The sequence below is a fragment of the Pseudomonas sp. AN3A02 genome, from assembly GCF_011765255.1.
Lineage (GTDB): Bacteria > Pseudomonadota > Gammaproteobacteria > Pseudomonadales > Pseudomonadaceae > Aquipseudomonas.
Genome location: NZ_JAARNI010000004.1, coordinates 230,686 through 461,371 on the forward strand (window position 1 = coordinate 230,686; position 230,686 = coordinate 461,371).

General features: G+C 59.9%; 189 protein-coding genes, 2 tRNA genes and 5 pseudogenes (2 of these 196 running past the window's edge). 108 read left to right on the forward strand and 88 right to left on the reverse strand.

Annotated features, from left to right (window positions below):
- Window positions 1-884 carry the 5' portion of an efflux RND transporter periplasmic adaptor subunit gene (locus HBJ59_RS18115; protein WP_083676617.1) on the reverse strand. 304 nt of this gene lie to the left of the window's left edge, so 884 of the gene's 1,188 nt are visible here — the first part of the coding sequence; the start codon lies at window positions 882-884; the stop codon falls past the left edge of the window.
- Window positions 885-913: 29 nt separating this feature from the next.
- Window positions 914-2,539, reverse strand: a complete 1,626-nt coding sequence (locus HBJ59_RS18120; protein WP_256670845.1) for an efflux transporter outer membrane subunit — start codon at window positions 2,537-2,539, stop codon at window positions 914-916.
- A gap of 319 nt (window positions 2,540-2,858) precedes the next feature.
- Between HBJ59_RS18120 and HBJ59_RS18125 the strand changes: the two genes are divergently transcribed.
- The 4 genes from HBJ59_RS18125 (at window position 2,859) to HBJ59_RS18140 (ending at window position 7,845) form a co-directional block, all read left to right on the forward strand.
- The gene (locus HBJ59_RS18125) at window positions 2,859-3,812 is read left to right on the forward strand and encodes an ABC transporter substrate-binding protein (protein WP_167664320.1); all 954 of its coding nucleotides are present in this window, start codon (window positions 2,859-2,861) and stop codon (window positions 3,810-3,812) included.
- Between the two features lie 23 nt (window positions 3,813-3,835).
- Complete coding sequence (locus HBJ59_RS18130) at window positions 3,836-5,167, forward strand: LLM class flavin-dependent oxidoreductase (protein ID WP_167664321.1); 1,332 nt, start codon at window positions 3,836-3,838, stop codon at window positions 5,165-5,167.
- A 96-nt stretch (window positions 5,168-5,263) separates the two neighbouring features.
- On the forward strand, window positions 5,264-7,210 hold the full coding sequence (locus HBJ59_RS18135) for a PAS domain-containing sensor histidine kinase (RefSeq protein WP_167664322.1): 1,947 nt from the start codon (window positions 5,264-5,266) through the stop codon (window positions 7,208-7,210).
- Window positions 7,211-7,242: 32 nt separating this feature from the next.
- Window positions 7,243-7,845 (forward strand): dTMP kinase, encoded by a 603-nt coding sequence (locus HBJ59_RS18140; protein ID WP_167664461.1) that lies wholly within the window; start codon window positions 7,243-7,245, stop codon window positions 7,843-7,845.
- Here HBJ59_RS18140 and HBJ59_RS18145 read toward each other — a convergent pair.
- Together HBJ59_RS18145 and HBJ59_RS18150 are read right to left on the reverse strand one after the other, a co-directional pair.
- Window positions 7,828-13,284, reverse strand: a complete 5,457-nt coding sequence (locus tag HBJ59_RS18145) for a WGR domain-containing protein (protein WP_167664323.1) — start codon at window positions 13,282-13,284, stop codon at window positions 7,828-7,830. The two genes, HBJ59_RS18140 and HBJ59_RS18145, sit on opposite strands and share 18 nt — an antisense overlap.
- Window positions 13,272-14,474: a M48 family metalloprotease gene (locus HBJ59_RS18150; protein WP_167664324.1), complete on the reverse strand. Its 1,203-nt coding sequence runs from the start codon at window positions 14,472-14,474 to the stop codon at window positions 13,272-13,274. Before HBJ59_RS18150 ends, HBJ59_RS18145 begins: the two co-directional genes overlap by 13 nt.
- A 286-nt stretch (window positions 14,475-14,760) precedes the next feature.
- On the opposite strand from HBJ59_RS18150, the gene HBJ59_RS18155 reads away from it, so the two are divergent.
- From HBJ59_RS18155 to HBJ59_RS18210, 12 genes and pseudogenes are all read left to right on the forward strand, one after another.
- A complete protein-coding gene (locus tag HBJ59_RS18155; protein WP_167664325.1) occupies window positions 14,761-15,159 on the forward strand; it encodes a cytidine deaminase in 399 nt (132 codons plus the stop codon).
- Window positions 15,160-15,213: 54 nt separating this feature from the next.
- The gene (locus tag HBJ59_RS18160) at window positions 15,214-16,479 is read left to right on the forward strand and encodes a NupC/NupG family nucleoside CNT transporter (RefSeq protein ID WP_167664326.1); all 1,266 of its coding nucleotides are present in this window, start codon (window positions 15,214-15,216) and stop codon (window positions 16,477-16,479) included.
- 10 nt (window positions 16,480-16,489) lie between these two features.
- Window positions 16,490-17,797, forward strand: a complete 1,308-nt coding sequence (gene deoA, locus HBJ59_RS18165; RefSeq protein WP_167664327.1) for a thymidine phosphorylase — start codon at window positions 16,490-16,492, stop codon at window positions 17,795-17,797.
- Window positions 17,794-19,047: a phosphopentomutase gene (locus HBJ59_RS18170; protein WP_167664328.1), complete on the forward strand. Its 1,254-nt coding sequence runs from the start codon at window positions 17,794-17,796 to the stop codon at window positions 19,045-19,047. Before deoA ends, HBJ59_RS18170 begins: the two co-directional genes overlap by 4 nt.
- Before the next feature lie 158 nt (window positions 19,048-19,205).
- The gene (locus HBJ59_RS18175) at window positions 19,206-19,868 is read left to right on the forward strand and encodes a DCL family protein (protein ID WP_167664329.1); all 663 of its coding nucleotides are present in this window, start codon (window positions 19,206-19,208) and stop codon (window positions 19,866-19,868) included.
- Between the two features lie 704 nt (window positions 19,869-20,572).
- Window positions 20,573-21,124: a hypothetical protein gene (locus HBJ59_RS18180; RefSeq protein WP_222615122.1), complete on the forward strand. Its 552-nt coding sequence runs from the start codon at window positions 20,573-20,575 to the stop codon at window positions 21,122-21,124.
- A 118-nt stretch (window positions 21,125-21,242) separates the two neighbouring features.
- A complete protein-coding gene (locus HBJ59_RS18185) occupies window positions 21,243-21,563 on the forward strand; it encodes a transposase (RefSeq protein ID WP_167664330.1) in 321 nt (106 codons plus the stop codon).
- A pseudogene (gene tnpB, locus HBJ59_RS31610) lies at window positions 21,560-21,805 on the forward strand (IS66 family insertion sequence element accessory protein TnpB); the annotation flags it as partial. The gene HBJ59_RS18185 and the pseudogene tnpB, both read left to right, overlap by 4 nt.
- Before the next feature lie 18 nt (window positions 21,806-21,823).
- A pseudogene (locus tag HBJ59_RS31615) lies at window positions 21,824-21,988 on the forward strand (transposase domain-containing protein); the annotation flags it as partial.
- A gap of 322 nt (window positions 21,989-22,310) precedes the next feature.
- Entirely contained in the window at window positions 22,311-23,138 is an 828-nt protein-coding gene (locus HBJ59_RS18200) for a hypothetical protein (protein ID WP_167664331.1), read from the forward strand.
- On the forward strand, window positions 23,131-26,403 hold the full coding sequence (locus HBJ59_RS18205; RefSeq protein ID WP_167664332.1) for a DEAD/DEAH box helicase: 3,273 nt from the start codon (window positions 23,131-23,133) through the stop codon (window positions 26,401-26,403). Before HBJ59_RS18200 ends, HBJ59_RS18205 begins: the two co-directional genes overlap by 8 nt.
- Before the next feature lie 301 nt (window positions 26,404-26,704).
- Window positions 26,705-27,697: an HNH endonuclease gene (locus HBJ59_RS18210; RefSeq protein ID WP_167664333.1), complete on the forward strand. Its 993-nt coding sequence runs from the start codon at window positions 26,705-26,707 to the stop codon at window positions 27,695-27,697.
- Between the two features lie 30 nt (window positions 27,698-27,727).
- On the opposite strand, the pseudogene HBJ59_RS18215 reads toward HBJ59_RS18210, so the two are convergent.
- Window positions 27,728-28,147, reverse strand: a pseudogene (locus tag HBJ59_RS18215) (DDE-type integrase/transposase/recombinase); the annotation flags it as partial.
- A 63-nt stretch (window positions 28,148-28,210) separates the two neighbouring features.
- Between HBJ59_RS18215 and HBJ59_RS18220 the strand changes: the two are divergent.
- A pseudogene (locus tag HBJ59_RS18220) lies at window positions 28,211-28,498 on the forward strand (transposase); the annotation flags it as partial.
- 267 nt (window positions 28,499-28,765) lie between these two features.
- Here the strand turns inward: HBJ59_RS18220 and HBJ59_RS18225 are convergent.
- Window positions 28,766-29,635: a hypothetical protein gene (locus HBJ59_RS18225; protein ID WP_167664334.1), complete on the reverse strand. Its 870-nt coding sequence runs from the start codon at window positions 29,633-29,635 to the stop codon at window positions 28,766-28,768.
- 415 nt (window positions 29,636-30,050) lie between these two features.
- Between HBJ59_RS18225 and HBJ59_RS18230 the strand changes: the two genes are divergently transcribed.
- From HBJ59_RS18230 to HBJ59_RS31620, 4 genes are all read left to right on the forward strand, one after another.
- Window positions 30,051-34,004, forward strand: a complete 3,954-nt coding sequence (locus HBJ59_RS18230; RefSeq protein WP_167664335.1) for a hypothetical protein — start codon at window positions 30,051-30,053, stop codon at window positions 34,002-34,004.
- 92 nt (window positions 34,005-34,096) lie between these two features.
- A complete protein-coding gene (locus HBJ59_RS18235) occupies window positions 34,097-36,139 on the forward strand; it encodes an ATP-dependent endonuclease (protein WP_167664336.1) in 2,043 nt (680 codons plus the stop codon).
- A 2-nt stretch (window positions 36,140-36,141) separates the two neighbouring features.
- Window positions 36,142-38,169: a UvrD-helicase domain-containing protein gene (locus tag HBJ59_RS18240; RefSeq protein WP_167664337.1), complete on the forward strand. Its 2,028-nt coding sequence runs from the start codon at window positions 36,142-36,144 to the stop codon at window positions 38,167-38,169.
- Between the two features lie 93 nt (window positions 38,170-38,262).
- Entirely contained in the window at window positions 38,263-39,318 is a 1,056-nt protein-coding gene (locus HBJ59_RS31620) for a hypothetical protein (protein WP_256670846.1), read from the forward strand.
- A gap of 817 nt (window positions 39,319-40,135) precedes the next feature.
- Here the strand turns inward: HBJ59_RS31620 and HBJ59_RS18250 are convergent.
- The 4 genes from HBJ59_RS18250 to HBJ59_RS18265 form a co-directional block, all read right to left on the reverse strand.
- Window positions 40,136-42,253, reverse strand: coding sequence for a hypothetical protein (locus tag HBJ59_RS18250; RefSeq protein WP_167664338.1), 2,118 nt, complete (start codon window positions 42,251-42,253; stop codon window positions 40,136-40,138).
- The gene (locus tag HBJ59_RS18255; protein WP_167664339.1) at window positions 42,240-43,760 is read right to left on the reverse strand and encodes a site-specific recombinase; all 1,521 of its coding nucleotides are present in this window, start codon (window positions 43,758-43,760) and stop codon (window positions 42,240-42,242) included. The genes HBJ59_RS18250 and HBJ59_RS18255 overlap by 14 nt, the downstream gene beginning before the upstream one ends.
- 11 nt (window positions 43,761-43,771) lie before the next feature.
- Entirely contained in the window at window positions 43,772-45,025 is a 1,254-nt protein-coding gene (locus HBJ59_RS18260) for a site-specific integrase (protein ID WP_167664340.1), read from the reverse strand.
- A gap of 262 nt (window positions 45,026-45,287) precedes the next feature.
- The gene (locus HBJ59_RS18265; RefSeq protein WP_076013448.1) at window positions 45,288-46,037 is read right to left on the reverse strand and encodes an SDR family NAD(P)-dependent oxidoreductase; all 750 of its coding nucleotides are present in this window, start codon (window positions 46,035-46,037) and stop codon (window positions 45,288-45,290) included.
- 98 nt (window positions 46,038-46,135) lie between these two features.
- On the opposite strand from HBJ59_RS18265, the gene HBJ59_RS18270 reads away from it, so the two are divergent.
- Together HBJ59_RS18270 and HBJ59_RS18275 are read left to right on the forward strand one after the other, a co-directional pair.
- On the forward strand, window positions 46,136-46,495 hold the full coding sequence (locus HBJ59_RS18270; RefSeq protein WP_076013447.1) for a helix-turn-helix domain-containing protein: 360 nt from the start codon (window positions 46,136-46,138) through the stop codon (window positions 46,493-46,495).
- A gap of 198 nt (window positions 46,496-46,693) precedes the next feature.
- Window positions 46,694-47,899, forward strand: coding sequence for a multidrug effflux MFS transporter (locus HBJ59_RS18275; protein ID WP_167664341.1), 1,206 nt, complete (start codon window positions 46,694-46,696; stop codon window positions 47,897-47,899).
- On the opposite strand, the gene HBJ59_RS18280 is transcribed toward HBJ59_RS18275, so the two are convergent.
- The 11 genes from HBJ59_RS18280 to HBJ59_RS18330 form a co-directional block, all read right to left on the reverse strand.
- Window positions 47,884-48,201, reverse strand: coding sequence for a DUF971 domain-containing protein (locus HBJ59_RS18280; RefSeq protein WP_167664342.1), 318 nt, complete (start codon window positions 48,199-48,201; stop codon window positions 47,884-47,886). The two genes, HBJ59_RS18275 and HBJ59_RS18280, sit on opposite strands and share 16 nt — an antisense overlap.
- Window positions 48,198-49,151, reverse strand: a complete 954-nt coding sequence (locus tag HBJ59_RS18285; RefSeq protein WP_167664343.1) for a HEAT repeat domain-containing protein — start codon at window positions 49,149-49,151, stop codon at window positions 48,198-48,200. The genes HBJ59_RS18280 and HBJ59_RS18285 overlap by 4 nt, the downstream gene beginning before the upstream one ends.
- Window positions 49,148-49,987, reverse strand: a complete 840-nt coding sequence (locus tag HBJ59_RS18290; RefSeq protein WP_167664344.1) for an ABC transporter ATP-binding protein — start codon at window positions 49,985-49,987, stop codon at window positions 49,148-49,150. The genes HBJ59_RS18285 and HBJ59_RS18290 overlap by 4 nt, the downstream gene beginning before the upstream one ends.
- Window positions 49,987-50,769 (reverse strand): ABC transporter permease, encoded by a 783-nt coding sequence (locus tag HBJ59_RS18295; protein ID WP_167664345.1) that lies wholly within the window; start codon window positions 50,767-50,769, stop codon window positions 49,987-49,989. The genes HBJ59_RS18290 and HBJ59_RS18295 overlap by 1 nt, the downstream gene beginning before the upstream one ends.
- Window positions 50,770-50,781: 12 nt before the next feature.
- On the reverse strand, window positions 50,782-52,188 hold the full coding sequence (locus tag HBJ59_RS18300) for an ABC transporter substrate-binding protein (protein WP_167664346.1): 1,407 nt from the start codon (window positions 52,186-52,188) through the stop codon (window positions 50,782-50,784).
- A gap of 123 nt (window positions 52,189-52,311) precedes the next feature.
- Entirely contained in the window at window positions 52,312-52,557 is a 246-nt protein-coding gene (locus HBJ59_RS18305) for a ferredoxin family protein (RefSeq protein WP_003217650.1), read from the reverse strand.
- A gap of 55 nt (window positions 52,558-52,612) precedes the next feature.
- A complete protein-coding gene (locus HBJ59_RS18310) occupies window positions 52,613-54,346 on the reverse strand; it encodes a fumarate reductase/succinate dehydrogenase flavoprotein subunit (RefSeq protein WP_167664347.1) in 1,734 nt (577 codons plus the stop codon).
- On the reverse strand, window positions 54,343-55,104 hold the full coding sequence (locus tag HBJ59_RS18315) for a GntR family transcriptional regulator (RefSeq protein WP_167664348.1): 762 nt from the start codon (window positions 55,102-55,104) through the stop codon (window positions 54,343-54,345). Before HBJ59_RS18315 ends, HBJ59_RS18310 begins: the two co-directional genes overlap by 4 nt.
- Window positions 55,105-55,273: 169 nt before the next feature.
- On the reverse strand, window positions 55,274-58,195 hold the full coding sequence (locus HBJ59_RS18320; RefSeq protein WP_167664349.1) for a TonB-dependent receptor: 2,922 nt from the start codon (window positions 58,193-58,195) through the stop codon (window positions 55,274-55,276).
- A gap of 101 nt (window positions 58,196-58,296) precedes the next feature.
- A complete protein-coding gene (locus tag HBJ59_RS18325; protein WP_167664350.1) occupies window positions 58,297-59,244 on the reverse strand; it encodes a FecR domain-containing protein in 948 nt (315 codons plus the stop codon).
- Window positions 59,241-59,753 carry a sigma-70 family RNA polymerase sigma factor gene (locus HBJ59_RS18330; protein WP_167664351.1) on the reverse strand — a complete coding sequence of 171 codons (513 nt, stop codon included), beginning with the start codon at window positions 59,751-59,753 and terminating at the stop codon, window positions 59,241-59,243. Before HBJ59_RS18330 ends, HBJ59_RS18325 begins: the two co-directional genes overlap by 4 nt.
- 277 nt (window positions 59,754-60,030) lie before the next feature.
- On the opposite strand from HBJ59_RS18330, the gene HBJ59_RS18335 reads away from it, so the two are divergent.
- Window positions 60,031-60,303, forward strand: a complete 273-nt coding sequence (locus tag HBJ59_RS18335) for a DUF2790 domain-containing protein (protein WP_167664352.1) — start codon at window positions 60,031-60,033, stop codon at window positions 60,301-60,303.
- 99 nt (window positions 60,304-60,402) lie between these two features.
- The gene (locus HBJ59_RS18340; RefSeq protein ID WP_003217640.1) at window positions 60,403-61,260 is read left to right on the forward strand and encodes an SDR family oxidoreductase; all 858 of its coding nucleotides are present in this window, start codon (window positions 60,403-60,405) and stop codon (window positions 61,258-61,260) included.
- 119 nt (window positions 61,261-61,379) lie between these two features.
- Here HBJ59_RS18340 and HBJ59_RS18345 read toward each other — a convergent pair whose 3' ends face one another.
- Together HBJ59_RS18345 and deoC are read right to left on the reverse strand one after the other, a co-directional pair.
- On the reverse strand, window positions 61,380-61,604 hold the full coding sequence (locus HBJ59_RS18345) for a DUF2188 domain-containing protein (RefSeq protein WP_003217639.1): 225 nt from the start codon (window positions 61,602-61,604) through the stop codon (window positions 61,380-61,382).
- Window positions 61,605-61,741: 137 nt separating this feature from the next.
- Complete coding sequence (gene deoC, locus HBJ59_RS18350; protein WP_076013434.1) at window positions 61,742-62,425, reverse strand: deoxyribose-phosphate aldolase; 684 nt, start codon at window positions 62,423-62,425, stop codon at window positions 61,742-61,744.
- Window positions 62,426-62,554: 129 nt separating this feature from the next.
- On the opposite strand from deoC, the gene deoR reads away from it, so the two are divergent.
- Window positions 62,555-63,313 carry a DNA-binding transcriptional repressor DeoR gene (deoR, locus tag HBJ59_RS18355; RefSeq protein ID WP_167664353.1) on the forward strand — a complete coding sequence of 253 codons (759 nt, stop codon included), beginning with the start codon at window positions 62,555-62,557 and terminating at the stop codon, window positions 63,311-63,313.
- Here deoR and HBJ59_RS18360 read toward each other — a convergent pair.
- The 5 genes from HBJ59_RS18360 to HBJ59_RS18380 all read right to left on the reverse strand — a co-directional run bounded on the left by HBJ59_RS18360 (window position 63,310) and on the right by HBJ59_RS18380 (window position 68,545).
- Window positions 63,310-64,356, reverse strand: a complete 1,047-nt coding sequence (locus tag HBJ59_RS18360; RefSeq protein WP_167664354.1) for an aldose 1-epimerase family protein — start codon at window positions 64,354-64,356, stop codon at window positions 63,310-63,312. The genes deoR and HBJ59_RS18360 overlap by 4 nt on opposite strands.
- A complete protein-coding gene (gene fucP / locus HBJ59_RS18365) occupies window positions 64,353-65,684 on the reverse strand; it encodes an L-fucose:H+ symporter permease (RefSeq protein ID WP_167664355.1) in 1,332 nt (443 codons plus the stop codon). The genes HBJ59_RS18360 and fucP overlap by 4 nt, the downstream gene beginning before the upstream one ends.
- A gap of 28 nt (window positions 65,685-65,712) precedes the next feature.
- Window positions 65,713-66,633, reverse strand: coding sequence for a ribokinase (rbsK, locus tag HBJ59_RS18370; RefSeq protein ID WP_167664356.1), 921 nt, complete (start codon window positions 66,631-66,633; stop codon window positions 65,713-65,715).
- A 105-nt stretch (window positions 66,634-66,738) separates the two neighbouring features.
- On the reverse strand, window positions 66,739-67,653 hold the full coding sequence (gene xerC / locus HBJ59_RS18375; RefSeq protein ID WP_017480337.1) for a tyrosine recombinase XerC: 915 nt from the start codon (window positions 67,651-67,653) through the stop codon (window positions 66,739-66,741).
- A 103-nt stretch (window positions 67,654-67,756) separates the two neighbouring features.
- Window positions 67,757-68,545 (reverse strand): M949_RS01915 family surface polysaccharide biosynthesis protein, encoded by a 789-nt coding sequence (locus HBJ59_RS18380; RefSeq protein WP_167664357.1) that lies wholly within the window; start codon window positions 68,543-68,545, stop codon window positions 67,757-67,759.
- Window positions 68,546-69,014: 469 nt separating this feature from the next.
- Between HBJ59_RS18380 and arnC the strand changes: the two genes are divergently transcribed.
- From arnC to HBJ59_RS18440, 12 genes are all read left to right on the forward strand, one after another.
- A complete protein-coding gene (arnC, locus tag HBJ59_RS18385) occupies window positions 69,015-70,049 on the forward strand; it encodes an undecaprenyl-phosphate 4-deoxy-4-formamido-L-arabinose transferase (RefSeq protein WP_167664358.1) in 1,035 nt (344 codons plus the stop codon).
- Complete coding sequence (gene arnA, locus HBJ59_RS18390) at window positions 70,046-72,037, forward strand: bifunctional UDP-4-amino-4-deoxy-L-arabinose formyltransferase/UDP-glucuronic acid oxidase ArnA (protein ID WP_076013427.1); 1,992 nt, start codon at window positions 70,046-70,048, stop codon at window positions 72,035-72,037. Before arnC ends, arnA begins: the two co-directional genes overlap by 4 nt.
- The gene (gene arnD, locus HBJ59_RS18395) at window positions 72,037-72,921 is read left to right on the forward strand and encodes a 4-deoxy-4-formamido-L-arabinose-phosphoundecaprenol deformylase (RefSeq protein WP_076013426.1); all 885 of its coding nucleotides are present in this window, start codon (window positions 72,037-72,039) and stop codon (window positions 72,919-72,921) included. The genes arnA and arnD overlap by 1 nt, the downstream gene beginning before the upstream one ends.
- A complete protein-coding gene (gene arnT / locus HBJ59_RS18400) occupies window positions 72,918-74,573 on the forward strand; it encodes a lipid IV(A) 4-amino-4-deoxy-L-arabinosyltransferase (RefSeq protein WP_076013425.1) in 1,656 nt (551 codons plus the stop codon). Before arnD ends, arnT begins: the two co-directional genes overlap by 4 nt.
- Entirely contained in the window at window positions 74,570-74,917 is a 348-nt protein-coding gene (gene arnE / locus HBJ59_RS18405) for a 4-amino-4-deoxy-L-arabinose-phosphoundecaprenol flippase subunit ArnE (protein ID WP_003217625.1), read from the forward strand. The genes arnT and arnE overlap by 4 nt, the downstream gene beginning before the upstream one ends.
- Window positions 74,914-75,327, forward strand: coding sequence for a 4-amino-4-deoxy-L-arabinose-phosphoundecaprenol flippase subunit ArnF (arnF, locus tag HBJ59_RS18410; RefSeq protein WP_076013424.1), 414 nt, complete (start codon window positions 74,914-74,916; stop codon window positions 75,325-75,327). Before arnE ends, arnF begins: the two co-directional genes overlap by 4 nt.
- Window positions 75,324-76,703 (forward strand): UDP-glucose/GDP-mannose dehydrogenase family protein, encoded by a 1,380-nt coding sequence (locus tag HBJ59_RS18415; RefSeq protein WP_076013423.1) that lies wholly within the window; start codon window positions 75,324-75,326, stop codon window positions 76,701-76,703. The genes arnF and HBJ59_RS18415 overlap by 4 nt, the downstream gene beginning before the upstream one ends.
- A gap of 3 nt (window positions 76,704-76,706) precedes the next feature.
- The gene (locus tag HBJ59_RS18420) at window positions 76,707-78,329 is read left to right on the forward strand and encodes a glycosyltransferase family 39 protein (protein WP_167664359.1); all 1,623 of its coding nucleotides are present in this window, start codon (window positions 76,707-76,709) and stop codon (window positions 78,327-78,329) included.
- Window positions 78,330-78,845: 516 nt separating this feature from the next.
- Window positions 78,846-79,025: a type VI secretion system contractile sheath small subunit gene (locus HBJ59_RS18425; RefSeq protein ID WP_256576841.1), complete on the forward strand. Its 180-nt coding sequence runs from the start codon at window positions 78,846-78,848 to the stop codon at window positions 79,023-79,025.
- A 179-nt stretch (window positions 79,026-79,204) separates the two neighbouring features.
- The gene (locus HBJ59_RS18430) at window positions 79,205-79,903 is read left to right on the forward strand and encodes an HPP family protein (protein ID WP_167664360.1); all 699 of its coding nucleotides are present in this window, start codon (window positions 79,205-79,207) and stop codon (window positions 79,901-79,903) included.
- A 142-nt stretch (window positions 79,904-80,045) separates the two neighbouring features.
- Window positions 80,046-81,149, forward strand: coding sequence for an enoyl-CoA hydratase/isomerase family protein (locus HBJ59_RS18435; RefSeq protein WP_167664361.1), 1,104 nt, complete (start codon window positions 80,046-80,048; stop codon window positions 81,147-81,149).
- A 3-nt stretch (window positions 81,150-81,152) separates the two neighbouring features.
- Window positions 81,153-82,304: an acyl-CoA dehydrogenase family protein gene (locus HBJ59_RS18440; protein ID WP_167664362.1), complete on the forward strand. Its 1,152-nt coding sequence runs from the start codon at window positions 81,153-81,155 to the stop codon at window positions 82,302-82,304.
- 140 nt (window positions 82,305-82,444) lie between these two features.
- On the opposite strand, the gene HBJ59_RS18445 is transcribed toward HBJ59_RS18440, so the two are convergent.
- Genes HBJ59_RS18445 through HBJ59_RS18465 form a run of 5 tightly spaced genes read right to left on the reverse strand, consistent with a single transcriptional unit; the run spans window position 82,445 to window position 87,999 of the window.
- Complete coding sequence (locus tag HBJ59_RS18445; RefSeq protein ID WP_167664363.1) at window positions 82,445-83,218, reverse strand: enoyl-CoA hydratase; 774 nt, start codon at window positions 83,216-83,218, stop codon at window positions 82,445-82,447.
- A gap of 9 nt (window positions 83,219-83,227) precedes the next feature.
- Entirely contained in the window at window positions 83,228-84,355 is a 1,128-nt protein-coding gene (locus tag HBJ59_RS18450; RefSeq protein ID WP_076013417.1) for an acyl-CoA dehydrogenase, read from the reverse strand.
- Between the two features lie 9 nt (window positions 84,356-84,364).
- Window positions 84,365-85,549 (reverse strand): acetyl-CoA C-acyltransferase, encoded by a 1,185-nt coding sequence (locus tag HBJ59_RS18455; protein ID WP_063030094.1) that lies wholly within the window; start codon window positions 85,547-85,549, stop codon window positions 84,365-84,367.
- 10 nt (window positions 85,550-85,559) lie between these two features.
- Complete coding sequence (locus HBJ59_RS18460) at window positions 85,560-86,327, reverse strand: SDR family NAD(P)-dependent oxidoreductase (RefSeq protein WP_167664364.1); 768 nt, start codon at window positions 86,325-86,327, stop codon at window positions 85,560-85,562.
- Between the two features lie 22 nt (window positions 86,328-86,349).
- Window positions 86,350-87,999 carry an AMP-binding protein gene (locus HBJ59_RS18465; RefSeq protein WP_167664365.1) on the reverse strand — a complete coding sequence of 550 codons (1,650 nt, stop codon included), beginning with the start codon at window positions 87,997-87,999 and terminating at the stop codon, window positions 86,350-86,352.
- 1,076 nt (window positions 88,000-89,075) lie between these two features.
- On the opposite strand from HBJ59_RS18465, the gene HBJ59_RS18470 reads away from it, so the two are divergent.
- The 4 genes from HBJ59_RS18470 to HBJ59_RS18485 all read left to right on the forward strand — a co-directional run bounded on the left by HBJ59_RS18470 (window position 89,076) and on the right by HBJ59_RS18485 (window position 94,391).
- A complete protein-coding gene (locus HBJ59_RS18470; protein ID WP_167664366.1) occupies window positions 89,076-89,966 on the forward strand; it encodes a bestrophin family protein in 891 nt (296 codons plus the stop codon).
- Between the two features lie 75 nt (window positions 89,967-90,041).
- The gene (locus HBJ59_RS18475; protein WP_167664367.1) at window positions 90,042-91,100 is read left to right on the forward strand and encodes a lipopolysaccharide assembly protein LapB; all 1,059 of its coding nucleotides are present in this window, start codon (window positions 90,042-90,044) and stop codon (window positions 91,098-91,100) included.
- Between the two features lie 121 nt (window positions 91,101-91,221).
- Window positions 91,222-92,724, forward strand: coding sequence for an ATPase domain-containing protein (locus HBJ59_RS18480; RefSeq protein ID WP_076013412.1), 1,503 nt, complete (start codon window positions 91,222-91,224; stop codon window positions 92,722-92,724).
- On the forward strand, window positions 92,721-94,391 hold the full coding sequence (locus HBJ59_RS18485; protein ID WP_076013411.1) for a response regulator: 1,671 nt from the start codon (window positions 92,721-92,723) through the stop codon (window positions 94,389-94,391). The genes HBJ59_RS18480 and HBJ59_RS18485 overlap by 4 nt, the downstream gene beginning before the upstream one ends.
- Window positions 94,392-94,421: 30 nt before the next feature.
- Here the strand turns inward: HBJ59_RS18485 and HBJ59_RS18490 are convergent, their stop codons facing one another.
- The 5 genes from HBJ59_RS18490 to HBJ59_RS18510 all read right to left on the reverse strand — a co-directional run bounded on the left by HBJ59_RS18490 (window position 94,422) and on the right by HBJ59_RS18510 (window position 100,974).
- Window positions 94,422-94,799 (reverse strand): response regulator, encoded by a 378-nt coding sequence (locus tag HBJ59_RS18490; protein WP_010171103.1) that lies wholly within the window; start codon window positions 94,797-94,799, stop codon window positions 94,422-94,424.
- 78 nt (window positions 94,800-94,877) lie between these two features.
- Window positions 94,878-96,071 carry a hybrid sensor histidine kinase/response regulator gene (locus HBJ59_RS18495; RefSeq protein ID WP_076013410.1) on the reverse strand — a complete coding sequence of 398 codons (1,194 nt, stop codon included), beginning with the start codon at window positions 96,069-96,071 and terminating at the stop codon, window positions 94,878-94,880.
- Entirely contained in the window at window positions 96,065-96,664 is a 600-nt protein-coding gene (locus tag HBJ59_RS18500; RefSeq protein WP_076013409.1) for a chemotaxis protein CheB, read from the reverse strand. The genes HBJ59_RS18495 and HBJ59_RS18500 overlap by 7 nt, the downstream gene beginning before the upstream one ends.
- Window positions 96,661-97,476, reverse strand: a complete 816-nt coding sequence (locus HBJ59_RS18505) for a protein-glutamate O-methyltransferase CheR (RefSeq protein WP_063030076.1) — start codon at window positions 97,474-97,476, stop codon at window positions 96,661-96,663. Before HBJ59_RS18505 ends, HBJ59_RS18500 begins: the two co-directional genes overlap by 4 nt.
- Entirely contained in the window at window positions 97,477-100,974 is a 3,498-nt protein-coding gene (locus HBJ59_RS18510) for a response regulator (protein WP_167664368.1), read from the reverse strand.
- 256 nt (window positions 100,975-101,230) lie between these two features.
- Between HBJ59_RS18510 and HBJ59_RS18515 the strand changes: the two genes are divergently transcribed.
- The 13 genes from HBJ59_RS18515 (at window position 101,231) to HBJ59_RS18575 (ending at window position 113,700) form a co-directional block, all read left to right on the forward strand.
- Complete coding sequence (locus HBJ59_RS18515; RefSeq protein ID WP_076013407.1) at window positions 101,231-101,590, forward strand: response regulator; 360 nt, start codon at window positions 101,231-101,233, stop codon at window positions 101,588-101,590.
- 234 nt (window positions 101,591-101,824) lie between these two features.
- On the forward strand, window positions 101,825-102,616 hold the full coding sequence (locus tag HBJ59_RS18520) for a hypothetical protein (protein WP_167664369.1): 792 nt from the start codon (window positions 101,825-101,827) through the stop codon (window positions 102,614-102,616).
- A gap of 9 nt (window positions 102,617-102,625) precedes the next feature.
- Window positions 102,626-104,065, forward strand: a complete 1,440-nt coding sequence (locus HBJ59_RS18525) for a DUF1254 domain-containing protein (protein WP_167664370.1) — start codon at window positions 102,626-102,628, stop codon at window positions 104,063-104,065.
- A 12-nt stretch (window positions 104,066-104,077) separates the two neighbouring features.
- Window positions 104,078-105,478 carry a DUF1254 domain-containing protein gene (locus HBJ59_RS18530; protein ID WP_167664371.1) on the forward strand — a complete coding sequence of 467 codons (1,401 nt, stop codon included), beginning with the start codon at window positions 104,078-104,080 and terminating at the stop codon, window positions 105,476-105,478.
- Window positions 105,479-105,536: 58 nt separating this feature from the next.
- Window positions 105,537-106,442: a transporter gene (locus HBJ59_RS18535; RefSeq protein ID WP_076013403.1), complete on the forward strand. Its 906-nt coding sequence runs from the start codon at window positions 105,537-105,539 to the stop codon at window positions 106,440-106,442.
- Window positions 106,439-107,476, forward strand: coding sequence for a transporter (locus HBJ59_RS18540; protein ID WP_143503526.1), 1,038 nt, complete (start codon window positions 106,439-106,441; stop codon window positions 107,474-107,476). Before HBJ59_RS18535 ends, HBJ59_RS18540 begins: the two co-directional genes overlap by 4 nt.
- Before the next feature lie 12 nt (window positions 107,477-107,488).
- On the forward strand, window positions 107,489-108,241 hold the full coding sequence (locus tag HBJ59_RS18545; protein ID WP_167664372.1) for a DUF2092 domain-containing protein: 753 nt from the start codon (window positions 107,489-107,491) through the stop codon (window positions 108,239-108,241).
- Entirely contained in the window at window positions 108,238-108,831 is a 594-nt protein-coding gene (locus tag HBJ59_RS18550; protein ID WP_167664373.1) for a hypothetical protein, read from the forward strand. The genes HBJ59_RS18545 and HBJ59_RS18550 overlap by 4 nt, the downstream gene beginning before the upstream one ends.
- A gap of 24 nt (window positions 108,832-108,855) precedes the next feature.
- Window positions 108,856-109,830, forward strand: coding sequence for a MoxR family ATPase (locus HBJ59_RS18555; protein WP_076013399.1), 975 nt, complete (start codon window positions 108,856-108,858; stop codon window positions 109,828-109,830).
- The gene (locus HBJ59_RS18560) at window positions 109,827-110,762 is read left to right on the forward strand and encodes a DUF58 domain-containing protein (protein WP_167664374.1); all 936 of its coding nucleotides are present in this window, start codon (window positions 109,827-109,829) and stop codon (window positions 110,760-110,762) included. The genes HBJ59_RS18555 and HBJ59_RS18560 overlap by 4 nt, the downstream gene beginning before the upstream one ends.
- A complete protein-coding gene (locus tag HBJ59_RS18565; protein WP_076013397.1) occupies window positions 110,759-111,226 on the forward strand; it encodes a DUF4381 domain-containing protein in 468 nt (155 codons plus the stop codon). The genes HBJ59_RS18560 and HBJ59_RS18565 overlap by 4 nt, the downstream gene beginning before the upstream one ends.
- Window positions 111,213-112,220, forward strand: coding sequence for a VWA domain-containing protein (locus HBJ59_RS18570; protein WP_167664375.1), 1,008 nt, complete (start codon window positions 111,213-111,215; stop codon window positions 112,218-112,220). Before HBJ59_RS18565 ends, HBJ59_RS18570 begins: the two co-directional genes overlap by 14 nt.
- Window positions 112,201-113,700 (forward strand): VWA domain-containing protein, encoded by a 1,500-nt coding sequence (locus tag HBJ59_RS18575; protein WP_167664376.1) that lies wholly within the window; start codon window positions 112,201-112,203, stop codon window positions 113,698-113,700. The genes HBJ59_RS18570 and HBJ59_RS18575 overlap by 20 nt, the downstream gene beginning before the upstream one ends.
- Here the strand turns inward: HBJ59_RS18575 and HBJ59_RS18580 are convergent.
- Window positions 113,682-114,071 carry a hypothetical protein gene (locus HBJ59_RS18580; RefSeq protein WP_167664377.1) on the reverse strand — a complete coding sequence of 130 codons (390 nt, stop codon included), beginning with the start codon at window positions 114,069-114,071 and terminating at the stop codon, window positions 113,682-113,684. The genes HBJ59_RS18575 and HBJ59_RS18580 overlap by 19 nt on opposite strands.
- 25 nt (window positions 114,072-114,096) lie before the next feature.
- Window positions 114,097-114,190, reverse strand: a tRNA-OTHER gene (locus HBJ59_RS18585).
- Between HBJ59_RS18585 and HBJ59_RS18590 the strand changes: the two genes are divergently transcribed.
- The 4 genes from HBJ59_RS18590 (at window position 114,147) to HBJ59_RS18605 (ending at window position 120,121) form a co-directional block, all read left to right on the forward strand.
- Complete coding sequence (locus HBJ59_RS18590; RefSeq protein ID WP_167664378.1) at window positions 114,147-114,746, forward strand: BatD family protein; 600 nt, start codon at window positions 114,147-114,149, stop codon at window positions 114,744-114,746. The genes HBJ59_RS18585 and HBJ59_RS18590 overlap by 44 nt on opposite strands.
- Window positions 114,743-115,744: an HAD family phosphatase gene (locus HBJ59_RS18595; protein ID WP_167664379.1), complete on the forward strand. Its 1,002-nt coding sequence runs from the start codon at window positions 114,743-114,745 to the stop codon at window positions 115,742-115,744. The genes HBJ59_RS18590 and HBJ59_RS18595 overlap by 4 nt, the downstream gene beginning before the upstream one ends.
- Before the next feature lie 76 nt (window positions 115,745-115,820).
- Window positions 115,821-117,407: an arylsulfatase gene (locus HBJ59_RS18600; RefSeq protein WP_167664380.1), complete on the forward strand. Its 1,587-nt coding sequence runs from the start codon at window positions 115,821-115,823 to the stop codon at window positions 117,405-117,407.
- 221 nt (window positions 117,408-117,628) lie between these two features.
- Window positions 117,629-120,121, forward strand: a complete 2,493-nt coding sequence (locus HBJ59_RS18605; protein WP_167664381.1) for a fused MFS/spermidine synthase — start codon at window positions 117,629-117,631, stop codon at window positions 120,119-120,121.
- 45 nt (window positions 120,122-120,166) lie between these two features.
- Here the strand turns inward: HBJ59_RS18605 and HBJ59_RS18610 are convergent, their stop codons facing one another.
- Window positions 120,167-120,835 carry a DUF3313 domain-containing protein gene (locus HBJ59_RS18610; RefSeq protein ID WP_167664382.1) on the reverse strand — a complete coding sequence of 223 codons (669 nt, stop codon included), beginning with the start codon at window positions 120,833-120,835 and terminating at the stop codon, window positions 120,167-120,169.
- Between the two features lie 200 nt (window positions 120,836-121,035).
- Here HBJ59_RS18610 and HBJ59_RS18615 point away from each other — a divergent pair, with 200 nt between their 5' ends.
- The 3 genes from HBJ59_RS18615 (at window position 121,036) to HBJ59_RS18625 (ending at window position 126,044) form a co-directional block, all read left to right on the forward strand.
- Window positions 121,036-123,291, forward strand: a complete 2,256-nt coding sequence (locus HBJ59_RS18615) for a tetratricopeptide repeat protein (protein ID WP_167664383.1) — start codon at window positions 121,036-121,038, stop codon at window positions 123,289-123,291.
- Window positions 123,292-123,410: 119 nt separating this feature from the next.
- On the forward strand, window positions 123,411-125,234 hold the full coding sequence (locus HBJ59_RS18620) for a serine hydrolase (RefSeq protein ID WP_167664384.1): 1,824 nt from the start codon (window positions 123,411-123,413) through the stop codon (window positions 125,232-125,234).
- A 6-nt stretch (window positions 125,235-125,240) separates the two neighbouring features.
- Window positions 125,241-126,044 carry a MipA/OmpV family protein gene (locus HBJ59_RS18625; RefSeq protein WP_178124276.1) on the forward strand — a complete coding sequence of 268 codons (804 nt, stop codon included), beginning with the start codon at window positions 125,241-125,243 and terminating at the stop codon, window positions 126,042-126,044.
- 135 nt (window positions 126,045-126,179) lie between these two features.
- On the opposite strand, the gene HBJ59_RS18630 is transcribed toward HBJ59_RS18625, so the two are convergent.
- Window positions 126,180-127,457 carry an ATP-binding protein gene (locus HBJ59_RS18630; protein ID WP_076013386.1) on the reverse strand — a complete coding sequence of 426 codons (1,278 nt, stop codon included), beginning with the start codon at window positions 127,455-127,457 and terminating at the stop codon, window positions 126,180-126,182.
- On the reverse strand, window positions 127,458-128,165 hold the full coding sequence (locus HBJ59_RS18635; RefSeq protein WP_076013385.1) for a winged helix-turn-helix domain-containing protein: 708 nt from the start codon (window positions 128,163-128,165) through the stop codon (window positions 127,458-127,460).
- Window positions 128,166-128,320: 155 nt separating this feature from the next.
- Between HBJ59_RS18635 and HBJ59_RS18640 the strand changes: the two genes are divergently transcribed.
- Window positions 128,321-129,526, forward strand: a complete 1,206-nt coding sequence (locus tag HBJ59_RS18640) for an MFS transporter (protein WP_167664386.1) — start codon at window positions 128,321-128,323, stop codon at window positions 129,524-129,526.
- On the opposite strand, the gene HBJ59_RS18645 is transcribed toward HBJ59_RS18640, so the two are convergent.
- Entirely contained in the window at window positions 129,482-130,084 is a 603-nt protein-coding gene (locus tag HBJ59_RS18645) for a tRNA-(ms[2]io[6]A)-hydroxylase (protein WP_167664387.1), read from the reverse strand. The genes HBJ59_RS18640 and HBJ59_RS18645 overlap by 45 nt on opposite strands.
- A gap of 151 nt (window positions 130,085-130,235) precedes the next feature.
- Here HBJ59_RS18645 and HBJ59_RS18650 point away from each other — a divergent pair, with 151 nt between their 5' ends.
- Window positions 130,236-131,096 carry a universal stress protein gene (locus tag HBJ59_RS18650; RefSeq protein ID WP_076013383.1) on the forward strand — a complete coding sequence of 287 codons (861 nt, stop codon included), beginning with the start codon at window positions 130,236-130,238 and terminating at the stop codon, window positions 131,094-131,096.
- 821 nt (window positions 131,097-131,917) lie between these two features.
- On the opposite strand, the gene HBJ59_RS18655 is transcribed toward HBJ59_RS18650, so the two are convergent.
- Complete coding sequence (locus tag HBJ59_RS18655) at window positions 131,918-132,388, reverse strand: DUF1289 domain-containing protein (protein ID WP_167664388.1); 471 nt, start codon at window positions 132,386-132,388, stop codon at window positions 131,918-131,920.
- Window positions 132,389-132,782: 394 nt separating this feature from the next.
- On the opposite strand from HBJ59_RS18655, the gene acnB reads away from it, so the two are divergent.
- The gene (gene acnB / locus HBJ59_RS18660) at window positions 132,783-135,383 is read left to right on the forward strand and encodes a bifunctional aconitate hydratase 2/2-methylisocitrate dehydratase (protein WP_167664463.1); all 2,601 of its coding nucleotides are present in this window, start codon (window positions 132,783-132,785) and stop codon (window positions 135,381-135,383) included.
- Between the two features lie 35 nt (window positions 135,384-135,418).
- On the opposite strand, the gene HBJ59_RS18665 is transcribed toward acnB, so the two are convergent.
- A complete protein-coding gene (locus HBJ59_RS18665) occupies window positions 135,419-135,841 on the reverse strand; it encodes a MerR family transcriptional regulator (protein WP_076013380.1) in 423 nt (140 codons plus the stop codon).
- 69 nt (window positions 135,842-135,910) lie between these two features.
- Between HBJ59_RS18665 and HBJ59_RS18670 the strand changes: the two genes are divergently transcribed.
- Entirely contained in the window at window positions 135,911-137,143 is a 1,233-nt protein-coding gene (locus tag HBJ59_RS18670) for an NADH:flavin oxidoreductase/NADH oxidase family protein (RefSeq protein WP_167664389.1), read from the forward strand.
- A 78-nt stretch (window positions 137,144-137,221) separates the two neighbouring features.
- Window positions 137,222-138,946 carry a ubiquinone-dependent pyruvate dehydrogenase gene (gene poxB / locus HBJ59_RS18675; RefSeq protein WP_076013378.1) on the forward strand — a complete coding sequence of 575 codons (1,725 nt, stop codon included), beginning with the start codon at window positions 137,222-137,224 and terminating at the stop codon, window positions 138,944-138,946.
- 116 nt (window positions 138,947-139,062) lie between these two features.
- On the opposite strand, the gene HBJ59_RS18680 is transcribed toward poxB, so the two are convergent.
- On the reverse strand, window positions 139,063-139,620 hold the full coding sequence (locus HBJ59_RS18680; RefSeq protein ID WP_076013377.1) for an NADPH-dependent FMN reductase: 558 nt from the start codon (window positions 139,618-139,620) through the stop codon (window positions 139,063-139,065).
- 228 nt (window positions 139,621-139,848) lie between these two features.
- On the opposite strand from HBJ59_RS18680, the gene HBJ59_RS18685 reads away from it, so the two are divergent.
- Window positions 139,849-140,085, forward strand: coding sequence for a hypothetical protein (locus HBJ59_RS18685; RefSeq protein ID WP_076013376.1), 237 nt, complete (start codon window positions 139,849-139,851; stop codon window positions 140,083-140,085).
- Window positions 140,086-140,089: 4 nt separating this feature from the next.
- Here HBJ59_RS18685 and gspG read toward each other — a convergent pair whose 3' ends face one another.
- On the reverse strand, window positions 140,090-140,518 hold the full coding sequence (gene gspG, locus HBJ59_RS18690) for a type II secretion system major pseudopilin GspG (RefSeq protein ID WP_076013375.1): 429 nt from the start codon (window positions 140,516-140,518) through the stop codon (window positions 140,090-140,092).
- A 176-nt stretch (window positions 140,519-140,694) separates the two neighbouring features.
- Here gspG and HBJ59_RS18695 point away from each other — a divergent pair, with 176 nt between their 5' ends.
- Window positions 140,695-141,597 carry a LysR substrate-binding domain-containing protein gene (locus HBJ59_RS18695; RefSeq protein WP_167664390.1) on the forward strand — a complete coding sequence of 301 codons (903 nt, stop codon included), beginning with the start codon at window positions 140,695-140,697 and terminating at the stop codon, window positions 141,595-141,597.
- A gap of 576 nt (window positions 141,598-142,173) precedes the next feature.
- On the opposite strand, the gene HBJ59_RS18700 is transcribed toward HBJ59_RS18695, so the two are convergent.
- The 3 genes from HBJ59_RS18700 to HBJ59_RS18710 all read right to left on the reverse strand — a co-directional run bounded on the left by HBJ59_RS18700 (window position 142,174) and on the right by HBJ59_RS18710 (window position 146,474).
- Window positions 142,174-142,743: a GNAT family N-acetyltransferase gene (locus HBJ59_RS18700; RefSeq protein ID WP_167664464.1), complete on the reverse strand. Its 570-nt coding sequence runs from the start codon at window positions 142,741-142,743 to the stop codon at window positions 142,174-142,176.
- Window positions 142,744-142,763: 20 nt separating this feature from the next.
- On the reverse strand, window positions 142,764-145,019 hold the full coding sequence (locus tag HBJ59_RS18705) for an arginine/lysine/ornithine decarboxylase (protein ID WP_167664391.1): 2,256 nt from the start codon (window positions 145,017-145,019) through the stop codon (window positions 142,764-142,766).
- 81 nt (window positions 145,020-145,100) lie between these two features.
- Entirely contained in the window at window positions 145,101-146,474 is a 1,374-nt protein-coding gene (locus HBJ59_RS18710) for a PLP-dependent aminotransferase family protein (protein WP_167664392.1), read from the reverse strand.
- A gap of 134 nt (window positions 146,475-146,608) precedes the next feature.
- On the opposite strand from HBJ59_RS18710, the gene HBJ59_RS18715 reads away from it, so the two are divergent.
- The 5 genes from HBJ59_RS18715 to HBJ59_RS18735 all read left to right on the forward strand — a co-directional run bounded on the left by HBJ59_RS18715 (window position 146,609) and on the right by HBJ59_RS18735 (window position 152,788).
- A complete protein-coding gene (locus tag HBJ59_RS18715) occupies window positions 146,609-147,085 on the forward strand; it encodes a carboxymuconolactone decarboxylase family protein (protein ID WP_167664393.1) in 477 nt (158 codons plus the stop codon).
- A complete protein-coding gene (locus HBJ59_RS18720; RefSeq protein WP_167664394.1) occupies window positions 147,078-147,518 on the forward strand; it encodes a GNAT family N-acetyltransferase in 441 nt (146 codons plus the stop codon). Before HBJ59_RS18715 ends, HBJ59_RS18720 begins: the two co-directional genes overlap by 8 nt.
- Complete coding sequence (locus HBJ59_RS18725) at window positions 147,515-148,138, forward strand: FMN-dependent NADH-azoreductase (protein WP_167664395.1); 624 nt, start codon at window positions 147,515-147,517, stop codon at window positions 148,136-148,138. Before HBJ59_RS18720 ends, HBJ59_RS18725 begins: the two co-directional genes overlap by 4 nt.
- A gap of 59 nt (window positions 148,139-148,197) precedes the next feature.
- On the forward strand, window positions 148,198-149,346 hold the full coding sequence (locus HBJ59_RS18730; RefSeq protein ID WP_167664396.1) for a MalY/PatB family protein: 1,149 nt from the start codon (window positions 148,198-148,200) through the stop codon (window positions 149,344-149,346).
- Window positions 149,347-149,440: 94 nt separating this feature from the next.
- A complete protein-coding gene (locus HBJ59_RS18735) occupies window positions 149,441-152,788 on the forward strand; it encodes a hypothetical protein (protein ID WP_167664397.1) in 3,348 nt (1,115 codons plus the stop codon).
- Window positions 152,789-152,936: 148 nt separating this feature from the next.
- Here HBJ59_RS18735 and HBJ59_RS18740 read toward each other — a convergent pair whose 3' ends face one another.
- Window positions 152,937-153,152, reverse strand: coding sequence for a molybdopterin-binding protein (locus HBJ59_RS18740; RefSeq protein ID WP_003217010.1), 216 nt, complete (start codon window positions 153,150-153,152; stop codon window positions 152,937-152,939).
- Between the two features lie 413 nt (window positions 153,153-153,565).
- Between HBJ59_RS18740 and HBJ59_RS18745 the strand changes: the two genes are divergently transcribed.
- Genes HBJ59_RS18745 through HBJ59_RS18755 form a run of 3 tightly spaced genes read left to right on the forward strand, consistent with a single transcriptional unit; the run spans window position 153,566 to window position 156,097 of the window.
- A complete protein-coding gene (locus HBJ59_RS18745; protein ID WP_076013366.1) occupies window positions 153,566-154,537 on the forward strand; it encodes an aliphatic sulfonate ABC transporter substrate-binding protein in 972 nt (323 codons plus the stop codon).
- A 10-nt stretch (window positions 154,538-154,547) separates the two neighbouring features.
- Window positions 154,548-155,381: an ABC transporter permease gene (locus tag HBJ59_RS18750; RefSeq protein WP_167664398.1), complete on the forward strand. Its 834-nt coding sequence runs from the start codon at window positions 154,548-154,550 to the stop codon at window positions 155,379-155,381.
- A 2-nt stretch (window positions 155,382-155,383) separates the two neighbouring features.
- Complete coding sequence (locus HBJ59_RS18755; protein ID WP_076013364.1) at window positions 155,384-156,097, forward strand: ABC transporter ATP-binding protein; 714 nt, start codon at window positions 155,384-155,386, stop codon at window positions 156,095-156,097.
- Between the two features lie 919 nt (window positions 156,098-157,016).
- Here HBJ59_RS18755 and HBJ59_RS18760 read toward each other — a convergent pair.
- The 3 genes from HBJ59_RS18760 to HBJ59_RS18770 form a co-directional block, all read right to left on the reverse strand.
- Window positions 157,017-157,952, reverse strand: coding sequence for a FecR domain-containing protein (locus HBJ59_RS18760; protein WP_076016681.1), 936 nt, complete (start codon window positions 157,950-157,952; stop codon window positions 157,017-157,019).
- On the reverse strand, window positions 157,949-158,467 hold the full coding sequence (locus tag HBJ59_RS18765; RefSeq protein ID WP_167664399.1) for a sigma-70 family RNA polymerase sigma factor: 519 nt from the start codon (window positions 158,465-158,467) through the stop codon (window positions 157,949-157,951). Before HBJ59_RS18765 ends, HBJ59_RS18760 begins: the two co-directional genes overlap by 4 nt.
- 92 nt (window positions 158,468-158,559) lie before the next feature.
- Window positions 158,560-159,501, reverse strand: a complete 942-nt coding sequence (locus tag HBJ59_RS18770; protein ID WP_167664400.1) for a LysR family transcriptional regulator — start codon at window positions 159,499-159,501, stop codon at window positions 158,560-158,562.
- Between the two features lie 116 nt (window positions 159,502-159,617).
- Here HBJ59_RS18770 and HBJ59_RS18775 point away from each other — a divergent pair, with 116 nt between their 5' ends.
- From HBJ59_RS18775 to HBJ59_RS18810, 8 genes are all read left to right on the forward strand, one after another.
- Window positions 159,618-160,913, forward strand: a complete 1,296-nt coding sequence (locus HBJ59_RS18775) for an MFS transporter (RefSeq protein ID WP_167664401.1) — start codon at window positions 159,618-159,620, stop codon at window positions 160,911-160,913.
- 15 nt (window positions 160,914-160,928) lie between these two features.
- On the forward strand, window positions 160,929-162,113 hold the full coding sequence (rhmD, locus tag HBJ59_RS18780; RefSeq protein ID WP_167664402.1) for an L-rhamnonate dehydratase: 1,185 nt from the start codon (window positions 160,929-160,931) through the stop codon (window positions 162,111-162,113).
- 11 nt (window positions 162,114-162,124) lie between these two features.
- Complete coding sequence (locus HBJ59_RS18785; RefSeq protein WP_076016685.1) at window positions 162,125-162,925, forward strand: aldolase/citrate lyase family protein; 801 nt, start codon at window positions 162,125-162,127, stop codon at window positions 162,923-162,925.
- Window positions 162,926-162,935: 10 nt separating this feature from the next.
- Complete coding sequence (aldA, locus tag HBJ59_RS18790) at window positions 162,936-164,369, forward strand: aldehyde dehydrogenase (RefSeq protein ID WP_167664403.1); 1,434 nt, start codon at window positions 162,936-162,938, stop codon at window positions 164,367-164,369.
- A gap of 70 nt (window positions 164,370-164,439) precedes the next feature.
- Window positions 164,440-165,345 carry an amidohydrolase gene (locus HBJ59_RS18795; protein WP_167664404.1) on the forward strand — a complete coding sequence of 302 codons (906 nt, stop codon included), beginning with the start codon at window positions 164,440-164,442 and terminating at the stop codon, window positions 165,343-165,345.
- Window positions 165,321-165,641 (forward strand): L-rhamnose mutarotase, encoded by a 321-nt coding sequence (gene rhaM, locus HBJ59_RS18800; RefSeq protein ID WP_178124277.1) that lies wholly within the window; start codon window positions 165,321-165,323, stop codon window positions 165,639-165,641. The genes HBJ59_RS18795 and rhaM overlap by 25 nt, the downstream gene beginning before the upstream one ends.
- A 40-nt stretch (window positions 165,642-165,681) precedes the next feature.
- Window positions 165,682-166,740, forward strand: a complete 1,059-nt coding sequence (gene rhaT, locus HBJ59_RS18805) for an L-rhamnose/proton symporter RhaT (protein ID WP_167664405.1) — start codon at window positions 165,682-165,684, stop codon at window positions 166,738-166,740.
- A 27-nt stretch (window positions 166,741-166,767) separates the two neighbouring features.
- On the forward strand, window positions 166,768-167,538 hold the full coding sequence (locus HBJ59_RS18810; RefSeq protein WP_076016689.1) for an SDR family NAD(P)-dependent oxidoreductase: 771 nt from the start codon (window positions 166,768-166,770) through the stop codon (window positions 167,536-167,538).
- 855 nt (window positions 167,539-168,393) lie between these two features.
- Here the strand turns inward: HBJ59_RS18810 and nadA are convergent.
- The 3 genes from nadA to HBJ59_RS18825 form a co-directional block, all read right to left on the reverse strand.
- A complete protein-coding gene (gene nadA / locus HBJ59_RS18815) occupies window positions 168,394-169,452 on the reverse strand; it encodes a quinolinate synthase NadA (protein WP_167664406.1) in 1,059 nt (352 codons plus the stop codon).
- A gap of 219 nt (window positions 169,453-169,671) precedes the next feature.
- Window positions 169,672-171,243 (reverse strand): lactate dehydrogenase, encoded by a 1,572-nt coding sequence (locus HBJ59_RS18820; RefSeq protein ID WP_256670847.1) that lies wholly within the window; start codon window positions 171,241-171,243, stop codon window positions 169,672-169,674.
- Between the two features lie 128 nt (window positions 171,244-171,371).
- Entirely contained in the window at window positions 171,372-172,658 is a 1,287-nt protein-coding gene (locus HBJ59_RS18825) for an OmpP1/FadL family transporter (protein ID WP_076017419.1), read from the reverse strand.
- A gap of 358 nt (window positions 172,659-173,016) precedes the next feature.
- Between HBJ59_RS18825 and HBJ59_RS18830 the strand changes: the two genes are divergently transcribed.
- On the forward strand, window positions 173,017-174,975 hold the full coding sequence (locus HBJ59_RS18830) for a PAS domain-containing sensor histidine kinase (protein WP_167664407.1): 1,959 nt from the start codon (window positions 173,017-173,019) through the stop codon (window positions 174,973-174,975).
- Here the strand turns inward: HBJ59_RS18830 and HBJ59_RS18835 are convergent.
- Window positions 174,972-175,877: a LysR family transcriptional regulator gene (locus HBJ59_RS18835; protein ID WP_076017420.1), complete on the reverse strand. Its 906-nt coding sequence runs from the start codon at window positions 175,875-175,877 to the stop codon at window positions 174,972-174,974. The two genes, HBJ59_RS18830 and HBJ59_RS18835, sit on opposite strands and share 4 nt — an antisense overlap.
- Window positions 175,878-175,984: 107 nt before the next feature.
- Here HBJ59_RS18835 and lldD point away from each other — a divergent pair, with 107 nt between their 5' ends.
- The 7 genes from lldD (at window position 175,985) to pstB (ending at window position 188,147) form a co-directional block, all read left to right on the forward strand.
- On the forward strand, window positions 175,985-177,127 hold the full coding sequence (gene lldD, locus HBJ59_RS18840) for an FMN-dependent L-lactate dehydrogenase LldD (RefSeq protein WP_167664408.1): 1,143 nt from the start codon (window positions 175,985-175,987) through the stop codon (window positions 177,125-177,127).
- A 348-nt stretch (window positions 177,128-177,475) separates the two neighbouring features.
- Window positions 177,476-179,191, forward strand: a complete 1,716-nt coding sequence (locus HBJ59_RS18845; RefSeq protein ID WP_167664409.1) for a ShlB/FhaC/HecB family hemolysin secretion/activation protein — start codon at window positions 177,476-177,478, stop codon at window positions 179,189-179,191.
- A gap of 103 nt (window positions 179,192-179,294) precedes the next feature.
- Window positions 179,295-184,250: a hemagglutinin repeat-containing protein gene (locus HBJ59_RS18850; protein WP_167664410.1), complete on the forward strand. Its 4,956-nt coding sequence runs from the start codon at window positions 179,295-179,297 to the stop codon at window positions 184,248-184,250.
- A 173-nt stretch (window positions 184,251-184,423) separates the two neighbouring features.
- Window positions 184,424-185,440, forward strand: coding sequence for a phosphate ABC transporter substrate-binding protein PstS (pstS, locus tag HBJ59_RS18855; RefSeq protein WP_167664411.1), 1,017 nt, complete (start codon window positions 184,424-184,426; stop codon window positions 185,438-185,440).
- 63 nt (window positions 185,441-185,503) lie between these two features.
- Window positions 185,504-186,499: a phosphate ABC transporter permease subunit PstC gene (pstC, locus tag HBJ59_RS18860; protein ID WP_167664412.1), complete on the forward strand. Its 996-nt coding sequence runs from the start codon at window positions 185,504-185,506 to the stop codon at window positions 186,497-186,499.
- Window positions 186,496-187,368, forward strand: a complete 873-nt coding sequence (gene pstA, locus HBJ59_RS18865; protein WP_167664413.1) for a phosphate ABC transporter permease PstA — start codon at window positions 186,496-186,498, stop codon at window positions 187,366-187,368. The genes pstC and pstA overlap by 4 nt, the downstream gene beginning before the upstream one ends.
- Window positions 187,368-188,147 carry a phosphate ABC transporter ATP-binding protein PstB gene (gene pstB / locus HBJ59_RS18870; RefSeq protein ID WP_167664414.1) on the forward strand — a complete coding sequence of 260 codons (780 nt, stop codon included), beginning with the start codon at window positions 187,368-187,370 and terminating at the stop codon, window positions 188,145-188,147. Before pstA ends, pstB begins: the two co-directional genes overlap by 1 nt.
- A 119-nt stretch (window positions 188,148-188,266) precedes the next feature.
- On the opposite strand, the gene HBJ59_RS18875 is transcribed toward pstB, so the two are convergent.
- The 18 genes from HBJ59_RS18875 to HBJ59_RS18960 form a co-directional block, all read right to left on the reverse strand.
- Window positions 188,267-188,342 (reverse strand) — tRNA-Lys (locus HBJ59_RS18875).
- Between the two features lie 63 nt (window positions 188,343-188,405).
- Window positions 188,406-189,083: a 7-cyano-7-deazaguanine synthase QueC gene (gene queC, locus HBJ59_RS18880; protein ID WP_167664415.1), complete on the reverse strand. Its 678-nt coding sequence runs from the start codon at window positions 189,081-189,083 to the stop codon at window positions 188,406-188,408.
- A gap of 1 nt (window position 189,084) precedes the next feature.
- Window positions 189,085-189,732, reverse strand: coding sequence for a 7-carboxy-7-deazaguanine synthase QueE (gene queE, locus HBJ59_RS18885; RefSeq protein ID WP_076017424.1), 648 nt, complete (start codon window positions 189,730-189,732; stop codon window positions 189,085-189,087).
- A gap of 164 nt (window positions 189,733-189,896) precedes the next feature.
- On the reverse strand, window positions 189,897-190,730 hold the full coding sequence (gene ybgF / locus HBJ59_RS18890; protein ID WP_023659229.1) for a tol-pal system protein YbgF: 834 nt from the start codon (window positions 190,728-190,730) through the stop codon (window positions 189,897-189,899).
- Between the two features lie 6 nt (window positions 190,731-190,736).
- Window positions 190,737-191,237: a peptidoglycan-associated lipoprotein Pal gene (gene pal, locus HBJ59_RS18895; protein ID WP_003209827.1), complete on the reverse strand. Its 501-nt coding sequence runs from the start codon at window positions 191,235-191,237 to the stop codon at window positions 190,737-190,739.
- A 55-nt stretch (window positions 191,238-191,292) separates the two neighbouring features.
- Window positions 191,293-192,573 (reverse strand): Tol-Pal system beta propeller repeat protein TolB, encoded by a 1,281-nt coding sequence (gene tolB / locus HBJ59_RS18900; protein WP_173860414.1) that lies wholly within the window; start codon window positions 192,571-192,573, stop codon window positions 191,293-191,295.
- 17 nt (window positions 192,574-192,590) lie between these two features.
- Window positions 192,591-193,664, reverse strand: coding sequence for a cell envelope integrity protein TolA (gene tolA / locus HBJ59_RS18905; protein ID WP_076017426.1), 1,074 nt, complete (start codon window positions 193,662-193,664; stop codon window positions 192,591-192,593).
- Window positions 193,664-194,116, reverse strand: a complete 453-nt coding sequence (gene tolR, locus HBJ59_RS18910) for a protein TolR (RefSeq protein ID WP_161635741.1) — start codon at window positions 194,114-194,116, stop codon at window positions 193,664-193,666. Before tolR ends, tolA begins: the two co-directional genes overlap by 1 nt.
- A 23-nt stretch (window positions 194,117-194,139) precedes the next feature.
- Window positions 194,140-194,835: a protein TolQ gene (gene tolQ / locus HBJ59_RS18915; RefSeq protein WP_048727035.1), complete on the reverse strand. Its 696-nt coding sequence runs from the start codon at window positions 194,833-194,835 to the stop codon at window positions 194,140-194,142.
- A 1-nt stretch (window position 194,836) separates the two neighbouring features.
- A complete protein-coding gene (gene ybgC / locus HBJ59_RS18920) occupies window positions 194,837-195,292 on the reverse strand; it encodes a tol-pal system-associated acyl-CoA thioesterase (RefSeq protein WP_017475680.1) in 456 nt (151 codons plus the stop codon).
- A 138-nt stretch (window positions 195,293-195,430) separates the two neighbouring features.
- Entirely contained in the window at window positions 195,431-196,489 is a 1,059-nt protein-coding gene (gene ruvB, locus HBJ59_RS18925) for a Holliday junction branch migration DNA helicase RuvB (protein WP_071484352.1), read from the reverse strand.
- Window positions 196,490-197,101: a Holliday junction branch migration protein RuvA gene (gene ruvA, locus HBJ59_RS18930; protein ID WP_010169952.1), complete on the reverse strand. Its 612-nt coding sequence runs from the start codon at window positions 197,099-197,101 to the stop codon at window positions 196,490-196,492.
- A gap of 115 nt (window positions 197,102-197,216) precedes the next feature.
- Entirely contained in the window at window positions 197,217-197,741 is a 525-nt protein-coding gene (gene ruvC / locus HBJ59_RS18935) for a crossover junction endodeoxyribonuclease RuvC (RefSeq protein ID WP_003209812.1), read from the reverse strand.
- 156 nt (window positions 197,742-197,897) lie between these two features.
- Window positions 197,898-198,644 carry a YebC/PmpR family DNA-binding transcriptional regulator gene (locus tag HBJ59_RS18940; RefSeq protein WP_003209810.1) on the reverse strand — a complete coding sequence of 249 codons (747 nt, stop codon included), beginning with the start codon at window positions 198,642-198,644 and terminating at the stop codon, window positions 197,898-197,900.
- A 151-nt stretch (window positions 198,645-198,795) separates the two neighbouring features.
- On the reverse strand, window positions 198,796-200,571 hold the full coding sequence (aspS, locus tag HBJ59_RS18945; RefSeq protein ID WP_076017427.1) for an aspartate--tRNA ligase: 1,776 nt from the start codon (window positions 200,569-200,571) through the stop codon (window positions 198,796-198,798).
- A gap of 108 nt (window positions 200,572-200,679) precedes the next feature.
- On the reverse strand, window positions 200,680-200,901 hold the full coding sequence (locus tag HBJ59_RS18950) for an FmdB family zinc ribbon protein (protein WP_076017428.1): 222 nt from the start codon (window positions 200,899-200,901) through the stop codon (window positions 200,680-200,682).
- 218 nt (window positions 200,902-201,119) lie between these two features.
- Window positions 201,120-201,473: a ribbon-helix-helix domain-containing protein gene (locus HBJ59_RS18955; RefSeq protein ID WP_167664416.1), complete on the reverse strand. Its 354-nt coding sequence runs from the start codon at window positions 201,471-201,473 to the stop codon at window positions 201,120-201,122.
- 213 nt (window positions 201,474-201,686) lie between these two features.
- Window positions 201,687-202,160 carry a Dps family protein gene (locus HBJ59_RS18960; protein ID WP_003209800.1) on the reverse strand — a complete coding sequence of 158 codons (474 nt, stop codon included), beginning with the start codon at window positions 202,158-202,160 and terminating at the stop codon, window positions 201,687-201,689.
- 430 nt (window positions 202,161-202,590) lie between these two features.
- On the opposite strand from HBJ59_RS18960, the gene HBJ59_RS31900 reads away from it, so the two are divergent.
- A complete protein-coding gene (locus HBJ59_RS31900; protein WP_167664417.1) occupies window positions 202,591-203,193 on the forward strand; it encodes a cold-shock protein in 603 nt (200 codons plus the stop codon).
- Between the two features lie 84 nt (window positions 203,194-203,277).
- Here the strand turns inward: HBJ59_RS31900 and HBJ59_RS18970 are convergent, their stop codons facing one another.
- Both HBJ59_RS18970 and HBJ59_RS18975 read right to left on the reverse strand, forming a co-directional pair.
- Window positions 203,278-203,484 carry a SlyX family protein gene (locus HBJ59_RS18970; RefSeq protein WP_017475674.1) on the reverse strand — a complete coding sequence of 69 codons (207 nt, stop codon included), beginning with the start codon at window positions 203,482-203,484 and terminating at the stop codon, window positions 203,278-203,280.
- Between the two features lie 3 nt (window positions 203,485-203,487).
- Window positions 203,488-203,913, reverse strand: a complete 426-nt coding sequence (locus tag HBJ59_RS18975) for an HIT domain-containing protein (protein ID WP_167664418.1) — start codon at window positions 203,911-203,913, stop codon at window positions 203,488-203,490.
- Between the two features lie 882 nt (window positions 203,914-204,795).
- Here HBJ59_RS18975 and HBJ59_RS18980 point away from each other — a divergent pair.
- Complete coding sequence (locus HBJ59_RS18980; RefSeq protein WP_076017431.1) at window positions 204,796-206,067, forward strand: OprD family porin; 1,272 nt, start codon at window positions 204,796-204,798, stop codon at window positions 206,065-206,067.
- Between the two features lie 190 nt (window positions 206,068-206,257).
- Here the strand turns inward: HBJ59_RS18980 and HBJ59_RS18985 are convergent, their stop codons facing one another.
- Window positions 206,258-207,100, reverse strand: a complete 843-nt coding sequence (locus tag HBJ59_RS18985) for a mechanosensitive ion channel family protein (RefSeq protein WP_167664419.1) — start codon at window positions 207,098-207,100, stop codon at window positions 206,258-206,260.
- A 135-nt stretch (window positions 207,101-207,235) separates the two neighbouring features.
- The gene (locus HBJ59_RS18990; RefSeq protein WP_076017433.1) at window positions 207,236-207,721 is read right to left on the reverse strand and encodes a YajQ family cyclic di-GMP-binding protein; all 486 of its coding nucleotides are present in this window, start codon (window positions 207,719-207,721) and stop codon (window positions 207,236-207,238) included.
- A gap of 125 nt (window positions 207,722-207,846) precedes the next feature.
- Between HBJ59_RS18990 and HBJ59_RS18995 the strand changes: the two genes are divergently transcribed.
- Genes HBJ59_RS18995 through HBJ59_RS19005 form a run of 3 tightly spaced genes read left to right on the forward strand, consistent with a single transcriptional unit; the run spans window position 207,847 to window position 211,428 of the window.
- Window positions 207,847-208,764 (forward strand): putative 2-dehydropantoate 2-reductase, encoded by a 918-nt coding sequence (locus HBJ59_RS18995; protein ID WP_167664420.1) that lies wholly within the window; start codon window positions 207,847-207,849, stop codon window positions 208,762-208,764.
- Between the two features lie 46 nt (window positions 208,765-208,810).
- Window positions 208,811-210,847, forward strand: coding sequence for an ATP-binding protein (locus tag HBJ59_RS19000; RefSeq protein WP_167664421.1), 2,037 nt, complete (start codon window positions 208,811-208,813; stop codon window positions 210,845-210,847).
- A 2-nt stretch (window positions 210,848-210,849) separates the two neighbouring features.
- Window positions 210,850-211,428 (forward strand): cob(I)yrinic acid a,c-diamide adenosyltransferase, encoded by a 579-nt coding sequence (locus HBJ59_RS19005; protein ID WP_063027599.1) that lies wholly within the window; start codon window positions 210,850-210,852, stop codon window positions 211,426-211,428.
- 137 nt (window positions 211,429-211,565) lie between these two features.
- On the opposite strand, the gene HBJ59_RS19010 is transcribed toward HBJ59_RS19005, so the two are convergent.
- The 3 genes from HBJ59_RS19010 to secA all read right to left on the reverse strand — a co-directional run bounded on the left by HBJ59_RS19010 (window position 211,566) and on the right by secA (window position 216,737).
- Window positions 211,566-212,510: a Nudix family hydrolase gene (locus HBJ59_RS19010; RefSeq protein WP_076017436.1), complete on the reverse strand. Its 945-nt coding sequence runs from the start codon at window positions 212,508-212,510 to the stop codon at window positions 211,566-211,568.
- Window positions 212,511-212,662: 152 nt separating this feature from the next.
- Window positions 212,663-213,880, reverse strand: coding sequence for a bifunctional glutamate N-acetyltransferase/amino-acid acetyltransferase ArgJ (gene argJ / locus HBJ59_RS19015; protein ID WP_167664422.1), 1,218 nt, complete (start codon window positions 213,878-213,880; stop codon window positions 212,663-212,665).
- Window positions 213,881-214,001: 121 nt separating this feature from the next.
- Window positions 214,002-216,737 (reverse strand): preprotein translocase subunit SecA, encoded by a 2,736-nt coding sequence (secA, locus tag HBJ59_RS19020; protein WP_076017438.1) that lies wholly within the window; start codon window positions 216,735-216,737, stop codon window positions 214,002-214,004.
- Window positions 216,738-217,042: 305 nt separating this feature from the next.
- Between secA and HBJ59_RS19025 the strand changes: the two genes are divergently transcribed.
- The gene (locus HBJ59_RS19025) at window positions 217,043-217,498 is read left to right on the forward strand and encodes a DUF721 domain-containing protein (RefSeq protein ID WP_008432358.1); all 456 of its coding nucleotides are present in this window, start codon (window positions 217,043-217,045) and stop codon (window positions 217,496-217,498) included.
- A gap of 122 nt (window positions 217,499-217,620) precedes the next feature.
- Here the strand turns inward: HBJ59_RS19025 and HBJ59_RS19030 are convergent, their stop codons facing one another.
- Window positions 217,621-219,099 carry a helicase HerA-like domain-containing protein gene (locus HBJ59_RS19030; protein ID WP_167664423.1) on the reverse strand — a complete coding sequence of 493 codons (1,479 nt, stop codon included), beginning with the start codon at window positions 219,097-219,099 and terminating at the stop codon, window positions 217,621-217,623.
- Window positions 219,100-219,295: 196 nt separating this feature from the next.
- Between HBJ59_RS19030 and HBJ59_RS32065 the strand changes: the two are divergent.
- Window positions 219,296-220,327 (forward strand): annotated as a pseudogene (locus HBJ59_RS32065) (cache domain-containing protein); the annotation flags it as partial.
- 93 nt (window positions 220,328-220,420) lie between these two features.
- Complete coding sequence (locus HBJ59_RS32070; RefSeq protein WP_371916669.1) at window positions 220,421-221,185, forward strand: methyl-accepting chemotaxis protein; 765 nt, start codon at window positions 220,421-220,423, stop codon at window positions 221,183-221,185.
- A gap of 10 nt (window positions 221,186-221,195) precedes the next feature.
- On the opposite strand, the gene HBJ59_RS19040 is transcribed toward HBJ59_RS32070, so the two are convergent.
- A complete protein-coding gene (locus HBJ59_RS19040) occupies window positions 221,196-221,396 on the reverse strand; it encodes a hypothetical protein (RefSeq protein WP_167664425.1) in 201 nt (66 codons plus the stop codon).
- Window positions 221,397-221,483: 87 nt separating this feature from the next.
- Window positions 221,484-222,332: a formyltetrahydrofolate deformylase gene (purU, locus tag HBJ59_RS19045; protein WP_003209762.1), complete on the reverse strand. Its 849-nt coding sequence runs from the start codon at window positions 222,330-222,332 to the stop codon at window positions 221,484-221,486.
- 350 nt (window positions 222,333-222,682) lie between these two features.
- Between purU and mvaT the strand changes: the two genes are divergently transcribed.
- Window positions 222,683-223,057, forward strand: a complete 375-nt coding sequence (gene mvaT / locus HBJ59_RS19050; protein ID WP_005790963.1) for a histone-like nucleoid-structuring protein MvaT — start codon at window positions 222,683-222,685, stop codon at window positions 223,055-223,057.
- A gap of 90 nt (window positions 223,058-223,147) precedes the next feature.
- Here mvaT and sbcB read toward each other — a convergent pair whose 3' ends face one another.
- The gene (gene sbcB / locus HBJ59_RS19055) at window positions 223,148-224,575 is read right to left on the reverse strand and encodes an exodeoxyribonuclease I (RefSeq protein WP_167664426.1); all 1,428 of its coding nucleotides are present in this window, start codon (window positions 224,573-224,575) and stop codon (window positions 223,148-223,150) included.
- Between the two features lie 189 nt (window positions 224,576-224,764).
- Here sbcB and HBJ59_RS19060 point away from each other — a divergent pair, with 189 nt between their 5' ends.
- The 6 genes in view from HBJ59_RS19060 to HBJ59_RS19085 are tightly spaced (at most 7 nt apart) and all read left to right on the forward strand, a layout consistent with a single transcriptional unit that may run on beyond the window.
- On the forward strand, window positions 224,765-225,457 hold the full coding sequence (locus HBJ59_RS19060; protein WP_076017442.1) for an RDD family protein: 693 nt from the start codon (window positions 224,765-224,767) through the stop codon (window positions 225,455-225,457).
- On the forward strand, window positions 225,454-226,434 hold the full coding sequence (locus tag HBJ59_RS19065; RefSeq protein WP_167664427.1) for a stage II sporulation protein M: 981 nt from the start codon (window positions 225,454-225,456) through the stop codon (window positions 226,432-226,434). The genes HBJ59_RS19060 and HBJ59_RS19065 overlap by 4 nt, the downstream gene beginning before the upstream one ends.
- A complete protein-coding gene (locus HBJ59_RS19070; protein WP_167664428.1) occupies window positions 226,421-227,950 on the forward strand; it encodes a DUF4129 domain-containing protein in 1,530 nt (509 codons plus the stop codon). Before HBJ59_RS19065 ends, HBJ59_RS19070 begins: the two co-directional genes overlap by 14 nt.
- Window positions 227,947-229,104 (forward strand): DUF4350 domain-containing protein, encoded by a 1,158-nt coding sequence (locus HBJ59_RS19075; RefSeq protein ID WP_167664429.1) that lies wholly within the window; start codon window positions 227,947-227,949, stop codon window positions 229,102-229,104. Before HBJ59_RS19070 ends, HBJ59_RS19075 begins: the two co-directional genes overlap by 4 nt.
- Window positions 229,101-230,081, forward strand: a complete 981-nt coding sequence (locus tag HBJ59_RS19080; protein WP_167664430.1) for a MoxR family ATPase — start codon at window positions 229,101-229,103, stop codon at window positions 230,079-230,081. The genes HBJ59_RS19075 and HBJ59_RS19080 overlap by 4 nt, the downstream gene beginning before the upstream one ends.
- A 7-nt stretch (window positions 230,082-230,088) precedes the next feature.
- Window positions 230,089-230,686, forward strand: partial view of a DUF58 domain-containing protein gene (locus HBJ59_RS19085; protein WP_167664431.1) — the 5' portion only. It continues 734 nt past the right edge of the window; only the first 598 of its 1,332 coding nucleotides appear in the window; the start codon lies at window positions 230,089-230,091; the stop codon falls past the right edge of the window.

The window sequence follows — 230,686 nt, forward strand, 5'->3', positions numbered from 1 at the left end:
GAGGTGACAACGGCGCGGGCAAACATCCCGGGCACCAGGTTTTTCTTGGGGTTGTCGACGGTGGCTTCCACCGTGACGTTACGTGTGGTCGAGTCGAACTGGGTGTCGATGGTGCTGATCTTTCCGGTGAAGGTTTGATTCGACAGGCCGTCGGCCGTCACTGAAACCCCTTGGCCGATGGCAATGGCCTCCATTTGAGTCTGCGGCACCGTGAAATCGATGTAGATCGGATCAAAGGTCTGCAGCGTGGCAATCTTGTCGCCGGGGTTGAGGTATTGGCCGGGATTGACGCTGGTGATCCCAATGCGTCCGGCAAACGGTGCACGGATGGTTTTTTTCGCCACCAGCGCGCGCTGTTGTTCGGCGGCGGCGAGTTTGGCTTTCAGGTCCGCCGTGTCGGTGTCGACTTGTGCCTGGGAGATGGCGTTGACCGCCAGTTGCGCCTTGTCACGCTTGAGGACGATCACGGCCAGGTCGGCCGTGGCTTCAAGGGAGTGCAGTTGCGCGATGTCGGAGTCGGCATTCAACTGCACCAGCAGCGCCTGGGCGGCCACCTCTTGCCCCGGCGTGAAGCCGATGGTGCGCACGATGCCGCCCACTTCAGTGGTCACATCCACCCCTCGTACCGCTTTCATTGAGCCCACGGCGGTGACATTCGGTTGCCAGTCACTGAACGGCACCTTCATGGCCGTGACCACGGAGGCGGGCAAGGGCGCTTTTGACTGGGCGATCAGCGCCGAAATCTGCACAAACTTCACCCCGGCAATGATCGCCACAATCACCAGCACCACCACGATCATGATGAGCATCGGCCGCCACAGTCGACGCTTGCGCGGTGCGCCGGGCTCGGGTGGCAGGGGAGAAGCGGTAATGACATCAGCCATGGGTGTTCTCGCTGTTTCAAGAGTTCAGTTCAGTTGAACCGTGCCGAATCGGCAGGCGCTGCCTTGTTCTTGGCCGGCATGATCTCGTTCCACGACGGCAGGCCGAAGCGATCAGGCCGGCCCTTGGTCGCGGGGTCCACATCGGTTCGGTTCCACCAGCCGCCACCCAATGCCTGGAAGAGCGCAGTGGTATCGCTGTAGCGCGAAGCCTGCGCCTTGACGCGGGCCAGCACGGTGTTCTGGTAGGTTTGCTGGGCCGTGAGCAGGTTGATGTAGGCCACGGCGCCGAGCTTGAACTGCGCCTGCACCAGGTCGAGGTTGGCTTGCGCAGAGCGCTCGGCCACCACCTGCTGGTTCAGTGCATCGGCATCGGCCTCCAGCGCCCGCAGCGCGTTGGCCACGTCCTGGAATGCGCCGATCACGGTGCCACGGTAGCGGGCTGCCGACTCGTCATAGGCTGCCACGGCCGCGCGTTTACGATGCTCCAGTGCGCCGGCATCAAAGATCGGCTGGGTGATCGACCCGGCGAGGCTCCAGACACCGCTGCCGGCCGAAAATAATTTGGTCCCGCTGGCTACCGTGGAACCCACGGAACCGGTAATGCTGAACTGGGGCAACTGATTGGCCACGGCCACACCAATGTTGGCACTGGCCTGATGCAGTTGCGCCTGGGCAGAACGCACATCCGGACGCTGGCCGACGATCGCCGAAGGCAGGCTGAGGGGCAGTTCTTCCGGCAAGTGCAAGGAGGCCAGGTTGAAGCGCTCGTCCCGGTCCTGATTGGGAAACCGCCCGAGGTAGGCCATCAACTGGTTGCGGGTCTGGGCTAATTGCTTTTGCAGCGGCGGCAAGCTGGCACGGGTTTGCGCCAGTGCGGTCTGCTGCGTGAGCACATCGGTGTCGCCGATGGCCCCCAGCCGTCGCTGCGCCTGCAGGAGATCGAGTTGGCCGCTCTGGATCCGGATGATCTCCTCGGTGGCCGCGACTTGATCGCGTACAGAGGCCAGGCTAACCGCTGTATTAACCACGTTGGAAGTCAATGTGAGGTACGTCGCTTCCAGCTGGAAGCGTTCGTACTCGGCCTGGGCCGAGGTGGACTCAATTTGCCGACGGGTGCCGCCGAACACGTCCGGGGCATAGGACACACTCAGCGAGGCCGAACTCACCGTGAGAATCGGCGACTCCGGGATGCCCGAGGTGACGCCCGAGACTTTCTCGCGGGCTTTCTGCACATTGCCGCTGACGGAAGGGAACAGCGACGCCTGGTCGGCATACACCAGCTCATTGGCTTGGCGCAACGCTGCCTGGGCTGCGCTGACATCCGGGTTGGCACGCAAGGCTTCTTCCACCAGGGCATTCAGGGCCGGTGAGCGGAACAGCGTCCACCATTGCCCGGGAATATCCATCCCCGCGATCAGCCGCTGCGCTGCGCCGCCAGTGTCGATGTCGGCCTTGGCCGTGGAGGTGAGCTTCTCCCGAGAGTAATCGGCGTTCGCCGGCACATCGGGCCGCGCAAAATCCGGCCCGACGGTGCAGCCGGCGAGGGCGATGCACAGCAGACTCAGCGGAGCCAGAAGGTGTGTTTGTCGAAAAAGGGCGCGGGTGTGCGCCACTGGTTGCGGTGCCGATGCAAGCTGCCGAGGCTGCTCTTTCATAGTTACTCTGATTAGTCAGTCGGTTAACTGCTTTATTGGTTGAGCAATGAGTGCAGGTGCATCGGGCCAGGCCCGCCGAAAAAAAGCTGAAGAACTGCCGAATTCAAATCAGTGTAGGTGGTGCCGACGGGTACGCAATGTCAGTTCGCTCGGCGCCTTACAAAAAATGCGTTATGCGCATTAATATTGAATTAGGTTATGCGTTATAAGTATTTTACAGGCATGGGTTTGCACCCCATCGTAGACAGCCCTACGAACACTGCCGAGACCGTACGCGCGGATCGACTTGAAATGCCTGCGAGGGCATCTGGAGACGAACGTGCGTTACCTGAGAAAACTGGCGGCCGGGATGGCTGCTTTGCTGTGCCTGAGCGCGAACGCGCAAACCCTGGTGGTGGGTGACCAAAGCTACAACGCCCAGGCCGTGATGGAAGCGGCGGGGGTGCTTGACGATCTGCCCTATACCCTCGAATGGAAGCAATTCACCGCCGGCTCACCGGTGGCAGAAGCGCTCAACACCAACAGCCTGGACATCGGCTTGCTCGGTGATGCACCCGTGCTGTTCCTGGGCGCACTGGGTGCGCCGATCAAAGTGATTGCAGTCAGTCAGCAAAGCCTCGACGGCGTGGCCATCCTGGTGAAAAAGGATTCGTCGATCCACAGCCTTGCCGACCTGAAAGGCAAGCGCGCAGCCCTCTGGAAAGGCTCCTGGAGCCAGCAACTGCTGCTGACCGCGCTGGATAAAGCCGGCGTGCCAAAAGACTCCCTGGAGTTGCGCTACCTCAGCGCGCTGGATGCCTCCCATGCACTGGAAGGCGGTTCAGTTGACGTCATCGCCACCTGGGAACCCTACGTCACCCAACAGGAACGCCAGGGTGCACGCGTGTTGGCGACCGCTGAAGGGCTGATCCCGGCCCAGAGCTTCATCGCTGCCAGCACCCGGGCCGTTGACGGCAAACGTGCGCAAATCAGCGATTTTCTGCAGCGCCTGAAAAAAGCCCGTGACTGGACGCGCCAAAGCCCGGCCAATACCGACGCTTATGCCGACGCCTGGGCCAAACGCACCCGGGCTGATGCAGATATCGCCCGTGCCTGGTTTGCCCGGGCGCGCACGACGGTCGAACCACTGACGGCCCAATCACCTGTAGAGGCGCAAAAGACCGTGGACTTTTTCGCAAGCCAAGGCCTGGTCAAGTCGTACCCGGCAGCCAGGCTGTTCGACGATTCCTTCGCGGCATCGTTGCAGCCAGCCGTTGCCAGAACCCAGCCCTGAATGCTCCAAGGAACGCCTCAGACATGACTAAAAGACAGCTGAAACTTGGTGCCCTGACCATGGGCTGCGGCGGGCCCGGCCGCCACAATCTATGGCTCGATCCTCAACTGCCCGCCGATGCCAGCGTCAACGTCGACTGGTACATCGACATCGCGCGCCAGGCCGAGGCGGCCTTGTTCGACTTGATGTTTATCGTCGACAGCCAGTTCATCACCCCGGGCTCGCCATCCCACTACCTGAATCGGCTGGAGCCGCTGACACTGTTATCAGCATTGGCCGTAAGCACCCGGCACCTGGGCCTGGTCGGCACGCTGACCACCTCTTACAACTCGCCCTATAACGTCGCGCGACGCCTGGCCTCACTCGACCTGATCAGCAAAGGCCGCGCCGGCTGGAACGTGGTCACCAGTGGCGACGCCGGTACCGCCGGCAACTACAGCCGCGACGAGCATTATGACTACGACACCCGCTATGGCCGGGCAGCCGAACACGTCCAGGTGGTGCAGGGGCTGTGGAACTCCTATGAGGAAGAGGCCTTCGTGCGTGACCGGGCCACCGGCCAATTTCTCGACCCGAGCAAACTCCACAGCCTGAATCACAAGGGCGAGCACTTTTCGGTGGTCGGACCGCTGAATATCCAGCGCTCACCCCAAGGCCAACCGTTGATCTTCCAGGCCGGCGATTCGGAGCAAGGCCGTGACCTGGGCGCCGCCACCGCCGATGTGATCTTCACCCACGCGGCCAGCATCGAGCAGGGCCAGGCGTTCTACCGGGATATCAAGGGCAGGGCGCTGCAACATGGCCGTGATCCGGAGCAATTGCTGGTGATGCCCGGCGCCGAGATTTATGTGGGCGACACTGATGAGCATGCCCGTGAAATCGAGCAGCACTACCACCAGGCCGACCACAGTTTTGAACTGGCGTTGAAGGAGTTCGGGCGCAATTTCGGCTGGCATGATTTCAGCCAGTACGACCTGGACGCTCCGTTTCCGCAGGAAAGCCTGGAGGCTGCACGCAGCAGCTTCTTCACGGCGGCCAAGCGCATTGCTGACCAGGCACGGGACAAAGGCTTTACGTTGCGCCAGGCGGTGGAGTTTGGGCGCCAGTTGCGCCCGGGGGCGTTTGTCGGGTCGGCGGAGACCGTAGCGGGGAAAATGGCTGACTGGTTTGAAGCCCGCGCGGTGGATGGTTTTAACATCTACATCGGCCATCCGCAGCAGTTCAACCGATTCACCCAGGAGGTCATTCCGTTGTTGCAGGCGCGTGGCGTGTATCGCACGGCGTATGAAGGTACGACGTTGCGGGAAAGCCTGGGGTTGCAGATTCCGCGCTTTGCTCGCAACGGCGGTGTTTGACTCAAAAAGGGCGTTCAGATGAATAAACTGGTTGGCAGCGGATTTTTTTAGACATACTGAGGGTTCAAGCCACTCATTTGTCCCGAGACTTTCCTGATGCCATCCCAACCCGCACAAGGGTCGTTCAATCAGGACGACCGCTATCGACTGCTCGTCGACGCAGTGGTCGACTACGCCATTTACATGCTGGATACGAACGGGTTGATTCGTAGCTGGAACTCGGGGGCGAAGAAGATCAAGCAGTACGAACAGAGTGAAGTACTGGGCAGGCATTTTTCGCTGTTTTACACCCCGGAAGATCTGGCCTCGGACTTGCCCGGCCGAGCGCTCAAAAGCGCCGAACAGTCAGGCCGCTTCGAGGGCGAAGGCTGGCGCATCAGGAAAGACGGCACGCGCCTCTGGGCGCTGGTGATTATCGACCCGATACGCGCCGACGATGGCACGCTGATTGGCTTCGCCAAAGTCACACGGGACCTGACCGAGCGCAAGGCTGCGGAGGAGGCCCTGCGTCAGAGCGAGCAGCAATTCAGCCTGCTGGTACAAGGCGTCACCGACTACGCGCTCTATATGCTCGATCCCAACGGCGTGATCACCACCTGGAACGCCGGTGCCCAGCGCATCAAGGGATATGAGCCGGCAGAAGTCATCGGCAAACACTACTCCCTGTTTTTCCAGCCTGAGGACGTCGACAACAATGTCCCGCAACGCGCCCTTGAAACGGTTATCCGGGAAGGTCGGTATGAAGGGCAGGGAAGGCGCCTGCGCAAAGACGGTACGGGGTTCCTGGCGCATGTCGTTATCGACCCGATAAAGAATGAGCAGGGCGAGCTCGTGGGTTTCGCGAAAATCACCCGGGACGTTACCGAGAGCGTTCAGGCTCAACAGGAGATCAAGGAAACCCGGGAGGCGTTATTCCAGGCCCAGAAAATGGAGTCTCTGGGGCAGCTCACCGGCGGTATCGCCCATGATTTCAACAACCTCCTCATGGTGATTCTTGGGAGCCTCGAACTCGCCAAGAAGCGGGTTCCACAGGACTCCAGAACCTACTCATTACTGAATAATGCCATCGCCGGCGCCCAGCGCGGTGCGACGCTGACACAGCGGATGCTGGCCTTTGCCCGTCGCCAGGAGCTTGATCCGCAACCAGTGAATGTGGGTGACCTGATCAGAAACATGTCAGACCTGCTATCCCGCATGTTGGGCGCAGGCATCAGCGTCGACACACAGTTCCCACTGATCCTGCGGCCGGTACTGGTCGACATGAGCCAACTGGAAATGGCAGTGATGAACCTGGTAATCAACGCCCGGGACGCCATGGAAGGCCGGGGCAGGATTCTGATTTCGGCGAGGGAGGATACGTATCCCGGCAGGCCGAATGACTCGGAAAGGCTGATTTGCATCGCTGTCACCGACACCGGGCCCGGGATGGATGACGCGACCTTGCAACGGGCCATGGAGCCGTTCTTCACCACCAAGGGCGCAGGAAAAGGCACGGGGCTTGGTCTTTCGATGGTCCATGGCCTGGCAGCCCAGTCACAGGGCCACTTTGTGCTGAAAAGCAAGGAAAGAGAGGGCACAACCGCAGAACTCTGGTTACCGGTGGCGCTGATGGATACCACACAGTTTGCGGCGCAGGCATCAACTGCAAACACGCCCGATGCCCCGCATCAGCAAAGCCTCGAGATTCTGCTGGTAGACGACGACCCGCTGGTGCTGATCAGCACGGGGGCCATGCTTGAAGACCTGGGCCATCATGTTGTGGCGGCGGCAGATGGGCAGGCTGCGTTGGCGTTCCTGGCGCAAGGCGCGCGCTTTGACTTGGTCATTACGGACATGGCGATGCCGGATATGACGGGGATTGAGTTGGCTGGCAACATCGAGACGCTGTACCCCGAGCTTCCCCTCATTCTTTCGTCTGGATTTGCAGAGATATCCCTGGACCTCAAAACCACATTGACGCGCTTGCCCAAGCCGTTTGATCAATCGGCATTGGCGAAAGTGATCGCCGAAACCATGCGCACCCGGATCGAAAAGCCGTGTTGAACCAGAGCACTGACCGCCCGCTGTTTGTTTCTATGGACGGGCCCAAGGGCACCGGCAAAACCACGCTGCTGGAAGCCGTTACCAAAGCACTGAGGGCGGACAACAAAAAGGTAATCCGGCTGTGCGAGAGAAAAAGCGATCCCTATCGCAGTGAAACAATGGTCCTCGTTAACCAACTCGCCAGAACGCCCAGCCGCGATCTGGAGTGGGAGGTGTGTAGGCGCTTCGCTGATAGCCGTGCCTGGATTTCCCGACACGTGCTGACTCAACAGCCGGCAGACAGCATTGTCTTGATTGACCGCTGGTACCCGTCGGATGCCGCGTTTCGCCGGGGCGTCCCGCTGGCAGACATCCTGCAATTGAACATTGATCGAAACGTGCAAGTGCCGGATCTGCATGTGGGGGTGGTCACCGACCCTGATATTTCATGGGCAAGGGCAGCCGCACGCCGGCGCGGGCTGAGCAGTACCGTGATCCACAAGCTGGAAGAACATGTCGCCTGTACCCAGGCGTTCGAGCAAGCGGTAGCGGATCACGGCTGGGTGTTGTGCCGCAATGAAGGAACCATTGAGGGCGCGACACGGCAGGTCATTTCCGAGATTTATAACGTCCTTGAATCATCCCGGTGTGATTGACCCCGCCTGCTCTTGATAGCCTTTGCGCAGTTTCTCTGCGATCAGCTTTTGCGCTTCGCGCACTGCGCGTTCGGGGCTGTCGAGGGACTTGATCAAGGTCTGGCCCTTGGTGCCGATGCGACCGAAGTTCACCACCACGTCCGCCTCCGTGACGCCGATACGCCAGAACTTGTTGGAGTTGCCTTCACCAAAGGTGAACTCACGCATCGGGGTCTGTGCTTCCGGAGTAGACGGAGCCTCGACCTCAACGGTTTCCGGTTCCACTGGCTGTTCAGGTTCTGGCAGCGCGGGCGCCTCTTCACCCCGTAGCAGCGCTTCAATCTGATTCAGCACCTCTTCCGGGGCCCGCAACCAGTCATGGCTGAGCACGTCGATAATCTTCCAGCCGAAGCTGCGCAGCACGGTCGGGCGGAAGATATAACGCTCACGCACGTCAGCCGCGGCCGCTGTATCGCCGTCCAGCAACACACCCAGGCTGAAGTGTTCACCGCTGGCGTCACTGATCGCCAGGTCGCAGCGGAACTGCGAACGCCCGACGTATTCCTGCACCGTATGCCCACGTTTGCGCAACGCAGCAGCGAGGGCACTGCGCAGGCTGTCCTTGGGCAGGCTGACCGCAAAGGATTGCTTGGCGCCCGGGTTGAGGTTGGCGAGGATGCCCTGGGAGCGCGGCGCGTCGCCGTTGGCGCTGGCCTGGGCGAATTGCAGGAACCCGCGCAGTGCCGCGGCACCGTCGTTGTGGGTGTTGGTGATGGCATCCGCTTCAATGCTGGAGACAATCGCCATGCGCTTACGCGCACGGCTGAAGATCACATTCAGGCGTTTTTCCCCGCCGCGCTGGTTGATCGGGCCGAAGTTCATCAGCATCTTGCCGTTCGGTCCTGGCGCGTAGCAGATGCTCAGGATGATCACGTCGCGTTCATCACCCTGGACGTTCTCCAGGTTCTTGACGAACAGCCCATTGAACTGCCCGGCGTCTTCACGCACGTATTCTTGCTCAAGGCGCGTGGCAAAGGCTGAGTCACTGGCGGCCAAGTCTTCCAGGGCCTGCTCGATGGCGCCTTGCTGGGCTTCGGAGAAGGCCACAATGCCCAGGCTCAGGCCGGTCTCGCGTTGCAGCAACTCACGCACCAGTTTGGCGATGTAGCGTGCTTCGGCCAGGTTGCTGCGGCTGAGGTAGACGCCATCGCTCATCTTCAGAAAGCTGATCGGGCTGTCGAGCAGCGTATCGGCGCCCTGAATTACTGCCTGGGCATCCATGGAGTCCAGGGCCGCATGGGCCGGGGCAGGGCGCTCGATACGCCGGTCGGGAATGGTGATCAACCGGCCTTCATAGAACGCCGCGTTGGAGAAGCTGATCAACGCTTCATGTCGGCTGCGGTAGTGCCAGGCCAACAGGGTTGCCGGCAAATTACGCGCGGCCTGGCTCAGCAGGCTGTCGGCGTCGAGGTTGATTGCAATCTGCTCGCCGTCCTCCATGGCGATCAGTTCGTTATCGTCCTGTTCGCCTGCGCTGGAGAAGAAGTTGGTCGGTGGCAATTGCATCTCGTCACCCACCACGATCACCTGCTGCGCACGACTCAAGGCCGGCACGGCTTCTTCACTGGGGATCTGGCTGGCCTCGTCGAAAATCACCACGTCGAACAGGTCCGGGGTCAGCGGCAGCGTGTCGGACACCGACAGCGGGCTCATCAGCCAAATAGGCTTGAGGTCGTTGATCACGCGGCCACTGTCACCACTCGCCATTTCGCGGATGGAGCGATAACGCATGGTCTTGCCCAGCTCGTGTTCCAGTTCACGGCGGCCCTTGGCATAGGCTTTCTTGAACTCACGGGCCTGGGCGTCCAGTTGGGTCACCGACATCGCCGATTGCTTCACGTGTTCCAGGAAACGCTGGTGCAGCGTGGCGCTGAGCACATGGGCGTTGTGTTTGAGCAGGCTGCTTTCAGCCTGGCTGACCTGCCGCGCGGCTAGGCTCAAGGCCGGGCCATCGAAGCGCGCCAGTTGCGGGTTGGCGCGGTACAGGCGAGTCAGGTTTTCCTGGGCAATCAACCCATCCAGCGCCTTTTGCGCCAAGGCGTGCTGTTGCACGGCCAACAGGCAGACGGAGTCGGCCTGGTGCAGCTCATTGAGCAGGGGCAGGGTGTCGGGCAGTTCGTCGAGTTCTTCACGCAGGTCGCGCAGGTATTCGGCCAACTCGCCCAGGCTCGGTGCCGGTTCAAACACGCAGTGCTGCGCAACCAGCTCGGCCAGGCGTGCAACCGGCTGGCGCAGGCTGGCTTCCTGGCGTACACCCGGCAGGGCGTTCGGGTTACCGCGCAGGCCTTCGACCCACTGGCGCAATAACGGTGATGTGCTCAGTTGCTGGAGCAGGGCTTGCAGGTTTTGCACGAACTGGTCGATGTCCTGGATGCCGTAGTGACTTTGCAGGCGCTGCTGCTCGGCCTGCAACTCGGCGGTGGCGCGGTGTTCGCCGGCCAGGTTATCGAGCACGCTGCGGTAGCTGGGGCGCACCGCGTGCTGGCTGAAGTCGTAGCGCCGTTGCAGCTCGCCGCGCAGCCGCCACCAGGCAGGTTGCAGCCAACGCAGCAACGAGCCTTCCAGGCGCTGCACCAGATCCAGTGCGGCCTGGGTGTCCTGGGGCGCGAGTTTGTTGCGCCAATGGCGGGTGGTTTCAGCGGCGTTGTGTTGTTGCACGGTCAGCGTTTGCAGAGCGGCTTGTTCGGCCTGCAACGCCTGGGAACCGGGTGAGCCCGGTTCCAACAGGTCGAGGTGCGATGCCAGGTTGGCGCCGGTCAGTTGCTCCGCTGCCTGGGTCAGCACCCGCGCATCCGCCAGGCGGGTGTCACTGGACAGCAGGCTGGAGGATGACTCCAGAAACTGCTCGACGCTGTCCATCAGCCCACCCGCTTCATCCAGGAACGCCTTGAGCTGGCCATAGGCATGTTCGTGGGTAATGAGGCTTGAGGCCAGATGGCTGAAAGGGTGACGCGCAAAACTGTCGAGGCCGAAGCGCTCGTTGATCGCCTGATACAGCCGGCCAGTCAGTTCACTTTGCGCCTGCCAGTGACGCCATTCGGGCAAGCGTTCCAGGACTTCGGGTGGCAGCTTGGCAGCCAAGGCCGGCAGGTCGATCAGATGCCGCACCAGCTCGCGCACGGAGCAGGCCAGCGTTTCCGGTACCTCGGTCATGGCCTGTTCAAAGCGCTCGATCAGGCCCAACTGTTGGCCCAGGGTGGCCAGTGTGGCGTTGCGTCGGGCTTGCAACTGCGGCGACTGGGCATCACCGGCAATCCAGCGCTCATAGCACTCTCGCAGGTTGCCCACGAAGGCTTTCTTGTCGGTTTGGGAGTCGTGAATCAGGCAGCACAATTCACCCAGTTCACTCTGTTGCAGGCGATGGAACACCACATCCAGTGCCGCGCGCTTTTCGCACACAAACAGCACCCGCAGGCCGCGACCGGCATAGTCGGCAATCAGGTTGGTGATGGTCTGGGACTTGCCGGTACCCGGCGGCCCCTGAATGATGAAATTGCGCCCGGTGCGGGCCAGGCTGACGGCAGCGTTCTGCGTCGCGTCGCCGGCCACCACGTTCCATTGTTCCGGCAGCGGGATCGGGTCCGGTGCCTGGACCTCGACCTCCCGCGGCTCAATGGAGAACATCCGGTCAAACGCTTCGTTCTGCGCCGGTTCGTCGATCAACTGCGCGTAATCGCGCACCAACGACATCTTGCGATAGTTGAAGTTGGCCAAGGTGACCTGGGTCAGGTCGATGTCCCAGGCGTAGCGATGCCCCTGATTCTCGGGCAGGGCGAAGGTGCTGTTTTCAGTACTGCTGGCGACCATCTGCGGATGTTGGTCGCGCAGCGACGGCTTGCCGCCGACCGCGAGGCGCAGCGGCAACGCGCTGGGCAGCACCTTTTGCTGGAACAGTTGCAGGCCCAGTGGGCGGTAATCTTCGCGGTCGTAGCTGAAATCCGGCTTCACCAATGGCATGGCCGAGCGCTGACGGGCGCGGCGGCGCTGGAAGTGGTGCAGGTGCTGCACTGCCTTCTGGTGGATCAGTTCGATTTGCGGTTTGCTTTGCAGGCGCAACTCCACGCCAGGCTCGGTCAGCTTGATCTGGCGCGCAATATCCGCGTGAATTTCTTCAAGCGAGGTGTTTTGCAGGTCGACGGTTTCCGGCAACTGGATATCGTAGAGCTGGCGCAACTGATGACGCAGTACCGGGTTGAATTCGGCCTCGGTCTCATCGCACTGCAACATGAACTGGTCGCGCACACCTTTTTTGCGGCTCAGCTCCACCGGCAGCCACAGCAGCGGGGTGACGATGCGTTCTTCCGGCGTGTCCTTGAGGTTGTGCCAGCGCATGAAGGCCACCACCAGGCGCAGGTTGCTGAAGCCGAATTCGGCACGGTCGCGGCGGGTTTCCTGAATGATGCGTTCCAGGGACGCCTGCAGCCAGGTCTGGTCTTCAAACCGCAGCCATTGCTGCAGGCCAACCGGCTTGCCGCTCAGTACCTGCTCGGAGAAACCGCCGAGGGTAGGCTGCCAGGTACACAACGTTTCAGGCCGGATGCTTTCAATCCGCATCACCAGCGGCACGCTGGCCACGGTCAGGTTGACGTTGGCCTGGGTCGGCCGGAAGTGCAGCAGGCGATTGCGCCGCGACAGGTCAAACAACCGGTTGCGCAGGTGCTCCAGCACCACGGTGCGCCGCGACGCCGGGCCTTCGGCCTGGGCCAGCACACGCTCGACATCCAGGCTGGCCGGCTGCTCGCGCCAGGACTCCAGCCGCCGGGCCAGGGAACTGACATCGGTGGCGCGCTCGTGCCGGTTGAGTTCGGTCATCTCGACGATCAGGTTGGCCAGCACCGGGTTAAGCCGTCCGTTGAGCTGGAACAGGTTGCGCCGGTGCCGGGCAAACGTTTTTACGTCATTGATATCGGCAAAATCCAGCCCGCAGGCCAGGCACGCCAGCAACTGCCCGAGCTGGAAAATATCGGTGATTTCGTCGTGATGCCCGAGACGATGCTCCCAACTGTGCAAGTCCGTGAGGAACACCGGGCGGTCGATGGCCTGGTGCGGGTCTTCCTGCACCTGCAGGTCGGTAATGGCCACGCCACTTTCCGAATCCCGAGTCAGGCGCACGGTGCCGACGATATTCAGCGCCGACTCCGGATTGGGCTGCACCTGCTTGATTGCCTCCAGCGCCAGGCGCGGCGGCACGCCCTCGAGGTTGCGCAGTTGCAGGGTGCGCTCTGGCCCCAGCATCACGTTGAGGTAGCTGAGCTGGGCGACACGACCCTGTTCATGCAATTGCGCCACCTGGCGCAGCAGCGGCAACGCCAGGAACACCACATCGTCGATGGGCACGGCAGCGCCATCGTGGCTTTGCAGCAATTGAGTGAAGGTGACGGGTTGGGTTATTGGGTCCATGTGTCGACCTCCGCTTTGAGCGCGCGAACGATCGGGTCGAGCTCACGTTTGGGTAATTTGATATCGCGCTTGAGCACGTTGATAAAGTCGTCAGCGCTGCCGAGCTTCTTCGCGGTGCGCGCGGCATGCAGCAACGCGTCGTCGCGCAGGTCGCGGTCCACCAGGCTCAGGTCGAGCATGATGAAGTGCAGGTATTCGTGGATGCTCGCGTCGATACGTTCGGCATTCAGCGTGCCAAGGTCCAGGGGCGTTTCAGTGTCCTTCCAGTCGGGAAAGAACCCCCGCACCTGATTGAGCACAGCGTCCGACTGCAACACCGACGCACTGATAAAGCTGGCGATAAAGCCGCGGGTGAGGGCGGTCAGCTCCACCTGGTCGGTCACATCCAGGCGACTGAGCGACAACGGCCCGCGCAACCGGCGGTGCAGCCAGGCGTCCGTTTCCGGAAGCTGCTGCCACCAGCTGTCAACGGCCTGGGAGCGCAGAAACGCCTCCGGGTGCGATACGCCCTGGGACAGCTGCGCATCCTTGCCGTCCAGTTCACGGGCCTGCTGCAAATAGCTGGCCGCGTCGACACTGACAATCCCGGTGTGAATCTTCACCAGCGAGGTGATGGACGCTTCTGGACCGCTGGCCACCAGCGCCGCACCGCGGTCGGCGTAGATCTCGGTGTGCAGGCTATATAACCGCGCGGTCTGTTCCAGGCTGGGTGGGGTGTACACGTCAGCCATCGCGTGATTCAGAATCCGGTCGGCGGTGAGAAAGTCACCGTCGTGCTCCGACCACAGACGGTAATGCGCCAGTTCATGCCCCAGCAACGCCAGCAACTCCTGGGCGTCGAGCCGTTCAAGGATCGGCCCGTAGAACACCACATGCACTTCGCCGGCCAGGTAATACAGGCTTGCATTCATCGCGCCATCGCCGGCCTGGTAAAGCGTGGCCGGGGCCTGGATCTGCAAGCACTGCAACGCCGTCTCGCAAGCCTGATAGGCCTGCGGATGAGTCTCGGGGCTCAGGCGATAAGTGTCTCGCAGCAATTGCGCACGCACATCCTGGGCGTGTTCCTGCTGAACTACGAGGGACGAGGCCCAGCTCCACACGGCAGGTTCACTGGCTTTCAGGTAATCGACTACCTGCTGGTGGTAAGGCAGTGGCGTCAGGCTGCTGATGTCCAGCGCGGGGGTACTCATCGTTCAAACGTCCTTGAGGATACGGCTCCATAAGCTGCGTCTGGGCTGGCATCCCGGTATCAGTGGTCGGCAATAAACGCGGAGCATACCTATGGGAGGGGGAAATTACTTGTGAAAACTACACATCCCCGCGTGCGGCGGGCGTGTTCAAGCGGTTCCGCCAGACACCGTTGTGCACGCGCGCAAAAAAAGATTGAATTATCACATCTATTGTTATTTAAATAACACCACAAGAGCGTCACGGCCTCCCTGGCCGTGCTCGCAACAAGATGGGATGACCCTGTGAATGACAATTGAAGAACGCTTGATGGAACAGGCAAAGCGTGCCGCCCAAAGCACGTACTCGCCTTACTCCCATTTCCCGGTCGGCGCGGCGTTGCTGACCGCCGACGGTGAGGTGGTACAGGGTTGCAACGTGGAGAATATCTCTTACGGACTGACCAACTGTGCCGAGCGCAGTGCCTTGTTCAGCGCCATCAGCCAGGGCCATGCGCCAGGCAGTTTCACGGCGATGGCTGTTTATGCACCCAACGTTTCACTGATAAGCCCTTGCGGTGCCTGCCGCCAGGTGATGCTGGAGTTGATGGCCAAGGATGCGGTGGTGATTTGCCAGGGCAGTGACCCGGCCGCCACGCGCACCTGGACCCTGGAGCAATTGCTGCCAGGCGCCTTCGACGCTTTCTAATCCTGGGCAGGCCTTCGGGCCTGCGTCCGCTTGGTCCATTGTTGAGACGCCTGCATGATCAGTCTTGTCGGAATAGCGACCCTTATTCTTATTGCCATTGCTTTGTCCCATCAGCGACGCTCTATCAACTGGCGCACCGTCTCGGTAGCGTTTTTGATCCAGGTGTTGATCGGTGCTTTTGCGCTGTACGTGCCTTGGGGCCAGACAGTGCTGGCCTCGCTATCGGGGGCGGTGGCATCGCTGCAGCTCTATGCGAACAAAGGCATCGAGTTTCTGTTTGGCGGCCTGAGTTCGCCGCACATGTTTGAAGTGTTCGGCAGCGGTGGGTTTGTATTCGCGATCCGCGTATTGCCGATGATCGTGTTCTTCGGCAGCTTTATCTCGGTGCTGTATTACATCGGCGTGATGGGCTGGATCATACGGTTGGTGGGCGGCGGCCTGCGCCTGTTGCTGGGCACCAGCCGCATCGAGTCGATGGTGGTGACGTCGGCGATTTTCATCGGCCAGTCGGAAGTACCGCTGGTGGTTCGGCCATTCATTGCCAAGCTGACGCGCTCTGAGTTATTCGCGGTAATGGTCGGCGGTTTCGCGGCGGTGGCCGGCTCGGTGCTGTTGGGTTACGCCGGGCTGGGGGTGGAGCTCAAGTACCTGATCGCGGCGTGTTTCATGTCGGCGCCCGGTGCTCTGTTGATGGCGAAGCTGATGGAGCCGGAAACCGAATCAGCCCGCACCGAACAGGTGATCGAGGAACTGGGACAGGCTGAGAATCGCCCCACCAATATCATCGACGCTGCTGCCGAAGGGGCCCAGGTCGGCTTGCGCCTGGCACTGTCCGTCGGCGCCATGCTGCTGGCGTTTATCGCGTTGATCGCCCTGTTCAACGGGCTACTGGGCTGGGCCGGCAACTGGTTTGGCTACCCGCAGTTGACCCTGCAACTGGTGCTCGGGCACGTGCTGGCGCCCATCGCTTTTCTGCTTGGGGTGCCGTGGCACGAGGCGGTCATGGCCGGCGGTTTTATCGGTGAAAAACTGGTACTCAACGAGTTCGTCGCCTATGCCGACCTGGCCAACTACCTGACCCCGGCCAAAGCCGCCGAAGCCGGTGTGCCGCTGTTGTCGGTCCACACCCAGGTAATCGTCACCTTCGCCCTGTGCGGCTTTGCCAATCTGTCTTCGATTGCCATTCAACTGGGGGGCCTGACGGGTATCGCCCCGCAACGCCGCCAGGAACTGGCGCGGCTGGGCTTGCGGGCCATGATCGGCGGCACGCTTTCCAATCTGATGAGCGCGGCGATTGTCGGCTTTTTCATCTCACTGTAAGGAGCACAGTATGTGGTTGCCACAAGAAGTGATTCGCCGTAAACGCGACGGGCACACCCTGGCCGCGACGGACATTCAACGGTTTGTCACCGGGATTGCCGACGCAAGTCTCAGCGATGGGCAGGTGGCGGCGTTCGCCATGGCGGTGTTCATCAAGGGCATGGACGTGACCGAGCGTATTGCCTTGACCGAGGCGATGCGCGACTCCGGCCAAGTATTGAGTTGGGATCTGCCGGGGCCGGTCGTCGACAAGCATTCCACCGGCGGCGTCGGCGACATGATCAGCTTGATGCTGGCGCCCTTGCTGGCGGCCTGCGGCTGTTACGTGCCGATGATTTCCGGGCGTGGCCTTGGGCATACCGGCGGCACCCTGGACAAGCTCGAGAGCATCCCCGGTTACGACTGCCAACCCAGCCCTGAACGTTTGCGCACGGTGGTCGCCGAGGTCGGTTGCGCCATCATCGGCCAGACGGCCAACCTTGCCCCTGCGGACAAGCGCTTGTACGTGATCCGCGATGTGACCGGGTCGGTCGAGTCGATTGATCTGATCACCGCATCGATCCTCGGCAAGAAACTCGCCGCCGGCCTCGACGTATTGATCATGGATGTGAAAACCGGCAATGGCGCATTCATGGCCGAGCCCGAGCAGGCACGAGACTTGGCCGCCAGTATCGTCGCCGTGGCCAACGGTGCCGGGGTCAACACCCGCGCCCTGATCACCGACATGAACCAGCCGCTGGCCCGCAGCGCCGGCAATGCCCTGGAGGTTGCCGAAGCGGTCGCACTGCTTAAGGGCGAGGTGCGCAGTGAACGCCTGTGGGCGGTGACCTTGGCCCTGGCGACCGAGGTACTGACGATGGCCGGCCTGGCGAGGGATGAGGCTCAGGCCCGTGATCAATTGCTTCAGGCGTGGCAGAGCGGGGCAGCCTTGCAGCGCTTCGAGCAAATGGTCAGTGCCCTGGGTGGCCCGCAGGGCTTTGCCCACAACCCCGATGCGTATTTACCCAAGGCCGCTGTGTCGATACCGGTGTGGGCCGAGAAAGAGGGCTGCGTCAGCGAGATCGACACCCGGGCGGTGGGCTTGGCGGTAGTGGCATTGGGCGGCGGGCGCAGTCATCCAGACGACGTGCTGGACCTGTCAGTCGGCTTCAGCGAATTGGCCTTTGTCGGTGAACAGGTGAACGCGCAAAGGCCCTTGGGTTGGGTACACGCGCGAAATACAGAGCAAGCCGAGCAGGGCGCATCCGCCTTGCGCGCAGCCTATCGATTAGGTGGTGAACGCCTGGCCGAACGCAACTTGATCCAGGAAATACTATGAGCAAGGCCATCGTGTTGGTGCTGGATTCGTTGGGCATCGGTGCCAGTGCCGACGCCGCCCTTTTTGGCGACTCAGGCGCCGACACCTTGCGCCATATCGCCGAGGCGTGCGCCCGTGGCGAAGCCGATGGGCCGTTGCGCCGGGGGCCTTTGTCCCTGCCGAACCTGGGGCGGTTGGGATTGGGGGCTGCAGCGGCGGCCAGTGGCGACGGCCCGTTGCCGGGCGACTGGGGCAACGCTGCACCGAGCGGTGCCTTCGGCCACGCACGGGAGCAATCGTCCGGCAAAGACACACCGTCCGGGCACTGGGAAATGATGGGCGTGCCGGTGTTGTTTGACTGGGGTTATTTCGAAGAGCCGGTCAACTCCTTTCCGCCACAGTTGCTGGCCGACCTCATTGAGCAGGCAGCCTTGCCGGGTATCCTGGGCAATTGCCATGCCTCGGGTACCACCGTGCTGGACGAACTGGGTGAGGCACACATCCGCAGCAAGCAGCCGATTTGCTACACCTCGGCCGACAGCGTGATGCAGATCGCCGCCCATGAAAGCCATTTCGGGCTTGAGGAGTTGTACCGGGTGTGTGAAATCGCGCGCACCTTGTGCGATGAATACACCGTTGGCAGGGTCATTGCCCGACCGTTCACCGGAGAACACCCGGGTGAGTTTCGCCGCACCGGCAATCGCCGCGACTACACCGTGCCGCCGCCGTCGGCGACATTGCTTGATCATCTCTGCGACGCCGGTGGCACCGTGCATGCGGTGGGCAAGATCGGCGACATTTTCGCGCACCGCGGCATTAGTCGGTTGTACAAGGCAGACGGCAACGACGCGCTGTTCGATGCCACGCTCAAGGCTTACAGGGAAGCGCCAGACAACAGCCTGGTGTTTGCCAACTTCGTCGACTTCGACATGCTCTACGGGCACCGCCGGGACCTGGCCGGATATGCGACCGCGCTGGAAGCCTTCGACCGCAGGTTGCCGGAGTTATTGGCGTTAATGGACCCGCAAACGTTGCTGGTCATCAGCGCCGACCACGGTTGTGATCCTTCTCGTCCGGGCAGCGATCACACTCGCGAGCATGTGCCTGTGTTGGCTTATGGTGCGGGCGTGGCGGCGGGGTGGTTGGGGGAGCGTGAAAGCTTTGCTGATATAGGCCAGACGTTGGCAGCGCATTTGGGGTTGGGGCCGTTGGAGTGGGGGACGTCTTTTCTGTTGGAGGCTCGTGCTTCATCGCATATGACGCTTGAATAGGAGATGATTTGATCCAGCGACACGGGCGTAAAGAGCTGTTCGCGAGATATGCACTACGCGTTGCGCCAAGCTTGTTGATTTAAAACTTCTGATTTGGTTGGGACGTATCCCCTTGTAATTACGACGCTGAGTTAACAAATGAGGTAGGAGACTTCTAAATGTTCTGGTTAGGGCCATTTGAGTACAAATCTAAAAAGGATCTTTTGGACCGTCTCAAAAACTATCTGCAAAAAGCACAGATTGGCATGATCACTAACAAGCTCGCGGTCAAAAAAATGCACCTGCTCATAGCAATGCACCCGGATGCGAGTAGAAAAATGGGTGTCGGAATCGACCACTTCAAGATCGTGAGGAACCAAGTGGGAGCGGGAAGGGGGATCAGACTCGTCCGCATTGATGGTAGCGAAGAAGGTTTCTCCTACAAACGCTGCATCACTGGCGCAGTCCAATCGCCACATGGCAAGGTATGCGAGGCATTGAGGTTTACTGTGCGTTCTCAATTGATCGCATTTCGTGATGCACTTGGTCTGCCAGTAAAGTGTGCGATCAGCGACGTGATCATCACCGATCGAAAGGATTTACACATTGATCACAAGGATCCTTTCTGGATTCTGCTGGAGCGATTTTGTCAGGATCGCAAAGTAGACTTGGCCGCTCTGGAAACGTCCGGAAATGGAGAAAACCTGGCGTTGATGGACCTGAAGATTTCTACCGCATTCGAGGACTACCACCGGCTCCATGCGGAACTTCAACCGCTATTGAAGGCCGCCAATGTGGCAAAGGGAGGTCGGCGTGCTGCCTTTACGGAAACCAGCATGTAGACGGTAAGGTCGCCGGGAGTTGATGGGATTGGACAATTGGGAGCGTTGCAGGCTTATATACAGCGTTTAACAACTGGGCGATGTCAAATGTTCATGAATCGCTCATCGGGAGAACGCCCCTGGCTTAATGCTCCAGAAATGAATGCGGATGTTCATCGATTAATGTTCATAGACCTAGTTTTCTGCCCCCTCCTTAGCCTCGTCGCCCCGACCTCTGAACTGCCGCGAAATACATCCAGCGTTTGCCGACCTTGATGTACGTAACATCGCCACACCACACCTGGTTGATCGCCGTGACATCAAACTTGCGCTTGAGCAGATTATGACTACCTCGTTGATATGCTCGGCCACCCAGAGGTGCTCCCTGCGGGCTAACGAGCTCTAGCGGCTCTTCGAGCTAATCGTATGAATGCCCGTTTCAAACATCCGCTATGCCTTCTGGATGCCTCAAAGGCGGCGGGCGGCTTTGGTAGCTTTGGCGTGACCTGAAGATCGTGTAGCGACTGCAGGTCAGTATCAAGACAATCGATCTCTATCGCGTTCGGGTGATGACGCGCATGAAAGCTGAAAGCTGGCCGGCTCTGGTAGGGGATGGCCATTGCTGCTGCCAGGTTGCTCACTGAGCCCGGGCAGCACATTCGAAGTGCCTTAAAAATGCCAGAGAGCATAAAGTTAGAGGCTAGGTGCGCCTAGTCGACGTGGCCATGACGCCGACTCACTCGCACGGTGGCATCGCTTCTGCAATCCTGCCGGAGCTCAATCTTCCTCATGGATCTGGAGTAGGTATGCGAAGGGATCAGATCACAGATGAGCTGACTCAGCTCGCTTTCGAGTTCTTTTATGGCTTTTCTCGGTTCGAGTTTTGTTTGAAAGAAAACGGTTTTCTGGGAAATGACAAGCCTGGTAACGCCGCTGAGCCAGGATGGAATGCATTTGTAGAGCGGTATTCAGGAACCTATACGCTGTCCCCTGAGGCCGGAGATCTGCTCGCGGCTCCTCCCAGCAAACAGGTTGTTGGAGAGAGTCGGGCTTTAGAGTGGCGCGGTCTCAGATTCGGTGAGGGAGAATCGGATTTGGCAAAAGTGGTTCGCGTAGTTAAGACCGTTCGCAACAATCTTTTTCACGGCGGAAAGCATGGTGACGCGGGATGGGACAATCCAGAGCGCACGCGGGCGCTTATCACGAACAGTCAGGCCGTACTGGGCACTTTAGTCGAGCTTGGAGATTTTCAAGAGGACTATGAGCGCCGGTACTGAGATTTGGACACCTTCAGGGTAAGCGTCCGGCGAACTCGCCTTCCGAACTCCAGCATTAAGGGCGATGGTGTCCGCGTATTTTTAAGCGGACGCGATCACCCTTACCGCCAGGATTTTCATGCGCCAACGAAGCTCTTACCCCAATCCGTTCAAGGCCCAGGTCGTTCAGGACTGCCTGCAACCTGGCGCAACCGTGTCCAGTGTCGCCATCAGACACGGCATCAATGCCAACGTCATCCGCAAATGGCTGCCGCTCTATCGAGACCAATCCGCAGCAACCTCACTACCGGCATTTGTCCCGCTGAAGGCTGCACCTAAACGGCCCGCCGAAACGTTAGTGACAATTGAATTGCCCATGGTCGGGCAAGTGATCATGGTGAAATGGCCAGCCTCAGATTCTGAGGGCTGCGCGCAATTTATCCGGGCTGTCGCTCAATGATCCGCATTGATGCCATCTGGCTGGCCACCGAGCCGATGGACATGCGCGCCGGTACCGAAACCGCCTTGGCGCGAGTGATCGCGGTGTTCGGTGCGGCGAAGCCGCACTGCGCTTATCTGTTCGCTAATCGCCGGGCTAATCGGATGAAAGTGCTGGTAAACGATGGTGTCGGCGTCTGGCTTGCCGCGCGTCGACTGAACCAAGGCAAGTTCCACTGGCCCGGCATTCGCCATGGCTGCGAGGTCGATCTCGATAACGACCTACGTAGCGGTAAGCGGGCGGATGCAATCATGAGCCTGATCCAGTCGGCGCGTATGAATGGACATGATCCGTATGCCTATCTCAAGGATGTGCTGACGCGGCTACCGACGCAACGGGCCAGTGAGATAGGGCAACTGCTGCCGCATCAGTGGATGCCGGCCTGATTTACGCAAGGTGAGTTGGGCGGACGCTTACCCTTCAGGCGCGTGAGGACAAACTCCGCTCCATCGTTTTGTAATGTCCAATCTAGCAAGGGGGGTACGGATGTGCTCTTTGTGGCTCGGGATAGGCAGATCTGAGCTATTCGGGGGATCACTACAGCTATGTTAATGTGCCATCATCCGGCTTGTGAGGGTAGGACGTAGGAGGGGAGCCTTTCCTTCTCAAGCTCTGCAGTCAGCACTCGAAGTGGAAGGAAGTGTTCTGTTAAGCCGAGAGTCTGGGGTATTGGTTACTGATTAATGTGATGTGGGATGGATTCTGAAAATGCCGATAAATCAAAAAACAGTCGCTTCCAGTGAGTGCGAATTCTCTGAGTGGGAAATTGATCCTTTAAAAGAAGACAATCTCGCAGAAATCGTTGCCTATTTGTATCTGAGGCAAGAAGAGAATGCTCAACGAGTAATTAGTCAGGTTGCAACGCAAAGGGTTGAGCCCTTTGGTAATGTTGTTGCAAATGTGATAAGGAAACTTGGGGTTCTCAGTCCGACAGACCCTTCAAATACTGCAGATCAGATAAAAAACTCGATAATTCACCGAGATGGACTCTTGTTTCAGCATATATCCTGGGTTGTTACAAGGATTTCAATTCCAAGTGGTGTCATGACTTCGCCGCATGTGCGACAAGCTGACAAGGGGTTTGACGGCTTTGTACTTGAGCTTGATGAAAAAAAAGAAAAAGTCGATAGCATTATCATATCCGAAGATAAGGCCTCGGCTAAACCCAGGAACCTGATCACGTCTAAAGTTTGGCCAGAGTTAAAGCAGATAATTGATGGTGAGCGTGATGACGAAATTTTGGCTGAGCTGGTTGCTTTGCTCAAGGGGGTCGAGGGTGTAAATAAAGAGGGCGCTATAGGGCGAGTAGTGTGGGAGGAGGCGAGACGGTTTAGAGTTTGTATAGCTACTGGGGAAAATATTAGAGATACTGTTTCTGGCAGCTTTGAGAAGCTTATGAATGGTTTTTCAGGCACAGTTAGCGGAGCGATGAGTTCACGCACGGGTGGGGTTCTGGCATTTAAAAATGTTCGCGATGGTTTAGATAAGTTTGCTCTCGCAGTCGTCGAAAAAGTGAAGGAGATTTATCGTGTTTGACTCCAGTTCTCGTGCGCTCCTGAAAAGTGCTCCAGACCTTCCCGAATTCGACCCGGATACCATCGATACTCTACTGACAGAGGCTCATGTAGAAATTGCGACAGCACGCCTGGCTATTCAGCGGGGTGCTGATTCGGATAGATCGACTCTGACCAAGGTTAGGCGACTGGCTTCAACATTTGAAGCATATGTTGTACTTGATATACAACCTGAGAAAAAGAGAGCTGCCGCATTCGTCGCCGGTGTTGCTCACCAAGTAATCTCGATGGCACGAAATGCGGAGAATAGTAAGCGCACGCTTCTTAGTGCTGAAGCTATTGACTCTACAATCTCAACGACGCTGCTGTTTCTCATTGCGGATCGTTCAGCAGATGCCGCTGAAGCTGCCAGTCGTCTCACGGTAGTTAATGCTACTTCGTCAATGCGAAGCGCGTTAATATTATCTATTAAAGATCTGGCTATGGGGCGGCTTGACTCTCTTCTGACGAGAGAATATCCCGTAGATGCGATGTACTCAGAGGTAAATGTTGGGCGCGATAGTCGTGAGTTTGCTGCAGATCTGCTTTTTCATGAATGTGCCACAGCTATCAAAGGTCTTGCAGCTGAGGCGCATGGCGCTGATTACGAATTTGACGTAAGGGATGCTCTAGACAAAGTATTGGATTTATCAAGGGCGACTACTGAAAATTTACCTGGCCTATCAGGTATGGTTAATTATCAATATGCTGGCCCGCATCATTTGGCTAGCCTTTTACTTGCTATGATCGAAGGCGTCAGATCATCGATGCTTGCCCGCCTGGCGACTCCGGAAGGGGCCAATGTTGGAGAATGGGATAAATGGACAATCAGCCAGTCTAAATTGCGACCTTTTTTATGGGTAAACCATCAAAAGGCAATCCAGAGCGGCTATTTGAACCGTGGAAATTCCATGGTGATGACATCGCCGACTGGCTCAGGTAAGACCACGCTTTCCATGCTGAAAATTGCAGCGGTTCGTTGTTCTGGGAGGTCAGTTGTTTATCTGGCACCGACGCATGCATTAGTAGATCAAGTCGAGAACGACTTCGCGCACCATTTAGCGGATATTGAGGCAGTGAGCGTTGAAGACAAGGCACTCGAAGAGCTTGGTGATGCGCTTCCCCCATTCGCAGTTATGACGCCTGAGCGATTGCTAGCTCTCTTAGGTTTCGCTCCGGAACTATTTGGAAACGTCGGGCTTATCGTGTTTGATGAGTTTCACCTCATCGGTATGGATATAGATCCCAAGAGTGTTAAGGTGGGTTCGAGGTCAGTTGACGCTATGCTGTCACTCCTCGGGTTTACTCGCCTATGTCCAACTGCTGATCTATTACTCATGTCTGCAATGGTCAAAAATGCCAATGAGATTGCTAGTTGGCTTAGCCATGTTTTAGGCCGAGGAGTGCATGTCTTTGACGATCCATGGAAGCCAACCCGTCAGTTAAGGACATGCGTCGTATATGACGAGAAAGCACTTGATGCAGCCGTCGAGGTCGCTGCTCAAGGGGAAACAAAAAAAGAGCGCAGTCGAGTGTCCTCCGAACCTCTTGGCCTTTTTTCATTAGTCGCAGGCTGGCACCCGACGCAAACAGAAACATTTGCGATTAGAAGGCTTAGTGATGCCAATCCATTTTTAAATATTAATGATAAGGGTTATCTGACGGCTAATCGCAATGAGTTGGCTGCCACGCTTGCCGCAGATTTTGCACATTTAGGCAAGAGGGTAGTGGTTTTTTGTAGCGACGTGAGGGTGTGTAGTTCGGTTGCTGATAGCGTCAACAAGCTATTGCCCCCGCCTTCTATAGTTCTTGATGAGAATCAAAGGTTAATCCGTGAAACAATCATTGAAGATGTTGGTGATGTTACTGCTATTTTCGAGGTAGACTCCAGGCGTGCAGGTGTCCACCATAGCGACCTTCTTCCATTGGAAAGACGGTTGGTTGAGGCAGCTTTTCGTAGTAAAAGAGGAAAGCAAGAGTTGGGGCTTGATGTTCTGGCTGCTACCTCCACTATCGCCCAAGGATTGAATCTACCTTGTGATGTCGTAATTTTGGCAGGAACAGATCGTAGCGCCGCTGACGACCCAACTGGAAATCCTCGAACTGACTTGCGCCCGCATGAGATTTTGAACGCTCTCGGTAGAGCTGGCCGAGCCGCATACGCTGCTACTGGGCTTTCTGTGGTCATCCCCGCAAAGCCCATTATTATTGAGCTAGACGAAGCTATCACTTCAAACAATGAAGATCTGTATACGACATTTGCTCAGCAAGATGCATGCGAAATAATATACGATCCTATTGACTACCTGCTTGACCGAATTGAGGTTTCTTCTGCGAATGATCTGAGAGTGCAGGCTTTGATTCGAAGGCTGAATGCAGTCACTCCCGAGGGTAGCAGTGGTCTCGATGGAATTGTCAGGCGCTCACTCGGGTATTTCCAGCGGAGCTCTCGAGACGCCAGCAGTGCGGAAACTTGGCTCGAAGGCCGACGAGTTGTTTTGAAAGCTGCAGAACAGGAGTTAGATGATCCGGAAGCTGACGACTGGCAGAAGGAACTAGCCATTCGCAATGGAGTTAACCCGCGTATTATTTCCAGCTTTGCTGATGCCCTAATAAAGTTGCCGGCTGAACTACGGTCAACCTCGGATTGGGTTGGGTGGGCGCTTGACATAATTTCGAAAAATCCTACAGATCTGAATGGTTTCTTGCGCGAAAGTGCTCTTGAGTCTGTGTTTGCCAGGGCTCATAGACCCGGTAATGATGCGGCAATAAAAGTCCTCTCTGCGCTGAAAAAGCTAGTGGAGATGTGGTGCTCAGGACTGAATGTAGTGAACATTGAGACGTGGCTTCTCGCGTTCATTCGAGAAAATGAGGGTGAAGTATCTAGGCAGGCGACTAAGTCGAAAACTGCGCATCACGCAAGGCGATTCATTGTCAGGTTAACACCTGATATTGGCTTTCTCTGTGGGGTAATTGGTCAGGTTGCTGCCCATGTGTTCGCGGAGATTGAAAACTCTCCACTAGACTTCATCGAGTTGCTACCGCAGATGATACGAGCTGGTGATTACAATCGGCACCAATTTGTGTTGCGTCAAAATATGGCTGGTAGCTCGAGAGTAGCTATTCATGAAGCATATCTTCGCCTCCAGGCAAGCTTTGACCTGAATCCGAACTCAAGCATAGATGCGGTGCGATCTGAGGTGAGAGATGCCTTATTTTTAGACTTGCTAAGGGGTTTTGACAGTTGACGTAGGATATTAACTTGCTAGGGCTGGTTGGCTATTAGGTATGCGGAATTAATTACGCGTCGCAAAAATATTATTGCGACGCCATTTTACACACTCCAAGGTAGCGCGGAGACTCCACAAAATCTAACATCCCAAGGCACGGCGATTGGGTTTCTCGGGATTCTGTAAAGAGCCTAAACTCTGTTATTATTTTATGACGCAATTGAACTGTCGGCGGCATTGTCTTTTCAGTTGAAAAATGACGGCGCTTGGTACAATTTCTAGTCGGGCTGCTTTTTAATCACTACAAATAGGACTTGTTATGCTAATGCCTCCCGAGGGATATGAACTTCTTCTCAAGTATGAATTAGATAAGAGGATAATGCTGGGGCAGCGCGGAGAGTGTAGGTATTGCAGAAAGAAAGTTGGCGAAGTGAGCTTTAGAAAAACCGCACACTCTTTGCCCGAGCTAATTGGCAATAAATTTTTGTTTTCTAATGATGAGTGCGATGAATGCAATAGTTATTTTGATAAAACCCTGGAAAATAATCTTGCAAATTTCCTGGGGATTGCTAGGACTACAACAAAGGTTCAGGGGAAGAAAGGGGTTCCGAAAGTAAAAACAGTAAGCAATGAACGTGTAGAGATGCATGGGAATGATATGATGATTATTGAGGCTTACGACTCAGATATGGTGAGGCTCAGCGAAGACAAGACGGATCTCCTCATAACCACCACGACAAATTCGTATATTCCACTGCAAGTGTACAAGTGCTTCATGAAAATGGCTCTAGCAATACTCCCCGCGTCGGAGATTAAGAGCTACAAGCAATGCTTTGAATGGGTTCGCCACAATAAAAGGCCGGCAAGATTTAATGTCGATTTATTTAAGGTCGTCAGGGCCTTTATTCCGGGGCCGATGCCCTACACCAATGCCTGGATCTCTCTCTTCAAAAGAAAAGGATCATCAAAAAAAGACCCACATCTTAGCTGCGCTGTCGGGTTCAATAATTTTGTTTTCTATTTCTCTGTTCCATTTTGCTCAAAAGACAAATTCCTTGACTATAAGAAAATGAATCAACTCTCTATACCGCATGCGTTTGGTTTGGCCAGGCAACGTGGACGATCAGTCGCCGAAGAGGTCGATCTTTCATCCTCCATTGCTATTAGGGTGAAGGATCAATCCTCTATGAGAAGCGATGGAGCTTGGATTGAGGTTAAAGCAGAGGATTTGCCGGACAGTTTAAAAGAACGAATAAAAGAACTAAAATTTATTTTTCCGGGTGAAGATAACAGCCCTTCAGATCCAAGATAAATGCTTTCTAGTCAGTGCCGAATGTAGTGGTCAACTCATCCCGGACACGGTTTTGAGTTTTTCTTCAGCTTTCGCCGGAGCCAGTCCATCGTTGAACTGATGGGATCGGATCCAGTTGTAGTGGCCCATCAGGTACTGGCTAATGTCTCGTTGAGCTTGCTGCCCGGTCAGGTAGCCCGTGGTCGGTATCTTCTCTGATATCAAGCTGCGAAATACTCGCTCCATCGGCGCACTATCCCAGCAGTTGCCTCGGCGGCTCATGCTCTGACGCATGCGGTAGCGCCACAGTCTCTGGCGGAACTGACGACTGCCATATTGCGATCCCTGGTCGGAGTGAAACAGTAGCCCTTGAGGCTTTCCGCGTTGTTCGTAAGCCACGTCCAGCTCTTTAACCACCAGGTCTGCGTTCGGCTTTTCTGATAACGCCCAGCCCACCACTCCGCGTGCATAGTGAATCGCCCCGGGTTTCGTTGACACCTCTTTGCCTTAAACTGAGGCCGTTTAGGAGGTGCCATGAGCAACCCGCGTTACCCCGAGGAATTCAAAATCCAAACGGTCAATCAAGTGACCGGAAGAAGCTGCCTGTCGCTGATGTAGTGGCTCGTCTCGGCGTGTCGACGCATAGCCTCTATGCCTGGATAAAGCGCTACATCAAACCTCACGAAGAACGGCAGCAGGACGATGATCAGTACGCTGAACTGCGTCGCCTGCGAGTGGAACTCAAACGCGTCACTGAAGAGCGAGACATCTTAAATAGACCGCAGCGTACTTTGCCAAGGAGTGCGGCTGAAGTACGCCTTTGCTGCGCTCCCGAGTTCTTTCTGAAGCCGTCGCTATGATGCGAGTTGATGCAAAAGTGGAAAAAAAATTTTACTTCTGCCCCAAGGCCGAGGACTTCGGAAAACCATCGAGGACTTTGCCGATCTAGTCTAACTGGATATCAGGGTGGCCGTGTTCGACCCGGTGCTTTTCGTCTTTCTGAGTCGTCACCGCAACCACCCAATTTCGCGAGATCACGTGAAGCCCATTGCTAACCGCAAAGGCACTTGGGGAGAGCATGATGGCCAGCTAAATTTCAGGTTCATACTTGAAGCCTACGGCTTCCCAATCCCGCCAGTCAGGATTCGCGCCGTCAACCCATCGAACGTCTATGGCGGTCGGGTTGCTCAATGCTCCACTCCCTCCCTGATACCAGGCTCCGGTTACTTTCCCATTTGCTTCGACGGCCAAGGGCATAAAGTTTGAATGAAATGAAGGAGGGCGCGATTGTTTCCATCTAGGAACCAACAGATTTCTGACCCGCTCGTGCTCTTGGCGTTGGAGTTCATGGAGCACAGGGACCAGCTCGCTGAAGCCACATCGTACTGAGATCTCTGAGAACTTCTTGAAACCCACCGATTTCTGGGGCGCCTCCACATTGATGTCCAATGTTCTGCCGCTGCACAAGTAGAATTCAGCCTCGGAAAGGTTCAGGTGCGTCACGCTCACTTCAGGATCTTTTTCAACAACCGCGAGGATGTAGTATTGGGCGGGAAAGACTTTTTCGACCTTGTTCTTGTCTTTAGCCATATTCCATCTACACGTTTTATTGAGCCTCCAGTTTTCGCGATTGCTCGTACTTTTAATTTCAATCGTCACACCCCATGTCAGCTGCAAGTCAAAGACATCACCATGGGGTTGGTTGCTGTAAAAAGGTGCCAAGCTTTTAGCCAGCTGTCCTGGAAGCGGAACTTGGTGCGTCAAGTCCAGCACCCGGCCCAACACTATGTCGTCGACGTGATCTATCAGGTGTCGAGCCAGAATGAATTCGATCATGACACCGCGAATGACGGGAGTCGTGATGTTCGAAAATGCCCAATCCCAAAACTCCCCGACATCATAAGCGAGACGTTGATTGTCAAAAGAAAATTTCAGGTCTCTCGTTACTTTGGGGGACATGGTACACCGGTATTTGGAAGGGGCCGCATTGTAGCCATGGGTACTTGGCCAATCCAATCTGCGCGGAATTTTTAAACTGCTGGGAGTCGGCCAGCAATCTCCAGTGCGGTGTATTTCCGTGAATGCAATGTCGGAGCTGCAATTAAAGGACATTCGGGTGATCGGCCTGGAACACTTACTGTACCGGCTCCTGCCGCAGATCGAGAATGCAGCCCCCGCGCGGTAAGAGTAGTGGAGTCATCTGGGCATACCGTATGATGGCGACACCTTTGTCGCTCGGTGCCGCTTCGCAATGTCAATCGCTCCGCTTGATAGGCTCATATCTATATCATCAGGCCCTGACGAGTACAAAGACGCCCAGCGCCTAAGTGATCTGGCCGAGGCCCCCTATGTTGTTTTGTTGGGCGCGCCTGGCATGGGCAAGACTGTGGCGTTCGAGCATTTTGCGGAGCGAGCGGATGCGTCGTGCATTTCTGCCTTTTGGTTTCGCCGCAAAGATCTTTCCGATGTCACGACGGTGTTTATCGATGCTCTCGATGAAGTCCCCATGCAGAACGCCATTGAGATTGCAAAGTGCTTAGAAGAGCTACCGTCGATGCGATGGCGAGTGAGTTGTCGAGCGGAGGACTGGAACGAGGGTGGAAAGCTCAGCAAAGCGTTCGGTCAGGGGCTGGCAGCCCTTGACGAGGCCCCCGTCGTGGCTCAGTTGCAACCTCTCAGTGAGGAGGAAGCAGTCGCAGTGCTCACAGCGTTTGGCTGCTCAGAGCCCATCACGCTCCTCTCTACGCTGCAGACGCTGCGATCGACGCCCTTCGTGCTATCCCCGCTGGGGCTGAAGTTTCTCATGAGCGTAAAGCCCGAACGGTTGCCGTCGCTCACCCGTTTCGAACTGTACGAGTCCGGTGCACGCCATTTCGCTACCGAGCACAACCCCTCCAAGTCAGAAGACCGGCAACACGGCGAACCTGCGCCCGACGTCGTCCTAGACCATGCCGGGCGCGTCTTTCTGACTCTGCTCCTGACCGGAAAGCATGGCTTGCAGCGATCTGCTCCTGTCGCAGATACCATGCTGTCGGTGCATGACGCGGGGCTTGACCCGATCGCTCGCGAGACCGTCCTGGACACAGCGCTGTTCATGAAGAAGGGCGAAGACTTCCTGCCCTTTCATCGCAGCATCCAAGAGTTTCTGGCCGCCCGCTACCTGGCTCGCTTGGTGACAGGCGCCCTCGGGATCGCAAGACTACATATCGAACGCGCGGTTGCACTGTTGGTGTCGGTCGATGGGCTACCATCCGAAGGTCTGAAGGCGCTGTATGCCTGGTTCACCTGTCATCTGGTCAACGAGGGCGCACTACACCACGCCCAACGGCTGGTCCAGCGCGACCCGGAAACGCTGTTACTGCATGGCGATGCGGCCACACTTCCCGTTGCGTCCCGCGTCACCGTGCTGCAGGAGGTTGGGGCACGCGATCCGTTTTTTCGCTGGACTCCGGAGCAGTGGGGCCCAGCGCGGATCTGTTCCGTGGGACTTGTTACCCCGGACCTTGCGCCGCTGGTGATTGAGCTGCTGCAAACAGAGGCGTCCACGCACCGACTCAGCATGTTGCTGGAGGCGTTGTCGACCGGGCCGGCGCTGGCCTCCACCGCTGACGCCTGCTGGAGCGTCGCGTTACGCCAGAGTGACGTGCAATGGTGCCGAGAGCAGGCTATTGATGCTTGGCTACATAATGCTGTGACCTCAGCGGATGACATTTGGGGGCGGATCGACGAGCTCTGTTCCTCCGGGGAGACGTCGCGTGGTTACTTGCGCAGCATTGCACAACTTTTTTGCGCGATCCCTGCGCAACAGTTGGTGGTCGGCGACGTGGAGCGGGTTCTGGCTAGCCTGCAAAGAGCCAACAATGCACTTCTTCCGCGAGCTGCGCCGGAAGATGGACGCATGGAGAGCATCTACGCGATCAGGGATATCGCCTGTCATGTGGCAGCAGATTTGTGGCGCCCCCTGATTTTGGATACACCGAAGCGCTGGCGGCTACAGGCCGGTATGGGTGCCTTGGAGCACAAATTCGCCTCGGTGCTGTGCATCGCGGCCTTGTCGCACGATGGCGTTACCGCGAAAGAATTCGCGCATATGATGGTCGCTACCGGTGTGATCACTGGGGCCGAGTCAACCTTCAAGAAGGCTGCCGGAGAATGGTTGATCGCTCGATCCGCCTCCGAGGAGGTATTGCACGCGTTGCTTTTGATTGCGGACCAGGAGGTAGCCGATAGTGGGTCGCTTGCCCTCGGACTGCGAGCGCTTGGCTTGAAGCCTAGCGAGACGCTGGTGCGCCTGATGCTGAACTCCGACCCACTGATATCCAGCGTCGGTTCAGCATACGTCGGCAGACAGGTGGGTAACTGGGCACTGGAACGAGGAGAGCCCGTACCGGCCTGGCTGATTCCGGTACTCCACGAGAGCCCGGGTGCTGCCGCTGACGCCGCCCTGCAATACGTACGGCTACACGTTGAAGAAGAATCGGAGCGACAAGCGCACCAACGGGATAGCATCGAGCAGTGGCTAGTCCGTCAAATAGCCGAATGGCAGTTGCAGTTACCCTCCGTGGTCGCAGGTAAGGTCGACGGGGCCTTGTACTGGGGGGCAGAAGTCTATTGCGGTAGTCGCCCGATCACGGGTCGTCACGGAAGCGGGATAGAGGCGCTGCAGGAAGTGTTCGGTGAACCGCTGGCTCAGTCAATCCTTGAGGGGCTCGCCCGTGTGTGGTCGAAGGGCGAGTATGAAGATGAACGCGGGGCTAGCGGAGCCATCACAGCCGCGTCTGCTTCCATTCACCTGGCGGACGGACAGGATTTCTCCGCGGAATCTGCGGGACGAATTCTCAAGGTCCTTTTCGCCACAGTGACGATGCGAGATGCCTATCTCAAGGAACGCTTAGAGAGCTGCTGCATTGATCAACTCATTCGATCGTTCATAGACGATCCTGCTTACTTTTGTCAGCTCGCCCATAAGCGGGACGCCAATTGGAACGCGCTTTTGTACAAGCTGCGAGAGCATCCAGCGCGGTCCGCGTTACATGCATGGGCCGTCCAGGTAGCATTGGAGCAGCCTGATACGCTGAGTGGAAGTCTTCTAGACAGCGTGCTTCGGCTGGCTGAAACGAATGCTGAAGCGCCAGAACTGACGCCGCTATTGACTGATGTGCTGTCCCATTGGTCGAACAAGGGCGACGGTACTGATGCTTTGGTCACGGGTAGCGATCTGCGCTGCGCTGACCGCCTGCGCTGGGCATACTTTGCCGTCTGCCTGCAGTCGGATGTGTTCAGCAATGACTTCGTACATGCCCTTGACGAGGCAGAGGACGCTGTCATTCACCGGGTGATCTTCGACGGATACCCCAACTGTAGCTATTGGCAGACGCCGACGTCCACGCTGGCCGTCAGCCGCCTCCTGTTGCAGTTCCTGTTCCAGCGCACTCCATTGATGCAGGGGCACTTTGAGCGCGTTTGGCCGGACACAGTGAAAGTATTGAAAGCCGTTTCGTTGTCGGATGAACCAGGCGTCGAGACGATCCTTTTGGAATTGCTCACGGACTCTGAGGGTACACGCTGGGTTGATACCATCAGGCACGAGCTCGAGCTTTACAGGCGAGATGTCCGATCGCAAACACAGAAGCTACTCTCCTCGACAGATCTGGCAAAGGTGCTGAGCGGCAGAGGCCCTATCAATGCGCAGGACCTGAAGGCCTTGGTGCTGTTGAGCCTTGAGGAAGTCGCTGCCGAGTTGCAGCCTTCTCCACATAACCTGTGGAGGCTTTTTTGGGACAACAACAAGCCCAAGGTCGAGAACGATTGCCGAGACGTGCTGGCCGGCAAGCTCAGAGACAAACTTGGCTTTTTCGGTAGCTTCGAGGTGTCCCCTGAAGCGGCGTCATCCGGCGGAACGCGGGCGGACCTGCTTGTTACCCATGGCCCATTTACCGTGCCGGTCGAAGCGAAACGGACAAGTCATACACATCTCTGGTATGGGCATATCGGTCAGCTTCAGACCTATACATTGGCGAACAGTACCGAAGGTCAAGGCATTTACGTGATCTTCTGGTTCGGTAATGCGCTTGGTGTGACGCGCCCTCCAGCAGGCATAAAACCCGAAAAACCTGAAGCGTTGAAGGCGGCACTGGAAAATCTGCTGCCAGCCGAGCTAGCTGCTACAACATCAGTGGTGGTATTGGATGTCTCCAATGCCGCGCAGGCAGCGAAAGTGCGAAAGGACATCGAGTTCAACAAGGCGAAAGCAGCCAAGCCACTCCCCCCAAAAAAATCGAAAGCTGTGGCAGAACTACCCCAAGGAAGTGAAGGCAAAGGCACATAAGAGGTACCCACCATGCTGAGGTCACTCGCTAAAGCCCGCGTGCTACTGCAGGCGCGTATCGTGCCAAAACCTTTTGCGACAGGAAAACACGGATGTATTTGTCAGCGCTCACGATTCAGAATTTCCGGCAGTTTGGAGCTGGAGGGCAGGGGTTGGTAATTCGCTTCAACAATGGCGTCACAGCGCTGGTAGGCGAGAACGATGCGGGCAAGTCGTCCGTAATTGACGCATTGCGGTTGGTGCTGCAGACCCGGGATGGGGAGTACGTACGCTTGCAGCCTGACGACTTCCATTTCCCTGAGAATGGTCAACAAGCCCATCAGATCAAGATCGTAGCAAAGTTCTCCGCCCTCTCGACTGCCGAGCAAGGCGCGTTATCGGAGTACGTCACGTTTAACAAGCAAGAAGCTGCGGTGTATGTGCACTGGACTGCACGCCGACTGAATGACGATCAGTTGGCTCGTCGCTGGGTTGATATCGCGGTCCGTAGCGGCCATAGCGGAGGAGGGCCAAGCTTGGACGTCAATGTGCGTCAGTTGCTAGCCGCCGCGTACCTGCGACCGCTGCGCGATGCTGAGCGCGAGATGTCGCCTGGCCGTGGGTCTCGACTGTCCCAGGTTCTGAAAAACTTTCCTCACATCAAGCACGGTGCTGATTTTAACGCTGACCAACCTCTTGCAGACCTCGATCCTGCCAGCCTGAGCCTTGCGGGTTTGGCGGAGTATCTGCGTCACCTGGTCAACCTGCACGGGGGCGTGAAGAAGGCCCAGGACACGATCAACGATAACTACCTCTCCCACCTAGGGTTGGAGGGCGATGATCTGCACAGCCACATCAACTTTGTAGAGGGCGGGTCGGAGTCATCGCGCTTGCGCCAGATCCTTGAGCGCCTGGAACTAGGGCTACTAGATCAGCAATCTGGTGATACGAAGGGTTCCTACGGACTCGGTTCCAACAACCTGCTGTTCATGGCCTGCGAGCTGCTACTTCTGGGTAGAGAGCCTGACGGGCTGCCTTTGCTGCTGATTGAGGAGCCGGAGGCGCACCTGCATCCTCAGCGGCAACTGCGGTTGATGGAATTTTTGGAAGCAGCGGCCAAACCAATGGCATGCAAGCTGGAAGAGTCCAACCTGGAAGAGATCAATCAGCAGCGCCCCGTGCAGATCATCCTGACCACTCACAGCCCCAATCTGAGTTCCAAGATCGCATTGAATAACCTCGTGCTCATGCATCGGCACAAGGCCTACTCGCTCGCGGAGAAGCAAACTAACCTTGATGCCACCGACTACCGGTTTCTGGCGCGGTTCCTGGACGTCACCAAAGCCAACCTGTTCTTTGCACGAGGTGTGCTCATCGTTGAGGGGGATGGGGAGGCTATCCTGCTGCCGGCACTGGCGAAGATCATGGGCCGGGATTTCACCCGGCACGGGGTTTCCGTGGTGAATGTGGGCGGCACCGGGCTCGGTCGATACTCCCGCATACTGCAACGGGCGATACCGGAGGAGGGTACGCTCAATATCCCTGTCGCCAGAGTCGCAGACATGGATGTGATGCCTGACTGCGCGCCGGCAATCCTGGGACTGGTGGACGATGACAACGATCCCAGGTGGAACGGGAAGCACCGTCGGTGGAAAGCCATGAGGCATTTCGGGGATGATGAGAAAACCCGTGATGAAGCCCTAGCGGCTCGTCGCACAAACCTCAAAAGCGACGATGCCCAGAACGTTCAAACCTTCATCGCGAATCACTGGACGCTCGAATACGACCTGGCATACGCGGGCCTGGCGAAGGAGCTTTTAGTAGCCGCCAGGCTCGCGGCAAATGATGACGCGCTGAACATGGAGCGGAAAAAAGTTAAGAAGGTCGTCGAGGCGGCAGAAGCAGAGTTTGAGCAGCTTCGCCAGTCAACGGACACCCATGCCCATCTCTGCTCACACATTTACAGCCTGTTCACGTCTAGGACTGCATCCAAAGCCATCACTGCACAATACCTGGTCGACTTGTTGGAGGATTGCCTGCAGCGCCAGGTGCTCAGCCGCGAGCAGATTATGGGTTGGCTGCCAGGGTATCTAACCGAGGCGATTACCTACGTGACAACGCGTCTCGAGTTAACTCAAGAACCGTCCGGAGATTGATCATGACCGCGTTTAGAGATTTAGTGTCCGAGATTACGGAGGATGACGTTGCCTGGGTCGTTGAACTCATGAAGCTCAAGGAGCTCGATGCGCCTCGAATTGAGTTCCTACGATCGCGTGAGACGCTGGATGTCTCCGCATGTCCTGGGAGTGGCAAAACGACGATGGTCGTCGCGAAGCTTGCTATTCTCGCGCGCAAGTGGACGAGCCGTACCCGCGGTATCTGCGTCTTATCCCATACGAATGTTGCGCGTCACGAGATCGAGCACCGGCTCGGGAACACCGAAATGGGACAGCGGCTGCTCAGCTACCCACACTACATAGATACGATCCACGGCTTTGTCAGCCGATTTCTCGCCACGCCATGGCTGCTATCTGCCGGGTTTCGGTTCACAGCCATCGATGATGAGCTGACGCATCGCATGCGCTTCAATTGCATGACGCTCGCTGATAGAAAAAAAGTCCGTGGATATTTCGAGCGTAGCAATTTCAAAGCTGAGAGTCTCAGGCTGACCAGCACCGACTTCACCGACCCGCTCACAGGCAATAACTTTCCCTGTGGTCCGGATGCTGACAGCTACAAAATCATGGCAGCCGCGATGGGTGAGGCCGCCAAGCGTGGTTACTTTTGCTATGACGAGATCTTCGTTCTGGGCAAGGCACAACTAACCGAACGACCGGGCGTTGGCGCATCCCTTCGGCACCGTTTCCCCTGTGTACTTGTTGATGAAATGCAGGACACGTCTGAACTTCAGAACGAATACCTCAGTACCATTTTTCCACGGGAAGATGGGGATCTCTGCGTGACACGAGTGGGCGATCCTAACCAGGCAATTTTCGACTCTGAAGCAAGCTCCCAAGGCAACGATTTCCCAGATGTCGTACAATCGCTGGACATTGCCAGCAGTTTTCGATTCGACGAATCAATCGCGCTGCTCGCTAACCCTTTTGCGTTTCATCCCGTCGCGCAGCGCCTTAGAGGGCTTCGCGCGAAGGGGAATGAGCAACGGCTACCTCATACCATTTTCGTTTTCCCGGATGGAGATTGCGGCGAGGTGCTCGATGCTTATGGTCGCCACGTACTGCAGCACCTTCCTATAGAGCTGCTTCAGAAAGCGACCATCACTGCTCTAGGCTTTACGCACAAGGGCATAGACCCGGAAGACCAGGACGAGCATTACCCCAAAACAGTGGCACATTACTGGGGGAAGTACGACCGCAACGCCGGCGGCTCAGGTTACAAGCCACCCACACTGGTGGAGCGACTACGTTTAGCCAGGCATCACCTTACTAACGGGGAAACGGCGCATCAGGCGGTGGAGGAGATGGCTCGTGCGTTGATCCACCTGGCGAACCTGTCTGATCCTCGTATGAGGATCAAGCCTGGAGCGCGGCAGCACGTCCAGGTACAACAGCTATTGATCAAGCCTGATGATCTGCAACAGTACCAACACCTGGTAGTCGAGGTTTTGTTTAGCTCCGAAACGATCAGCCAGCGTCGCTGGAAGGTACTGGGACATCGCTTCTCATCACTTGCGAAGGTACTCGCGGCTACCAACGAGCTATCGGAGGCTGGAAAGGACTATCTGGGTTGGGTAGAAGACGCTCAGGAGACTATCCAAGAGGAAACCGTCGCGCCGTCAATAAATACGTATCGATGCGTGCACGAGCAAAGAACGGTCGACATCAAGCTTGGCTCCGTTCATTCGGCTAAGGGCCAAACACATACCGCGACACTGGTTCTGGAAACGTATAACTATGGCCATGTACTCAACAGCCTGATGCCCTGGATGCTGGGGCAACAGTGTCATGGCGGCAATTCTGTGAAGATTCGCCAGAGGAGGCGCCTTCTGGCGATGTATGTCGCCATGACCAGGCCAACACACCTGCTGTGTTTGGCGATTAGCAGGCGATCACTGGGAGAAGGTGAAGCGTTTGAGCAGAGTCGCCAGATGTTGATCGATCAAGGCTGGAACGTTCATCAGATAGTACCCAGAAACACCGTCGATAGTGTTGATCCAACTCCGTGAAAACTTGCGCTTTTGTTAGCCTCCGATAAGGTGGAAGTTATTCGTCTTGAATTTTTGGCACTCATCTCCTGTGCAACCTCAGAGACAATGAGAATGAATGCAAGCCCCTGTCTGCCACCCTATGCGGGCAAGACAACCGTTTATATAGATCAAAACGTACTGACCATGGCTGTCAAAGGCCACGACCCTGCATTCTTTACATCGTTACTTGACCGATTTCAGGTCATCTACTCGGACGAGACGCTGCGTGAGATCAAGCGCAGCGGCCAGCCTGATAAATTCCTGGCAGCCCTCGACTTCCTGAACGCAATGCACTTCAGGTATCAGGTCAACGATAGCTTCGAGCCTACCGGGGAAATGATCCTCCATGAGGTTCCTCCCGTCCAAGCCTATGACAATTATCTCCAGGCGGAGCCGGTCTACGACATCATGTTGGCGGCAGCTCATCAAACCACACTCAAGCTCTACGGGGGCCGCAGCGACTCGACTTTCACCGAAATAGCCTCTGAACAGATCGACGCGTTCGATGGCCTAATCAAAAGTCTGTCTGCCCCTCTTGCCCAACTCGACCATACCCACCCTCATCTGCGCGCGCCCATTGAGCAATACCTCAAAATCCTAAAGTCCCAGTACGAACAAGTTTCTGTGATGGCCGCCGCCGAGATGAGGAAACACATCAGCGATGAGAGAGATCAATCGGGAGTGAAAAATTACCGGGCCTCGGTTGGATTGGGTCCGAAGGAACTCAACAACATAAAGCCTCCTCGCGTCATTGAGAAAATATGGCAGGCCTATCAGGACCTTGATGGCTACCGCGGTCGGGGGTACTCGATCGAAAACTTCCTCGGCATCGCCGCCACGCCTCTGTACAGCCGAGACATGCACGTGCATGAAAAAGTTACGGCCATTTACAACTTGCTGAACGTCATTGGCTACAAGACCGACAGCAAGCTCAAGCGTGGATCCAGATATGTTGCCGCCATCAGCGATGCTGCTCATGCGGCAATCGGATCCCACGCTCACATCCTGCTCAGCGCAGACGAAGTTTTTGTGGACAAGGTCCGGACGATTTACGAGTTTCTTAGGGTGACCACCGAGGTGGGGCTTGTGTCTTTGGTCGACGGTAGAGTCCTAATAAAAAGCGAGTAGTAGGCCATCGAATACACGCCAGCGATAAGGCCCAGTCAACAGGCATTAACCAGTAAAGCGCCAATACATCTTGGGGGACAAACGGTCGGCTGAATGCTCTTCCTTCAAACTTACGCCTGTTGATCACGCCAGTACGCAGCCCGCAGAACAGACACACAAAGGCAAAAGCCCGGTCACTAACCGGGCTTTGCAGATCCCTCAAGGGGAGATAAAACTCAAGTGCCTCAGGGGCTAACGGCCAAACTCTACGAGCGGTTGGCGCACATGTCAACGCTTCGCGTCTGATACGAAGTAGTCAGGAGACATTTACCGTAATGTGTAGTCGTCAGAGCTGACGCAGCCCTGTCTAGCGCTCTAAGCAGACTACCATGCCGTAATTTGTAGTCGTTATGAAGACTATTGAGTCTGATTTATCGGGTGTTTCTCAAAGGTGCCATTACTGACTCTACGTCCAAACCGCTCATAAGGCAGTTGTGTGCTATTACTGACAGAGCCTCGAAAAGGTTGTCTCGCTGTCTTGCCAACGCTGCGTTTTCCGCTTGAAGACTTGCAATACGCTCTTCGAGACTCCTGCGCCGGCGGGCACCATCCGGATCCCTCCCGCTTTCCCTCATTTGAACAATACGGGCGGCCTCAATTCTGTCTCCACGGTCACCTCCTAGCGTGGCTCGGCTTGTCAGGCCCAGCCGGCGCTGCACCTCCGGTCGGGAAATGGGAGCGAACTCCACTCCTGAGCTAATCATCTGGGCGAGGAGAGCGTCTATTGCTTCGTCAAGAGTGCCGCCCCTCAATGTCTGTCGTCGTGCCATAGTTGCCCCTAGTCATCTGATACCGAACTGTGTCGTTTGTCCGAGTCCATAACCGTGATTGGACGCCCGTTTGGAAACACGCGTTGCACACCTCCATTGGTATCACGTGCAAGGACAGATTTTAAATTGTTGAGCTTGTTTTCCTGGTCTGCTAGCCATATATCGCTGCCTGCCTCTCCGGTGCCTGCGTCGCGCATGATGGATATTGCCTTCGTCAGATTCTTGGCTTGTTTTTCAAGGTTGACCCGTTCCGATGGAGTGCCCATCAGATGTAGATGCGAGCAGCCATTCCAGCACTGAAGATGCTTAGGGCAGGGGGCCTGGGAGAAATCGTGGATACAACCTCCGAAAGGGGTCACATGCAGCGCCGTGGCGTGTACGGTGAGGAATGCTTCCGCAGTTGTTGTGCCTTTATCTGATAGCAAAGCATGGTAACTGTCGGTCAAAGCGCCATGAATACGCTTATCTCTTATGCCTGTATGGAGAAATTCGATGCGTTCGTGATAGCTATTGAACGCCAGGAACTCATGATGGGCAGCGATGTTTTCTTCAATGCTCGTGTTTTGGTAATAAACATTCTGGTCGAGGCGTTTTCGACCCAGAGCCAACGCTTGCTGAACATCGCTCATACCGGTCAAGTGGTAAATTGTGTTCCGCCAGTGTCTAGGTTGGTGGCTTGTTAGCCTAATCGGAGTTCCATCGGATTCGGTTAATGAACGACGCGAAAAAATGGACGTATATTTTTCATCGTCACCTAATGCGTGATTGATATCCCCGAGGGTGACCCGACGCGGGACAGCACGAAACACATTTGCCTCACGTCCACCGAAACGAAATTGGCCGTCGAAAGCGATGGCAAGCGTTTCGCTGGTTCTAAGTACGATACGAACCCGTCCCCCAACATTTTCTGTCAATGCCGCGTGCCCACGGAGCCTCGGGACGATCAGTCGCTCAATCTCCCCGGCGACGTAGCGTCGCCTTAACGACCTTCCTTGCTTTTCATCCGGTTCATCGTCAAATGGATGGACACCGTTGCGTGTGAGGAAAAGGTATAGATTTCTGCTTGCGCTTCTTGCTTCGCTAAAACCTAGCCAGTCCAAGACCTTTGCATCGGAGATCACTGACTGAGGGGGGTAGCTCCAAATACGTCCTGGGTGGAGTTCTTGCCAGGCGGCAATTTCTCGTTGTTCATTGGTTAGCGTTTTTAATCGCTCTACTGCGCGCCTGGCTAGAGGAATGTCGCTTTCAGCCAGCCAATGAACACGGGACTGAAATTGCTTTTCCGCGAAGTACCTAATCCCGCATTCGACCAGAGGCTTGCCATGCGCATCGACAACTACTTCTCCTGTCGTCCCTTTGATCGGCCTTTCGACCCAACAATCATAGGGTATTACGGCTACTTCGTTACCTCGTTGCCCAGTCGCTATCAATAAGTCGATCACTCGCAGCAAAATTTCTTCGCCGTCACTAAGTGGGTTGTTCGAACATAGTGCATATGCCTCCATCGCCTCACGAGAAGGTAATCTATCATCAGATTTACGCTGTTTTACCGCACGATCAGGGTCGTGCAATGAAATGTAATCGTGTCGGCGTTTTTCTGGTTTTGCATCATGCTTAAAGTGGATGGCGAACTCGGTTAATTGGAGATTATCAATCGTATTCGCTATTACTTGGAGGTGAGAGATCGCGTCGTAGATATTCTTGTAGCCGCTCTCACGGAGAAAGCCTACGACGCGGTCGAAATCGCCTCGCGTCAGGAGTGTGGGGTCGGATACGCCGCGCTCAAACAGGGTGTTGTACAGCCGTCGAACAGCAATATTGTATGCAGCCACCATCGAAAACTTCAGGCTTCTGGTGCGTTGTAAATACACAATTAGAGCCTTGCTAAAGTCTTGGAAAGCAAAGGGGAGTGGGCCCTTCGGCGGTGCAGGATAACCTGTCTTTTCCAGGGCTTGTCGGTGCGTCTCAAACGTAAGTGCATGTTTGTTAACATCCCTTTGCGGCAACCAATTTCCGATACCCCAGAATGATTCCGCCCATGGTGTTGAAATCGGTAATGACCGAAAAATCGCTTGCTCCTGTGCAATAAAGCTTTCGAGGCTCAGCCTTGCCCTAGACAGCGTCATCTTCGGCACCCTCCGTGTGCTGCCGGCAGCGTTCGATCGTAGCGCTTACTGCCAGGATGGTTGTCTGATGCTGGGCGAGGGGCCGGTTGTGACTCAGATCACCGGCTTGTTCTGCCATATCAATGAACCGTTGGGCCTCCCGCTGGAGCGCATCCTTTACCTGCTCGTGGCGGCCGTCAGCAAAGGGGTGGAACTTCTTGCAGGTGTAGCACGCGTATATAGGGTTGTAGGGACAGTGGGTATGAACGGGCAGGGCGCAGGCACCAATATCGCCTATGTATTGCGTATCAATGACACCGCGGACGGCTGCTTCAGGAGCCGCATCGCGGCGTTGGACGATTTTCCCAGTTAATAAGCTGCGCATGATGCGTTGATAGGCCGGGCTCTTACCCAGTGCTTTCTCTTTGATCCGGGCAATATTAGGGGTGGCCGTTACGTAAGCACGCGCTGCAACCGTGCTGTTGTGACCGAGCAGTTCGGCAATCATGTCTGCTGGAGTACCCTGATCCGCCAAGCCTTGCCCAAGGTGATGGCGCAACAACATGGATACCTGATTCGGCCTATCTATCCCAGCTTCACGCAGCTCGTATTTGAGGCCTGTACCGATTTCAATAACCGAGAGACGCCTTCCACAAGGATTGACAAATAATGGTTCACAGTCGCTACCAAAACGGCGTTGAATTTCTAAAACGTGGCGTGAGATTTTCTCACCCAGGCGGGTGGTTATCTTGCGGGGGCGCCGCTCAGGTCTGCGCTGGCCGACTTTTTTGGCCATGGGTAACCACAGGGTATAGTACTTCTCGTGATCTGCGCTCTCAATAAACTCAAAGTCAGCAATGTCAAGTGAATGAAATTGAATCGACCGAGGTGCGAGCTCGAAACCCAAGTGAAGCACTATATTAAGCTGAACATCCTCCCAAGAGTCAGATTTAGGTTCTCGTTCAATGCGTTTGAGCAATCGAACTTCCTCGTCAAGTTCTAACCCAGACTGCGAGAGAAAAATTCGAGCATAGGGGTCAACCCGATCTGATTTTACCTCCTTGATTTTTAAATATGTGATTGGATCGAATCCATTAATTCCTCTATCCATTGCCCAGCGATAAAATCTGCGAAGCCCAATTAGGTTGTGCCTAACTTGTTTAAAGTCTTCTAATTTGGCAATAAAGTTTTGCTGACCCCAAGGAAAGTGTTGGGCGAGGTTGGTGCTTGATAAGTAGACAAGAAACCTAGCAAACATGAATGCTGTTTGGGGAGCATACTTCTCTAACGAATAAACCATAAAGCCTTTGGCTATTTCAGTAAGCTCTGGAGCTAAGGCTAGCTCGACCCAATCAATTTTCAGCGCGACTCCACCGTCGTACCATGTCCACACCTTTAGCCGGGTATCGACGTAGCGTGGTTGGTCATTAGTGCGAGTTCGAATCGCAACGTGAGCGGGCCCCCTGAACACGTAAGCTGGCAAAGAGGAGGGCGGTGACGCGTGTTCTTGATCGGCTGATTTGGTCACGGCGAACCTCCTTAACTGTCAAGTCGGCTCCAGGCTGCCGAGGTGCGCTGGGCATTGTGGAGGTTGGCCGACTCGGCTAGATAACGACCTGCGTAACGGCGTGGCATAGTCGAGGTTTCAGACCAACCGCAGACTCGCCGTAGTTCGTCCGTGGCCCGCTCGAGGTCATGCCCACGCTTTTCGACCAGGTAAGCCAAAAAGTGGTCTGCAAAGGTGTGGCGAAAGTCATGCGCAGAAAGTGTAGGCAACAATCCTGGATGAGCCAGCTCAATGGTCAGAAACAGCCGATCAAGAACGTTAGACAACGCGCGGATCGACAGCGGGCGGCCACGATCCGAGATGAACAAATAGCGATACAGCAATTTCATCGGTTTACCGTCACGCAGAGGGCGCCGGTCGCGCTGGATATAGCGCTCGTAGACCTCATACAACTGTGCGGAGATGCCTACGGTCCGCCCATGTGTTTTGAGCGCAGGCTCTTCAACGCGCGGGTCGCGGGGATCATGTTCGCGATCATTGATGCTGACATAGGCGTGCTGAGAACCTTTATTGATATCCGTGGTGTAGAGTTTCAGAAGCTCTCCGCGACGGATGCCGGTCTCCAAGAGCAATTCAATCATTAGCCAGTTACGCAGTTGCAAACGTTCCGGGAACGGATTCGCCGCAGCGCCAGGGCGAATCAGTGTGCGAACGATCTGTAGTTGCGTATCTGTCAGGCTGCGGTAACGAGTGCGATCAGGACGAGCATTGATGATATAGCTCTCAAAGCGCCGCTCAATGACGTCGGCAACATCGGCAAATACCACGTTGATGTCAGCCTGTGTGGCTGAATTCTGACGGGCGCGCGGGATGTAACGGGTGACGCACCAAGACAGGTATTTCTTCAGCAGGCGCAGGTACTGGTCACGTGTTCGTGAACTGATCTGCTGAAAAAGTACAGTGCCAGCTTTGCCGATTCGGGCGATCAGATTATCGGCATGACGGCCACTTTGGAGCCAAATAGCGTAACCGTCCAGCAAAGCCAGAATCGCCTCAAAGTGGCAGGCCAAGATGGCCTCATCGATATCCAGATCTCGGCTTTTGGCATAGGCGTAGAAAGCCTGGATCGCGCGCAGGTGCGCCGCAGCCGTGTTGTAAGCCCGGTGCCTGAGTTTGAGTTGGACGTAGATGAACGGAATGAGTATGGGCAACGGCGTCGCATCACCAGCTTGTACAAGCAGCGGTAGTCGTTGACCTGAAGAGAACCTGCACTGGATCAGTTTCATCGACAGCTACCTCATTCAAGGACTCGCCATGAACACGAAACACATGGCCCGTTGAGAGAGTAGACGTCAAATACGAATTGGTCGAATCAGTGACTTACGTAGCTTATGAACATATCTGACATAGCACCTCGTTTAACATAATATACATTATGCGCAATCATATGATTCGCTATCAGGGGCAGTGCCAGTCAGATTTCAACCAGCGCACCACGCTCCTCATCGGCCAAACCCAACCCATCTCGATTTGGCCGATGACCCTGAATCACACCTGAGCGAAACCACCATCTACGAACATCTCGCTGCCTGTCATGAAGCTGCTTTCATCCGACGCCAGGAACAATGCCGCATTCGCCACTTCATCTGGCAAACCCATACGACCCAGCGGCACACGCGTCACCATCGAATCAACAATCGCATCCTTCTGGCCGGTACCCGAAAGCGCTCGGTCCAAACCCGGTGTCGTTGTCGGCCCAGGTGAAAGCACGTTGACGCGAATACCCGTGCCTTGCAAATCCAGCGCCCAGCTTCTGGCGAAGTTTCGCAGTGCACCTTTCGAGGCGCTGTACACGCTGAACGCTGCGGTGCCCATCGAGGCTGTCGTTGAACCGGTCAGCACGATCGAGCCACCGGCGCTCATCAGTGGCAACGCGTTTTGTACGGTGAACAGCGTGCCTTTCACGTTCACGCCAAATGTGCGATCAAATGATTCCTCGGTGATCGATCCGATGGGTTCCAGATCTCCCAAGCCAGCATTGGCGAACAACACATCAATCTGGCCTTTGTCTGCTTTGATCTGGGCGAATACCCGCTTCAGATCCTGCAGATTTGAAATGTCGCCCTGGATTGCAACGGCGTCATGCCCGATCAGGACCAACGCTTTGTCCAGTTCCTCCTGGCGACGTCCGACGATAACGACCTGTGCACCTTCGGCCGCAAAACGTATGGCACTGGCCAAGCCAATCCCGCTGTTGCCACCGGTGACGACTGCGATTTTTCCGTTGAGCCTGTTCATGAGTGTTTCCTGGAAATGTTGAGGCTCAAGCGTAGATCTGCGCTATTGTTTTGAATAGTATGCACCTTTTGGTAAGTACCCAGCCTGAGGGCACAAACATGTCGAATAGCACCTTTAATTGCGGGCTCGACGCCGCCCTGGCGGTGATTGGCGGGAAATGGAAACCGTTGGTCTTGTACCACCTGGCCCATGAAGTTCACCGTTATGGCGAACTGCGGCGTGCAGTTGGCGGCGTGACGGATAAGGTGCTGATCCAGCAGCTGAAGGAGCTGGAACGCGATGAAATCATTAATCGCATCGACTTCAAGGAAATCCCGCCGAAGGTCGAATATTCCCTGACCCCATTCGGCCATTCACTGGCCAAGGCCTTGGGGCCGCTTTGCCAATGGGGTACCGATCACATGCTCGCGGTTGAACGCATCAGCGAACGCCGAACAGGCGCCCTCGCCCAGCCTTAAACTCACGAAATACTTAACTCGACTAAATGGATATTTAGTTGAGTTAAATCAATAGATTACGAGTTTATCACGCGATCAGGGATCGTTTACGACACTCGGCCCCTCATGACTATGTACTGAGTCTGTAAGCACCGGCTTGTATGCACCGAGGGTGATCACTAAGCTGGCCGCTCTTTTTTACCGCCGTCCGGAATCACCATGTCTCGAAGTATCGCCCACCTCGCCCTGCTGCTGGGGTTGATCACCGCCGTCGGCCCGTTTGCCATCGACATCTACCTGCCGGCTTTGCCAACGCTGGGTGCCAGCCTGCATGCCTCGCCCGCTGCGGTGCAGATGAGCCTGACGGTGTTCTTTATGATCATCGGTGTATGCCAGCTGTTCTACGGCCCGATCAGCGATGTGTTCGGGCGCAAACCGCCGATCTACGCCGGCCTGGTGATCTTTATCGTGGGCAGCATTGGTTGCGCCCTCGCCCCCACCATCGAAGCGCTGATCGGCTTCCGGGCGTTGCAGGCCTTTGGCGCCTGCGCCGGGATGGTGATTCCCCGGGCAATTGTCCGTGACTTGTACACCGGCCATGAAGCTGCACGCTTAATGGCGTTGTTGATGCTGGTGGTGAGTATTTCGCCGATTCTCGCGCCACTGGCGGGCAGCCTGATCATTGCGGTATGGAGCTGGCGCGAAGTGTTTCTGGCGCTGGGTGTGGCCGCCGTGCTGTGCCTGATCATGACCGCCGTGCAACTGCCGGAAACCCACCCCGCCGAACGCCGCCTGGGCAAGACCCTGGGCAATGCGTTCGGCAGCTACGGCGCGTTGCTGCGCGATCCGGTGTTTACCGGGTTGTCGGTGGTGGGCGGTTTTGGCCTGGCGACGTTCTTCGTGTTCATCGGCAGCGCGCCGTTCGTTTACATCGAGTATTACGGGCTCACGCCAACGCAATTCAGCCTGTGCTTTGCCCTCAACGCAGCGTCGTTTTTTGCCCTTAGCCAACTGACGGCGCGCTTGAGTGCCCGCTTCGGTTTGGCCCCTCTGATTCGTTGGTCGGTGGCCGGCGTGGCGACCGTCATGACCTTGCTCGCCCTTACCACACTGTGGGGCAACAGCCTGCCGTTGATGATGGCGCTGCTGTTTGTCGGCTTTGGTTTCCTCGGCCTGCTATTGCCGGCGGCCGGGGTGTTGTCCCTGGAAGATCACGGCGCCGTCGCCGGTTCTGCATCGGCTTTGTTGGGCGCGATCCAGATGATCACCGCGGCCGTGTGCATGGCGGTAGTGGGTGTGTTCGCCGACCACACACCGGCGCCGATGTTGATCGGCATCGCACTCAGCGCTGTGGCGGCGATGCTCACCGTGTGGTGGACGCTGCACCGCCTGCCGGCGCACCTGCAGCCTCAGCCGCGTACCTGAGCAGTGGAAATTGGGGCCTCAGCCTGAAGCCCCATGCCCGCCAAATAGGCCCACGGGTAAATCCCCCGCTGATGCCCATCGCTGAAGATCAACTGCACGCCATACCCCTGGGGATGCACTTCCAGTACCCGAACACCGTCCGATACCAGCGGCAGCATGCCCCTCAACCGAAAGGCCCTGCACTGTGAACACGGGCATTCACGGCGCAGGCGGGTATGGTCGATCCATTGCACGCCTTCATGCCATTCCAGCCTCAAGCGTCCTTCATCATCGCGCCCAATGCTTTTCGGTGCGCTGTTCATTGCAGTTGCTCCAGGGCAATGCGGACCGCCTTGCGCACTTCCGGGTCGCCATCGTTGGCGGCATCACGCAACGGACCAAGGGCTTGGCGATCGCCCAATTCGCCCAGTGCCAGAGCGGCTTCCTTGCGCAGATTGCTGATGCTATGGCCCAAGGTCAGGACCAACCCGTGCAACGCTGGGGCATAGCGCAGGCGACCCAGGCTGCGGGTTGCGCGCAGGCGGACTTGCCAGTAGTCATCGGCCAGCGCCTTGATCAAGGCGTCGCCTGCACTGGCACTACCGACTTTGCCCAGGGTAGTCGCCGCCTCCTCCCGCACTTGCCAAGTGACGTCCTGCAACGCTTCATACAGCGCGGGTAGCACCCGATCATCACTGGCAAGACCCAGGGCGCCGGTGGCGGCGCGCCGGACTTCGGTGTCCGGGTCGCTGCTGGCCAGTATCGCCAAGGCCTCCAGTGCCGGCAGGTGCTTTAGCCAGCCAAGCACGCCGACTGCTTCGCGGCGTACGCCCGCATCGGCATCGTTCAGCGCCAACAGTGCCGACGGCGCCGAATCTTCAAGGCGCAACTCGCGCAAGGCACGAAATATAGCCGTGCGCACACTGACGTCGGCGTGGGTGGTCCAGGGTAATAACAACCGGCCCGCCTGTGTTGTCTTGAGCACGCTCAAGCTCTGGGCGGCTGCGTCACGCACCGATACCTCGGTGTCGGTCAGCGCCTGGCACAGCGCCTCGACCACTTCGTCTTCCTCCCAGGCTTCCAGCAGGCTGGCGGCCTGGGCGCGCACGTCGGTGGCCGGGTCGTGGCGCAGGCTGTCTACCAGCCACACCAGGCCGTCTGGGTCTTCCAGGTCTGCCAAATCAATCAGGGCGATCCGGCGCATGCCGGCATCCGGCGCTTGCAGCCGGGGGCGCAGGGCTTCGATGTCGGGGTTTTCGGTTTCATAGGTCATATGGCAAATCGCGGTCTTGGGTGATCGTTGGGTAGCCCGAGCGGGTTCAGCCGTGGCAACTGGCGACCCTCTTCGTGGTGCAACAGCTCAAGGCAATGGCGCTTGAGGTGGGTAAATTCCGGCGAGGTCATCAGCTCGGTGCTGCGTGGCCTCGGGAAGGTCAGCAGGAAATCTTCGATGATGCGCCCGGGCCGTGGGCTCATGACCAGGATGCGGTCGGCCAGGAACAACGCTTCGTCGATGTCATGGGTGACAAACACCACGGTGGTGCGGATACGCGTCCAGATGTCCAGCAGCAAGGCCTGCATCTTCATGCGGGTCAAGGCGTCCAGCGCGCCGAAGGGTTCGTCCATCAACAGCAGGCCGGGACGGTTGATCAACACCCGGGCGATTTCCACCCGCTGCTGCATGCCGCCAGACAGCTGGTTGGGCCAGCGCTCGGCACAATCTTCCAAGCCCACCAGTTGAAGAATTTCATCGGCGGCAGCCAGGCGCTCGGCCTTGCCTACACCGCGCATCTTCAGGCCAAAGGCGACGTTTTCGCGCACCGAGCGCCAAGGGAACAGGGTGTGTTGCTGAAACACCATACCCCGCTGCTGGGACGGCCCGACAACCGGCTCGCCGTCCATTTCCAAGGTGCCCTGGCTCGGCGTGAGGTGCCCGGCCAACGCGCCGAGCAAGGTCGACTTGCCACACCCGGACGGCCCGAGGATGCACACAAACTGGCCCGGCTCGATCCTGCAATCCAACGCTTTCACCGCCTCGAATGCCTGCTGCTTTTCGCCCAATACAATGGACAAGCCGCGAATCTCGACACGCCCTTCAAGTTGACTCATCAGGCTTTACCTCGTGGTCGATGCCAGGGCGTGAACAGTGCACCGAGGCGCTTGACCAACAGGCTGCTGCCCATGCCCAGCACCCCGATCAACAGCATGCCGACGACAATGTCGGCATAGTTCTGGATGGTGTAGGACTCCCAGGTGTAATAGCCGATGCCGTATTGGCCGGAGATCATTTCCGCCGTCACCAGGCAGAACCACGAAGTACCCATGCCGATGGCCAGGCCGGTGATGATGCTCGGCGCGGCGCCTGGCAGGATCACTTCCAGCAGGATCGCCCGGCGCCCTGCCCCCAGGCTGCGCGCCGACGCGATCAGCCGTGGGTCGACGCCCTCCACGCCATGCACGGTGTTGAGCAGCACCGGAAACAGCGCGCCGGTGAAGGTAATGAAGATCATCGACAGCTCCGACGACGGGAACATCAGGATCGCCAGCGGAATCCAGGCCACCGCCGGGATCGGCCGTATCACCTCCAATGGCGGCAACAGCAGGTCTTCCGCCCACTTCCAGCGGCCAATCGCGATGCCCAGGCCGATGCCCACCACTGCTGCCGCCAGGTAGCCTTCAAACACCCGGGTCAAACTCGCACCCAGGTGCCTGGCGAGCTTGCCCGAGTCCGCCAGCCCAAGGGCGGCCTGCACCACGGAGCCCGGCGTGGGCACATTGGCGAAGGTCACCAGCCACAGGTTCCAGTGCTGGCTGGCCGCCAACTGCCAGAACAGCAGGCACAACAGCAATGAAGCGGCCTTGGGCAGCCAGCGCCATGGGGTGCTTGTCATGAACACGCTCCCTCAGCGACCGGCAACGGCCTGCACGCCGGCGTCGGTAAAGTTGAACACCTTGCCGCCCTGAGCCTGGGCGAACTGCTGCGCCTGGCCCTTGAGCAGGAACGCGCTGAGTTGGCCTTGCTGATTGCTCGCAAACCACGCCTGGCTGGCCAACAACTTGATGCCGCTGTCCTGGGCCTGGGCATAGACCGCGCGCACCGCCTTGCCTTGTTTGTTCAGGCTGTCCAGGGCGGTGAACGCCGCCTCGGCCGAGGCGTAATCGCGCACCTTGGGCTCACCCTCGACCCAGATTTGCGCGACATGCTTCCAGTCGGTGATCGGTTTGCCGGTCAGGGCATCATTGGCCTTCAGCGGGGATTGGGTGTAATTGCCCAATTGCGCCGCATAGTCCAGGCCAGATGCCTTGAACGCGGCACGGATGTACTGGTCGTCGATAAAGGTATTGAGGTCCAGACCGCGGTCGGCCTTTTTCAGCAATTTGAGGGTGTCGATCGCGGTGCCCACGGCCTGGCGGTATTCGGGTTTCCAGCTCAGGTCACGGGTTTGCACCCCCAGCGGGCCATGGAACAGGTAGTTCACCTCGGCTTCGACACCGGTGACTTTTTCGATCAGTTCGCTGTACTTCTCCGGTTCTGCGGCCAGCAACTGATTGGCCTCGATACTTGCGCGCAGGTAGGCGATGACCACTTCCGGGTACTGTTTGGCGTAACCCTCGTCCACCAGCGCGCCGTGAAACGTCGGGGTATTGGATTGCGAGCCGTCGTAGATCTTGCGGGCAAAACCCCGGTTGGGGAACAGTTCGCCAAACGGCACAAAGTCCGCATGGGCGTCGATCTTGTTGGCCTGCAACGCCGAACCCGCCACTTCGGGCGCCTGGGCAATGATGTTGACGTCCTTCAGCGGGTCCCAACCCTGGGCTGCAACGGCGCGCAGCAACATGCCGTGGGCCGTCGAGGCGAATGGTACGGAGATGGTCTTGCCTTTCAGGTCGGCCAGGGACTGGGCGCTGGAAGCAATCGGCACCACGATGCCATTGCCGCTGCCCTTGATATTGCCCGACAACACGCTGATAAACAGGCTGTGCTTGCCCGCCGCTTCGAACGCCACGCCATTGAAGGCGCCGGGGAAGTCGGCCATCGCGCCAAAGTCCAGTTTGCCGGCGACCATTTCATTAGTCAGCGGCGCGCCACTGGTGAAGTTTTTCCACTGCACGTCGTAGGTAGCGTCCTTGTACTTGCCGTCGTGTGGCAGGTACTTGTCCAACAGCCCCAGCTCGCGGATCAGCAAGCCGCCCGCCGCACAGTTGATGGTGGTGTCCTGGGTGCCGATGGCCACCCGGATCGTTTGGGCCTGAGCCGACAGGCTCAAGGAAGCCAGCACCAGGCCGGCCAAGGTTGCACGCAATAACATTTGGGTAGTTCCCCTCGAATCGTGATTGAAAGAGTCGTCTCCGCCACGGTCTGGCGTGGTGGGAAACGAGGGGGTGTCACTCGGATGGCGTCCGGGGTTGGCGGATGGCGTTTGCGGCAGATCTCAGCGCAGCAGGTACGGGATCTCGACCTTGACTGCGCCGGTGGGGCAATCTTTTTCACAGGGCATGCAGTACCAGCATTCATCGAACGCCATGTACGCTTTCTGGGTTGCCGGATTGATCGCCAACAGGTCCATCGGGCACACGTCGACGCAGACCGTGCAGCCTTTTTCGGCGATGCACTTGTCTTCATCCACCGTCACCGGGGCATTGGAGCGGAAGAATATTTCCTGGGGCTGGTAGGCCATTTCACGGTGTCCTTGGCGCTTTTGCGCTCTCTGGCTGTAGCGGTGCAACGCAGGTTCAGGCAGCCGCGTGGGCGCCCACCCGCAGGCGGTCGTAGGCCTGCAGCTCTTCGGCATCCAACGCAATCACATACGGCTCGACGGGTTTCTTGAAGCTGACCATCTGCCCGTCGTCACCTTTTTTCAGGTGGCAATGGCAGAACCAGTCGGCATCGTTGCGTTGCGGGTGGTCAACCCGGTAGTGGTACAAACCCCAGCGGCTTTCAGCGCGGTACAGTGAGGCGCGGGCGGCCATTTCGGCGCAGTCGCGAATCACGCTGGTTTCCATCGCGCGCATCAATTCATGGGGGTTGTGGGCTTTCATCTGGTCCAGGTCGCGCTCGATGTCGGCAAAGCGTTGCAAGCCGATTTCCATCTTGCGAGTGACCTTGGGCGGTTGCAGGTAATCGTTGACGAAGCGCCGCAGCTTGTATTCGACCTGGGCCGGCGGCAGGCCGGTTTCGCGGTCCAGCGGCGCGTAGACCCGCGCCTGCTCGGTGGCGACTTGCCGGGCATCCACCGCGCTGAATTCGCGCTCGGCCACAAAGCTGGCAGCGTTGGTGCCGGCGAACCAGCCATAGGTGAACGCACCGAGCATGTAGTTGTGGGGCACGGCCGCCATGTCACCCGCCGAATACAGGCCCTTGACCGACGTCTCGGCGCGCTCGTTGACCCACACGCCCGACGCCGAATGCCCGCTGCAAAAGCCGATCTCGGAGATGTGCATCTCGACCATCTGGCTGCGGTAGTCAGTGCCCCGGTTAGCGTGAAACTGACCACGGCTGGGACGCTCGTTGCTGTGCAGGATCTGCTCGATGTTCTGGATGGTTTCCTCGGCCAGGTGATCGAGCTTGAGAAACACCGGGCCGTTGCCGCTTTCGAGCTCCTGGTGGAACTCCCACATCATTTGCCCGCTCCAGTAGTCGCATTCAATAAAGCGCTCACCCTTGTTGTTGGCGGTGTAGCCACCCAAGGGCCCGGTGACATAAGCGCAGGCCGGGCCGTTGTAGTCCTTGATCAGCGGGTTGATCTGGAAGCACTCCAGGTTCGCCAGTTCCGCACCTGCGTGGTAGGCCATGGCGTAGCCGTCGCCGGCGTTGGTCGGGTTTTCATAGGTGCCCATCAGGTAACCCGACGATGGCAAACCCAGGCGGCCGGCCGCGCCGCAGCACAGGATGACCGCCTTGGCCTTGATCACCTGGAAGTCGGCCGTACGGCAGTCAAACCCCATCACGCCGTTCACTGCGCCTTCACTGTCGGTGAGCAAACGAGTGCAGACCAGCCGGTTGGTGATGTTGACCCGCGCCCGCTTGAGCTGGCGATACAGCACCTTCTTGATGTCGTGCCCTTCCGGCATCGGCAGCACATAAGCGCCCATGTGATGGACTTTTTTCACTGCGTAATCGCCGGTTTCGTCTTTCTCGAACTTCACGCCCCAGCGGTCCAACTGCTCGATGGTTTCAAAGCTGTGGGTCGCGTAGGCATACACCGCCGCCTGGTTGACGATACCGTCGTTGGCGATCGTGATTTCCTTGGTGTACTGCTCCGGCGTGGAGTGGCCTGGAATAATCGCGTTGTTCAGCCCGTCCATGCCCATGCTGATGGCGCCGCTGCGTTTGACGTTGGCCTTGTCGATCAACAGAACGCGTAAATCGCGGTTGGCCTCCTTGGCCTTGATCGCTGCCATGGGGCCGGCGGTGCCGCCGCCGATCACCACGATGTCGTATTCCAGCTCCAGGGTTTTGCGGCTCACGGGCGGCTACCTCGCTGACGGTCGATGCGCAGGCGGTACTGAAACGCATCGCCGCGGTAATACAGGTGTTCAAAGTCCACTGGCTGGCCGTCGGCGGTGTGGGTCAGGCGCTCGATGCGCATGATCGGCGAACCCGCCTCCACGTTCAGCGCCTGGGTCAGTTCGCTATCGGCGAGCACCGCGTCAATCGCCACGTCGGCGTGACCCAGTTGCAAACCGCAGTCGTTCTCCAGGATCAGAAAGATGTCGCGGGTCACCAGGTCGGCGTTTTCCAGGCGCTCGCCCAGGGCCTGGCTGAGGTAGGTGATTTCCAGCGACACCGGCTCGCGATTGATCAGCCGTACCCGCTTGATCTGCGTGACAGTGGTGCCCTCCTCCACGCCCAGGCGCTCGGCCACTAACTTGTCAGCGGGCACAAAGCGGTAGCTGCGCAGGCGATTGATCACTTCATAGCCGCGCTCGGTCATGGACTCGCCCAACCCTTGCAGAGTGCTGACGTTCTGATAAGCCTTGGGCTTGGAGACGAAGGTACCCTTGCCGTGGATCTTGTAGATCAGGCCTTCCTTTTGCAGATCACCCAAGGCCTGGCGCACGGTGATGCGGCTGACTTTGAAGCGCGCACCCAGCTCGCTTTCGGAAGGCATCTGGGTGTTCGGCGCGTACTCACCATCAAGGATGCGGCTGCGCAGCAGATCCCGCAGTTGGGCATGCAGCGGAACGCTGGACAGAGGAGATAAGGCGATGGTTGATTCGTTCATCAGGACCACTTGTCATAACGAGTTATGACGTGATCATAAGGAGTCTTATGAATGGCGTGGAAATACCGTTTTGGAATAAGGTTATCGACAGGAGAATCACGCTGCACCTAGGAGGTAGGTGCAGCGGACCAGCCTGTTTTATAGAGCAGCGTCCAGACCTTATGAAAAATCAGAAGTTGTAACTGACTCGGGTATAGAGGATCCGCCCAAACGGGTCGGCGTACTTGGGGTCGTACCCGCTCTGGAACGCGTAGGTCTGGTTGCTGAATGGCGGCGCGCGGTCGAACAGGTTCTTCGCGCCCAATGTGACGGCCAGGGACTTGCTCCAGTTGTAGGTACCCGCCAGGTCCCAGACATTGTAGGAGCCTACGGAATCATGGGTTTCCGGGTCCGAGTCGTGATAGCCACTGGTGTAGCGGTTGGTCAGGCTGACGCCCAGCGGTCCGCGGGCCCAGGTGCCGGTCAGGCTGTGGCGCCAGCGTGCAACGGCGCCAGCGGTGGAGAATTCGCCGCCACGAAAATCACCGAGTTTGTCGATGTAGTCGCCTTTGAGCTCCTGTTGGTATTTGTATTCGTTGACGTAGGTGCCTTGCAGGCCGATCCCGAAGTCACCGATGGCGGTGCTCGGGAAGCGGTAATCGAAACTCACATCCACGCCGTTGGTCTTGGTTTTCCCGAGGTTGGCCAGGCCGGTAACGATGTGATCGATGGAGCCGTCGGCCTTGCGAATCAAGCGGTCGCCGTAGGCATCCGGGTCGTCAAATACCGAGGACTCGGGGAACTCGGCGATCTGGTTGGCGATGGTGATCCACCAGAAATCCAGGGCGGCACTGAGGCGCTCAATCGGTTGAAACACGAAGCCAAACGTCACGTTACGTGCGGTTTCCGGGCTCAAGCTGCCGTTGCCGCCCGTTTGCCGGCGGAACTGTTGGGCGCAGTCGCGGTTACCGATCCCGCCATTGGCCGGCGTACCGCCCGGGCACAGGCGCGGGTCGTTGTAGTTGGCCACGGTGTAGCTGGTGTAGGTCGGGTTGTACAACTCATACAGCGACGGCGCACGGAACCCTTCGCTGTAGGCGCCGCGAACCACCAGCTCTTTGAATGGCTGAAAACGGAACGAGTATTTCGGGTTGGTGGTGCTGCCGAAGTCGCTGTATTTGTCATGACGCACCGCCGCGGACAGCTCCAGGCTTTCGAGCACCGGCACATTCACCTCGGCGTACTCGGCCGAGACGCTGCGATTGCCGCGTACCGCACCATTGGGGTCTACGCCGAGGCTCTGCACGGTCTCGGCGAATTGGGCGAAGTCCTGGTGAAAATCTTCCTTGCGGTATTCGCCACCCAGCGCCAGGCCTGTGGGACCTGCGCCAAACCAGTCGCCGATTTCACGGCTGACGCGACCGTCGATACTCTTCACTCGGCCCACGGCAGTGGCGTAATCGCCATCGACGCGGCTGGAGGCGAGCAACGCCCTGCCCGCTTCGCTCTGCGGCCCGAACGGGTTGATCACGCCGTTGGCGATACCCTGGCTGATGGTCTGGTCGTTCACATAACCGTCCAGAATGGTTTGCACCACTTTGTTCTGGTTGTAGGACGCACCGACGTTGTAGTCCCAGTTCGCCACGTTGCCCTCGAAGCTCAGCAGCAGGCGCTGGCTGGTGTTGTCATCTTCGTGCTTGCGCGCCCCGGCGTCGGTTTCGCGCCAGTTCACATCCACGGGTTGTGTTGGGTCCAGGGCAAAACCCGTCGGGCCCGGAGTGATGCCGTTGCCCGGATAGAACGCCGTTCTCGGATTCACTTGGGCGCCCATCAGGGTCCCCGGGCCGATCTGCGTGCGGTTTTCGTTGCGCGCCCAGAAGTACTCAAGGCTCACGGTGTGGTCATCGGCCAGCTTGCCGGTGGCTTTGGCAAAGGCCGAGGTTTTTTCGGTTTCCGGCACCAGGTCCAGGTAACTCCACAGGCTTTGGCGGCAGATGCCATTGCGTGACAGCAACCCGGGGGAGTTACAGCCGGAGCCGGCCAGCGGGTTGGTCGCGTTGCTGCCCTGGCTCCAGTTCGCCGGGGCGGCGGTGCCCGAGGTGAAATCCAGGCCGCGACCGGGCTGGTAGTTGTAGGTGTAGTCGCGGTCCTTGGCGGCCAGGCGCGTCTGCTTGTCATAGCTGACCACGCCAAATACGTTGAAGCGGTCGTCTTCAAGGTCGCCAAAACCATAACTGCCGCTGAAGTTATGGCTGTCACCACCGCCGGAGCGGGTCGGCGAATCGTAATTGGTCGAGAGCTGGCCGCCGGTCAGGCTGGTCTTGGTGATGAAGTTGATCACCCCACCGATCGCGTCGGTGCCGTACAGCGCCGACGCGCCATCGCGCAGCACTTCCACACGGTCGATAGCGGCGAACGGGATGGTGTTCAAGTCCACCCCGGAGCCGTTGGTGGTGTTGACGGCGTTGTTGCTCAGGCGCCGGCCGTTGAGCAGCACCAGGGTTTTGTTCGCGCCAATCCCGCGCAAGTCGGCAAACGCTGCACCGCCGCTGCTGGAACCCACCGAACGCCCGGAGCCAACGGAAGATTGGTTCGCCGAGATGCGGCTAATCAACTCCTCGGTAGTGCTCACACCCTGCTCGCGCAATTGCTCGACCCGCAGGATGGTCACCGGCACGGCCGTTTCCGCGTCCACCCGACGAATCGCCGAGCCGGTCACTGTGACTTTTTCCATACGGTAGTCAGTACTTTTCCCCGCGGCCGGGACGGCGTTGGTGGAGGTCACGGGCGCTGCGTGCACCGTCAGCCCCTGTTCGCTGTCGCTGACTTGCAGGCCGCTGCCCTGTAACGCTTTGTCCACCGCTTGCAGGCTGCCCAAATCTCCGCGAATGGGGGCGCTGCGCTTGCCCTGAACCAACTGCTGATTGAAGGAAATCATCACGCCGGTCTGCCGGGAAATATCCAGCAGCACCGTATCGAGCGGACCGCCGGCGATATCAAAGCTGAACACCTGGCTGGCCGCTTCCTGGGCCATTACGCAGGTGCTGCAGACACCCATCGCCAACGCCGCCGCCAGCGTCAGTCGAGGTAATTGTTGTTTGAATAAGAACATCGAGGATCTCCCTGTTGAATGTGTCTACAGGGGTTGAGCAGCGGCAGACGCGTTTTTATAGGGCGGTGTTTAGGCGAAGATGCTATGAGTTTATAACCGGTTTAACGGGCCTCAATACTTACCCAATAGGCGCTGTGATACGTCACGCGAATCGGTAATGAATTCTCCAGCAGCTGCAGGGTGCGGTCCGTATCGTCCAGGGGATAGATGCCGCTCAGGCGCAGCTGCGCCACATTGGGGCTCAGGCGCAGAATCCCGGGGCGATAGCTGCGCAGGCTGTCGATCACTTCGCTTAACGCCCGGTCGTGGACTTCAAGGCGTCCTTGGGTCCAACCGGTTTCATCGCCCTTGAGGGGGCCAAGGCCAAAGGTGTGCTGTTGATCAAACCGCATGCTCTGCCCCGCCTCCACGATTTGACGCGCGCCGTCCTGAGTGACCACTTCCACTCGCGAATGCAGCATCAACAGACGGGTGGACGCTTCGTCACGCTGCACCAGGAATCGGGTACCCAACGCGCGAATCTGGCCATGCCGGGTTTGCACCACGAAGGGCCGCGCCGGGTCCTTGGCCACGTCCACCAGCAACTCCCCATCCCGTAACTCCAGCACACGCCGGTGTGCATCGAAACGCGCAATCGCCCGGCTCTGTGCGTTCAGCGTCAGCAAGCTGCCGTCGTCCAGCGTGAAGTGTTTACGCTCCCCAGTGCCAGTGGACAGCTCGCTGGTATCCCCCAACCAGCCCTGGCGACGACCGAGAAACAGCGCTGCCAACGCGACGATACCCAGGCTACCAGCGACAAAACGTCGACGGCTGGACGGTGCTTTCAGGCTATGCAAAAGGTGCTCGCTGGGCACTCCGCGCAATGCATGATTGCGCAACAGCCCCATGCCACCGCTCATTTGATCAATTACCTGGCGGTGACGAATGTCAGCCGCGCACCACGTCTCGAATGCCTGCCGTTCCTGAGCGCTGGCGTGCTCCGATTGCAGCAGGGCCATCCACCGCGCGGCCTCCTCCACCACGGCTTCTTCCGGGCGCAAAAGGCTCATGGCTGAGCCATCACCAGGTAGCAGCGCTTGAAGGCATCGGCCATGTATTGCTGTACACGGCTGGTGGAGACCTGCAAGCGCTCGCCGATCTGGCTGTAGGTCAGGCCGTCCAGTTGATGGTAAAGAAACGCCGCCTTGGCCTTGGCGGACAGCCCGTCCAGCAGGCGATCCACGGCCAGCAAGGCCTCGATGACCAACGCCCGCTCTTCGGGTGATGGGTGCACCGGCACGGGCGCATGGGCCAGGCTTTCAAGGTAGGCACGTTCCAGGTCCTGCCGACGCCAGCCCTCGTACACCAGGCGCCGGGCGATGGTGGTCAACAGCGCCCGAGGTTCGCGAATAGCGGCGGGGTCCGGTAGCGACAACACCCGCAGGAAGGTTTCCGAGGCAATGTCCTGTGCGCTGTGATGACACCCCAAGGTTCGCCTGACTGAACTGCACAACCACTGGTAATCCTTTTGGAACATCTGCCCAATCAATGGGTAACCGAGGGCCTGACTGACACCCATGCCTTGCTCCCTTACGAGACCTATCGCCCGTCTCAACAATCATCCGCCAACGCCCCCTGAGTCGGGGCCTGGAATAAAGGCAGCGACTGTGCCGCAGAGATATCGGGCTTTGGAAGTAATAAAAAATCAGCTGTGACTCTCAAATGAATATAAGCGCCTGCGCGCATCGATTTGGCTGATGTCTGCTATTGGCCCGCAGGCGTTCATCCCCCCGGCAGGCGCTTTGTAGAATGAACCTCACAGTCAAGCCACCACCTTCGTGGTGTCGGAGGTTCTCATGCGTTATTTGCTTATTGCCGTGCTGGGCCTGTTCAGCACACTGGCCGTCGCCCAAGGCGAAACCCTGGCACCCACTGTGAGTGCCAGCGCACCCGCCAGCGAGACGTACGACTACTCTCAGGACCTGGATATCGCCAAAGTGGTGCGGGTCAGTACCGAGTCATCCACCGAGTGCGGTCCGGTCAAGGGCCACATGGTCTACATCGACAGCCACGGCGTGCGGCATGAGCTGGACTACATGCGCCTGGGTGATGCCTGCCAGCACGGTTGATCGCAAACCATTCGTCGGGCCTTGCGGGAATCGATTACAACTATTGCCGCGCGCAAAATTACTAATCCATAGAACCCGTTGTGATCTATGGAGATTGAGATGACTGACTACCCACGCCCACCTTTCGCCAGCCAGGCCCAATCCGTTCCCGGTTCGCAGAAGAAGATGGACCCCTACCCCGACTGCGGCGAGAAGAGCTACACCGGCTCCGGCCGCCTGGCCAACAAGATCGCCCTGATCACCGGCGCCGACAGCGGCATCGGCCGCGCCGTGGCGATTGCCTTTGCCCGTGAAGGTGCCGACGTGGCCATCGCCTACCTGGATGAACACGAGGACGCGAAGGAAACCGCACGCTGGGTGGAAGAAGCCGGTCGCCAGTGCCTGTTGTTGCCAGGGGACCTCGCGCAAAAGGCCAACTGCCAAGCGATTGTCGACCAAACCGTCGAGCAGTTCGGGCGTATCGACGTGCTGGTGAATAACGCAGCGTTCCAGATGACCCACGAGACTCTGGAAGAGATTCCCGACGAGGAATGGGTCAAGACCTTCGATATCAACATCACTGCGATGTTTCGCATCTGCAAGGCGGCCCTGCCACATATGAAGGCCGGCGGGTCGATCATCAATACCAGTTCGGTGAACTCCGATATGCCCAAGCCGACGTTGCTGGCGTATGCGGCCACCAAGGGCGCAATTGCCAACTTTACCGGCGGCCTGGCGCAACTCTTGGGCAGCAAGGGCATCCGTGTGAACAGTGTGGCGCCAGGGCCGATCTGGACGCCGTTGATTGTCTCGACCATGCCCGATGAGGACGTGAACAGCTTTGGCAGCGAGACGCCACTGGGCCGCCCGGGACAGCCGGTGGAAGTGGCACCGATCTATGTGCTGCTGGCGTCGGATGAGGCGAGTTACATCTCGGGCTCGCGCTATGCGGTGACCGGTGGCAAGCCGATTCTCTAAGGCCGGACGTCAATCCAGTGTGTGAGCGGGCTTGCTCGCGAAGGCGGTGGATCAGTCACACATGTAGTGCCTGACACTCCGCTTTCGCGAGCAAGCCCGCTCCCACATTTGGTACTCGGTTAGCCTGGAGATCGTGTCGGATCAGCTTTGCGCGGGTACGTGCGCTCCTCCTGAATCCGCCCGTCCATGCTGTGAATCCTCAGCGACGCCGTCTTGTCGCTGAGAAATTCCTTCGCCAACTCAACGATCGCCTCTTTGGTTTCCGCCGTTTTCGACGGCCGCGCCGAGCCCTGCTTGGTCAGTGCCCAACCCGTGCCGGTCTTGTTGATGTTGTAGGTATCCATGGTCTGCTCCCTTGACTGAATGAACACGGCACGCGGCAAAACCCGCGCCCTACTTATTGCGAGCGCGGGTGCCGGGCAGAGTTCAAGGCAGTTGGCGGATCAGGTTACAGGCGGGCCTACAGTCAATCGGATCTGGATCAGTAACCACTCGCGGCCGTCATCACGCCGCCCACAATCGCTATCCCCGAACTGCTGCCCAAACGTGTTGCCCCGGCATTGATCATCTTGATCGCCGTCTCATAATCGCGCACGCCACCGGAGGCCTTGACCCCAACCCCGGCACCCACGGTTTTGCGCATCAGCGCCACGTCTTCCACCGTTGCGCCGCTGCGGCTGAACCCGGTGGACGTCTTGACGAATGCCACGCCCAAATCCCGGCAGATCTCGCACGCCTGGACTTTCTGTTCGTCGTCGAGCAGGCAGGTTTCCAGGATCACTTTCAACGGCACGGCGCCGCAGGTCTTGTGGACCAAGGCAATGTCATCGCGCACCGCGTCCAGCAGCCCTTCCTTCAACCAACCGATATTGAGCACCATATCGATCTCCCCTGCCCCGGCGGCAATTGCCCGTTGGGCTTCAAATGCCTTGGTATCACTCAGGCCGGCACCCAGCGGGAAGCCCACCACCGCACAAATCACCACGCTATCGTCGGTCAGGCACGACGCGGCGTAAGGCACCTGGCCTGAATTCACGCACACCGAATAAAAGCCATGTTCCCGGGCTTCTTCGCACAAGGTGCGGATCTGCTCACGGGAGGCATCGGGAGCCAGCAAGGTGTGATCGATGTACTTCGCCAATGCCGCGGGTTGAAGAGTGTTCATTTAACGAGTCCTTGCCTGTATGTTGCCAATGTTCGTGTACCGCTTGTCACAGCGCTCACATAAAATACGTTACAATACTCACACTTAATGTTACTTATTTAACACAAACAATCAAGCCCTGGAATACTCGTGGACAGTAGAAAAGCCGAGCGACTCAAGCTTATCCAACAAGCCTTGCAGGACCAGAACGCCATTCACCTGAGGGAAATGGCCGCGCTGCTGGACGTGTCCGAGATGACCCTGCGCCGGGATCTGAGCCACTTCACCGATCACTTGCGCCTGCTCGGTGGCCATATCACCCGGGTCGGCAGCGAGGCCAGCGATTATCGGGTAGCCGATCAGGACACGCGCCACGTCGAGGAAAAGCGTCGCATCGGCAAGCTCGCCGCCCGGTTGATACAACCCGGTGACACGGTATTTTTCGACTGCGGCACCACCTCGCCCTTTGTCATTGATTTCATCCCTGATGAGCTGGAGTTCACCGCGGTGTGCAGCTCGTTGAACGTGCTGCTCAGGCTGCAGAACAAACCCAACTGCCACATCGTGTTATGCGGCGGCACTTTTCACCGCAAGAACCAAGTGTTTGAAAGCAGTGCCGAAAGCAGCATTCTCGACAGCGTGCGCCTGACGTGGGCCTTCGTGACCGCCGCGGGCGTCAGTCAGGAGTTCGGCGTGACGTGCTTCAACTTCAATGAAGTCGAGGTCAAGCAAAAGGTCCTGCGCCAGGCCCAGCAACGGGTGCTGCTCGCCGACTTCAGCAAATTCGACACAGTGCGCACCGCTCACTTCGCCACCCTGGACGACTTTCAGTACGTGGTCAGCGACAAGAAAGTCCCCCGCGCCTACAAGGACGCCATTCAGGCCAGCGGCGCGCAATTGCTGGTCTAACCCAGCAACCGCTGCCGCTCTTGCGCATTCAGGTAGCCGGTGGTCACGCTGAACGAAGCGCTGGCCCCGGCTGCCAGCTGACGCACGTGACCTTTGGCGTTCTCGGCGTTATAGCCTTCGGGCTCGCAGGTTGACGGGAGCACGAAGGCCGCCACTTGTTGATCCGGCGTGTGCAAGATCCAGCGTGCGGCGTGCTCAAACTGTTCGGGACGATAACGGGTGTAGAACGCCGCGCCATCGCTATGCTCCAGCAGAAAGTGCGCGTGGCCCGTGGCGTCGGTACGCACGCCGTCGAAGAAAAACACAATCTCAGGGTCGTACAGCGCCGGCTGATCGAGGCAGGCCAACTGGGCTGGATGCTCGGCCAGCTGCGCCATGTAGGCGCTCCAGTCGGGTGTTGGCTTGACGTGGTCCGGCACGCTGGTACGCAGGCGCAGGCGCTGCATGCCCAGCGGCTCGACGAACCGGCCTCCCGCAACATAGGCGTAGTTCATGTGGGCCATGTACATCAGGTCCATGGGCTTGCCGGCCAGGTTGGTCACGTCCATGTCGATGTCGAACAGGGCCGAATCGGCGCGCAGTGTCACGCTCGGGCACGCCCGGTAACGATCACCGAATCCCTTGGCGTATTGATACGAGCCGCCCAGGCGCACAAAGCCCTCGCCTATTTCCAGCCAGGCCGTGTCCATGGGCGCGCAGGGCATTTCACCGTGCAGCGCATGCGTATCATCCGGCGCCGGGCAACCATTGCGCAGCAGGCCACTGTGGAACATGAAGCAGCCGTAGGTATCGATGATCGTCGGGCTGGGACGAGGCTGTTCAAACAGGTTGCTCATGGTCAGGTCACAGCCGTCGAACACGGCCGACCAGATCATCTGCCCTTGATAAGGCAGCACGACAAGCCGCCCACGGCTGTTCTCCAGGGCCACAGCCAGCACGCCGGACGGGTACGTCCAGGCGCTGACCTTGAAATCCCCAGACTGCAACAGGATCTTTTCCTGCTCGCCAAACACCGCACGATACAGCGGCATATGCGTGTTCATGAGGCCACCGCTGCTGCCGAGCCCAACGGGGCGGTGTCTGACTGGCGCAGGCATTTGACCGCATAGATCACGATCACGATAAAGCACAGCAACGGCACGCTGTAGGCCAACTGCATGTTGCCCCCGCTGGCGTCAGACAACAGGCCCTGGAAGATCGGAATCACTCCGCCGCCGACAATGCTCATCACCAGCAATGAACCGCCGACGCCGGTGTCCTCGCCCAGGCCATCGATGGTCAAGCCGTAGATTGTCGGCCAGCATGGACCAAGGAAAATGCTCACGCCGACTGCTGCGTACACCGCCGAGATGTTCGGCACCAGAATGGTGTAGGCCAGCAGCACGATGCACAGCACGCCGTAAATCGCCAGGACCTTGGCCGGGTGCAGTCGGCGCATCAGCAAGTTGGCGATCATCTTGCCGACAAAGTAGGCGGCAAAGGTGGTGAGCAGAAACCATGAAGCGCTGCGTTCATTCATGCCGCCCATTTGCATGGCCAGGCGGATGGTGAAGCTCCACACGCCCACCTGCGCGCCCACGTACAGAAACTGCGCGAGTACGCCAAAGGTGAAGCGCGGGTTACGCCACAGCCGTCCCAGGCTTTGACGCAGGCTCCCGGGCTTGCTGTCGGCCGGCTTATTGCCCTTGCAGGCCGGGAACCTGGTGATGGCGATCAGGATAAACATCAGCACCAGCACAGCGATCATCCACTTGTAGGGCAACAACGTGGACTGAATCATTTGCAACTGCTGCACCGCAGCCTCGGAGACACTCATCTGCTGCAGTTGTTGGGTGGTGGCGTCGGTGTCCTTGAACATCACGAAGCTGCCCACGTACACCCCGGCCATGGCGCCGAAGGGGTGAAAGGTCTGGGAGATGTTCAAGCGCCGGGTTCCGGTTTCCCGTGGGCCCATCAGTGTCGAGTAGGTGTTGCACGCTGTCTCCAGGAACGACAGGCCGGCAGCAATCACGAACAGCGCCAGCAGGAACATGCCGTACTTGGCCGTGGACGCGGCCGGGAAAAACAACAGGCAGCCGAACATGTACAGCAGCAGGCCGATCAGGATCGTGGTCTTGTAGCTGAACCGACGAACCACCATCGCGGCCGGAATCGCAACAAAGAAGTAGCCGAGGTAAAACGCCGACTGCACAAAGGCGGTCTGGAAATCACTGAGCAAAAACGCCTTCTTGAAGTGGGCGATCAGCACGTCATTCATGCTCGCCGCAGCCGCCCACAAGGCAAAGATGCTGCACAGCAGGATAAAGGCGAACCAGGGCGTGCGGTTCAGGTAGAAACCATCGGGTGTCTGTTGCAGCGCAGGTTTGTTCATTATTGTTCTCCGGGCTGGGTAGAGGGCGTTAGCGCTGTTGCTGGAAGCGGGCGAATGCTTCGCTGTCGGGATAAGAGGTCTGGGTACCCAGCGCCGTGACCGAGCACGCCGAATACGCCACCGCCTGCTCCATGGCATGACGGATTTGGCCGTCGCGGCTCCAGTGCTGAACGAAGCAACCGATAAAGGCGTCACCGGCGCCGGTGGTGTCACGGGCGTCGACCCGCTGACCCGGCACCTCGAATTCGCCCTCCTCGCCCACGTACAGCGCACCGTGTTCGCCGAGGGTGACGATCACGTGACGAATGCCGCTGGCGACAAGGGTGCGTGCAGCCGTGCGGGCCGAGTCCGGCGAGTCCACGACTTGGCCAGTAATCAACGCCAGTTCGGATTCGTTGGGGATCAGGAAATCCAGCTGCGCCAAGTGCTCAGCGCTCAACCCGGCCAACGCCGGCGCCGGATTGAGCAGCACGGCGATGCCATGGCGGTGAGCGAACTCGATGGCGTAATAGACCGTCGGCAGATTGATCTCCAGTTGCAGCACGATCAGCGTGCACTCACGCAGGTCGGCGGCCGCCGCGTCGATATCCGCCGGCAGCAAATGCGCATTGGCGCCCTTGACGATCAAAATGCTGTTGTGGGAATCGGCCCGCACGAAAATCGGCGCCACGCCGCTGGACACACCGGGCACCCGCTGTACATAACGGGTGTCGATACCAAAACGCTGGAAGTTGGCCAGCGTGTTGTCGGCAAACATGTCGTCGCCGACTTTGCTGAGCATCAACACATCCGCCCCAAGCTTGGCTGCCGCCACCGCCTGGTTGGCCCCTTTGCCGCCGCAACCCAAGGCAAAGCCCGGCGCTTCCAGGGTTTCGCCCTGGACCGGCATGCGGTCGATGTAGGTGATCAAATCCACCATATTGCTGCCGATGACTGCGATCTTGCCCATTGCTATTCCACCTTGTTGCGTCACGACCAGGCAGGTCGTGACGCTTTTGTTTTGTTATTTAAATAACATTAGGTGTGAATATTCAATCTTTTTTTTGCAAGGGCGCTACAAATCAAATCGATCCACCGCCCGCCGCCGTTCATTGTCGTCACGCACGTCATAGTTGGCGGTGGTCTGGATATTGGTGTGGTGCGCCAGCTTCTGGGCGATGGACAGGTCGTACTCTTCAATCACCCGGGTGATGAACGAGCGCCGGAAATCATGGGGCATGATCTTCACGCCGACTTGCTCGCCGCGCTGGCGGGCGATGTAGTAAATCGCGTGCTTGGTGATGCGCTCGCGGGTGATATGGCTGCCCCGGCGAATGCGGTTGAACAGGAACCTGTCGTCCTGCTCACCGGGTTTCAACTGGCTGCGACGGAACTCAAGCCACGCCTCCAGCTTGGCAAAGGCCCAGGCCGGCGCGTACTTGATCAGTTGTTTGTTGCCCTTGCCGGTGACCTGCAGGCTGCGCTCGTCAAAATTGACCTGGCCCAGCTCGATATTCACCGACTCCGACTTGCGCATCCCCGAGCCATACAGGATCCCGATCACCGCTGCATCCCGCAGGCCCTGGGGGCGCGGGTCGGCGGCGCAGACCTCCATCAACTCACGAATCAATGTGCGCCGCAGGTTGCGACCCTGGCTCAGCCGGGTGCCGGCCATGGCCTTGACCGAGCGCATCTTCAACAGGTGGTCCTGGCTGATCAGGCTCATGCGCCAGGCTTCGTTCATCACCCCGCGCACGGCGTTGACGTACAGCGAGGAGGTGTTCGGCGCATAACCGTCTTCCCGCAGCGCCGCCACCAGGGCCATGACGTGTTCGGGTTGCAGCAGGTGCCAGTCGATGTCTTCGAGGTTGATGTCTTCAAAGCCCAGGCGGTCGGCGGCGTCTTGCAGCACGTAGCGCATGGTCAGCTGGCTGGAAGGCGCCAGGCGGGTGAGGTAGAGGGTCAGCGGGTTGCGGGTAGACTCAGTCAAGGTAGATCAGCCTTTGGATTAAATATGTCGACTAACCATCTGTTTAATCAACATATTTAGTGAATTGGCGAGCGCCGAGTCTAGCGCAGGTCAATCCATGGGGCTATTCCTGATCGTCTTCCGTCGGGGCTGGCGTCTGCTGCTGGCTCCAGTTGGTGTCCTGCTTCTGCATCAAGGCAAACCAGTGCTGGCGCATGAACGCCAGGTACGGTTTGGGCGCCTTGGCAAAATCCTCCTCGTCGCCATAACAGCCGGGCAGCGGCAGCTCGGTGCCCTGCTCCTTGTACTGGCTGACCAGCGCTTGCTGGGCGGCGATGCTGCAATCCTTAGGCAACGGCATGCCTTGCAAGGCGCCAGCGTCTTCATCCCACCAACTGGCGCCATAGCGGTCGATGCCGCGCAGGCGGTACTTCTGCGACTTGCCGATGTGCATGATCAGCTTGAAATCATTGGGGCTGACATCGCTGGTGCAGGTGCGGCTATACCCCACAGTCACCTGACTGATGCCGTCACCCAGCAGGTCGGTAACCTTGGTGGCCTCGGTGTTGTAGTGCGCCCCGGCGTCGAACTCGCAATGCTGCACGTCGTCGTAGAGCATCCACAGCCGCTTGGGCCGATCACCGTCGAGCAGGTACTGGGCCGCGTAGACAAAGGCCGACTGCGCGCCGTCGTCGTCGCGTTCGCTGACTTGCTCAGCGAGCACCAACAGGTTCTTGCCCTGTTTATCACTCCAAGTGAAGGCACCGACCTGTTTACCCCGCACTTCTACGCCATCGGGCACCTGGTCGATGGCCGTCAGTGCCACGCCGTCATCGGCCCGCACACTCGTGGCCCAGGCCACCGTCATTAACAACACCATCAACATTGGCCGTAAACGCTGCACGCTATTCATCCGACTGCCCTGGCAAGAGATGGCTTACTTTACCGGCACTTGCACGGCATTGCAGAGAAGATTGTTCAGGAATGAACCCGCGCGAGGGAAAACACAACTGCCCCGCCACACACCGCGAACACGGGGTTGTGCGCATTGATGTTGTTTACCTGAACCCTAGCTGTCTACCTGCCAGAAAAACGACTTTTTCATCTGCGTTTCATATTCGTTGAACATTTTTGCGCTTAATCTTGGCGGCACGACTTGAGAACGAACCGTACTTCGCAGGTTAACTCGTTGATTCCGCTTTACCTTTAAGCATTTTGGTCTTTACTCACGTAAGCCATGGAAGACCCACCGTCACCTGTCAGGACTCACGAATGAATGCCATGAATCCACGTTATTTTTAATCAGGCGCCTGCTTCTCCAGGCTGTTGATGACTGCTGTCTTTACGCTTCAAGTTGCTCTAACCCCCGAGGTAATGAATCTTTGAAACCCTACCCAATTCATTGCGTGTCGATCGTTATCCCGGTCTACAACGAACAAGAAAGCCTGCCTGAACTGCTGCGCCGCACCATGGCGGCCTGCAAGCAACTGGCCTACGAATACGAAATCGTCCTGGTGGACGACGGCAGCCGCGACAACTCCGCGCAATTGCTGGAAGACGCCGCCGCCCTCGAAGGCAGCAACGTCGTCGCGGTGATCCTCAACCGCAACTACGGCCAGCACGCCGCGATCATGGCCGGCTTCGAGCATTGCCGGGGCGACGTCGTGATCACCCTGGACGCCGACCTGCAAAACCCGCCGGAAGAAATCCCGCGCTTGGTCGAGCAGGCCGCCTTGGGCTACGACGTGGTTGCCACCGTGCGCAACAACCGCCAGGACTCAGCCTTTCGCCGCTGGCCGTCGCGCTTGATCAACCTCGCCGTACAACGCTCCACGGGCGTCGCCATGAGCGACTACGGCTGCATGCTGCGCGCTTACCGCCGCAACATCGTCGACGCGATGCTCGCCTGCCGCGAGCGCAGCACCTTTATCCCGATCCTGGCCAACAGCTTTGCGCGCCACACCACGGAAATCCTGGTGCACCACGCCGAGCGTGAACACGGCGAGTCCAAGTACAGCCCGATGCGCCTGATCAGCCTGATGTTCGACCTGCTGACCTGCATGACCACCACACCCTTGCGCCTGTTGAGCATCGTCGGTTTCAGCCTGGCGGCCCTCGGGATGCTGTTTGCGGTCGCATTGATCGTGCTGCGCCTGGCCTTCGGTGCCGGCTGGGCCGGTGACGGCATGTTCGTGCTGTTCGCCGTGCTGTTCGTGTTCACCGGTGGCCAGTTCATCGGCATGGGCCTCTTGGGTGAATACCTGGGCCGCATGTACAGCGATGTGCGGGCCCGCCCACGGTTCTTTATTGAAAAAGTGCTGCGCAACCAACCGGCAGCGCCGGCCGAGACCTTCACGGTCGACGGCCTGACCTCCTCCCACACTTCTACTTCTCCTTCCGATCAGGTTTCGTCATGAATTCAAAAGCTGTTGTCTTCGCTTACCACGATATTGGCTGTGCAGGCATCGAAGCCCTGCTCAATGCGGGTTACGAAATTGCTGCCGTGTTCACCCATGCCGATGACCCCAAGGAAAACAATTTCTACGGCTCCGTCGCGCAACTGTGCGCCCGCAACGGCATCCCGGTGCACGCCCCGGAAGACGCCAACCACCCGCTGTGGATTGAGCGCATCGCCAAGCTGAACCCGGACTACATTTTCTCGTTCTACTACCGCAACCTGCTGAGCGAAGCCCTGCTGGCCACCGCCAAGAAAGGCGCGTTCAACCTGCACGGCTCCCTGCTGCCACAATACCGTGGCCGCGCACCGGCCAACTGGGTACTGGTCAACGGCGAAACCGAAACCGGCGTGACCCTGCACCGTATGGTCAAGCGTGCCGATGCCGGCGCGATCCTGGCCCAGCAGAAAGTCGTGATCGACCGCACCGACACCGGCCTGACCTTGCACGCCAAACTGCGTGACGCCGCCACCAGCCTGCTGCGCGACGCACTGCCACAACTGGCCCAAGGCAAGCTGACCGAAACCGCCCAAGACGAAAGCAAAGCCAGCTACTTCGGTCGTCGTACCGCGGCGGATGGCAAGCTGGACTGGAAAAAACCGGCTGAAGAGCTGTTCAACCTGGTTCGCGCCGTCACCCAGCCTTACCCGGGTGCCTTCTGCGCCGTGGGCGAGCACAAGCTGATCGTCTGGAACGCTGAAGTCGTCAAAGGCAACGAAGGCCTGGCACCCGGCCGCGTGATCAGCGTCAACCCGCTGCGCATCGCCTGCGGCGAAGACTCCCTGGTGGTCAAGTTCGGCCAGCGCAACGAAAACGGCCTGTACCTGGCCGGCCCGTCCCTGGCGGATGAACTTGGCCTGGTGGACGGTTCCGTCCTGCGCGGTGCCGAGTCCGGCCGCAAGCCACGCCGCACCCGCGTGCTGATCCTGGGTGTGAACGGCTTTATCGGCAACCACCTGTCCGAGCGCCTGCTGCGTGACGACCGTTACGAAATCTACGGCCTGGACATTGGCTCCGACGCGATCGAGCGCCTGCGCAGCCACCCGAACTTCCACTATGTGGAAGGCGACATCAGCATCCACTCCGAGTGGATCGAGTACCACATCAAGAAGTGCGACGTGGTCCTGCCGCTGGTAGCCATCGCCACCCCGATCGAGTACACCCGCAACCCGTTGCGCGTATTTGAACTGGACTTCGAAGAGAACCTGAAACTGGTTCGCTACTGCGTGAAGTACAACAAGCGCGTGATCTTCCCGTCGACGTCCGAAGTATATGGCATGTGCCAGGACCAGTACTTCGACGAAGACACCTCCAACCTGGTGGTGGGCCCGGTCAACAAGCAGCGCTGGATCTACTCGGTTTCCAAGCAACTGCTGGACCGCGTGATCTGGGCTTACGGCGACAAAGGCCTGAAGTTCACCCTGTTCCGTCCGTTCAACTGGATGGGCCCGCGCCTCGACCGCCTGGACTCGGCCCGTATCGGCAGCTCCCGCGCCATCACCCAGTTGATCCTGAACCTGGTGGAAGGCACGCCAATCCGTCTGTTCGACGGCGGCGAGCAGAAGCGCTGCTTCACTGACATCGCCGACGGCATCGAAGCCCTGGCCCGCATCATCGATAACGACAACGATAACTGCAACGGCCAGATCATCAACATCGGTAACCCGGAGAACGAAGCCAGCATCCGTCAGTTGGGCGAAGAACTGCTGCGTCAGTTTGAAGCTCACCCGCTGCGCAGCAACTTCCCTCCGTTTGCCGGTTTCCGCGACGTAGAGAGCAAGGCGTTCTACGGCACCGGTTACCAGGACGTGGCTCACCGCAAGCCAAGCATCGACAACGCCAAGCGCCTGCTGAACTGGGAGCCTACCGTCGAGATGAGCGAAACCATCGGCAACACCCTGGATTTCTTCCTGCGTGAAGCCATGCTCGAAATCGCGGACAAGCGTTGATGCAAGCGGGTCTACGCATCGACGTCGACACCTACCGAGGCACCCGCGAAGGCGTGCCAAGGTTGTTGGAGTCGCTCGACGAAGCCGGGGTCAAGGCGACCTTCTTCTTCAGCGTCGGGCCGGACAACATGGGGCGCCACTTGTGGCGCCTGATCCGCCCGCAATTCCTGTGGAAGATGCTGCGCTCCAACGCAGCCGGCTTGTACGGCTGGGACATTTTGCTGGCCGGCACCGCCTGGCCGGGCAAACCCATTGGCCGCGACCTGGGGCACTTGATGCGCCAGGCCAAGGCTGCCGGGCATGAAGTCGGGCTGCACGCCTGGGACCACCATGGCTGGCAAGCCAACACCGGGAGTTGGAGCGATGCACAGTTGATCGAACAGATTCGCCGTGGCGTCGACACCTTGAGCGACATCCTCGGTGAGCGCATCGACTGCTCAGCCGCCGCCGGCTGGCGTTCCGATGAGCGCGTGGTGCAAGCCAAGCAATCGTTCAACTTCCGTTACAACAGCGATTGCCGGGGTACCAGCCTGTTCCGGCCAACCCTGGCGGATGGCAGTGCCGGCACGCCACAAATTCCGGTAGACATGCCGACCTTCGACGAAGTCGTGGGCCCGGTGGTGGCCGCCAAGGATTTCAACGCGTACATCCTCGACCGCTTCAAGCCGTCGAAGCTCAACGTCTATACGATCCACGCAGAAGTAGAAGGGATTCTGATGGCCAATGATTTTCGCCAGTTGCTCGCCCAGGCAGGGCAGCGCGGCATTCAATTCAAACCGTTGGGCGACCTGTTGCCCGCCGACCTGAGCACCCTGCCCCAGCAACAACTGGTGCGCGGTGCGCTGAGCGGCCGTGAAGGCTGGCTCGGAGTGCAAAAGGCATGATCCGGCGCTGGGCCCTGCCCCTGCTCCTGCTGGCTTTCGGGGTGTTCTACCTGATCCCGTTGGCCACCCATGGTCTATGGATTCCCGACGAAACCCGCTATGCGCAGATCAGCCAGGAAATGCTGCTGACCGGCAAATGGGCTTCGCCGCACTTCATGGGGATTCGCTACTTCGAGAAGCCTGCGGCCGGCTACTGGATGATCGCGCTGGGCCAGGCGATCTTCGGCCAGAACCTGTTCGGCGTGCGTTTCGCCTCGGCCTTGAGCACCGGCTTGAGCATCCTGCTGGTGTACTGCGTGGCCCGGCGTTTGTGGAACGACCCGCGCAAGAGCCTGGTCAGCGCCGTGCTGTACATGAGTTTCGTCAGCGTCGCGTTCCTGGCGGGCTATGCCAACCTCGATCCGCAGTTCACCTTCTGGGTCAACCTGACCGGCGCCGCGCTGTGGTTCTGTTTCGACAGCACCACGACCCGTGGCCGCTTGTGGTCGTGGGCCTTGCTCGGGTTCGCCTGTGGCATGGGCTTCATGACCAAGGGTTTCCTCGCCTGGTTGTTGCCGGTGTTGATCGCCCTGCCCTACATGCTCTGGCAGAAACGCTTCCGTGAACTGCTCACCTATGGCCTGGTGGCCGTGGCCGTGGCGATTCTCGTGAGCCTGCCCTGGGCCCTGATGGTGCATGCCCAGGAACCGGATTACTGGAACTTCTTCTTCTGGCACGAGCACATCCAGCGCTTTGCCGGCGACGATGCGCAACATGCCGAGCCGTTCTGGTACTACCTGCCGCTGCTGGTCGCGTTCAGCCTGCCGTGGATGGCGTTGCTGCCGTCCACCGTGAAACAGGCGTGGCTGGAAAAGCGCAGTGCCAACATCGGCTTCCTGCTGCTATGGCTACTGATGCCGCTGGCGTTCTTCAGCCTGGCCAAAGGCAAGCTGCCGTCCTACATCATGCCGTGCCTGCTGCCTCTGGCGTTGTTGATGGGGCATACCCTGGCCGAGAAACTGGGCCAGGCCCGTGGCCGCGTATTGCGCATCAATGGCTGGCTGAACCTGATCATCGGCGTGCTGGGCCTGCTGGCCCTGACCTGGTTCCAGTTGAAGAAGCCGGTGTATGAGCACGGCCAGGAAACTCTGAGCCTGGTGCTGGTGTTCGTGTTCCTGTTCGGCTGGATCATCGCCAACCTGCTGCAAGCCGCCCGCCCGCTGCAGATGTGGGCCGCGCCGGTGATTGGCAGTTGGTTGCTGGTGGCGCTGGTGCCGGCCGCGTTGCCGCACTCGGTGGTTTATAACAAGACCCCGGACCAGTTCATCATCGATCACCTCCAGGAACTGCAGCCGACCACTGCGTTGCTGAGCAACGACCTCGGCGCTGCATCGGCCTTGTCGTGGCGCCTGCAGCGGCCTGAAGTGATGCTCTACAACACCGTTGGCGAAGTGAAATACGGCATCGCCTTCCCGGACACCGCTTACCGCAAGATCGATGCCGCCAGCGTCCAGCAATGGATGAGCGATGCGCGCAAACAAGGCTCGGTGGGCGTGGTGATGCGGGTCAAAGGTGACGACGAACGCCAGGAAGTTGACCTGCTGCCTAAAGACGGCAAGCGTTACGAGCAGGGCAATATCGTGATTTTGATCTACCCGCAGAGCGCGCCATGACCACTCTGCTGCTGTTGTTAGGTGCGTGCCTGCTGACCTGCATGGGCCAGGTGTCCCAGAAGTTTGCCGTGGAAGGCTGGCGTGACCAGCCCGACGGCTGGGCCTTAAAGTTGCGCTCGCCGTGGCTGTGGTCGGCGCTGGTGTGCCTGGGCCTGGGTTTGCTGGTGTGGCTGCTGGTGCTGCAACGCCTGGAAGTCGGCATCGCCTACCCGATGCTCAGCCTCAACTTTGTACTGGTCACCCTGGTGGCGCGCTTTGTGTTCCATGAACACATCGATGGCCGCCACTGGTTCGGTGTGCTGCTGGTGATTGCCGGTGTGGTGCTGCTGGGGCGTCAGGTATGAGTCGCGCTCGCGGTTTTGCCCTGGCCCTGGGCAGCGTTGCGTTGGTCAGCGGTGCCCAGTTGGGCATGCGCTGGAGCATGACGCGCCTGCCGCTGCCCGCTGAATGGCTGACAGCACTCAACACCGGCGCCATCGACCTCGGCGCGCTGGGCTTGGTGATCCTGGCGATCATCGCCTATGCCCTCTCGATGCTCTGCTGGCTCGGCGCCCTGAAAGATTTGCCGCTGGGGCGCGCCTACTCGCTGCTCAGCATCAGCTACGCGTTGGTGTACCTGCTGGCTGCCAGCCTGCCGGTCTTCAACGAACATTTTTCCGTTTCAAAAACTGCGGGGGTGGCCTTGGTCATTCTCGGAGTCCTGACTATCAACTCTCGTCGTGCTAGCACTACAAGTCCCAGGAATGCCCCATGAAAATCAGTGTATTTGGTAGTGGTTACGTCGGTCTGGTGCAGGCCACTGTATTGGCCGAAGTCGGTCACGATGTCATCTGCATGGACGTAGACGAGAACAAGGTCAAGTTGCTGCAACAGGGCCACGTGAGCATTTTCGAGCCGGGCCTGGCGGCGATGGTCAAGGAAAACCTCGAAGGCGGACGCCTGACGTTTACCTATGACGAAAAACTCGCGGTCGAACACGGCGAAGTGCTGTTCATCGCCGTGGGCACGCCTTCGGACGAAGACGGCTCGGCCGACTTGAAATACGTGCTGTCGGTAGGCGATGCGGTGGCCCGTCACCGGATCGATCCAGTGATCCTGGTGGAAAAATCCACCGTGCCTGTCGGCACCGGCGACACCTTGCGCGCCCACATGGAAAAAGCCTTGCGCGTTGCGGGCCGCCACCTGGACTTCGATATCGTCTCCAACCCGGAATTCCTCAAGGAAGGCTCGGCCGTTGCCGACTGCCGCCGCCCGGACCGTATCGTCATCGGTTGCGAACGCGAAGAAGTGCGCGAGGTGATGCGCGAACTGTATGCACCGTTCAACCGCAACCACGACCGCATCATCTTCATGGACCTGCGCAGCGCCGAACTGACCAAGTACGCCGCCAACTGCATGCTGGCCACCAAGATCAGCTTCATCAACCAGATCGCTGAACTGGCCGAACACCTCGGCGCGGACATCGAAGCCGTGCGCCTGGGCATTGGTGCCGACTCGCGTATCGGCTACCACTTTATCTACCCGGGCTGCGGTTATGGCGGTTCGTGCTTCCCCAAGGACATGCGCGCCCTGATCCACAGCGCCAAGGCCGCCAACTGCTCCAGCGACCTGCTGGAAGCCGTGGAAGCCATCAACCAGCGCCAGAAGAGCAAGCTGTTCGAGCGTGCCAACGCGTTCTTCAAGGGTGACCTGCGGGGCAAAACCTTCGCCTTGTGGGGACTGGCGTTCAAACCCAACACCGACGACATGCGCGACGCACCCAGCCGGGTGCTGATGGAAGCCCTGTGGGCTGCCGGCGCCAATGTGCGTGCGTTCGACCCGGAAGCCATGCAGGAAACCCAGCGTATTTACGGCGATGACCCGCGCCTGATGCTGATGGGTACCCCTGAATCGACCTTGAGCGGCTCCGACGCCTTGATCATTTGCACCGAATGGCAGCAGTTCAAGGCACCGGACTTCGACTTGATCCAGCAGCGTCTGAAAACCCCGGTGATCTTCGACGGTCGCAACCTGTACGACGGCGAGCGCCTCGCCCGCAAAGGCATCCAGTACTTCCCGATGGGCCGCGGCGAATCCTGCCAGTTGCCGATCCCCCAGCAAAACTGGGCGCCTCAGGCCGAGGAAGCCTAAGACGTGGACAAAGTTCATCCGCCCCTGCTCAACCCGACGATCCGCCGACACTCATGGGTACTGGGGCTCCTGGCACTGATCCTGTTTATCGCGGGCAACTGGAACCAGGCCATCATCGGCTTTGATTCGCGCTTCGTGCTGTTCGCCCAGGAGATGCTGCGCCATGGGCCGGGGTTCTTCCCGACGACGTATGGCCAGCCTTACGCCGATTACCTGGCCACTTCGACACTGCTGACCTGGCTGCTGTCCTTGCCCCTGGGGCAGGTCACCAGCCTGACGGCCTGGTTGCCGACGGCCATTGCTTCAGCGCTGATCGTGGTGCTGATCTACCGGCTGACCGCGCCCTACTCCCGGCGCTGGGCGTTGCTGAGCATTGCGGCGCTGCTGCTCAGCAGTACCTTCATCAGCGAAACCCGCGCAGTGTCCCTCGACCAGATGCTGGCCGCCGTGGCCCTGGCGGTGTTTTACCTGGGTTATGCCCATGACCATTTCGGCGCCTGCCGTCGTCTGCATTGGCTGTTTCTGCTGCTGATCCTGGGGTTCGCGATCCGTGGGCCGATCGGCCTGGTAATTCCCACGGGCATGTTGTGCAGCTATTACCTGATCAATCGTCAATGGCGGCAGCTGTTCAGTTTTGGCCTGTTGGCGTTGGCGTTGCTGGCAGCGTGCGTCGGCCTGCTGTTGCTGCTGGCCAAGCTCAGCGGTGGTGAAACCTTCATGCAGGACGTGATCCGCATGCAGTTCCTCGGCCGCATGGACGGTACCGAAGGCTCCGGTAGCGTGCTGTATTACTTCAGCAGTTCACTGGGCAACTACGCGCCGGCGTACCCGCTGGCCGTGCTGGCACTGCTTGCGGTGGCGGCTGGCGGTCGCGAGGACAAAGGTCCTGCGCTGAAACTGGTGCTGTACTGCCTGGCCGCCGGCTTGATCGTGATGGTCGGCTTGTCGGTGCCCCAGGCGAAAAAGGCCCGCTATGTGCTGCCGATGCTGCCCATGGCGGCGATCATCGCGGCGTATCCATTCCAGGTAGCACGGGGAAAACTGTTCGCCGGGCTGCGCTGGCTGATGCTGGCGCTGTGGACGGTGATTCCGGGGCTACTGATCGCAGGTTTGTTCGTGGCGCGTCATCGCTTTCCCGAGCAGATCGGCAGCCTCAATCCGGTGTTCGGGATCCTGATTGCACTCCAGACGCTGACCTTGGGCTTTTTGTTCAACCGGCGCCTTCGCTACCTGGGGCCGGCCTTCTCCGCGGTACTTGCGGTGTGGCTGGCGTATATCGTGATGGTCGAACCGCTGGAACGCCGCCTGTACGACACGCGCACCTTTACCCTCCAGGCCCATGCGCTGACCCAGCAGCAACCGGCGCCGCTGGTACTGCATGCGCTCGGAAAGGACGCCAAGGCCATCAAGTTCATGGTCAACCTCGATTGCGACCGGGTACCGTTGTTTACCCAGTTGCCCGCCGACCTGGCACCGATCCAGGCACCGGCCTGGCTGATCATGAGCCAGTCGGACTATGAGGCGTTAAGCGACCCGCGCTTTCGCTCACTGCAACCGGTGCTGACTGGCCAGTTCGACAAGAACCCCTATGTGCTGCTGCATTTGATCAAAACAGCGCAACCTTGATACTGGGTGCGGGATAAGCGGCGTAGACCGCTTATCCCTCGCCAGTACTTTCCGTAGTTATACGTCCAAGTGCACGTAAGAAACTTCTTTCTCCATTCAACTTTGAAACTTTCCAGATATTAACTATCGAGAAAGATCCTACGCACCTATCCGCAACTACCGATGCAACATCCCTTCCCGCTACATGTCCCCGACTGTAGACTCGCCTGCCAAGTGAGTTAATTAATTACTACCTGCCAGTTATTTTCAGAGCCTCAAAGGCTTGGTGTAGGGCCTTCCTGTGACTATCTCTAGAAAAACGAAGAGCGTAGCAGTAAGCCATCAAGACTTATCCCGCTTTAAATAAACAGCCGCAATAACAATAAATAAGTTTTAAACAGCAATTAGCCCTGCCGTTTATTTCATTTAGAGGAATCTTCTGTGTCCGACCATCGATTGCCCGCCCCCTCAATCTCTGAAGCTGTTGCGTGTTTATCTCTGGACAAAGTAAATGTGGGTTACCTCCCGCTACCCAAACTGGATCGGCTCATGGGATTGCGCGATGCACTGGTAGTACTCAAGGGGCCTCTGGCCAACGATCCGTCACTGCGGGAAAACGTACAGAACCTGCTGATCAACGAGGAAACCAATGATCGGGTGCTGGGCAAGATCAGCAGCCACCTGCCGCCGCCAACCCGGCTGATACCCTTTGGCTAGGTCGGTTAACTGCAAAAATACTGCACTTGATCGGCATTAATATGCAATTGCAGCAACCTTGTCCGATGGGCACACTGCACAGGTTCCTCCCCCAAATGCAGGAACTGTTTTTTTGAAGGGCTTTTCCGGGAAACCAGGCAAGCCTTTTTTTTCGCCCGCTTTTTATGGATCGTCTGTCAATGCTCGCTCGCTGGTTACCTGCTGCCATCAATACCCGCCCTGCCGAATGGAGCCGTGCCGCCATCGGCATGTCCCTGGGCACTTTGTTCAGTGTTTGGGTGTGCGCCCAAGTGTTTGGCATGGAGGTGGCCTTGCACCTCATAGGCCCGCTGGGAGCCTCGGCGGTTCTGCTGTTTGCCGTGTCATCCGGAGCATTGGCCCAGCCCTGGTCGATTATTGGCAGCTACCTGTGTGCCGGGGTCGTTGCCCTGCTGGTGGCGCGGGTGCTGGGACGTACGTTGGGCAGCGCGTGCCTGGCGGCCGGGATGACGGTCATGCTGATCTGCTGGCTGCGCTGCCTGCACCCGCCTGCAGGCGGGCTGGCGATGAGCCTGGTGTTGGCTGATCCCGCATCGATTTCCATCGGCTGGCACGAACTGGGCGCCGTGATGCTGGGCGCCGCTGCCTTGCTGGCCTGCGCCCTGGCCTATAACAACGCAACGCGCACGCGATACCCCAAGGGAGCCAGCGAACCCGCTGCACCGAACTTCCTGCCAACGGCCATCGAAAACCCCGGCATCAGCGCCGAAGACCTCAAGCAGGCACTGGCCGAGCGTGAGCAGTTCCTGGACGTGACGCAGCAGGAGCTGGAAGAACTGATCCAGGCCAGCGAGCGGTATGCGCGGCGGCGGACGATAGGCGCGGTTTTCCAACGTTAGGGCCAGCATCGTCCCTAGGGCATAAATGCAAAAACGACCTGCATGATTCCGACTTGTACTGGGCAAATTTGCACTGTTACGATCGCGAGATGGTTCGCCCGCGAACATCTTGATAAAGAACAATAAAAGCAGGGAGTTAGAGATGACTGCTCAGGTTTCATCCGAGGCAAGCAGCGCCGGGGTCGTGCACGACGAGGTCCTGGCGCAGGTACGCAACCACATAGGCCACCTGACCCTCAATCGCCCCGCCGGCCTTAACGCCATTACCCTGGACATGGTCCGTAGCCTCAGCCGGCACTTGCAGGCCTGGGAGGACGACCCAGCGGTGCATGCCATCGTCTTGCGCGGCGCAGGTGAAAAAGCCTTTTGCGCCGGTGGCGACATTCGCTCGCTGTACGACAGCTTCAAGAGCGGCGACACACTCCACGAAGATTTCTTCGTCGAGGAATACGCCCTCGACCTGGCCCTCCACAACTACCGCAAACCGGTCCTGGCGCTGATGGACGGCTTCGTCCTCGGCGGCGGCATGGGCCTGGTACAAGGCGCCGACCTGCGGGTGGTCACTGAACGCAGCCGCCTGGCAATGCCTGAAGTGGCCATCGGTTACTTCCCTGACGTAGGCGGCAGCTATTTCCTGCCGCGTATTCCCGGTGAACTGGGGATCTACCTCGGCGTGACCGGCGTGCAGATTCGCGCGGCCGACGCACTGTATTGCGGGCTTGCAGACTGGTACCTCGACAGCGCCAGGTTAACCGAGCTCGATCAGCGGCTCGACCGCCTGACATGGCACGACTCACCGCTCAAGGATCTACAGGGCGTGCTGGCCAGCCTTGCCGTGCAGCAACTGCCTGCCCCCCCACTGGCGGCGCTGCGCCCGGCCATCGACCACTTCTTTGCCTTGCCGGATGTGCCGAGCATCGTCGAGCAATTGCAGCAAGTCACGGTTGCCGACAGCCATGACTGGGCACTGACCACCGCAAGCCTGATGCAAACCCGCTCGCCCCTGGCCATGGCCGTGACCCTGCAGATGCTGCGCCGCGGGCGCCACCTGCCACTGGAGCAGTGCTTTGCCCTGGAGTTGCACCTGGATCGCCAGTGGTTCAGCCGTGGCGACCTGATCGAAGGCGTGCGCGCCCTGCTGATCGACAAGGACAAAACCCCTCGCTGGAACCCTCCAACCCTCCAGGCGCTGGAGGCTGATCATGTCGAAAGCTTCTTCCGCGACTTCGACAAGAACGGGAACTAAGCCATGCAAGATATTGAATTTACTGAAGAACAAGTAATGATCCGCGACATGGCCCGGGACTTTGCCCGTGGCGAAATCGCGCCCCACGCCCAGGCCTGGGAAAAAGCCGGCTGGATCGATGATGGGTTGGTCGCCAAGATGGGCGAACTGGGTTTACTGGGCATGGTCGTGCCCGAAGAATGGGGCGGCACCTATGTCGACTACGTGGCCTACGCCTTGGCGGTGGAAGAGATTTCCGCCGGTGACGGCGCCACCGGCGCGCTGATGAGTATCCATAATTCAGTGGGTTGCGGGCCAATCCTCAACTACGGCTCACAAGCACAAAAGGAAACCTGGCTGGCGGACCTGGCCAGCGGCCAGGCCATCGGGTGCTTCTGCCTGACCGAACCCCAGGCCGGTTCCGAAGCACACAACCTGCGCACCCGCGCCGAACTGCGGGACGGCCAATGGGTGATCAACGGCGCCAAGCAATTTGTCAGCAACGGCAAGCGCGCCAAGCTGGCGATCGTGTTTGCGGTGACCGACCCGGACCTGGGCAAGAAAGGCATCTCGGCGTTCCTGGTGCCCACCAATACCCCGGGCTTCGTGGTGGACCGCACCGAACACAAGATGGGCATTCGTGCCTCCGACACCTGCGCCGTCACCCTCAACCAATGCACCGTGCCCGAAGCCAACCTGCTGGGCGAACGCGGCAAAGGCCTGGCCATCGCCCTGTCCAACCTCGAAGGCGGGCGCATCGGGATCGCCGCCCAAGCGCTGGGCATCGCCCGTGCCGCCTTTGAAGCGGCGCTGGCCTACGCCCGTGACCGCGTGCAGTTCGACAAGGCGATCATTGAGCATCAGAGCGTGGCGAATATGCTGGCCGACATGCAAACCCGCCTGAATGCAGCGCGCCTGCTGATCCTGCACGCCGCGCGGTTGCGCAGTGCGGGCAAGCCGTGCCTGTCGGAAGCGTCCCAGGCCAAACTGTTCGCGTCGGAAATGGCCGAGAAGGTCTGCTCGTCAGCGATGCAGATCCATGGGGGTTATGGGTATCTGGAGGATTACCCGGTGGAGCGCTATTACCGGGATGCGCGGATTACCCAGATTTACGAGGGCACCAGCGAGATTCAGCGGATGGTGATTGCCAGAGAGTTGAAAAACTACCAGCTGTAACAGGTATTTCGCAGAACCCATGTGGGAGCGGGCTTGCTCGCGAAGGCGGTGTTACAGTCACCAGATGTATCGACTGATCCACCGCCTTCGCGAGCAAGCCCGCTCCCACATTTTTGATCTTCAGCGTTTCAGGACAGTGTTTATTTGTCCTTGAACTCCGGCGCACGCTTGGCTACAAACGCCGCCATGCCTTCCTTCTGATCCTGCGTGGCAAACGCCGCATGGAACACCCGGCGCTCAAAGCGCACGCCTTCGGACAGGCTCACTTCAAACGCGCGGTTGACGCTTTCCTTGACCATCATGCTGATGGGCACCGATTTGCTGGCGATCAGGGTCGCGACTTTCAGCGCCTCGTCCAGCAACTCATCCGCCGGCACGATCCGCGCAACAATCCCGCAGCGCTCCGCTTCCACGGCATCGATAAAGCGCCCGGTCAGGCACATTTCCATGGCCTTGGCCTTGCCCACGGCGCGGGTCAGGCGCTGGGTGCCGCCCATGCCCGGCAGCACGCCGAGGTTGATTTCCGGCTGGCCAAACTTGGCGTTGTCACCGGCCAGGATGAAGTCGCACATCAAGGCCAGTTCACAACCGCCGCCCAAGGCGAAGCCGTTGACCGCGGCGATGATCGGCTTGCGGCGGTTGGCCACGCGATCGCTGTCGCTGAACAGGTCGTCGAGGTAGATCTGCGGGTAGGTCAGCTCGGCCATTTCCTTGATGTCGGCGCCGGCGGCAAAGGCCTTTTTCGAGCCAGTGAGCACGATGCAGCCGATTTCCGGGTTGGCTTCGAGGCTGTCCAGCGCCTGGTTCAGCTCGCTGACCAGCTGCGCGTTCAGGGCGTTCAGCGCTTGCGGGCGATTGAGGGTGATCAGCCCCACACGGCCCTGGACGTCCAGCAAAATGGTTTCGTAACTCATAGATACTCCTCAGAGATTGCGTGAAATGACCATGCGTTGAATATCGCTGGTGCCTTCGTAAATCTGGCAGACCCGCACATCGCGGTAGATCCGCTCCAGGGGAAAGTCGCTCAGGTAACCGTAACCGCCGAGGGTTTGCAATGCTTGCGAACAGACCTTTTCGGCCATTTCCGAAGCAAACAGCTTGGCCATGGACGCCTCCACCAGCGCCGGCTTGCCGCTGTCACGCAGGGCTGCAGCGTAATGCACCATCTGCCGGGCGACTGCGATTTGGGTCGCCATGTCTGCCAGTCGGAAGGCCACGGCTTGGTGCTCGATGATCGGCTTGCCAAAGCTTTCCCGCTCGCGGGCGTAATCCCGAGCGGCCTCAAACGCCGCCCGCGCCATGCCCACCGCTTGCGAAGCAATGCCGACGCGCCCGCCTTCGAGGTTGGCCAGGGCGATCCGGTAGCCTTCGCCCTCTTCACCCAAACGGTTGGCCACCGGCACCTTCAGGTCTTCAAACAGAATCTGGCAGGTGTCGGAGGCGTGCTGACCGAGTTTGTCCTCGACACGCGCCACGCTGTAGCCCGGCGAGTCGGTGGGCACGATAAACGCGCTGATACCGCGCTTGCCGGCAGCCGGATCGGTAACCGCAAACACAATCACGATCCCGGCGTTTTGCCCGGAGGTGATGAACTGTTTGCAGCCGTTGAGCACGTAATGATCGCCCTCCAGACGGGCCCGGGTTTTCAGGCCGCTGGCATCGGAACCGGCCTGGGGCTCGGTCAAGGCAAACGCCCCGAGCATCGCCCCGCTGGCCAAGGGCTTGAGGAACTGTTCTCTCTGTTGATCGTTGCCGAACTTGAGGATCGGCACGCAGCCCACCGAGTTGTGCACGCTCATGATGGTCGAGCAGGCACCGTCGCCAGCGGCAATCTCTTCCAGGGCCATGGCGTAGGCCAGGTAGCCGGTGTCGCAACCGCCCCACTGTTCCGGGACCAGCATGCCGAAAAAGCCCAGCTCGGCCATTTCGCCAATGGCTTCCTTGGGAAAGCGATGCTCGCGGTCCCACTCGGCGGCGAACGGCTTGAGCCGTTCCTGGGCAAATTGCCGGGCGGCTTCGCTGATTTGCAGTTGTTCGTCATTCGGGAGCATAGGTGTTCCTTAGTACAGGCATTCAACGGCCATGGCCGTGGCTTCACCGCCGCCGATGCAGATCGCCGCAACGCCGCGCTTGAGGCCTTTCTGGCGCAGGGCCGAGAGCAGCGTCACCAGGATCCGCGCGCCGGACGCGCCGATCGGATGGCCCAGGGCGCAGGCGCCGCCGTGGATGTTGACCTTGCTGTGGGGAATTTCCAGCTTGCTCATGGTCACCAGGCTGACCACGGCAAAGGCTTCGTTGATTTCAAACAGGTCGACTTCGTCGAGGTTCCAGCCGGTCTTGCTCATCAGCTTGCGGATCGCCCCCACCGGCGCGACCGGGAACAGGCCTGGCTCATCGGCAAACGCCGCGTGGCCATGGATCACCGCCAGCGGCTTGAGCCCGCGCTTCTGCGCTTCAGATTCGCGCATCAGCAGCAACGCCGCCGCACCATCGGAAATCGAACTGGAGTTGGCCGCCGTCACCGTGCCGCCTTCGCGGAAGGCCGGCTTCAAGGTGGCGATCTTGTCCAGCTTTGCTTTAGGTGGTTGCTCGTCGTGAGTGATGGTTTTCTGTTCCTTGCCCACGGTGACCTGCACCGGGACGATTTCGGCGATGAAGTTACCGTCGGTGATCGCCTGTTGCGCACGGGTCAGGGAGGCAATGGCAAACGCGTCCTGGGCTTCACGGGAAAAGCCGTTGTGCTCGGCGCAGTCTTCGGCAAAGGTGCCCATCAGGCGGCCCTTGTCGTAAGCGTCCTCAAGGCCGTCGAGGAACATGTGGTCGAGCACCCGGCCGTGGCCCATGCGGTAACCGCTGCGGGCGCGGTCCAGCAGGTACGGCGCGTTGGACATGCTCTCCATGCCACCGGCGATAACCACTTCCACACTGCCCGCCAGCAACGAGTCATGGGCCAGGATCGTGGCTTCCATGCCCGAGCCGCACATCTTGTTGAGGGTGGTGCAACGGGTCGATTTATCCAGGCCGGCGCCGAGAGCGGCCTGACGCGCAGGCGCCTGACCGAGGCCGGCGGGCAGCACGCAACCGAACAGCACTTCATCCACGGCATCGGTGGCGATACCGGCACGCTCGACCGCTGCACGAATCGCCGCAGCCCCCAGTTGCGGGGCGGTCAGGCCCTTGAGGTCGCCCTGGAACCCGCCCATTGGGGTGCGTACTGCGCTGACAATAACGATGGGATCAGTCATGAAAATCTCCTTATTTGGCTGCCATGCGCAAGGCACCGTCGAGACGGATCACCTCGCCGTTGAGCATGCTGTTTTCAATGATATGCCGCACCAGCGCGGCGTACTCGCCTGGCTTGCCCAGGCGCGGCGGGAATGGCACGCCGGCGGCGAGGGACTCGCGCACTTCCGGGGTCATGCCGGCCATCATCGGTGTTTCGAAAATGCCGGGGGCAATGGTCATCACCCGAATTCCGTAGCGCGCCAGTTCACGGGCGGCAGGCAGGGTCAGGCTGGCGATCGCGCCCTTGGAGGCGGCATAGGCGGCCTGGCCAATCTGGCCGTCAAACGCGGCCACCGAAGCGGTGTTAATGATCACCCCGCGCTCGCCATCGGCATTTGCCTCGGTTTCAGCTATAGCCGCCGCAGCCAGGCGCAGCAGGTTGAAACTGCCGATCAGGTTGACGTTGATCACCTGGGCGAAGTTGGCCAGAACGTGAGGGCCATTTTTGCCAAGGATTTTCTCGCCGCGAACCACACCGGCGCAGTTGACCAGCCCATGCAAAACACCAAAGGCCGCAACCGTGGCCTGCACTGCCGCTTCCGCCGCGGCTTCCTGGCTGATATCGGCGACCACGCTTCGCGCTTGCTCACCGAGCTTTACAGCCTGGGCGGCGACTGCGTCGGCGTTCAGGTCCACCAGCATCACCTTGGCACCGGCTGCTACGAGCATCTCGGCCGTTGCCGCGCCGAGGCCTGAAGCGCCGCCGCTGACCAGAAAAACCTTGTTCTCAATCTGCATCACTGTTTCCTTGAAGAATGGGTCACGCCGTGGCCGCCTGGGCCTTGGCAATTTCCTGATTACGCAAAATGAAGCGTTGCAGCTTGCCGCTCGGGGTCTTGGGCAGCTCGCTGACAAATTCGATTTCCCGTGGGTACGAGTGAGCCGCCAGGCGCTTGCGCACGTGCTGGCGCAGCTCCTCGGCCAGGGCCGGCTCGGCGCGGTATTGCTCGCTGAGCACCACAAAGGCTTTGACGATCTCGGTGCGTTCCGGGCATGGCTTGCCCACCACTGCCGCCTCCACCACCGCCGGATGCTCGATCAACGCACTTTCCACATCGAATGGGCCGACGCGGTAACCGGAAGTGGTGATCACATCGTCACTGCGCCCGACAAAGCTGATGCTGCCGTCGGGGTTCAGCTCCACGGTGTCGCCGCTGAGGTAGTACTTGCCGACGAAGGCTTTGGTCTTGACCCCGTCGTAGCCGGCGAACCAGCACATTGGCGATTGTTCGCGGTCGATGGCGAGGATGCCTGGTTGGCCGGCGGGCAGTTCCTGATGGTTGTCGTCCAGCACCACGATGCGGTGGCCTGGCGAGGCAAAGCCGGCAGAGCCGACGTGCACCGGGTGTTCCAGGCCGTGGTGATTGCACAGCACCATGCCCAATTCGGTCTGGCCATAGTGGTCGTGGATGGTCACGCCGAGGTTGTCGGCAAACCAGCGGATCACTTCCGGGTTCAACGGCTCGCCGGCGCTGCTGACAATGCGCAGCTTGCCCTTGATCGACTTAGCGAACTGCTCGCCGCCGGCGATCAGCATGCGATAGGCCGTGGGCGATCCGGTGAGGTTGGTGATCCCGTATTTGTTGATGACGCGGCAGGTGCTTTCGAGGGTGAACGGGCCGTCGTAGAAGGTGATCGGGTGGCCCATGGACAAGGGGCCGGTCACGCCGAAATAGATGCCATAGGCCCAGCCCGGATCGGCGACGTTCCAGAATGCGTCTTCGGGGCGCAGGTCGACGGCGTCGCGGGTGTAGCTCTGGAACGCCACGATTGCCTTGAGCGGTACTGCCAGGGATTTCGACGGGCCGGTGGTGCCGGAGGTGAACATCAGCAGGAACGGGTCGTCGGCGCCCAGCAATACGGGCTCGCAGAGGTTGGAATAGTTGGGCAGTTCGGCCCAGAAGCTGAAATCGCCGCGCACAATGCCTTCGCCGTTGGGGCCGGCGACGGTGACGATGGTTGGGCAGTCGGCCACTTCATTGAGCTTGGGACGGTTGACCGCGTCGGTCACCACCAGCGCGGCGCCGGAGCTGTTCAGGCGGTGTTCGATGGCTTTGGGGCCGAAGGCGGTGAACAGCGGCTGATAGACCGCGCCGATGCGCCAGGTGGCAAGTACCACTATCAGTAACTCGGCGGTGCGTGGCAGGAGGCCTGCTACCTTGTCGCCGCGATTGACGCCCTGGGCCAGGAGGAAGTTGGCGAAGCGGGCGGCCTGGTCTTGTAATTGGGTGAAGGTGGACGTGGCGCTGCGGCCGTCCTTGCCCTCCCAGAACAGCGCGATGCGACCGGGTAAGGCGTGGCGGTCGCAGCATTCGACGCAGGCGTTGAGGGCCTGCAGGTTGCCCGACAAGGCGGCGTCGACGGTGTGTTGGTAGTTGAACTGGGTGGTGGCAGCCGAGTAATCACGCATCGCTTCAAATCCCTGTGTGGTTTTTATTTTCAGGATGGGTACGTAGACCGGTGAAATAGTCGCTCTAGAGCGGTGGGTGGGCAATGGTCAAAGCTTTCAACTTGGTTGACTGGTTTGGCCAATGGGGTGTTGTTTTTTGGGTGAGGTTTGGGTGTATATCCGTTATTTGGGTAACGGCTTCGATGGGTTCCGCTCTTACAGCGGCTCACTTTTGAAGAGCGCAAAAGTAAGCAAAACGCTCTTGCCCCACCACTCGGCTCCTCGCTTAGGCTCGGAGTTCCCTCACTCCGGCTTTGGAGCGTGGGCCGCCGCGATGGGCCATCCTTGGCCCAGCGCGGCTAACCCGGCATCCTGCCGGGTTACCCACGCTCCAAAGCCTGCGTTCGGCCAGCGTGGTTTAACGGGGCGCCTAAGATCAAGATCAAAAGCAGATCAAGAGCACAGCGGCCTACCGGCCGGCTTGAGTGTGGTGAAGCAACAGCAACAGCAAAACCAGAAGCGGGCACGGTCCAAATGTGGGAGCGGGCTTGCTCGCGAAGGTCGTTAACGATGACGCTGGCATCCTGATTCAACGCGGCGGTCTCAGGTTTTTCGCGAGCAAGCCCGCTCCCACAGAAAAGCAGCTCTGCTTTCGCTTTTAACACTCAAGCCGGCCTGTAGGCCGCTGTGCTCTTGCTTTTGATCTGCTGTTGATCTTGATCTGCGGGCCCCGTCAACCACGATGGCCGCAAGTAGGCACGGTGGAGCGGGTAAATCGGCAGGGAAGCCGATTTAGCCGCGCCGGGCCATGGATGGCCCGTCGCGGCGGCCCGCGGAAGCGTGCCGGAGTGCGGGCATGCCGAGCCTAAGCGAGGCACCGAGTGGTGGGGCAAAGACCTTTTGGTTACTTTTGGGGCGTTTGCCAAAAGTGACCCGCTGTAAGAGCGGAACCATAAGCCGCCGTTACCGCAGCAACGGATATGTACACCAAAAGCCCCGACGATAGACCCCACCAATCACCCAGTCAGCCCAAGCAATTGGACGCAACGCAAACAGGCTTCTAACCTGACAGTCTGCGCCACCCAAGAAGCCCGCCCATGATCGTCCGTCCCAAACCCAACCTGCTCGGCATCCTGTTCTCCCTGAAGGGCTCAATCGCCAAGCGCATCGCCTTACGCAGCTTGCTGGTAACCCTGCTGGCCTCAGTCATCGTGCTGGTAGAAACCCTGCACCCGGCCTACTTCTCCAAGGTCAACGCCACACCTTTCACCCTCCTCGGCCTGTCCCTGTCGATCTTCATGAGCTTTCGCAACAACGCCTGCTACGACCGCTGGTGGGAAGGCCGCAAACAACTGGGCCAGATGATCATCGAAATACGCTCACTGATCCGCGAAACCCAAATCCTCACCTCCACCGACCGAGAAGCCGTACTACGCGGCCTGTGCGGCTTCGCCCATGGCCTGATCGCCCGCCTGCGCCTGGAAGACGAAGCCCAGGCGATCAAGCCGTGGGCCTACGTCGAGCCCAGCCACCCCAACCTCCCCGACAGCATCCTGCAAGACCTCGGCGCCCGCTGCTCGAAACTCGCCGAACAAGGCCACATCAGCGACTGGCGCTACACCCAACTCGAAACCCGGCTATACGGCCTGAGCCAGGTCCAGGCCTCGTGCGAGCGAATCAAACACACCCCGCTGCCCTTCCCCTACACCTTGCTGCTGCACCGCACCATCTACCTGTTCTGCATTCTGCTGCCCTTCGCCATGGCCGAGCCGCTGGGCTGGCTGACGCCGGTGTTCACCGCCATCGTCAGCTACACCTTCTTCGGCCTGGATGAAATCGGTGACGACCTCGAAGACCCCTTCGGCTTCGACGAAAACGACCTGCCCTGCAACGCCATCGCCCGCAACCTGGAGCGCGAGATTCTTGCGGCCCTCGGCGAAACCGAGCTGCCGCCGGCCCTTGAGCCGATTGAGTTCGTGCTGACGTGATGCGGGTTTGACACTCACGGTGACCTGACCGAAGCTGATGGCTTTGCACTAGCTGCCAAGCTTTCGGACGCCTGCATGTCAAAGTCACGCCGTTACTCCATCATCGGCCTGTGCGCCCTGTTGTTTATTGTGCTGATCACCTGGTATTTCACCCGTACGACACCAGTGGTGGTGCCGCCGGCCATCGCCCACGGTTACACCAAGGCCTTGAAACAGGCCCACAACGGCGAACCCGGCGCCGCCCGTGTGCTGTATCAACAGCTGGGCCGCCCGGACCTCTCCGATGTACGCCGCGCCGCGCTGCATGCCGAACTGCCCAATTACCCCAGCCCCCAGGCCCTGAAGCTGGCGGACAAGGACCTCACCAATGACGCGCCCATGGTGCGCGAGGCGGCTATTCACAGCATCGTCGGCCTGGTGCCCAGCGGCCAGCGCACACTGTTGCTCGGCCCATTGCTGGATGACCCGGAGCAAAGCGTTCGGTTTGCCGCAGCCAATGCCTTGCTGGGGCTTTCTCCCGATACCCTCGGCCTGTACTTCGGCCCGTTGCAGCAGGTACTCGACGAATACGTGAAGTTGCTCAAGGGACAACCCGAGAGTCCCGAAGGCTGGATTCAGCTGGCACGCCTGTACATTCACAGCGCATTGTTGCCCGACGCTCAAAATGCCCTGGAACAGGCGATGCGCCTGCAACCGGATAACCTGCAAGCGGTGGTCGCGCAAATCGAACTGCTGGACAAACAGGGCAAGGTCGACGAGTCCCGCCAGCTATTGGCCAAGCAGTTGCAGGCCCACCCCGATTCGGCCTATCTGCAACATGCCCTTGGCATGTGGCTGCTGCACCACGGTGAGCGGGCGTTTGCGTTACTCAGCCTGTCCCGTGCGGTGGAGCTGGAACCGAACAATCAGGATTACCGCTACGACTTGGCCACCACCCTGCACGCCCAGCAGGAGCTGGAAGCCGCCCAGCGCCAGTTGGAAGAGATCATTCAGCGCAACCCGGCCAATCGCAAGGCGCGGGTCTTGCTGGTGAATTACTGGAAGGAAACCGGCCAGTTGCAGAATGTGCAGGTGTTGCTGGCCCAGCTGGAACAGCAAAATCCGGACGATCCGGCGTTGCAACAAGGGCTGTAGGTACAGCAAGAAGCTGTAATTGATACAAAACGTTGAACCGCCACACGCCGCTACGGTCAAGTAAATATGGCGCGCCCCAGCCGGCGCTGCCGACTACTTATTTGTGACCCGAGGGCACTTCTTGTCTACATCCAAAGAGCTGTTCACAGCAAAGGCGGCCACCGGTATTGAAGGTCTGGACGACATTCTTGCCGGGGGGCTTTCCCGTAGCCATTTGTTCCTGCTGGAAGGTGAACCCGGCACCGGTAAAACCACCGTGGCCCTGCAATTCCTCCAGGCCGGCGCAAAAAGCGGCGAACGATCGCTGTACATCACCCTGTCGGAAACCGAGCGCGAGTTGCGCCAGGGTGCCAAGTCCCATGGCTGGGACCTGGATGAACACATCCACATCTTTGAACTGACCCCGCCGGAAAGCCTGCTCAATGCCGAACACCAGCAGAGCCTGCTGTACTCCTCGGACCTTGAGCTGGGTGAAGCAACCCGACAGATTTTTGAAGTGGTGGAACGGGTCAAACCGACCCGCGTCGTGATCGACAGCCTCTCGGAAATCCGCCTGCTGGCGCAAAGCTCCCTGCGCTACCGCCGGCAGATCCTGGCGATCAAGCACTACTTCGTGCGCTACGACGCCACTGTATTGCTGCTGGATGACCTGACCACCGAGTCTCTCGACAAAACCGTGCACAGCGTGGCCCACGGCGTGATTCGCCTGGAAGAACTGACCCCCAACTACGGCGCAGAACGCCGCCGCGTGCGGATTGTGAAGTACCGTGGTCAGAAGTACCGCGGTGGCTTCCACGACTTCACCATCATGGAAGGCGGCGTGCATGTGTTCCCGCGTCTGGTGGCGGCCGAGCACCGTGGCGGCTACAACCGCCAGACCTTGACCAGCGGCATCCGCGAGATGGATGCATTGCTGGGCGGCGGGATCGAGACCGGTTCCAGCACGTTGATCCTGGGCCCGGCCGGTACCGGCAAATCGCTGATCTCGATGATCTTCGCGGCAGCAGCCGTCGCCCGGGGCGAAAAAGCCGCGCTGTTCATTTTTGATGAAGAGCTGGGCCTGCTGTTCGAGCGCATGAAAAACATGGGTATCGACCTGCAGGCTCTGCAAGACACCGGCAACCTGCTGATCGAGCAAGTAGACGCCGCCGAGCTTTCCCCCGGTGAGTTCTCCCATCGGGTGCGGCGTTGCGTGGATGAGCGCGGGATCAAGACCGTGGTGATCGACAGCGTCAACGGCTACCAGGCCGCGATGCCGGAAGAAAACGCGCTGATCCTGCACATGCACGAGCTGCTGCTGTACCTCAACCGTCGTGGCGCCGCGACCTTCATGACCGTTGCCCAGCACGGGCTGGTGGGCGACATGCAGGCGCCGGTGGACATCACCTACCTGGCGGACACCGTGATCCTGCTGCGTTACTTCGAAGCCCTCGGCAAAGTCCGCCGGGCTATCTCGATCATCAAGAAACGCACCGGCAGCCATGAGTCGACGATTCGCGAATACCGCATCGGCAGCACGGGCATGACCATCGGTGAACCTCTGGATACGTTCCAAGGCGTGTTGCGCGGTGTGCCAACGTACATGGGTACCGATAACCCGCTGCTCAAGGATGAAAGTTCATGAGTGGCCTACCGGCCATCTCCGAACGGGCGATCATTCTGGCGCCACTGGGGCGTGACAGCTCATTGGCATTGATGATGCTCAATGAGGCCGGTTTCAATGGCGTCATCGCCAGCCATTTGCAGATGCTCTGCGAGGAGCTGGAGCACGGTGCAGGCTTGCTGGTCATTGCCGCTGAAGCCATGCGCGGTATCGACCTGGAGCCGCTGCTCACGCACCTGCATCAACAACCGGCGTGGTCAGACCTGCCGATTGTGCTGATGACGCACCATGGCGGCAGCGAACAGAACGGTTCCTCACACCTGAGCAAGTTACTGGGCAACGTGACGTTCCTCGAGCGGCCATTCCATCCGGTTACCTTGATCAGCCTTGTGACCACGGCGCTGCGCGGGCGCCGCCGGCAGTACGAGGCCCGCGACCGGTTGATCGAACTGAGCCAGAGCGAGCAACGCCTGCAACGCACCCTGGAAACCCTTGAGCAACAGGTGGAAGAGCGCACGGCTCAACTGCGTAACAACGAAGAAGCGTTGCGCCAGTCGCAGAAAATGGAAGCCGTCGGCCAGTTGACTGGCGGTATCGCCCATGACTTCAACAACATGCTGACGGGCATCATCGGCAGCCTGGAGCTGCTGCGAAGGCGCGTCGCTCGGGGCCGCACTGAAGACCTCGACAGCCTGATTGACCTGGGTGTCACGTCGGCGAACCGCGCGGCCGCCCTGACCCACCGCCTGCTGGCCTTTTCCCGTCGCCAGTCATTGGATTCCAAACCGGTACAGATCAACCAATTGGTGAGTTCGATGGGTGAGCTGCTGCAACGCAGCCTCAACGAAAGCATCACCCTGAACATCCGGCTGACCGAGCAACTATGGACCGCCGAAGTCGACCCCAATCAACTGGAAAGCGCCCTGCTCAACCTGGCCATCAATGCTCGGGATGCAATGCCCAACGGCGGCCAACTGGTGGTGGAAACCACCAACCGCCACCTCGACAGCGTCTTTACCGCAGCCTACGGCACCCTCAACCCTGGCGACTACGTGGAACTGAGCGTCAGCGACACCGGCTGCGGCATGCCCGAGAGCGTGATCAGCCGCGCGTTTGACCCGTTCTTTACCACCAAACCCATCGGCCAGGGTACCGGGCTGGGGTTGTCGATGATCTACGGGTTTGCGCGCCAGTCCCATGGGCATGTGTCGATCCACAGCGTTGTGGGCCAAGGCACCACCGTCAGCCTGTTCCTGCCGCGGTTTGTCGGCGAGGTCATTGCAGATGAACCTCTCAACCCGGCGCTGCTGCCGTTCGCCAACGCTGGCGAGACGGTGTTGATCGTCGAGGACGACCCGGCCGTGCGGGTGCTGGTCAGCGCCGTGCTGAGCGAACTGGGCTATGCCTTCGTTGAAGCCGGTGACGCCGACAGCGCCATGCCGATCATCGAGTCCAGCCAGCGGATTGACCTCCTGATCAGCGACGTCGGCCTGCCCGGCATGAATGGCCGGCAACTGGCGGAAATCGGGCGACAGGTGCGCCCGGACTTGAAGGTGCTGTTTATCACTGGCTATGCAGAGCATGCGGCGGTGAGGGGCGGTTTTCTGGACCCGGGCATGCAGATGATCACCAAGCCATTCACCTTTGATTTGTTGACGGCAAAGGTGAGGGAAATGATCAAGGCTTGAAGAGGGAGCGCGCTCCCCCCTTCACAAGGCTTAAGCCAACAAGCGCTGGATATGTTCCTGCAACGTATCCAGGTCAAACGGCTTGGCCAGGATCGGCGCATTGCGCGTGATCGGGCTGTTGCAGTCGAGAATCTCCTGCGGGTAACCGCTGATAAAGATCACCTTCAATTCCGGTCGCAGCTTGATCGCAGGCTCGGCGATCTGCACGCCGGAGATACCACCTGGCAGGCGATAGTCGGTGACCATCAGGTCCAGGTGCGGCTTGGTGGCGAGGATTTCAAATGCCTGCTCGCCATCAATCGCCTTCAATACCCGGTAACCGAGGCCCGACAGGTACTCACCCAACACAAACATAATCGACTCGTCATCTTCGACGATCAGAACCACATCTTGCGCATCTTCACTCATGGGAAGCCTTTGTCCGGTCAATTGCTGCTGATACGACCATAGGGTCACGCAGAGGTTGCGTCGGATTCACGATTGATTTCACGCCTGCGGCCCCAGGGGCAGGCAGACGCGGAACAAGGCACCCTCGCCTATCCGGCTTTCGACTTCGATAGTACCGCCGTGGGCCGCGATAATCTGCTCGGAGATAAACAACCCCAGGCCCAGGCCCGCCACCGCGTGATTGGCCGACACCCGCTCAAACTGCTGGAAGATCCGTTTCTGGTTGTCTTCGCTGATGCCGATCCCGTGGTCGCGCACTTCCACCCGCGCTTCGCCATGCTCTGCATACACCCGCACTTCCACCGGGCTCTTGGCGCCGTAGCGCAAGGCGTTGGTCAGCAGGTTGGACACCACCTGTTCGATACGGAATTCATCCCAGTTGCCCTCCACCGGCCCTTCCTGCACCCACTTCACCGAGGACTCGGCCGCCGCTACTTGCGGGGCGAAATTCTCCAGCAGGTTGTGCACCAGTTGCGTCAGGTCAAAGCGCCCGGGGCGGATCGACAGCTTGCCGGTGCGGATGCGCGACACGTCCAGCATGTCTTCGATCAAGCGAATCAGGCTATGGATCTGCCGCTCATCGCGGTCGACCATGGCGTGCATCTTGTCCATGGTAAAAGCCGCAGCGTTGTCCCGGGCCAGGTGCATCTTGCGCAACTGGGTTTCCAGGATCAGCCCGTTGAGGGGCGTACGCACCTCATGGGCAACGATCGACATGAAGTCATCGCGCATGCGCACGGCTTGTTCAAGTTCGGCCTGGGTGGCCTGCAAGCGCGTGAGCAAGGCTTCCTGTTCGCGGCGGCTTTGCTCCAGAGCTTCAACCTGCTGCTTCATCGCCTTGCTCTGGCGGTACAGGTCGACGAACACATTGACCTTGCTCTTGACCGCATGGATATCCAGCGGCTTGTGCAGGAAGTCCACGGCGCCGCTTTCGTAGCCCTTGAACGCATAGTTGAGCTCACGCCCGGCGGCGCTGACAAACACGATCGGAATGTTCTTGGTCTTTTCGGTGCCGCGCATCAGCTCGGCCAGCTCAAAACCATTCATGCCGGGCATCTGCACGTCGAGAATGGCCATGGCGAACTCGTGCTCCAGCAACAGCGACAAGGCCTCGTCGGCGCTTAATGCCTTGTAGACCTGGCGGTCTTCGCGCTTGATCAGCGCTTCAAGGGCCAGCAGGTTTTCCGGCAGATCGTCGACGATCAGCAGTTTGGCCTGGACAGTACTTAACATGGGGAAGATTCCAGGGAAGCCAGCAAAGTGCCAATGCGGCTCAAGGGAAGAATATGGTCCGGTGTGTGCAGCTTCAGGGCGGCCCGGGGCATGATGGCTACTCGCGCCTCGTCGGGGTCCTGAACCACCGTCGTACCACCGCACTGTTTGACATGGGCCAGGCCACGGGCGCCATCCTGGTTGGCGCCCGTCAGCAGGATCGCCATCAGGCCAGAGCCGTACACATCGGCAGCCGACTCGAACAGGTAGTCAATGGCCGGCCGGGAATGGTGCACGCGGTCCTCCTGGCTCAGTGAGAGGCTGCGGTCGTGTTCCACCGACAGGTGATAACCGGGGCCGGCAAAATACAGGGTGCCGGGCTGGATCACTTCTTTGTCGCGCGCTTCAACTACCTTCATCGATACGCGACGGTCGAACACTTCCGCCAACTGGCTGCGGCGCTCGTCCGGCAGGTGCAGCACGGTGATGATCGGCAGGTCGAAGTTCGCCGGTAATTCACCAAAAATGCTCAGCAACGCCTCGACGCCGCCTGCGGAAGCGCCGATCACAACAGCCTCGATCCCGGATACCGGGCTGGCAGCAGCTTCATTCATAATTTTCGGTAGATCCGTTCTTGCTTGACCAGGGGTTCGAACTGTTTGCTGTAGCCGGAAAAATCCAGGGTTTCCTTACTGCCCAGCACCAGGAAGCCGCGATGACACAGCGACTCATGGAACAATCCAAACGCTCTATCCTGCAATTTTTTATTGAAATAAATCAATACGTTACGACATGAAATTAATTGAGTTTCTGAGAATACGCTATCCGTTGCCAGGCTGTGATCAGCGAACGTCACGTTCTCCCGCAGGGTCTTGTCGAAGATCGCATGATCGTAAGCCGCGGTGTAGTAATCGGCAAACGAACGCTGGCCCCCGGCCTGCTGGTAGTTATGGGTATAAGCGCGGATGTTCTCAAGTGAAAAAATCCCCTGCTTGGCTTTTTCCAGGGACCGGGGGTTGATGTCGGTGGCGTAGATGATGGTGCGCTCCAGCAAGCCTTCCTCACGCAACAGGATGGCCATGGAGTACACCTCTTCCCCGGTGCTGCAGCCGGCGATCCAGATCTTTATCGACGGGTAGGTCTTGAGCAGCGGCACCACTTCCTGGCGAATCGCCAGGAAATGCGAGGGGTCGCGAAACATCTCGCTGACCGGAATCGTCAGGAACTGCAGCAACTGCATGAACGCCGTCGGGTCATGCAGCACCCGTTCCTGCAACGCCGAAATGGTGGCGCAGTCAAACTGGCGCAGCGCATGGGCCACGCGGCGCTTGACCGAAGCCCCGGAATAATCACGAAAGTCATAGCTGTACTTGAGGTAAATGGCCTCAATCAGCAAGCGCAGTTCGATGTCAGTGCTTCTTTCCAATTAAATCCGTTCCATCTTGGGTAGCCACACGCGAATCAATGAAAACAACCGGTCCAGGTCAATGGGCTTGGCCAGGTAATCGTTGGAGCCTGCCGCCAGGCAACGCTCCTGATCGTCCTTCATGGCCTTGGCCGTCACCGCGATGATCGGCAGCTTGCGCCAGCGCGGGTCCTGGCGGATCAAGGCCGTGGCCTCGTAACCGTCCATCTCCGGCATCATCACGTCCATCAGCACCAGGTCGATGTCATCGACTTCATTGAGTTTCTCGATCGCCTCGCGGCCATTACGGCCGATCACGACAATCGCGCCCTTGTGCTCCAGGGCACTGGTCAGGGCGAAAATATTGCGCACATCGTCATCCACCAGCAGGATCTTGCGCCCTTCGAAGACCTTGTCGCGGCTGCGGGCGGTCCTGAGCATTGTCTGGCGTTCATGGGACAGCTGGGATTCGACTTTGTGCAGAAAGAGTGTGACCTCGTCCAGCAAACGCTCGGGGGAGCGTGCGCCCTTGATGATGATCGAGCGCGAATACTTGCGCAGTTCGGCCTCTTCGTCCCGGGTCAGGTTGCGCCCGGTGTAGACGATCACCGGCGGGAACGAGCAGATATCCTCGGTGGACATGCGCTTGAGCAGCTCGTTACCGAGCATGTCCGGCAGCTTGAGGTCGATGATCATGCAGTCATAGATGTGGGTGCGCAGCAGGTCCAGGGCCTCCTGGGCGAAGCCTACAGCGGTGATCTCGATGTCATCGTCGCCGATCAGGCGCGCGATACTGTCACGCTGTAGGTCATCGTCTTCCACCAGCAGCACACGCTTGACCTTCTGCGTCAGCTTGGCTTCCAGGCGAGCAAACACATCCTTGAGCTCTTCGCGGGTGGTCGGCTTGACCGCGTACCCGACGGCGCCCATGTGCATGGCCGCTTCGACGCGGTCTTCCACGGAAATCACGTGCACCGGGATGTGACGGGTTCCGGCATGCTCCTTGAGACGTTGCAGCACGGTCAGGCCGGAATGGTCCGGCAGGCGCATGTCCAGCAGGATCGCGTCGGGAATGTATTGTTCTGCCAGGGCGTAACCTTCATCCGCGCCATGGGCCACCAGGCAGTGGTAACCCAGCTCATGAGCCAGGTCGAAGAGGATGCGCGCAAAGTTCGGCTCGTCCTCCACCACCAGGATGCAACGCGTGGCGAATGGAGCCTTGTCGCGGTCATCGATAAAGCGCGGGATCTGCGCTTCGTGGGCGATCGGCATCGGCGAGACCTTGATCGGGGCTGGTGCAGGCGCAGGGACCACCGCGCGCGGCTGTTCCAGCGCCGGGGTGTCTTCGTCACGCTCTACATAGTGCTCGGGCACCACCAGGGTAAAGACGCTGCCCTGGCCAGGTTCGCTGGTGACACTGATATAGCCGCCCAACAGGTTCGCCAGGTCCCGGGAGATCGACAGGCCCAGGCCGGTGCCGCCGTAACGGCGGTTGGTGGTGCCATCGGCCTGACGGAAGGCTTCGAAGATGCTTTCCTGCTGGTCCGGAGCAATACCTATCCCCGAGTCGCGCACGGTAAAGGCGACGCCCTCGCCCGGTGCCCGGGATACCGACAGGCTGACCTCGCCTTTCTCGGTGAACTTGACCGCGTTGGACAGCAGGTTCTTCAGAATCTGTTCCAGGCGCTGGCGGTCGGTGAACAGCATGTGCGGTGTGCCTTCCTGCACCTCCACCTGAAACCCGAGCTTGCGGTCGGCTGCCAGCGGCTCGAACATGCCGCGCAAGCCATCCACCAGGCGTGCCACGCTGGAGTTCTCCGGGCGCATTTCCAGCTTGCCGGCCTCGACCTTGGAGATGTCGAGGATGTCATTGATCAGGTTGAGCAGGTCGTTGCCGGCCGAATAGATCGACTCGGCGAACTTGACCTGTTCGGCGCTGAGATTTTCCTGCGGGTTTTCCGCCAGCAACTTGGCCAGGATCAACGAGCTGTTCAGCGGCGTGCGCAGCTCGTGGGACATGTTGGCGAGGAATTCGGATTTGTACTTGCTGGAGCGCTGCAACTCGTCGGCGCGCTCTTCCAGCTCGATCTGTACGCGGTTGAGCTGGACGTTTTTCTGGTCCATGGCATCGCGTTGCTCGGCCAGGGTCTGGGTCTGCTCCGCCAGTTGTTCGTTGGTCTGCTCCAGCTCCGCCTGCTGGGTTTCCAAGTGGGCCTGGGATTCCTTGAGGATGCGGGACTGTTCCTCCAACTCTTCGTTGGCGGTCTTGAGCTCTTCCTGCTGCACTTGCAGCTCTTCATTAAGCTGCTGGGTTTCGGCCAGCACTTCCTGCAGGCGCTGGCGATAACGCGCCGCTTCGATGGACGTACCGATGTTGCCGGCAATCAACTCCAGCAGCTCGACATCACGGTCGTCCAGGGCACGCAAAAAGCCCAGTTCGATTACGCCGTTGACCCGGCCATCATCACTGGTCGGCACCACCATCACACTGCGGGTCGGGCCCTCGCCGAGGCCGGAACTGACCTTGAAGTAGTCCACCGGCACATCGTCCAGGCGAATCAGGCGATCCTGCCGCACCGACTGGCCGACGATGCCTTCATCGTTGTAAATCGACTGCTCCTGCTGCTCTTGCTCGCGAGAGAAACCATAGGTGGCCACGCGCGTGAGGCCGCCGTGCTCTTCACGCACGTACAGTGCCGCCACTGCCGAGCCCATGTATTGGGCGAAGAACTGCAAAATGTTGCGGCCCAGCAGGTTCAGCGTCAGTTGGCCCAGGACCTGCTCGGCCAGTTCGGTCTGGCCGTTGCGCAGCCAGGCTTGCTGCTCCAGGCGCTTGGCAATCTTCTGTTGTGACGCGAGGTTTTCAATGTAACTTGTTGAAAGTTCGATTAAATTCTTTCTTCCGATATACGCCAGGAAGCCACTCAGGCCGAGCACAAACACCAGATACAAGCTGACGCTGATGATCGTGGTACGGGTGACGTCCTCATTGCGGGTGATGCGGAACTGTTGCTCCATCGCCACCGCCCGGTCGTACTCCTTGCGAATCTCGTCCGTCAGGCTTTTACCGCGCCCTGCTTTCACAGCGGTGCGAAAATCACCGCTCTGGCGCTGCATATCAATCATCGACTGGGCGTAGGTGTTCCACGCCAGTTGCAACGATTCCAGACGCTTGAGGCGATCCACCTGCTCCGGATTGTCCGCCACCAATGCCTGCAAGTTGCGCAAGTCGGAAATGATTCGCGGCTTGGCCACTTCGTACGGGTCGAGGAAGTGCTCGTCGCCAGTGATCAGGAAGCCGCGCATGCCGGTTTCCAGGTCCACGGTCAGCTTCGAGGTTTCGTTGAGATTGTTGATCACCCGGTCGGTGTGTTCCACCCACTGGATCACCGACAACAGATAGGTGATCAGGCACACGAAAAACACCGCGCTGAGCACGCCGACACTCAGCGGCAGCGCTACGTTGCGGCCCAGCAATTTACGGAAGCTTTTCTCATCGACGGACGACGCGGGAGTCATGGGCATGCCTTGGCCAAATACGGAAAAACGAGGAGTTTGCCCCAAAGTCGCGGTTGAACGCTATTTTTCTGCTGGCCATGGTGGCATTGACTGCATAACGCCTTTGCACTTCTGTTCCTTGAACGGGACATTTCCAATCATTACCGGCACAATGCCGACCCTGTTTCGGGAACTTGCCGAGATTGACGCGACTCATTAGAGGATGGTCTTTCGACTGATCAAGACCTGCACCCTCCACTTCTCGGGAACCCTCACTATGTCCGCCTCTGCCTCCACCATCCTAGTAGTCGAAGACGACGCCATCGTGCGCATGCTGATCGTCGATGTCCTCGAAGAGCTGGAGTTCCAGGTACTTGAAGCGGCAGACGCTGAAAGCGCCCTGGACATCATCAAAGACGCCGGAAAAACCATCGACCTGATGATGACCGACCACGGCCTGCCGGGTATGAGCGGCGTGGAACTGGCCGCCAAGGCCCGTGAGCTGAGACCTGTCCTGCCGATTCTGTTTGCCAGTGGTTACGCCGAGAATATCAATGTGCCGGTTGGCACCCAGGTGATTGCCAAACCGTTCTCGATTGATCAGTTGCGTGACAAAGTCAAATCAATGCTCCTCTGATCCCCTCCCCCTCAATGCCGTTGCACAGCAGCGGCGTTTGAGGCAATTCGCCATTATTCATAGCGTCCGTGATGCCGCCCTCAACAAACAACTAATTCTTTCGATTGACTAGCGAGTCTTAAATTTACTGCTAGCTTCAAACGACATGTCCTACACGTAATAGTGAATAAGGACAGCCCCCTAGCCTTCACAAACGCGCTATCGGGAACATCACCAGGGAATTGGGGAGTGGTCATGCTTAAGTCATCGTATATTCCGGCAGTTGTGCTGGTGGCTTCAGTGTTGCCCGCAATTTCGGCCCAAGCCGACAACGCCGACACCGCCAACAAGAGTAACAACCCGTTGAACCTCGCACCGGGTGCAAACCTGCAGGACTATTACACCCCGAAGTTATTCGACACTAACGCCCACACCAACGACATGCTGCTGCGCGGCACGCTGCCCGTTGCGCCCTCGGACTTCATCGGGGTGCCCCAGCTGTTGCGCGCGACATTGCCCATCAGCACCCGCCCCGATCCCCACAGCGGCTACACCACAGGGATCGGCGACTTGAACCTGTTCGATATTTTCCTGCTCAAGACCGACGGCGTGCAGTTGGGCATCGGCCCGCAAATCACCGCGCCTACCGCCGAGCACGATGAACTGGGCACCGGCAAGTGGCAGGCCGGCTTGGCGGCGGTGGCCATCGATGCCTCGCCCCGCGGCCTGCTCGGCGCTCTGGTTCAATACCAAAGCTCCTTCGCCGGCGACAGCGATCGCGCCCATGTGGAAAGTGCCACTTTCCAGCCGTTCATCACCCATAACCTGCCCAAGGGCTGGTACCTGCGCTCCACCGGCACCTGGACGTTTGACCTGAAAAACGACACCCATTACATCCCTATCGGTTTCGGTGCCGGCAAGGCCTGGAAATCCGGCAGCAATATCCTCAACGCCTATATCGAACCGCAGTGGACGGTTGCCCGCAAAGGCGATGGCCTGCCGCAGTTCACCCTGTTTGCCGGGATCAACGTCACATTTGGGAAATAAGGACATTTTATGCACGCTCTGCTTCGGAGTGCCGGTTTAAGCCTGTTGGCCCTGACCGCCAGCGCGCACGCGCTGGATACGCGCATCGGCCCAATCACGATGGAAGGTGAGCTGCCGGCCCACAGCGAAATCGCCAAGCTGTACGGCGAACTGGATTTCCAGCAGGCCACCCAAAGTTATCTGTGGGCCTTGCCGCTGGTGTCATACGCCCAATGGCAGGACGAATTCAGCACCAAGCTGGGCGCCCGCAGTGGCGACCTGATGGTGCTGACCACCTATGAAGACAAACTCGGCGTGATCACCGCCAACGCAACCACGCCTTATATCCTCGGTTTCGTCGACCTCAACGAAACCGGGCCACTGGTAATCGAGCTGCCGCCGGGGCCAACGGCCGGCGGGATCGGTGATTTCTGGCAACGGGCAATCATCGACATGGGCCAGACCGGCCCCGACCAAGGTAAAGGCGGCAAGTACCTGGTGTTGCCACCAGGCCAGGAACCCCCGGCCGATGCAGGCAAATACTACCTCGCCAAGTCGGAAACCATGAACATACTGGTAGGCTTTCGCGTACTCGACCCAGACCCGGCAAAAGGCAAGGCCTTGGTCGAGCAGTTCAAGATGTACCCCTACGCCCAGCGCGCCAATCCCGGCAAGACCCGTTTGCTGTCCCCCGGCGGCAAACCCTGGTCCGGCACCCAGCCGCGTGGCATGGCCTACTGGCAGCGACTGCACGGGATTATCCAGAAAGAGCCGGTCAACGAACGCGACCGTTTCTACATGGCCATGCTGTCCAGCCTGGGCATCGAGAAGGACAAACCCTTCAACCCTAACGAACACCAGCGCCAAGCCCTGGAGCAAGGCGCGCAAATGGGTGAATTGATCGCCAAGGCCAACGCCTTCGCCAAGCGTTTCCCCCAGGCGCAGTACTGGAAAGACCGGCAATGGGACACCGTGCTCAACATCACCGAGCCGTCCCAGCGCGTGGCCTATTACGACCAGCTGTGGGAACGCAGCGCCTGGTTCTACGAAGCGGTGACCAACACCAAAGGCATGGTTTCCAAGACATCGGGCCTGGGCCAGACTTACCTCGGCGCCTACACCGACAACAAGGGCCAATGGCTCGACGGCAGCAAGTCCTACACCCTGCACATCGGCGCCAACCCACCGGCCAAACAGTTCTGGTCGATGACCGTGTATGACATAGACAGCCGCTGCCTGATCGACAACCCGCAGCGCAAGGCCGACCTGTCGTCACGCCAGGATTTGAAGAAAAATGCCGACGGTTCGATAGATCTTTACTTCGGACCTCACGCGCCAAAAGACTTCGAGAGCAACTGGGTGCAAACTCTGCCCGGCAAACACTGGTTCAGCTATTTCCGACTGTATGCGCCTACCGAGGCCTACTTCGATAAGAGCTGGAAACTCGACGACATCCGACTGATTCAGTAAGGACGCAACAACATGATTCGAACTCCGACGCGCCTGCTGTTGGCGAGCCTCTCGATTTTCATGAGTACCGGCGCCTGGGCCGATTTCACCGCCACGCCGAGTGAAGCCCGGGCCATCGCCAAGGAGGCTTACCTGTATGGCTTCCCGGTGGTGGAGATGTACAAGACCCTCTACACCCAGGCCGTTGACAAGACCGGGCCGAACTTCAAGGCGCCGTTCAACCATATCGGCAACACCGCGCAAGTGTTCACGCCCAAGGACACTGCGTTCATTACACCGAATTCGGACACGCCCTACTCCTTTGTCTGGCTGGACCTGCGCGCCGAGCCGGTCGTACTGACCCTGCCGAAGATCGAAGACAACCGATACTACTCGGTGCAGTTGATCGACCTCTACACCCAGAACTTCGGCTACCTGGGCACCCGCAGCACCGGCAACAACGGCGGCCACTACATGATCGCCGGCCCTGACTGGAAAGGTCAGCAGCCCCCCAATGTCGACCGCGTGGTGTACAGCGAAAGCAACATCGCCTACGCCCTGTACCGCACCCAATTGTTCGATGACAAGGACCTCGCCAAGGTCAAGCAGATCCAGGGCGGCTACAAGGTCCAGACCCTCAGCAACTATGTGAACCAGCCGAAACCGATCAAGCCGCCGAAAATCGCCTGGCCCAAGCCAACCCCCAACATGAGCGACAGCGTGCACCTGTTCCGCTACCTGAACTTCATGCTGGGCTATGCGGCGCCTCAGGACAGTGAAAAAGAGGTGCTCGCGCGTTTTGCCAAGATCGGCGTCGAGGCCGGCAAACCGTTTGACCTCAAGGCCCTGACGGTTGAACAACGCAAGGCCCTGGAAGACGGGATTGCTGACGGCAAGGCTGAGTTTGCAGCGTTCAAGAAGGACAAGATCGACACTCACCAAGTGGCCAGTGGCGATTTCTTCGGCTCGCGAGACCATCTGAACAACAATTATCTGTATCGCTACGTGGGCGCCAACCTGGGGATCTTCGGCAACTCGACGGATGAGGCCGCCTACCTGAGCTACTTCGTCGACAGCGAAGGCAAACCGGCCAACGGCGCGCGCCACAGTTACACCGTGCACTTTGCCAAGGACCAGTTGCCACCGGCGGATGCGTTCTGGTCGCTGACCATGTACGACGCCAAGACCAAGCTGCTGGTGCCGAACCTGAAGAAGCGCTACCTGCTCAACTCGCGGATGTTGCCCAACTTCAAACTCGACGCCGATGGCGGCCTGACGCTGCTGGTGGCGCACCACGAGCCACCGAAAGCCGAACAAAGCAACTGGCTGCCTGCACCGCCCGGCCCGTTCTATGCCGTATTGCGCATTTACCTGCCCAAGCCCGAAGTGGGCAATGGCCAATGGAAGCTGCCACCGCTCACACCGATCAAATAACGCCTGATCAAGTAGCACCGCTGCACCCTGACATCAGGCATTTACAAGGAGTAGAGCCATGGTTTCACGTAGTCAACTGAGTGCGTTTACCGCCGCCACACTGGCACTGATGCCAGGGATAGGGTTTGCCGACAATGCCAGGGATTGGCAAAACTCCCCGACGGACCTGAACATGGTGTTCGGCTACTACAATCGGGTCGACACCAACACCCCGATCGACACGACATTGCCAATCAACGGCCTGTCGTTGGACGCCGACCTCTATCTGTTCCGTTACGCCCGTTCATTCGGCATCGACGGGCGCAACAGCGCCATCCAGTTTATCCAGCCTTACGCCGACGTTTCGGCGTCGTTCGACAACGCCCAGTTTTTCAGCGGCACCAAGCGCAACGGTGGTATGGGCGACACGCAGATTGTGTTCGCCCATAACATCTTTGGTGGCCCGGCACTGACCGCCGAGGAGTTCGCCAGCTGGAAACCCGAGACGTTCCTCACCGGCGCGCTGTGGGTGACCATGCCCACCGGTGATTACGATAAAGACCGCATCATCAACATCGGCTCCAACCGCTGGGTGTTCAAGCCCGAACTGGGCTTCGGCACCCCGATTGGCCCGACCTGGCTGGAGATCAACACCTACGTGTCGCTGTTCGGCGACAACAAGGACTACCACGGCGACAGCAAGCTGGAACAAAAGCCGCTGTACGCCATCGAGGGTCACTACAGCTACACCATCAACCGCGCGCTCTGGGTTTCACTGGACGCCACCTACAACCGCGGCGGCGAAAGCAAGATCGATGGCGACTGGCAAGACAACAAACAGGAAAACGGCCTGCTGGGCGCCAGCCTGGGTTTTATGTTGTCACCCCAGTTTGGCGGCCTGATCGCCTATAACGACACGGTCTCCGAGCGCACCGGCTCACCCGACGTGAACACCTGGACCTTCCGCCTGCAGTATGTCTGGTGAACAGCGTTCGCTGTGCCGCCCTGTGTGCAGGTTTGTTCAGCAGTGTTGGCGTATCTGCCGCCAATCTGCCGGACCTGGGCACCCGCGCCAGCCCGGTCGCCAAAGCCGATGCAGAGACCTGCCACCGCCTGCAACAAGACTTTGATATCGACCTCAAACAAGTGGTCAAGGCCGGCTGCGAGCCCTCGACCGAGCAGATCGCCAAGCTGATGGACAACCCGGTGGGCAACCTGGTGCTGCTGTTCAACCAGTTCGACTACAGCGCGCTCAAGGGGCCCCACAGCAACGGCACTCGCTACCTGGGCAAATACAGCTTCATGCCCACCTTCCCGATTTCCCTCGGTGAAGACTGGAACCTGATCAACCGCCTACCCATCAGCTACGTCAGCGCACCGATCAATCAGAAGGCCGGCGGCCTGGCTGGCATGAGTCCTTCTGGTGTGCTGACCGACCGGGATTTCCCGTCGGTGGTCAACGACCCTTTTGACCGCACCTCGGGGTTTGGCGACCTGGCTTATGTGGGCGTGTTCTCGCCCAAGCAACCGATCCGCTTTGCCAATGGCGGGAAAATGGTTTGGGGCTTCGGTCCGACGGCGATGTTCCCCACCGCTGAAAAAGACGTGCTGGGCACCGGCAAGTATTCCCTGGGCCCGGCATTCGTCGCCGCCTACCTCGGAGAAGACTGGACCCTGGGAGTGTTCCCCCAGCACTGGTGGTCGGTGGGCGGTGATGCCCGGCGCAAAGACGTCAGCCTGACCAATATCCAGTACTTCATCCAGCGCAACATTCCCGGCCCCAGCCAGTGGCGGGTGGGCATGACGCCCAACGTCACCGTCAACTGGAAAGCCGAAGGCGGCAACAAGGTCAACTTCCCTATCGGCCTCGGTGCCGGACGGATTGTGTACTTCGGCAAGCTACCGGTGCGCATTTCCGGTGAGGTGCAGTACTCGGTGATCCACGCCGACGACCTGATCAGCAGCCGCTGGAATTTCCGCCTGTCGTTTATCCCGGTAATCCCGACTTTCATGCTTTGAACGAGGTGCGCCATGCGCAGTTTTCATTGCACACGCGTTTTGTTGATCGGCCTGATATTCAGCGCCGGCACCACGGCCTGGGCCGATGAACTCGAACCCAAGGCCCTGACCGCCCTGGAACAGATGGGCGGTTACCTGCGCAGCCTGCAGCAGTTCCGCATCGACGCCCACAGCCACACTGACCAGGTGCTGGATAACGGCCAGACCATCGAATTCAGCCACCAGACCCGCCTCGCGGCGATGCAGCCAGACAAGCTGCAAGTCTCGGTGGAAAGCGACGGTGAGCGCCGGAGCCTGTTCTACAACGGCAAAAGCTTCACCCTCTACGACAGTCGCAGCGGCTACTTCGCCAACCAGGCTGCGCCGGCCAATATCGGCGGGTTGCTTGATCAGTTGAGCGAACGTTACGGCATCGAGTTGCCCCTGGCCGACCTGTTCCGCTGGAACCCCGGCACCGCCAAGGAGGTGGGCATCAGCAACGCCGTGCTGATCGGCAGCGAAACCATCGACGGCCAGACCTGCACCCACTACGCCTACCGCCAGCCGGACATCGACTGGCAGTTGTGGATTCGCCAAGGCTCGCAGCCGCTGCCCTGCCGACTGGTGATCAGCCGTCGCGACACCGCAGAACACCCAAGGCACAGCGTCAACTACTTGTGGCAACTCAACAGCTCGCCCAAGCCTGCCGACTTTGAGTTCACCCCACCGGCCGGCGCCCGCGCGGTGCCCCTGCAACAGTTGGAGCCTCAGGGAGAACAGCCATGAAAAGCACAGCGGCGGTGCTGACCGCAAGTTTGCTGCTGACGCTGTTCGATCCGGTTACCGCCCAAGCCTGGCAACTGCGAGGCGGCGGTGGTGCACGGACGTTTGTGGTGCCCCATGGTGGCGGTGGTGGTTACCGTCCTCCTATGCCGGCGCCGCACCCCATGCCCGCACCCCGTCCGATGCCACCACACCCGGAGCCGCACCCGCAGCCCCATCCTCAGCCCCATCCTCAGCCAGGGCCGCACCCCGAGCCTGGTCCGCATCCGTATCCAGTGCCACAACCTGGCCCTCACCCCTATCCGGGACCCGGACCACAACCGGGGCCGCATCCGTACCCGATGCCGCCTCCTCCACCACCGCCTCCGCCGCCCCACGGAGATGACTGGTACCACCCGTGGGCCACCGCCGCCGTCATCGGCGCGACCACGGCGACCATCCTCGCGATCGGGACACGCGTCACCACGGTGCCCGTGGATTGCGTCTCGGTGATCGCCAATGGCGTGGCCTACCAACATTGCGGGCCCACGTGGTACCAGCCGCAATACGTCGGCAGTTCCGTGCAGTACATCGTGGTCGCCGCACCCTGGTGACCCACTGTTTCAAGGAAGATTGTGATGACAGCGCTCAACGATTTAACTGCCCTGCAAGCCAGCATTGCCGAAAGCGTGCTGGGCCAGGACCAGGTGATTCGGCAGATGCTCATCGGCCTGCTGGCCAACGGTCACTTGCTGCTGGAAAGCTTGCCGGGGCTGGCCAAGACTCGCACGGTCAAGGCCCTGGCCCGGCACCTGGATGCGAAGATGAGCCGTATCCAGTTCACTCCCGACCTGCTGCCCTCGGACATCACCGGCGCCGAGGTGCTGCACCAGGTGGACGGCCAGAACCAGATCCGCTTCCAGCCAGGCCCTCTGTTCGGCAACCTGATCCTTGCGGACGAAATCAACCGCGCCCCGGCCAAGGTCCAGGCGGCCTTGCTCGAAGCCATGGAAGAGCGCCAGATCACCGTGGCCGGCGCCAGCCATCCGCTGCCCGAGCTGTTTATTGTGGTCGCCACCCAGAACCCCATCGAACAGGAAGGCACTTACCCACTGCCTGAAGCGCAGATGGACCGGTTCCTGATGAAAGTCCTGCTGGATTACCCCAGTGCCGAAAACGAAAGCCAGGTGCTGCGCCTTCTGCGTGAAGAAGAGCAGCATGCAGCCACGGCGGCCACCCAGGGCTTCAGCCTCGCCCCCGAGGTGATCTTCGCTGCCCGCAAGGAAGTCAGCGCGATCCAGGTGTCCCCCGCGATCGACCGCTACCTGATCGACCTGATCAACGCCACCCGCCATCCCGGCGACTACGACGCCGACCTGGCGCGTTGGATCAGCCTTGGCGCCAGTCCCCGTGGGGGCATCGGCCTGGACCGCGCAGCCCGTGCCGATGCCTGGTTGCAGGGTCAGACCTTTGTGACCCCGGACAACGTGCGCACCGTGGCGCATCCGGTACTGCGTCATCGCCTGCAATTGAGCTACGACGCGGTGGCCGATGGTGTCAGCGCCGACCAGGTGCTGGACCGCCTGCTGGACAAAGTGGCGATCCCGGCATGAGCACCGACGGCCTGGTCTATGTGTCCCTGGGGCAGTTGATGGCTCTGCAGTTCCAGACCCGCGGCCTGAGCTTTGTCGCGCGCCAGCCCCAGGGCAGCATTCTCGCCGGCAACCAAGCCTCGCGACTTCGCGGGCGCGGCCTGAACTTCGACGAACTGCGCCGCTATCAGCCCGGCGATGATCTACGCCACCTGGACTGGCGCGCTTCCCTGCGCACCGGCAAACCGGTGATCCGCACCTTTACCGAAGAGCGCGACCGCCCGGCGCTGATTGTGGTCGACCAACGCATGTCGATGTTCTTCGGCTCGGTGCGCAGCTTCAAATCTGCCGTCGCCGCCGAGTTGGGTGCGCTGGCCGCGTGGATGGTGTTCAACGCCGGCGACCGGGTCGGCGGGGTGGTGTTCAACGATGAGCGTATCGACAGCGTGGCGCCGTTGCGCAGCCGCAAGCGCGTCGAAATTCTGTGCAGCCGGATCGTCGAACAAAACGCCGCGCTGAATGCGAGTAATCCGGACCATGAAGCTGACGGCCAGCTCGACAAGGTGCTGCAACAATGCCTGGCGCTGGCCGGGCATGACCACCTGATCTGTATTGTCAGTGACTTCGCCGGGGCCGGTGATCGCACTCTGCAATTGATGCGGCAATTGTCGGCCCACAACGATGTGATCGCCCTGCAAGTCTATGACCCGCTGGCACTGAACGTGCCCGACAGCGGGCATTTGATGGTTACCCAAGGTCAGCTACAGGTCGAGCTGGCCGTACAGAAACGCCAGGTGCGCCAGCCCTTGGGCGACTTTCTTGGCGGACGGCTCAAGGACGTCGCCAGTCTGTTGCGCCGCAGCCAAGTGCCTTTGTTGATGGTCAGCACGGCGCTGCCCGCAGTTGACCAGCTGCGTGATGAACTGGGCCGGCGCAATGGAGCGCGGCGATGAACCCCAATGTGCCGAGTATCGAGCAACTCAAGGAGTTGGGCCTCCCTGCGCCGGTCAGCTATTGGCCACAGAGCTGGGGTTGGTGGGCGCTGCTGGGGTCACTCGCGATTGCCTTGCTGGTGCTGGGCATCCGCGCCTGGCTGCGCTGGCGGCGCAATGCCTATCGCCGCGAAGCCTTGGCGCGCCTCAACGCGCTGGAAGACCTGCGCGAATTGCCCGAATTGCTCAAGCGTGTGGCGCTGTCGATGCCGCTTGCGCCGGAGGAGCGCCAGCGCGTGCCAACCTTGAGTGGCGCCGACTGGCAGGCGTTCCTGCTGCGCCATGCCAAGGCCCCGCTGCCGGAGGACTTCAGCCACCAACTGGCAAGCCTTGCGTATGGTTCGGTGAATGTTTCCAGCGCGCAACGCGAACAGCTGTTGGCCCAGTGCAAAGCCTGGGTGGAGCATCACCATGTGGCAGCTTGATTATCCCTGGCTGCTGCTTTTGCTGCCGCTGCCGTGGCTGGCCTACCGTTACCTGCCGGAATACCGTGAAGCCCGCAGCGCCGTGCGCGTGCCGTTTTTCGCCAGCCTCAGCCGGGCCGTGGGCCAGACGCCGAAGGCAAGCGGCATTCGCAGCAACCGCCTGCAACTGCTGCTCAACCTGCTGGTGTGGGCATTGTTGGTACTGGCCATTGCCCGCCCGGTGTGGATCGAAAAACCCATCGAGCGCCAACAGCCGGTGCGGGACTTGATGCTGGCCATCGACATCTCACAGTCCATGGAAACCCAGGACTTTACCGACACCAACGGCCAGAAGATCAACCGCCTGGCCGCCGTCAAACAGGTGGTGCATGGCTTTATCCAGCGCCGCAAGGACGACCGTATCGGCCTGATCCTGTTTGGCAGCGGCGCCTATCCCCAGGCGCCATTGACCCTGGACCACGCCAGCCTGTCGCTGCTGCTGGATGACAGCGGCATCGGCATGGCCGGGCCCAACACCGCGATTGGCGATGCCATTGGCCTGAGCCTGAAGCTGCTGGACCAGGCCCATGAACAAGAGAAAGTGCTGATCCTGCTCACCGACGGCAACGACACCAGCAGCGCGATCCCGCCCGACCATGCGGCGTCCATGGCCGCGGCCAAAGGCGTGGTGATTCATACCATCGGCATTGGCGACCCGGGCGCTTCAGGTGAGTCAAAGGTCAACCTGAGCGCGCTGCAACAGATTGCCGAAGCCACCGGCGGGCGGTATTTCCGGGCGGAGAACCGCGACACCCTGGACCAGGTCTACGCCACCCTCGACCAGATCACCCCGCATCAGGTGAAAACCCTCAGCCACCAGCCCAAGCGTGATCTGTTCTGGATGCCACTGACGGCCGCCATCGGCCTGCTCGCGCTGTATCACCTGATCGCCGCGTTGTGGCCGCACTTGGGACTGCGCCATCGGGAGGTCCGCGATGGAGTTCAACCTCAGTGACTTCCACTTCCTGCGCCCGGTCTGGCTACTGCTGGGGTTGCTTGGCCTGTTGCTGCCACTGTTGTGGCGCCGCAGCAAGGACCTGCAACGACGCTTGAGGGGCAATATCGCCCCGCACTTGTTGCCGCATTTACTGCTGACCCCGACCGACCCTCATCGCCTGCGGCCGGTGCATCTGGTCAGCGCCTTGCTGATTCTCGGCGCACTGGCCAGTGCCGGGCCCACTTGGGAACAGGACCGGCCCCACTTCCTGGAGAATCGCGCGCCGCTGATCATCGCCCTCGACCTGTCGCCGTCGATGGACACCGCTGACGTGCCGCCTACCCGCCTGCAAGCCACCAAGCACAAATTGCAGGACCTGGTACAGCGTCGCCAGGGCGCGCGTACTGGGTTGATCGTGTATGCCGGCAGCGCGCATCTGGTATTGCCACCAACGGACGACCCGGCATTGCTCGACAGTTTTATCCAGGCCCTGGCCACCGACCTGATCAGCAAGCCCGGGCGGGATGTCGCCGGAGTGATCGACCAGGCCAAGCGTTTGCTGGCGGCCGAAAAAGCCCCTGGCACGCTGTTGCTGGTCACCGACGGCGTCGATCCGGCACAGCTGCCACAGCTCAAACAACACTTGGCGGACAGCCCGCTGCAGGTGCTGGTACTGGCGGTCGGCGTGAACTTCGATGCCGGCGCCTTGAAGCAACTGGCGTCGGCCACTGATGCGCCACTGGGTAGCCTGACCCTCAACGATGACGACCTGGACTGGGTCGAACTCCATGCCCAACAGCACTTCCAGAATGCCGACGAACAACAGCGCAACCTGCAATGGAAAGATGCCGGTTACTGGCTGTGCTGGCCGCTGCTGCTGTTGGCGTTTTTCAGTGTGCGCCGGGGCTGGAGCCTGAACTGGATGGCGGTGCTGCTGCTGGGGGTATTCCTGCAACCCGCGCCCGCCGAAGCCAACGCGCTGACCGACGCGTTCTTCACTCGCGATCAACAAGGCCGCTGGGCTTTCGAACATCATCACTACCCCGCCGCTGCCGCGCTGTTTGTCGACCCGTATTGGAAAGGCATTGCCGCCTACAACGCTGCCGATTACGACCTGGCCCTGGCGACCTTTGCCCAACTCGACACCGCACAGGCCGCGTTCTACCGAGGAAATATCCATGTGCGCCGCTTCAAGTTCGACGACGCTATCGCCGCCTATCAGCAGGCATTGCAGCTACAGCCACAATTCCCCGAAGCCAGCGCCAACCTGGCACTCGCCCTGGCGCTGAAGAAAGACACGGAGAACGCCTCGGACAACGCCCCCGAGGTCAAACCCGATGCGGTCAAGTTCGACAAGGCGGCCGGCAAGGGCAAGAGCAAGGCGATCCAGACGGAGCAGGCAAGCAACGATGCGCTGTGGTTGCAGAATCTGACGACGTCACCGGCGAACTTCTTGCGCCGCAAGTTCAGCCTCCAGGATCAGGGAGCCCAGCCATGAACCGGCTCTGCTGGCTGTTGCTGCTGATCGCAGGCCCGCTGTGGGCGGCCGAACCGCAATTGAGGGTGCAGGCGCAACTGGTGCCTGGCAACAACGTGGTAGTGGGCGAGCAAGTGCAATTGCAGGTCGATGTATTGACCGACAGTTGGTTCACCGCCGCCGCCAGCCTGCCGCCGCTGCAACTGCCCGGCGCACGGGTGCAGGCGCCGGACAGTGAGTCCGAGCACGTGAACCAGGTGATCGAGGGCAAGACCTTCTACGGCATGCGTTACCGCTACCGCATCACGCCCGCCGTGGCCCAGACCTTCAATATTCCGCCGCTGACTGTGCAGGCCCAGCCCGGGCAGGCCAGCGCGCCTCTGAGTGCGCAAACAGCACCGCTGTACTTCCAGGCCACCCAACCGCCGGGATTTGAACCCGGGGAAACGGTATTGGTGGCTGATGGTTTGCGCCTGACCCAGACCGTCACCACCACACCGCTCAAGGTCGGTGACACCCTCACCCGCACGCTCACCCTGCAAGCCGACAACACCCCCGGCCTGTCCTTGCCGCCGCCCGACCAGGCACAGGTAAAAGGCCTGCGCCGCTATCCGCAGTCGCCGGTCATCAGCAACCTGGATGATGGACGCGGCAACATCAGCGGCGGCCAACGCATCGACCGGCAGGTGTACCGCGTCGAGCAAGCCGGTCGCTACCAACTGCCGGCTATCGTCGTGAAATGGTGGGACAGCCGCAACCATCGGCTGCAGGTGACGCGTGTGCCGCAAGTTACCGTCGAGGCACAAGCAGCGAGCGCCTACACGCCGACGTTTTCCATCGCCGAAGACCTCAAGCAACTCGGCCAGCACAGCCGCTGGCAGTTGTCGCAACACGGGTTGGCTTGGGGCGCTGCGTTGGTGTTGTTGGTGCTGGCCACGTACCTCGCACATGGCATATGGCCACGAATTCCGCCGCTGTGGCGACGTGGTTGCGGGGCATTGCGCTGGTGGTTTCGTCGACTACGCTTGCTACCACTGAACCCCCGTCGCGAAAAGGATTTCCCATGACGTCCCTCCGTTCCGTCTTGCCCCTTCTGCTGCTGTTGAGCTTGCCGGCCCTGGCCGCCGATCCGCTGCCCTCGTGGAACGAAGGGCCGAGCAAAAAGCACATCATCGAGTTCGTCCAGGCCGTCACCACGGAAGGCTCCAAGGACTTTGTAAAACCCGCTGAACGCATCGCTGTATTCGATAACGACGGCACACTGTGGACCGAACAGCCGGCCTACTTCGAGGTGCTGTTTGCCTTCGACGAAATCAAGCGCCTGGCCCCCCAGCATCCCGACTGGAAAGCCACCCAGCCGTTCAAGGCCGTGCTCGAAAACGACCACCAGGCCCTGGCACAGAGCGGCATGGAAGGCCTGCTGAAAATCATCGGCGCGACTCATACCGGCATCAGCACCGACGCCTTTATCGATAACGCCAAAACCTGGCTCGCCCAGGCCCGTCACCCGAAGACCGGCAAGCCCTACACCGAGATGATCTACCAGCCGATGCTGGAGATGCTCGACTACCTGCGCAGCCAGCAATTCAAGACCTACATCGTTTCCGGCGGGGATACCGCGTTCATGCGCGCCTTCGCCGAGGTGGTGTATGGCGTGCCACCGGAACAGGTGATCGGCTCCAACTTCGTCACCGCGTTCCAGATCAAGGACGGTGTTCCGCAGGTACTGCGCACCGCCAGGCTCGCCCACAACGACGATGGCCCGGGCAAGCCGGAAAGCATCGACTCGATCATTGGCCGCCGGCCGATCCTGGCCTTCGGCAACTCCGACGGCGACCTGCAAATGCTCCAGTGGACAGCCGCAGGCTCGGGCAAACGTTTCATGGGCCTGGTGCACCACACCGACGCCAAGCGCGAGTGGGCCTATGACCGCAATTATCAGATCGGGCGCCTGGACAAGGCGCTGGACGAAGCAAAGACAAAAGGCTGGAACGTGGTGGACATGGCGACCGAGTGGAAGCGCATCTACCCTTTCGAGCCGGCTGTGCAACAGCAGGTGCAATAAGAAAAGACGTCACGATGGACTGTAATAAACGTTGGTCGCAAGCAACGCGACTCAAGCCGAGAAAGGAGCAAGTCATATGACTCGCATACGCAAGTGGCTGCCGAAACTCGCCCTGGTGGCGGTATCGGTGATGGGGGTCTCGGCTTCAGCCTGGGCCGCCGAAAAGCCGAATATCCTGGTGATATTCGGTGATGACATTGGGCAAACTAACATCAGCGCCTATTCCATGGGCGTGGTGGGTTACAAAACCCCGAATATCGACCGCATCGCCAAGGAAGGCATGCTGTTCACCGACTACTACGCGGAGAACAGCTGCACCGCCGGGCGCTCATCCTTTATCACAGGCCAGACGCCGTTGCGCACTGGCTTGTCCAAGGTGGGTATCCCCGGCGCGCCGGTGGGTCTGCAAAAACGCGATATCACCATCGCCCAGGCGCTTAAAGGGCTGGGCTATTCCACCGGGCAATTCGGCAAGAACCACCTGGGTGACCGGGATGAATACTTGCCCACCAACCATGGCTTCGATGAGTTCTTCGGCAACCTGTACCACCTCAACGCTGAAGAAGAGCCGGAACGCCCGTACTGGCCCAAGGATGATGCCGAGTTCGTCAAGGCCAACACCCCACGCGGCGTGATCCACAGTTTTGCCGACGGCAAGATCGAAGACACCGGCGCGTTGACCGCCAAACGCATGGAAACCATCGACGACGAAACCACTGCCGCCGCGCAGGCGTTCATCAAGAAGCAGGCCGAAGCCAACAAGCCGTTCTTCGTGTGGATGAACACCACACGCATGCACGTGTTCACCCACGTGCGTGATTCGATGAAGGGCCAGAGCGGCATGCCCGGCAACGAGTACGCCGACGGCATGCTGGAGCACGACGCCGATGTGGGCAAACTCCTGCAAACCCTCGACGACCTGAAAATCGCCGACAACACCATCGTCGTCTACACCACCGACAACGGGCCGAACCAGTTCTCGTGGCCGGACGCGGCAACCACGCCGTTCCGCAACGAGAAAGACTCCAACTGGGAAGGTGCCTACCGGGTGCCGGCGATCATCCGCTGGCCGGGCAAGATCAAGCCTGGGGAAGTTTCCACCGAAATGGTCTCGGGCATGGACTGGTTCCCTACCCTGCTGGCCGCCGCTGGCGATGGGGACGTGAAAGACAAGCTGCTCAAGGGCTGGGCCCCGACGGCGGGCGGCACCAACTTCAAGGTGCACCTGGACGGTTACAACCAACTGCCGTACCTGACCGGCCAACAGCCCAAAGGCGCGCGTAACGAGTTCTTCTACTTCAACGACGATGGCGTGCTGGTAGCCGTGCGTTTCGAAAACTGGAAAGTGGTGTTCGCCGAACAGCGCCAGCCGGGTGGTTTCCGGGTCTGGAGCGAACCGTTCGTGCAACTGCGCGTACCGAAGATCTTCAACCTGAGGATGGACCCGTATGAGCGGGCGGATGTGGTGTCTGACCAGTACTACGACTGGAGCACCAAAAACATCTACCTGGGTGCAGTGGCGGTGACTAAATCGGCGAAGTTCCTCGAGACGTTTATCGAGTACCCGCCGAGCCAGAAACCGGCCAGCTTCAGCATCGACCAGATCCGCGAAGCCGTGGACAAGAAGATTGCTGAAAAAATGAAGGCTAACCCGGCGCAATAACAAGTGCAGCACTTGCCCTCGAACTTGAGGGCTTTTCTGTGGCGAGGGGGCTTGTCCCCCGTTGGGCTGCGCAGCAGCCCCAATAAGGTGATCGCGGAGCTTCAGTCAGTTCCTCGTCGCATGCTTGAGGGCCGCTTCGCGGCCCAACGGGGGACAAGCCCCCTCGCCACAGCAAGCTCCCTCGCCACACTTTGATCGGTATTTCCATAAGGCTATCTGCAATGTCGTCACGCACCGCCAGCAAACCTGCTGCACTGGCTCACACCTCAACCACACTGATTCCCGCCCTACTCCTGTTCATCTCCGGTATGGCCGCCCTGGTGTACCAGGTGCTGTGGATCAAGCAACTGTCGTTGGTCGTCGGGGTGGAGGTGTACGCCATCACCACCGGCATCAGCGCGTTTTTTGCCGGCTTGGCGTTGGGTAGCTTGCTGTTCGGACGCTGGGCGGATCGCCTGTCGAGACCGCTGCTGCTGTATGCAATTCTCGAAATTCTCGTCGCTGTGCTCGGCGTGGGCGCGACTGTCGCCCTGAGCATGGCCGCCAGTCCGTTTGCCTGGCTGGAACAACAGGTCGGCCTGCTGGCCTGGGTCCTGCCGTTTGTACTGGTGGGCATCCCGGCGCTGTTGATGGGCGGCACCTTGCCAGTGCTGGTGCGCTCGCTGGACATCGACCCCAAGACCCTCGGCCAGGCTGGTGGCCGCTTGTACGCCGCTAACACTGCCGGGGCAATTGCCGGCACCTTGCTCACCGCCTTTGTGCTGATCGCCACCTTCGGCGTGCGCGGCAGTGCCCTGGTTGCAGCGATCCTCAACCTGCTGGCTGCCGTCGGCGCGCTGTTGTATGTGCGGCATCACACCACCACGGTAATCACCCATGCCCACGGTGCGAAACCGGCGCGCCTGGCCCTGGTGCTGTACGCCATCGCCGGCGGCGTGGCTTTGGGTTACGAGGTGGTGTGGTCGCAATCCATCGTGCAGTTCATGAGCACCCGCACCTATGCGTTTGCCGTGGTGCTCGCCACTTACCTGGCGGGGCTGTTTATCGGCAGCCAGTTGATGGCACGGCGGGTCGAGCGCATCCGTGATCCATGGGGCGTGTTCGGGCTGTTGATCGCCGGTGCCGGGTTGGTGGCCTTGCTGGAAATCGCCCTGCTGGGCCGCTGGCTGGTGCTGCTGCAAACCCAGGCCGAAGCTCTGGTGCTGAGCCTGGGCGGCGCCGAACTGCCGGGCATGAGCGCACGCTTTGCGGTGGCCGCCCTGTGCATCGTGTTTGTGCCAACCCTGTTGCTCGGCGCGGCGTTTCCCCTGGCCCTGCGCTTGAGCGTGGGCAGCGAGCATGTGGGCAGGGACGTCGGCGCTGTGGTGGCGTTCAACACCCTGGGTGGGATTGTCGGGGTGATGTTGTGCGGTTTTGTGCTGATTCCCTGGCTCGGGCTGGTACGTACCTTGGGCCTGCTCGCGGTGATCGCCGGTGTCGTGGGTTATTTTGCCGTGCGCCGTGGCCACGGGGTCAAGAAAGGCCGGCGTCAGGCGGTGATCGGCCTCGGCTTGCTGTCACTGGCGGTGGCACTGCTGACCCCGGTGGATCGCCTGGCCAAGCTGCTACCCGGGGCACGTAATGCGAGCCTGGCGTTTTATCAGGAAGGTCGTGGCGCCACTGTCGCTGTGGTCAGCCAGGGCCAGGGTGCCCGCAGCTTTCAGCGTCTGTATATCCAGGGTGTGTCCAACACCGGCGACGCCATGCCGTCTCTGCGCTATATGCGAATCCAGGCGCTGCTGCCGCTGCTGATCCATAACGGTGAACCCCGTTCTGCACTGGTAATCGGCTTTGGCACCGGGATTACCGCCGGGGCGTTGCTGCGTTATCCCGGGCTGGAACACCGGGTGGTCGCCGAGTTGCTGCCATCGGTGATCCAGGCGGCGCCGTTGTTCAAGGGCAACTTCAATGCCGCCAGTGATCCGGGCGTCGATGTGCGCCTGCGGGACGGTCGCCAGGAGCTGCTGCGCAACCCGCAGGCGTACGACCTGATCACCCTCGAACCACCACCGCCGTCGGCGGCTGGCGTGGTCAACCTGTATTCCCGCGACTTCTATCAACTGGCCGCCCGGCGCCTGGAGAAAAACGGCCTGCTGGCCCAATGGCTACCGCTGCCGACGCAAAACATCGAAGACTCGCAGTCACTGGTACGCAGCTTCCTCGACGTGTTCCCGTACGCGACCCTGTGGACCAGCGAGTTCCATGAAATGCTGCTGGTGGGTTCCATGGAGCCCATCACGCTGGATGCCACGGTGATTCGCCAGCGCTTTGAGCAACCGACCGTCAGCAGCGCCCTGGGGGACGTGGGCATCGATTCGGCGGCAACCCTGCTCGCGACCTGGGTCACCGATCGCCAGGGCCTGGAGCGTTTTGCAGGCAATGCATTGCCTGTCACCGATGACCAACCGCGTATCGAATACGCGCCGTGGGTGCGCAGTAAAGAGATCGCCCGGGTGCTCCCGGTACTCCTGGATTTGCGGGTGCCGGCACCGTTACTGAATGCAGACCCGGCGTTCACGCGGACCTTGGCCAGCGAACAACAACGCCTGATGCAGTTCTATCGCGCCAGCCTGCATGCCTATACCGGCGACCGCACCGCCTGGGGCCGGGATATCCAGGCGGTGTTGCAACAAGACAGCGCCAACCCTTATTACCGCTGGTTTATTGGCCAGTAGTTGAGCGCCCAGTTGGCCCGGGGGGCGAACCCCGGGCGCAGTGCATCAGCGCTTGAGCTTCAGATACGACTGATGCAGGTCCGAAGCCCAGCCGTCGATCACGCTTTTCACGTCATCGGCTTTCATCACCTGGGAGTCGTTCGACAACGGCTTGCCGGTGCCCTTACGCACGACCTGAGCAATCACCTTGCCGCTGTCGCCATCAAGGAATTGGGCTTCGGTGCCCAGGGTGGTTTCCTGGTCACGAATCCCGGTGCCGGTGCTGACCGCAGCGGCCACCAGGGCGACGGGTATGTACTCATACGGTTTGAGGCTTTCGGTCTTGCTGCTGACTGCCGTGATAGCCGCCCGTACCACGATCACGCCCGGGCCAGGCCCGTTGGCCAGGGGCAGGGATTTTTCCAGCTCGCGTTTGAGCGCCTGGTTGTAGTAGGTGTTGATGCCCTGCAAGGTGCTGTCAGGAATCTTGGTAGTGGCTTGTGGCTTGGGGTAGAACTGGGTGGGCTCGATGTACACCGCGGTATAGCGGCTCAGGTTCAGGTTGGGGTCGACCCAGCGCATCACTTCCGCCCCCGACGGCGACTTGGCCTCCTTCAGTTGGCTGTAGTCGGAGAGGAAGCCGGAGTATTCGTCCGGCTGCGTGACCTTGCTGGAACACCCCACCACGCCGATCGAGGCAATGCACACCGTGCCGATCATTAATCCTAGCTTCATCGTCGAACTCCATGGCTGTCATCGAAGGAACACTGAGCTGTAGGTATAGCCAACTCTGGGAAAATAACCCGGCAGACGTTGCAGGTTGTGGGGTATTTCACAGCGACTTTTCTATTTGACAGGCAAGCGCCCAACGTCAAAGCTGCACGGAGCTTAAGCGCGCCATTAGAGCGTCAATGCATCGGACATCGGAAGTCGTAATGCCCAAGCCTGAAAATAAAACCGTACCTCGCCATGATTCATCCAGTCGTTACCTGTACCCCGTAGTGATCGCCCTGTTGCTGTTGGCCATGGCCGGGATCTGGTTTTTTCTCCAGGCCAGCACCCCCAAGCTGCCGATGGCGGCGCCTGCACCCGTGGTCACGCCGGTGGCCGTGGTGCCGCCGCCGGCAAAGATGGTCGACGAGCAGCAATGCCAAGGCTGTCATCAGGCCCAGGTCAAGGACTGGCAAGGCTCGCACCACCAACTGGCGATGCAAGCCGCCACTCCCGAGACGGTACCGGCGGACTTCAATAATGCATCCTTCAGCAGCGAGGGTGAGACCACCCGTTTCTCGCGCCGGGGCGATGAATTCTGGGTCAACACACCCGGTGCCGACGGCAAGGCCACGGACTTCAAGGTCGCCTATACCTTCGGCATCGCACCGCTGCAGCAATACCTGATCGAGGTCGGTGACGGGCGCCTGCAGGCCCTGGGCGTGGCCTGGGATACGCAAAAAAACCGCTGGTTTCACCTCTACCCCGGCCAGGGCGTGAACTTCAAGAACCCATTGCACTGGAGCAAGCCCAGCCAAAACGCCAACTTCATGTGCGTGGAGTGCCATACCACCGGCTACAAGCGCAATTTCGACGCAGCCAATAACCGCTTCGACAGCCAGTGGAACAGCCTGGGCGTAGGCTGCCAGGCGTGCCATGGGCCGGCGTCGAACCATGTGGCGTGGGCGGCGAAAAAAAGTGACCTGCTGCACGCAGGCTTTGCCGTGAACCTGAAAGACAAGGACGCCACCGTCGAGATCGAAACCTGCGCCCGTTGCCACGCCCGTCGTGCACCGTTGGGGGACGGCTATACCGTCGGCAAACGCCTGATGGACGATTACCTGCCCAGTGTCCTGACTCGCGAGCTGTACGCGCTGGACGGCAAGATCAAGGATGAAGTGTTCGAACACGGCTCGTTCGCCCAGAGCAAAATGGCCGAAAAAGGCGTGCGCTGCAGCGACTGCCATAACCCTCACAACGCCGAGCTGAAGGCGCCGGGCAATGGCCTGTGTCTGCAATGCCACAACACCGCGGGCAAAACGGCGGTGGCCACCGTGGATGGTCGCGGGTTGCAGGCCAAGAACTACGACTCTCCCGAACACACCCGTCACGCTGCCGGTGAGCCAGGTTCGTTCTGCGTCGATTGCCACATGCCCGGCAAGTTCTACATGGGCAATGATTTCCGGCATGACCATAGCTTCAGCATCCCCCGGCCCGGAGACAAGGTCAGCGAGCAGTTCAAGCTCTGGAGTGCCAGCGAGCCCGAACATGCGCCGCGTTACGCCGAAAGCATGGTATTGATCCGTGGCGGCCAACCGGGCGCCGCGCAGGCGCTGTATGACCAGTTGGCACGCAACAACCTGCCACCGATCCAGCGTGCGACATTGCTGGCTGAACTGCCGAACTACCCGAGTGAGCAGGCGTTGAAGCTGGCAACCAAGGACCTCGGCAACCCGGCGCCGCAAGTCCGTGAGAGCGCGGTGCGGGCGATCAGTGCGTTCCTGCCGCCCCCTGAACGGGTCGCGTTGTATGGGCCGTTGCTGCGGGACCCGGTGCTGGCGGTAAGGATCATCGCCGCCCGGGATCTTTTGAGTGCCTCGGCACAAGGGCTTGGGCCAGCCTGGGACAAGGCGATCGCGGAATATGAAAATGTACAGATGAGCTTGCTGGAGCGGGCCGAAGCCAATCTCAACCTGGCGATGCTGTATCAGGCCAGCGGTCGGGGCGACAAGGTCGAGGCGCAACTGCGCACCGCGTTGCTGCGGGATCCGGATTTCTTCCCGGCGCTGGTGACCCTGGCGCAATGGCTGGAGGCTAACGGCCGCGCCCTGGAGGCACGCACGCTGATCACGGACAACCTCAAGCAGCACCCAGAGGCGGCGCTGCTGCAACACACCCAGGGGTTGATGCTGATTCGGGTCGGGGATACGGCAAAAGCCATGCCGCACCTGCGTGAAGCTGCGCGGCTGGAGCCCGCGAATCCGCAATACAACTATGTACTGGCGGTGGCGCTGCATGACAGTGGGCATGTGGATCAGGCCTGTGAGCAGCTGGAAAAGCTGCTCGCCGCGCAACCGTATAACCGCAATGCGCGACTGTCGTTGATCCAGTACTACCTTGAGAACGGGAAAGAGCCCAAGGCGCAGGTGGTGATGCAGTCGTGGAAAAAACTTAACCCTGGAGACCCGGCACTGAAGTAAACCCGCTAGGGGCGGCCTGCATTAACAGTCTTTGACAGTTTTCCGACAAAGCTCACAAAGACTCATGGACGGCCCGCCCCTAGCATTCGAGCATCCAAACCACCCCTCGGGTGCTCCTCATGTTTCGCACATTGCGCAGTATTCCGCTGCTGGGTTTCTTGCTGGGCAGTCTCGGCTGCCACGGCCAACCGCCGGCCCCGCCGCCCATCCCCAAGGGCGACTACAGCGCAATCATCCGCTACCTGCAAAAACGCATTCCGGTTGAAATGGCCAGGCAAAACATACCCGGCCTGTCCATCGCCCTGGTCAATGGCCAGGAACTGATCTGGGCCCACGGCTTCGGCGTTGCCGACAAAGCCTTGGGCAAACCGGTAACCCCCAATACGGCGTTCCGCGCCGGCGCCCTCTCCAAACTGCTCACTGCCACCGCGGCCCTGCAACTGGTGGAGCAACAGCGTCTGGCCCTCGATGCCCCGATCCAGGACACCCTGCGGGAGTTCTACGTACGCTCGCGCTTTCATTCCGACCAGGCGGCCGCCGACCGCGACATCACTCTGCGCCGCCTGCTCAGCCACCAGTCGGGCCTGCCCAGCGAACACTTGCGGGATGTGCGCAACACCTTCGCCATGGGCCAGATGCCGATGCGTGTTTCGGGCGTTTGGCTGAGCACTCCGCCGGGCACCCAAGTGGCGTATTCCAACCTCGGCTACGCCCTGGTCGGTGCCGCCATTGAGCGCAGCAGCGGGCAAGACTTTGAAAACCGCCTGCAAAGCAGCCTGCTCAAGCCCCTGGAGATGAACCAGTCGAGCTTCGTCGGCACCGGCGCGCAACTGAGCTTCCGGGCCGTGGGTTATGAAGACGGCACCGTCAGCCCCGACGCCCAGGTGCGTGACCTCGCCGCCGGTGGCTTGTGGGCCAGCCCCAAAGACCTCAGCCACTATGTGCGAATGCTCTTTGCCCGAGGCCGCTACAAAGACAAACAGGTGGTGGGCAGCCAGTCGATTGACGAAATGTTCACCCAGCAAAACACCGGGAATGCCCTGGACTTCGACTGCCAGATGGGCCTGGGGTGGTTTCTCGCGCCCTGTGGTGATGAGCCGGTCGGCCCCGGGATACGCACCTTCCAGCACAGCGGTGGCGGGGATGATTTCGCCACACAACTGACGATGCTGCCGGACCAGCAATTGGCCGTAATCGTGATGGCCAACGACAGCAGCGCCGAAGAGATGGTGGTCTCCCTGACCACCGACACCCTGCGCCTGATGCTTCAGGCCCAGACCGGCGACCCGGTGTGTTCCGACGACTGCCAGCAGCCGGCCCACGGCCTGAAAATCCGCCAGGTGCCCGCCGCCATCGACCGCAAGCGCCTGGCCGGTTTCTACGCCACGGCGTGGGGCATTTTCCGTATCAAGGACGAAAACGGTCAGTTGTATGGCGAGTTGGCCGACACCCGTTTCGAACTGCTGCGTGACGGCCAGGGCTGGCTGCGGGCGCAGCAGAAATTTCTCGGTTTCTGGCTCAAGGACCTGGGCGAACTGGGCCGCGTGCAGCTGGACGTGGTGACGGTGCAAGGCCGCCAGATGCTCACCGCCCGCAGCAATGGCCAGCGTGTGCCTGTGGGCGAACGCATCGAACAGACCCCACTGAGCACCGCGTGGGCCGGCACCATCGGCACCTATCAAGTGCTTAACACCCACGAACCCGACGCGCCCTTGAGCGGCATCAGCGTGCGCCTGGAAAACGGCTTCCTGGTGATCCGCGGCCAACTGCACGACGAGCCGCTGACCGACTACATCCTGCTGCCCGTGGACAACGCCCACGCGGTACTTGCCGGCAACGGCTATGGCCTGGGGGACACCGTGAGCCGCCAGATCAATGGCCTGAGCGCCTCCGGCTACCAGTTCAAACGTACGGATTCCCCCCACAACCCCTTGAGTCTCTGACCTCACATGAAGACCATCATGCGTTCAAAAAACCTTTGCCTGTCCCTGACGTCGCTGTGCCTGCTGGCCAGCGCCGACACCCTGCTGGCCGACGACTGGGAATACACCCTCAAGGCCGGCGTGGCCAACCTGCCCCGCTACAGCGGCAGCGACGAGCGGGTGACCGCGCCGGTGCTGGGGGCGGCCATCGTCAGCCCGTGGGGCGTTTTCCTCGACACCGACAAAGGCCTGGGCTGGGGTTATGAAGGCGGCGGCGCGAGCTTCAGCGCCTACGTCGGCGCCAGTGGCAATCGCAAGGATGAAAGCAAGAGCGGTCGCCCGGGCTCGAAGAAACTCAAGGGCATGGGCGAAATCAAGACCCGCGCCCAAGTGGGTGTCAGTGGCAGCTACAACCTGGGCGGTGTGATTGTCGGCGCCACCCTGGAACATGCGCTCGAAGAAGATGATCACAAGGATTCCGGCAAGGCCTTCACCCATCTGGAACTGAGCCTGGGCACTAACCTGTATGACGGCGACTATGGTTCGCTGGACGCCAGCCTCAGCAGCCATTTTGGCGACAGCAACTACCTGCAGACCTGGTACGGCGTCACCACCGGCCAGGCCGCGCAGAGCCGCTTCAAGGCCTACAAGGCCAGCGGCGGCAATATCAGCAACGGGATGAACCTGGTGTGGAGTTTGCCGATCAGTGAGCACACCCAGTTTTCGACGCTGCTGGATGTGCAGTACCTGGCGGACAAGGCAGGCCAGAGCCCGATTGTGGAGCGGCGGTTGCAGACGTCGGTGATGGGGATGGTCGAGTACACTTTCTAATTTTGGTAACCCCATCAAAATGTGGGAGCGGGCTTGCTCGCGAAGGCGGTGGATCAGTCGCCGGATACGTTGACTGAAACACCGTCTTCGCGAGCAAGCCCGCTCCCACATTTGATCTCCATGGCTCTTGGATGATTACTCGGCATACGCCCAGGTCATCCGGAACGACGCCCCGCCCCACTCCGAATCCAGCACTTCAACCTGCCCGCCATGCCACTGGCACACCCGCCGCACCAGCGCCAGGCCAAGGCCGAAACCACCGGTGCGGCGGTCGCGGCTGGCGTCCAGGCGCAGGAACGGTTCGAAAATCTTCGCCCGCCCTTCCATCGGCACCCCCGGCCCATCATCATTCACCCGCACTTCATAGCCGGCACCAAACTTCACCAGCGACACTTCCACACGCCGGTCGGCGTAGCGAATCGCATTGCGCAACAGGTTGATCACCGCCCGCGCCATAAAGCGCGGCTCAATGCGGATGTAATCGACTTCACAAGTGCGCAGCAGCAACTGCACCCCCGCCGCCTCGGCCTCCAGGGCAACGCTGCCGATCACACTGTCGAGCCAGCTGTGGGCCTCAATGCTTTCCCGAGTGATCTGCGTGGCGCCGCGCTCCAGGCTGGCGTAGGTCAACAGTTCCGAGACCATTTCTTCCAGCTCGCCGAGGTCGGCGTACATGTCGGCGATCAGCGCGCGACTCTCCCGTGGGTCGGCCTGTTGCTTGAGTTGGTCGAGTTCAAACGACAGCCGCGCAATCGGCGTGCGCAGTTCGTGGGAGACCGCGTTGGTCAACTCGCGCTGATTGGCGATCAGGCTTTCGATGCGCTCGGCCATCTGGTTGAAGTGCCCCGCCAGCTCGCGCACGGTGGAGCGGCGCGGCAACAGGATGCGTGAACCCAGGTCGTTGTCACCAAAGCGCTGGGCTGCCAGGCGAATGTGCTCCAGGTCGCGCCAATGCGGGCGTACCCAGAAATACAGCACGATCGCCAGGCACACGCCAAGGAAGCCATACGCCCACAGGTAGAGCCACTTGGGTTCTTCCGGCAGCTTGATTTCCAGCAGCTGCTTGCCGCCGTCGATGTTGGCGATGAATTCCATGAAATCGCCGCGCACCACCAACTCGCCACCGGCCAGCAGTTGCTGTTCACGTTCGGTCAGTTTCAGCGCGTCCTGCGGCACCAGCGCGAGGCGCAGCCCATAGTGCGGTTGCAACTCCGCCAGGCGTGCGGCCCGCGCTTCACCGGTCACTGGCCGCAATTGTTCCAGCAGCCCATAGGCCGGGCCGCGAAGGGCTTCGCGGTTATAGGTTTCGTTGGCCTCCGGCAGCAACTCATCGAAGGTGTAGTTCACCAGCCAGATCGCCCCGGCCAAACCAATGGCCAGGATGATATACAGACGCAGAAACAGCCTTAACATCTAAATCTCCCAGGCGAACGGATTGAACAGGTAACCCTTGCCCCAGATGGTCTTGATGCACACCGGTTCCCGGGGATTGTCATTGAGCTTGCCGCGCAGCTTGCTGATGTACACGTCGACACTGCGATTGAGCCCGTCAAAGGCAATCCCGCGCATGCGATTGAGGATGTCGTCGCGGGAGAGGATTTTCCCGGCGGCGCTGGCCAGCAACCACAGCAGTTCGAATTCCATGGTGGTCAGGTCGATCTTCTCGCCACCCAGGCTTACCACCCGGCAACTGCGATCGATAGTCAGCCGGCCAAACTCAAGGGCGCCGCGCACCGTGGGTTCCGGCGTCTGGCGGCGTTGCAGGGCACGCAAGCGGGCCAGCAGCACGGGCGGTTTGATCGGTTTGATCACATAGTCGTCGGCGCCGGATTCCAGGCCGAGGATATGGTCCAGGTCGTCTTCCTTGGCGGTGAGGATCACGATCGGCGTGTCGGACACATTGCGAATTTCGCGACACACATGCAGGCCGCTCTGGCCGGGCAGCATCAGGTCGAGCACGACGATCTTCGGCTTGAACTCCAGGAAGGCCGCCAGCGCCAGGTCGCCACGGTGCACGGCCAGCACCTCGAAGCCATGCTGGGACAGGAAATGGGCGATCAGCCCTGCCAGCTTCTGATCGTCCTCCACGAGCAATACCTTGCCGAGACCCAAGTTATCCATATTTTTCCAGTACGCGCGCGGATTGAAGTGTGCGCATTATAGGTGGCAAGCTGGGCAACTAAAGCAGCTGGCCATCACTGGCCGACGAAGCTTCATGCTTTTAAGAGTTTTTAACAAATAACCTGCAATCTTTAACGCCATTCACAGGGAGTTGTATGCGCAAGGATTACCTGGCTTTCTTCATTTCACTGTTTCTGTCGCGGCTGGCCGACCAGATTTTGTTATTCATCGTGCCGTTGATCGTGTTTCAGACCACCAACAGTGTGTCCTGGGCCGGCCTGGCGTTTTTTGTCGAGTCACTGCCGCGTTTTTTGTCATTCCCGGTGTGCGGCGCGTTGTGCGACAAGTTTTCTCCCGTTCGCATCCTGCACATCAGCCAGGTTTACCGGGCGGTTGCCTGCGTGCTGGCGGTGCTGCTGTATGGGGCGTTTGACGGGATCTACTGGATTGTCATTCTTTCGGCGCTGTGTGGCGTGCTGACCACCCAGGGCATCATGGCCCGGGAAGTGGTGATGCCGCATATCTTCAAGCATTACACCTACGCCAAGACTTTGTCGTACTCGCAGATTGCCGACCAGACCGGGTTGGTGCTGGGCCCGTTGGTGGCGGCGTTGATGCTGGAAGTCTGGGCCTGGCATTGGGTAGTGCTGGGGATTGCCGGGCTGTTCCTGCTGGCAGACCTGGCGATGCTGATCTGGCAGCGCAACACCACGGTCAACCTGGAGACCTTCGAGCAGCACCATGACATCTGGTTGCAACCGCTGCGCATCGCCTTCGGGCATATCCGCAGCCTGCCGGAACTGAAACGGATCATCGCCCTGGCGGTGGGCGTGAACCTGATCATCGGCGTCACCCTGGCCACGTCGGCCGCCATGGTCATCGGTCAATACGCCGCCGGCAAGGACACCTACGCCGGCCTGCAGGCGGCGGGTGCCGTGGTGACCATTGTCATTCTGTTCTATCTGGCTCGCGCTACCCTGCCGTTGAAGGTGGTCGGCGGCCTGTCGTATTCAATGATTGCCGTGGGTGCGCTGGTGACAGCGATCAGCCCGAACGTCTGGGCCTATACCGCAGGCTTCCTGCTGGTGACCGGTTTCGACAAGATGTTCAACGTATATATGCGCAGCATCCGCCAGCGGGTGATTCCGACTCAGGATTTTGGCAAGACCGTGGGGGTGATCACGTTGCTCAACAATCTCTCGCAGCCGTTGGCCGGGTTGCTGATTGCAGTACTCGCGGCACCGCTGGGGACGCAGACGGTGATCCTGCTACTGGCCGGGATCACCGTATTGATCGGTGCGCTGGTGTACGTGGTGTCAGGCCGGCACGCCACTGTGAAAGCGGAACTCGACGTCCGGTGACTCGATCAGTTCCTGCTCGGCGGCGCGCACGCGGTCGATGACTTGGGCGATGTCCTTGGCGTCACCGTACTGGTAAGCCAGTTTCAGGTAACCCTGGAAATGCCGGGCCTCGCTTTTCAGCAGGCCGAAGTAGAACTTGCCGAGTTCTTCGTCCAAATGCGGTACCAGTGCTTCGAAACGCTCGCAACTGCGGGCTTCGATAAACGCGCCGACCACGAGGGTATCCACCAGCTTGACCGGCTCATGGCTACGCACCACTTTGCGCAAACCCGAAGCGTAGCGGCCGGCGGACAGCTGTCGCAGCTCGATCTTGCGCTTCTTCATCAGGCGCATGACTTGTTCGTGGTGCACCAGTTCTTCCCGGGCCAGGCGCGACATCAGGTTGATCAGGTCGACATGGGAATGGTACTTGGCGATCAGGCTCAAGGCGGTGCTGGCGGCCTTGAATTCGCAGTTCTTGTGGTCGATCAGCAAGGTTTCCTGGTCGGCCAATGCGGCCTGGACCCAGCCGTCGGGGGTGCGGCAACCGAGGAATTCGTAGATTTCTGGCAGGTTCATCGGGCTCACGGGCAAAGATTCACAAAAGGCCGGCGATTATACCGACCGCGCCGCAGACCGCCAGCCACCGGGCTTGATGTGCATCAACATGACGTGTGCCGAGCAGCAACTATAGTTGTTCCACGCCCACCCTTTTTTGGAGAACCCGACCATGCAAGCCATCCGCAGCATCCTGGTGGTCATTGAGCCCGAGCATTCGGAAAGCCTGGCCCTCAAGCGCGCCAAACTGATTGCCGGCGTCACCGGGGCCCATTTGCATTTGTTGGTGTGTGACAAGAGGCATGAGCATTCGGCGATGTTGAGCCTGCTGAAGGCGGGTTTGCAGGAGGATGGCTACAGCGTCACCACCGAACAGGCGTGGAATGACAGCCTGCATGAAACCATCATCGATGTGCAGCAGGCGGAGGGGTGTGGGTTGGTGGTCAAGCAGCACTTTGCTGATAGCCCGCTGAAAAAAGCGCTGTTGACGCCTGCCGACTGGAAGCTGATGCGCTACTGCCCTACCCCGGTGCTGCTGGTGAAGACGTCCACGCCGTGGGCGGGCGGGGTGATTCTGGCGGCGATTGATGTGGGGAATTCCGATGCGGAGCATCAGGCGTTGCATAACTCGATCATTGATCATGGGTTTGATATTGCGAGCCTGGCCAAGGCGCAGTTGCATGTGATCAGTGCGCATCCGTCGCCGATGCTGTCGGCGGCGGATCCGGTGTTTCAGCTCAAGGAGACGATCGAGGCGCGGTATCGTGAGCAGTGCAAGGCGTTTCAGGCGGAGTTTGATATTGACGACACGCATCTGCATATCGAGGAAGGGCCGGCGGATGTGTTGATTCCTCATGCGGTGCATAAGTGGCAGGCGGCGGTGACCATTATCGGTACCGTGGCGCGTACGGGGATTACCGGGGCGTTGATCGGGAATACGGCGGAGGTGGTGCTGGATGCGGTGGACAGTGATGTGTTGGTGCTTAAGCCGCAGGAGTTGATGGATCATCTGGAAGAGCTGGCTAATGGGTGATGCTTCTTTTTGGGGGCATATCCGTTTTTTGGGTGATGGTTTGTATTGGTTCCGCTCTTACAGCGGGTCACTTTTGAAAGGAGCCCAAAAGTAACCAAAAGGCTCTTGCCCCACCACTCGGCACCTCGCTTAAGCTCGGTGTGCCCTCACTCCGGCTTTGGAGCGTGGGCCGCCGCGACGGGCCATCCATGGCCCGGCGCGGCTAACCCGGCGTCCTGCCGGGTTACCCACGCTCCAAAGCCTGCGTTCGGCCAGCGTGGTTAACGGGGCGCCTAAGATCAAGATCAAAAGCAGATCAAGAGCACAGCGGCCTACAGGCCGGCTTGAGTGTGGTGAAGCAACAGCAACAGCAACAGCGAAATCAAGAGCGGGCACGGTCCAAATGTGGGAGCGGGCTTGCTCGCGAAGGTCGTTAACGATGACGCGGGCATCCTGAATGAACGCGGCGCCCTCAGGTTTTTCGCGAGCAAGCTCGCTCCTACAGAAGAGCAGCTTTGCTTTCGCTCTTAACACTCAAGCCGGCCGGGAGGCCGCTGTGCTCTTGCTTTTGATCTTGATCTGACTGCCCCATTCAGCCCGAGGCCGAACGCAGGTATTGAGGAGCGGGTAAACCGGCAGGACGCCGGTTTAGCCGCGCCGGGCCATGGATGGCCCGTCGCGGCGGCCCGCGGAGCAATACCGGAGTGAGGGAACGCCGAGCCTAAGCGAGGTGCCGACAGGCGGGGCAGAGCGTTTTGGTTACTTTTGCGCTTTTCAAAAGTGACCCGCTGTAAGAGCGGAACCCTAAGTGGCCGTTACCTAAATAACGGATATGTACACCATCAGCCCCCAAAAGCATCCCGCAAAAACCCCGGCGCGATATACCGCTGATAATGCGCCTCAGACAGAATGAAAAACTCCCGGTCAATGGCATCCCGCAAATCCGGCAACCCCCACTCCCGAAACTCCGGCATCAGCACCATGCCATACGCCTCCAGATTGGTAATCACCCTCGACCCCCGGGCAATCAACTGATACGCCCAGCAGTACTCCGACTGATGCGGCACAAACCGAATCTTGCGCTGCTCCAACTGCCCACGCAGCATTTTCGGGTCAAACACCTCAAGCTTCCCGGCCATCACCTGCACCAACAACTGCTCCAGCCGCAGCCAAACCGCTCGTTTCTCTTCCTCGTTATACCCGTTCCACTGAATCACCTCATGGTGAAACCGCTTACACCCCCGGCACACAAGATCGCCGTAAACCGTGGAGCACAGGCCTACGCAAGGGGTCTTGATGGTTTGATTAGACATGATCGACAACGCACAAATCAGCGAAACAGTTGCACATGTTAGCCCTTTGTCTAAGGTTGATCACCCTGCAAACTTGGCAAGGCAACTTACGTTTAGAAATTTTTTGCCGTAGAATCATCCGGCCTTGTAAGGCGCCAATAATCCGTTGGAAGCTGTTTTCAAAGCGTCACGAGCACAGTCGTTCCTAAAGAACGGTGTTGGCGATGGTTATTTACCCGGTAAATAGCCAGCGCCAACCCTCATCAGCTCCGTTCTGCAGGCGTAAAACTTTGAAAGCAGCTTCTGTGAGGATTGCCGGCAGCGCTGGCTCTACGGCCCAAAAAGCCCCTGAGCGCATGCGTGCCGTGCATTTCTGGATGAGCGTCCCGTGGGACCACTGATGAGGGTAATAACTGTGCTTGAAGCCTACCGCAAACATATCGAAGAGCGTGCAGCCCTGGGTATCGTTCCCCAGCCGCTTAACGCCGAACAAACCGCAGGCCTGGTCGAGCTGCTGAAAAATCCTCCGGCTGGCGAAGAAGAATTCCTCGTTGACCTGATCACCAACCGCATTCCACCAGGCGTTGACGAAGCTGCCTACGTCAAGGCCGGTTTCCTGTCTGCCCTGGCCAAGGGCGAAGCCACTTCCCCTCTGATCGACAAGAAACGCGCTGTTGAACTGCTCGGCACCATGCAGGGCGGCTACAACATCGTGACTTTGGTCGAGCTGCTGGACGACGCCACCCTGGCTCCCGTCGCTGCCGCCCAACTCAAGCACACCCTGCTGATGTTCGATGCCTTCCACGATGTCGCGGAAAAAGCCAAGAACGGCAACCAGCACGCCAAAGACGTGATCCAGTCCTGGGCCGACGGCGAGTGGTTCAAGAACCGCCCGACCCTGGCCGACAAGATCAGCCTGCGCGTGTTCAAGGTGACTGGCGAAACCAACACCGACGACCTGTCCCCTGCCCCGGACGCCTGGTCCCGTCCTGACATCCCGCTGCACGCCCTGGCCATGCTGAAAATGGCCCGTGAAGGCATCGTGCCGGATGAGCAAGGCAAAACCGGCCCGATGAAGCAGATCGAAGAAATGCGCGGCCAAGGCTTCCCGATCGCCTACGTCGGTGACGTGGTCGGTACCGGTTCGTCGCGTAAATCGGCTACCAACTCGGTGCTGTGGTTCTTCGGCGACGACGTTCCTTACGTGCCGAACAAGCGCGCTGGCGGCTTCTGCTTCGGCAGCAAGATCGCTCCCATCTTCTACAACACCATGGAAGATGCCGGCGCACTGCCAATCGAATTCGACGTCACCAACATGAACATGGGCGACGTGATCGACCTGTACCCGCATGCTGGCAAAGTCACCAAGCACAACAGCGATGAAGTCCTGACCACCTTCGAAATGAAGACCCCGGTCCTGTTGGACGAAGTCCGTGCCGGCGGTCGTATCCCGCTGATCATCGGCCGTGGCCTGACCGAGAAGGCTCGCGTTGAGCTGGGTCTGCCGCCTTCGACCCTGTTCAAACTGCCGGAAGCTCCGGCTGAAAGCGACAAGGGCTACACCCTGGCGCAGAAAATGGTCGGCAAGGCCTGCGGCGTGGCTGGCGTTCGTCCAGGCACCTACTGCGAACCGAAGATGACCACCGTCGGCTCCCAGGACACCACCGGTCCTATGACCCGTGACGAACTGAAAGACCTGGCGTGCCTGGGCTTCTCGACCGATCTGGTAATGCAGTCGTTCTGCCATACCGCGGCCTATCCAAAGCCGATCGACGTGACCACCCACCACACCCTGCCTGACTTCATCATGACCCGTGGCGGTGTATCGCTGCGTCCAGGCGACGGCATCATCCACAGCTGGCTGAACCGTATGCTGCTGCCGGACACCGTCGGTACCGGTGGTGACTCCCACACCCGTTTCCCAATGGGCATTTCATTCCCGGCCGGTTCCGGCCTGGTAGCGTTCGCCGCAGCCACTGGCGTTATGCCACTGGACATGCCGGAATCGATTCTGGTGCGCTTCAAAGGCGAAATGCAGCCTGGTATCACCCTGCGTGACCTGGTTCACGCCATTCCTTACTACGCGATCCAGGCTGGCCTGCTGACCGTAGAGAAGAAAGGCAAGAAGAACGCGTTCTCCGGCCGCATCCTGGAAATCGAAGGCCTGGACAACCTGAGCATCGAACAGGCTTTCGAGCTGTCCGACGCCTCGGCTGAACGTTCGGCTGCCGGTTGCACCATCAAGCTGTCGAAAGAATCCATCACCGAGTACCTGAACTCCAACATCACCCTGCTGCGCTGGATGATCGGTGAAGGCTACGGCGATGCGCGTACCCTGGAACGTCGTGCCCAAGCGATGGAAGCTTGGGTTGCCAACCCTGAGCTGATGGTTGCCGATGCCGATGCCGAATACGCTGAAATCATCGAAATCGACCTGGCCGACATCAAGGAGCCTGTGCTCTGCGCGCCAAACGATCCGGACGACGCCCGTCTGCTGTCCAGCGTTGCTGGCGAGAAGATCGACGAAGTGTTCATCGGTTCGTGCATGACCAACATCGGTCACTTCCGCGCTGCCGGTAAACTGCTGGATCAGGTCAAGGGTCAGCTGCCAACCCGTCTGTGGCTGTCGCCGCCGACCAAGATGGACGCTCACCAACTGACCGAAGAAGGCTACTACGGCATCTACGGCAAGGCTGGCGCGCGCATGGAAATGCCGGGCTGCTCGCTGTGCATGGGTAACCAGGCACGTGTAGAGCCGAACTCGACCGTTGTGTCGACTTCGACCCGTAACTTCCCGAACCGTCTGGGTGACGGCGCAAACGTCTACCTGGCTTCGGCTGAGCTGGCGTCGGTGGCTTCCATCCTGGGTCGCCTGCCGACCGTCGAGGAGTACATGGAATACGCCGCGAAGATCAACACCATGGCCAGCGACGTATATCGCTACCTGAGTTTTGACCAGATCGCCGAGTTCCGTGAAGCTGCTGCAAACGCCAACATCCCGGTCATTCAAGCCTAAGGCTTAATTTCCGGTCAGAAAAACGCCGCGTATCGTCAGATGCGCGGCGTTTTTTTATGCGCCTCGATTGAGGCCCAGACTTTCTCCTGCGCCTGGGTGCAAGGCGTGCCTTGCGGGTGCGCCTGGATCGTTGCGATCACTGCGCGTAACTCTGCCTTGCTTTGGTCCATACGCGCCTGAAGCTCTTCTATTTGCACAATCTTGTGCTCCAGCCTGAAGACCATCTGCGCCCGCTTGGCCTCACTCGGTGAGTCGTCCGGCATCAGCGCCTTCAATTCCTGCAAGCTGAAACCCGCCCGCTGCGCGCCCTGGATCAATTGCAGCGCCTGCAGTGTCTGCATTGAATAACGACGGTATCCGTTGCCTTGCCGCTCAACCTGGATCAGCCCCTGGGCCTCGTAATAGCGGATCTTCGAAGCAGCCAGCCCACTGCGTTGCGCCAGTTCACCAATATTCATCGCCGACCCCATTGACCTTAAAGTGACCTTTAAGCTTAGCCTGAGCGTTCCCTTTGTGAGGAGTCAAGCATGTCGCCCTTTGAAGCGTTGCAATTGCCCAACGGCCAGGTCATCAGTAACCGCATCGCCAAGGCGGCGATGGAAGAGAACATGGCGCAGGTCAACCAGGCGCCTTCCGAGGCCTTGATGCGCCTGTATCAAGCCTGGGCCGAAGGCGAACCCGGGCTGATCCTGACCGGCAACGTGATGATCGACCGCCGCGCCATGACCGGCCCCGGCGGCGTGGTGCTGGAAGACGAACGCCACCTGGACGAGTTTCGCCGCTGGGCCGCGATTGGCCGGGCCAAGGGCGCGCAATTCTGGGTCCAGCTCAACCATCCGGGCCGGCAGACCATGGCCAATCTCGGCCAGCAAGCAATGGCGCCCTCGGCCGTTCCCCTCGACCTCGGCGGCTTCTCGAAGATGTTCGCCCAGCCCAAGGCGATGACCGAGAAGGATATACAGGACGTCATCTCGCGCTTCGCCACCAGCGCGCGTCTCGCCGAAAAAGCCGGTTTCAGCGGTGCGCAGATTCATGCGGCCCACGGCTACCTGATCAGCCAGTTTCTCTCGCCCTTGAGCAACCAGCGCACGGACCGCTGGGGCGGCAGCCTGGAAAACCGCGCACGTCTGCTGCTGGAAGTGATCACGGCCGTGCGCGCCGCCGTGAGCCCGGACTTCTGCGTGGCGGTAAAACTCAACTCCGCGGACTTCCAGCGCGGCGGGTTTGACGCCGCCGACGCCCGCGCCGTGGTCGAGTTGCTCAACCCGCTGGCCATCGACCTGCTGGAGTTGTCCGGCGGCAGCTACGAAGCCCCGGCCATGCAAGGCGAAGCCCGCGACGGACGGACCCTGGCCCGCGAAGCCTATTTCATCGAGATGGCCAGCGACCTGGCGAAAGTTGCCAGCATGCCGGTGATGGTCACCGGTGGTATCCGCCGTTTGCCAATCGTCCAGCAAGTCCTGGACAGCGGCATCGCCATGGCCGGAATCGCCACCGCCCTGACCCTGGAGCCGCACCTGATCAAGCAATGGCGCGCAGGCCGCGATCTCAACCCGCAACTGCCGGCCATCCGCTGGAAGCGCAAACCCCTGGCCAGCCTGGCGACCATGGCAGTGGTGCGTTATCAGTTACGCCGCCTGAGCCGTGGCCGCCAGCCGAAACCTGGGGTGGCGCCGCTGCTGGCGCTGATCAAGGACCAACTGTTTATCGCCCGGCGCACCCGCCAATATCGCGCTGCGATGACCAATTCTTCATATTGAGCGGGGAGCATTCAGCGCCATGGAACTGTCCTCTACTGATCAGCAGCTTTTTACACTCACTGACGATTGGAGTTCTTCATGGCGAAAATCACCCTGGCCCAGCAATTGGCGACCACCCTTGAACAGGCGGGCATCAAGCGCATCTGGGGCCTGACCGGCGACAGCCTCAACGGCCTGACCGACTCCCTGCGCACCATGGACAGCATCGAGTGGATGCACGTGCGCCACGAAGAAGTGGCCGCGTTTGCCGCCGGTGCCGAAGCGGCGGCCACCGGTGAACTGACCGTATGCGCTGGCAGCTGCGGCCCCGGGAACCTGCACTTGATCAATGGCCTGTTCGACTGCCATCGCAACCATGTGCCGGTGCTGGCCATCGCTGCACAGATCCCCTCCTCCGAGATCGGCCTGAACTACTTTCAGGAAACCCATCCCCAGGAATTGTTCAAGGAGTGCAGTCACTTCATCGAGCTGGTGACCAACCCCGAACAGATGCCCCACGTGCTGCACCGCGCCATGCGCTCGGCGATCCTCAATCGCGGCGTGGCGGTGGTGGTGATTCCGGGCGATGTGTCGTTGCTGGAAGTGGAAGACAAGTTCAAACCGTGGCCGGCCCTGCTGGCGCCGCGCACCCTGCCGGCAGAACAGGACCTGCAACGCCTCACTGAGATCCTCGAAAACAGCGGCAAAGTCACCCTGCTGTGCGGCAGCGGCTGTGCCGGCGCCCACGATGAAGTGGTAGCCCTGGCCGACGCCCTCGGTGCACCGGTGGTTCACGCCCTGCGTGGCAAGGAGCATGTGGAGTGGGACAACCCGTTCGACGTCGGCATGACCGGCCTGATCGGCTTCAGCTCCGGTTACCACGCCATGCTCAACTGTGACACGCTGATCATGCTCGGCACTGACTTCCCGTATCGCCAGTTCTACCCGACTGACGCGAAGATCATCCAAGTCGACCGCAACCCGCAGGCATTGGGCCGACGTGCCACGCTGGACTTGGGGATTGCTGCCGACGTCAGCGAAACGATTCAAGCGCTGTTGCCGCGTCTGACCCGCAAGACGGATCGCAGCTTCCTCGAAACCTCGCTCAAGCATTATGAGAAAGCGCGCCAAGGCTTGGATGACCTGGCGGAACCGTCAAAGGCTGGCCGGCCGATTCATCCGCAATACGTAGCGCGCCTGCTCAGTGAGCTGGCGGACGACGATGCGATTTTCACCGCCGACGTTGGCTCGCCTACGGTGTGGGCAGCGCGCTACCTGAAGATGAACGGCAAGCGCCGGCTGATTGGCTCGTTCAACCATGGCTCGATGGCCAACGCCATGCCCCAGGCCATCGGCGCACAAGCGGCATTTCCCGGGCGTCAGGTGATTTCGATGTCTGGCGACGGTGGCTTTACCATGCTGATGGGCGACTTCATCAGCCTGGCTCAGTTGAACCTGCCGGTGAAATTAGTGGTGTTCAACAACTCGTCCCTGGGCTTTGTCGCCATGGAGATGAAGGCTGCGGGCTATCTGGACACCGGCACCGAACTGAAAAACCCGGACTTCGCTGCCATGTCCAACGCCATGGGCATCCTCGGCATTCGTGTCGAGCAATCCGAAGACCTCGAGCCGGCCCTGCGCCGCGCCCTGGCCCATGACGGCCCGGTGCTGGTGGACGTGGTCACCGCCACCCAGGAACTGGTGATGCCACCGAGCATCAAGCTGGAACAGGCCAAGGGCTTCAGCCTGTACATGCTCAAGGCGGTGATGAGCGGGCGTGGTGATGAAGTGATCGAGCTGGCGAAAACCAACTGGCTCAGATAAGTCCCGCCACTGTAGGAGCGAGCTTGCTCGCGAAGATCGTTAACGATGACGCGGGCTATTTGAAAGCTCGCGTCGCCTGGACGTTCTTCGCGAGCAAGCTCGCTCCTACAGGTTACTTATGCGCTCTGTTTTTCCACCCACTTGCCGTAGGCATCAATAAACGCCTGCAAAAACGGCTTGGTCTTTTCCGACACCTTCCCCGACTCGTCGAACACACTGCCCGCGCCGCCCAGGTAGGCTTCCGGCTGCTGCATGCACGGCACATCAAGGAACACCAACGACTGGCGCAAATGGTGATTGGCCCCAAAACCGCCGATGGCGCCGGGGGACACACTGATCACCGCGCCGGGCTTGCCGCTGAAGACACTTTGGCCATAAGGACGTGAACCGACGTCAATCGCATTCTTCAATACACCCGGCACGGAGCGGTTGTATTCGGGCGTCACAAACAGCACCGCGTCGGATGAACGCACGTGTTGACGGAAAGTACTGTAGGCTGCCGGCGGTGCAGCGCCGTCGATGTCCTCGTTGTAGAGCGGCAAATCGCCAATTTCGACAATGTTCAACTTGAGGTTGGCGGGCGCCAACTCGGCCAATGCCAGGGCGACCTTGCGGTTGATCGACTCTTTTCTCAAGCTGCCGACCAGTACGGCAATCGTGTAGACCTTGCTCATTGGGGTTTCCCGATTTCTGACTTAAGGAGTTTGTAGTTATAGAGCCTGCGCGACGCTACCACCAGCGCGTTTTTGCAATCCCCAGGGACGTTAACGCCGCAGATGGACTTGTAAGTAATGTCTGAAAAAGTCAACGAATAGTATTTTTTTTCAATAGGTAAACTACCCCGCTCTCCTACGGTCTACAGAACCGCAAATCGAGTGTTTATCTCCAGAGGTTCTAAACAGATGGCAGCAGTACTTGTCGGACAGTTCCATGCCAGAGACGCAGAAGGTCGCGTTTATTCGGTGCATGAGTTCCAGGAATCCAACCCGCCCCTCGACGGCCTGGCTGGATCGGCGCCCACCACCACCTACAAGCTGGCCATTGGCGACCGCGTAGAAAAACTGGATGGCGATGAATTCAGATTGATTCAGTCGGGCACCATCATCACCCGCGAATCCGCAACGACCCACGCTTCATAAGACCTTATTCCCCATAGGCGATATCAACATTATCGCCGACGCCTCCCAGTGTTCGGTCCTTGCCGAACGAGAACAGATCAAAGTTGGTTTTGGCCTGGCTGGGAGGACAGTGGTACTGATAGGCCACGCCCCAGGGGTCTGTCAGCATGTCCTCATCCTTGAGATAGGGCCCCCGCCACTTCCCTTCCCCCGCAGGCTTAACAGTCAACACCGCCAGACCCTCGTCGTCGGTAGGATAACGCCCCACATCCTGATGAAACTGCTCGACCGCCTTGCCCAGTTCTTTCAGTTGGACCTTGGCCGTGGCGATTTCCGACTGAGTCACGTCGCCGAAGATCCGCGGCCCCACCGCAACCGCCAACACGCCGACAATCAGTACCACCACCAGCAGGTCCCACAACGAAAACCCGCGTGTGTCTGTTTTACCGAGCATCGATAAAGCTCCCCCATGGATCCCCTGATTGATACGCCCTTTGTATGACCTGCTGGTTGCAGGCGCCAAGGGACTTGATCGTGCAAGTCTAGTTGGGCCGTTCCCGCGCAGGGTCTTTTTTCCACACCCTGGCCTGAGCCATTGAATCCACGTCGTACTGAACATAGACTCCGGCCATGCGTTTACGTCATATCGAAGTCATTCAAGCGATTTTGCAGACCGGACACCTCGGCACCGCCGCCGAATGGTTGCAACTCCCCGTGGCCGATGTGGACGCGACCCTCAAGGATGCCGAGTTGCAATTGGGTTTCATGCTGTTCGCCAGTGTGCGCGGACGCTTGCAGGCCACCCGGGAAACCCTCGAGCTGCAGGGCGAAATCGCCCGCCTCTATGCCGCCCTTGAGCCGGTGCAACGCCTGGCCAGCAGCCTGAAACACCATCATGCCCCGCCCTTGCGCGCACTGTGCACCCCGCCGCTGGCCAATCAATTGTTGCCCCAGGCGATTGCGGTGCTGCGCCGACGTTTTCAAGATACGCCGTGCAACCTCTCCAGCTACTCCACCCGGGACATCGTCAAAAGCCTGCTGCTGCACGAAGCCGACCTTGGCCTGAGCCTGCACGACCCGGAACATCCGCAGATCCACAGCACGCCACTGGCCCACGGTAAACTGCAATTGCTCGCGCCCCATGGCTGGCTGAAGCCTCGGCAGAAGTACATTGCGCTACAGGAACTGGCCGGGCAGTCGATGATCGGCCTTGAAGGCCAGGACCCGCTGAGCCGCCTGCTGGACAGCAAGCTGCAAGCCCTGCGTCCGCTGCCGGTGGTACAGACGCGGGTGCAGACGTACCAGATGATGCGCAGCATGGTTGAAGCTGGGGAAGGCCTGGCGATTGTCGACCCGTTCACCGCCACCGGTGCACGGGAAGCCGGGCTCGATGCGTGCCCGTTGTCACCACCGATGGGGGTGACCTTGTATGCCTTGACCCTGAAGGACAGCGAAGCGTCGCCCGCCTTGAATGCGCTGCTGGAGATTGTCACCGAGAAGGCGGAAAGCCTGCTGACCAGTACGCTTCCGTGAATGTGGGAGCTGTCGAGCCCTGGCGAGGCTGCGAAGGCGGCGGCATCGTCGATAAATAGGTTGCCTGACACACCGCCATCGCGGCCTCGCTGGGGCTCGACGGCTCCCACAGGGGATCGGGGGACGTTTGGTAGTTGTGTGTTTGATCGCAAGCACTCGGGCTGCGCAGATCGAATGTGGGGGCTGTCGAGCTTTAGCGAGGCTGCGAAGGCGGCGGCATGGTCGATAAAGAGGTTGTCTGACACACCGCTATCGCGGCCTCGCTGGGGCTCGACGGCTCTCACTGGGGATCGGGGGGAGTTTGGTAGTTGTGTGTTTGATCGCAAGTACTCGGCTTGCGCAAATCGAATGTGGGAGCTGTCGAGCTTTAGCGAGGCTGCGATGGCGGCGGCATAGCCGATAAATAGGTTGCCTGACACACCGCTATCGCGGCCTCGCTGGGGCTCGACGGCTCCCACAGGGGATCGGGGGGAGTTTGGGGGTTGGGTGTTTGATCGCAAGTACTTGGCTTGCGCAAATCGAATGTAGGTGCTGCCTCGCTAAAGCTCGACAGCTCCTACAGTTGATCGGTGAAGCTCAGACCGCTTCCAGTTCTGTCTTGAACAACCGATACCAGAAAATCGCCACTTCACGGGTCTGCGGATCAATCCCGCGATAGCGCAGGTGGTCGATTCCGCCCATCACATACCCGCAGCGCTCATACAACCGGCAGGCACCAAGGTTGTTGTTCTGGGTTTCCAGCATCACCCCCGGCAGGTTTTTCTTGCGGCTCCAGAATTGCGCCACGTCCAGCAACGCCTTGGCCACCCCGTGGCGCCGCGCCGGCAATACCACCGCCAGCTCATCCACATGGGCAAAGCCGTTCCAGTTGGTGCTGACCACGATGTGCCCAACGGGCCGGTCATCCAGGTACGCCATGAACACAGCACTGTCGGCCGCGTCACGGAAGCTGGCGAATTCCTCGGGGTCGATGCCGTAGCATTTGCGGTACGGCACGATACGCTCCACCGCCCACTGATCGACGCGCTTGCCCATTTCCGGCACACCGTAGGCGTTGACCTCAAAGCTGAAGTCGTTACCCCACACGTAGGCGTCAAATCCCTCATCAGCCACACGGACACTGAGACCCGGGTACTTCGGGTTCATTACAGCTTGCATAAACATTCTTAACCCTTGATGCAATCGACGGTGTAACAGCGACCATTGCCGTCATCTTCGTGTTGCAGTCCATGAACATCGGCGACAAAGCCGGGGAAACTACTGTCGAACGTCCTGGCAAACGCCAGGTAATCAATGATCGAACGAGTCGACTCGGTGAAACGCTCACCCGGCATGATCAACGGAATGCCCGGTGGGTAAGGCACCAGCATGACCGCTGCAACGCGTCCTGGCAAAGCGTCGATGGACACCGCCTCGACTTCGCCCTTGACCAGCAGGTCGTAGGCGTCGGCCGGTTTCATCGCGATTTCCGGCAAGACCGTATACATCCGCTTCAAGTGCTTGGCCGTGGCATTACTGCGGTAACAGCTGTGCAACTGGTCACACAAGTCCTTCAACCCCAGCCCTTGATACCGCGCCGGGCCCTGCTGAAATACCGAGGGCAAACAACTGGCGAGGCTCACGTTGGCGTCATAACTGCGCTTGAATTCCAGCAATTCGGTGAGCAGGGTACTCCACTTGCCTTTGGTGATGCCCATGGAAAACAGCACGAGGAACGAATACAGCCCGGTCTTTTCCACCACCAGCCCACGCTCCCAGAGGAATTTACTGACCACTGCGGCGGGGATTCCGCACTCGCTCAAGGCGCCGCCGGCGTTCAGGCCGGGCATCACCAGGGTGACCTTTATCGGGTCCAGCAGCACATAGTCTTCGGCGATATCGCCAAAGCCATGCCAGTCGGCCTGGGGTTGCAGCAGCCAGTCCGCCGTCACCACCCGGTCAATGCCCGCCACCAGCGGCGGCTGCCAGATGGAGAACCACCAGTCTTCGGCGGCAATATGCTGGCGCAGGTTGGCCAGGGCGCGACGAAAGCTCAGGGCCTCGTCAAACATCTCTTGCAGCAACGACCGCCCCGCCGGCCCTTCCATCATTGCCGACGCCACATCCAGGGAGGCGATGATGCTGTACTGCGGCGACGTGGAAATATGCATCATGAACGCTTCGTTGAAGCGGTCGCGGTCGAGCTTGCGCGCCCCGCCATCCTGCACATGGATCATCGACGCCTGGCTGAACGCCGCGAGCAGCTTGTGGGTGGAGTGCGTGGTGAACACCAGCGGGCTGTCGACCGTGCGCGACGTGCCCATGCCATAGCGCCCGGCGAAGAACTCGTGAAACGCTGCGTAGGCGTACCACGCCTCGTCAAAGTGCAGCACCTCGACACTGTTGCCCAGTTGCTGCTTGATCAGTTCGGCGTTGTAGCACAGGCCGTCGTAAGTGGAATTGGTGACCACTGCCAGCTTGACCTTGGCCGGCCGCCCTCGGGTCAGTGGGCTGGCCTCGATCTTGGCGCGGATCGACTCGGGGCTGAACTCGCTCAGGGGAATCGGCCCGATGATCCCCAGTTCATTGCGCTCCGGGCACAGGTACAACGGAATGGCGCCGGTCATGATGATCGAATGCAGCACCGACTTGTGGCAGTTGCGGTCCACCAGCACCAGGTCATCCCGGCCAACCATGGAATGCCAGACGATCTTGTTGGCCGTGGACGTGCCATTGATCACGAAGTACGTGTGATCCGCCCCGAAGTTGCGCGCCGCCCGGGCCTCGGCCTCGGCCAGCGGGCCGGTGTGGTCCAGCAGCGAGCCCAATTCCGGCACCGACACCGACAAGTCCGAACGCAGGGTATTTTCCCCGAAGAACTGATGAAACGCCTGCCCCACCGGGCTTTTGCGATAGGCCACGCCACCGCCATGGCCGGGGGTGTGCCAGGAATAATTCGAATCCGCCGTGTGCTGCACCAGGGCCTTGAAGAATGGCGGCAACAGGCCATCCAGGTAAGCCCGCGCGGCCCGTGCGACTTGCCGCGCGAGAAACGGCACGGTGTCTTCAAACAGGTAAAGAATGCCCCGCAGTTGGTTGAGTTCACTCATGGCGTCGGCCGGGGCGTTTTCCAGGGTGACTTGCTCACCCAGGGCAAAGATCGGAAGGTTCGGCGCCCGCACCCGCGCCAGCCGGATCAGCTCCACCATGTTTTGCATCAGGTGAGTATTTTCCCCGGCACCCTCTGCAGCAATCAGCATGCAGGCCAGGCCGTGATGGGTCGAAGCCACCAGGCGCCCCTCGGCGTAGTCCACCGCCGAAAAGATACTGAAGCCCTCCTGTTCCAGCTCCCGGGCGATGCCCCGGACGCGGTCGCCGGCAACGGTGTCGGCCTTGATGTCGCGGTGTACGATCAGAACCGGGAACTTCAGGTCTTTGTACATGAGCGCTTGGCGTCCTGAGGGCTATGCCTTCAGGGTAGAAGCTCGGAGCGGATGTGGCGAATGAAGATGTTCAACCCGCCTTCATAAAGCCCCCTTGATGACCTCCCGCAACAGCAACGCCGCCTCCACCGCCTGCTGGCGTGTCGCCAGGTTGGTGAAACCCATCAACAGCCCTTGCTGGCGCTCCGTCTCGATACTCCAGCCAGACAGTGCCTGAATCCCCAGCCCCGCGTCGGCGGCCTGAGACGCAACCACCTGATCAGAGACCTCCACCCGCAACCGCGCCAACAAATTGATCCCGCCAGACTGCTCATCGACCTGCAAAAACGCCCCGCAATGACTGTTCAGCGCATCCACCAGAAAGCCGCGCCGCTGGGTGTAGAGCTGGCGCATTTTTTTCAGGTGGCGGGTGAAATGGCCCTGGTCGAGAAAGTCGGCGGTGGTGGCTTGCAGCAACTCGGCACTGCGGTTTTGCAGGACGCGGGCGCTGGCCTCAAAGACCGGGAGCAACGCCTGCGGCACCACCAGATAGCCCAGTCGCAAACCCGGGAACAGCATCTTGCTGAAGCTGCCCGAGTAAATCACCCGGTCCGCCGTGTCCTGGCTTTTGAGCGCCGCCAAGGGCTGGCCCCTGTAACGAAACTCACTGTCGTAGTCGTCCTCCACCACCCAGCCGCCATGGACCTGCGCCCAGTCGAGCAGGCTACGGCGCCGGGTGGCACTGAGGGCGACACCCAGCGGGCTTTGGTGAGCCGGCGTGACAATCGCCAGCCGCGCCTTTGGAGCACGCCGTACGCCCTCCTCGACATCGAGCCCGTCACGGTCGACCGGCACCGGCATTAACTTCACCCCCAAGTGGAGCAAAAACTGCCGCGCATGCAAATAGCCCGGGTCTTCGAACCAGCACTGCTGGCCTGCCATCTGCAACGCATCACACACCAGCGCGAGGCACGCCGAGTAACCGGCACACACGAACACCTGCTCCGGCGAGCACGCCACACCACGGTACAGCGCCAGGTATTGAGCAATCGCCACACGCAGCGACCGGGCACCGCGCACGTCACCCATGGCCAGGCTGTTGACGTCGACACGCCGGACCTGCCGGGTGACCAGGCGCGCCCATAACTTGCGCGGAAAGCTATCGAGTGCCGGCAAGCCCAGTTGCAACAGGCGCGGCGCAGAGGTCGGCGCCAAGGTCTGCGATTCGACCGCCAGCGACTTGATTGACCGCTGCGGCAACGCATCGGCCACCACCGTTCCCGCTTGCCCGCGCGCCAGGAAGAACCCCTCGCTGACCAGCAACTGGTAGGCGGTCTCCACGGTGCCCCGGGCCACCTTCAGCTCCTGGGCCAGGCTGCGCACCGACGGCACCCGTTCGCCAGGACGCAGTTGGCCCTGATCAATGGCCTGGCGAAAGCGCCGGTAAATCTCCTGGTATTTGGGCAGTGACGACATCGTTATCCGGCTCACAGTGAATCAGCGCTGGAGTCTGATCTTGTCCCAACCCGCTTGTCCATTCTTGGCCCTATTGAGCCGGCGACCAGGCCGCCAAACTGACGACATCACTTCACCACAGCAAGGAACACAGCATGCAACACCGTCTCGACTACGCCCAGGCAGCGCCCGCCGGCTACAAGGCCCTTGGTTCGGTGCACAGCTACATCCACGGCTGCGGCCTGGAGAAGGAGTTGATTGACCTGGTGTACCTGCGGGTTTCCCAACTCAACGGTTGCGCCTACTGCCTGGACTCCCATTCCCGCGACCTGCTCAAACAGGGCGTGAGCCTGGAAAAGCTGATGCTGCTGGCCGCATGGCGCGAAGCCTTGCCGTTGTTCACCCCGCGTGAATGTGCCGCGTTAGCTTGGGCCGAGTCGGTCACCCAGGTCGCACAAACCGAGGTGCCGGACGAACACTATGCCGAGGCCAAGGCCGTCTTCGATGACAAGGAAATTGCCGACCTGACCCTGGCTATCGCCCTGATGAACGCCCTGAACCGCATCGCCATCAGCTTTCGCAAAGTCCCTGCCGCCGTAAAAGCGCACATGGAGCACGGCAACCATGAATGACTCTGTTGAGTTTGTGCACATCGAAAGCGACGCCGACTGCCTGGCCTGCTTTGCCGTCATGCAGCAGCTGCGGCCAAAGCTCGAAGACCCGCACGCCTTCGTCCAGCAGATCCAGCGCCAGCGGGAAAACGGCTACCGCCTGCTGGCCGCCCGGGAAAACGGCCAGGTGCTGGGCCTGGCCGGTTACCGCCTGACGGAAAACCTGCTGTATGGCCGCTTTATCTACGTCGATGACCTGGTAGTAGACGCTTCCCTGCAACGCCGACGCCTGGGCGAACGGCTGCTGGATCAGGTACGCCAGCACACCCGCCGCCTGGGTTATCGCTACCTGGTGCTGGACACCGGCATGCACATGGCCTTGGCCCAGCGCTTCTATTTCCGCCAGGGCCTGCTGCCGCTGGGGATGCACTTTTCCCAGGATCTGAGCCAATGACCCGCGCCCTGCTGCTGAGTTTCAGCCCCCACGGCAAGGCGGCCCAGACCTTCCGCCTGGCCCGCGCCCTGCTCCGTGAACAGGCGCCCGAGGCCGAAGTGGTCGAGCGCGACTACGGCGGCCAGGCCCTGCCACCGCTGACCCGGGAATACGCCAACGCACTGACCACGCCCGGCGGGCTCAGTGGCGCGGCAACGGCGCTGTCCGAGCAACTGATCGTCGAGCTTGAGGCTTGTGACCTGCTGATTATCTGCACCCCGGTGCACAACTTCACGGTGCCGGCAGCGCTTAAGTGCTGGATCGATCATGTGGTGCGTATCCACCGCAGTTTCACCGTCAGCCCGCAGTTTGAAAAAGTCGCCTTGCTCCAGGACCGGCCAACCTTTGTGCTGGTCAGCTCCGGAAGTTCGCGAAAAAACCGCGAACCCGACTTCCTCACGCCCTACCTGCAGGCGATCCTCGGCACCGTGGGCATCCGCACGGTGGAGTTCGCCTATCTGGGCGCCATGGTCCGTGGCGAAGCCGCCGTGCAGCGCAGCCTGGAACAGGCCCAACAGCAGTTGTCCGGGGCTTTTTACCGGCAAGCGGGAGCCCAAGCGGCAATCAGCTCTGGCGCGTAAAATTAATGGCGCTAGAATCAGCGCCATTTCCACGCCCGCCTCCCTGACACGAGCCCCCCATGAGTTTTGATTTCGACACGATCCACTCCCGCCTCGGCACCGGCAGCACCAAGTGGAGTCGTTACCCGCAAGACGTTCTGCCGATGTGGATTGCCGACATGGACATCGCCGCGCCACCGGCCGTGCTTCAGGCGTTGCACGAGCGCCTGGGTCAGCAGATCCTCGGCTACAGCGTGGCCTGCGATGGCGTGCGTGAGGCGATCGTCGCCGATTTGTGGGCCAAGTACGCCTGGCGCGTCCAGCCGAATGAGCTGCTGTTTTTGCCGGGTGTCGAGCCTGGTTTCAACATGGCGTTGCACGCGTTTGTGCAGCCTGGGCAACCGGTGGTTTTGCAAACCCCCAACTACCGCCCGATTCGCCTGGCCCCTGGCCACTGGAACCTGCCGAAGATCGAAGTGCCGTTTGAGTTGAGCGCCGAGGGCGAGTACCTCACGCCGTTGCCAGCGATGCGTGAGGCACTCAAAGGTGCCGGCGCGCTGCTGTTGAGCAACCCGCACAACCCGATGGGCAAGGTCTTCCCCCGCGAAGAACTGCTGGCGGTGGCCACCGCCTGCCTGGACCAGGGCGCGTTGATCGTCTCCGATGAAATCCACGCCGAGCTGTGTTTTGACGGCCGTCGGCATATCCCAACCGCCAGCCTCAGCCCGGAAATCGCCCAGCGCACCATCACCCTGATGTCGGCGAGCAAGGCGTACAACGTGGCCGGGCTGAAGACCTGCTTTGCGGTGATCCAGAACCCCGAGATCCGCGAGCGCTTCAATAGCGCCCGCTGCGGCATGGTCGACAGCGTCAGCCCGCTGGGCCTGGAAGCCACCCGTGCGGCCTATAGCGACTGCGGCGACTGGCTGCAAGCGCTGGTGGTTTACCTGCAAGCCAACCGCGATTACCTGCTCAATGCCGTGCAAACCCGCCTGCCTGGCGTGGTGATGCATGCGCCCCAAGGCACTTATCTGGCCTGGCTGGATTGCAGCGCCCTGGGCCTGGACGACCCGCAACAGTTCTTCCTCGACCAGGCGAAAGTCGGCCTTAGCGCCGGCCTGGAATTCGGCGATGACAGCCAACAGTTCGTGCGCCTGAACTTCGGCTGCCCGCGGGCCATGCTGGAAGAAGGCATTGCCCGCATGGAACGCAGCCTGCGTCACCGTTAAGGCGCAATTCACAACTTTTCGCAACGACCGCCGAACCCCTGCTGTTACTGTTTTTGCCGATCCGCCCCACCGGTAACAGCAGGAGTTCCATGGCATGACGACCCAGCCGCTCAACCGCTCGCCCGACCCCAAAGCCCTCCCCCTTACACCGCCCAAGTCCGGCGCGGCGTTCCATGTGCTGCTCAAGAACAGCGCCAATAACAAGAAGGTGGAGGCCGGCGACAAAACCGCGCAAGGGCTCGCTGCCAGCAAGGAACAAGGCTATGAACTGGCCGCCAAGGACGCCGCACCGCCGGCCAGCCTGGGCGATTACAAGGCCATCGGCCCGGCAGATGAAGTCGGCCCCGGCCTGATCCGTTATGAAACCCAGGATGGCAAGAAGGTCATCGTCAGCGAAAAAGACAGCCCCGAGCTGTTCAAGCAAGTCAGTGCCGACTTCAAGGCACTGTCCGGCGTCAACGCCAGCGAAGCCGCCGGCTACCAGCGCCTGGGCGGCGACGCCACGGCCCCGGAAAAACTCGGCGACTACAAATCCCTCGGCCCACCCGACGAAACCGGCCCCGGCGTGATTCGCTACGAAACCCAGGACGGCAACAAGTTCGTCATCAGCCAGCGAGACAACCCCGAGGCCTTCCAGAAAGCCAAGGAAGCCTATGAAAGCTTCACCGGCCTGGGCAGCAGCGAAGACGCCGGCTACAAGCGCGCCAGCGACAACGAAGTGTGGCCGCCCTACGCCGGCACCACCGTCGGCCCCAAGGATGAAGTCGGCCCCGGCCTGATCCGCTTTGAAAGCAATGGCCAGAAAATGGTTGTGGCCCGCGACGATAACCCCAAGCTGTTCGACTACCTGGCGGGCCTGCATGAGGTCTACACGAACCCCGACAAAAAGGCCGCCCTGGAGTCCGCGCTCAACGACGGCTCGAGCCTGGCAGACGCCAATACCAAGCCGCCGGAACTGAATGACTACAAGGGCTTCGGCTGGATCGAAGGCCAGCAAGGCAACGTGCTGACCTATGAAACCCACGACGGCACCAAGGTCGTCGTATCGGCCGACGTCAGCCCGGAACTGTTCAAGAGCGTGGCCACCGCCCAGGACACCTGGAGCAAGATCCACAGCAGTGAAGACGCCGGCTACAAGCTGGCCGGGCCGAATGACTTCCTGAAAAACACCGACATCACCTTCGGCTCGCCCGACGAGCTGGGGGACGGCCTGATCCGCTATGAAACCAGCGAAGGCAAGGTCATCGTCTCCAAGGAACTCAGCCCGCAGCTCTACGACGAAGTGGTTGCCAAGTGGGAAGCCTGGAGCGCCGGCACCGTCGACGAGACCCGCGCCAAGTACAACCTGCCGAGCAACGACGAGCTCGACGTGCTCAACCTCGACACCGGCGTGCATGCCGACAAGGACGACGACAAATCACCGACCCAGAGCGTCAGTGAGCTGGCCACCACCGAACTGATCGATACCTACCGCGCCGGCGTCAAGGACGGCTCGATTCCCAAGGACGACCCACGGGCCAAACTGGTCCGCGCCCTGGAAGCCCAGGCCGCCTACCAGAACGGCCATGGCATCACCGGCTACGAAGAATCCAAGCGTCCGTTCAACACCACCTGGCGCGAGTTCGATGACAAGCAGACCGAACTCACCTCCGCCGACATGCACGACATCATCGACGGCAAGGCGGTGCAGGAGCAGATCGGGGAGCTGTTCAAAGACCCGACCGTGCAGGCCGACTACAAGGCCAAGATGGACGACGCCATCAGCCACGTGCCCAACAAGGACGAGATCAAACAGAAGCTCCTCGACCTGACCAGCAACCCCGACTACGTGCTCTACCTCAAGGACCTGCAAAAACAGGGCAAGAGCCACGAAGCCCAGCAAGACCTGAGCAACACCCTCACGTCGCTGTCGCTGTTCGACCCGGAAGCCGCCACCAAGGCCGCGCAGAACATCCAGGCCGACGGTCTCACCACCGACCTCAACGAGATCCTCTCGGACCCGAGCAAGATCTCCGACGAGAACAAGGAACTGGCCACCAAGGACCTGTTCGGCCTGCTCAAGGGCGTGCTCAAAGGCAACCTGCTGGACCTGCCGCGCCGCAGCCAGGAAGTACTGGAGAAATTCCTCAACGAGGGCCTGGAGGGCAAGGAGAAATCCTCGGCCGTGACCAAGGCCCTGGAAGAACTCGGCGACGTCTACAAGAACAGCGGCACCATCAGCGAAGCCGACGTGAAAACCGCCCTGAGCAAACCGTACATCCCGGTGGCCGATCGCGGCATGCTCGGCGAAGTGTTCAACACCCTCAACAGCAAAGGCATCCTCGGCTCGATGGGCGCCGGCGTCAGCCTGTTCTCGGGGATTTACCAACTGGTGGGCAAAGGCGGCAAGCTCGGCGAAACCCCGGCCCAACGCATGACCATCGCCAAGGACTTCCTGAGTTTTGCCGGCGGCGCGAGCCACTTCGTCAAGCTCGGCGACAAGATCGGCGAAGCCCTGGGCAAGGGCGGCCTGGTGGACTTCCTCGGCCTGGACAAGACCCTGCCGGAAATCTGGGGCAAGGAAGGTGCGGCCGGTAAAGTCATCGACTTCAGCAAGCCCACCGAGATCGACTCAAAGATCAGCAAGGAGATCGCCGCCGCGCTGGACGCGGTTCCCGACAGCCAGTACGACGGCGTCGCCAAGCTGTTTGGCGAGGGCGACAAGGCGGTGACGGAAGCCACCGAAGGCCTCGCCACCCACCTGGATGACGGCCTCAAGGCAGCCGGCGCGGCCAAGCTTGGCGCCTCCCAATCGGCGAAGATCGCCGGTTCCGTGATCAAGGTGCTGGGCCCGGCGACGGATATCGCCGGTGGTTTTGCCGACATTGTGCTCGGCGCCCTGGCGATCAAAAGCGGCGTAGACAGCAAAGACCCCCTGGCTCAGGCCGCAGGTGGCTTGCAGGTGGCGGGCGGTGCGTTCGGCGCGTCGGCGGGTGTATTGGGTGCGGCGGCGCTGTTTGGCGCAGGCACGGCGGCGGCGCTGACCGGGCCGCTGTTCCTGGTGGGCGTGGTGTTGGCGGTGGTGGGCGGAATCATCGGCTACTTCGTCGACCACAACAAAAAACAGAAGGCCTCCGAGAAGGAAAACGACTGGTACCGCGACCTGGCCGGCGACGGTTTGTTGCAGGACAACTGGGCGGACAAAGTCGAATACGCCCACTACGAAATCCACCATTACCACGGCCGCGACACGCCGACCGATGACAGCCTGTTCCGCTTCCAGCAATCAGAGTGGGAGCATTTCGACTCGACACCCCAAAGTGGCGGCTCGTCGAGCAACCGGCTGGATGGGGATTTGCACAAGGACTACAAGGACCCGAGTGAAACGCCCAAGGCACTGCCCGATGCTTCGGATGAGAAGCCGGGGTCGCGTCCATCAGGAGGCGGGCCTCGGCTCAACTAACCTTCCAACGGCTGTATGCAAAACAAAATGTGGGAGCGGGCTTGCTCGCGAATGCGGTGGATCAGTCACTGTAAATGTCGACTGTCACACCGCTTTCGCGAGCAAGCCCGCTCCCACATTTGGATTGGGTTCACAACTGGACTCAGGTTTACAACTTGGCGATGGAGACTTCCGTCGACTTCACAAAGGCAATCACTTCACTGCCCACTTTCAATTCCAGGTCACGCACCGAGCGGGTGGTAATCACCGACGTCACGATCCCCGACGCGGTTTGCACGTCGATCTCGGACACCACTTCGCCGATCAGGATTTCCTTGATCACGCCTTTGAACTGGTTGCGCACGTTGATCGCTTTAATGGTCATGTCGGCTTTCCTTTGGTCTGTTGGGTCAATCCGCACGAATGCGCAGGCACTCAAAGTGCCCTATTCGTGAAACCAACAAAAGGAATATATAACTCTTTATTTATTCCATAAAAACATATGCAAGCTGTTGCGCAGCCAACAGTGATTCAACAAAGTGCCCGCCTCCCCACTCCCAACCACTCCCCCACGTACCAGCTGTCGAGCCTAAGCGAGGCTGCGTCAGCGGTCTGTCTGATACATCGCGAACGCAGCCTCGCTTGGGCTCGACAGCTGCTACGCAAAATGTTGCCCGGCACCACGAAAGACGCTGGCACAGAGACTGCATATTCCTATAACGCATGATGGAACATGCCATATGAATTTTCTGAATATAAGAAAAGCCTTCTCTTTCCCGCCTTGTCCGGAGCTGTTCCATGAAACCCTTCGTCAACACCCTGCTGGGCGCCTGCGCCCTCGCCTTCAGCCTGCAACCCCAGGCCCATGCGGCGGAAACCGAGCCCGCGCAAGTCAATCTGGACTACGCCTATTACTCACCGGTAAGCCTGGTGCTCAAGCACTTCGGCTGGCTCGAAGAAGCACTGCCAAACACCAAGGTCGGCTGGGTGTTGAGCCAGGGCAGCAACCGCTCGCTGGAATACCTTAACAGCGGCGGCGTCGACTTCGCCTCGTCCGCCAGCCTGTCGGCTGTGCTCAGCCGGGCGAATGGCAGCCCGATCAAGTCGGTGTACGTCTACAGCCGCGCCGAGTGGACCGCACTGGTGGTACGCAAGGATTCGACCTTCAAGAGCGTCAGCGACCTCAAGGGCAAGAAAATCGCCGCCACCAAGGGCACCGATCCGTACCTGTTCACCCTGCGCAGCCTGCAGAAAGCCGGCCTGAGCAAGGACGACGTGGAGTTGGTGCACCTGCAACACCCGGACGGCCGTACCGCCCTGGAGAAAGGCGATGTGGACGCGTGGGCCGGTCTCGACCCGCACATGGCCGCCAGCGAAATCCAGGCCGGTTCGCGCCTGCTGTACCGCAACAAGGACTTCAACAGCTACGGCGTGGTCAGCGTGACCGATAAGTACGCCAAGGAGCATCCACAGACCATCGCCAAAGTACTTGGCGCCTATGAAAAAGCCCGCAACTGGGCGGTCAAGCACCCTGACGAATTCGCCAAGCTGCTGGCTGACGAGTCCGGCCTGCCGCTGGACGTGGCCAAGCTGCAACTGTCGCGCACCGACCTGAGCAGCCCGTTGCTGACCGCGCAGGACGTGGTGTCGTCCAAGGCCGCCGCGCCGATTTTGGTGTCGGAAGAACTGGTGCGCCGTGGGGTGAATGTGGATCAGGTGATCGACCAACTGATCGACCCAAGCTTCGGCCAGGCTTTGCCTCGTCCATAAGGGGAGCGTCATGAGCAGCAAAAGCGAAGCCCTGCCCGTCGCGCTGGCGCCCGGCATCACCCTGCAACGCAGCGCCTGGCCACGGCGGCTCAAGGGCCTGGCGTTGCCGGTGCTGATCCTGGTGATCCTCGAGGTGGTGGTGCGCATTGGCTGGCTGCCGTCCTACCAGATGCCGGCCCCCAGCGAGATCGCCGTGACCCTCACCGACCTCGCCGAAGGCGCGCTGTGGAAACACATCAGCGCCAGCCTGTTGCGGGTGCTGCTGGGGTTCGCCATTGGTGCCAGCCTGGCGTTGGTGTTTGCCGCCTGGGTCGGCTTGAGCCGCGAGGCTGAGGCGTACCTGGAACCGACCTTCGCCGGCCTGCGCTCGATCCCGAGCCTGGCCTGGGTGCCGCTGTTGCTGCTGTGGCTGGGCATTGATGAGACCTCGAAGATCGTGTTGATTGCCATCGGCGCGTTCTTCCCGGTGTACCTCAATGGCGTTGCGGCGATACGCGATATCGACCGCAAGCTGGTGGAAGTCGGGCAGATGTATGGCTTCAGCCGTACGCGCTTGGTGCGTCGCATCCTCTTGCCCGCCGCCCTGCCCGGTTTGTTCACCGGCCTGCGCAGCGGCTTGAGCCTGGCGTGGATGTTCCTGGTAGCGGCCGAGTTGATCGCCGCCACCAAGGGCCTGGGTTACCTGCTCAGCGATGGCCGGGAAACCTCACGGCCTGACATCGTGCTGGCGGCGATCATCGTACTGGCATTGCTGGGCAAGATCAGTGACGGCCTGTTGGCTGCCCTGGAAAAACGCTGCCTGGCCTGGCGCGACACCTTCAACGGCCAAGGCCCGGAGCATTGAACATGAGTGAAGCGCTATTGGATATTCGCGTCGAGCGTAAGAACTTCGGCGCGACCACCGTACTGACCAACGTCCACTTGGCCCTGCAACCCCGGGAAGCGGTGAGCTTGCTGGGCCCCAGCGGCTGTGGCAAGAGCACCTTGCTGCGGATCGTCGCCGGGCTGGAAAAGGACTATCAGGGGGAACTGCTGCAAGGCGGTGGTGAGGTTGCATTTGTCTTCCAGGAGCCGCGCTTGATGCCCTGGCTGACGGTGGAGCAAAACATCGGCTTCAGCGATGACGATGGCTATGACAAGGCCTGGGTCGCTCAGTTGATTGATGAGGTGGGGCTTACGGGGTTTGGCCGGGCGTTACCCAAGGCGCTGTCTGGCGGGATGGCGCAGCGGGTGGCGATCGCTCGCGGGTTGTATTCAAGGCCGCAGGTGTTGTTGCTGGACGAGCCGTTCAGTGCGGTGGATGCGTTTACCCGCATGAAGCTGCAGGATTTGCTGCTGCAATTGGCTGAGCATCATGGGATCGCCTTGCTGCTGGTGACTCACGATGTGGACGAGGCGCTGTACCTGAGTGACCGGGTATTGGTGATGGATAACCGGCCGAGCCGTATTCGCCAGGAGCTGGCGGTGGAGCTGGTGCATCCGCGGGATCGGCGGGATCCGCTGTTGGCACGGCTCAAGGCACTGGCGCTGACTGAGTTGCAGCGGGCGCATGTGATCTGACCAATGCACTGATCCGCTGGATTTGTGTTGGGGCTAAGTCAGGCTGGGGGGCATATCCGTTGTTTGGGTGATGGCTGATATCGGTTCCGCTCTTACAGCGGCTCACTTTTGAACAGCGCAAAAGTAAGCAAAACGCTCTTGCCCCACCACTCGGCACCTCGCCTAGGCTCGGTGTGCCCTCAGCTCCGGCAGCACGAAGCGGGCCGCCGCGACGGGGCGTCCCTGCCCCGTCGCGGCTAAACCGGCGTCCTGCCGGTTTACCCGCTCCGTACTGCCTACGTTCGGCCAGCGTGGTTTAACGGGGCGCCTAAGATCAAGATCAACAGCAGATCAAGGGCACAGCGGCCTACCGGCCGGCTTGAGTGTGGTGAAGCAACAGCAGGAGCAACAGCGAAATCAAGAGCGGGTACAGTCCAAATGTGGGAGCGGGCTTGCTCGCGAAGGTCGTTAACGATGACGCTGGCATCCTGACTCAACGCGGCGCCCTCAGGTTTTTCGCGAGCAAGCCCGCTCCCACAGAAAAGCAGCCCTGCTTTCGCTCTGGATCTTGCCTCTGCTTCTAACACTCAAGCCGGCCTGTAGGCCGCTGTGCTCTGCTTTTGATCTGCTTTTGATTTTGATCTGCGGGCCCCGTTAACCACGATGGCCGCAAGTAGGCACGGTGGAGCGGGTAAATCGGCAGGGATGCCGATTTAGCCGCGCCGGGCCATGGATGGCCCGTCGCGGCGGCCCGCGGAGCCGAGCCGGAGTGCGGGCATGCCGAGCCTGGGCGAGGCACCGAGTGGTGGGGCAAAGACCTTTTGGTTACTTTTGGCTGGGCCGGCATTCCGGGCGTTTGCCAAAAGTGACCCGCTGTAAGAGCGGAACCATAAGCAGCCGTTACCTAAATAACGGATATGTACCCAGCTCACAGATCACATCAGGCAACCGCTTCACGCGGCACCAACGTCACCCAATACCGAGTACGAAACTGCACCTCCAGCGCCATCGTCGACGCCAGCAACGCAAGAATACGATCCGTATCCGCCAACTGAAAACTCCCAGTCACCCGCAACCTCTCCAGCCTCGAGTCCCACCGCATCACCCCTGGCCGATACCGCTCCAACTCCCGCAAAAAATCCCCCAACAGCTGGTTCTGCGCAGTCAGCACACCGTCGCGCCAACCCAATTGCAACGCATCAAACCCCACCGCAGCACCCATCCCCGACGCCTGCAACCGAGCCTGCTGCCCACCTTGCAATGTCGCCATCTGCCCACGCAGGTCCTGCACCTGCACTACGCCCTTGAGCACCGACACCAAACACCCGGATGACAACTGCCGCACACACACTTCAGCCTGGCTGACGATCACCTGGCCATAACGCGTCTGCACCGTCAGCGCACCACCCCCCGGTACCGTCAACGCCATCTCCCCTTCCACCAGCGTCACACGGCGCCGGGTCGCATCCACATCCACCGCACTCGCGGTATTCAATTGCAGGCTACTGCCATCCGCCAGCGTCACCCGCCTGCGTTCACCGGTGGCGGTGTGCAAGTCAGCACGCCATGCATCGATCGGCAATTGCCGGCTAAACAACCACGCAGCCGGCACCAACGCCGCCACCCCCAACGCACGCTTGAGCACCGCACGCCGACCCGGTTGCGGGCGATCAAGGCTGGCCATGGCCAATGCCGGAGGCAAGTCGGTAAAACGCTGGCGCAGTAACTGGGCTTTTTGCCAGATCTGTTCGTGTTGAGGATGGCTGTCACGCCACTGCTGCAGGCTGGCATGGTCACGCTCGGTGGCAGTACCGGATTCCAGCAACGCCAGCCACTGTGCCGCCGCACGGGCAAGATCCGGCGCGGTACGGCTCACAGTTCCACCAGCAGGCAATGCTCATAGGCCTGGGCCATGTAGCGTTTGACCGTACGCTCGGAAACCTGGAGCCGCTCGGCGATCTCGCGGTAGCCCAGGCCTTCCAGCTGGCTCCAGAGAAACGCTCGGCGTACCACCGGTGGCAAACCGTCGAGCAGCTCATCCAGGGCTTGCAGGGTTTCCAGCAGCAACCAGCGCTGTTCCGGTGACGGCACGCAAGCTTCCGGCAAGTGCATCAACGCATTGAGGTACGCCTGTTCCAGGCTGCGCCGCTGATGAAAATTCACCAGCAGCCGTTTGCCCACGGTCACCAGGTAAGCCCGGGGCTCCTGCAATTGCGCAATCGGCTGGGCGCTGGCCAGCACCCGCAGGAACGTGTCCTGGCTCAGGTCGGCGGCATCCCAGGCGTTGCCCAGACGGCGCCGCAACCAGCTTTCCAGCCAGCTGCGGTGGTCGCGGTACAAGCTGTGAAGACTCGGTTCAGTGAGGTGCGTCGGCAATACAGCATCATTCATGGCAAGTAACCTGCGCGGCGCGAGTCAGTCTCAAATGAGATTCATTCTATTTAATATCCCGCCGCCATACCACGTTCTTTTGCACAGCATGTTTAAAGCATCGCGGCCTTTTGCCTGAGCATGTCGATAAACATCCCTAACTCGCGACTCACCGGGTCACCCCGGCGCAGCAGCATGCCGAACGGCGCAAGCTGCACCTGCAGCGCCACCGGCAGTGCGACCACCAGGCCCATTTTCAGGTAATCCCGCAGGGCACTTTCCGAGAGCACCATGATCGCGTCGGTCAGTTGAATCAGTTGCTGCATGGAATACACCGAGCTGCATTCGATGATGTCTGCCGGCTGCGGTAACGCAAGGCGTTGCAGCGCTTCGTCGAAGCCGATGCGCGCCGGGCTGGTTTCCGGTTGCAGGATCCACGGCCAGTCGCTGACCAGCTCCGTCAACGCCAGGTCATCACGCTGGGCCAGGGGATGGCCGGCGTGCACCACCACCAACAAACGCTCGTTGCCCAAGGGTTCGAAGGTGTAATGCTCGCTGTCGGTGGCGGCATTGCGCCGGGCGATGGCCAGGTCGATGCGGCCTTGTTCCAGCAACTGGATCACCTGGTCGCTGGTGTCGCCCATGATGCGAATGCGCAGTTGGGGATTGAGTGTCTTGATCTGGGCGATGGAGTCCATCACCAGGTCCGGGGCCGCGCCCATGATGGTGCCAATCGACAAGTAGCCATAACCGCCCTGTTGACGCGCCATCAGGTCTTCGGCGCAGCGGTCGAGGCCACTCAGCGCCGACTCGGCAAAGCGGATCAACTCCTTGCCCAGCGCCGTCGGGCGCATGCCCCGGGGCAGGCGCTCGAACAGGTCACAGGCAAACATGTCCTCGATCTCGCGCAACATGCGCGTCGCCGCCGGCTGCGACATGTTCAGGCTTTGGGACGCACGGTGCAGGTTCTGGCTGGAACTCAAGGCCACCAGCATGTGCAGATGCTTGTAGCGCAGGCGGTTGAACAGGCTGCGGGAGATCAACGGACTACTCATTTTTATCCTTGTTATCGATACCCTGAGGTTATCAGTTGTAAGCGAGATTCGATTTGTAGCGCATGGATTGAGCGCCGTACAGTCCTTCCCATAAGAACAAAACACCGGACTGAACAATGAAGACCCTGCCCGCACCTCTGCTCGCCAAAATTTCCTGGCGGCTGCTGCCCTTCCTGCTGCTGATGTACATCATGGCCTTCCTCGACCGCGCCAACGTCGGGTTTGCCAAACAAGCCTTCCAGGCCGACACCGGCCTCAGTGACGCCGCCTTCGCCTTTGGCGCCGGGGTGTTTTTTGTCGGCTATGCGCTGCTGGAAGTGCCGAGCAACCTGATCATGCATCGCGTCGGTGCCCGCCTGTGGATGTGCCGGATCATGGTCAGTTGGGGCCTGGTGTCCGCCGCCATGATGTTTGCCCACAACGAAACCAGCTTCTACGTGTTGCGCTTTCTGCTGGGCGTGGCCGAAGCCGGATTCTTCCCCGGCGTGATCCTCTACCTCACCTACTGGTTCCCCTCCGCCGTGCGCGGCAAGGCCATGGGTTTCTTCTACTTTGGCGCGCCCCTGGCCTTCATCTTCGGCAGCCCGTTGTCTGGCTTGCTGCTGGAGTTGGACGGGTTCTCCGGACTGCACGGGTGGCAATGGCTGTTCGTGGTGGAAGGCCTGATGGCCACCGCAGTTGGCATCTGGGCCTATTGGTACTTGGACAATCGCCCCGCCGATGCCAAATGGCTGAGCGTTGCAGAGCGCCGCCAGATCCAGGACTTGCTGGACCACGAAGACCAGCACAAAACCTCCCACGGCCGCAGCCTGCTCACGGTGCTGTGCCAGCCCAGCGTGCTGTACCTGTGCCTGGTTTACCTGCTGATCCAGGCCAGCGTGTACGGCGTGGTGTTCTATTTGCCCACCCAGGTCGGCGGATTGCTGGGGACCAAGGTCGGCTTGATGGTGGGCCTGGTCTCGGCGATTCCGTGGGTCTGCGCGCTGTTCGCCGCGTGGTGGATTCCCGGCTACTCCGACCGCACCGGCGAGCGCCGCAAAACCGCGTCCCTGACCCTGTTGATGGCCGCCGCCGGGATCGCCTGCTCAGTGACCTTCGCCAATCCGCTGCTGGGCATGCTCGCCCTGTGCTTTGCCGCCTCGGGCTTTATCGCCGTGCAACCGGTGTTCTGGACCTTCCCTTCCAGCTACCTCGCCGGCAGCGCAGCGGCGGCCAGCATTGCCCTGATCAACTCGTTCGGCGCCCTCGGCGGGTTTATCGCCCCGGTGCTGAAGAACTGGGCAGAAACCGCCTTTCACTCCCCTGCGGCCGGCCTTTACCTGCTGTCCGCCACCACCGTACTCGCAGCGTTGCTGGTACTCGGTATCCATTCCCCAGGCCAAAAAGCGACGAACACGCCGGCCACTGTTTAATCAAGGAGTCACACCATGGGCAACCTCACTATCAAGCACGTCCGCGCCTTTGTGCTGCGCGGCGGCGGCGCGGACTACCACGACCAGGCAGACGGCCACTGGATCGACGATCACATCAGTACCCCCATGAGCAAATACCCCGAGTACCGCCAGAGCCGCCGCAGTTTCGGGATAAACGTACTCGGCACACTCGTGGTGGAAATCGAGGCCAGCGACGGCACCATCGGGTTCGCCGTGACCACCGGTGGCGAGCCCGCCGCATATATCGTCGAGAAGCACCTGGCGCGTTTCCTGGAAGGCGCCCGCGTCACCGATATCGAGAAAATCTGGGACCAGATGTACCAGTCCACCCTGTATTACGGTCGCAAGGGCCTGGTGATCAACACGATCTCCGGTGTCGACCTGGCGCTGTGGGACCTGCTCGGCAAGATCCGCCAGGAACCGGTGCACCAGTTGCTCGGCGGCGCGGTGCGTGACGAATTGCAGTTCTACGCCACCGGCGCCCGCCCCGACCTCGCACAGAAGATGGGCTTTATCGGCGGCAAGATGCCCCTGCACTACAGCCCGTCGGAAGGCGAAGAAGGCCTGCGCAAAAACCTCGAGGAACTGGCGACCATGCGCGAGCGGGTCGGCCCGGACTTCTGGCTGATGCTCGATTGCTGGATGAGCCTGGACCTGAACTACGCCACCAAACTGGCGATCGGCGCCCATGAATACGGCCTGAAATGGATCGAAGAAGCGCTGTCGCCCGACGACTACTGGGGCTATGCCGCCCTGCGCAACAACGTGCCCAAAGGCATGTTGGTCACCACCGGCGAACACGAAGCCACCCGTTGGGGCTTTCGCATGCTGCTGGAGATGGGTTGCTGCGACATTATCCAGCCGGATGTGGGCTGGTGCGGCGGCCTCACCGAACTGGTGAAAATCTCGGCCCTCGCCGACGCCCATAATGCGCTGGTGGTGCCCCACGGCTCGTCGGTCTACAGCTACCACTTCGTCGCCACCCGCCATAACAGCCCGTTCGCCGAGTTCCTGATGATGGCGCCCAAGGCCGACGAAGTGGTGCCGATGTTCCACCCGCAACTGCTCGGTGAACCGGTGCCGGTGAATGGCCGCATGCGCCTGTCGGTGCTCGACAAGCCCGGGTTTGGCGTGGACCTCAACCCCGATTGCCAACTGCATCGTCCGTATAACCGCTGAGGACTCCTGCCATGAACATGCCCCACAACGCTTTCAAGGCCGCGCTGCGTAAAGACGCCGCGCAATACGGGATCTGGGCCGGCTTCGCCACCGCCTACGCCGCCGAGATCGTCGCCAGCACCGGTTACGACTGGATGCTGATTGACGGCGAACACGCTCCCAACACCGTGCCCAGCGTGCTCAACCAGCTCCAGGCCGTGGCGCCCTACGCCACTGCGCCGGTGGTGCGTGCGGTGAGCAGCGACGCCAACCTGATCAAGCAACTGCTGGACGTCGGTGCGCAAACGCTGATGATCCCGATGGTCGAAACCGCCGAGCAAGCCCAGGCCCTGGTGCGGGCCATGCGTTATCCGCCCCACGGCATTCGTGGCGTTGGCGGCGGCCTGACCCGCGCCACCCGCTGGGACGGCGTGGCCGACTACCTCAATACTGCCCATGAACAGCTGTGCCTGATCGTGCAGGTGGAGTCGCGCCAGGGGGTGGAAAACGTCGCGGCGATTGCGGCGGTGGAAGGCGTGGACGCGGTCTTTATCGGCCCCGCCGACCTGTCCATCGGCCTCGGTCACGCTGGCAATCCCGGGCACCCCGAGGTGCAGGAACGCATCCAGCACGCGGTCAACGCCACGCTGGCGGCCGGCAAGGCCTGCGGCATTCTCGCGCCCAACGAAGACGATGCTCGCCGTTATCAAGCCTGGGGCTGCCAATTCATTGCGGTGGCCATCGACATCAGCCTGCTGCGCCAGGGTGCCATGGCGACCCTGGCCCGCTATCGCCCTGCCGCCGACGCCAAAGCACCGTCACGTACCTACTGAGGAGCCAAGCATGTCATCCGTACCGGTCTACCAGAACTTCATCAACGGCCGCTTTACCTCAAGCGATGCGCACCTGGATGTATTGAACCCGGCCACCGGCGCCCTGTTGTCGAAGGTCCCGGCGTCCACCTCCGAAGACGTCGACCAAGCCTTGGCTGCCGCACGTCATGCGCAAAAAGACTGGGCGCGCAAACCGGCGATCGAACGTGCCGGGCACTTGCGCCGCATCGCCGCCAAGCTGCGGGAAAACGTCGCCCACCTGGCGCGCACCATCACCCTGGAGCAAGGCAAAGTCAGCGGCCTGGCGGAAGTGGAAGTCAACTTCACCGCCGACTACCTCGACTACATGGCCGAGTGGGCACGCCGCATTGAAGGCGAGATCATCACCAGCGACCGCCCCAATGAAAATATCTTCCTGTTCCGCAAACCCCTGGGTGTCGTGGCCGGCATCCTGCCGTGGAATTTCCCGTTCTTTTTGATCGCCCGCAAGATAGCCCCGGCGTTGCTCACCGGCAACACCATCGTGATCAAACCCAGCGAAGAAACGCCGAACAACTGCTTCGAGTTCGCCAAACTGGTGGCCGAAACTGACCTGCCAGCCGGGGTGTTCAACGTCGTGTGCGGCGACGGCCGTGTGGGAGGCGCACTCACCGCCCATAAGGGCGTGGACATGATCAGCTTTACCGGCAGCGTCGCCACCGGCTCGCGGATCATGGCTGCTGCGGCACCGAATATCACCAAGCTCAACCTGGAGCTGGGCGGCAAGGCACCGGCCATCGTCCTCGCCGATGCCGACCTGGACCTCGCGGTAAAAGCCATTCGCGACTCGCGGATCATCAACAGCGGCCAGGTGTGCAACTGCGCCGAACGGGTGTATGTGGAGCGCAAGGTGGCCGACCAGTTTATCGAGCGCATCAGCGCCGCGATGGCCGCCACCCGCTACGGCGACCCCATCGCCCAGGCCGATGTGGAGATGGGTCCGCTGATCAACCGCCAAGGCCTGGACAGCGTCAATCGCAAGGTACGCACCGCCTTGAGCCAAGGTGCATCGCTGGTCACCGGCGGGCAGATCGCCGACCTGGGCCAGGGTTTTCACTTCCAGCCGACGGTATTGGCCGGTTGCCACGCCGACATGGAAATCATGCGCGAAGAAATTTTTGGCCCGGTGCTGCCGATCCAGATTGTCGACGACCTGGATGAAGCCATCGCCATGGCCAACGACTGCGACTACGGCCTGACCTCTTCGATCTACACCCGCGACCTGGGCAAGGCGATGCAGGCAGTGCGCGAATTGTCGTTCGGCGAGACCTACGTCAACCGCGAGAACTTCGAGGCGATGCAAGGCTTCCATGCCGGCGTGCGCAAATCCGGAATCGGCGGCGCCGATGGCAAGCACGGCCTGTATGAGTACACCCATACCCATGCGGTGTACCTGCAGGGCTGAGGTGGTGCAACGGGCCCTGGCGCGGTAGCGTGCGGGTCCTTCCCTATCCATTCTTCCGAAGGATTGCGCAATGCCTCTTACCCCTTACAGCGGCCCGATCATCGACAGCCATTTGCACCTGTTCGACCCGCGTCGCCCCCAGGGCATTCCCTGGCCCGAGCCGGGCAACGCGCTGTATGCCGCGCATTTGCCGGCGGATTATTGGGCGCTGGCAGGCGAACATAACGTGATTGGCGCCATTGCCGTGGAAGCCAGCCCGTGGCGCGACGACAACCGCTGGTTGCTGGAGACCTTGCGCAGCGATCCGCGCATGCTCGGTTTCGTCGGCAACCTGGACCCGCTGCACGGCGACTTTGCGGCTGATCTGGATGCCTTGGCCGATGAGCCGCTGTTCCTCGGCTTGCGCTACGGCAACCTGTGGGACCGCGATTTGCTAGAAGACCAGGCGCGCCCCGGATTCATCGACGGCCTGCGCCGGCTTGCCGAATGCGGGCGCGGCCTCGACAGCGCCAACCCCAATCCGCGCCTGATCAAAGGGCTGCTGCACCTGAGCAACGCCTTGCCCGAGCTGCGCATCATCGTCGATCACCTGCCCAATGCCAGCGTGCCCGCCGGTGAAGAATCGGCCTATCACGCAGACCTGATGCGCCTGGCAGAACGGCCCAATGTGTTCGCCAAACTTGCAGAAATCCCTCAGGTCGGTCCACGTGGATTGATCACCGACCCGGCGTTCTACAACGACCGCCTGGCCGTGCTGTGGGAAGCCTTTGGCGAAGACCGTTGCTTCTTCGGCAGCGACTGGCCCAACAGCGATCAACTGGCCAATTTCGCCACCACCCTGGGCCTGGTGAAAGCCTGCATGGCGAGTAAATCCGAGGACGTACAGGGCAAGTTCTTCCTGCACAACGCGGTGCGCATCTATAGCCCCACGCCACCCCACGGAGGCCAGTCATGCAGACCCGAGCTTTTCGCATGAACCTCAACCCCGGCCAGCACGCCGAGTACCGTCGACGCCATGACGAGATCTGGCCCGAACTGGCCCAGGCCCTGCGCGATGCCGGCGTGGCGGACTACCGGATCTTCCTCGACGAGGCCAGCAACGCCTTGTTCGCCGTGATGACCCACGACGACCAGCACAGCCTCGACGCGTTGCCGGGCACCGCGCTGATGCAACGGTGGTGGCAGTACATGCAAGACATCATGCCCAGCCATCCGGACGCCTCGCCCGTCAGCGTGGATTTAATCCCGATGTTCAGCCTCACCCCAGGCTGAAACAGCGTGCTACCACAACAATAAAAAAGGATTCGACTACGTGGAAATCATTCTCTTCGGTGTGATTCTGCACTTCATCGGCGGCTTCGCCTCCGGCAGTTTCTACATCCCTTACAAGAAGGTCCGCGGCTGGGCCTGGGAAAGCTACTGGATCACCGGTGGCCTGGTGTCATGGCTGATCGTGCCGCTGATTGCCGCGCAACTGACCGTGCCCGGTTGGGTCGACATCCTGCGCCAGGCCGACAGCAGCACCCTGCTCTGGACCTACCTGTTCGGCGTACTCTGGGGCATCGGCGGGCTGACCTTCGGCCTGACCATGCGCTACCTCGGGCTGTCCCTCGGCATGTCACTGGTACTGGGCCTGACGTCGGCCCTCGGCGCCTTGATGCCGGCGCTGTACCGCGACCTGTTCACCGACGCCACCGAAGGCACCCTGACCTCGATGCTCGCGTCTCAGGGCGGACATTGGGTGCTGTGGGGTGTAGCGGTTTCACTGGTGGGCATTGCGGTGTGTGGCAAGGCCGGGTTGATCAAGGAACGTGAAGTGCCGGAGGCGGTGAAGTTTGCCAGCATCAGCGAGTTCTCGGTGGCCAAGGGCATGCTGGTGGCGGTGATCTCCGGGGTCTTGAGCGCGTGCTTCAGCTACGGCATTTCCGCCGGTCGCCCCTTGGCCGCAGCGGCCGTGGAGCACGGTGCCAATAGCCTGTTCCAGAACAACGTGACCTTCATGGTGATCATGTGGGGTGGCCTGACCACCAACGGCATCTGGTGCCTGTGGCTGAACTGGCGCAACCGTACGTTCCACAACTACACCGACCGCAGTACGCCGCTGCTCGGCAACTACCTGCTGGTGGCGTGTGCCGGCACCCTGTGGTTCCTGCAGTTCTTCTTTTACGGCATGGGCGAAAGCCGCCTGCAGAACGACGCCAGTTCGTGGGTGTTGCACATGTCTTTCATCATCATCGTGTCCAACTGCTGGGGCCTGTATTTCCGCGAATGGCAGGGCACCAGCGCCACCAACAAAGGCGTATTGGTCGCTGGTATCGCGGTGATTCTCGGCGCTATCGCCATGGTTGGTTACGGCAACTATCTCGGCTGAGGCCGCTTGTTTTCCAGGAGTCTACTTATGTTACTTGCAGACAAAACCGTGATTATTACTGGCGCATCCCGTGGGATCGGCCGCGCCGCCGCCCGGGAATGTGCACGCCAGGGGGCTCGCGTGGTGATCGGCCACAGTGGTAGCGGCCAGGGCACTGAAGCGGCATTTTCGTTGATCGAGGAGATCAAGGCGTTCGGTGGCCAGGCGGTGGAAGTGGGCGGCGACGCGGCCGACCCGGACACCGGTGACAAACTGGTAGCCGGCGCGCTCAAGGCATTTGGCAGTGTGGATGTGTTCGTCAACAACGCCGGGATTTGCCCGTTCCACTCGTTCCTCGACATGCCGCGCGAGGTGTACCTGAAGACGGTCAACACCAACCTCAACGGCGCCTACTTCGCCGTGCAAGCGGCGGCGAATCAGATGAAAAACCAGGGCACGGGTGGCGCGATTATCGCGGTCAGTTCCATCAGTGCGCTGGTGGGCGGCGGGATGCAGACGCACTACACGCCGACCAAGGCCGGGCTGCATTCGTTGATGCAGTCCTGTGCGATTGCGCTGGGGCCTTATGGGATTCGCTGTAATTCGGTGTTGCCGGGGACGATTGCTACCGACATCAACAAGGAGGATTTGGCGGATGAGGAGAAGCTGGCGTACATGACTTCGCGTACGCCGCTGGGGCGCCTGGGTGAACCCGACGATGTTGCGGGGCCCATTGTTTTTCTTGCTTCGGATATGGCGCGGTATGTGACCGGGGCTTCGTTGCTGGTGGATGGGGGGTTGTTCGTCAACTTGCAGTAGCTGGTGGGGGCGTATCCGTTATTTGGGGGTTTGGGTGTATATCCGTTGTTTAGGTAACGGCCGCCTATGGTTCCGCTCTTACAGCGGCTCACTTTTGAACAGCGCAAAAGTAAGCAAAACGCTCTTGCCCCACCACTCGGCACCTCGCTAATGCTCGGTGTGCCCGCACTCCGGCACCACGAAGCGGGCCGCCGCGACGGGGCGTCCCTGCCCCGTCGCGGCTAAACCGGCGTCCTGCCGGTTTACCCGCTCCGTACTGCCTACGTTCGGCCAGCGTGGTTTAACGGGGCGCCTAAGATCAAGATCAAAAGCAGATCAAGAGCACAGCGGCCTACCGGCCGGCTTGAGTGTGGTGAAGCAACAGCAACAGCAGAATCAAAAGCTAAAGCGGGCACGGTCCAAATGTGGGAGCGGGCTTGCTCGCGAAGGTCGTTAACGATGACGCTGGCATTCTGGATGAACGCGGCGGTCTCAGGTTTTTCGCGAGCAAGCTCGCTCCTACAGAAAAGCAGCTCTGCTTTTGCTTTTAACACTCAAGCCGGCCGGTAGGCCGCTGTGCTCTGCTTTTGATTTTGATCTGCGGGCCCCGTTAACCACGATGGCCGCAAGTAGGCACGGTGGAGCGGGTAAATCGGCAGGGAAGCCGATTTAGCCGCGCCGGGCCATGGATGGCCCGTCGCGGCGGCCCGCGGAACCGAGCCGGAGTGCGGGCATGCCGAGCCTGGGCGAGGCACCGAGTGGTGGGGCAAAGCGTTTTTTGGTTACTTTTTTAGGCGTTTGTAAAAAAGTGACCCGCTGTAAGAGCGGAACCCTAGGCGGCCGTTACCTAAATAACGGATATACACTCAAACAAGATCAAGCATTCCCCGCCAACCTCAACCGAGCCGCCTGAGTAAAATCCAACATCCGCTTCAGCGGCCTAACCGCCTGCGGAATCACCGAAGGCTCAACAAAAATCTCATTACTCCCCTCACGCAAACACTGCAGCGTACGTTCCAGGGTATTCATCGCCATCCAAGGACAATGCGCACAACTGCGACACGCCGCCCCATTCCCGGCCGTAGGCGCCTCGACAAACACCTTATCCGGGCACAACTGCTGCATCTTGTAGAAGATACCCCGATCAGTAGCCACGATAAACGTCTTGTTCGGCAACCGCTGCGCCGCCGCGATCAACTGGCTGGTCGACCCCACCGCATCCGCCAACTCAATCACCGAAGTGGGCGACTCCGGATGCACCAGAATCGCTGCGTCCGGGTAAAACGCCTTCATGTCCTCCAACTGCTTGGACTTGAACTCCTCGTGCACGATGCAAGCACCGTCCCACAGCAGCATGTCCGCACCCGTCTGACGCTGGATATAGGTGCCCAGATGCTTATCCGGCCCCCAGATAATGGTCTCGCCGTTATCCATCAGGCTTTCGACAATCTCCAACGCACAGCTGGAAGTCACTACCCAATCAGCCCGGGCTTTCACCGCTGCCGACGTGTTGGCATAAACCACCACAGTGCGCTCAGGGTGCTGATCACAAAACGCCGAAAACTCATCCACCGGGCAGCCAAGGTCCAGGGAGCACGTGGCTTCCAGGGTTGGCATCAGGATGCGTTTTTCAGGCGTGAGGATCTTGGCCGTCTCGCCCATGAATCGCACGCCCGCCACCAATACGGTCTTGGCCGGGTGCGCCGCGCCGAAGCGGGCCATTTCCAGGGAGTCGGAGACACAGCCACCGGTTTCTTCGGCCAGGGCCTGAATCACCGGATCGCAGTAGAAGTGCGCCACCAGCACCGCGTCCTGAGCCTTGAGCTCGGCAGCGATGGCGGCACGGTAGCCCGCCTCTTCTTCAGCGCTCAGCACCTTGGGCTGCTTGGCGTCGAGGTGGGCTTGGACCAGAAGGCGTTCGGAAATTTGCGTCATGTTCGCAAGACCTGCAGGCGCAGTTGCGCGAAAGTCGAGTGTACCACCGGCTCTGGAGCCCTTCGGGCGCCGCCGGACGAAGTGATTGTATTCATCAAGCACGGTGAAGCTGCGCAAGGCTACAGAATATCGAATGGATTCAAAAGCCTAATCTGGGATTCGACGAGGCATAAAAAAGGGAAACCCGGCCGGGGGTTTCCCTTTTTTACAACGATTGGTTTAACGGGGCAAAACGGTTGGATCGTCTTGCAGCAACACCAACTGATGCATGTTCGCCAGCGCATCCTTCAGGATGGTTTCATCAGCGCCCTGGGCCTTCTTGCCTTCCCGCGCCGCGTACTCCAGCAACACCAGGTAGTCGCGATGGCTGCTGGCCTGGTTCGGCGCCACGGTGTCTTTAACCAATATCCCCATCTCATAGCGCTGGGTACGGGTGATCTGGCTGGCACTCTGGTCCACGGAGGCGTTGGTCAGGAAGCCGTCCTTGTAGGTGATATTCGCCGAGCTGCTGGCCTTGTCGTCGACCTGCACATAGAGGTAGTTCTGCGACTCGCGCTGACTATCGAAAGACGGTGGCTTACCGCCATTGAGCGCCAAATGAAAACTGGCTTTGAGAGTTGATTGCTGGACCTGGTCGACCGTGCGATTCGAGAGGTCATTGCCGCCGACGCGGGTCTTCTGGGACACCTCATAGGCAAACGTGTCGGTTTCCGCCAGGCGGGCCGGGTTCGGGGACGAGGCCGTCTGGCTGATGGAGGCCTTGAAATCTGCGAGACCGGTGAGCAGGCCTTGATCCGCCGCATTCCGGGTCAGCGGCTGTGGCGCCTTGATGCCCTGCGGGTAGTTGCTGTTCATGGCGGTAAACGCGTCCTTGAACATCGCCATCAGGTCAGCGTCGGCTTTGCCCCGCGCCTGGGCCTTGTCGAACTGGGCCAGGTAGCTTTTCAGCGCGATTGCCTGCTGCTTGGCGTTGCCGAGGATGCCGGCGTTTTTCAGGTCGACCGAGAGATTCACTTCCCCCGCCGGACCACTCATCTTCGTCGTACGGCTCTGGTTGTCCGCGTGGAACGCAAGGTTGAGGTCGTCAACGTTACCCACTTTCAATTTGCCGCTGAGATCCACCGAGGACAACACACTGGAATCAAATTGCGTCAGTTTGCTCAACTCGAGTTTCGGCGGCTGGGCGGCCAGGCCGTCGATGGCACCCTGGAAGGCTTCGCCCAACTTGGCGACTTCCTTGAGCTCGGCGGCGCTGAGGGTGCCGCCGTCCACCTTGGCCTGCGCAGCCAGGCCACCGGACTGGCTGGCCAGGCTGAAGGTGACGGTCTTGCCGCTGGCCGTCTTGACGGTGAGGCTGACCAGGTTGTCTGCCTTGCTGTGGAGCAGCGCCTGTTGAATCTTGAGCGCGTCGGGGCTTTGGGTCTTGGACGAAGTGGTGCTCAGCGCCGACTGCGAGATGTCGGTACCGCTCTTCGCAAATTGCTCGATCAGGGTCGCGCCCAGGCCGCTGAAGCCCGTGCCTCTGGGCAGCGCATAGAAATTCGTGTTGATCGCTTTAGTCACCGCATCGTAGCTGTCACTTTCCCAAGCGTTGATCGACCCATGACCGGGCAATTGTCCGTTTCGGGAATACGTCTCGGCTTGAACCTCCACCGTGACATTGCCAAGGCTGACCACCGAGGAAGGACGCACGGCAGTGACCTCCGTTTCTGGCGTCAGCGTCGCTGGCGGCGTAACGGCGGGTCGATTGATAAGGGGAATGGCGGAGCTGATCGGCGAAAGCGTAGTCATGACGATCCCTGTCTTGAGCTGAATTACGCCTAATTTAACCAAGACAGGCAGGGTTTGGTAGCGTGATTGATACAATTGCTAGCAAAGAGCCATGTCAGAAAAATGACTCTTTGCCCTGTTCCGGTGCATTAGAAGCGGTAAGTGACCGAACCACCAAAACCGTTGGCGCTGTTTTCATACTTGGCGTCGTAGGTCAGGCCCAGGGCGGGCTGGCTCTGGCGCACCTTGATCGGTTCTTCCTTGAGGTAGGAATAGGCCACGTCAAAGGTTACGTTTTCGATTGGCGTCCACCCGGCACCGAGGCTGAACACAGTACGGTCACCCGTCGGAATCCGCACGGAACGGTCGGTGTTGTTGGTTGGTGTCTGATCCACCGAGAACCCGGTACGCAGCACCAGTTGTTTGTTTACCCGGTACGCCGCGCCAATGGCGTGGGACCAGGTGTCATGCCAGTTCTGCTGTTCGGTGATCGCATTCAAGCCGCCGAACTGGGCGGCCAAGGCTGACACACCGTCGTTGTTGATGGTGATCTTCTTCAACTGGCTCCAGCGCGTATAAGTGCTGCCCAGGTACAGGGTCCAGTCATCGTTCAGTTGATGGGTAACCGAGAAGTCCACCGACGAGGGTGTGGTGACATTGAGGCTGGCGTCATAGCGTTGCGGGCCGCCATCAAAGGCATCGGAAATCAGGCCGGAAGCGTTGGTCTTGCCGCTGAGGTGGTAGACCACTTGCGAGTGATAAGTCAGGCCGATGCGCGTGCTTTCCAGCGGTTGTACCAGGATACCGGCATTGAAACCGGTGGCGGTGTCGTCGCCCTTGACTTTGACCTTCTCGCCGGCGCCACCCCCAAGCGGCACGTTGGAATCCAGTTCACCCGAGATCCGGTTGAAGGTAGGACCAAAACCCACCGAGACCTTGTCGTTGAAGGCATAACTGACCGTCGGCTGGACGGTGATGACCTTGATCTGGCTTTTATTGCCAAAGCCATTGCCCTGAAAGCTGCGCTCATAGTCGGTTTCCAGGCCGAACGGCGCATAGATCCCCAGGCCGAACGCCCAGTGTTCATCAATCGGCGTCACCAGGTAGCCCATCGGCACGGCAATGCCCGGCACCATGTCGCCCTTGTCGGTGCCCGGGTTATTGGCACCGAATTGCGAGGAGCTGGCGTTCTTGATATTCGAACTCGCATCCAGGTACGTCGCCCCGATGCTCACTTCATTCTGCTTGAGGCGGGACATGCCGGCCGGGTTGCCGAACACCGTGCTGGCGTCATCGGCGGAGGAGGAACGCCCGGCGTAGCCTGTACCCATTGAACTGATGCTTTGTTCATTGAGGGCGAAACCACCTGCAAACAGGGACGTGGAGGCGAGCGAAATCGACAGCGCCAAAGCGCTCTTGCAGAGTTTTTTATTCATTATTAGAACTCGAATTATTGGGCAGCACGAGGAAGCTACCAATCTTCGAGCGGGCAAATTATGAAGAGTTTTTCATGCGAAAAATTGTCCGACAATCCTCTTGATTTCAACGACTTTGGCGGTTTTTAGCGCACTCATTCAGACCTGAAAACCCGAAAATGACTGATGAGTTTTAAGCTTGATCCGGCGCTTGCAGACAGACGGGCGACCGCCGTCGAATTAGCGTCAAGTTGCTGGAGATATAAGTGTCGCAATGACATGATGGCGGCTATTTAACACGCGCGGCAGCACTCAAATGAATAGCACTATCGGGAAGGGTTCAGAAACACATCGCCCACCCGAAACGGGTGCCAGCGATTTGTCCGTCGCGGGCCTGGATCACAGCGAAGCCTTCACCGAGCGCGTGCTTGCCAGCATCAACGACTGCATCAAGGTGCTGGACCTCGACGCGCGGCTGACCTTCATGAGCGAAGGCGGCAAGCAGATCATGGAGGTCAGCGACTTCAATGCGATTCGCGGCTGCCCCTGGCCGGACTTCTGGCAGGACCAGGGTAATCTCGACGCCAAGGCTGCCGTGCAAGCCGCCCGGGATGGCCACAACGCCAGCTTCATCGGCGCCGCCAACACCATGGCTGGCAACCTGAAGTGGTGGCATGTGAACGTCAGCCCGATCATGGGCAGTGACGGTCTGCCGGAGAAAATCCTCTGCGTCTCCCGGGACATCACGCCCCTGCGCGAAGCCGAAGAATCCCTGCGCAAGCTCAACGAATCCCTGGAGCAGCGGGTGATCGAACGCACCCGCGACCGCGACCGCATCTGGCGCCTGTCACCAGACCTGATGCTGGTGGCGCAACTCGACGGTGTGATCTCCGCCGTGAACCCGGCCTGGACCCGCATGCTCGGCCACGCCGAAAACGACCTGGTGGGCAGCCAATTGCTGGCGCTGGTCCACCCCGACGACCTGGCCGTCTCATCCTCGGCAGTCAGTCGCCTGGGGGACGGCAAGAACTTCCCCAACTTCAAGAACCGTTACCGCCACCAGGACGGCAGCTACCGCATGATCGCCTGGACGGCCGTGCCCGACAGCGACTACATCCATGCCGTGGGCCGCGACATCCAGGCCGAGGAAGAAGCCAAGGAAGCCCTGCGCCTGTCAGAAGATGCCCTGCGCCAGTCACAGAAACTGGAAGCCATCGGCCAACTCACCGGCGGTGTCGCACACGACTTCAATAACCTGCTGACGGTGATCAAGTCCTGCGCCGACTTGCTCAAACCGCCCGCCCTGAGCGAAGCGCGCCGCATCAAATACGTGGAAGCCATCGCCAGCACCGTAGATCGCGCAGCCCGCCTGACCGCCCAACTGCTCACGTTCGCCCGCCGCCAGGCCCTGCGGCCAGAGGTGTTCAATGTCGGCGAAAGTGTGAAGCGGGTGGGAGAGATGATGGACAGCCTGACCGGTTCGCGGGTCAAGGTGAGCATCCAGGTACCCGACGATGCCTGCTTTATCAACGCCGATGAAAGCCAGTTCGACACTGCTTTGGTCAACATGGTGGTCAACGCCCGGGATGCCATGGCTGGCAATGGGCATTTGACGATTACTGTCTCGACGGCCAGCTGGCTACCTTCGGTACGCGCTCATCCGGTACGCATCGCCGATTACGTGACCATCGAACTGACGGACACCGGGTCGGGTATCCCGCCGGAGAAACTCGACGCTATCTTCGAGCCCTTCTACACCACCAAGGGCATCGGCCAGGGCACCGGGCTGGGATTGTCCCAGGTGTACGGTTTCGCCAAGCAATCGGGCGGTGAAATCCTGGTGCAGAGCGAGTGCGGTACCGGCAGCCAATTCACCCTGTACCTGCCCAAGGTCGAGCCAAGCGCCATGCCGGCGCCTCAGACCACCAGCACCTCGCCTATCGTCTCGGGCTTGGGCGTACTGATGGTCGAGGACAACGCCGATGTCGGCCTATACACCTCGCAGACCCTGGAACAGATGGGCTTTCACGTGCTGTGGGTGCCCGATGCCCAAAGCGCGCTGGAAGCGCTCGCTCCCAACCCGGAAAGCTTCCAGGTGGTGTTCTCGGATATCTCCATGCCCGGCATGAGCGGCCTGGAGTTACTGGACGCGATCGAGGCCCTGTATCCGTGGCTGCCCGTGGTGCTTACCACCGGTTACAACGACGAATACGCGCGTATCGCTCAGGAAGAGGCCAGCCGTTTTGTCTTGCTGCAGAAGCCATATTCCACCCAGGCGCTGGCCCTGCTGCTGCAAAAAGTCGTCAACAGCCGCCTGCCCTTGGTCGCACAAAGCTAAACCGCAGGCTGGGCCGTGTCTGGAACATTGCCCATCTCCAGGGCCAAGTCCAGCCAGGCCCGCGCCGCCGGTGGCAGATGCGCCTGTCGCCGCCAGGCCAGGGCGATGTGCCAATCGGTCTGAGGCTCGTCCAGCTGAATCAGCGCGATACCGGCATGCAGGTGTTTGTAAGCCAGCATGCTCGGTAGAAACGCGATCCCCAGCCCCGCAGCAACCAAGTCGACGATAAAGTCGATCTGCGCGCTGCGGGCGGTGATGCGCGGGACTACGCCTCTGCGCTCGCAGGCCGTGAGAATAATCCGGTTAAGCGCAAACCCGGCTTCGAACAGAATGAACGGCGAGTCGGCGAGGTCGGAAAAGTCGACGCTTTTGCGCCCGGCCAGTGGATGGTCGATCGGCATCACCACCATCAGCGGTTCGACGCGCACATCCTGATATTCAAATTCCCCCGCCACCGGTACCAGTAACGCTGCCAGGTCCACCTCGCCGGCCTCCAGGCATTCGCCGAGCTTCTTGCTGCCGTGCTCGATCAGCTCGATTTCGATTTCCGGATAACGCTGTCGATACAACGCAAACATCGCCGCAAACAGCACGCCACTGCCCACCGGCGGCAAGCCGATGCGCAATACACCGCGCTTGAGTCCCAGCAGGTCGTTGATCTCCGCCACCAGGTCACTTCGCTCGGCGAGCAACACCAGGGAGCGACGGTAGGCAATTTCGCCGGCGGCCGTCAGCTCGCTCTTGTGGCCGATGCGATTGAACAGCGGCGTGCCCAACTCATCTTCCAGGGTCTTCACCGCCTTGCTCACGGTAGACTGCGTGAGTGAAACCACCTCGGCCGCCTGTGAGAAGCTGCCCTGGCGTACTACTTCGACAAAGGCCAACAGCGTACGAAGGTTCATGAGTATTCCGTTTGCGACTTGAATCAAGTTGGAAAAGTTGTTTTTACCATGAAAGGCGTTTGTCTATCCTCCCCCCACCGTTTCTTCATTCCGGGGCATCACTGTTCATGATCATTTCGTCCGCATCGGATTACCGCGAAGCCGCCCGCCGCAAACTGCCGCGTTTCCTGTTCGACTACATCGACGGCGGTGCCTACGCCGAACACACCCTAAGGGCCAACAGTTCGGACCTGTCCGACATCAGCCTGCGCCAGCGCATCCTGCGCAACGTCGAAAGCCTGAGCCTTGAAACCACGTTGTTCGACCAGCCATTGGCGATGCCGGTGGTGCTCAGCCCCGTGGGCCTGACCGGCATGTTTGCCCGGCGTGGTGAAGTGCAGGCGGCGAAGGCGGCGGCGAACAAGGGCATTCCGTTTTGCCTGTCGACCGTGTCTGTGTGCCCGATCGAAGAAGTGGCGTCCCAGAGCCCGCAATCCATCTGGTTTCAGCTGTATGTGCTGAAAGATCGCGGCTTCATGAAAAACGCCCTGGAGCGAGCCCAGGCCGCCGGGGTGAAAAACCTCGTGTTCACCGTCGACATGCCCACCCCCGGCGCGCGCTATCGCGATGCGCATTCGGGGATGTCCGGCGCCTACGGCCCGCAACGCCAAATACTGCAAGCCATGACCAAACCGGCCTGGGCCTTCGATGTTGGCCTGCTGGGTCGCCCCCACGACCTGGGCAACATCTCCAAATACCTGGGCAAGCCCACGCAGTTGAAGGACTACATCGGCTGGCTGGCGAACAACTTCGATCCGTCCATCAGCTGGAAAGACCTGGAGTGGATCCGCGAGTTCTGGAAAGGCCCGATGATCATCAAAGGCATCCTCGACCCCGAGGATGCCAAGGACGCGGTGAGCTTTGGTGCCGACGGCATCGTCGTCTCCAACCACGGCGGCCGCCAACTGGATGGCGTGCTGTCCACGGCCAAGGCGCTGGCGCCTATCGTACAAGCCGTAGGCAGCGATCTGACGGTGCTGGTGGACTCCGGCGTACGCTCGGGGCTGGACGTGGTGCGCATGCTCGCGCTGGGCGCCAAGGGCGTACTGTTGGGCCGTGCGCAGGCTTATGCACTGGCCGCCGACGGGCAGCGTGGCGTGGAAAACCTGCTGGATATCTTCGCCAAGGAAATGCGCGTGGCCATGACGCTGACCGGGGTCACGTCGATTGCACAAATCGATGAATCGATTCTGGTGCGCAGCCAAAACTGAGTTGAAACACAGCAGCCCCGGTCTCTCACCAAGACCGGGGCTGCCTTTTCAGCCACGTATAAACAAAATGATTAAGCGCCCGTACTGCAACAATAGAAAAGCCCTCCTCGCCCCCTCCTGACGACCAAAGCCCGAAAGACCAACCTAAATTAAGCACCTACCTGCCCTTCTTGCACCACCCTTGTGCATTTATTTTGTGAATAACACGGCATTCCCCACGTTTTACGTAATAAATCCTGCCTCCGATGTAACAATCCGTTTAATGATGGCTCAACTATGGCAAGCCCCTGGGTTAACCGCCTGGTTCAGGGGCATGGATCGTGCGTATTTCTAAGTTAAGGATGTCGAGTGCCGAATCAGCCCTCAACCAAACGCCACAGCTGCACCCACAAACTGGTCACGGCCCTGCTCTGCCTGTGCACGCTGCCGGCAGCCGCCGCCGATGGGCCAGTGCTTGGCCAGGAAGCACTGCGCTTGCAGCAGCAACAGCAGCGCGACTTGCAGCAACTGCAACTGGAACAGCGTCAGCGGCAACTCCAGCGAGGCAGTTTCGCACCGTCGCCGGCCACGCCAGCATTGCCCGCGAACACCGCTCAGGATCAACGCTGCTGGCCCTTGCGCGGTACCCGCGTGGCCGGTGTCACGCTGTTCAACAAGGCTGAACTGAACACGCGCATCGAGCCCTATGTGGCGCCGTGCATGGGCGTCGCGCAGATCAACCGCCTGCTGGCCGAAATCACCCGCCTGTATGTCGAGGCCGGCTACATCGCCAGCCGTCCGTACCTGACCAGCACCCCGGCCGCCGGACAGCCGCTGGCGATTCATGTCGAAGAAGGCTACGTCGAAGCCATCGAGCTGGCCGACCAGAGCCTGCCCGTGTCGTTACGCGGGGCATTCCCGGGCATGCTCGGCGAGCCGCTGAACCTGCGGGACCTGGAACAAGGCCTGGACCAGCTCAATCGCCTGCGCTCGGTAGACCTCACCGCCGACATCGCCCCCGGCAGTGCAGCGGGCGCCTCACGGATCATCCTGCGCTCGCGCAGCGCTGCCTCGCGGTGGTCGTTGGGACTTGGCGTCGACAACCTCGGCAGTGCCGGCACCGGCCGTGATCGCAATGCCATCAACCTGAGCCTGGACAGCCCGTTGCAACTCAACGACGCGCTCAACCTGAGTTTCAGCGACACCCTCAACCACGGCCCGCGTTACAGCCGCAGCAACAGCCTGTTTTATTCCATCCCCTACGGTTACTGGACCTACAGCCTGTTCGCCAGCCATGCCGAATACCGCTCGCCGTTCAAGCTCAGCCGCACCACGCTCTATAACAGCGGCCGCACCGATCAAGTCAGCCTGCGCACCGACCGGGTGTTGTGGCGCGACCAAAGCCATCAACTGAGCGCCAACCTGCAACTGGCTTACAAGGACGTCGACAGCTATTTGCAAAAAGTCCGCCTGGGTATCCAGAGCCCGACGCTGACCGTGGCCGAGGCCGGCGTAAATCTGTTCTGGCTCAACAGCGCAGTGTGGAACCTGGACGTCAATTACGCCCAGGGCCTGACCTGGTTCGGCGCCGACCGCGACGCCGATCAAGTGGTGAAAAACCTGCCCCAGGCGCAATTTCACAAGTACCGCGTTAACCTCACCCAATGGCGCAATGGCCAGCTCATCGGGCAACCGTGGCAGTGGCAGAGCCAACTGTCGGTGCAATACAGCCCGGATGCATTGCCTGCCATCGAACAACTGCTGGTCACTGACGATTCGGCGGTGCGCGGCTATCGCGACAACAGCGCGTCCGGCGCCATCGGTGCGGTGTGGCGCAACACCTTGCGCCTGCCGCTCAACAACGACCTGCCGTTCAAGATCACCCCGCGCCTGGGCCTGGACAACGGCTGGGTCAAGCGTGAATACGGCGCCCGCAGCCAACGCCTGAGCGGCGCCAGTGCCGGGCTCAACCTGAGCTGGAAGAACGTGCAACTCGACCTCGATTACCAACGCAACTTGAACACCCCCGCGGGGTTTGCCCAGGAGCCGGAGGTCTGGCTGACGCGCCTTAGTTTGCAGATATGACCCAACACCTGATTTGCCTGAAATAACCGCGGCACCTGATCAGCACAGCAGCGTTGCACCGAACGACGCACTTCACCGATCAGCCAACAGAGCGAGACTATTTATGCCGACTAACACGCATGCCTTTCACCTCTCTCCACAGGGCAAACTGCGCTGGGCCATCGCCAGCCTGTTCCTGTTACCTCAACTCGTACTGGCCGGCGGCTTGACCGTCGTCGAAGGGCCCGGCGGCACCCCGCAACTGCAAAACCAGGCGGGCGTGCCCATCGTCAATATCGTCGCGCCGAATGCCGGCGGCCTGTCCCACAACCAGTTTCTCGACTACAACGTCGACCGCCAAGGCGTGGTGCTGAACAACGCCTTGCAGGCCGGGCAATCCCAACTCGCCGGGCACCTGGCGGCCAACCCGCAGTTCCAGGGCCAGGCAGCGAGCGTGATCCTCAATGAAGTGGTGAGTCGTAACGCCTCGGCCCTCAACGGTGCGCAGGAGATTTTTGGCCGGGCGGCCGATTATGTGCTGGCCAACCCGAACGGTATTTCTGTCAACGGCGGCAGCTTCATCAACACCCCCAACGCCAGCCTGGTCGTCGGCCGTCCCGAGTTCATCGATGGCAAGCTGCAAGGCTTGGACACCCGTGATGCAAACGGCCAACTGACGGTGCAAGCACAGGGCCTGCAAAACCGTGACGGCTCGATCAACCTGATCGCACCGCGCATCGACAGCAAAGGCCGGCTCAGCGCCCGTGATCAATTGAACCTCACCGTCGGGCGCAATCAGGTCGACGTTGCCAGCGGCCAGGTGCGCCAGGTAGACCCGGCCAGCAAGACCGGGGAGCAGCGTATCGACGCCAGCCTGTTCGGTGCGATGCAGGCCGGGCGGATCAATATCGTCAGCACCGCCGAAGGTGCCGGCGTACGTGTGGGTGCCGTGCAAGTGGATGGGCGGGACGGCGTGAACATCCGTTCGGCCGGCGACCTCGGCATCAGCGGCCAGGTACACGCCAATAGCCTCGAAGCCACCCGCGCCGGGGTGCAGAGCCGCCAGGGCGATGTCGACCTGCACAGCGCCAAGGACTTGAGCCTGGCCGCCACCGATGTTGGCGGGCGCAACGTCAAGCTCGACGCTGGCCGCAACCTGACCCTGAGCAGCCTCGAAAGCCGCAAGCTCCAGGAAAAGCGTGAGCAGTGGAACAACAGCAACTTCCTCTTCACCTACGAAACCTATGACCGCACCACCACCGACAAGGACTCGCGCCAGCACGGCAACAGCGTCGTCGCGCAGCAGAATGCCGCGCTGTCTTCAGGCGCCAACACCGAGATCAAGGCCAGCCACGTCGAGGCCGGCGACACCGTGCGCGTCAACAGCGGCGCAGACTTGCGCCTGACCGCTGCGACAGAGACCCATGAAACCCGCGACCATGGCAACCACCGCAAGCACCTGTGGAAAGCCGACTGGGACAAGTCCGCCAGCGAACAACGCAGCGTCACCAGCAGCCTCAAGGCTGGCAAGAACCTGGAACTGACCGGTCGGCAGACCCTGCAATTGCAAGGCGCCGAACTGAAAACCCCGGGGGATATTCAACTGGCCGCCCGGCAAGTGGAAATCACCAGCGCCAGCCGCACCCAGAGCAGCCGGGACAACGGGTACTCCGGAGACCTGGTGGGCGGCAGTTTCTTCGGTTCCAAGGGCGATGGCGACAAGGGCAAAACCCTTAATACCGGCAGCAAGGTCAACGCCGACGGCAAGCTGATCGTGAAGGCCGATGAAGTGCGCATCAGCGGCAGCCAGGCCCGTGGCGGCACACAGGCCAGCGTCATCAGCGACAAGGGTTCGCTGGTGATTGATGGCGTACGCGACACGTCCCACGAAAACCGCTACAGCAAGGACAGCAAGTTCTTCGGGATCTCCAAGGACGAAAGCCGCAAAAACCTCAAAGACAGCACCGTGGTTGCCAGCGACCTGCGCTCGGACAGTAACCTCGCACTGCGCAGCGCCAAGGACATCGAAGTCAGTGGTTCCAAGGTCTCCGCTACAGGCGAACTGACGGCTGACGCCAAGGGCAATATCAAGATCGCGTCGGCGGAAAACACCTCCGGCGACACCACCCGCACTCACACCCGGAGTTTTGATGGCTACGCCAAGGAAACCGCCGACGGCACTCGCCAGTACCGCGCGGGCGTGAGCTACGAAGACCAGCAGAAAACCAGTCACACCGACACCACACGCCAACAAGCCTCCAGCCTCAGCGGCGGCACCCTGGCCGTCACCGCAGGTGGCGATTTGAGCGTCGAGGGTTCTGGCCTTACGGCCACCCAGGGTGATGCAACCTTGAGCGGGAAAAATATCGAGTTGCTGGCGACTCATGACAGCACGGCCAACACCACCGAGCAGACCACCACCGGCGGCGGTGTCTATTACACCGGCGGCCTCGACAAGGCCGGCAGCGGCGCACAGTTCAGCCATCAGAGCAGCCACGACACCCGCAGCAACACCACCGCGCAAACCACCAGCGTAGCGGCGGCCGGCAAGCTGACCGTCAACGCTGGCAACACCCTCGCCAGCCAGGGCGCACAGGTCAAGGCCGGTTCCGGGTTGCAGGTCAACGCTGCCCAGGTCGACAACCAGGCGGCGCATAACAGCGAGTCGAGCACCCACAAGGAGAATGGCTGGACGGCCGATGTCGGCGCCAATGTCGAATACAAAGGCATCACCCGGCCCATCGAAAAAGCCATCGAAGGTGTGGCCCAAAGCAAGTTTCATCAGCCAGGGCTGTTGGACGCGTTCGAACACCCCAATGTCGGGCTCGATGTTGAAGTCGGCCATACCAACAAGACCCGCACACAGCAGGACAGCACAGCAGTGGTCAGCCAGTTCACTGGCGGCACGGTGCAGGTCAATGTCGCCGGCAAATTGCAGGATGAAGGCACTCAATACCGCGCCACCGATGGCGGCCTGAAGATCGATGCCGGCAGCCACCTTGCCACCGCCGCCGCCAATACCCACAGCAGCAGCGAGCAAGGCGTGGACGCCAAGGCCGGCGTGCGGGTCTACACCACCACGGGTGAAGACTTGAACGTGCGCGGCAGCGGCGCAGGCGGCAGCAGTGACGTACGCGAATCCAGCAGCACGGCAGTGGTCGGCAGCTACGCCGGGGCCCAGGGCGTGGGCATCGACGTCAAGGGCGATGCGCGTTATGAAGGCAGCCAGTTCAACGGCGGCCAGGCCGGAGTCGACCTCAAGACGGGCGGCGAGTTGGCGCTGAATCAAGCCAACGATACCCAAAGCAACACCAGCAGCACCCTGCGCGGCAACGGCTCGCTGACCGTGGGCACGGCGCCGGGCACCAACGGCAATAACGTCAACCTCGGTGCCGGCTTGCAGTTGGACAACAAGCGCCTGGACACCCAGGACAGCCAGGCCCGGGTCGCGACCCTCCAGGGCAAAGGTCCGGTCCAACTCAACAGCGGCGCCGACCTGACCCTGCAAGGCACCCGGATTGGCAGCAGCACCGCCAAGACCGGTGACATCAATCTCGCCGCCGGGGGCAAGCTGGACCTGCAAGCTGCCACCGATCACCACGTCAGCAGTGCCAGCAACCTGGGCGGTGGCCTGAACGTCGGCGCCGGCAAGACCAGCAGCGCTGAAAGCAGCGGCAAGACCGGGAGCCTCAGCGCCAACTTCAACATCGGCAAGGGCGCGGAAAACGACCAGGCTGTGAGCGTCGGGCAGTTGCACAGCAACGGCAACGTGACGCTCTCCAGCGGCGGCAACAGCGCCGATGCCATCCACCTGCAAGGCACGCAAATCGAAGCCGGCAACGTGCGCCTCGACGCGATAAATGGCGGCATCCTGCAGGAGTCGGCGCAATCGACCCAGGCCCACGACAGCTGGGGCGTGACCTTGGGCGCGGGCGGCAGTGGCGGCAAGACAACCCTGGCCAACGCGGGTGAACACGACACACCCAAGACCCAGCACGGCATCAATGCCCGGGCCAAGGTCGACGTCGATTACCTGCAAGGCACCACTCAGCACGACAGCCAGATCAAGGCCGACACCGTGGTGATCAACAGTGCCGGTGATACCCGGTTGTCCGGGGCACGGATCGATGCGAATCAGGTGAGCGGCAAGATCGGGGGCGACCTCATGGTCGAGAGCCGCAAGGATCATGTCAGCAGTACCCATGTCAACGTCGATGCCAAGCTGGACGTCGAGAAAAACCAGCCCGGCGTGGTCAACAAACTCGCCAAGACCACCGGCCCCCTCAAGGACAAAGTGCAGGCCAAGGCGGAAGGCGCGTTCGACAAGCACCGCGAAAAACTCGAGAACGCCGTCGACAAGGGCACCGAACATCTGGCCTCGGCCAAGGACACCCTGGTCAACCGCGTCGGCAACGCCAAGGAGCGACTGGGCGAAAAACTTACCCGCAGCGGTAGCTACGACGTGAACCCCGAGCCTCGTGGCGCCTTCGGTACCCGCGTGGATCAGGCTAAGACTTACCTCACCGACAAGAAGGACGCCTTGGGCACGCGCCTGTCCAGCGTCAAGGAAAAGCTCTGGCCGAAAACCAGTGACAGCTACGCCGTCAGCGGCAAGAACACCACCGGCAGCTCGGTGGCCAATACCGCAGAAAGCGTGTTGTTCGGCGACAAGAGCGGCACCACCGCTTACACCCCGACCTTGAACCTGGACGTCAGCCACGTCGCCAAGGACAGCGTCACTCAGGCCTCGGGCATCAGCGGTACCCAAGGCGTGAACTTGCAGGTGGGTGGTGAGACTCGGCTGACCGGTGTGCGCATCGGGGCTTCGGAAGGCAAAGTCGATTTGGGTGGTTCTGCGGTAAAAGCCACCACGTTGACGGGCAGCGATTATCGCGCGGATGTCGGGCTGAACGTCTCGAAGTCACCGGTCAACCTGGCGCTCGGCGCCAAGGATGAACTGACGCGCAAACAGGACGACGCAACGCGTAAGGATCAAGCCATCAACCTCGGACCGCTGCGGGTTGGCGGGCACAGTGACAGCCAGGAGTTGCAGGCGGGGATCGATCAAGGCACCCACTAAGCAACCCTGCTCCGGTGGAGACGAGCACGCCCGCCTTCACCGGAGCAAACATTTCTAAATGTTTCTTCATAAAGCCAAACCGTCATCAAACAGAAACATCCCAGGAATTAAATCGTCACGTCTTTGACAGGTGGAGCCCTCCACTTAACCCTTTCCTTTGAGGTGTCGTCGTGATGTTGCTGACCAAAAAGAGTCTGTCAGTGTTGTTCACTGCCCTGTGCCTGAGTGGTGTCGCTCACGCCACCGACGTCACGGGCGCAGGCTCCAGTTTCGTCTACCCGGTGCTGTCCAAGTGGTCCCAGGAATACAGCAAGAATTCCAATGACCGGATCAACTACCAGTCCATCGGTTCTGGCGGCGGCATCGCCCAGATCAAGGCGGCGACCGTAGACTTCGGTGCTTCCGACGCACCGCTGTCGGCGGACGAATTGAAGGCCGGCGGCCTCGGCCAGTTCCCCAGCGTGATTGGCGGCATCGTGCCGGTGATGAACGTCGAAGGCGTTGCAGCAGGCCAACTGAAACTCGATGGCGAGGTGCTGGCGAAGATTTTCCTCGGTGACATCAAGGCCTGGAACGACCCGGCGATTGCCGCGCTCAACCCCGGCCTGAAGCTGCCTGGCGCGAATATCACCGTGGTCCACCGCTCGGACGGCTCGGGCACCTCGTACAACTTCACCAACTACCTCTCCAAAGTCAGTGATGGCTGGAAAAGCAAAATCGGTTTCGGCACCACCGTGCCGTGGCCAGTCGGTGTGGGCGGCAAGGGTAACGAAGGTGTTTCGGCCTACGTAAAGCAGATCAAGAACTCCATAGGCTTTGTTGAATACGCCTACGCCCTGCAGAACAAGATGACTTACGCCTCACTGAAGAACGCGTCCGGCAAATTCGTCGAGCCCAACGCCAAGGCCTTCCAGGCAGCGGCGGATACCGCCGACTGGGCCAACGCCCAAGACTTCAACCTGATCATGACCAACGCACCGGGCGAGAACGCGTGGCCGATCACGGCGACCACCTGGATCATCATGTACAAGCAGGCAAAGAACGCCGAGCAAAGCCAGGCCGCTTTCAACTTCTTCAAATGGTCGTTGGAGAAAGGTCAACAGCAGGCTGCGGCATTGGACTACGTCGCGTTGCCTGATTCCCTCGTGACCCGGATCGAAGGTTACTGGAAGTCCGACTTCGCCCACTGATCCGTCCTCCCATGACCCCCTTGCCAGGCACCTGCTTGAGCAAGGCGGGTGAGCACATCTGATATGAACGAAACTGTCCATCCTCTGGCCATGACCACTCACGCGAGCGATGTGTCGGGTGACAGCCGCGCCGCTCGCGATCAGCGTAACGACCTGTGGTTCAAACGCTCGATGTTCGGGGCCGCCATGCTGGTCTTGCTGTTGCTGGCAAGCATCGCCGCCTCGACATTGTGGGGCGGCGGCCTAGCCTTCAAGACCTTCGGTTTCGGTTTCATTACCAGCACCGAGTGGGATGCGGTCAACAACCACTTCGGCGCCCTGGTGCCGATTTACGGCACCTTGGTCACCTCCTTCCTGGCGTTGCTGATTGCAGTGCCGGTGAGTTTTGGCATCGCGATTTTCCTCACTGAAGTGGCGCCGCCCTGGCTGAGAATGCCGGTCGCCTCCGCCGTTGAATTGCTCGCGGGCATTCCCTCGATCATTTATGGCATGTGGGGTTTGTTTGTTTTCGGGCCGTTTATGGCAGAACACTTGTCACCCTGGATCAACGATTACCTGGGTGCGCTTCCGTTTATTGGCTCGCTGTTTCAGGGGCCGCCGCTGGGCATCGGGATGCTGACCGCCGGCATCGTGCTGGCGATCATGATTACGCCGTTCATCACGTCGGTAATGCATGAGGTTTTCCGCAGTGTGCCGACTCAATTGAAAGAATCGGCCTACGCGCTGGGCAGCACTACCTGGGAAGTGGTGTGGGACATCGTGTTGCCCTACACCCGTTCGGCAGTGGTTGGTGGGATCTTTCTCGGCCTCGGTCGCGCCCTGGGTGAAACCATGGCCGTCACCTTCGTGCTGGGTAACGCACAACAGTTCTCCGCCTCATTGCTGATGCCCAGCAGCTCCATCGCATCGGTCATCGCCAACGAGTTCAGCGAGGCCTATACCGACCTGCATCGTTCGGCACTGATCGCGCTGGGCTTCCTGCTGTTTATCGTGACGTTCGTGGTGCTGGCACTGGCGCGGCTGATGCTCATGCGCCTGTCACGCAAGGAGGGCCTATGAACAGCAACGACCGCCTGTACCGCAAGCGTGCCTTCAAGAACCGCGTGGCCATGCTGCTCAGTTGTGGCGCCACAGTCTTTGGCCTGTTGTGGCTGGCGTGGATTCTGTTGACCACCATCATCAACGGCTTTCAGGCACTCAACCTGCGCCTGTTTACCGAGATGACACCGCCACCCGGAACAGACGGCGGCCTGGCCAACGCGTTTTATGGCAGCGCCCTGATGTCCGGGATTGCGCTGCTGATTGGCACGCCCATCGGGCTGATGGCCGGTATCTGGCTGGCGGAATTCGCACGGCATTCGCGCCTGGGTACCACGGTGCGTTTCATCAACGACATTCTGCTGTCCGCGCCCTCGATCGTCCTCGGTTTGTTCATCTACACCGGCGTGATCCTGCCGCTGAACCTGCTGACCAATCACCAGGTCGGTTTCTCTGCCATTGCCGGCGCCCTGGCGTTGGCCTTGCTGGTAATTCCGGTGGTGGTGCGGACGACCGACGAGATGCTCCAGCTGCAGCCCTCCACCCTGCGCGAGGCGGCCCTGGCCCTGGGCGTGCCGCAATGGAAGCTGACGTTGCAGATCGTATTGAGAGCCGCCAAGGCCGGCGTGGTAACCGGCATCCTGCTGGCGCTGGCGCGAATTACCGGGGAAACCGCCCCGCTGTTGTTCACCGCCTTCGGCAACCAGTTCTGGAGCAGCAACCTGCTCAAACCGATCGCCAGCGTGCCGGTGGTTATTTTCCAGTACGCCATGAGCCCTTTCGATGACTGGCACTCCCTGGCATGGGCAGGAGCGTTGGTGCTGACGATGTTCGTGCTGGTGCTGAGCTTGCTGTCTCGCCTGATTCTTTTGCGCAATAGGTCCCACTGATGCAATCGACCCGCCTTGATCCTGAAAAAACCAAAATCCGTGTCCGTAGGTTGGAGTTTTTCTACAACAACCAGCGTTCGCTGAAATCCATCGACATCGACATTCCGGAAAAACGCATCACCGCGATCATCGGCCCATCGGGTTGCGGGAAGTCGACTTTGCTGCGGGTGTTCAACCGTATCTACTCGATGTACCCCAAGCAGGAAGCCCGCGGCGAAGTGCTGCTCAACGGAGAAAACATCCTCGCCCCCGGCTACTCGATGAACCGCCTGCGCAGTCATGTCGGGATGGTTTTCCAGAAGCCGGTGCCGTTCCCCATGTCGATCTACGACAACATCGCCTATGCCGTGCGCCACCATGAAAAGCTCTCACGCCGGGAAATGGATGACCGTGTGGAGCAGGCCCTGCGCGGAGGCGCCCTGTGGGATGAAGTGAAAGACAAACTCAAGCAGAGCGCCCAGAGTCTCTCAGGCGGGCAGCAGCAACGCCTGTGCATCGCTCGCACCATTGCGCTGCGGCCGCAGGTTTTGCTGCTGGATGAACCGACTTCGGCACTCGACCCGATTTCCACCGGGCGTATCGAACAGTTGATCACCGAGCTGAAAGAGCAATACACGGTGATCATCGTGACCCACAACATGCAACAGGCCGCGCGGGTATCCGACAGCACGGCGTTCATGTTCATGGGCGAACTGATTGAGCACGGCAATACGGATGAGATCTTCACCAAGCCGAAGATGAAGCAGACCGAAGACTACATCACCGGGCGGTTTGGCTAGGTTTAAAACAAAAAAGCCGATCACTCTCGGCGTTGAGAGTGATCGGCTTTTGTTGGGCAAAAAAAAACCCGGAAATCCTCACTTGCGTGGGCCTTCCGGATTTTCTAAACCGCCAAAAATGGTGGGTCGTGTGGGATTCGAACCTACGACCAATTGGTTAAAAGCCAACTGCTCTACCAACTGAGCTAACGACCCGCTGTGTGGTGGCGCGTATAATACTGATTTCTAAGGATTATTCAACACCTTATTTGAAATAAATCAGAAATAACGCGTTGGGTCAGTAATTCCGGCCGCCTCGAAGCCCTCTGCACGCAGTCGGCAGCTGTCGCATTTCCCACAAGCACGACCGTCATTGTCCGCCTGATAGCAGGAAACAGTCAGCGAGTAATCGACGCCGAGTCCTACGCCAGCCTTCACGATATCGGCCTTGCTGCGGTTCTGCAGCGGCGCCAGGATGCGAAAGCCCTGCCCTTCCACACCGGCCTTGGTAGCGAGGTTGGCCATGCGCTCGAACGACTCGATGTACTCGGGACGGCAGTCCGGGTAACCGGCGTAGTCCAGGGCGTTAACGCCGATGAAGATGTCGCGTGCGCTCAGCACTTCGGCCCAGCCGAGGGCCAGGGACAGAAAGACCGTGTTGCGCGCCGGCACGTAGGTCACCGGGATGCCTTCGCTGGGGCCTTGTGGCACGTCGATGGAGCTGTCGGTCAGAGCGGAGCCACCCATGCCGTCGAGGTTCAGTCCGATCACCTTGTGCTCCACCACGCCCAGGTCGCGGGCGACGCGAGCCGCGGCATCAAGCTCGGCGCGGTGGCGCTGGCCGTAGTCGAAGCTCATGGTGTAGCAGCTGTAGCCTTCGGCACGGGCCATGGCAACCACGGTGGCCGAGTCGAGGCCGCCGGACAGCAGAATGACCGCACGCTTTTGATCAGTCATCTCAGCGCCCCGGCTCGTCGTTCCACAGGTACTTGTGCAACTGCAGTTGCAGGCGCACCGGCAGATTGTCTGCGACGACCCAGTCAGCCAGGTCACGCGCATTCAGGTCATGGTGGCTTGGGGAAAACAGCACTTCGCCGGCGCGGCGGTCCAGGCCATATTGGATCAGCTTGGAGTTCGCCCAGTCGTAGTCTTCACGGGAACAGATGACGAACTTGACCTGGTCGTTGGCCGTCAGCAGCTCGATGTTCTCGTAGCGGTTGCGGTGCGCTTCCTTGGAACCCGGGGTCTTGAGGTCGACAACCCGGCTGACGCGAGGGTCTACCGCGGAAATATCCAGGGCGCCGCTGGTTTCCAGGGACACCTCGTAACCGGCGTCACACAACTGCTTGAGCAGCGGAATGGCATTAGGCTGTGCCAGTGGCTCGCCACCGGTAACACAGACATAGCGCGGCCGGTAACCGGCTACTTGCTCGAGAATATCGTCAAGGGTACGCACGGTGCCGCCGCTGAAGGCGTAGGCGCTGTCGCAGTATTGGCAACGCAGCGGGCAACCGGTGAGGCGCACAAATACAGTGGGCAGCCCGGCAGTGCGCGTTTCACCCTGCAACGAGTAAAAAACTTCGGTGATACGTAATGTGTCTTGCATAGTCGCCACGGGCGTAACAGCTAAACAGGCTGTCCGCCTCCGTCAGGCACTTCAAGGAATTGCGCCAACGCGTAAACCCCAGGAAGCGTGTGTCATAAAAGGGCGTGGATTCTAACGAAAAAACCCGCGCAGGGCGCGGGTTTCTTCTGAACGGGTTGCAACGCTTACATGCGTTGCAGATCCCGCTGTGCCAACTGAGCAGCGGAGGTACCCGGATATTGGGCCACCACCTGCTGCAGAATGCCTTTGACCTTGTCGGTATGACCCAGGCGGCGCTCTACGTCAGCGAGTTTGTACAGCGAGTCCGGCACCTTGGCGTGCTTGGGGTACAGCTGGCTGACCTTGGCAAACGCTTGACCTGCACCTTGCAGGTCACCCTTGGCCAGGTTCACCTCACCCAACCAGTACTGGGCGTTGCCGGCGTACTGGCTGTTCGGGTATTTGCGCAGGAATGCGGTAAAAGCCTGGCTGGCCTTATCGAAATCCTTGGCCTTGATCAGGTCGAAGGCTGCGTCGTAATACAGCTTTTCCTTCGCCGGATCACCCGGTTCGCTGCTGGCGGCAGGGGCTTGGCTCGCAGCCGCGGCCCCTGCTGCTGCACCACCGGCGGCGCTTGCGGCGCCACCGGCAGAAGAATTATCAGGAGTGGCGGCTGGTGTAACGCCGGCTCCAATACGTCGATCAAGATCCTGGTAACGCTCCAGGCCTTCTTGCTTCAGCTGGTTCACTTGATTCTGCAGAACTTCAATCGTGCCTTGTTGCTGCGACAATTGATCCTGCATGCGTTGCAGCTGGTTGAACAGTTCGCCCTGTGCCGAAGGCGCGGCCGTAGCCGCGCCCCCGGCATAGGCGCCGTTCGTGCCATAACCCGCTGGGGGATAACTGCTCCCGCTATTGTTATAGCCAGAGTTGCTATCTTCCACAGGAACCGCAGCCCACACCGCAAGCGGTGCCAGGCTGAGAGCCAATACAGTTAGAGCACGACGGCACGTTCGCATGACGAATTACTTACGCAGTTCGACGCGACGGTTTTGAGCCCAGGACTGCTCGTCGTGGCCAGTAGCAACTGGACGCTCTTTACCGTAGGAAACCAGTTCCAGTTGGCCCGGAGCAACACCTTGCAGTACCAGGTAGCGCTGAACGGCTTTCGCACGACGCTCGCCCAGTGCCATGTTGTACTCACGAGTACCACGTTCGTCGGTGTTACCTTCCAGAACAACGCGAGCGCCGTTAGCTTTCAGGTCCTTCGCGTGAACGTCCAGAGCGCGCATGGCTTCTGGCTTCAGGTCCGAACTGTCGTATTCGAAGTAGAAAGTGGTGATAGCGCGCAGAGCAGCTTCTTCGCTCAGGGAGCCGTCAACTGCACCAGTGTTAGCGCCGTAACCAGCGTTTGGATCAACAGCTGCGCCTTCACCGGCATTGTCGCCGCCTTTAGACGAGCAACCAACGGCTACGGACAGAGCCAGAGCCAGAGCAGCAAACTTACCAAACTTCAGCATTTCCATCGTGAAACTCCTAATGAACCCCAGTGTGTTAAGTACTTCTTTTTGTAGCGCCGCGTCAGTTCAGGTAAGGGGACCAGGACGGTTCTCTGACTTCGCCTTGTGCGGTAGGAAGCGGGAGCCTTACGCGTCCATTAATGGACACGAGCATCAAGACTCCCCGGCCCTGCTGGCGGGTGGCGTAGATTACCATGGTGCCGTTGGGCGCAACAGTAGCTGACTCATCAAGGTTGGTATCTGTAAGGATTTTTACCGTTCCACGCTGCAAATCCTGGGCCGCAACCCGGAAATTAGTGAAACCATCCTGACGGTGAATCATCACCAACGTCTTTTCATCAGCCGAAAGCTTCGGTGCAGCGTTGTAGTTACCAATAAAGGTCACTCGTTCGGCGCCGCCGCCGCTCACGCTGGTTTTGTAGACTTGCGGCTTGCCACCACGGTCTGAGGTGAAGTAGATGGTCGAACCATCCTTGCCCCAGAACGGTTCGGTGTTGATGCCCGGGCCACTGGTAACACGGCTCAGTTGGCGCGAAGCCATGTTCATCACGTAGATGTCCGGGTTGCCATCTTTGGACAATACGAATGCCAGTCGCGAACCATCCGGCGACCAGGCTGGCGCGCCATTCAGGCCTTCAAAGTTGGTGATCTGCTCACGGCGACCGGTATCAATGTGCTGAACGAAGATCCGTGGACGCTTCTGTTCAAAGGACACATAGGCGATACGCTTGCCATCGGGTGCAAAGCGTGGCGACAGGATCGGCTCACGGGATTGCAGCAGCGTCACTGCGCGAGCGCCGTCATAGTCGGAGCGCTGCAGTGTGTAGCGAGTGTTGTCTACCGAAAAACGCTCTGCCGTTACATAAAGCAGGCGAGTCGAGAAGGCACCCTTGATCCCGGTCAGCTTTTCAAACGACTGGTCGGAGATGTAGTGCGCCATGTCCCGCAGTTGATCCGTGGTGCCCGACACGCTGCCGGTCAGCACTTGCTGCTCGGTCGCGACGTTGAACAACGTGTACTGGATCTGCAGGCGACCGCCGGCAGGCGTGATGCTGCCCACCATCAGGTACTGGGCGTTCAGCGCTTTCCAGTCGCGGAAGATGACTTCGCTGGCCTGGGTCGGCTGGCTGATCATGTTGCCTTTGTCGATCGGTGCGTAGTAACCGGAGTTGCGCAGGTCATCGCTGATGATCTGCGACATGTCGTCCGGCAGCACGCTGCCGCCCTGCCAGCCAAACGGTACAACGGCGATCGGGGTGGCCCGATCGCTACCGCTGGTGACCAGAATGTTCTTTTCATCCGCCGCCGCTATCCCTGCCATGCAGCAAATAACGACAAGCATTCCTCGAAGAAGGTTTCTCACAAGGCTAGATCCTCAGGTGTGAATGTCATCTTGAATGAACGGTAGGGAGCGAAGTCGCTTGGTTTCATTCCCTGCATCTCGGTCAACCGGCCAATGTTCTTGACCGCTGCTACCGCCGAACTGTCGAACGAACCGTCGCCACTGGACTTGGCCACGCCGACCGAAGTCACCGTACCGTCCGGCAACATGCCGATCTGCAGCACTACTGTCATGCCTTTGCGTGCCGAAGGAGGACGGGTCCACCCTTCCGCTGCCCGTGAACGAATCAGGTCATCGAAACTGCCCGCGACTTCGTCACCACGTTCATCGGCCAAGGCTTGCTGGCGCTGCGGCGTGTCGGAAAGCAAATCGGCCAAGGCCTGGGCCTTTTTGTCTTCGGTCGATTTACGTGCTGCTTCCTGGGCCTTTTTCTTGGAGGCGTCGGCGGCAGCTTTCTTCTTCGCATCGTCGGCGATCTTCTTTTTCGCCTCGTCAGCTTCAGCTTTCTTCTTGGCGTCGTCCGCGGCTTTCTTCTTCGCGTCTTCGACTATCTTTTTCTTCGCGTCTTCAGCGGCCTTTTTCTTGGCCTCTTCTTCAGCAGCTTTCTTGGCTTCTTCTTCAGATTTCTTCTTGGCTATATCAGCCAATTGTTTCTCTTCAGCCTTCTTGGCTTCGGCAGCTTTATCGGCTTTCTTGGCTTCATCAGCCTTTTTAGCCTCGTCAGCTTTCTTCGCCTCGTCAGCCTTTTTCGATTCCTCGGCCTTTTGAGCCGCCTCTTCTTTCTTTTGTTCCGCAGCAGCCTTCACCGCTTCCTGCTCGACCTTCTTCTGTTCCATCTGCTCGACTTCAGTCTGGCGCGCAGCCGACTTCTGGGCCTCACCCGCAATCTTCTGATTGGTCTGGGTGGTGGCCTGGCTTTTCGATTTCAGCTGATACAGGGTCGCCTGCACGATCGGCTTGGCTGGCGGCAGGTCCGGGGTCATGGCAAAGCTGACAAACAGCATGCCAAACACCAGGACGTGCAGGGCAATCGCCCAGACGCTAGGCCAGAAGAAGCTTTCCGAGGCGGACGGCTCTCGCTGTTGGTGCATCAGGGCGCCTCGGTAATCAAGCCAACGTTACCGACGCCGGCCTTCTGCAGCCCGCCCATGGCGCCCATCACGGAGCCATAGTCGACGACCTTGTCGCCGCGGATGAACACCTGGGTGTGCTTGCCACCTTCGTTGCCGGCGCGAATGATCTTGGTCACAGCATCAGTCATCTGCGGCAAGGTCATGGCCTTGTCCTGCTGTTTCTGAGTGTCGACTTCGCTGCCAAGGTTCCAGTAATAGGTCTTGTCAGCCTTGATCGAAATGGTCAGGACCTGGGTGTTGTTGTCCTGCGGCAAGGCTTCGCTGGAAACCTTGGGCAGATCAACCTTCACGCCCTGATTGAGCATCGGCGCGGTCACCATGAAGATAACCAGCAGCACCAGCATCACGTCGATGTAAGGCACTACGTTCATCTCGGCGACCGGCTTGCGCTTTTTGCGAGCTCGAGCGATTAAAGCCATTGGGAATTACCTGCTTATTCTTCGCTGGTGTGCACTTTACGGTGCAGGATCGCCTGGAATTCATCGGCGAAGGTGTAGTAACGGCTGATCAAGGTTTCGCCACGAGCGGCAAAACGGTTGTAGGCGATTACTGCGGGAATAGCTGCGAACAGGCCGATGGCGGTGGCGATCAGCGCTTCGGCGATACCCGGGGCCACGGTGGCCAGGGTCGCTTGCTGGGCCTGGGCCAGGCCACGGAAGGAGTTCATGATCCCCCACACGGTACCAAACAAGCCGATGTACGGGCTGACGGAACCTACGGTGGCGAGGAACGGCAGGCTTTGCTCAAGCTTTTCTTCTTCGCGGGAAATCGCTACGCGCATGGCACGGGCCACGCCTTCCATGACCGCTTCCGGATCAACGCCTGGCTGCTGGCGCAGACGGGAGAATTCCTTGAAGCCGGCACGGAAGATCTGCTCGACGCCCGAATCCGGGTCCGGGTTGCTGCCGGCCTGGCGATACAGTTTGGACAGGTCGATACCCGACCAGAAGCGCTCTTCGAAGCTCTCCAGGGCACGTCGACCGGCACGCAGCAGGTTGCTGCGCTGAAAAATCATGACCCAAGAGGTAACCGATGCGGCTACCAGGATCAGCATCACCAGTTGAACCACGACACTGGCATTGCTGACCAGGCTCCACATGGAGGAATGGTCGACGACGGTAGGTTCCACGCTAAATCTCCTGCTCTGAATGTTTACCCGCGCCGCTCACGCCGGCAAAGGCCGTGCGTAGAGCTTCGGGAATGGCCCGGGGTTTCAAACTATTGGTGCGAACACAGGCCACCAGGAACTGCCCCTCACAGAGCAGCGTTGCATCCGTAGCCCGCCTGACCTGCTGTTTAAAGCGCAGGCTGGCACGGTTCAATTCGGTTATTTCTGCGCTGACCAGCAATTCATCGTCCAGTCGCGCCGGCGCGTAGTAACGCGCCTCGCTGGAATGCACGACAAACAACAGGTCCTCCCCTGCCAGCTGGGATTGGGCAAAGCCCAGCTCCCGTAGCCGCTCGGTTCGAGCCCGCTCCATGAACTTTAGGTAATTGACGTAATAAACGATGCCGCCGGCATCGGTGTCCTCGTAATAAACGCGACAGCGATGTGCGAACGACTGATCCCCGTTTTGCGCGCGCATACTCTAGTGCTTACTCCTCAGGTTGCCAATCCGGCCAGGCAACTGTTTTTCATTCTGTGGCACATTTCTAACGAAAGAATGACGACGCCAGCCACTAGGACAGCACAAACGCCGAATAAATCGAATCGCCAAGCGTTTTTAATCGTCTACTGCATCGAGGAATTCGTCTACTACGGGCATCTCGCCCAATCGTGACGGAATGTTTAACCCAAAGTGCAGATACGCATGCCGGGTGACCACACGCCCCCTCGGCGTACGCATGATATAGCCCTGCTGGATCAGGTACGGTTCCAGTACATCCTCAATCGTATGCCGCTCTTCGCTGATGGCTGCCGCGAGGCTGTCCACACCCACCGGGCCACCGTCGAACTTCTCGATCATGGTCAGCAGCAGGCGCCGGTCCTGGTGATCAAAGCCGTGCTCATCCACATCCAGCAGGTTCAGCGCCAGGTCTGCCACGGGCTTGGTGATATGCCCCTTGGCCCGTACTTCGGCAAAGTCGCGCACCCGTCGCAGCAACCGGTTGGCAATCCGCGGCGTACCACGGGCGCGACGGGCGATTTCAAACGCGCCTTCCGGGTCCAGGGGCAGACCGAGGATATTCGCCGAACGGCTGACAATAGTCGCCAGATCCGCCGTGCTATAGAACTCTAGACGTTGAACAATCCCGAAACGGTCTCGCAGCGGGTTCGTCAGCATGCCCGCACGGGTGGTGGCCCCCACCAGGGTGAACGGCGGCAAGTCGAGCTTGATCGAGCGCGCGGCCGGGCCTTCGCCAATCATGATGTCCAGCTGGAAGTCTTCCATGGCCGGGTACAACACTTCTTCGACGATGGGCGAAAGCCGGTGGATCTCGTCGATGAACAGTACGTCGTGGGGTTCCAGGTTGGTCAACAGCGCCGCCAGGTCACCCGGGCGTTCCAGCACAGGGCCGGAGGTGGACTTGATCGACACGCCCATTTCCTGGGCAATGATGTTGGCCAGGGTGGTCTTGCCCAGGCCCGGCGGGCCGAAAATCAACGTGTGGTCCAGGGATTCGCTACGCCCGCGCGCGGCCTGGATGAACAGCTCCATCTGCTCACGCACGGTGGGCTGGCCGATGTATTCGGCAAGGCTCAGGGGGCGAATCGCCCGGTCCTGGACTTCTTCACGGTCACGGGGGCCGGTGGCCGCGATCAGACGATCAGCTTCAATCACTTAAATCATTCCCTTCAGGGCGCGGCGGATCATGTCTTCGCTGCTCAGGTTCTTGTCCTTGATGGCCGACACGGCCTTGCTCGCCTCTTGGGGCTTGTAGCCCAGGGAGATCAGCGCACTGACTGCATCGCTTTCGGCACTGGCCACCGGCACACCCGGCGCATCCGGCTGGTTAGGCACCAGGGCGAACATGCTCGGCACGACCTCCCAGGCCTTGAAGCGGTCCTTGAGCTCCACCAGCAAGCGCTCGGCGGTTTTCTTGCCGACGCCTGGCACCTTGGTCAGCGCCGAGGTGTCCTGGGCCGACACGCAGCGCACCAGCTCATCGACTTCGAGGCTGGACATCAGCGCCAGCGCCAGCTTCGGGCCCACGCCGTTGAGGCGGATCAGCTCACGGAAGAAGTCCCGGTCACGCTTGCCAATGAAACCATAGAGCAATTGTGCGTCTTCGCGCACCACCAGATGGGTGTGCAGGGTCAGCGGTTCACCGACCGACGGTAGGCGGTAGAGGGTGGTCATGGGCACTTCCAGCTCATAGCCCAGCCCGTTTACATCCAGAATCAGGTGCGGCGGCTGTTTCTCAGCCAGAGTGCCGCGCAAGCGTCCAATCACGTTCGAATCCTTAACAATCGGCTCAGATCAAGGCCTGACCGGTAATAACGCGGGCATGCCGGCCGACAGCACAGGCCGTTCATGCACCCCACGCAGAATGATTGCGCTGATGCTATCAGAGACGCAGCCGGCCGCCACGACTGCGTGCCGTACCCAGGCCATGGGGCATCAGGCTGGAGCGGGTATGGGCGTGGCAAATGGCAATGGCCAGGGCGTCAGAGGCATCGATTTGCGGTTTGGCGGTGAGCTTGAGCATATGCATGACCATCATCATCACCTGCTCCTTATTCGCGGCACCGGTACCGACCACGGCTTGCTTGACCTGGGTCGCGGTGTATTCAGCGATCTCCATGCCCTCCTCGGCACCGGCAACGATGGCCGCACCGCGGGCCTGGCCGAGCTTTAAAGCCGAGTCGGCGTTTTTTGCCATAAACACTTTTTCGATGCCCATGGTGACCGGGCCGTAGGTCTGGATCACTTCACGCACGCCGCGATAAACGATCTGCAAGCGCTCGGCCAGCTCGCCGGCGCCGGTACGGATACAGCCCGACGCCACGTACACGCAGCCTCGCGGGGTCTGTTGGACCACGCCAAAGCCGGTGATTCGCGAACCGGGGTCGATACCTAGGATTAGAGTCATAACGCCTGCGGATTGGGTAAAAAATTCTTGATATAGCGAAGGTCGAAATGTGGGAGCGGGCTTGCTCGCGAAGGCGGTGTACCAGTCAGTCGATAAGGTGACTGTTACACCGCCTTCGCGAGCAAGCCCGCTCCCACATTAGATCTGCATCATCCCTCAGCCTAGCTGTTCGGCCACCGATTCCGGGATATCGGCATTGGAATAGACGTTCTGCACGTCATCCAGGTCTTCAAGCATGTCGAGCATCTTGAGCACCTTCTGCGCCCCATCCAGGTCCAGCTCGGCGCTGGTGGTGGGCAGCATCACGATTTCCGCATCGGTACCTTTGAAACCGGCCGCTTCCAGAGCGTTACGCACAGAGTAGAAACCCGCGAACGAGGTAAACACGTCGATGGAACCGTCTTCGTTGGTCACCACGTCGTCGGCATCCGCCTCCATCGCGGCTTCGATCAGTGCATCTTCGTCAACGCCCGGCGCGAAGGAAATCTGCCCCTTGCGCTCAAACAGGTAGGCCACCGAACCGTCGGTGCCCAGGTTGCCGCCACACTTGCTGAATGCATGGCGCACGGCGGCCGCAGTACGGTTGCGGTTGTCGGTCATGCACTCGACCATCACCGCCACGCCACCCGGGCCGTAGCCTTCGTAGCTCAGCTCGACCATGTCGTCGGTATCGGCCGCACCGGCACCACGGGCCACGGCGCGGTCGATGATGTCGCGGCTCATGTTGGCACCGAGGGCCTTGTCCAGGGCCAGGCGTAAACGCGGGTTGGAACCCGGGTCACCGCCACCTTGGCGCGCAGCGACGGTCAGCTCGCGAATCCACTTGGTGAAGATCTTGCCTTTCTTGGCATCCTGACGCTCTTTGCGGTGCTTGATGTTCGCCCACTTGGAATGGCCAGCCATAACACAACTCCGAAATTCTGTAGAAACCTGTCGATCCCGCCCCAGGCGGGACTTCCCTCTTTAACGTACAGCCCTTCTAACGCAAAGGCGCATCCGAAGATGCGCCCTTAGCTGACAATGTAAAACCTTATGGCGCTTTCACGCTGCGGCCTTACTCAGCCTTTGGTGCTTCGCGCAGACGGATATGCAGCTCGCGCAGTGCCTTGGCATCCACCACACCCGGTGCTTGCGTCATCACGTCGGCAGCACTTTGGGTTTTCGGGAAGGCAATCACTTCACGGATCGACTGCGCACCGGTCATCAGCATCACCAGACGGTCCAGGCCGAAGGCCAGGCCACCGTGAGGCGGCGCGCCGTATTTCAGGGCGTCAAGCAGGAAGCCGAACTTCTCTTGCTGCTCATCTTCGTTGATGCCCAGCAGGCGGAAGACCGACTGCTGCATTTCCTTGCGGTGGATACGGATCGAACCGCCACCCAGCTCGGTGCCGTTCAGCACCATGTCGTAGGCACGGGACAGAGCGCCAGCCGGGTTGGCCTCGAGCTCTTGCGGCGTGCACTTCGGCGCGGTGAACGGGTGGTGCAGGGCACTGAAGCTGCCGTCGTCGTTCTCTTCGAACATCGGGAAATCGACAACCCACATCGGCGCCCACTTGCAGGTCAGCAGGTTCAGGTCGTTACCGACCTTGATCCGCAGTGCACCCAGTGCTTCGCTGACGATCTTCGACTTGTCGGCGCCGAAAAACACGATGTCGCCATCGACCGCGCCAACGCGATCAAGGATCACGTTGAGGTTGGCTTCAGGGATGTTCTTGACGATTGGCGACTGCAGGCCTTCAACGCCCTTGGCGCGCTCGTTGACCTTGATGTACGCCAGGCCCTTGGCACCGTAGATGCCGACGAACTTGGTGTAGTCGTCGATCTGCTTGCGCGGCATGCTCGCAGCGCCAGGAACGCGCAGCGCGGCAATACGGCATTTCGGGTCGTTGGCCGGACCGCTGAACACTTTGAAGTCGACGTCTTTGAGTTGGTCTTCAACGTCAACCAGTTCCAGCGGGTTACGCAGGTCAGGCTTGTCGGAACCGTAACGGCGCATGGCTTCTTCGAAGGTCATGTGCGGGAATTCGCCGAATTCCAGGTCCAGCACTTCCTTGAACAGGTTGCGGATCATTTGCTCGGTGATGCCCATGATCTCTTTTTCATCGAGGAAACTGGTCTCGATGTCGATCTGGGTGAATTCCGGCTGGCGGTCGGCCCGCAGGTCTTCGTCACGGAAGCATTTGGCGATCTGGTAGTAACGGTCGAAGCCGGCAACCATCAGCAGCTGCTTGAACAGCTGTGGCGATTGCGGCAACGCGAAGAAGGAACCGGCGTGGGTACGGCTCGGCACCAGGTAGTCGCGAGCGCCTTCCGGGGTAGCACGGGTCAGGATCGGCGTCTCGACGTCGAGGAAGCCGTTTTCGTCCAGGAAGCGACGGATGCTGGTGGTCATGCGCGAACGCAGACGCAGCTTCTCGGCCATTTCCGGGCGACGCAGGTCCAGGAAGCGATAACGCAGGCGGGTTTCTTCGCCAACGTCGGAGAACTCGTTGAGTGGGAACGGCGGGGTTTCCGACTCGTTCAGCACTTCCAGCTCGTAACCCAGCACTTCGATCATGCCCGACGCCATATTGGCGTTGGTGGCACCAGCCGGACGCAGGCGAACCTTGCCGGTGATCTTCACGACGTACTCGCTGCGCACGCGGTCGGCGGCGGCGAAGCTCTCGGCGCGGTCCGGATCGAACACCACCTGGGCCAGACCATCACGATCACGGATATCGAGGAAGATCACCCCGCCGTGGTCGCGGCGACGGTGAACCCATCCGCAAAGGGTGATTTCCTGACCTTCCAGGGTCTCGTTCAGTTGGCCGCAATAGTGGCTGCGCATCATGATAGTGGTTTCGCTTCTCGTAATTCGAAATTCAGTGGAGGCCTGCCTCATCACCGTACAGCTAAGTCAGGTGACGGATAATGCAGGAGCCTGCGCGTAGAGTTCAACTCAGTCTGCTTTGTCGCCGCCGGCCAGATTCTTCTTTGTACCGGTCTTGAAATCAGTCTCGTACCAGCCATTGCCACTCAGGCGGAAGCCCGGCATGGACAACATCTTTTTAAGCTCCGGTGCCTGGCAGGCCGGGCAATCGACCAGCGGCGCGGCGCTGATCTTCTGAATGGCTTCCAACTGATGACCACAGGAAGCGCATTGATAGTCGTACATGGGCATGGAGATGTCTCGGCGATCAGATCATTACTGCGCCACGCCCTGCCCTGACTCTATCCCGTGGGAAAGTCCCGGCATGCGCAGCAAAGCCCGGGATTATATCTGGTAAATCGAGGCTGTGCAGCCGTAGCGGCGCGCTGCTCTTTATATAGGTGGTGGCAGCACGCTTCTGCCAGGCGCCCGACCCGGGGCAATCCCGAGCCTGGCGGCCGGCACAAGGATCATGCCAGGTCCGGATGGACACCCGGCGCGTCAAGGCGCCCTTTCAATACATGAACCACACAAACTACCCTGACCAGACCACTGAAGTTCTTTACACCGCCGTATCGCAAGTGCACTTCACGGTCCACGTAAGACAGCAGCGCACTGACCGAACACGTATTGATCCTGGCTATCTCCGTGAGGATATTCCAATACACCTCTTCAAGTCGCAAACACGTCGAAAAACCATTAAGCCGAACGGACCGGGACAATGGCCTCGCCAAGTTCATATCGAACCCCTTGGCAAAGGGATCTACCTTTATCTTGTGCAACCCGCACGTTTCCATAACTCCATTACCTGCTCCGCGTGACATACACTTGACACTCCATTGCCTGACGGCCACTCATCAGTGTTGTCGTTGGCCGTTGAGCTATAAAACATCAAGAAGACAAGTGCAGCCAGAAGACAGGGAGCTGATCACCGTAGGACAAGCCAACGCGTGTATCAGGAAGCTCGCAGAATCAGGGAAATCGCCGGAAAACAGGCACGCGAGGGGCGTCAGCTCGACGCCCACCCGCCACCGGTGTTACTTGTTTTCGAGCAGGGAGCGCAACATCCAAGCGGTTTTTTCATGAACTTGCATACGCTGTGTCAGCAAGTCCGCAGTAGGTTCATCGCTGACTTTGTCCAACAACGGGAAGATACCCCGGGCAGTCCGGGTAACGGCTTCCTGGCCTTCGACCAGTTGCTTGATCATGTCTTCAGCGCTCGGCACACCCTCTTCTTCCTTGATGGAAGAAAGTCGCGCGTACACCGAATAAGCACCCGGCGCAGGAAAACCCAGGGCGCGAATACGCTCTGCAATTGAATCCACCGCCAGCGCCAGTTCGTTGTACTGCTCTTCAAACATCAAGTGCAGCGTACGAAACATGGGGCCCGTTACGTTCCAATGGAAGTTGTGGGTCTTCAGGTAAAGTACATAGGTATCGGAAAGCAGGCGCGAAAGTCCGTCAACGATTGATTTACGGTCTTCTTCACTGATACCAATATCGATTGCCATGTGTTTCCCCTTCAATTGATAAAAAATTCATTGATCAGGTGCAGGACCACTCTAGCAAGAGTACCGGCCTTGTGCAGCCCGACTGGCCCGCTCTACCTGCGGCAAATCGCCCCTTGCAGCGCGCGTCTGCACGGCAGGCAAGGCTTTGAGCCCTGCAAGAAAAATTACCCGCCGCCGACGAAAAATCCCGCACCTGTCTAGGACAAGCGTTTGGCGCGCAAATGCCCCCGCGCCTTGCAACAGCCCGAAATGCTTGATTTGAGTAGGCACAGGCTTTGCTGTTAAATAGGCAGCGTGTCGCCGTCGTTATTTTTTGCGGCAGCGGCATAGGCTGATACCCCGTGCACGTGCCCAACGCCTCCCATTGTTCAGAAGCGAACCGTGCCAGTCAGCTCTTCCTCGTGATCCGTCTTAACGTGAGTTAATCAAAATGTTGAAAATCGTCCACCTGCTAACGGGCGCTGCAGCTTTGCTGCTGTCCTTTATCCCCAGCCTGCGCTCAGAAACCCTGCCTTATCTGCAGCAACCTGACGCTCTCTACCTGACCTTCTTTGGTCTTCTTAACCTGACACTGGCTCCAGTCATTCCTTACTGGAACAAAGGCCCGCGTCATCAACTGCAAAACCTGGTCAGCGCCCTGCTGGTCCTGGCTGTTGTCGTGCAAACCCTCACCCTGCTGGCGCCTATGCCTGAAGTCGGTGGCCACCCGGCCGTCCTGCTCAGCCTGGTAATAGCACTGGTAGCCATCGCTCTTCATCTGGCCACCAGTTTTTACCGTTCCTCGCCGGCCGCTGCGTCGCAAAGCTACGACATGACCAACCGGGATACCGGTACCGTGAAGTGGTTCAACACCTCCAAGGGCTTCGGCTTTATCTCCCGGGATTCGGGCGACGATATCTTCGTCCACTTCCGGGCGATTCGCGGCGAAGGCCATCGCGTCCTGGTAGAAGGCCAGCGCGTGGAGTTCTCCGTGATGAATCGTGACAAGGGCCTGCAAGCTGAAGATGTGATCGCGGCGTTGCCGCGTCGCTGATTCCAGTACCCCGAAACAAAAAAACCGCGATGCAGCCTGGCTGCATCGCGGTTTTTTTATGCCTGGGGATTCACCCCTGCCTCATTAATAGTGAGGCGGCGGGGCCTCTTCCTCGGACGACTCGAACTGGCCTCCCATTTCTTCCTGGCGCTTGAGCAATGCAGTCATCTGCATCTGCAGGCGTTCAACCGCGCGCTGCTGCGTGACCAGGATGTCATTGAGGGTCTCAATGGTGTCGTCCTGAAAGGCCAGTCGGCTTTCCAGGTCGGTCACGCGGTCTTGAAGGTCCATGGCTCAAGCCTCCAGAAACGCGAAGCCGGCCGGCAGGATCTCGTGCAGACGCGCACGAATCGCCGCCACTTGCTCGTCGCTGTAAGGCTTCGCCGGATGCTTGCCCCAGACCGGCGCCGGCCAGGCGGCGTCATCGCGCTTGCGCACGATCACATGCACATGCAGTTGGCTAACCACATTACCCAGCGCACCGATATTCATTTTGTCGGCGCCAAACCCTTCATTAAGCAACTGCGCCAGCGCCGTGCTTTCTTGCCACACGCTCTGCTGGTCAGCGACATCCAGTTGAAACACTTCGCTGATACCGTCGATGCGCGGCACCAGGATAAACCAAGGGTAATTCGAGTCATTGGACAGCAGCAGCCGGCACAGGGGGAAATCCCCGATGGGCAAGGTGTCTTGTTGAAGACGTGGATCTAAGGCGAACACAGCAGTCACTCCCGTTCGGCGGGTCAGGTTTCAGGCGCCCAGCATACCTGCGAATGCCGGGCGCTTCACGGCGAATGCATCAGGCCAGATACGCGCCCAAACAGGACGCCGCGAAAAAAAGCGCACCATTTCGAGACAGACCAATATTTCAGCTACGCTAAATGACCAATGCATCCAATCCCAGTCAAAGTCAGGACGTAGGACACGCTTAAAGACCTTGAGCCAGAGGGCTCTCAGGATAAGAACACTACCTTGAGGCAAAAACGCAGACCGGGAACAATCGCACCAAAATGACCCATTTGTGCTTCAAAGGGATCCGCCGACTACCCACCTAACGGGGTGAACCGGTAACGTTTTGCTCTGGTGCAGGTTTTAACCACCACCCAACAGGAGCACAGCAGGCGCGTCAAGGCCAAACCATTCGGCGTAAAAAGCCCGTGCTTATGCGGTTTTTACACGGCGTTGACAATTTTCACGAAAAAATCACATTCGGTTTCCGGTTTGTGCACGCTTGTTGCATTCACCGTTGTATCGTCGACAACGGCACCGGCAGGAAGCAGGTGTTTCGCGACGGAAAACAACAGCGGTTCAATGCTTTTCAAGGAAGAGTTAAAACTTTGAGAAGGGATATTCCTTACCCGACTCAACGCTTTTAAACAGTATTGAAGTTGTCAGTCCGGTTCCAAACGGACTGTGAATTTGCGACATGGAGCTAGCAATTTACGACAGGCCCGTAAAGAAGCTGAAAGGATAGATGTGCAAGTATCGTCAATAATGTCTGCGTGATATAACTTTGCGCCGACACAAAAAAGAAAGAGCCGCCCAGACAAAAATATAGGTGGGACGGCAGTACTCTTCCTAAAACCAAAGGAGCAAATCACGATGCGCGTGATGAAGTGGAGCATGATCGCCCTGGCTGTTTCAGCAGGCACCTCGCAGTTCGCAATGGCGTCCTCTCAGGACGACTCCAAAGGCTTTGTTGAAGACAGTACTTTCAGCATCAACACTCGCCTCCTGAACTTTGGCCGCGACTTCCGTAACAACGACACCGGCAAAAGCCGCGTCAACGAAACCGGCCTGGGCTTCAACGGCCTGTACCAGTCGGGCTTCACCCAAGGCACCATCGGTGTGGGTGTCGACGTGATCGGTCTGTTGGGCGTCAAACTGGACAGCGGCAAGGGTCGTTCCGGTACTGGCCTGTTTCCAACGGGCTCCGACGGTCGCTCTGAGGATGATTACTCCAAAGGCGGCGGCGCCGTTAAGTTCCGTATCTCCGATACGGTCCTGAAAGTCGGCGACCAGTACACCACCGCACCTGTGTTCGCTTCCGATGACAGCCGTCTGCTGCCTGAATTGCCACAGGGTATCTCGCTGACCAGCAACGAGATCAAGGGCCTGAAACTCGAAGGCGGTCACTTCACTTCGAGCGTGGCGCAAGCCCAGACCTACCGCGACAGCCTGGGCCTGACAAAAACTGACTTCATCGGTGGCGTCTACGCCCTCACTCCAGAAGTCAGCGCCAGCCTCTACTACGCGAAGACCGAAGACTACTGGAAGAAAACCTACGCCAACCTGAACTGGACCCATGCGCTTAGCAATGAACAGTCCCTGGCAGTCGACTTCAACATCTACAGCACCAAAAGTGATGGCGCTGGCCTGCAACGGGCTGAAAAGGACGGCACCACCAAACTGGATAACCGTGCCTACAGCTTGCAAGGCGCGTACACCATCCAGGCTCACACCTTTACCCTGGCCTACCAGAAGGTTAGCGGTGACGGTGACTACGGTTACGGCGTAGACGGCGGCGGCACGATCTTCCTTGCCAACTCCATCGCTCGTTCCGACTTCAACGCTGAAGACGAGAAGTCCTTCCAGGCTCGCTACGACCTGAACATGGCCACGTTTGGCGTGCCAGGCCTGAGCTTCATGACTCGCTACGTTAAAGGTACCGGCGCCAACACCGCCGACACCTCGAACGGCAAAGAGTGGGAACGTGACATCGAAGCCAAGTACGTGATCCAGAGCGGCCCGGCTAAAGACCTGAGCCTGCGTGTACGTCAAGCCACTTATCGCTCCAGCGATGGTGTGTACTACGGTTCGGCGTCTATCGACGAACTGCGTCTGATCGCGCAATACCCGCTGAACATCTTGTAATTGGCAGTTTGATTACAACGATGACTTAGGGCCTCGGCTCTAACTAAAAAGCCGCTCACTTGTTCGCAAGTGAGCGGCTTTTTTATTGCAACTTAATCTCAACAACCGGATAACTAGCAAGCTAGCTATCTAGTTCAATCCCGCGAATAAACCTGACACACCAGACAAGTTTAATCCGCACGTCGCACGTTTACTTCACTGCACTTTCCTGCATCACGCGAATAACCCGCTGCGGAAATGGAATATCAATCCCCGCGGCTTTCAAACGGTCACGTGCCAGTTCATTGAACATAAACATCACATCCCAATAATCCGCAGTCTTGGTCCAGACCCGCAGGGATACAGTGATCGAACTGTCGCCCAAAGTAGAAATCACGGCTGCCGGCGCAGGATCAGCCAGTACACGTGGATCCTTGGCCAGTTCCAGCAACACTTCGCGGGCCTTCTGCAGGTCGGCTTCATAGTCGACACCCACATCAAACACCACCTTGCGGGTCGGCTGACGGTTGGTGTTGGTAATCAGGCCGTTGGACAGGCTGCCGTTTGGGATGATCACCGTCTTGTTGTCGCCGGTGCGCAACACGGTGTGAAAGATCTGGATGCTGTCGACGGTACCGGAAGTGCCCTGGGCTTCGATCCAGTCACCAATGCGGAACGGGCGGAACAACAGAATCAGCACGCCGCCGGCGAAGTTCGCCAGGCTGCCTTGCAAGGCCAGGCCGATGGCCAGGGTGGCGGCACCGATCGCGGCAACGAACGAAGTGGTTGCCACGCCGATCATCGAGGCCACGTTGACCACCAGCATGACTTTGAGCGCAATGTTCGCAAGGTTGGTAATGAAGTGTTGCAGCGCCAGGTCAGCATTACGCAGTGCCAGCAAACGCCCGACTCGGTGGGTCAAGACGTTGATCAGCCACCAACCGATGGCCAGGGTGACCAGGGCCAGCAAAAATCGGCTGCCGTATTCCATGATCATCGGTAACCACGACTCAGAGGTCTTGATCAGGTGATCCACTTCAGCGTTCAAATCCATCTACATTCTCCTGTTTACCGGATGCTCGGCATATTGATTGGCCCTAAATGCAATTGAGCCCCGTAGGGCTCAATGGTGGGCGCAGGTTCTGGGGCGTGGGACGTCAAAAACGCCTACAGGTTCCCCAAAGTGCTATCAGTCACGGAAGTTATTGAACTGCAGCGGCATGTCGAAAGTCTTGGCACGCAAGGCAGCAATAGCCTCTTGCAAGTCGTCACGCTTCTTGCCGGTGATGCGCACCTGTTCGCCTTGAATGGAGGCCTGGACCTTGAGCTTCGCGTCCTTGACGTGAGCGACGATTTTCTTCGCCAGCTCCTTGTCGATGCCTTCCTTGAGCACGGCTTCCTGCTTCATCAGCTTGCCGGAGGCATACGCATCCTTGATTTCAAGGCATTGCGCATCGATCTTGCGCTTGACCAGCGACAGCTTGAGGATCTCAATCATCGCTTCGAGCTGGAAATCGGCTTCCGCGGTCAGGTTGACGGTCAGGTCCTTTTCCTTGAACTCGAAGCTGCCCTTGCCCTTCAAGTCATAGCGACGATCCAGCTCCTTGACGGCGTTCTCGACGGCGTTGGTGACTTCGTGTTTGTCCAGTTCGGATACCACGTCGAACGACGGCATGTAATTTCTCCAATAAAAAGGGGCGCGGCTCAGTAGAGATGGAGCACGCCCAGGCTAAAATGCCCGGGCATTATAGCGGTTCTTTCGCCTCGTTCACTGCGGGCAGCCTTACGGAGTAAAAACTGATGTCGACCACCTGGCATGTCCTCGGCGCTGGCAGCCTCGGAACATTGTGGGCCGCCCGCCTGGCCCGTGCCGGGTTGCCCGTGCGCCTGATCCTGCGGGACCACATGCGGCTGACGAGTTATCAGGCCGCCGAGGGCCTGACGCTGGTCGAGCATGGCGTGGCCCACACTTACCCGGTCGTCGGCGAAACCTCCGACAGCCCAGGGCCGATTCATCGCCTGCTGGTGGCGTGCAAAGCCTACGACGCCCAAGAGGCCGTCGCACAGCTTGAACATCGACTGGCACCGGACGCCGAACTGATCCTGCTGCAAAACGGCCTGGGCAGCCAGGACGCAGTCGCCGCCCAACTGCCCCAGGCACGCTGCATCTTCGCCTCCAGCACCGAAGGCGCGTTTCGCGAGGGCGACTGGCGGGTCGTGTTTGCCGGCCATGGCTACACCTGGCTGGGAGATGCGAGCCACCCTACCCCGCCGCTGTGGCTGGATGACCTGCAAGCCGCCGGCATTCCCCATGAATGGAGCACCGACATCCTCACCCGCCTGTGGCGCAAGCTGGCCCTGAACTGCGCCATCAACCCGCTGACCGTGCTCTACGAATGCCGCAATGGCGAACTGCAAGCCCATCAATGTGAAGTGGCCACCTTGTGCGCCGAACTCGCCGACCTGCTGGAACGCTGCGGCCAACCCGCTGCCGCGCAGGACCTGCAACGCGAAGTGGAACGGGTGATACAGGCCACGGCAGCCAATTACTCGTCGATGTACCAGGACGTGGCCAGTGCCCGCCGCACCGAAATCAGCTATTTGCTGGGCTACGCCTGCCAGGCGGCCGCACGCCACCAACTGACCTTGCCGCACCTGCAACAACTCCAGGCGCGCCTGGTACAGCGACTGTCTGCACGCGGATTGCCCAGCGACTGAAGCACGCGCTACCCTGCCTGCCTGTTCCTTTGCAGCGAAAACCTTGATGCCACTGCGCCAGCGCCTCGAAAATCTACCGGTTGGGCAAAAACTGCTGGCGGCCCTGCTGGTTTTGTTGACCACTGTGTTGCTGGTGGCCAACCTGACCTTTATCAGCGCCGCCTACTGGATCTCCCAGGAAAGCATGGCACCCCAGGCCTTGCAGGCCATCGGTCGGCTGGTGTCCAACCCCTCGCTCGCCGCCGAGTCCCTGGACTCACCGCTCAAGGCGCAAACCCTGCTGGATGAACTGACCAGCTACTCACCCTTGCGGGCCGCAGCCTTATATGACGGCGAAGGCACGCGCCTGGCCCAGCTGCAACATGCCAATCGCCTGCACTTGCCAGACAATTACCGGGATATTGAAACCTGGCGCGCCACCGAGTTTCGCAGCAACCAGGTGATCACCCTTCCCCGCGCCGGCCAACCGTCCGGGCATTTATTGCTGGTGGCCAGCAGCGAACTGCCGGTGGCCTTTTACACCGGGACCTTCACCGCCAGCCTGGGCATCCTGATTTTCAGCGTGCTGCTATGGCTGCTGATTGCGCGGCAGATCAAGCGCCTGATTACCCGGCCAATCCATGAACTGGAAGAATTGTCGCGCCAGGTAACCCGGGAAGAGAACTACGCCCTGCGCGCCGGTCGTGGCAACCACGATGAAATCGGCAGCCTCGCCGAAGCCTTCAACACCATGCTTTCGCGCATCGAAGCCCGCGAGCAGCAACTCAAGCGCGCCCGTGACGATTCCCAGGCCGCCTACGATCAAGCCCAGGGTCTGGCGGAAGAAACCCGCCACACCAACCGCAAGCTGGAGCTGGAAGTCCAGGTGCGCAGCAAGATCGAGAAAAAGCTCACCGGTTTCCAGAATTACCTCAACAGCATCATCGACTCGATGCCCTCGGCGCTGATCGCCCTCGACGAGCAGCTCTACGTCACCCAATGGAACCAGGAAGCCAGTGCGCTTTCCGGCACCCGTCTGGACGAGGCGTTGAACCAGCCGATCTTCCTTGCCTTCCAGCCGCTCAAGCCGTTCCTGCCGCAGATCAAGGCCACGGTAGAGCAACACACCGTGGAGCGGATCGAGCGGGTTACCTGGATCAAGGATGACGAAGCCAAGCACTACGCCCTGACCTTCTACCCGCTGATGGGCGGTGCCGGGCGCGGCGTGGTGATCCGGATCGACGACATCACCCAGCGCCTGTCCCTGGAAGAAATGATGGTGCAGTCAGAGAAGATGCTCTCGGTGGGTGGCCTCGCCGCCGGCATGGCCCACGAAATCAACAACCCGCTGGGGGCGATCTTGCATAACGTGCAGAACATCCGCCGCCGGCTGTCCAACGAGCTACCGAAAAACCTCGAGCACGCCGAACAAGTGGGCATCGACCTGGACACGGTCAACCGTTACCTGCAAAGCCGCGAAGTGCCGCAATTGCTCGACGGTATCCAGCAGGCCGGTGCCCGGGCAGCGAAAATCGTCACCCACATGCTCAGCTTCAGCCGCCGCAGCAACCGCCAGATGGCACCCTGCGACTTGCCGGCCTTGATCGACCAGGCCGTGGAGATTGCCGGCAACGATTTCGACCTCATCGTCGGCTTCGACTTCAAGGGCCAGGCGATCATCCGCCAGTTCGACCCGCAGTTGGGCCCGGTCCCCGGCACCGCCAACGAACTCGAACAAGTGCTGCTCAACCTGCTGAAAAACGCCGCACAGGCGATTCACCAGCGTGAGGATGACAGCGAGCCAGGGCGTATCATCCTGCGCACCCGGCTCAACCCGCCATGGGCGGAGATCCAGGTGGAAGACAACGGCATTGGCATGAGTGAGAACGTGCGCAAACGCACCTTTGAACCGTTCTTCACCACCAAGGAAATCGGCCAGGGCACCGGCCTTGGGTTGTCGGTTTCGTATTTCATCATCACCAACAATCACAAAGGGCAGATGGAAGTGCATTCCACCCTCGGCCAAGGCACCTGCTTCACCTTGCGCCTGCCCTTGGCCGGCAGCCAACTGCCCCCCAACGAACTGACTCAACTGGAGCGCTAACCATGGGCTTTCGCCTGTCGAAAATTTACACCCGTACCGGCGACAAGGGCGAAACCGGCCTGGGCGATGGCCGCCGCGTACCCAAGGACCACCCACGGGTAGAGGCCATTGGCGAAGTCGATGCGTTGAACAGCCAGCTGGGTTTGTTGTTGGCGGGTCTTGAGGAACAGAGCGGGCAGCATCCGGCATTGAAGGATGTGATCGAGGTGCTGACGCCTTGCCAGCATCGGCTGTTTGATCTGGGCGGCGAGTTGGCGATGCCGGTGTATAAGGCGCTGAATGCGGCGGAAGTTGACCGGCTTGAGGCCGCGATCGATCGCTGGAATGAAGAGGTCGGCCCGCTGGAGAACTTCATTCTGCCGGGGGGTTCGGCGTTGATTGCCCAGGCTCATGTCTGCCGCAGCCTGGCCCGCAGTGCGGAGCGTCGGTGTCAGCACCTGAATGCAGTGGAACCGCTGGAAGGCGTGGGGTTGGCGTATATCAACCGGCTGTCGGACTTGCTGTTTGTGGCCGCCAGGGTGATTGCCAAGCGCCAGGGCGTTGCGGAGATTTTGTGGCAGGCGGCGGCGAAGCCGCACTGATGCTTACTGACTGATTGAGATTTGTGGCGAGGGAGCTTGCTCCCGCTGGGCTGCGCAGCAGACCCAAAATATTGGGAGCGCTGCGCACTCCAGCGGGAGCAAGCTCCCTCGCCACAACAAGCTCACCGGCCTGGTCCTTATACCTCAGGCCAGAACGCCCGAATCCCCGCCACACCTTGAGCCCCGGCCTCCCAGGCCTTTTCCCGCTCAGCAGGGCCAACCCCACCCAGCAAGAACACCGGTTTGCTGAAACCACTGATCAACTGCTGCGCCTGCTCCCAACCCAATGGCTGGGCATCAGGGTGAGTCTGGGTCGGCTGCACCGGTGACAGCGTGACGAAATCCACGTCCATCAACTCCGCCAACGCCAGTTCTTCAGCATTGTGGCAAGACGCCGCCAACCAGCGATCCTTCGGCAAGGGTCGCCCCTTGCTCGCGTATTTGCGCAGTTGCGCCGAGGTCATGTGCCAGCCGGCTGCGGGAAAATCCCCCAGCCATTCAAACGGCCCCTTGAGCATAAGCTGAGCCTTGCCCGCACACAGCCCCACGGCGTCCACCGCCAGGTCGCGGTATTTGGGGTCGTAGCCGTTGGGAGCACGCAACTGAACCAGCTTGATGCCGCCTGCGATAGCTTTTTGAATGCCGCGTAACAGCGTCGGCGTTTCCAGCTCACCCGGAGTGATCAGGTATTCAGCCGGCAAACGCGCTGCCGCTACGATCGGTGCGTTGGCCGCCGGAAACTCATAGTCAGGCAAGTCCCGCTGGGCTACCCACTCAAGGGGTTGCCCTTCGGCACCGTGAGGTTCACCGGTAAAAGCCGAAACTTCCCAGACATCCAGCAACACCTGCTTGTCCGGGTAATCATGCTGCACCTTGATCAACGGACGAGCTGCCGTAACCTGGATGCCCAACTCTTCCTGCAATTCACGGGACAGCGCGGTAGCGACCGACTCATCGGCCTCCACCTTGCCACCGGGAAACTCCCAGAGGCCGCCCTGATGCTGGGTATCGGCGCGGCGCGCCAGCAGAATCCTGCCGTCGACACCCCGGATGACCGCTGCTGCTACATGAACTCGTTTCACCGCATTGTTCCTCTAAACGTAAATCCACCTGTAGGAGCGAGCTGGCTCGCGAAGGTCGTTAACGATAACGCGGGCTTCCTGACTCAGCGGGGCGCCCTCCGGTTTTTCGCGAGCAAGCTCGCTCCTACAGTGACACCTGCCATACCTGCGTATCAGGTGCGGTATTCCGCATTGATCTTCACGTACTCGTGGGACAGGTCGGTGGTCCAGATGGTTTCGCTGCACTCACCGCGACCCAATTCGATACGGATGGTGATTTCTTCCTGCTGCATCACCGCAGAGCCTTGGGCTTCGGTGTATGTCTCGGCCCGAGCGCCACGGCTGGCGATGCACACGTCGCCAAGGAATACGTCGATCTTGCTCACGTCGAGGTTCGGCACACCGGCACGGCCCACAGCGGCCAGGATACGGCCCCAGTTCGGGTCGGAAGCAAACAGTGCAGTCTTGATCAGCGGCGAGTGGGCCACGGTGTAGCCAACATCCAGGCATTCCTGGTGGTTGCCGCCGCCGTTGACTTCAACCGTCACAAACTTGGTGGCGCCTTCGCCGTCACGCACGATGGCCTGGGCCACATCCATGCACACTTCGAACACGGCCTGCTTCAACGCTGCGAAATACGCGCCGTTGGACGAGGTGATTTCCGGCAGGTCGGCCTGGCCGGTGGCGATCAACATGCAGCAATCGTTGGTCGAGGTATCGCCGTCGATGGTGATGCGGTTGAACGATTTGTTCGCGCCGTCGAGCATCAGGTTCTGCAGTACATCGCGGGAGACTTTGGCGTCGGTGGCGATGTAGCCAAGCATGGTCGCCATGTTCGGGCGGATCATGCCGGCGCCTTTGCTGATGCCGGTAACAGTGACGGTGACGCCTTCATGCACAAACTGGCGGCTTGCGCCTTTGGGCAGGGTGTCGGTAGTCATGATGCCGGTGGCCGCAGCCGCCCAGTTATCCGCCGACAGGTCATCCAGTGCGGCTTGCAGCGCGCCTTCGATTTTCTCGACCGGCAACGGCTCACCGATCACGCCGGTGGAGTACGGCAGCACCTGGCTGGCATCAACGCCGGTCAGCTCCGCCAGCTTGGCGCAGGTACGGGCAGCGGCGGCCAGGCCAGGCTCACCAGTGCCGGCGTTGGCATTGCCGGTGTTGGTCAGCAGGTAACGCACCGGGCCTTCAACCCGTTGCTTGGCCAAAATCACCGGAGCCGCGCAAAACGCGTTCAGGGTGAACACACCTGCGACGGTCGAGCCTTCGGCACAGCGCATCACTACCACATCCTTGCGCCCCGGGCGCTTGATGCCGGCCGAAGCGATACCAAGTTCAAAACCGGCAACCGGGTGCAACGTGGGCAAAGGACCAAGACCAACAGCCATGAATGCGCTCCTAACAATAGTGGATGTGTATCCCGTCGTTATCGACGGTGACGAAATGGCAAAACGCCGCGACGGCTGATGCCGGTCGCGGCGCGGGGTGTTGCAGCGTCAGGCGAAAATCTTAGTTGATTTCGCCGTGGCAGTGTTTGAACTTCTTGCCCGAACCGCACCAGCACAGCTCGTTGCGACCGAGCTTCTGCTCATTGCGCACAGGCGCCTGGGCCAGGGCCACATCGACCTCTTCACCCAAAACTTCCGGAGCTTCAAGACCCGGTGCTTCGTCATGCTGGAACTGCATGCGCGCAGCCAGGGCCTCGGCTTCCTGACGCAGGCGGGCTTCTTCCTCGATCGGGTCTTCGCGACGCACCTGAACGTGGGACAGCACACGAATCGAATCGCGCTTGATCGAATCCAGCAGCTCGGAGAACAGCGTGAACGACTCGCGCTTGTACTCCTGCTTCGGGTTCTTCTGGGCGTAGCCACGCAAGTGGATGCCGTGACGCAGGTGGTCCATGGTCGACAGGTGATCTTTCCACAGGTCGTCCAGCACACGCAGTACGATTTGCTTCTCGAAGGTGCGCAGTGCTTCGGCACTCGCCTGCTCTTCTTTTTCGTTGTACGCGGCCAGCAGCTCGGTCATGAGCTTCTCGCGCAGGGTTTCTTCGTACAGGTGATCGTCTTCGTCGAGCCATTGCTGGACCGGCAAGTCGACACCGAAGTCGCTCTTCAACGCGGCTTCCAGACCGGCAACATCCCACTGTTCAGGCAGGGATTGTGGCGGAATGTGTGCACTGACAGTGGCGTTGAGCACGTCCTGACGGAAATCGGCGATGGTCTCGCCGATGTTGTCGGCGGCCAGCAACGTGTTACGCATGTGATAAATCACTTTACGCTGTTCGTTGTTGACGTCATCGAACTCAAGCAGTTGCTTGCGAATGTCGAAGTTGCGGCCTTCTACCTTGCGCTGGGCCTTCTCGATGGCGTTGGTCACCATGCGGTGTTCAATCGCTTCACCGGACTGCATGCCCAGGGCTTTCATGAAGTTCTTCACCCGGTCCGAGGCGAAGATACGCATCAGGCTGTCTTCCAGGGACAGGTAGAAACGGCTGGAACCGGCGTCACCCTGACGACCGGCACGACCACGCAACTGGTTGTCGATACGGCGCGACTCGTGACGCTCGGACGCGATCACCTGCAAGCCACCGGACTCCAGCACTTGCTGGTGACGCTTCTGCCAGTCGGCCTTGATCTGCGCGATCTGCTCAGGGGTCGGGTCTTCCAGGGAGGCGACTTCCACTTCCCAGTTACCGCCCAACAGGATGTCGGTACCACGACCGGCCATGTTGGTGGCGATGGTCAGTGCGCCTGGGCGACCGGCCTGGGCAATGATCTCGGCTTCTTTTTCGTGGAACTTGGCGTTGAGGACCTTGTGCTCGATGCCTTCGTTGTTCAGCAAGCTGGACATGTGCTCGGAAGTTTCGATGGTGGCAGTACCCACCAGCACCGGACGACCCTGGGCCATGCATTCCTTGATGTCGGCGACGATTGCAGCGTATTTCTCGTCGGCGGTCAGGAACACCAGGTCGTTGAAGTCTTTACGCGCCAGCGGCTTGTTCGGCGGGATAACCATCACCGACAGACCGTAGATCTGGTGGAATTCGAACGCTTCGGTGTCGGCTGTACCGGTCATGCCGGACAGTTTGTTGTACAGACGGAAGTAGTTCTGGAAGGTCGTCGAGGCCAGGGTCTGGCTCTCTGCCTGGATGTTCAGGACTTCCTTGGCTTCGATCGCCTGGTGCAGGCCTTCCGACAAACGGCGACCCGGCATGGTACGACCGGTGTGTTCGTCGACCAGTACGACCTGGCCGTCCTGCACGATGTATTCGACGTTGCGATGGAACAGCTTGTGAGCACGCAGGCCGGCATACACGTGGGTCAACAGGCCCAGGTTATGCGCCGAGTACAGACTCTCGCCTTCGGCCAGCAGGCCGATCTGGGTCAGCATGTCTTCGACGAACTGGTGACCGGCTTCGTTGAGTTCGACCTGGCGGGTCTTCTCGTCGATGGTGAAGTGACCTTCTTTGGTCACCACGCCTTCCACTTCCTCGATGTGTTGCTCAAGGCGCGGGATCAGCTTGTTGATTTCGGTGTACAGGCGCGAGCTGTCCTCGGCCTGACCGGAAATGATCAGCGGTGTACGGGCTTCGTCGATCAGGATGGAGTCGACTTCGTCGATCACGGCAAAATTGAGTTCGCGCTGGAATTTTTCTTCCATGCTGAACGCCATGTTGTCGCGCAGGTAGTCGAAACCGAATTCGTTGTTGGTACCGTAGGTGATGTCGGCAGCGTAGGCGGCGCGCTTCTCTTCCGGCGGCTGGAACGGCGTGACAACGCCGACGGTCAGGCCGAGGAATTCATACAGCGGACGCATCCAGTTGGCATCCCGGCGGGCCAGGTAGTCGTTCACCGTCACAACGTGCACGCCCTTGCCGGACAGTGCGTTGAGGTAAACGCCCAGGGTTGCTACCAGGGTCTTGCCTTCACCGGTGCGCATTTCGGCAATCATGCCTTCATGCAAGGTCATGCCGCCGATCAACTGAACGTCGAAGTGGCGCATGCCCATGACACGCTTACCGGCTTCACGGGCGACCGCAAAGGCTTCGGGAAGCAGCTTGTCGAGGGTTTCACCTTTGGCTATGCGGGCCTTGAACTCTTCGGTCTTGGCGCGCAATTGCTCGTCCGAAAGGGCAACCATCTGCTCTTCGAAGGCATTGACCAGCTGCACCGTCTTGAGCATGCGTTTGACTTCGCGCTCATTCTTGCTTCCAAAAAGTTTCTTTAACAAAGGCGCAAACATATCGGCAGGTTCTTCCACACATAGGGATGGAGGGCGCCCCGTGAGTCGCCCGAGCAGCCCTCACGGCCGCATGCGAACGAGCATTCTACCCGGAAACGTGGGTGAGGAAAGTGGCGTTATTCCACGATGCAGGCACGGCGCTCTTAGAGGGCTTGTTTAAAATAAGGGCTTTTTGCTGAACTTCAACCCATTCGGGCAATAAGTTACTCATTGATTTAATGGATAATCTGCCCGTAATGCAATGGGCGCGGCGGTGCAGACACTTTCTGCTACCATGGCCGCTCTGTTACTTAAGGTGTCTAGTCATGGCATTTCGCCCTCTTACGGCTCGAGCTCCCGCCGTGTTGCTTCGCGAAGCCAAGCCTTTAAAAGCCATCTTCGGCCATGCGCAACGCCTTGGTCATTTGCAACGCCTGGTAGAAAGCCAACTGCAACCCGCCGCCCGCGAACACTGTCATGTGGCGTCGTGGCGTGAAGGCAATCTGCTGCTGATCGTCACCGACGGCCATTGGGCGACGCGCCTGCGCTATCAGCAAAAACGGTTGCAGCGCCAATTGATGGCCTTCGATGAATTCGCCAGCCTGACGCGCATCCAGTTCAAAGTACAACCGCCGACCGTACCGCAAGGTGCAGTGGGGCATACGATGGATTTGTCGGAGATTGCAGCCGAAACCATTCAGGCCACAGCCGACGGGATTACCGACCCGAATTTACGCGCGGCACTGGAGCGGCTGGCCGCTCACGCCAAACCCAAGACCTGAGACCCGGCGCAGAACCAAGTGTGGGAGCGGGCTTGCTCGCGAAGGCGGCGTGTCAGTCACTGGATATATTGACTGTTCCACCGCTTTCGCGAACAAGCCCGTTCCCACATTTGATCGCATCGTTATTTACGCTTGCTGCCGCCCAACAGCGACCCCAGTAACCCGCGCACCAACTGCCGGCCCATCTGATTGGCCGCCTGCTGCATCGCCGATTTCAGTGCCTTGCCTGCCGTAGTCCCCAGGAACGCGCCGGCCTTGTCGGTAAAGCTCGGTTCTTCAGCAGCGGGCGTCGCCTCCTCTTGCGGCCCCAGGTCCTTGCGCGCCATCAACACTTCGTACGCCGACTCCCGGTCAATCGGCTTGTCATAGCGCCCCAGCAACGGCGAACCGGCAATCAACGCCGCACGCTCGGCTTCGCTCAACGGCCCGATCCGCGATTGCGGCGGCGCCACCAGCACGCGCTGGACTACCTCAGGCGTCCCTTTTTCCTGCAAGGTTCCCACCAGCGCCTCACCCGTACCCAATTCGGTCAGCACCGCCAGCGCATCAAACGCCGGGTTGGGGCGGAAGCCATCGGCCACAGCCCGCAGGGATTTCTGTTCTTTAGTGGTGAACGCGCGCAGCCCATGCTGGATGCGCAGGCCCAACTGAGCCAGCACCGTATCTGGCAGATCCCCCGGAGACTGGGTGACGAAATACACCCCGACGCCTTTCGAACGAATCAGTCGCACCACTTGTTCCAGGCGATCCTGCAGGGCCTTTGGCGTATCGGCGAACAACAGATGCGCTTCATCGAAAAACAGCGCGAGCAGCGGCTTGTCGGCATCACCGCGCTCCGGCAGTTGCTCGAACAGCTCGGCCAGCAGCCAGAGCAGGAAGGTCGCGTACACCTTCGGCGCTTCATGCACCAGGCGGCTGGCGTCCAACAGGTGAATGCGTCCGCGGCCGTCACTGGCCGGCTGCAGGATATCTTCCAGTTGCAACGCCGGTTCGCCGAACAACGCTTCGGCGCCCTGCTGCTCCAGCACCGCCAGGCGCCGCAACAACGCCTGGCTGGAACCGGTAGTCATCAAGGCCGCATCTTCCCCCAGCAATTCCGGGTGGTAGCGCAAATGATTGAGCAGCGCCTTGAGGTCCTTGAGGTCCAGCAGCAACAGGCCTTCGCGATCGGCCACCTTAAAGGCCGCATAAAGCGCTGATTGTTGGCTGCCGGTGAGTTCCAACAGGCTGCCGAGCAATAGCGGGCCCATTTCACTCATGGTGGTACGCAGCGGATGACCGGACTCGCCGTGGATATCCCACAACGTCACCGGATACGCCTTGGGCGTGTAATTAAGGAAAGGCATGCCGGCGATCCGCTCAGCGACCTTGCCTTGAGGGTTGGCCGCAGCGCCCAGGCCGCAGAGGTCGCCCTTGATGTCGGCGGCAAATACCGCGACGCCGGCATCGCTGAAGGCTTCCGCCAGACGCTGCAACGTGACGGTTTTGCCGGTGCCGGTAGCACCCGCGATCAGGCCGTGGCGGTTGGCCAGGCGCATCGACTGGGCGATCGGCTGACCTTGAAGATCGGCACCAATAATGAGTTGCGAGGAGTCAGGCATTTTGTCACCCATGGTTAATCTTTAGCACTGCGTGGTCGATACAGTTAGAGCGAGAGACCCAAAAAGTCTTAGAAAAACGGGCCGGATAATTCCTGCAGGAGCAGATGGAAATATCACACTTTTTTTAACGCAGCCATTTTGCGCGCCTCAAAAGGACGTGCATCGGATATTAAGACCATAGCGGACCCCACAAGCCATGAATAAAAATCTGCGTTTCAGCCATAAAATCCTGCTTGCCGCCGCTCTTATCGTCATTGCCGCCTTTGCGTTGTTTACCCTCTACAACGACTACTTGCAGCGTAATGCGATTCGCGACGATCTGAACAACTACCTGCATGAAATGGGTGATGTCACCGCCAGCAACATCCAGACCTGGCTCACCGGGCGCATTGTGCTGATCGAAAGCGCCGCCCAGAACATCGCCATCAACCCGGATTCAACTAACGTCGCGAGCCTCCTGGAACAGAAAGCCCTGACGTCTTCGTTCATGGCCACGTACCTGGGCGACAGCAAAGGCGGTTTCGTGATCCGCCCCGACACCAAGATGCCCGACGGCTTCGACCCGCGTGTACGCCCCTGGTACAAGGGCGCACAGGGCAGCAACGGCTCAACCCTGACCGAACCCTACATTGATGCGGCCACCGGCCAGTTGATCATCTCCATTGCCACCCCCAGCAGCAAGGCCGGCCAGAGTGTCGGTGTGGTGGGCGGCGATCTGAGCCTGCAAACCCTGGTGGACAACATCGGCGCCCTGAACTTCGGCGGCATGGGTTATGCCTTCCTGGTCAGCGCCGACGGTAAAGTGCTGGTGCACCCGGACAAAAACCTGGTGATGAAAACCCTGGCTGACGTCTATCCAAAAAACACCCCGAAGATCAGCAGCGATTTCAGTGAAGTCGACGTAGACGGCAAAACCCGTATCGTCACCTTTACCCCGATCAAGGGCCTGCCCTCGGTGAACTGGTACCTCGGCCTGTCTGTGGATAAAGACAAATCCTTCGCCATGCTCAGTGAGTTCCGCACCTCGGCGATCATTGCCACCATCATCGCCGTGGTCATCATCATCGCCCTGCTGGGCATGCTGATCCGCATCCTTCTGCAACCATTGCACGTCATGACCCGCGCCATGGAAGACATCGCCGACGGCGAAGGCGACCTGACCCGCCGCTTGACCATCCAGAACCACGACGAATTCGGCGTGCTCGGCATCGCGTTCAATCGCTTCGTGGAGCGGATTCACACCTCGATTCGCGAAGTGTCCTCGGCCACCGAACACGTCAATGAAGTGGCCTTGCGGGTGGTCAGCGCCTCCAACTCCTCGATGATCAACTCCGACGAGCAGGCCAACCGCACCAACAGCGTCGCCGCGGCCATCAACGAGCTGGGGGCCGCCGCCCAGGAAATCGCCCGCAACGCCGCCCAGGCCTCTAATCAGGCCACCGATGCGCGGCACCTGGCCGAAGACGGGCAACACGTTGTCGAGCGCAATATCAAGGCGATGAACCAGTTGTCGCAAATGATCAGCGCCTCCAGCACCAATATCGAAGCGCTTAACAGCAAGACCGTGAACATCGGGCAGATCCTGGAAGTGATCACCAGCATTTCCCAGCAAACCAACTTGCTGGCCCTCAACGCGGCGATTGAAGCCGCACGGGCCGGGGAAGCCGGTCGCGGGTTCGCGGTCGTGGCCGATGAAGTGCGCAACCTGGCACACCGCACCCAGGAATCGGCGCAGCAAGTGCAGAAGATGATCGAGGAGCTGCAAGTCGGCGCGCGGGATTCGGTCAGCACCATGAGCGAAAGCCAGCGACACAGTCAGGACAGCGTGGAAATCGCCAACCTGGCGGGCGAGCGCCTGAACAGCGTGACCCAGCGCATCGGCGAGATTGACGGGATGAACCAGTCAGTCGCCACCGCTACCGAGGAACAGACCTCGGTGGTGGAGTCGATCAACATGGACATCACCGAGATCAACACCCTCAATCAGGAAGGTGTGGAAAACCTGCAATCGACGTTGCGTGCCTGTTCCGACCTGGAACAACAGGCAGCGCGCTTGAAACAACTGGTGGGCAGTTTCCGGATCTGATTCAACAGCGTCAGTGGCGGCTTTGCGCAGCGGCTGACGCCTGTTCTTCCGGCGAATCGGATGTGTCTTGCAGTTGCTCCCACAACTCGGTGGCACCTGGAAACTCGGTGCCGTCCTCACTGCTCAGGTCATCCGGGTCATATCGACTCAAACAACCTTCTCCCAGCGTCGCGGGAGCTTTGGACGTGGCTTTATCAAGTGGATCGCTCATTCTCCAATCCTCACCTGTTACCAAAGAAAAAAGGGCCTGTAGCGATTTAACGCCCAGGCCCTTCACTCTTCAATCAAAACACTTCAATCAGAACACGACGGTCTTGTTGCCGTGCACCAGCACCCGGTCTTCCAGGTGATAGCGCAGGCCGCGAGCCAGCACCATCTTCTCGACATCGCGGCCAAAACGCACCATGTCTTCGATGCTGTCGCTATGACTGACGCGTACCACGTCCTGCTCGATGATCGGACCTGCGTCCAGCTCTTCGGTAACATAGTGGCAGGTAGCACCGATCAGCTTTACACCACGCAGGGATGCCTGGTGATACGGCTTGGCACCCACAAACGACGGCAGGAAACTGTGGTGAATGTTGATCACCTTGCCAGCGTATTCACTGCACAGTTCCGGCGGCAGGATTTGCATGTAGCGCGCCAGCACCACGACGTCTGCATCGTGCTGTTTGACCAGGCGCGAGACTTCGGCAAATGCCGGCTCTTTGTCCTGCGGGTTGACCGGGACGTGGTAGTACGGGATGCCATGCCACTCGACCATGCTGCGCAGGTCGTCGTGATTGGAAATCACGCAGGAAATCTCGCAGTCCAGCTCGTCGCTGTGCCAGCGATGCAGCAAGTCCGCCAGGCAGTGGGACTCGCGACTGGCCATCAGGACCACGCGCTTTTTCTGTTCCGTGTCGGTAATGCGCCAGGTCATCGAGAACTCTTCAGCGATCGGCGCAAATGCCTCGCGAAATGCCTCTAGACCAAAGGGCAGCGTATCGGCACGTATTTCGTGACGCATGAAAAACCAGCCGCTGAGATTGTCCGAGTGATGGCTCGCTTCGGTGATCCAGCCGTTATGGGAAGCCAGAAAGTTACTGACCTTGGCAACGATGCCAACCCGGTCCGGGCAAGCAATCACCAGCCGAAAAGTGCGCATTAGGGGGAAACTCCAGAACTTCGCAAAGGCCGCCATTCTAGCGATTGCGCAGAAAAACTGCAGTATTCCTTAACCGTTATTCTGATCGCGAGCGTCAGCCCTGCCCCTTAATAGCGTAAGGTTTTACCCATGGTATGTGTGCAAACCCGTGGACTCAGGCAGTAAGCCAAGACTTAGCGAGAGTATCTTTAGCCTGTCGCCGTTAGTAATTAACTAAATTCCACGCTTTTGTCACAAACAACCAAAGTAAATTACATAAATGCAGTCTTAAATGTTTACTTGAGCAAACTGTCTGACTATTATTGGGCCACTATCCCCTTTCACTCCGCGCCCTACATAAGGTAGTCCTCATGTCCCTGATCAACGAATACCGCGCCACCGAAGAAGCTATCAAAGAGCTGCAAGCCCGTTTGAAGAACCTGTCCCAAGACGACAAACTGCAAACCGAGCTGGAATTCGAAGGCAAATTGCGCACCCTGATGGGCGAATACTCCAAATCCCTGCGTGACATCATCGCGCTGCTGGATCCAGAATCGAAAGTTAAAGCTCCACGTGGCGCCGTAAAAACTACCGGCACCAAGCGTGCACGCAAGGTTAAACAATACAAAAACCCGCATAACGGCGAAGTGATTGAAACCAAAGGTGGCAACCACAAGACTCTGAAAGAGTGGAAAGCCAAGTGGGGCGGCGACGTGGTTGAAGGCTGGGCTACCCTGCTGGGCTAAGCCTCACCAGGACGCAGCGTGATACGCAACGCAATAAAAAACGCCAGCTAGCTGGCGTTTTTTATTGTCCGTATTTTACCTGTGTGCCGATTACAGGCTCATTCGTGCGGCTAAAGAGTCAACATACTCCTGCCATTCATCAAGCACCCGCTGCTGAAACGGTGTAGCACTAACAGCCAACTCAAGACGCGCCTGCTTAAAAGCCTCAAGGGTGTTTGGCGCGCCCCATTGCGGGTCTGACAAACGTTGCTGACAGAAAACTCTCCAGCGTTGTTGCTCCTCACTATTCAAGGTGTCAGGGAAGTTACGCGCACGATAGCGAAATAATAATTCAGGCAAACGTTCATCATCGAAAGGCCATTGCTGACGCGCTAGTTGCGCAGGCTCGGCGACTCTCACTTGTTCACATAAACGTCGATCACGGTCACCGATAAAACCATCGTATAGCTGCTGCTCAGGATCAGCGGTTGGCGCAAAATCTTCCTCGGCGTAAATCAGCGCTAATTTATCGCACCATAGTTCCTGTGCGTCGCTTAGCCGCAGGGCCCGCGCCTCACACTCATCCATATCCAGTTGCAGACGCTCGCGGTCTTGGGCCCGAAGCACGCTCAACGGTGCGACCACCGGGCAGCGATTGATGTGCAACAGTTTGAGCGGTACCGGCAACTCACCTTCGGCAAGGTCGTCACGACGGGTATATAGCCGCCGGCGCAACGTATCGGCGTCCTCGTCCAACAGCCCTTGGGGATCGAGCCCAAGGTCGCAGACGATCAACGCATTGCGATTGCGCGGGTGCCAGGCCAGAGGCAGCACCACACCCAGGTAATGACGCTCGGCAGAAAATCGACCGGAAATGTGCACCATCGGCTGCAACAAACGAATCTGGTCCATAACCCGTTGCTTACTGCGCAGTTGAAACAGCCAGTCATAGAGCTTGGGTTGTTTCTCGCGGATCAACCGCGCCAGGGCGATGGTGGCGCGCACATCGGACAAGGCATCGTGGGCCTGGCCGTGATCGATGCCGTTGGCAGCCGTCAATCGCTCAAGCTTGAGGGTGACGCGCCCGTCCTGTTCCGGCCAGACGATCCCGTCCGGGCGCAGGGCGTAAGCGGTGCGTACCACGTCGATCAGGTCCCAGCGGCTGTTGCCGCCCTGCCACTCCCGGGCATAGGGATCAAAAAAGTTGCGGTACAGACTGTAGCGCGTCATCTCGTCGTCAAAACGCAACGTGTTGTAGCCGGCCCCGCAGGTACCCGGGGTGGCCAGCTCGGCGTGTACGCGGGTCATGAAGTCGGCTTCGGCCAGGCCTTTTTCCGCCAGCACCCCGGGCGTGATGCCGGTAATCGCGCAGGCGGCCGGATGCGGCAGGATATCCTCGCTGGGCTGGCAGTAGAGATTGACCGGCGGCCCGACTTCGTTGAGTTCAAGGTCGGTGCGAATACCGGCTACCTGCAGCGGGCGGTCGCTACGCGGGTTGATGCCGGTGGTTTCATAGTCGTACCAGAAAATGGTGGTCACGGGCTATTCCTGTGCTGAAGACCGGCAAAGTCTAGGCGCTTGACGGCACCGGGGGCCAGCGCTGTGTTCACTGTACAAACATTCAGTAAATCGTTGAGTGGTTGCTTCCACCGTCGACACTGCTAGCATCCGTCTTTCCAACCCCGCCGCTGCCGCCCAGGCGCCAGCGCCGCACTGCCAAGGACCGCGATGCCATCTGCGCCACTGGACACCCGCTACCAGATCGAGACCCCGGAGGGCGTCGACCTGCCCCTGCGCCCGGCCGGCCTGCTGGTTCGCTCACTGGCCTTTGCCTTCGACCTGGGGTTGCGCGGCCTGATTCTTGGCATCCTGTTCATCGCCCTCGCGTTTCTCGGCAACCTGGGCATTGGCTTGGGCTCGCTGCTGCTGTTCCTCGTCAGTTGGTGGTACATGGTGCTGTTCGAAGTGCTTAACCAGGGCTGCTCGCCCGGTAAGCAGATCATGGGCCTGCGGGTGGTACAGGACGACGGCACGCCCATCGGCTGGTCCGCCTCGCTGATCCGCAACCTGCTGCGTTTTGTCGACATGCTGCCCTTCGGCTACTTCCTCGGCGCCATCAGCTGCCTGCAACACCCCAACTTCAAACGCCTGGGTGACCTGGCGGCCGGGACGCTGGTGATCTATCGCGAACAACCACTTTCCCGTCCGCAGGTGCCGCAAGCCCCGGCACTGCGCCTGCCGTTCGCCCTTGAGCTGAACGAACAACGGGCGATTCTCAGCTTCGCCGAACGCCAGGGCGAACTCTCCGCCGAGCGAATCAACGAACTGGCCGCGATCCTGGCCACGCCCCTGCAAGTCTCCCCTGCCCGCGCCGTGGCGGAACTGAACGGCGTGGCTCGCGGACTGTTGGGGCCAGCATGAAGCAGAGTCTTTTCGAAAGCCGCCACCAGGCACAATGGCAAGCCTTTGCCACGCAACTGACACAACTTGAAAAAGGCAACGCCAAGCGCGCTGACTTCACCGACTTCCCTCATCAGTACCGGCAGTTGTGCCAACACCTGGCCCTGGCCCAGGAACGTGGCTACAGCAGCTACCTGGTTGACCCGTTGCAGCAGCTTGCCTTGCGCGGCCACCAGCAGTTATATCGGCATCGCAGCCAGTTGGGCGCAAACGTACTGAGCTTCCTGCTGGCCGACTTCCCCCGGCTGGTTCGCGCGCAATGGCCGTTCGTGTTGGCCGCCAGCCTGCTGTTCTTTGGCAGCCTGATCGGCATCGCGTTGCTGGTGTACCTGTATCCAGACCTGATCTACAGCATCGTCAGCCCCCAACAAGTGGCTGAGATGCAAAGCATGTACGACCCGGATGCCAGCCGCCTGGGCCGGGCAGCCGAACGTGCCTCCAGCGAAGACTGGATGATGTTTGGCTACTACGTGATGCACAACATCGGCATCGCGTTCCAGACCTTTGCCGCCGGGCTGTTGTTCGGCCTGGGCAGCGTGTTTTTCCTGTTCTTCAACGGGCTGATCATTGGTGCCGTTGCCGGGCACCTGACACAAATCGGCTACGGCCAAACCTTCTGGTCTTTCGTGATTGGCCATGGCGCCTTCGAACTCAGCGCCATCGCCCTGGCAGGCGCGGCCGGCCTGCAACTGGGCTGGGCGTTGATTGCGCCGGGGCACCTGACGAGAGGTGAATCCCTGCGACTGGCCGCACGTAAAAGCGTGCAGATGATTTGCGGTGTGATGGTGTTCCTGCTGATCGCCGCGTTTATCGAGGCGTACTGGTCTTCCACCAATGCCGTGGCGCCGTGGATCAAGTACCTGGTGGGCACCACCCTCTGGTTGCTGATGGCCGCCTACCTGCTGCTTGCCGGACGGAACCGCCATGCGCCTGAGTGATGCCAGCGTCGTGATCCGCCCGCGTACCTCTTGGGAAGCCATGGACCTCGGCATCCTGCTGGCCCGCGAACATCGGCTGCTGCTGATGAGCAGCTGGGCCATCGTGACCTTGCCGATCTTCGCGCTGTTCAGCGTGCTGCTGTGGAATCATCCCTCCACCGCGCTGTTACTGTTCTGGTGGTTAAAACCGGCATTCGACCGCCTGCCACTGTATATCCTGTCCAGGGCCCTGTTCGGCGAAACACCCAGCCTGAAACAAGCCCTGCGCCACTCGCCGCGCCTGCTCAAGGGCCAACTGCTGGCCAGCCTGACCTGGCGACGCTTCAACCTGAGCCGCAGCTTCGTGATGCCGGTGGTCCAGCTCGAAGGCCTGCAAGGCCAGGCGCGCCAACAACGTCTTGGTGTGCTGCAACAACGCAATGCCGGCGCCGCACGCTGGCTGACCCTGATCGGGGTGCATCTGGAAATCGCCCTGTGGTTCGGGTTGATGGCCGTGTTCTATTTTTTCCTGCCGCAAGAGGTCGAACGGGACTGGGACTGGCAACAGCTGGTGCTCACAGCGGGGCACGACTGGCTCTGGCTGGAACACCTGACCAACGCCTTCTACGCGCTGATCCTGGTGTTCTGGGAGCCTATCTATGTCGCCTGCGGTTTCAGCCTGTACCTGAACCGCCGCACCGTACTGGAAGCCTGGGACCTGGAGCTGGTGTTCCGCCGATTGCGCCAGCGCCTGAGCGGTGTGGCGCCGGTCCTGCTGCTGGTGATCGGGCTGATGCTGGTTCCGCCGCTCCCATCGGCATGGGCCGATGAACCGGCTCCCCAAAAACAGCTGAGTACACAATCGGCCAGTCAGTCGATCAAGGCGCTGTTGGAGCAGCCACCGTTCAAAAACTCCGAGACCGTCACCCGCTACCGCTTCGGCGAAGAAAAAGCGGCGGACAAAAACAAACCGGCTGATGACGGCAAGTTGCCGGCCTGGCTGGAAGCATTGCTGAAAAACCTCAACAGCGATTCGTTCAAGCACATCGCGAAGGGCCTTGAAGTACTGCTCTGGGGGTTGCTGGTGGGTGGCCTGGCACTGGTGATCTGGCGCTACCGCGACTGGCTGCATGCCTTTGTCAGCCGCCGCAGCCCACGCAAGCCGAAGGCTGCCAAGCCCGCCCCCTCGCAGTTGTTCGGCCTCGAACTGGGGGCAGACACCTTGCCCGAAGACATCGCCGGCACCGCCGAACAGCTCTGGGCGACACAGCCTCGGGAAGCCCTCGGTTTGCTTTACCGTGGCTTGCTCAGCCGACTGCTGCACGACTTCAACCTGCCGCTGAAAAACGCCGACACGGAAGGCCAGGTCCTGGAGCGTATCCGCCAACTGCAACAGCCGCAGTTACTGGCGTTCAGCGATGAGCTGACCCGCTACTGGCAAAACCTTGCCTATGGCCACCGCCTGCCGCCTGCCCTCGCGCAACAACAGCTATGCAGCAGTTGGCGAGCCCTGTTCGGCTCGGGAGCTGCGCAATGAACCGGCCATTGCTGTGGGTCGGACTGCTCGTGGCGGGCCTGCTCGCAGCAGGCGGTTTTTATGCCTGGCACAAGGCGATCCCGTATCAGGAGGTGGTCGATCGCGGCCCTTCGCCCGAAGCCCTCGCCAACCCTTACCTGGCGGCGGAACACTTTCTACGCCAGCAAGGCCTGGTGGTGGAGCACGCCAACAGCCTGGAACGGCTGGCCAGTCTTTCGCCCAAAGGCAACAGCCTGTTGCTGCTGGGCGAGCGCAGTAACATGAGCCCACCGCAGGTCGAGCAATTGCTGCAATGGACACAGGCTGGCGGCCACCTGCTGCTCGTCGCAGAGGCACTGTGGGATGACGACACCGGTAAAAGTGGTGACCTGCTGCTGGACCGCGTGCAGATACACCAATCCTTCAGTGAAGAGTTCGACGCTCCAGCACCCGCGCGTAAAAAGAAAACGCCGGACCTGACCAAACTCTATGTGGACAACGAAACGGCCCCGGCCTATTTCAGCTTCGACACCGACTTCAATCTCACCGACCCCAGGCACCTGGCGCAATTCTCGGCCAACAGTGCCAAGTCGACGCACCTGATGCAGATTAACCTCGGGCAAGGCCGTGTGACCGTGGTCACCGACAGCGACCTGTGGAAAAGCCCGGCCATTGGTCAATACGATAACGCCTGGCTGCTTTGGTACCTGAGTCAGGGGACGCAGGTCACGCTGCTGTTCAACACCGATATCGAGGATCTGTTCAGTCTGTTGCTGCGCTATTTCCCCCAGGCTCTGGTGGCACTCGCCGCATTGATCGCCCTGGGGTTATGGCACGCCAGCCTGCGCCAGGGCCCGATCCGGCAACCAGCCCCCAAGGCACGTCGGCAATTGCAGGAACATTTGAAAGCCAGTGCCGACTTCCTGCTGCGCCGCAGCGGCCAAAACAGCTTGTTGCAAGCCTTGCAGCGCGACATCCAACGCACTGCAAGGCGCCGTCACCCCGGGTTCGAACACCTCGACACTGCCGAACAATCGCGGGTGCTTGAACGCCTGACCCGCCAACCCTCACTCGTCATCAGCCAGGCCCTCGGCCCACTCCCGGCAAAACGGCTTTCCAGTGCCGATTTCAGCCGTCAGGTGGCTAGCCTGCAAACCCTCAGGAATGCCCTATGAGCGAATTTCCAGCCGCAGACCCGATCCAGCGCGCCAGCCAACTGGCCCAGGCCTTGCGCGTCGAACTGCGCAAGGCGGTCATCGGCCAGGACCAGGTGATCGATGACGTGCTCACGGCATTGATCGCGGGTGGCCACGTACTGCTGGAAGGTGTTCCCGGCCTGGGCAAAACCTTGCTGGTACGAGCCCTGGCACGCTGTTTTGGTGGCGAGTTCGCACGCATCCAGTTCACCCCGGACCTGATGCCCAGCGACGTGACCGGCCATGCCGTGTACGACCTGCATACCGAGCAGTTCAAGCTGCGCAAGGGGCCGTTGTTCACCAACCTGCTGTTGGCTGACGAGATCAACCGCGCCCCGGCAAAAACCCAGGCGGCGTTGCTGGAAGCCATGCAGGAACGCCAAGTAACCCTAGAAGGCGAAGCGCTGCCCATCGGCCAACCGTTCATGGTACTGGCCACCCAGAACCCCATCGAGCAGGAAGGCACTTACCCATTGCCCGAGGCCGAACTGGACCGTTTCATGCTCAAGGTGCGCATGGACTATCCCGAGGCGCAGCAGGAACTGGACATGGTGCGCGAAGTCACCCGTTCGTCCCGCGCCGACATGCTCGACGTGCAACCGCTGCGAACGGTGCTGCACGCCGAAGATGTGTTGCAGCTGCAACAGATCGCCAGTGAGCTGGCGCTGGATGAGCAGGTGCTCGACTACGCCGTAAGACTGGCCCGCACCACCCGCAGTTGGCCAGGCCTGACCATCGGCGCGGGCCCGCGGGCCTCCATCGCCCTGGTGCGTGGCGCACGGGCCCGGGCTTTGCTGCGCGGTGGCGAGTTTGTCACCCCGGACGATATCAAAGGCTGCGCCCTGGCCGTACTGCGCCATCGGGTGCGCATTGCCCCGGAGCTGGATATCGACGGGCTGGAAGTCGACCAGGTGCTCAAGCAACTGCTGGACCAAGTCCCGGCGCCACGGCAATGACCCGCCCATGAGACCGACCCGCCTGCTATTGATCTGGCTCGGTGTGCTGCTGGGCCTGAGCATCCTGCTCGGCGCACTGGTGGCGCTGCAGGTCAAGGTGCCAGACACCCTGCACGCCGTGACGTGGGGCCTGCTGCTGGCCCTGTTGTTACTGGCCCTGCTGGATGCCGGCCGTTTGCGTCGCCGCCCGTCCCCGCGCGTGCGACGGCAGATGCCCGGGAGCCTGGCGCTGGGTCGCTGGGGCGAGGTGCGGGTGACGCTGGACCACGACTATTCCCAGCCACTGGTGCTCCAGGTATTCGATCATGTACCGGACGGTTTGACGGTGGAGAACCTGCCGCAGTCCATCGACCTGCGACCCGGCGAGCAGAGTGAATTGGGCTACCGGTTAAAACCTCAAAGGCGCGGGCATTTCAGTTTTACCCGTTGCGAAGTTCACCTTCCCAGCCCACTCGGATTGTGGTCGGCACGGCGGTTGATAGACGTCAGCGATGCCACCCGGGTCTACCCGGACTTCGCGCGCCTGTACGGCGCGCAGTTGCTGGCGGTGGACAACTGGCTCAACCAGCTCGGCGTACGCCAGCGCCAACGACGCGGGCTGGGCA

What these genes read in the sequence shown, in the direction of transcription:
- HBJ59_RS18120 (WP_256670845.1), bottom strand. Translation starts at nt 2,539, where the DNA reads ATGAAAGAGCAGCCTCGGCAGCTTGCATCGGCACCGCAACCAGTGGCG.
- HBJ59_RS18130 (WP_167664321.1), top strand. Translation starts at nt 3,836, where the DNA reads ATGACTAAAAGACAGCTGAAACTTGGTGCCCTGACCATGGGCTGCGGC.
- HBJ59_RS18135 (WP_167664322.1), top strand. Translation starts at nt 5,264, where the DNA reads ATGCCATCCCAACCCGCACAAGGGTCGTTCAATCAGGACGACCGCTAT.
- HBJ59_RS18140 (WP_167664461.1), top strand. Translation starts at nt 7,243, where the DNA reads ATGGACGGGCCCAAGGGCACCGGCAAAACCACGCTGCTGGAAGCCGTT.
- HBJ59_RS18145 (WP_167664323.1), bottom strand. Translation starts at nt 13,284, where the DNA reads ATGGACCCAATAACCCAACCCGTCACCTTCACTCAATTGCTGCAAAGC.
- HBJ59_RS18150 (WP_167664324.1), bottom strand. Translation starts at nt 14,474, where the DNA reads ATGAGTACCCCCGCGCTGGACATCAGCAGCCTGACGCCACTGCCTTAC.
- HBJ59_RS18155 (WP_167664325.1), top strand. Translation starts at nt 14,761, where the DNA reads ATGACAATTGAAGAACGCTTGATGGAACAGGCAAAGCGTGCCGCCCAA.
- HBJ59_RS18160 (WP_167664326.1), top strand. Translation starts at nt 15,214, where the DNA reads ATGATCAGTCTTGTCGGAATAGCGACCCTTATTCTTATTGCCATTGCT.
- deoA (WP_167664327.1), top strand. Translation starts at nt 16,490, where the DNA reads ATGTGGTTGCCACAAGAAGTGATTCGCCGTAAACGCGACGGGCACACC.
- HBJ59_RS18170 (WP_167664328.1), top strand. Translation starts at nt 17,794, where the DNA reads ATGAGCAAGGCCATCGTGTTGGTGCTGGATTCGTTGGGCATCGGTGCC.
- HBJ59_RS18175 (WP_167664329.1), top strand. Translation starts at nt 19,206, where the DNA reads ATGTTCTGGTTAGGGCCATTTGAGTACAAATCTAAAAAGGATCTTTTG.
- HBJ59_RS18180 (WP_222615122.1), top strand. Translation starts at nt 20,573, where the DNA reads ATGACGCCGACTCACTCGCACGGTGGCATCGCTTCTGCAATCCTGCCG.
- HBJ59_RS18185 (WP_167664330.1), top strand. Translation starts at nt 21,243, where the DNA reads ATGCGCCAACGAAGCTCTTACCCCAATCCGTTCAAGGCCCAGGTCGTT.
- HBJ59_RS18200 (WP_167664331.1), top strand. Translation starts at nt 22,311, where the DNA reads ATGCCGATAAATCAAAAAACAGTCGCTTCCAGTGAGTGCGAATTCTCT.
- HBJ59_RS18210 (WP_167664333.1), top strand. Translation starts at nt 26,705, where the DNA reads ATGCTAATGCCTCCCGAGGGATATGAACTTCTTCTCAAGTATGAATTA.
- HBJ59_RS18225 (WP_167664334.1), bottom strand. Translation starts at nt 29,635, where the DNA reads ATGTCCCCCAAAGTAACGAGAGACCTGAAATTTTCTTTTGACAATCAA.
- HBJ59_RS18230 (WP_167664335.1), top strand. Translation starts at nt 30,051, where the DNA reads ATGGGCAAGACTGTGGCGTTCGAGCATTTTGCGGAGCGAGCGGATGCG.
- HBJ59_RS18235 (WP_167664336.1), top strand. Translation starts at nt 34,097, where the DNA reads ATGTATTTGTCAGCGCTCACGATTCAGAATTTCCGGCAGTTTGGAGCT.
- HBJ59_RS18240 (WP_167664337.1), top strand. Translation starts at nt 36,142, where the DNA reads ATGACCGCGTTTAGAGATTTAGTGTCCGAGATTACGGAGGATGACGTT.
- HBJ59_RS31620 (WP_256670846.1), top strand. Translation starts at nt 38,263, where the DNA reads ATGAATGCAAGCCCCTGTCTGCCACCCTATGCGGGCAAGACAACCGTT.
- HBJ59_RS18250 (WP_167664338.1), bottom strand. Translation starts at nt 42,253, where the DNA reads ATGACGCTGTCTAGGGCAAGGCTGAGCCTCGAAAGCTTTATTGCACAG.
- HBJ59_RS18260 (WP_167664340.1), bottom strand. Translation starts at nt 45,025, where the DNA reads ATGAAACTGATCCAGTGCAGGTTCTCTTCAGGTCAACGACTACCGCTG.
- HBJ59_RS18265 (WP_076013448.1), bottom strand. Translation starts at nt 46,037, where the DNA reads ATGAACAGGCTCAACGGAAAAATCGCAGTCGTCACCGGTGGCAACAGC.
- HBJ59_RS18270 (WP_076013447.1), top strand. Translation starts at nt 46,136, where the DNA reads ATGTCGAATAGCACCTTTAATTGCGGGCTCGACGCCGCCCTGGCGGTG.
- HBJ59_RS18275 (WP_167664341.1), top strand. Translation starts at nt 46,694, where the DNA reads ATGTCTCGAAGTATCGCCCACCTCGCCCTGCTGCTGGGGTTGATCACC.
- HBJ59_RS18280 (WP_167664342.1), bottom strand. Translation starts at nt 48,201, where the DNA reads ATGAACAGCGCACCGAAAAGCATTGGGCGCGATGATGAAGGACGCTTG.
- HBJ59_RS18285 (WP_167664343.1), bottom strand. Translation starts at nt 49,151, where the DNA reads ATGACCTATGAAACCGAAAACCCCGACATCGAAGCCCTGCGCCCCCGG.
- HBJ59_RS18290 (WP_167664344.1), bottom strand. Translation starts at nt 49,987, where the DNA reads ATGAGTCAACTTGAAGGGCGTGTCGAGATTCGCGGCTTGTCCATTGTA.
- HBJ59_RS18295 (WP_167664345.1), bottom strand. Translation starts at nt 50,769, where the DNA reads ATGACAAGCACCCCATGGCGCTGGCTGCCCAAGGCCGCTTCATTGCTG.
- HBJ59_RS18300 (WP_167664346.1), bottom strand. Translation starts at nt 52,188, where the DNA reads ATGTTATTGCGTGCAACCTTGGCCGGCCTGGTGCTGGCTTCCTTGAGC.
- HBJ59_RS18305 (WP_003217650.1), bottom strand. Translation starts at nt 52,557, where the DNA reads ATGGCCTACCAGCCCCAGGAAATATTCTTCCGCTCCAATGCCCCGGTG.
- HBJ59_RS18315 (WP_167664348.1), bottom strand. Translation starts at nt 55,104, where the DNA reads ATGAACGAATCAACCATCGCCTTATCTCCTCTGTCCAGCGTTCCGCTG.
- HBJ59_RS18320 (WP_167664349.1), bottom strand. Translation starts at nt 58,195, where the DNA reads ATGTTCTTATTCAAACAACAATTACCTCGACTGACGCTGGCGGCGGCG.
- HBJ59_RS18325 (WP_167664350.1), bottom strand. Translation starts at nt 59,244, where the DNA reads ATGAGCCTTTTGCGCCCGGAAGAAGCCGTGGTGGAGGAGGCCGCGCGG.
- HBJ59_RS18330 (WP_167664351.1), bottom strand. Translation starts at nt 59,753, where the DNA reads ATGGGTGTCAGTCAGGCCCTCGGTTACCCATTGATTGGGCAGATGTTC.
- HBJ59_RS18335 (WP_167664352.1), top strand. Translation starts at nt 60,031, where the DNA reads ATGCGTTATTTGCTTATTGCCGTGCTGGGCCTGTTCAGCACACTGGCC.
- HBJ59_RS18340 (WP_003217640.1), top strand. Translation starts at nt 60,403, where the DNA reads ATGACTGACTACCCACGCCCACCTTTCGCCAGCCAGGCCCAATCCGTT.
- HBJ59_RS18345 (WP_003217639.1), bottom strand. Translation starts at nt 61,604, where the DNA reads ATGGATACCTACAACATCAACAAGACCGGCACGGGTTGGGCACTGACC.
- deoC (WP_076013434.1), bottom strand. Translation starts at nt 62,425, where the DNA reads ATGAACACTCTTCAACCCGCGGCATTGGCGAAGTACATCGATCACACC.
- HBJ59_RS18360 (WP_167664354.1), bottom strand. Translation starts at nt 64,356, where the DNA reads ATGAACACGCATATGCCGCTGTATCGTGCGGTGTTTGGCGAGCAGGAA.
- fucP (WP_167664355.1), bottom strand. Translation starts at nt 65,684, where the DNA reads ATGAACAAACCTGCGCTGCAACAGACACCCGATGGTTTCTACCTGAAC.
- rbsK (WP_167664356.1), bottom strand. Translation starts at nt 66,633, where the DNA reads ATGGGCAAGATCGCAGTCATCGGCAGCAATATGGTGGATTTGATCACC.
- HBJ59_RS18380 (WP_167664357.1), bottom strand. Translation starts at nt 68,545, where the DNA reads ATGAATAGCGTGCAGCGTTTACGGCCAATGTTGATGGTGTTGTTAATG.
- arnA (WP_076013427.1), top strand. Translation starts at nt 70,046, where the DNA reads ATGAATTCAAAAGCTGTTGTCTTCGCTTACCACGATATTGGCTGTGCA.
- arnD (WP_076013426.1), top strand. Translation starts at nt 72,037, where the DNA reads ATGCAAGCGGGTCTACGCATCGACGTCGACACCTACCGAGGCACCCGC.
- arnT (WP_076013425.1), top strand. Translation starts at nt 72,918, where the DNA reads ATGATCCGGCGCTGGGCCCTGCCCCTGCTCCTGCTGGCTTTCGGGGTG.
- arnE (WP_003217625.1), top strand. Translation starts at nt 74,570, where the DNA reads ATGACCACTCTGCTGCTGTTGTTAGGTGCGTGCCTGCTGACCTGCATG.
- arnF (WP_076013424.1), top strand. Translation starts at nt 74,914, where the DNA reads ATGAGTCGCGCTCGCGGTTTTGCCCTGGCCCTGGGCAGCGTTGCGTTG.
- HBJ59_RS18415 (WP_076013423.1), top strand. Translation starts at nt 75,324, where the DNA reads ATGAAAATCAGTGTATTTGGTAGTGGTTACGTCGGTCTGGTGCAGGCC.
- HBJ59_RS18430 (WP_167664360.1), top strand. Translation starts at nt 79,205, where the DNA reads ATGCTCGCTCGCTGGTTACCTGCTGCCATCAATACCCGCCCTGCCGAA.
- HBJ59_RS18435 (WP_167664361.1), top strand. Translation starts at nt 80,046, where the DNA reads ATGACTGCTCAGGTTTCATCCGAGGCAAGCAGCGCCGGGGTCGTGCAC.
- HBJ59_RS18440 (WP_167664362.1), top strand. Translation starts at nt 81,153, where the DNA reads ATGCAAGATATTGAATTTACTGAAGAACAAGTAATGATCCGCGACATG.
- HBJ59_RS18445 (WP_167664363.1), bottom strand. Translation starts at nt 83,218, where the DNA reads ATGAGTTACGAAACCATTTTGCTGGACGTCCAGGGCCGTGTGGGGCTG.
- HBJ59_RS18450 (WP_076013417.1), bottom strand. Translation starts at nt 84,355, where the DNA reads ATGCTCCCGAATGACGAACAACTGCAAATCAGCGAAGCCGCCCGGCAA.
- HBJ59_RS18455 (WP_063030094.1), bottom strand. Translation starts at nt 85,549, where the DNA reads ATGACTGATCCCATCGTTATTGTCAGCGCAGTACGCACCCCAATGGGC.
- HBJ59_RS18460 (WP_167664364.1), bottom strand. Translation starts at nt 86,327, where the DNA reads ATGCAGATTGAGAACAAGGTTTTTCTGGTCAGCGGCGGCGCTTCAGGC.
- HBJ59_RS18465 (WP_167664365.1), bottom strand. Translation starts at nt 87,999, where the DNA reads ATGCGTGATTACTCGGCTGCCACCACCCAGTTCAACTACCAACACACC.
- HBJ59_RS18470 (WP_167664366.1), top strand. Translation starts at nt 89,076, where the DNA reads ATGATCGTCCGTCCCAAACCCAACCTGCTCGGCATCCTGTTCTCCCTG.
- HBJ59_RS18475 (WP_167664367.1), top strand. Translation starts at nt 90,042, where the DNA reads ATGTCAAAGTCACGCCGTTACTCCATCATCGGCCTGTGCGCCCTGTTG.
- HBJ59_RS18485 (WP_076013411.1), top strand. Translation starts at nt 92,721, where the DNA reads ATGAGTGGCCTACCGGCCATCTCCGAACGGGCGATCATTCTGGCGCCA.
- HBJ59_RS18490 (WP_010171103.1), bottom strand. Translation starts at nt 94,799, where the DNA reads ATGAGTGAAGATGCGCAAGATGTGGTTCTGATCGTCGAAGATGACGAG.
- HBJ59_RS18495 (WP_076013410.1), bottom strand. Translation starts at nt 96,071, where the DNA reads ATGTTAAGTACTGTCCAGGCCAAACTGCTGATCGTCGACGATCTGCCG.
- HBJ59_RS18500 (WP_076013409.1), bottom strand. Translation starts at nt 96,664, where the DNA reads ATGAATGAAGCTGCTGCCAGCCCGGTATCCGGGATCGAGGCTGTTGTG.
- HBJ59_RS18510 (WP_167664368.1), bottom strand. Translation starts at nt 100,974, where the DNA reads ATGACTCCCGCGTCGTCCGTCGATGAGAAAAGCTTCCGTAAATTGCTG.
- HBJ59_RS18515 (WP_076013407.1), top strand. Translation starts at nt 101,231, where the DNA reads ATGTCCGCCTCTGCCTCCACCATCCTAGTAGTCGAAGACGACGCCATC.
- HBJ59_RS18520 (WP_167664369.1), top strand. Translation starts at nt 101,825, where the DNA reads ATGCTTAAGTCATCGTATATTCCGGCAGTTGTGCTGGTGGCTTCAGTG.
- HBJ59_RS18525 (WP_167664370.1), top strand. Translation starts at nt 102,626, where the DNA reads ATGCACGCTCTGCTTCGGAGTGCCGGTTTAAGCCTGTTGGCCCTGACC.
- HBJ59_RS18530 (WP_167664371.1), top strand. Translation starts at nt 104,078, where the DNA reads ATGATTCGAACTCCGACGCGCCTGCTGTTGGCGAGCCTCTCGATTTTC.
- HBJ59_RS18535 (WP_076013403.1), top strand. Translation starts at nt 105,537, where the DNA reads ATGGTTTCACGTAGTCAACTGAGTGCGTTTACCGCCGCCACACTGGCA.
- HBJ59_RS18545 (WP_167664372.1), top strand. Translation starts at nt 107,489, where the DNA reads ATGCGCAGTTTTCATTGCACACGCGTTTTGTTGATCGGCCTGATATTC.
- HBJ59_RS18550 (WP_167664373.1), top strand. Translation starts at nt 108,238, where the DNA reads ATGAAAAGCACAGCGGCGGTGCTGACCGCAAGTTTGCTGCTGACGCTG.
- HBJ59_RS18555 (WP_076013399.1), top strand. Translation starts at nt 108,856, where the DNA reads ATGACAGCGCTCAACGATTTAACTGCCCTGCAAGCCAGCATTGCCGAA.
- HBJ59_RS18560 (WP_167664374.1), top strand. Translation starts at nt 109,827, where the DNA reads ATGAGCACCGACGGCCTGGTCTATGTGTCCCTGGGGCAGTTGATGGCT.
- HBJ59_RS18565 (WP_076013397.1), top strand. Translation starts at nt 110,759, where the DNA reads ATGAACCCCAATGTGCCGAGTATCGAGCAACTCAAGGAGTTGGGCCTC.
- HBJ59_RS18570 (WP_167664375.1), top strand. Translation starts at nt 111,213, where the DNA reads ATGTGGCAGCTTGATTATCCCTGGCTGCTGCTTTTGCTGCCGCTGCCG.
- HBJ59_RS18575 (WP_167664376.1), top strand. Translation starts at nt 112,201, where the DNA reads ATGGAGTTCAACCTCAGTGACTTCCACTTCCTGCGCCCGGTCTGGCTA.
- HBJ59_RS18595 (WP_167664379.1), top strand. Translation starts at nt 114,743, where the DNA reads ATGACGTCCCTCCGTTCCGTCTTGCCCCTTCTGCTGCTGTTGAGCTTG.
- HBJ59_RS18600 (WP_167664380.1), top strand. Translation starts at nt 115,821, where the DNA reads ATGACTCGCATACGCAAGTGGCTGCCGAAACTCGCCCTGGTGGCGGTA.
- HBJ59_RS18605 (WP_167664381.1), top strand. Translation starts at nt 117,629, where the DNA reads ATGTCGTCACGCACCGCCAGCAAACCTGCTGCACTGGCTCACACCTCA.
- HBJ59_RS18610 (WP_167664382.1), bottom strand. Translation starts at nt 120,835, where the DNA reads ATGAAGCTAGGATTAATGATCGGCACGGTGTGCATTGCCTCGATCGGC.
- HBJ59_RS18615 (WP_167664383.1), top strand. Translation starts at nt 121,036, where the DNA reads ATGCCCAAGCCTGAAAATAAAACCGTACCTCGCCATGATTCATCCAGT.
- HBJ59_RS18620 (WP_167664384.1), top strand. Translation starts at nt 123,411, where the DNA reads ATGTTTCGCACATTGCGCAGTATTCCGCTGCTGGGTTTCTTGCTGGGC.
- HBJ59_RS18625 (WP_178124276.1), top strand. Translation starts at nt 125,241, where the DNA reads ATGAAGACCATCATGCGTTCAAAAAACCTTTGCCTGTCCCTGACGTCG.
- HBJ59_RS18630 (WP_076013386.1), bottom strand. Translation starts at nt 127,457, where the DNA reads ATGTTAAGGCTGTTTCTGCGTCTGTATATCATCCTGGCCATTGGTTTG.
- HBJ59_RS18635 (WP_076013385.1), bottom strand. Translation starts at nt 128,165, where the DNA reads ATGGATAACTTGGGTCTCGGCAAGGTATTGCTCGTGGAGGACGATCAG.
- HBJ59_RS18640 (WP_167664386.1), top strand. Translation starts at nt 128,321, where the DNA reads ATGCGCAAGGATTACCTGGCTTTCTTCATTTCACTGTTTCTGTCGCGG.
- HBJ59_RS18645 (WP_167664387.1), bottom strand. Translation starts at nt 130,084, where the DNA reads ATGAACCTGCCAGAAATCTACGAATTCCTCGGTTGCCGCACCCCCGAC.
- HBJ59_RS18650 (WP_076013383.1), top strand. Translation starts at nt 130,236, where the DNA reads ATGCAAGCCATCCGCAGCATCCTGGTGGTCATTGAGCCCGAGCATTCG.
- HBJ59_RS18655 (WP_167664388.1), bottom strand. Translation starts at nt 132,388, where the DNA reads ATGTCTAATCAAACCATCAAGACCCCTTGCGTAGGCCTGTGCTCCACG.
- HBJ59_RS18665 (WP_076013380.1), bottom strand. Translation starts at nt 135,841, where the DNA reads ATGAATATTGGTGAACTGGCGCAACGCAGTGGGCTGGCTGCTTCGAAG.
- HBJ59_RS18670 (WP_167664389.1), top strand. Translation starts at nt 135,911, where the DNA reads ATGTCGCCCTTTGAAGCGTTGCAATTGCCCAACGGCCAGGTCATCAGT.
- poxB (WP_076013378.1), top strand. Translation starts at nt 137,222, where the DNA reads ATGGCGAAAATCACCCTGGCCCAGCAATTGGCGACCACCCTTGAACAG.
- HBJ59_RS18680 (WP_076013377.1), bottom strand. Translation starts at nt 139,620, where the DNA reads ATGAGCAAGGTCTACACGATTGCCGTACTGGTCGGCAGCTTGAGAAAA.
- HBJ59_RS18685 (WP_076013376.1), top strand. Translation starts at nt 139,849, where the DNA reads ATGGCAGCAGTACTTGTCGGACAGTTCCATGCCAGAGACGCAGAAGGT.
- gspG (WP_076013375.1), bottom strand. Translation starts at nt 140,518, where the DNA reads ATGCTCGGTAAAACAGACACACGCGGGTTTTCGTTGTGGGACCTGCTG.
- HBJ59_RS18695 (WP_167664390.1), top strand. Translation starts at nt 140,695, where the DNA reads ATGCGTTTACGTCATATCGAAGTCATTCAAGCGATTTTGCAGACCGGA.
- HBJ59_RS18700 (WP_167664464.1), bottom strand. Translation starts at nt 142,743, where the DNA reads ATGAACCCGAAGTACCCGGGTCTCAGTGTCCGTGTGGCTGATGAGGGA.
- HBJ59_RS18705 (WP_167664391.1), bottom strand. Translation starts at nt 145,019, where the DNA reads ATGTACAAAGACCTGAAGTTCCCGGTTCTGATCGTACACCGCGACATC.
- HBJ59_RS18710 (WP_167664392.1), bottom strand. Translation starts at nt 146,474, where the DNA reads ATGTCGTCACTGCCCAAATACCAGGAGATTTACCGGCGCTTTCGCCAG.
- HBJ59_RS18715 (WP_167664393.1), top strand. Translation starts at nt 146,609, where the DNA reads ATGCAACACCGTCTCGACTACGCCCAGGCAGCGCCCGCCGGCTACAAG.
- HBJ59_RS18720 (WP_167664394.1), top strand. Translation starts at nt 147,078, where the DNA reads ATGAATGACTCTGTTGAGTTTGTGCACATCGAAAGCGACGCCGACTGC.
- HBJ59_RS18725 (WP_167664395.1), top strand. Translation starts at nt 147,515, where the DNA reads ATGACCCGCGCCCTGCTGCTGAGTTTCAGCCCCCACGGCAAGGCGGCC.
- HBJ59_RS18730 (WP_167664396.1), top strand. Translation starts at nt 148,198, where the DNA reads ATGAGTTTTGATTTCGACACGATCCACTCCCGCCTCGGCACCGGCAGC.
- HBJ59_RS18735 (WP_167664397.1), top strand. Translation starts at nt 149,441, where the DNA reads ATGACGACCCAGCCGCTCAACCGCTCGCCCGACCCCAAAGCCCTCCCC.
- HBJ59_RS18740 (WP_003217010.1), bottom strand. Translation starts at nt 153,152, where the DNA reads ATGACCATTAAAGCGATCAACGTGCGCAACCAGTTCAAAGGCGTGATC.
- HBJ59_RS18745 (WP_076013366.1), top strand. Translation starts at nt 153,566, where the DNA reads ATGAAACCCTTCGTCAACACCCTGCTGGGCGCCTGCGCCCTCGCCTTC.
- HBJ59_RS18750 (WP_167664398.1), top strand. Translation starts at nt 154,548, where the DNA reads ATGAGCAGCAAAAGCGAAGCCCTGCCCGTCGCGCTGGCGCCCGGCATC.
- HBJ59_RS18755 (WP_076013364.1), top strand. Translation starts at nt 155,384, where the DNA reads ATGAGTGAAGCGCTATTGGATATTCGCGTCGAGCGTAAGAACTTCGGC.
- HBJ59_RS18765 (WP_167664399.1), bottom strand. Translation starts at nt 158,467, where the DNA reads ATGAATGATGCTGTATTGCCGACGCACCTCACTGAACCGAGTCTTCAC.
- HBJ59_RS18770 (WP_167664400.1), bottom strand. Translation starts at nt 159,501, where the DNA reads ATGAGTAGTCCGTTGATCTCCCGCAGCCTGTTCAACCGCCTGCGCTAC.
- HBJ59_RS18775 (WP_167664401.1), top strand. Translation starts at nt 159,618, where the DNA reads ATGAAGACCCTGCCCGCACCTCTGCTCGCCAAAATTTCCTGGCGGCTG.
- rhmD (WP_167664402.1), top strand. Translation starts at nt 160,929, where the DNA reads ATGGGCAACCTCACTATCAAGCACGTCCGCGCCTTTGTGCTGCGCGGC.
- HBJ59_RS18785 (WP_076016685.1), top strand. Translation starts at nt 162,125, where the DNA reads ATGAACATGCCCCACAACGCTTTCAAGGCCGCGCTGCGTAAAGACGCC.
- aldA (WP_167664403.1), top strand. Translation starts at nt 162,936, where the DNA reads ATGTCATCCGTACCGGTCTACCAGAACTTCATCAACGGCCGCTTTACC.
- HBJ59_RS18795 (WP_167664404.1), top strand. Translation starts at nt 164,440, where the DNA reads ATGCCTCTTACCCCTTACAGCGGCCCGATCATCGACAGCCATTTGCAC.
- rhaM (WP_178124277.1), top strand. Translation starts at nt 165,321, where the DNA reads ATGCAGACCCGAGCTTTTCGCATGAACCTCAACCCCGGCCAGCACGCC.
- HBJ59_RS18810 (WP_076016689.1), top strand. Translation starts at nt 166,768, where the DNA reads ATGTTACTTGCAGACAAAACCGTGATTATTACTGGCGCATCCCGTGGG.
- nadA (WP_167664406.1), bottom strand. Translation starts at nt 169,452, where the DNA reads ATGACGCAAATTTCCGAACGCCTTCTGGTCCAAGCCCACCTCGACGCC.
- HBJ59_RS18820 (WP_256670847.1), bottom strand. Translation starts at nt 171,243, where the DNA reads ATGACTACGCTTTCGCCGATCAGCTCCGCCATTCCCCTTATCAATCGA.
- HBJ59_RS18825 (WP_076017419.1), bottom strand. Translation starts at nt 172,658, where the DNA reads ATGAATAAAAAACTCTGCAAGAGCGCTTTGGCGCTGTCGATTTCGCTC.
- HBJ59_RS18835 (WP_076017420.1), bottom strand. Translation starts at nt 175,877, where the DNA reads ATGAACCTTCGTACGCTGTTGGCCTTTGTCGAAGTAGTACGCCAGGGC.
- lldD (WP_167664408.1), top strand. Translation starts at nt 175,985, where the DNA reads ATGATCATTTCGTCCGCATCGGATTACCGCGAAGCCGCCCGCCGCAAA.
- HBJ59_RS18850 (WP_167664410.1), top strand. Translation starts at nt 179,295, where the DNA reads ATGCCGACTAACACGCATGCCTTTCACCTCTCTCCACAGGGCAAACTG.
- pstS (WP_167664411.1), top strand. Translation starts at nt 184,424, where the DNA reads ATGTTGCTGACCAAAAAGAGTCTGTCAGTGTTGTTCACTGCCCTGTGC.
- pstC (WP_167664412.1), top strand. Translation starts at nt 185,504, where the DNA reads ATGAACGAAACTGTCCATCCTCTGGCCATGACCACTCACGCGAGCGAT.
- pstA (WP_167664413.1), top strand. Translation starts at nt 186,496, where the DNA reads ATGAACAGCAACGACCGCCTGTACCGCAAGCGTGCCTTCAAGAACCGC.
- pstB (WP_167664414.1), top strand. Translation starts at nt 187,368, where the DNA reads ATGCAATCGACCCGCCTTGATCCTGAAAAAACCAAAATCCGTGTCCGT.
- queC (WP_167664415.1), bottom strand. Translation starts at nt 189,083, where the DNA reads ATGACTGATCAAAAGCGTGCGGTCATTCTGCTGTCCGGCGGCCTCGAC.
- queE (WP_076017424.1), bottom strand. Translation starts at nt 189,732, where the DNA reads ATGCAAGACACATTACGTATCACCGAAGTTTTTTACTCGTTGCAGGGT.
- ybgF (WP_023659229.1), bottom strand. Translation starts at nt 190,730, where the DNA reads ATGCGAACGTGCCGTCGTGCTCTAACTGTATTGGCTCTCAGCCTGGCA.
- pal (WP_003209827.1), bottom strand. Translation starts at nt 191,237, where the DNA reads ATGGAAATGCTGAAGTTTGGTAAGTTTGCTGCTCTGGCTCTGGCTCTG.
- tolB (WP_173860414.1), bottom strand. Translation starts at nt 192,573, where the DNA reads ATGCTTGTCGTTATTTGCTGCATGGCAGGGATAGCGGCGGCGGATGAA.
- tolA (WP_076017426.1), bottom strand. Translation starts at nt 193,664, where the DNA reads ATGCACCAACAGCGAGAGCCGTCCGCCTCGGAAAGCTTCTTCTGGCCT.
- ybgC (WP_017475680.1), bottom strand. Translation starts at nt 195,292, where the DNA reads ATGCGCGCGCAAAACGGGGATCAGTCGTTCGCACATCGCTGTCGCGTT.
- ruvC (WP_003209812.1), bottom strand. Translation starts at nt 197,741, where the DNA reads ATGACTCTAATCCTAGGTATCGACCCCGGTTCGCGAATCACCGGCTTT.
- HBJ59_RS18940 (WP_003209810.1), bottom strand. Translation starts at nt 198,644, where the DNA reads ATGGCTGGCCATTCCAAGTGGGCGAACATCAAGCACCGCAAAGAGCGT.
- aspS (WP_076017427.1), bottom strand. Translation starts at nt 200,571, where the DNA reads ATGATGCGCAGCCACTATTGCGGCCAACTGAACGAGACCCTGGAAGGT.
- HBJ59_RS18950 (WP_076017428.1), bottom strand. Translation starts at nt 200,901, where the DNA reads ATGCCCATGTACGACTATCAATGCGCTTCCTGTGGTCATCAGTTGGAA.
- HBJ59_RS18955 (WP_167664416.1), bottom strand. Translation starts at nt 201,473, where the DNA reads ATGTCACGCGGAGCAGGTAATGGAGTTATGGAAACGTGCGGGTTGCAC.
- HBJ59_RS18960 (WP_003209800.1), bottom strand. Translation starts at nt 202,160, where the DNA reads ATGGCAATCGATATTGGTATCAGTGAAGAAGACCGTAAATCAATCGTT.
- HBJ59_RS31900 (WP_167664417.1), top strand. Translation starts at nt 202,591, where the DNA reads ATGTTGAAAATCGTCCACCTGCTAACGGGCGCTGCAGCTTTGCTGCTG.
- HBJ59_RS18970 (WP_017475674.1), bottom strand. Translation starts at nt 203,484, where the DNA reads ATGGACCTTCAAGACCGCGTGACCGACCTGGAAAGCCGACTGGCCTTT.
- HBJ59_RS18980 (WP_076017431.1), top strand. Translation starts at nt 204,796, where the DNA reads ATGCGCGTGATGAAGTGGAGCATGATCGCCCTGGCTGTTTCAGCAGGC.
- HBJ59_RS18985 (WP_167664419.1), bottom strand. Translation starts at nt 207,100, where the DNA reads ATGGATTTGAACGCTGAAGTGGATCACCTGATCAAGACCTCTGAGTCG.
- HBJ59_RS18990 (WP_076017433.1), bottom strand. Translation starts at nt 207,721, where the DNA reads ATGCCGTCGTTCGACGTGGTATCCGAACTGGACAAACACGAAGTCACC.
- HBJ59_RS18995 (WP_167664420.1), top strand. Translation starts at nt 207,847, where the DNA reads ATGTCGACCACCTGGCATGTCCTCGGCGCTGGCAGCCTCGGAACATTG.
- HBJ59_RS19000 (WP_167664421.1), top strand. Translation starts at nt 208,811, where the DNA reads ATGCCACTGCGCCAGCGCCTCGAAAATCTACCGGTTGGGCAAAAACTG.
- HBJ59_RS19005 (WP_063027599.1), top strand. Translation starts at nt 210,850, where the DNA reads ATGGGCTTTCGCCTGTCGAAAATTTACACCCGTACCGGCGACAAGGGC.
- argJ (WP_167664422.1), bottom strand. Translation starts at nt 213,880, where the DNA reads ATGGCTGTTGGTCTTGGTCCTTTGCCCACGTTGCACCCGGTTGCCGGT.
- secA (WP_076017438.1), bottom strand. Translation starts at nt 216,737, where the DNA reads ATGTTTGCGCCTTTGTTAAAGAAACTTTTTGGAAGCAAGAATGAGCGC.
- HBJ59_RS19025 (WP_008432358.1), top strand. Translation starts at nt 217,043, where the DNA reads ATGGCATTTCGCCCTCTTACGGCTCGAGCTCCCGCCGTGTTGCTTCGC.
- HBJ59_RS19030 (WP_167664423.1), bottom strand. Translation starts at nt 219,099, where the DNA reads ATGCCTGACTCCTCGCAACTCATTATTGGTGCCGATCTTCAAGGTCAG.
- HBJ59_RS32070 (WP_371916669.1), top strand. Translation starts at nt 220,421, where the DNA reads ATGATCAACTCCGACGAGCAGGCCAACCGCACCAACAGCGTCGCCGCG.
- HBJ59_RS19040 (WP_167664425.1), bottom strand. Translation starts at nt 221,396, where the DNA reads ATGAGCGATCCACTTGATAAAGCCACGTCCAAAGCTCCCGCGACGCTG.
- purU (WP_003209762.1), bottom strand. Translation starts at nt 222,332, where the DNA reads ATGCGCACTTTTCGGCTGGTGATTGCTTGCCCGGACCGGGTTGGCATC.
- mvaT (WP_005790963.1), top strand. Translation starts at nt 222,683, where the DNA reads ATGTCCCTGATCAACGAATACCGCGCCACCGAAGAAGCTATCAAAGAG.
- HBJ59_RS19060 (WP_076017442.1), top strand. Translation starts at nt 224,765, where the DNA reads ATGCCATCTGCGCCACTGGACACCCGCTACCAGATCGAGACCCCGGAG.
- HBJ59_RS19065 (WP_167664427.1), top strand. Translation starts at nt 225,454, where the DNA reads ATGAAGCAGAGTCTTTTCGAAAGCCGCCACCAGGCACAATGGCAAGCC.
- HBJ59_RS19070 (WP_167664428.1), top strand. Translation starts at nt 226,421, where the DNA reads ATGCGCCTGAGTGATGCCAGCGTCGTGATCCGCCCGCGTACCTCTTGG.
- HBJ59_RS19075 (WP_167664429.1), top strand. Translation starts at nt 227,947, where the DNA reads ATGAACCGGCCATTGCTGTGGGTCGGACTGCTCGTGGCGGGCCTGCTC.
- HBJ59_RS19080 (WP_167664430.1), top strand. Translation starts at nt 229,101, where the DNA reads ATGAGCGAATTTCCAGCCGCAGACCCGATCCAGCGCGCCAGCCAACTG.